This is a genomic window from Corynebacterium sp. HMSC05D03, assembly GCF_001807205.1.
Classification (GTDB): Bacteria; Actinomycetota; Actinomycetes; order Mycobacteriales; family Mycobacteriaceae; genus Corynebacterium; species Corynebacterium aurimucosum.
On sequence record NZ_KV788168.1, the window covers coordinates 57,672 to 280,544 of the forward strand.

Genomic DNA, 222,873 nt, shown 5'->3' on the forward strand with positions numbered 1-222,873 from the left:
CCTGAACTAGGGTTAGCCCCCGCAGGGCTTCCCGGGGCAGAGCCGAAACCGGAGCCCCGACCAAAATCAGTACCGGAGGAAGGCTTCTGCGCTGGGGTCTGGGCAGAATTCTGTGCTGGATTCGGGGCACCAAAACCACCGGGACCCCCAGCCCCACCGGGCGCGCCGAACCCGGAACCTGCACCTGGCTGATCAGCCCCTTGCGGCGGGCGCCCGCCAAACTGTGGCGACGAGCCTGGGGAACCAAACGTCATATCGATGACCTTCCCTTAAACGAAGTTGGGCCACCGGCGAACCTGGTACCTTCCCCATCTAGCGACGCAGAAGGTAGAAGATCCGCCGGAAAGCTCTAAGGACCAGAAACCAAGGTAGCCGCACCCCCTGACATGACGTGTCTTTCTCTGGCCTCGAAATTCGAACGCGCCCGAATCTCTTCGAGCGCGCGCCATGCACACAATAGACAGGAAACGTTCAGGGAATACGAAAACGTTGCAAGCAAAAGAATGCCATACTGCGTGCATTATTTCTGCCCAGTTCATAGATCTTTATGGGCACAGCACCAAGAGCGCACCCCCGAAACAGCCAGTTCCGCTGCAGGTTCTCAGGAAACAGCCGGGTGAGGGAGCACTCCCCATTTCTGCTTCCCCCAGTTTCGTGGAAAAATGCTGTTCCATGACAACTCAATCGGCAACCGCAACCACCACAAACGGTGGCGAGAGCATCCGATTCATCCCGGTACATTCCACCTTGTACCCGTGGCTGGTCGCGGTGTTCGTCGTTACCTTCCTCATCTCGAACATCAACGCCACGAAGGGCGTCCAGCTCGGCCCACTCATCACCGATGGCGCCTTCTTCCTCTTCCCCATCGCCTATATCGTGGGCGATGTTCTCTCTGAGTGCTATGGCTTCAAGTCCACCCGCCGCGCCGTTTATATCGGTTTCGCCATGGCGCTTCTGGCCGCAGTTTCCTTTTATATTGCAATTTGGCTGCCCGCGGCTGATTTCTACGAAGGTCAGGAAGCCTTCGCCGCCACGCTGGGCCTCGTCCCGCAAATCCTGCTGGCTTCCCTCGTCGGCTACGTCGTGGGCCAGCTGCTCAACTCCTTCACCTTGGTCAAGATGAAGGCCCGCTCAGGCGAGAAGGGTCTCATCGCCCGCCTTGTTGCTTCCACCGTCGTCGGCGAATTCGGCGATACCCTGCTGTTCTGCGCCATCGCAGCACCGGTCATCGGCATCGATTCCTTCAGTGGCTTCCTGAACTACGTCATCGTGGGCTTCCTCTGGAAGACCGCCTGCGAGGTCATCATGCTTCCGCTAACCACGCTGGTTATCTCCTGGGTCAAGCGCCGCGAGGATTACGCACCTATCGACGAGGCCGAAACCTCTACGGCAACACAGCCTCAGTAACAGCAACAGCTACCCGTCCCGAATTTTCACCCCCTTGGCACACACTGTGCTGAGGGGGACTATTTCTCTCTTCCCTTTACTCTCCCCATTGAATACAATGTATTCACGATGGTTAAGGAGGAAATATGGCTACTTTGACAATTCGCATGGATGATAACGACGCTGAACTCGTTCGAAATCTAGCCACATTTGAAGGCCGTACAATATCTGATTTTGCCCGAGCAGCGCTTTTAGAACGGGTCGAAGACTACTACGACCTTCAGGAACTGCGCGCAGCAATGGCAGAGGATTCTGGCGAACGGTTTAGCCTTAATGAGGTCCTCGAGGATCTCTAAAGATGCCGGAGAGAATTACTTCATATCACGTCGAATTCACGTCGAAAGCCCGCAAACAGCTAAAGAAGTTTGACCGATTCGATGCGCGAATCATCGTGACGTGGATCCAAAAGAACCTCGAAGGCTGCGAAGACCCTCGAGCTCTCGGAAAAGGATTGACTTCAAACCGTTCAGGCGAATGGCGCTATCGGGTCGGTTCTTACCGCATTCTGGCGTACATCCACGACCAGAAAGTAACGATTGAGGTATTCGCTATTGGCCACCGGAAGGACATCTACGATGCATAAGCATCGACGAACTTCACTCCTCCCTATCCTTGGCCTGGCCACGGCTCTGAGTATTGCTGCATGCTCGGGTACGGAAGAAGACCCGTCGCCTGAAACGACGAACCACGCGGCACCGGAAACGACGGCGGTGAGCAGTGAGGCGTCGCCAAGCACAGCACCCAGCACCACCCCTACCCCGCCGCCGCTCAATGAGGGCCCGGCACCCGCACTGACCGGAACGTTTGAGATGGACGGCCCAGCCACCATCACGGGCGCGACCTATGATTCAATGCCCTTCGTCGTGCCCCTCAACCCCGCCGGACCGCAAGAAACCATGGTGCGCTGGGTGCAAGACTGGGGTGAGTCACCCGCCACGGCAGAACAGGGCACCACCTACGTCTTGGGCCATGCCTGGGGCCAACAGCAACTGGTGTTCAACCCTTTCTCCGAGGTGGTCACTGCCAACGTTGATCTGAGCAACCCCACCACCGTGGAGGGCCTCGACGGGGCGCAGGTGCAGCGCTTTACGACGCCCATCCTCAACGGCTCCCACATCCGCATGACCTCCGAGGGCGGTGCCGGGCGCGAGTGGATCGTGGATAACGCCTTCCTAGTTGACAAGGAACAACTAGGCAGCGACGCCGACCTGATGAATACCGAGGTCCCCGGGCGTATCGTGCTCATTGCGTGTGCGGTGGACGGCACATCAGACTTGGAGTACAACGTCATCGTCACCGGTCACTTGGCGTAATAGCGCCCCAGGAATTCATCGCGATAAGCCTCGTAATAGCCGCCATCGATGGACTCCCGAATGTTATCTACCAGGCGGATCATGAACTCCAGGTTGTGGATAGTGCACAGCGTGCCAGCCAAGAATTCCTTGGCTTTGAGCAGGTGGTGGAGGTAGGCGCGGGAGTAATTCTCCGACACATAGCCGCCGAATTCCTCGTCCACACCAGAAAAGTCGCGCTTGAAGCGCGCATTAGTGAGGTTCATGCGGCCATCAAGGGTGTAGACGCCACCGCGGCGCGCCAGGCGGGTCGGCGCCACGCAGTCGAAAGTATCGGCACCAGCCTCAACGGCGGTAAAGATGTCATCCGGTTCAGAGATACCCAGCAGGTGCCGGGGCTTATCGACGGGCAACTCATCGCATACCCAGCCCACAATCGTTCCCAGGTTCTCCTTCTCTAAAGCGCCACCGATGCCGAAGCCTCCGAAGCCGCGCCGGCCATTCGCTTCGGCGCGATCGGAGAGCTCCACCAGTCCGCGGGCAGCTTGGCGGCGCAGGTCCTCATACTGCGCGCCCTGCACCACTCCCCACAGGGACTGGCGCGGCTTCTGCGGGCCGCGGGCAAGCGTCAAGCGGTCGTGCTCATCCAGGCAGCGCTGCGCCCAGCGGCGCGTGCGCTCGACAGATTCCTCCTGGTAAGTGCGGGTATCAACGAGCGTGGTGAGCTCGTCGAAGGCGAACATGATGTCCGCGCCCAGACCATGCTGGATCTGCATGGAGACCTCTGGGGTGAAGCGGTGTGTGGAGCCGTCGATGATGGATTTAAAATCCACGCCATCCTCATCGACCTGCGCCATACGCTCCTTCTTGGCCGCACGGATATCGGAGTCCGTTAGGTCCGCCACGTCCATGGCGAGGACCTTTTTGAAACCCACGCCGAGGGACATGACCTGGAATCCGCCTGAGTCGGTATACGTCGGCCCATGCCAATTCTCGAAGGCAGCCACGCCACCGGCCTCGTCCACGATGTCGTGGCCCGGCTGCAGGTAGAGGTGGTAGGCGTTGGACAGGATGGCCTGGGCTCCGGTCAGGCGAATCTGCTCCGGGGTCAGCGTCTTCACCGTGGCCTTGGTGGCCACCGGGATGAAGGCCGGGGTCTGGATATCACCGTGCGGGGTATGGATAACACCGGTGCGGCCGTGCTTTCCCGGTTGCGCTGGACCGCTTAAATCCAGCTCCTTCTTCACGTCGAAGGAAAGGTCGGTCTCAAGCTGCGGCTTAGGGTGAGTCATAGGGAACTATTCTACGGGCTGCGCTGCTTTATCTTCTGCTTCACGGGATGCTGCTGCGTGTTTGCGCTCCCATTCTTCCTCGAGTGCCGTGCCCTCGATATCCAGCTGCGGGATCAGCTTGTCCAGCCACTTCGGCATCCACCAGGTGGTGTGCCCCATGAGGAACATGGTGGCGGGGACAAGCGACATGCGGACTAGGAAGGCGTCGAAAAGCACGCCCGCCGCCAGCGCGAAGCCGAAGATCTGGATGAAGGGCAGCGGCTGGCTGATAAAGGCCACGAAGACGGAAATCATGATGATGGCCGCGGCGGTGACCACGCGGGCACCGGCGGTAAAGCCGGCGATGGTGGCCTCATCATTGGCGTTGTACTTGCTGTACTTGCCACCGCTGCCCTGCGGGTAGCGGGAGAAGTGCTCGCGCATGCGGGTGACCAGGAAGACCTGATAGTCCATGGCTAGGCCGAAGGTCACGCCAATGAGGAAGATGGGCATGAAGGAAATCAGCGGGCCCGGCGCGGGCACCAGTCCGGTGAGGCCGTCCTGCCACACAAGCACGGTCAGGCCAAAGGCGCCACCGACGGAGAGCAGGAAGCCTAAGCCCGCCACCAGCGGGACCAAGATGGAGCGGAATACCGCCAAGAGCAGGAAGATAGCCAGGCCCACCACGATGGCGAGGTATGGCCCCATGGCCCCTTCAAGGCGCTCGGTGATATCGAGCTGCACCGCAGTCAGGCCTGTCATGCCGATCTCGGCACCGGTGGCATCCTCCAGCTCCGCGCTGGCGGTGCGCAAAGCGGAGGCGGTGCCAACCGTGGCCTCATCCGTCGGCGCGGTAGTGGGACTGACCATGATCTGCGCTGCCTTCATATCCTTGCTCACGCCCACCAACTGGGCGTGCTTGACCCCGCCGACCTGGTTCAGGCGCTGCACGGAATACATAAAGGAAGAAAGAGCGGCCTTCTTCTGCTCATCCTCTTCGCCCTCCTGGCCCTGGATATAGGGCTGCAAAGCCGCGGAATCCGGGTTGGCGTTAGCGCCATCCACGATCACTAAGAAGGGGCCGTTGATGCCGGGGCCGAAGCCCTCGGACAGCAGGTCCGCCGCCTTGCGCTGGGTGGTATCCGGATTAGACGTGGTATCCGCCGGAAGCGCCAGCTCCATGTGCAGAACCGGAGCGGTCAAAGCACCGAGGCCGAGCACCACCAAGGCCATGACGACACCGGGGACACGCTGCACCGTGCGCACCCAACGGTTGCCCATCGTTGGTTTCGTGCGGCGCGGTCGGCGCTTCGTGGGGTTGCCGGCCACGCCGGGGATGCGCCCGGCGAAGGCCTTATCACCGAGCAGGCCCAGCATCGCGGGCACCAAGGTCAGCGCCACAAGCACGGCCATGAAGACCGTGCCCGCAGCCGCCAGGCCCATCGCCGTCAAGAAACTAATGCGTGCCACCAGTAGGGCGAAGAGCGCGATGAAGACCGTCGCACCGGCAAAGACCACCGAGGAACCCGCCGTACCAACGGCCATGCCGGCGGCATCCGGCCCGTCCATGCGGGAGCGCTCCTGCCGGTAACGCGACATGATGAACAGCGCATAGTCGATGCCCACGGCCAGGCCAATCATGACGGCCAGCACCGGGGTGAGGTTGTTGAGCTCAATCCAGTGGGTAGCGATCATGACGCCCATCGCGCCCAGGCCCACACCCACGACCGCGGAGATAAGCGGCATACCCGCGGAAGCCAAGGAACCGAAGGTAATGATGAGGACGATAAACGCCACGGCGAGGCCGATAACCTCAGAAATCGAGTTGACCTGGATTTCATCACCGAAGCCTGCGCCGCCGGCCTCTACCTCCAAGCCCGCCGCACGGCCGATATCCATGGCCTCATGGACCACGTCTTTATCCGCGGGGTCCACCGAATAGGGGCTCTCCGCGTCAAAATCGAAGGTGGTATAAGCAATGGTCTCATCGGCATTGACCATGGCCAGGTTGTCGGCATCCGCCCGTGCGGTCTCCTCCGGCAAGCCCATGGAGGTGAACTGCTCGATGACCTGCTGCTGCAGTGCTGGCGATACCTCAAGCGGATTGCCCCAACGCTGTTGGCTACCCTCCGGTATGTCTAGGCCCTCTGCGATGTGGTGCACCACGTCCTCGACCGCTTCTTTATTCTGCGGATCGCTGAGCTTCTGCCCTTCCGGGGCCTTGAAGACGAGGTTGACCGACGGCGCATTGGCCGGGTTACCGTTCTCCGGGAAGAGCTCCACCGCGCGGCGGGTGGCATCAATTGCTGGCGTGCCGCTGATGGAGTACTCCGTGGTCATCGGCTTCATCAAGCTCAAGGTCGCTCCGCCCGCGGCCGCTACGATGAAGATCCAGGCGATGATGACCTTCCATCGATTGATGTAAGACCAGCGGCCTAGGTGGTAGAGCAGCTTTGCCACGGAAATTCCCCTTCACATGCGCGATTATTGCTCGCGGAAGCTTTGGTGGTGGACACGAATGTGCACCAGTTTAACCAGTTGGGCTGTGAAGCCCTAACGGTCTCGTAAGAGTTCAACGACCCCTCCAGAGCGTGGCCAGCGCTACAATGCGGAATTACTGAAATACTCTAGGAGCACCACCATGTCTACTTTCGTCATTGTCGCCGTCGCGGCCATCCTCCTCATTGCCATCCCAGCAGGCATGATGAGCCGGCGGATTCACAAGCGCACTGAAGACCACGACCCCGAGGCACGCCAAGCCGCGCTGGATTTCCAAAGAGATGTTGATAGAGGGCGGGCTGGCTTTTAAAACACAAAAGACCGGCACCCCAGAGCTAAAACTGGAGTGCCGGATGTGGCGGTGGCGGCGGGATTTGAACCCGCGGTTGGGGGTTACCCAACAATCGCTTTCGAGGCGATCACCTTCGGCCGCTCGGACACGCCACCGCGTTCCAGATTACGTCGAGTAACCCCGAGCGACAAAATCGCTGCCCACGCCAGGCGGCGGGACAGCGATTCAGCTACTTAAGGCTAGGAATTAGTCCTTGAGGTTTCCGATGACCTCGTTGGCCTTGTCCTTGACGCCCTCAACGGCGTCGGAAGCCTTCTGCTTGGCCTCAGAGGTGACCTGGTCGGCCTTGCCCTCGTTCTCCAGCTTCTCGTTGTCGCTTACGTTGCCAGCGGCTTCCTTAGCCTTGCCAACAAACTCGTCCTTCTTGTTCTCGAAATCACCCATGGTTTTCTCCTTACTCTCTACGTCTCTCACGTGGGACACCCAGCCTACACGCGAATCGGAAGGTGGATCCGAGACCACGTCCCAACTCAGGGCTACTCGCTGCTTCCGCGCAGACCCCCGAAGAAGCCTGTGAGCAGCTCCGCGCACTCTTCCTCCAGTACTCCACCGCGTACCTCCGGTACGTGCAGGGCGCCAGGGGCGCGCAATACCTCCACCAGCGAACCGCACGCCCCCATCTTCGGCTCAAAGGCACCAAAGACCACCGAGGACACCCGGGAAGCCTGAATCGCACCAGCGCACATCGCGCAGGGCTCCAAGGTGACGACCAGCTCGCAGCCTTCCAGCCGCCAGCCATCGCCATGCACGCGCACCGCCTGACGGATGGCTTCCACCTCTGCGTGCGCGGTGGGGTCATTCAGCTGTTCGCGGCGGTTAACGCCGGTGGCGAGTTCTTTACCGGAGGCGTCGTACAGCACGGCTCCTACCGGGATATCCCCCGCCGGCGTGGTGCGTGCGACCTCCAGGGCGCGACGCATGCGAGACTCCGCGCGGACCAGCCCCGCCGCTGGTTTAAGAATCATCCGAGTCGAGGCCGTCGATGAAATCCTCCAGCTCATCACCAAAGCCCAGCTCGCCGGCGATGCGCAGGAGCATATCGGAAGGCCAGTCCTCATCGTTATCGATGATGTAGCCCACCTGGTCCTCATCGAGGCCGAGGTCCGCGAAGATGTCGAAGTCACCGTCACCGTACGGGTCGGCGTCCTCCCACTCGTCTTCGTCCAAATCCGGGATATCGATATCGCGCAGGTCCAGGAAATCCGCGGCGAAATCGTCTTCGGAGGCATAGGTGGCGTCGGAAAGCAGCATGCGCACATCCCCCGGCACCGGGCGCACGACGACGAAATAATCATCCTCCACGCACAACAGCGCAAATGCCGCTCCCTCCGAACGCAGGTTGCGCACCGCCTTGATGGAGGTGTTGACGTCGGTGAAGTCATCCTTGAAGGGGCGAATCACCCACGCGCCTTCGGCGCTGGTGACGGTGATAGCAAAGGACAGATCGTCGTGGCTCATACCTCGTCAGATTAGTCGGATTGTGCGACAATTGTCACCGTGAGTTCTCAAGATGTTCAACGCCCCGTCTGCATTATCGGCCTCGGTCTCATTGGAGGTTCCCTCCTGCGAGACCTAGCTGCTGCACGCCATTCCGTGTACGGCTATAACCACTCGACTTCTGGTGCGCGAACGGCCATTAAGCAGGGCTATGACGTCACCGATGATCTGCCGGCTATCCTGCGCCGCGCCGAGGAGGACAATGCGCTCATCGTCATCGCGGTGCCCATGGATGCGGTTGCCTCGGTCCTCGACGCCATTCAGGAACACGCCCCGAGCTGCGGGCTGACGGATGTCGTCTCGGTCAAGGCCGAGGTTCGCCAGCTCATCGTGGAGCGCAACATGGAGTCACGCTACGTGGGCGGCCACCCCATGGCCGGCACCTCCAAGTCCGGTTGGGAGAACTCCCACACCGGGCTATTCAACCGCGCTGCTTGGGTTATCACCTACGACTACGCCGCCGAGTGCGACGCACGCGGCGAGCGCATCCCCGCCGAGTGGGAGAACATCTTTGCCGACGTTGTCCGCATGACCCAGATGGTTCACGCGGAAGCGGTTCCGGTACGCGTGGCAAATCACGATGCCGCGGTCGCCCGCATTTCACACCTGCCACACGTGCTGGCGGAGACCCTCGCGGTGGTCGGCGATAATGGCGGCATTCTGGCACAGTCCCTGGCGGCTGGCTCCTTCAAGGACGGAACCCGCGTGGCAGGAACACGCCCGGACCTGGTGCGCCAGATGTGCGAGACCAACTCGACGGCGCTGATCCAGGCCCTCGACGAGGCCCTCGAGTTGCTGCAGGATGCGCGCGACTCGCTGGCCTCGGAGCAGCCTTCCATCGCCGCGCTTGCCGACGCTGGCTTCCGCGCCCGTACCCGCATCGAAGCTCGATCCGGTGCCCGGAAGGAATCGGTCTCCCCGGTAAAGATCTCTTCTCGCCCGGTCTTGCGGCTGCATCCGGGTGCGCCGAACTGGGTGGCGCAGCTGCGCCAGACCGAGTCTTTGGGCGGGCGCATCGAGATTTTCTAACCGGCGGTGGCCTTCTAGGCCTGACCTTTACCCTAGGCAGGCGGTTTTCAACGGGCTCCCACACATGGTTCTCGTCACAAGGTTTGTTTGCCCCCAAACGAACCTTCTACCGGGTTAAAGATGGTTTACTTGCCCCCAAGGGAACCTTTTGACTGGAGACTTCTGAGTGAAGCCTTTTGCGTGCTGCTGGGCATGGGGCAGATAGCAAAAGGCATCTTGCAGATGGCGTCTGTCAAAAGGCGTTTTCTCGCCTGAAAACGCCTTTTGGGGCGTGCAGATGGCGTTTTCAGCCCCAAAGATGCCTTCTAGCGGATGCCTTTTGTGGGGTGCCATTTGGCGACGGTTTGTGGGGTGCCATCTAGCGACCGACCGTGGAGGAGTGTGCGCGGTGGCGGCGGGCTGTGAAGCGGCGTAGTGAGGTGGCATGGGGCGTCGGGCGGCGAAGTGCGGTGGCGGCGTGGGACGCTTAGTCGCGGAAGGTGTCGTCGCGACGTTTGCGAGCTTGGGACTCATCGCGGGTGATGCCGAGCAGCGGATAGCCGGCCAGGCCTGCCGCTAGGCCCACCGGCAACAACCACAGCATGCCGGAGGCCAACCACAAGACCACGCCGAGGATGGCACCGGCAATCAGACACGGAACGAGTTTCTCCTTCATGGAGAAACAGCCTAGTTGGTCCGCTTCCCAGCACCAGACTTGCGACTAATCAAACGCGAGAAGATGGCAATCGCAATGAGGCCAACTACCGCAGCAATGCCTGCTGGCCACGCGACGGGCGCGCTGACCTGCATCGTTGCCGGCGGTTTCGGGGAATTGTCGGCGTTGAGGACACCGTCGGTATCGCGGCCGCTGGTAACGTCTTCGATCCAATCGCGGACTTCGACCACGGACGTAATCGCCGCGGTCGGGGAAGGCAGATCCGGATCCGCGTTCGACGTTCCAGCCGTGGCCACGCCGACGAGGCGACCGTTGACAAAGAACGGACCACCTGAGTCGCCGCCTTGCATGCCCTCACCATTAAGGGACTTCACGTCCATGATGGCAGCGGCAATCATCGGGCCTACTCCCCCGAGTTCACCGGCCGGGATACTTTCCGCGCCGTCGGGTCCAACGGCGATCTCTGGCATGTCGCCGCCTTCCATCACCTGGGGCGCGTCGGATGCGTCGGGGGCGGGAGCGACCATTCCGCCGGGGGCAGGCACAGCCATGTCGCCAGGTGCCGCGGCGCCGGAATCGCCCGGCGCCACCGGTGTCATCTTCTCACCGGACTCGTCTGGGCTTGCCGGTGGGGTGCCACCCGACAGGAGTTCGCCTACTTCCATCTCAGCCATCGGCAGCTGGCCTTTGCGGGCCATGCGGGAGCTGCTGCTCCAGCCGTAGAAGTGGCCTTTCTCACCGGCGGTGGGGACAGCATCCGCGAGCTTGGCGGGCTTAACGCCCTTGACGGGCTCGGTCAGGTGCATGAGGCCGGCGTCGATAGTCGGCGAAACAGCCCATGAATCCACGTCATAGACACGGGTGTCCTTGCCCTGGCCAAAGCGTGCCTGCGAGCCCTCGTTGTTGACGGACTCCAAGCAGTGGCGGGCGGTCAGCACCCACTGCTCAGCCACCAGCGTGCCGGTGCAATCGCCGAAGTTACCAATCTTGCCCATACGCAGCGCAGCTACGGCAGCGCTTTCCTCCGAGTGAGGTGCGGTCTGTGCAAATTCCAAGGCCATGGCCGGTGCAGCGCCCAGCCCCACGACCACAGAGCTGGCCAGAACAGCAGTTATCTTTCGTGCCGCCATTACGCGGCCACCTCCTTGATTGCCCAAGCCACGACCCTCTCGGCCGGACCCTTTCCACAGAACTTCTTCCACAGCGCGCTCAACAGAAGGAACGCGAGCACAAAGCCCAGTGCCGCCGTGGTGTTGTGCAGCGAGACGTGTGCTTGCCAGTAGCGAGCTGTGAGAATGTGCAGGATATAGATGGTCAACGACATCGAGCCCAATGCTGCGAAGGGGAAAGCCAAGCGTGGTAGCTGACGGCCGATGATCAAACACAGGTGCAGCACCACCGCGGTGACTGCCACGGAGAGAAGGATTTCACCGAGCACACCCGTATGCCCGGTAAAGCGCAGCCAGCCGGGGATATCCGGGTTGAAGCGCTGCCACAGGCCAATACCGGTGACAACGGCAGCCACCGCGGTCGTGACGATCTGGGTGCGGGTGGGGCGGGTGAGGTAGACGTCGTAAAGCAGCATGCCTGCCACCATGTACGCCAGGAAAGCCACGAGGGGGTAGACCTGCGGGAGGGTGTACGGCGCGTAGAGCACCGTGGCGCCCGCGGTGGCCAGCGCGAAGAGCAGAACCTTCCACACGGTAGCCAGCGGTGGGACCCAAGCGGTAAGAGCCATTGCCGCGCCCATCACCACGAGAACGACCTGAATCTCACCGCCCACGGGCAGCAAGGCCACGCCGATGAGCATGACTATCAGGCCGCGAGCGACCAGCTTGAGGAAGACCCGCAGCGAGTAGTCGCGGGCAAGAATCATCATCGTGGTACCTGCAATGATGGCAAAGCCCGCCGCCGGCAACCCAGAGAGCACCACTTTGGTGCTCCACACCAGGTTGGCCATGTGCAGAATAATCATCCCGATGATGGCCAAGGAACGAGCAATATCAAGGCCCACTATTCGGGCGCGCGCTGACACCTATTCATCTCCTTGCAGTTGAAAACGTTGAAAGACCTCCCAGTGGCTCTGGCCGGTCTTCTAATTTGTGTTCGTTTTCAGCTCTGCGTTTCACTCAGCTCTGCGTGATATGCGTCTCAGCGGCTAAGGGCGATGGATTTCTCACCGCGCACAAGGTAAATGCGCTCAGGGGTTGCGGAGGCATCGGGGTCCACCATCACCGTTACTGGTCTTTGAAGAAAGCCAATGAGAACCCCGTCCGATTGCGGGCCAAAGCAGATATTGTCCGACATCAAATCCCACGTCATATCTATCTCACTAGCCTCGTTACTCTCAAAATGGAAACCGGCATTATCGCAGGAGAACTCCAAGTACTGGCCCCAAAAGTCCACGTAGAAGGACTCCGGCTGCTGTGCGGACTTCCACTCGGCATTCACCACAAACTCCAACTGCTGCGCATTGGCGGTGACCAAGCCTGCGGGCGTGCTAGTAATAATGTTGCGCTGTGAGGATCCAGCTTCCGCTATGTCCGAGCTCCCCGGCAGTTCCGAGGAGCCAACAAAAGAGAAGAGGGAGGAAATGAAAAGCAGGATAGCGGAGAGAATCGCTTGAATCATGGGCCAAAGTATAGCCCCAGGTGAAGGACCGGTGTTTGCAATCTGTTTGCACCGTGTTTGCACCCACTTCGGTTTACCTGGGATTACTCGGGCCTACTTTTAGGCGACCAAAACGCAAATAAACCCCCCAGGCTATCCGGCGTTTATACCGTTTGACCTGGGGGTTTAGGTGGTGCGCCCGGAGGGATTCGAACCCCCAACCTTCTGATCCGTAGTCAGATGCTCTATCCGTTGAGCTACGGGCGCAGTCCGTTGGTAAGCAGTGCGTGTGCTCTGCCGTGCAACGAGGAATAACTATACCTACGGTCTGAAAAACTAACAAATCAGCAGTTCACGACCATTTTTCACCTTGAGTTTCGAGCTTCCACTTTACCCACTGTTCACCTAACCGGTAGGAGCCTTGAGCTTAAAACGCACTCTGTCCCCGGCACCGAGTCATCGCTTCGGCGCCAGGGACAGAACTACCAGAAACTAGACCGCCAGGCCGAAGATGGGCACAGCCAACAGATAGACAGTCAGGGTGATGAGGAAGATGCCCAGGATGTTGAGGCCCAGACCACCCTTGATCATCTCACCAATCTTGACGTAGCCGGAGCCGTACGCGATGGCGTTCGGCGGAGTAGCAACCGGGAGCATGAACGCACAGGTCGCAGCCAGCGCCACCGGGATGGTGAGCAGCAGAACGTTGATGTCACCCTCCGCAGTCAGGCCAACACCCACGGCAACACCGCCCATGATCGGGATGAAGGTCGCGGCGGTCGCAGTGTTGGAGGTGATCTCCGTCAGGAAGAGCACGAGAGCGGCCACTGCGGCAACGATGAGAACAGTTGGTAGGACACTGAGTCCCTTGGCCATCTCACCAATCCACAGGGACAGACCGGACTTGTTGAACATGGCCGACAGCGACAGGCCACCGCCGAAAAGAAGGAGCACGTCCCACGGCATCTCGTTGGCGGTCTCCCAGTCTAGAAGGCGAATGCGGCGCTGGTTATCCGCAGGCAGGATGAACAGCAGGATGCCGGCCGCGATGCCCACGATGGCATCGTCGTAGTTCTCGAATTCCTTGAGCACGAGCGGCAGGGTCACCCACGCCGCCGCAGCGAACAAGAAGATAATGCCCGTCATGATCTGGGGACGGGTCCAGGGGCCGAGGGCCTTAATTTCATCGTCGATAAGCTCGCGACCGCCCGGAATTTCGGTCATCTCCGGCTTGAAGACGGTGATGAGCAAAAGCCATGCGATGATCAAGAAGATTGCAGCCAGCGGCACACCAACGGCCATCCAGCGACCAAAGCCCAGGGTCACGTCCCAGGTGTCCGCCATGTAAGCATTGAGGAAGGCATTCGGCGGAGTACCAATAAGGGTTCCCAGCGAACCGATAGATGCAGAGTATGCGATACCCAGCATGAGAGCGGTGGCGAACTTCTTCTGCTTATCCCAGCCGCCGACGGTCTCCGCGGTCAGCGCCAGCACCGAGGTACCAATCGGCAGCATGACCACAGCGGTTGCGGTGTTAGACACCCACATCGACAAAAAGCCAGTAGCGAGCATGAAGCCCAAAATCAGGCGCTTCGGCGAGGTACCGATCAACTTCACCACATACAGCGCGAGGCGGCGGTGAAGGTTCCAACGCTGCAGGGACAGTGCGATGAGGAAGCCACCCATGAACAGGAAGATGGTCGCGGACGCATACGGCGCGCCGACTTCCTTGATGGCCCCTACGCCCGCCAGCGGGAAGATGACCAAGGGCAAGAGCGCGGTAGCGGCCAGCGGGATGGCCTCCGTCATCCACCACACGCCCATGAGAATGGTCACGGCCGCCACGGCACGCAGCGCACTCTGGGTGTATTCAACATCATCCTTGGCGCCGGGTGATTGCAACACCGTGTCGACGGCGTTACTAGGGAAGAGAAACCACACAAGTGCGGCGAGGACGAGTCCGACGATAAGGCCAATGGCCATGCGCCGCCATTCGCGTGTATCGACGCCGCGGTCGTCTTCACCCTCCGTGTGTGCGGTTGAGACGTGCGTTTGTGGGGTAGTCATGTGCCCCTCCTTTTCCTGGTTAACCAGCCCCCATTCAGTTGAGAGAGTTATTAAGATCACTGAATGGGCCTACACGTTCAGGCTATCGAGACCACAGACAGCCAACAAACACTTTCGCCCCATTACCCCCACTAAGGCCACAGATTCACCCCTGTTAGCAAAATCTTTCGCAGACTAGCTGCAAAGAATGCTCACCAATGTGTGGGCAGTCCGCAGCCAATTCCCCTCCCCCAGATCCCCAGACCTCGATCCCGCAACCTGCAGGTGGGCGTCGCCAAGCGCTTGCCGACGCCCAACCACCCACCAGGGGGTTGCGGGATCGAGGTCTGGGGGTTTGGCCCTGAATGCTGCTCAGCGCGCGCGAGCTGCTCGAATGCGCTAAAAGTAAGCCATGAACAACCTAGGCATCTTTCACTACATAGACACCCACATGGTCGATCTGCGCACGCTCACCAACGACGACCCCCGATGGGGAAAAATTCACGCAAGGAAATTCCATAAGCTCGCGTGGCGCTATGTCATTCCCCTGCACCGATGGCTGCACTTGAAACCCTGGGAGCGAGAAACCGCAGAGGTTTATGCCCATGCGCGTGCCGCACCGCGGGCAACTCTCCTGGGCAAAGCGGCTGCTCGCATCCATGGCATCCCTACGCTCACAACGCCGAGCGAGTATTTCGCGACAGTCCCCTCCAACTCCGTTCCCCAAAGGTCCAAGCGCCAATACTTCCGTTACAAGCAGACAAAGCTCAACAATCAAGTCACAGAAGTCCACGGGATCCGGGTTACGTCCCTGGCACGCACAGCGATCGACATCGCGCGTTTCGATGGCTTCGTCGAAGGTCTCGTCGCCGCAGACTACGTACGGTCACGCCGGGTATCAAAGGACACCCTCAACTGGGTTCTTGGCAACATGGGTCGCGTGAAAGGAGTCGCGGATGCCCGGCGGGCCGTGGAGCACAGCGTCAACAGCTCCGAATCTCCCTGGGAGTCTTATGCGCGGGCGCTTATTCTTGACGCGGGCCTTCCCGCGGTTCGCAGCCTGCGCGCCCAATACCGGGTCAATCAGTACTACGCCGACCTCGCGATTAATGGCTGGCTGCTCATTGAAATCGACGGCAATGTGAAATACGAGAACGAGCTGGAAGAGGTAATTCGAGCCGAACACCAACGCCAAAAGGCACTCCTCAACCAAGGCTTTGTCGTCTTACGCTTCTCACCCCAAGAATTGCGCGAAGCTCCAAAAGACTTTATCGCCACCATCGCGCGGCACTTAGCCGCAGGCCCGCGAAACTTCCGCTAGATCCCCAGACCTCGATCCCGCAACTCCCTGGTCGGCGGTGGGGCGTCGGCAAGCGCTTGGCGACGCCCACCTGCAGGTTGCGGGTTCGAGGTCTGGGGGTTTGCGGTTGTGGAAGTCCAAACCGAGCTACCACAGCGCAAAAAAGGCAACTGCCCCGAGAATCATCGTTCCAAGTGTCACGGCGGCAAGAGCCGGGGCACCGGGCAGGGCGGGCGATTGGGCCCGAGCCAGGATCTCGTCAACATGGCGGAGCTTGGCGGTGGCCAACCACAGCACCACGGCCACCACTACCCCTACAATCAGGGCGGCCCATGGCGCAACGGAACGAACGACCAGCAAACCCGCGATGAGGCCGGCTAGACCCGTGCGCTGCCAGGCTAAGCGGGTGCGCTCGGGTTGGAGGCCGGGATCAAAAAGCTCGCTCACGCTAGCAGCTCGCCCACCAGAATCATCAGGCCGATGATGATCACCACACCAACAATCAACGCCAACGCTGGGCTAGCCGGGAGCGGACGCCCATGGCGCATCGCTCGTTCCGAAGCACCCCAGTGAAACCATGCCACCGCCGGCAGGATGATGGCCACGATCAGCATGATGACGGAAACGACGCGAGTCAGCGTGGTGTTCAGCGGCAGCTCGAAGGTCTCCAGAGCCACACCACCGGCGATAAAGGCTAAGGACGTGCGGATCCACGCCAAAAAGGTGCGCTCATTAGCCATGCTGAAGCGCGGGTCGGGTTCCTCCCCTGTTCCATACACCGAGCCCGGAAAACGTGCCTTCGTCATACGCGCCACTGTAGCGCCCCGCTCCTCGCTCCACAGTGCGAGGCACCCCAAGCACCGCGCTTAGGACTGCGAGAAGGCCTCAAGATCCGCTGGGCTACCGGCGACGACGATGAGGTCGCGGTGGGTGAGCTCGGTGCCGTCGACAAGCGGGCGCCACTGGCCAGGCCCCTCACAGCGTGAGATGAGCTGAACGTTGTGCTCTTCCCACACCTGGTGCAGGTTGAGCGGACGCTTGCTTATCGACGCCGGCGGGGTCATCGCCGTCACACCATAGTCGGTGGCGATCTCCGCAAAGTCCTCGAAGCGCCCGCCCAACAGGTGCGCCACGCGGCGGCCCGTATCGCGCTCTGGGCGGATCACGTGGTGCACTCCCAATTGGCGCAGGATACGGGCGTGCGCATCCGAATCTGCCTTGGCCCAGATATCGCCTACCCCCAGTTCCACCAAGTTCGAGGCGGTGAGGATGGAATCTTCCAAATCGGAGCCGATGGCCACGACCACGCGTTCCACTTCATCAACGCCCAGCTGGCGGAGGGCCTCGGCGTCGGTCGTATCCGCGGTCACGGCCTCGGTGAGGTACGCGGCGTGCTCGCGCACGTGCTTCTCCTCGGCATCGATGCCAAGAACCTCCACGCCATGCTCCATCAATTCACGGGCCAGGGAAGAACCGAACCGCCCCATGCCAATGACGACGACCGGCGGAATATTGATGGAAGACTTCTCACGCCGCAGGGCGCTGAACATGTTAGCCAATGAACGGCCTTTCTTCTGGGTAGCGGTAGCGCAGGCTAATAGTCCGGGCGGCCAGTGCCGCCACGAAGGTGGTGGGGCCTACGCGGCCAACGTACATGATGAGACACAGCATGAGCTGTGATGGTGCGGACAAACTTGCGGTAATACCCGTGGACAAACCCACGGTGGCGAAGGCGGACATGACTTCGAAAGTGACCTGGTCCGCGGTGAACTCGGGGTCCCAGATGCGCAGCGTTGCCACGCCTACAGCAACAACGATCATTCCGGCGGCGGTCAGCGCGAGGGCCTGGCGGAAGGTGGACAGCGGCAGGCGACGGTGCCCGATGGAGGTGTCTTCCCGGCCCAAGAATTCAGAGATCATCGCCGCGCCCAGAACGCATGCGGTCGTCACCTTGATGCCACCCGCCGTACCGGCGGAGCCGCCGCCGATGAACATCAGGATATCCGTGACCATCAGCGTCAACGGATGCGCTTCCCCGTAGTCAATGGCGTTGAAACCGGCCGTGCGGGGCGACGCACTCATGAAAAAAGCGTTAGTGAGCTTCTGTCCCAGCGGCATCCCGTGTAGTACCCCAGAGTTTTCTGCGAGGAAGAAAACAACGGTGCCGCTAAGCAACAAAAACGCTGTGGCACCCAGCGTCATCCGGGCGGTCATGGACATGCGGTGAATGCGTGGCGTGCCACCACGCCAGCGTGTTAGCCGTGCGCGGGCCCGTCGCACGAACTCCGCCAGCATGGGATAGCCCAAGCCACCCGTAATCAGGGCGCAGGCGAGGGGCAACAGGATCCAAGCATCGGCGGCAAAGGAAACGACGCTATCGGAATAGGTACTGAACCCGGCGTTGTTGAAGGCCGAAATAGCGTGGAAGATGCCTTCCCACACCGCGCGTCCTGGTGCTACTCCGTGTTCGGTGGCTAAACGCACGCCGATAAATACGGCAACGATGGCCTCGCAGATCAGAGTCATCACCAAGGTAAGCAGCAAGGCGCGGCGAATTCCGCCAGAGACCACGGCGCGGCCCTCCGCAGCACTAGTTCTGCGAGCTTTGAAGCTGATGCGTCCGGTCAGAAGCATGCCCGATAACGACGCCAAACTCATGATGCCGAGGCCGCCCAGCTGGATGAGCGTAATAATGACCACTTGGCCGAAGGGCGTCCAGTAAGTTCCGGTGTCCTCCACCACGAGACCCGTCAAAGAGACTGCCGAGGTAGCCGTAAAAAGTGCCGGCAAGAACGGAGTCCACTGTGGAACGTTGGCGGAAATCGGCAGCATAAGAAGCACCGTTCCCACGAGGATAAGCAGAATAAAGCCCGCGGCGGTGAGCCGAGCTGGGCCCAGGAAATGACCGCGTTTCACAGCGCTTCAGCTTACCGCTGGGTGCCGTTTCACGGGACCCCACTAACCTGTGAGTATCTCCAGAGTTTTATGTAAATAGCATCGGCTGCACCGTGCGGTAAGCACTACATCAGCTTGGTCTTCTCCAAGGTCTCCACCCAGCCATTGGTGAACTTCTCCAGCGGCTTGTGGAAGACCACGCCCAACACGAGCATCGGTACGGCAAAGAGCAAGAGGGCAAGCAGCGACAGCCAGAAGTCACCGTGGTAGGTTCCGGCGATGGCCGCGCGGAAGGCGCGGATGGTGTAGGTCGCTGGCAACCAGGGGCTAATGTTCTGGAACCACTCCGGAAGCACCGGCAATGGGTAAGCACCGCCCGAAGAAGAGACCTGGATGACCAGCATGAGCACCGCTAGCGCCTTGCCCGCGTTGGCAAACGACACCACAAAGGTGTAGCAAATCAGCATAAAGATGAGCGAGCTTACCCAGCCTGCCAGCAGCATGAGGATCGGGTGCGCGGGCTCGATGCCTACGAAGAAGATGAGGCCCAGGATGAGCATCGTCGACTGCACGAGGCCGACCGCCGCGAAAATACCGAAGCGCCCGAAGAAGCGCTGCATCGGCGAATACTTGTCCTTATCCACAACATCCGTGCGCACGCTCACTGCGGTCAGCAGCGCACCCACCCACAGCGCCAGGGCGGTGTACATGGGCGTCATGCCGGCGCCGAAGCTCTTGACCGGGTAGACCGCTTGCCTGTCGACGTCCACTGGGGCCGCAATCGCACGCGCCAAGGCGTCCGGATCTGAACCAATAAGGTCCGCGAGTTTCTTCAGATCCCCGGATTCCGCAGCGGAATCGATGTCCTTCTTTAGATCACCAAACTTATTGGCCTTGTCCTGCAAGCCAGAGGCCAGCTTCTGTACCGCATCCCGGGCATCCGTCAAGGAAGAGGAATCAATGGTGACGGGAGTCTTCGCGGTATCCAGATCCGCGCTTACCTGGCCCAGGGAATCCTGCAGCGCGCGCAAGGATTCACGCAGACCGGAGGTGGAGATTCCCTCCACTGCCTTCTTGGCATCATCGAGGCTGGAGAGATCCGGCTTCGTAGGTTCGGGTGCGTTGGCGGCGGCCGTAAGGCGCGCGTGAAGGGCACGCTCGGCGTCGATAGCGTCCTCGATCCGGCTGAGCGCTTTCTCCTTATCCCCTACGGGAATCGGGAGGGCCTCAATGTGGCCATGCAGGTTCTGGTACTGCGCAATGGTGCCTTCTACCTGGCCGGCCAAGGTGTTGAGCGCGGCGACGCGGTCGGCGCGGGAGACGGAGGCATCGTCGAAAAGCGCATCAATGCGTTGGCGCATCACATCATAACTGGCGCTGGTGGCATCGAGGGATTGTTGCAGCGCATCCGTCGAAACATTGAGTGAGGAGGACTGGACCTCCGGCAGCTCCAGGTCCGCCGAGTCCGCAATGCGCTGGGCGCTTTCCATGAGCGGAACCGCGGTATCCACAAGTCCAGCCAAGGAACGCGCGGTACGTGCCGCCATATCCAGCTGGGTCTGCACACCATCCGCGCGCGCCTGCATCCGGTCCAACACGGCCTTGGTATCGCCCTGGCTCAAGAAGTCGGAGAGTGAGGTAACCAGGTCGAAGGAAACATCGCCGACCGTCGTGGTGAAGGCCTCGGCCACCTGCGCCGACACGCCCTCTGCACCCTGACCTGTAATCTTCGGCGCCAGCGCATTCTTCTTTTCATTCATATAGAAGGACAAATCCGCAGGCTGGGAACCATCCGTGTAGAAGTTCATCATGTCGGTACTGAAATCTTCCGGAAGCACGATGGCTGCGTAATACTCACCGGACTTGGTACCTTCTATCGCCTCATCGGAGGTGGTCACAACCCAATCCAGCTGCTCGTTTGCACGTAGCTCATTGAGCACCTGGTCGCCGACGTTGATGGGCACCGGCAACAGATCGCTTTTGTAGCCGGTGTCCTTGCTGGCCACCGCCACCTTGAGCTGGCTGGTGTTATCGAAGGGATTCCAGCTGGCCAGAACGTTAAACCAGGTGAACAGCATCGGGATAACGACGAGGCCCACGAGCATCACCGCGCTCATCACGTTGCGGCATGCGGTGCGCATGTCATTCAGAAAAAGATCGAGTGTTCCACGCATTAGTTATCCCCCTCCGTGGACTCCGCGCCAATGCGCGCTGGATGTTTGATGTCATCCTCATCCAACGTCACCAGCTCTGCGGACTGCTTCAGGCTAATGCGCAGGTACTCCAGGGTGACCGCGGCGATAATGATGAGGAAGCACCATGCCGTCCAAATAGCCAGAAGCAGCGGCTTCTGGTCGGGCAAGAGACCCGAGACGACGATGAGGATCACCACTCCGATAACACCGGCGATGCCCACCAGCTTGAGCCAATAGCCCCAGTTGTGCGCGCGGCGGTCCAGATCCTTCTTCAGGCCACTGCGGCTATCCAGCGCCTGGATGACGTCCGCGATGCGGTAGCCGGAGCCCACAACCTGCACGTTTTCATAGTCAAAGAGCTCAGTGTCCCGCAGCTCGCGGTTGAAGATGACATTGAAGTGCGCCAACGCCTTACGCAGCAGCAGGCCGAAGACGAAGAACAGAATGAACATGAAGGCGAGCACGGCCATGTTCTTGAAATAGTGGTTGCCGTAGAACCCACCGATGGTTTCGCGCATGGCATCGATGCCGTACGTGAATGGCAGTAGTGGGTAGATGGTGTGGAAGAAGTTGGGCAAAAGCTCAATCGGGTACAGGCCCGAAGCACCCGGAATCTGGATAATGACAAAGACCACGCAGAGGCCACGCCCCAGGTGTCCCAGGGATGAGGACAGTGCGTAAATAATGCTCAAGTAGGCCAGTCCCACGAGTATGCCTGTCAGGACGAAAGCCGGCGCATTCACGGTCTGCACGCCAATGAGCAGGTCACCGACGGTCACCGTGATGGCCTGGACGATGACCATCAAGGCCATGAGGAGGAAGCGGCCCAAGTAGGCCTGGCCCACTGTGACGCGGTCGAAGCCTTCCTTATCCACCTCGACCCGGAAGATCACCATGAGGACGAAGGCACCAATCCACAGGGAGAGGTTGGTAAACAGCGCCGCCATGGCGGAGCCGTAGCTGTCCACCGGGTACACGGTTTCGGTCTTCAGCTCGATGGGTTCGGCAAAGAACCTACCGATTTCTTCCGCATCCAGCCCGGTGACATCTTGAACGACCTTGGAGTTCATTGCGGCTCGCAGCGAGCCCACATCACCCTGCATCGCGCGCAAACTGTCCTGCAGGGCAAGGAGGTTGGCATCGAAATCGGACAAGGTGTCCTTCGTGGCACGCAGCTGCTGGGCCACACCATCTAGGAGACCGTCTGCCTCCTGCATGGTGCCCTTCTGGGCTTCCAGGGTGGAGCTCAAAGCGCTCGCCATGGAGCTCAGGTTGCTCATGGCACGGTTGATTTCGGGCACGGCGGACGTCACGGTATCGCGCAGCGTCTGCGAGGTGGCCTTGGTATCGGCCGCCGCCTGATTAATGGCCTCCGCGCTAGCCTGCACATTATCCGCCGCGGCCTGCGTATCCTTGCTCAGCGCACTGAGGTTTCCCACCAACTGGCGGTTGGATTCATTACCCTCATCAAGGCGCTGGATGGCGTCATCAATTTCCTTAGCCACCTGTGGTGACAGCGTTGCGGAATCGCGCAGGGCTTTAAGCTGCGCAATCGATTCTGCGCTCGCATCAATGGCGGTATTAGCCCGCTGCGTGGCGTAATCGAAGCGGTCACCGGCCTGGTTCAGGCCAGCGGTGACATCAGCGATGGATTCCTGCGCCTGGGCGGTGCCGTCCGCCACCGCAGTCGCACCGTTGACGAAGGCGCCGGTGGTCTGGTCGGTGAAGTCCCCAATACCACCTTGGGCCTGCTCGACCAGGGAGGAGACCTCGGCGAGGGCGGTTTGGGCGTCGCCCAGCGCAGCACTCACATTGGCCACCGTAGACTTAGCTCCCAACGTGGAGTCAGCAGCGGCGTCAAGCTTTCCCTGGATCCGCGCGAGGTTCTCGCGGTTGCCGTCAATCTCCTGCGCGGTCTCCCCAAAAGAGGAGCTGGTGTTGTTCATCGCGCGCGTGACTTTTCGCTCAAAGTCGGTACCGGTGTCCTTGACGTTCTCCGCAGCGACGGTGGCCACCTGCTCCTTAAAGGCCGCCGTGATCTGCTTGTCCAGACCATTGGCACCGGTATCCGTGATCTTGACGGCGATGGCGTTGTTCTTCTCGTTGACGCGGTAGACCAGCTGCGGCTGCGTGAACTTCCCGTCGAGCATGCTCACGAGGTTCTCACTGAAGTCCTCCGGAATCGTCACCGAGGCATACACGTCTCCCTCTAAAAGGGCTTTCTCGGCTTCGTCGCGCTCAAGGAATTGCCAGCCTATCTGGTCATTCTTTTTCAGTTTCTCAATGACCTCGCTGCCGACATCAATGTCCCCAGTGAGCTCATTGTTAGCACCCTTGTCCTCGTTGACCACGGCCACCTTAATGTTGTTGGTATGGCCATAAGGGTCACGAAAAGCCGCGATGTTCACCCATGAATACAACGCGGGGGTGATGATGAGTCCGATGAGGATGATCCACGCCCTGGGGACGCGGCCAAGCCTGGCTACATCTCTGATAAAAATCTTCCAACTTTGGCGCACTGAAGGCAGTGTACCCGTTGAAGCTTCGAGTCTCTAACCTGCCGAAACCCATAACGTAATTTCCATGATTAACAATTAAAGGTTGATATGGTTTGCTAAAACAAAACCCTTGCCCACACCCCGCCAACTTGTATTGATAAACAAATTTTTCTAGCACTTTCACTACCCACTACAATCGGCGGCCATGATTGAAGTCGCAGCCGTCGTCATCCGCGACCCGCAAGGCCACGTGCTTACCGTGCGCAAGAAGTCCTCCAGCAAATACCAGCTGCCCGGCGGCAAGCCTGAGGCGGGCGAAGCGCTTGTCGACGCCGCCCTGCGCGAGGTCGCCGAAGAAGTAGGCCTCACCCTCGACGCCGAGAGCCTCAACGAACTCGGCACCTTCGACGCCCCCGCCGCCAACGAACCAGGCGAGGTCGTCGTCGGCACCATCTTCACCTGCACCCGCACGGTCACCGCCGACGAACCCCATGCGGCCGCCGAAATCGGCGACACCGCCTGGGTCAACCCAGCGGCCCCCGACCGCGAGCTTGCGCACCTGTTGCGTGACCGCGTCTTCCCCGCGCTGACCTAGTTGCAATCACCAACACTCTGACGCCATTGACCCTGAAACTGTCAAGCGCTACTCTTTGAACATGTTCACTGAACACGTTCACTCATCACGCTCGGCCGCCAAAGCTGGCACCGACAGCAAGGTCCTAGCCACCGCCTATGACCTCTTCCTCACTCAGGGCTACGCCACCACCAGCATCCGGACTATCGCATCCGAAGCTGGCGTCAGCGTGGGAACCGTCATGGGAGTCGGCGACAAACAAACGCTGCTCATCCACACCATTGGCCAACGCATTTCAGAACTCCACGACGACATCCGGGGACAATCCGATAGCCTCCTCGACGTCCTCGAACCATTCCTGCAGATGTTCACCGGCCACGATGAACTCTCCCGCGCGTTCGGCGCGGCGCTCATCCAACAAGGCAACCAAGGTAAGGCACTCACCGCGCTCAAAGCGCTCCTAACCGATGAAATCGCCCTGCGCCTTGGCTCCAGACTCAACAGCGACGATGCGGCCGAGTACTCCAACCTGCTGTACAACGTCTACCTCGGCTTACTCATTGGCTGGGCCGCCGGAATCTACGACACCGAGCACCTCACATCCCAAGCCGCCTCATCGATCGAACGCCTCAACACCGCATTCGGAGTAACCCAATGATCCTAGAATCCTCCCCCGCTTGGCCCTCCCTACTACTAGCAGCCATTCTGCTTGGCGACGCCGCCCTCTCCCTCAAACCAGTCCCCTTCATCGAAGCCTGCCTCAGCGGCGTCAAACTCCCCAAGGACTGGTGGTGGGCGCTCATTGTCATCAAGTGCCTCGCCGCCGCAGGACTCATTGCCGGCCTCTGGTTCCCCGGCGTAGGAATCGCAGCCATGGTTGGCGTCATCGCCTATTTCTGCGCGGCCGCAGCAGCCCATGCCCACGCCCACTTCCTCGGTAGCGCATTCTGGATTAACTGCTTAGGCATGCTCGCGCTCTCAATCGGCGTGCTCACCCTGACGCTCGCACTGAATTAAGACACCAGTCAACCCTTCACGGCTTCCTGAAGGCAGATACATCATTTCACCTCTTGATTGATGACTTGATGCTTTCTACCCTAAAGGTATGCGTACCACTATAAACCTCCCCCCGAAACTCCTTGAAGAAACGAAGGTCCAAGCCAAAGCCAACAATGTCACTTTGAGCTCATACGTCGAAGAGGCGGTCCGCGCTGCCCTCAAGAAGGAATCCCACATCAGTACCGAAGACACCCCCGTTAACCTGCCCTCCTTCGATTGCGGCGGACCGGCTCTAGTTGATCTCAGCGACAAAGAAGCTGTGTGGGCGGTGCTCGATGATCATTCCTGATGTCAACATTCTCGTTTATGCCTTCCACTCCGCTGCACCGCAACATAAACCCGCTCAACAATGGTTAAGTAGTGCTCTAAATCGACATGAAACAATTGGACTCCTGGATGTTGTGGCAACGGGCTTTCTTCGAGTCATGACGAACCACAAGCTTTTTCACAAACCACTTACCGCCCAGCAAGCGCTGACTGCACTCAATACCATTTTAGAAGCCCCAAACGGCACCCTTTTAAGCTCCAGCCCAGGAACCTGGACAACCTTCACTGAATTGGCGCGCTTGCACAAACTTAAAGCCAGCGACATCCCCGATGCCTGGATAGCTGCGGCCGTAATAGAAGAAGAAGCAACCCTACTGAGCCAAGATCAGGGCTTTGCCCGCTACCGAGATCTGCGCTGGCACCCGCTTCCAGAATGACAACAACAAAACGCAGAACCCGAGCCACCGGTGAAACGATGACTCGGGTTCTGTAGTTTGCGGAGACGAGAGGATTTGAACCTCCGGACCTACGCAAGTAAGTCAACTCCTTAGCAGGGAGCCCCATTCGGCCGCTCTGGCACGTCTCCAGCGATTCGCAATGAATCGTCCATCACTCTACCTGAGCGCTTCCCCTATGGACAAAATGGGGCTTCCCTATTCTTTCCCTGAAGCGCCGCATGCAGCTTGAGGGCAACGTAAAGAGCCGCGCAACGCCAGCCATCATCGAGCACGCCGGGCCCGAGAATCTCACGCACGCGGTCTAGGCGGTAGTGCAGTGTAGCGCGGTGGATGTAGAGCGCATTAGCGGTAGCAGAGACATTGCGGGAATGCTCAAAATAGGTCAGCAGGGTGTGCCAGTAGGAGTTGCGGGGGTCGTCGAGAAGCACCGCGGCATCCGGGCTCATCTCCGCCACCGTTGCTGAGGTCAGCTCCCATCCGCGCAGCAGGCGCCACGCGCCCGCCTCCTCCCAGCGCAGCGAGTCCTGGCCGCAGAGTTTGGCCACGTCCGCCATCAGTCGCGCCTGCGGGGCCGTCGGCGCCGAGCCGCGGGCCACTACCTCGGCGCCGGCGACGAGCGACGCACTCTGTAGCTCCTCCATAAGGGCCTCGGTGTCCTTGTCATCGCGACGGCACTCGACAAGCACGAGGGAATCATGAGAGTCCGCGACCAAGAAGGGCCGGCGCACCAGCGGGCGGGCAAGTTCCACGGCCACCGCGCGCTGATCGCCTTCCACCAGCACGCGATGCACGGTCAGCTCGCCATCAGAGGGCAAAAGATCGCGCTCACGCGCCCCGGCCAGCGCGGCAGGATCACCGGTAAGCACCTCGCGGGCCAGCTCACCGAGCTGTTGGGCGCGGGCGGCGAGGGGCGCATCGCGTTCGTCGATAAGCCTGGCCAGGGGCGCAAGCAACGAATCCAGGCGGACCAAGGGGGCATCACCCAGCGCGGGCTCATCAATAATCCAGAGGTAGCCCACGAGCCGATCCTCGTGGCGCAAGGGGATGACCACGCGGGGCAGCATGTCATAGCGCGGGTTGGCGGGCAGGCGCACCGGCAACACAGCCTCTTGAATACCGAAGCTCAACATCCACGGGATCGGCTCTGGGGGCGGGGTGCGGTTAAGAATAGAGGCCGCACGGTTCTTATCGATGGCACCAATCTGGGCACTGGCGGCAATCACCGCGATGGCGGGGGTAGTCACCTCGACGGAGCGCTGCAGGATCTGGGCGCATTCGTCGACGATATCCTGAATGCTCGTCAGCTGCGGGGGTGTCACTTTTGACATATGTCAAAGATACTTCCGAATATTGTCTAGTGACAAACAAAACTGTGGTGCGCAATAATCTCCTACAGTTCAATGACTCACGTCACAGATATACGTTCATGAAGGGCGTCTACATGACCACAACCAACAATTCCGTCAGAACACAGGACGTTGTCGCCAGCGACAACGCCAGTACAGACGACGGCCTGCAGCGCGGCATGAAGTCGCGCCATCTGCAGATGATCGCTTTTGGCTCGTGCATCGGCACGGGCCTCTTCTTAGGCTCGGGCGCCTCCATCCAGGAGGCCGGTCCAGGTGTTATCGCCGCCTATGCCATCGGCGGTTTCATCATCTTCCTCATCATGCGCATGCTCGGTGAGATGGCCGTGGAGCACCCCGTCGCCGGCTCTTTTAGCGCCTACGCCCGCGAATACATCGGCCCCATCGCCGGCTTTGTCACTGGTTGGAACTGGTGGTTTACCACCATCGTTGTCGGCATGGTGGAGCTTACCGCCGCTGGCACCATCATGGATTTCTGGTTCCCCGGCATCCCGCACTGGCTCACCGCTCTCGTCGCTCTCGTCATCGTCACCGCCATCAACCTGGTGCACGTCGGCGCCTTCGCCGAGGCAGAATTCTGGCTTTCGCTCATCAAGGTTGCCGCGCTCATCCTCATGATCGTCGTCGGCGCGGCCATCATCTTTGGCCTCACCCCGGAGCCGGCCCTGGGCTTAAGCAATATCACCGAGCACGGCGGTTTCTTCCCCAACGGTGCCTCCGGTGTGCTCTTTTCCCTCGTCGCTGTTATTTTCTCCTTCGGCGGCATCATCTCCATCGGTACCGCCGCGGGCGAGGCGCAGGATCCCGCTAAAAGCCTGCCCAAGGCCATCAACAACGTGATCTGGCGCATCCTCATTTTCTACGTCGGCGGCATCGGCATCATCGTGCTGCTCGCTCCGTGGAACGAACTCGATACTTCCACCTCACCCTTCGTACGCGCGCTGAGCACCCTAGGTATCACGGCTGCCGCCACGGGCCTCAACCTCATCGTGCTCGTCGCCGCCGTCTCCGTGTTCAACACCATGACCTTCTCCGGCGCGCGCATGTTGCGGGATCTCTCCCGCGGCGGCCAAGCTCCGCCCTTCTTCAACTCCGTCAGCGCTAAGGGCGTGCCGGTTCGCGCCCTGCTCTTCAACTCCCTGCTCATGGGTTCTGCCGTGCTGCTTAATTTCCTCTTCGAGGGCAAGATCCTGATTGTTCTCCTCGCCATCATCGTTGGCGCGGAGCTCATCTCCTGGTCCGCCATCGCCGTAGCACACCTGAACTTCCGCAAACGCTGCCCGGATGCTGCTTTCCGCGCGCCCCTCTACCCCATCGCTAACTACCTGTGCTTGGCCTTCTTCGCCCTCGTCATCGCTTTGATGTTCATGCTGCCGGACTACCGCACCGGTGCCATTGTCCTACCCTGTTGGATTGTGACCTTGGCACTCATCTGGCTGGGGAAGAAGCGCCACGACGCACGAAACACATAGAAAGGACCCTCTCATGCAGACCACCATTGGTGATTTCATCCTGGACCGCCTCAAGGCCATCGGTATTACTGAAATCATCGGCGTGCCCGGTGATTTCAACCTGAGCTTCCTCGAGCAGATCGAGGCCTCCGAGGGCATCCGCTTCGTCGGCGCCTGCAACGAGCTCAACGCCGCCTATGCCGCTGACGGCTACGCCCGCCAACGCGGCGTGGGCTGCCTGCTCACCACCTATGGCGTGGGCGAGCTTTCCGCGCTCAACGGCATTGCGGGCGCACGTGCCGAGCACGTCCCGCTGGTGTCGTTGGCAGGCGCGCCGCCGCAGTATGCGACCGAATTCCGCTGGAACCTGCACCACTCGCTTGCCGACGGCGACTTTGCCAACATGCTCGATTCCTTCGCGCCCTTCACCGAAGTGGCCACGCGCGTGTCCCCCATGAACGTGGTCGAGGAATTCGACCGCGCCCTGCACACCTGCCTGCGCGAGAAGCGCCCGGTGCACATCCAGATTCCTTCCGATATCACGCACCTGACCATCGAGGTCCCCGACGAGCCTTTCTCCACCGAACTCGCCCCCTCCGATCCGGAGCGCCTGAACGCTGCCGCGGACTACGTGCTGGAGCACTTGGCGAAGGCCAAAGACCCGATCATCCTCATCGATCAGGACACCAACCGCCACGGTTTCACGGAGAAGCTCCGCGCCATCATCGACAAGGCCCAGCTGCCTTACTCCCAGCTTTCCTCCGGCAAGGCCATCCTGTCTGAGCGCCACCCGCTGTTCATCGGCACCTATAACGGTGCGGCCTCCGCACCAGGCGTGCAGGAACGCATCGAAAAATCCGACTTCCTGGTCACCACGAACCCGCGCTTCATCGAGGTCAACTCCGGCTCCTTCACCCACAACCTGGCCGATGCCCGCGTCTATAACTTCGGCGACCAGCACCTCAACGCCGACGGCGAGTTCTTCGTGGGCATCAATACGCTGGAGCTTCTCGACGTCCTCCTCGACCGCATCCAGGAAGCCGAGGCGTCGCCAAGCGCGGCCTTCGAACCCGAGCCCTTCGAGCCGAACCCGGATGCCCCGCTGACCCAGGAGCGCATCTGGCCGCAGATGCTCGGCTTCATCCAGGACGATGACGTGGTCATCGCCGAAGCCGGCACCTCCAACATTGGCTTGGGCCAGCAGCGCATGCCCGAGGGCGTGCAGTACATTAACTCCACCATTTGGGGCTCCATCGGCTTTACCCTGCCCTGCGTGCTGGGCTCACAGCTGGCCAACCCGGAGCGCCGCCATGTTCTCTTCATCGGTGATGGCTCCTTCCAGCTCACCGCCCAGGAGCTGTCCACTATCCTGCGTCAGGACTTGAAGCCCATCATCGTGTTGGTGAACAACGATGGCTACACCATCGAGCGCTACATCCTGGGCATGGAACGCGAATACAACGAGATCCAGATGTGGGATTACACGGCTCTGCCGAAGGCCTTCAAGAAGGACACCACGATGGAGTCCTACGTGGCCTCAACCGAAGGCGAGCTGGCGAAGGCCCTAGACGACATCGCTGCTCACCCAGAGCGCGGCGCCTTCCTCGAGGTGCGTCTTGATGCTTTCGACGCGCCGAAGGGCCTTCAGGCCTTCGGGCCGCAGACCGCTGACTTCGACTTCGGGCCTCGTGGGCCCCGCAACGCCTAAGGTGGAGAACATGATTCGACCAGACCTTTCCTCCCTGCCCGCCTACGTTCCCGGAAAGAACGCCGAGCACGCCTTGAAGCTCTCCTCCAATGAGGCAACTCAAGAGCCGCTGCCCGGCGCGCTCAAGGCCATGGAAACTGCAGCCGCGCACGTCAACCGCTACCCGGATATGGGTGCGGTGGAAATCCGCAAGGCGCTCGCCGAAAACCTTGGTGTCACCCCGGAGCAGGTCACCTGCGGCGCGGGTTCCTCCGCCATCTGCCAGCAGCTGGTGCAGATCACCTCGGTGCCCGGTGATGAGATTGTCTTCCCCTGGCGCTCCTTCGAGGCTTATCCCATCTTCGCGCAGGTCGTGGGCGCTACCCCGGTCAAGGTCCCGCTCACCGCGGATCACCGCGTGGACTTGGAGGCCATGGCGGCTGCCATCACGGACAAGACCCGCCTGATCTTCGTGTGCAACCCGAATAACCCCACCGGCTCCATCATCACCAAGGAGGAGCTCGACGCCTTCCTGGCCAAGGTCCCGAAGGACGTCATCGTGGCGCTCGATGAGGCCTACATCGAGTACAACCGCAACGACGCCGTCCCGCTGGCCACCGACTATGTCCACACTCACGACAACGTCATTGGCCTGCGCACCTTCTCCAAGGCCTATGGCCTGGCCGGCATCCGTTTAGGCTATGCCTTCGGCAACGCCGAGATCATCGAGGCGCTAAGCAAGGTGGCCATCCCGTTCTCCGTGAACTCGGTGGCACAAGCTGGCGCTGTGGCCTCGCTGTCCGCCCAGAAGGAACTGCGTGAGCGCACCGACGAGACCGTGGAGCAGCGCGACCGCCTGGTCAAGCACTTCGCGGACTTTGGCGTGCCGGAATCCCAGGCCAACCACATCTGGTTCGCCGCCGACTCCATTGCGAAGCTGGGCTCCCCGCAGGACGTCGCGGCACAGCTTGCCGACAATGACGTTCTCGTCCGCGCCTTTCCCGAGGGCGTGCGCGTCACCGTGACCACAGCTGAGGAAACCGACGTGCTGCTTAAGGCGTGGGACGCTGCCTTCGCTGCAGAGGAGTAGTTTCCGCGTTAGAGTGCAGTTGTGAAGACATTTATCAATTTTGCACTCAACGTCATTGCCGTGGCGGTGGCCTTCTGGGCCGTGGTGGCGATTGTCCCCGGAATCGACATCGTTCCTGCGACCACCCAGAATTTCCTGCTCATCGCGGCGGTCTTCATCATCGTCAATGAGGTCGTCACCCCGGTGCTCCGCTTTCTCGGCGCCCCGCTGACCTGCCTGACACTGGGCCTGTTCGCGCTCGTCATTAACGGCGCGGTCCTGCTCCTCGTCAGCGCGCTGATGGATTCACTCGTCATCGACGGCTGGGGCGCCGCCATCATCGGCGCGATTGTTCTCGCGATCGTTTCCGGCGTGGTGAACTTCTTCACCAGCCCGCTGCGAACTCGACACTAACCCCCAGCGAAAGGCGGGAGGACGTCGACGCGGGAGGCGTCGGCAAGCACGGCGTCCTCGGTAGCGCTCGCGCCATCCACCAGGAAGGTGCAGCGCTCCAGCACCTCCGCAAAGCTCATTCCGGCCTCGGTGCTGCCGGTATGCTGAGCACGCAACACGTCCAGCAACTCCCCCAGCGTCGCTGCCTGCGCTGTGTCCTGCGCGCGCCCCGCGGCGGCGCGAGCTGCGGCAAAGTAGTGTATGTCAACCATGGCTGCCACTATGCCAGCCTCCGTGACAGGAAGGAACCTGATGCGCACCTATGAGGAACACCTCGCCGCCGTTCGCGCGGCCCTTCCGCAGCCCCGGGTGGTGTCCACTCCCCTGAACAGCGCCTTCGGACGCCGCGCCGCCGCGACGTACCGCGCCGAACACAACCTGCCGCCTTTCGATAATTCACAGATGGACGGCTATGCGCTTCCCACATGTGACGGCGGCACCTTCACCGTCGGCCGCACTATCGCGGCGGGGGATCCCCCGGGCTCGCTCGAGCAAGGCACCGCCCTGCCCATCATGACCGGCGCGAAAATCCCCGAGGGCACCGTCACCATCGTCCCCGTCGAGCACTGCGAGCCCCCACGCTTCCCGGAGGAAGGCGCCACGGTCACGGTGCCGGCAGCCCCTGAGCAGTTCATCCGCCGCGCGGGCTCCGACGTCAAGGCAGGCACAACGCTCATCAACGAGCACGCGCTTCTCGACGCCCCCTCCATCGCCACCCTCGCCTCCCAGGGCCTGACCGAGGTCCTCACCGTCGCGCCCGCCCGCATCCTCATCTGTACCGGTGGCGCTGAAATAGGTGGCGAAGGTGAGGCCACCATCCCCGATTCCAATGCGCCAATGCTCGCAGCTTTGGCCAGGCAGTATGGCATCGACGTGGCTGGCTTCGTGCGCACGAACGACGATCCTTCTGCCCTGCGCGCGGACCTCGCCGAAGCAGTCATTACCCACCGCCCCGATGTCATCGTCACCTCCGGTGGCATCTCCCATGGAAAATTCGAGGTCATCCGCCAAATCTTCGAAGAAGACGGCTGGTTCGGCCACGTGGCGCAACAGCCGGGTGGCCCGCAGGGCCTGTCCCGCCTTGGCGACGTCCCCGTAGTCTGCTTTCCCGGCAACCCCATCTCCACGCTGGTGAGCTTCCGCCTCTATTTGGCACCCGTCCTTGGCCATGCCTCAGAGCCGGTTCGCGCGCACCTTGTTGAATCCGCAGACGGACTCAACAACCGCGAGCAGTTCCGCCGTGGAACTATCAGTATTTCCGATGGCACAGCCCACGCCTCCTTCCTCGGCGGCACCAGCTCCCACCTAATGTCCCAGGCCATCGGCGCTAACGCCCTCATCCGTATCCCGGCTAACACGCAGCTTTCAGCCGGCGACCTCGTGGAGGTATTCCCACTCTCATGACCCACCGCGCACTCGTTATTGTTGCCTCAACCCGCGCCGCCGCCGGCGAGTACGAGGACCGCTCCGGCCCCATCTTGGTGAACTTCCTGCGTGAGCAGGGCTTCGATACCCCGCAGCCCCTCGTTGTCGCGGACGCCGACATCGACGCCGCCTTGGCCACCGCCTTCGCCGATGCCCCCTCCGTCATCCTCACCTCCGGCGGCACGGGCATCAGTCCGGATGACCAGACTGTCGAGGCGCTCACCCCACACCTTGAGCGGGACTTACCCGGCCTGGCCCACGCCTTCTACGCGCACTCGACCGCCATTCCCACCGCGGCACTCTCGCGTACGGTTGCCGGAGTCACCGGGTCCACTTTCGCCATGGCCCTGCCCGGCTCGACGGGCGCTGCCAAAGACGGCTGTGCGGTCCTCGAACCAGTTCTTCACCACATCATCAACCAGCTGGAAGGCATCAATGAGCACTAGCTTCGGCCTACTCGGCGCCCACATCAGCGCTGAGCCCATCTCCGCCCCCGACATCGCCACCGCTGAAACGGGTGCTGTCGTTTTATTCGACGGCATCGTGCGCAACCACGACTCCGGCCGGGGTGTCAAACTCCTGACCTACACCGCGCATCCCTCAGCCCAGCAGGAAATCGAGCGCGTGGCCGCTGAAGTCGCTGCTGCCTTCCCCACCGTGCGCCTCTGGTGCGCCCACCGTACTGGCCCACTAGAAATTGGCGAATCCGCCTTCATCGTTGCCGCCGCCTCCGCGCACCGCAAGGACGCCTTCGAAGCGGCCTCTATCTGCGCCGACCGCGTCAAGGCGGAGGTCCCCATCTGGAAGGAACAGCTGCATACCGATGACACCACCACGTGGGTAGGCCTGGAATAAACAGTTGTATGCACTGTCGGAATTCGGTACGGACGGGAAATGGGCTTAGATCCAGAAAGTGAAAGCGCAATGCTCATAGCACTACTTCGAAAACTCCTAGCGGTTTGCGCTCTAGGCGTCTGTGCACTTGTCGTTTCTTCGTGCGCGCAAGAGCGTTCACAGACATCGAAATCTTTTGCCACTTGGGAATGGGGCGGGATCGCTAGGGCTGTCTCTGTGACTCCTTCCGTAAATAATCACAATTATGTTTTTGGAACGAGCACTGATGAGGTGGACTCTCTCGCTGAACTTGCATCGGTGTATAACCCTTCGATGGAGAGGCTCGGTGAAGGATATGTGGCTCCAGATAAGGATCAATTGGTTGTCTTTGATTCAGATTTTCGCAAACAATCTGAGAAACCACTCGCAGGTTTAGGTCTACCAACTCAAACGGCTTCTGCTGGTTCTGTGGACAATAAAGCAGCAGTGTTTGTTTTTAACGAAAGCACGAGTGATAGTCCGTATGCGAGCCGCATAGTGCTCGCAACTAAGGAAACTACAAGCACGGTAACTCGCGATAGGAGACCAGTCGCGTTAAGGGCTTGTACTGATGAAAAAGCTGTCTGGATAGAACGTGATGAAGATGACGGAAGCGGTTTAACGCTTGTGCGTATGGGAGTCGACGGGTTGTTGTCTGAATCTCGCCTTGATATACCTGCCGGAACAGTCGCATCCGAATACTTCTCTGCTCTTGGGTGCGGGAAAGAAAAATCATATATTTCTTTTCCTGACGATACTGGTGGTGCGTATGTTGTCTCGGTTGGTACCTCGAATGAAAAACCAACTTTAAAACACGAAGGAAATATCGAAAGGCTGCCGATACCAGGCGTAAATAGGTCCTCTCGCTACGAAGAAGGAAGCGTGTCGTACTTTACGAGTCGAGGAACGATCGTGGCACTTGATCTCGAGCGTCAGGAAGTTAAAGAAACTGAACCGCTAATCGGCGCAGATCGCCGTCCTGTATCTGCAACTATCGACGGCGGAAATCTATATATCGTGACTCAGCCGATTGAAGGTGCTGAGGAACTTCGCGTACATTCTTTTACATTCAAAGACCCAGCTGCGGATAAGGATGGCGCGCATATCGCGAAGCTTAGCCAGCTTATGCAAGGTGGTACTGCAAAAGGTGCATACACAATTCCGATGTCTATTTACCCTTTCGATAAACGGACGGAATAATGCCTAGAAGAGCTTTATTTTCTGCTCTTTACCTCGCATGGAAATCGCAAGTCCACTGCCTGGCTGATGCGCCTAGCCGACATTTCTGACAAAGATGAACTCGTCATCAAGGTCAACACACTGGTGGCCATCAAGGGCGTGCATGACGTTCGAGTGAGCGTCGAGGTAGGACGAAGCACGATTCCGCCAGAGCTTAGAATATCGACACCAACCGGGATTGAAACCGAATTCTTTAATCAGAATCCACTGCAGGAAACAATAGAAATCAAGGCAAAAGTCTAGGAAAACTCGGAGCACTTCAGAATGAGTTCACGCTACGCACGTCAGGAAGCCCTCTGGGGAACCTCCACTCAGCAACGGCTTCACGCTTCAACCGTCGCCGTCATCGGCGCCGGTGGCTTGGGCTCGCCTGCCCTTCTCTACCTGGCAGGCGCAGGCGTGGGGCGCATCCTGCTTTTCGACGACGACACCGTCTCCCTCTCCAACCTGCACCGCCAAGTCATCCACAGCACAGCAACCGTAGGCCAGCCCAAAACCGAATCCGCCGCCGCGGCCTTGAACGCCCTCAACCCAGAGTGCACCGTCGAGCAGTTCTCACGCCTCACACCCGATACCGCCTTGGAGCAACTGCGCGGCGCTGACCTCATCATCGACGGCACCGATAACTTCTACTCCCGCCACCTGGCCTCCTGGGCCGCCCATGAGCTGGGCATTCCGCACGTGTGGGCATCGCTGCTGGGATACGACGCGCAGCTCACCGTCTTCCACTCCGGCCACGGCCCGGTCTACGAGGACCTCTTCCCCACCGACCCGCAGGTACCCTCCTGCTCACAGGCCGGCGTGATGGGCCCGGTCGTCGGCGTGGCCGGCTCCGCCCTAGCCGTGGAGGCGCTTAAGCTCCTCACCGGCATCGGCACCCCGCTCATCGGTACGCTTGGCTACTACGATTCCCTCGTCGGGACCTGGGAATACATCCCCGTGCGCGCGAACGGCGCCACCCCGGCGCGCCCCGACAACCCCACCGACGTCCGCGAGATCCCAGAGGACGCCACGCTTATCGACGTCCGCACCGCCCCCGAGCGCGCCGCCTCCCTTATCCCGGGCTCGCAGCACCTTCCGCTCGATGACATCCTCGCCGGACACAACCCGCCCATCGACCCCGCCGACCTCGCCGTCCTCTACTGCGCCAGCGGCCTGCGCTCCTCCCAAGCAGTCGAGGCCCTGCGCGCCCGTGGCTTCAGCAACGTCTACTCTCTGCGCGGCGGCATCGATGCCTGGCAAGAGCACATCTCCGAGCTCGAGGCCGAAGCCGACGCCGCCCACCGAGGCGATCTGGAGACCATCTCTCTCGATGACCTAAAAGCAGAGCAGGGCGTGACCAACTAGCTTCACGCCGCTCGCTGTGAGGTTTTCTACCCCCGTAACCGGCAGCTCCACCTTCACGACATCACCCTGGCCACATGGTCCCTGTAGTTTGGTCCTCATACTCTGGTCCCTACTCACTGCAAAGGGACCTTTTACAGCCAGCTCCCTGGGCCCAGATGGTCCTTTTGCTCAGTGAAAGGACCAAAGTAAAGAGACCAATATGAAGGGACCATCGTTGTCCCGCCTTCATCAACCAATCAGCCCCCAAAGAGTTAGCACTACTTGCCCCACAAAGGGGTTCCCCTCACATGGTTCTAATCAGATGGTTTGTTTGCACCCAAGCGAACCATCTACCTAGTCGCAGATGGTTTACTTGCCCCCAAGCGAACCTTATGACTGGAACCATGTACGGGAGTGATTGCTTCTTCGCAGTCAACAGCCGGTCACCTTGTAAGCTCACTGCCATGAGAAGCCGCCAGTATTACGTCGCCACCGCTATCGTATGTGCTCTCACGCTGGTGTACATGCTGCTGCGCTGGGATTCGGTGCCTGATCCCATCCCGGTCCACTTCGATGGCTCGGGCAACCCGGACCGCTTCGAACCCAAGTCTTTCTTCAACGCCACCGCTTTGGTGTGGATTGGCGTTGTATTCGCCATTGCGCTGCCGCTGTGCGTGCCACCGGTCTCGCTGGCGCGAAAGACAACACGGGTTCCGGCGGAGTCAGCGCTTCCTTTCTCCGAGGTCACCGCACAGCGCGCGGAGCTGCTCGCTGAAAAGACCGCCACGTTCATCGCTCAGACAGTCCTCTCCATGACGACCTGCGTGAGCCTCACCGCGGTCTGCACGGTTGTACCGGACATCCCCTTCTCGGGCTTTCTCCTCGTGGCCGCGTGGATAGCCTTCACCCTGTTCATCATGATTCAAGGCGTCCGATTGACGCTGACATCTGCGAAGGCCGTGAAAGCCATACCAACCGACGATGATGAACAGGTTCGCAACGAAGCACTCCGCTTTGCCGGTGGCATGGGAGTCTACAAAGAACCTAAAGACCCGATGTGCATGGCAGTCTTTTCCACGAATCCTTCGAAGCTGCAGATCAACACCGCCCACGAACCGGGACGGCGCTACCTGTGGCGCATGGGCATTGCCCTTCTCGTATCCATAGCATTCTGCGTGCTCATCGACGTACTCTAGATGCATGGAGCACCTGTTTGAGCGCGCACACTCGATTCTTTCTGATGCCACCCACGTTGAGGTGTTCACCGGCGCGGGTATGAGTGCGGATAGCGGCATCGCCACATACCGCGATGCGCAGACGGGCATCTGGGAGAACGTGGATCCGGTCGCGATGGCGTCGATAAGCGCATGGCGTAATGAACCAAAGCCCATGTTCGCCTGGTACCTGTGGCGCGCCCAGCTGGCGCAGCGGGCCGAACCCAACGCCGGGCACCGCGCGATTGCTGCCGCACGCGGCATGACGGTGACCACGCAAAATATCGATAACCTGCACGAGCGCGCCGGAAGCCAGGACGTGGTCCACCTACACGGCTCCCTATTCGCCTTCCGCTGCACCGACTGCGATACACCGTACGACGAGGACATTGCGCTGCCGAAGGAACCGGTCGAGAGCATCACTCCACCCGAGTGCCCCGTGTGCGGCGGGCTCGTACGCCCAGGCGTGGTGTGGTTCGGTGAGGCTTTGCCCAACGACGAATGGGCCGAGGCCGAACGCCGCATGTCCACCGCGGACGCGCTACTCATCGTGGGCACCTCCGGCGTGGTCTATCCCGCCGCCGGCCTGCCGCAGATTGCCCACGCGCGCGGCATCCCCATCGTGGAAGTCACCCCGCAGCCCACGGACCTCTCGCCGCTTGCCGACGTCGTGGTCACCGCCACCGCAGCGGAGGCGCTGCCTCGCATCTTGGCGGGGCGGATCGATGGCAAAGACGAGTAGCAACCAGAAACCCCGCGGCCCTTGCCCACCGAAATGTACAAGATGTACATTTGCAGTATGAAAACGATGTCAGTGGCATCCAGCCAATTCCGCCAATCCCAAAGCCAAGTTCTTGAAGAGGCACAGCACACACCCGTCGCCATCACTAGTCGTGGAAGCCGGATTCGCGCTTTTGTCGTCTCTCCTTCATTTTTCGCCCGCGCAGTCGAAGCACTAGAAGATCGTGAGGATGTTCAGACCGCAGAGATTGCCCGAGGAGAAGCCGTAGAGATTTCACACGAAGACCTCAAAAAAGAACTCGGACTCACCTAATCGCCTTCTATGGCTGACTCCACTTATCACATCACCTATAAGGCATCCGCAGCCAAGGAGCTACGCAAGCTCGACAGGCCGACACAGAGGCGACTACTTGCTGCAATCGAAGACTTGGCCGTTACCCCTCGCCCTGATGGAGTAAAGAAGCTAAGAGCCTCAGACGACCTGTACAGAATTCGAGTCGGACACTATCGCGTAGTTTATGAAATCTTAGACGGAAAACTCGTGGTGCTCGTCCTGCGCATTGCTCACCGACGAGATGTTTACCGGAAATAGGTAAAATTCCTCTCAGATAAACAAAACCGGTTCCACCCTGCCAGAAGGTGAATACTCCACTTCGATCGGAAGATAGTTCTTACACAGCTAGATCGATGTCGTGCTCCTTAGCCTTTCCGTCTAGCACTTGCTCGTAAGACTCCAATAGCCGGCGAGCATTGACTGGGGAGCCGAAAAGATAATCACTCTCTACCCACGCCGAATAGTTATCCTCTGACATCACGAAACCGCCTTCCTTACCACAACCATTATTCCCCCCGAGAGGAGATGAATCCATGCTCTACCTAGTTCCAGGAGCCTTAGCGGGAATCGTCTTTTATGTCATTCTCGCAGCAGTGAGCTGGGCTATCGAGAAAGCTTGGCCGCAATGCCACCTTGGAGCGCATAGCCGGTTGGTCATCCACTGCCTTGTCGCGATTGCATTTTCGATTTTCCTCGTCGTGGCTGGCGGCGGCGGAAACTCGGCCACCCACCTGCAAATTAGCGGATTCCTACTGGCAGGATGCGTTCTGAGCTTCGTTACAGCCGCATGGGACAGAAGCAAAGCCGCTACAAATGACCCCCAAAACAATTGGCGGAGGCGGCGGGATTTGAACCCGCGGTGAGTTTCCCCACGCTGGTTTTCAAGACCAGTGCATTCGGCCGCTCTGCCACGCCTCCTCGTCACGCGTCAGCATGCACCGCGCGCAACACATTCAGAGTACTAGACTCCGCCGCGGGAGAAGAATTCGGCTCATCACGTTGTGCAAAGCGCAACCTACTGAAAGCCATTGCCGCATATACCTTGCTCTGGTTTACTCGGGCCTATGCAGACAGTCGATACCCTCATCATCGGCAGTGGCGCGGCCGGCCTTCAGGCAGCACTGGTCATGGTCCGCGCCCGCCGCAGTGTCCTCGTTGTTGATTCCACCACTCCCCGCAATCGCTTCGCCCACGAAATCCATGGTGTCATCGCCCTCGAGGGCACACCACCACTCGAGTTCCAGGAGCGCGGTAAGGAGCAGCTGCGCAACTACGGCGTACAGATCGTCAACACCACCGTGGATTCCGTCACCGATAATGACCGAACACTCACCGCCACATTGAGTAATGGAGATACCGTCGCGGCCCGCTCCATCATCGTCGCCAGCGGTGTGGACGACGTACATCCAAACATCCCGGGACTCGAAGAAAACTGGGCAGATACAGTCCTCCACTGCCCTTACTGCCACGGGTTCGAGGTCGCCGACAAGAAACTCGGTGTTCTCTGCATCGGCGAGTTCTCCCTGCACCATGCAGCGCTCCTGCGCCAGTGGTCCAAGGACATCACCTTCTTCACCAACGGCATGAAGCTCACCGAGGAACAGCGCGCTGACCTGACCCGGCGGGGCATTGCGCTTGTCGACGGCCCCGTCACCGCCTTCCAGGACGGAAAAGTCCTGGTTGGGAGCACAACCCATGCCGTCGATGCACTGTTCTACATGCCTGTCCCTCACCCGCACGATGAGTTTCTCGCTGACCTCAACCTTGAGCGCCACAGTCCGCCGTCGGGCATGGGCGGCAGCCTGATCAAAACGGGCCTCGCCGGTGCCACCAGCCACCCGCGTATCTGGGCGGTGGGCAACGTAGTCAACCCACCGGCACAGGTCGCGGTAGCGATGGGCGAAGCCAACGCCGCAGCCATCGCGGTCAACGCCTTCCTCGTCGAGGATGATTGGATTTAAGTACGGTGGTGTGGCATGAAAGCCATCATTCAGACCAATCTGGACGACCCGCACTCGCTGGAGTTGGGGGATGTCGCCACACCAGAACTAGCTGCCGGAGAAGTCCTCGTTAAAGTCAAAGCCGCCGGCGTAAACCGCGCCGACCTGCTCCAGGCCCGCGGGCACTACCCGCCGCCGCCGGGCGCTTCGGAGATTATCGGCCTCGAAGTCGCCGGTGAAGTCGTCGACGCAGGCACCACCGACGTCGAGCTGGGCTCCAAGGTCGGCGCGCTGCTCGCCGGCGGCGGCTATGCCGAATACGTCGCCGTACCCAAGGGCCAGCTGCTGCCCATCCCCAGCGGCTACTCCTTTGCCGAAGCTGCCTCCGTTATCGAAGTGGCCTGCACCGTATGGTCCAACATCGCTATGGAGGCGAAACTAAACAAGGGCCAAACCATCCTCATCCACGGCGGCGCGGGCGGTATCGGCACCTTCGCCATCCAGGTGGCGAAAAACCTCGGCGCCACCGTCGCGGTGACGGCTGGCTCGGACGAAAAACTCGAGACCTGCAAGGAACTCGGCGCGGACATCCTCATCAACTACAACGAACAGGACTTCGCCGAGGAACTGAAGAACCAGTGCGATGTCATCCTCGACATCATGGGCGCGAAGTACCTCAAGAAGAACCTCATCGCGCTGGCTAAGGGCGGCCACATGGTCACCATCGGAATGCAGGGTGGCACGAAGGCCGAGCTCAACATGGGTATTCTTCTCAACAAGCGCCTGACCCTGCAGGGCACCACGCTGCGCTCCCGCTCGCTGGAGGGCAAGGCCGCCATCGTTGCGGACACCGTCAAAAATGTCTGGCCTTGGTTGGAAGACGGCAGCGTCAAGCACCACCTGCACGCGACGTATGCGCTTGCCCGCGCCGCCGAAGCCCACAAAGCCCTCGACTCCGGCGAGGTCACGGGCAAGCTCGTCCTCGAGGTCTAAGCCAAAGACGCGACCACGCGGGTGAGGTGCTCCACATCGTGGTACGTGCTAAACGGACTCAGCGAAACCGTGACGGCACCGCCGACCTCCTCCACTCCCATCTCCGTGAGCAGCGGGGTGTGCGGAGCGATGGTAGTAACTAGGCCATTGTCGAAGAGCCGGCGGTGGATCACATCCGCCGGAACATCGCGCACGGCGAAGGTGAGGCGCGGGAGGCGGTCATCGGAGGCGTCGGCAGCCGCCTCACCCGTCACACCCAGGATGTGAACGGCCGGTAGCGTGCCCAACAGGCTGTAGAGATCCCCGGTGAGATCCTCCATATAGCCGGAGAGAGCTTGCATCGAACGCGTCAGGCGCACGCGGCGCGAACCGCGCTCCCCGCCGGCGAGTTCCGCCACATGATCCACTAGGGGGCCAACGCCACCCGCCAAGCCCGCGGAAACCGGGCCAACGACAAGCTCATCGAGGCGACGGAACATCGCAGTATCGCGGAAGACCAGCGCCGCCATCTGCGGACCACCGAGAGCACCCACATCCACGCCGAGGATATCCGCCCCAATCGCATCAAAGTCGAGGAGACGGTAGGGGGCGATCGAGGAGACGTCGACAAGCGCCCATGCGCGCGAACGCTCATGGACCGAATCAATAATCTCCGCGGCCGGTGTTACAGTGCCCAGCAGCTCGTGGGCGGCAGAAAAGGCGACAAAACGCGTAGAGCCATCCACCAGATCAGCGTATTGGAATGCCGGAAGCTCGCCAGTTCCTAAATCCGGCTGCGCCCACCGAATATCAGTACCCAGGTGTGCGAACGCGCTCGTAAACTCCGGAGAATCAAAACGGGAGAGCACCACCGAAGACTGTCGGCGCAACAGCGGGCGCAGTGCAACGCCCAAAGCCTGATACAGCACCGGCAGCGACGGGCCCAGGATGACCCGTTCCGCCGTCGCCCCCGTGAGATCCGCCACTGCCCGGCGCGCGGAAGCATACATGTCCGCCGCGTGGAGCTCTCCGGGGTCGTGGTGCGCCGAGTGCGCGCCCACGGCATCCTCCAGCGGTTTCACCGTGGCGGACATACGGAAAGAACGGGCAACGCCAGAGGCCACGCGTTCTGCAATCTGCGACGCGGCGTGCGCGTTCAGGTAGGTCCAACCATCGGACAGACCAGTGTAAAGACCTCGCACGCTGGCGACGTCATACTGTTCCGTCATGCTTCAACCCTTCCTCGAATCGTCCGATCGACTCCCTACTCTATACGCCCCACGTAAATCTTTCCTAACCCTCGATTTTCCCAGCTCGCTCGTGTTTTCCCAGGTTAAGGGCGTGTGTGTAGGTGTTTGGCGGAGGTGCGCGCTAGGGTGAAGGACGTGCAAGACAAGAAAAACCTGCGTGACGACGTCGCCCGCATGACCTCCGCGCCTGCACCCGGCGAGGAGCCGGCCTCGCGTTCCATGACCATGTCGGCGGCTTTCGCCGATCTGTTGCAAGGCGCGCGCCAGCGCGAGCTGTGGTTCAAGCTGGGCATCCAAGACATCAAGCAGCGCTACCGCCGTTCGGTGCTGGGTCCTTTCTGGATCACCATCGCAACCGGCGTGATGGCCGCGGCCCTGGGCCTGCTGTATTCCATGCTCTTCCAGATCCCGGTTGCAGAATTCCTGCCCCACGTGACCGTGGGCTTGATTATGTGGAACTTCATTTCGGGCGCCATTAAGGAAGGCTCGACGGTCTTCATCGACAACGAGGGCCTGATCAAACAGCTGCCCGCACCACTGTCGGTGCACGTCTACCGCCTAGTCTGGCGGCAAACCCTCTTCTTGGGCCACAACCTCATCATCTGGCTGCTGCTCATTCTTATCTTCCCGCGCCACTTGGGCTGGGAGTTCTTCCTGTTCATCCCGGCGCTAGGACTCTTCCTGGTTAACGGCGTGTGGGTAGCCATGTTCTTCGGCATCATCGCCACCCGCTTCCGTGACGTTGCCCCGCTGCTGGAGGCTCTGACCCAGCTGCTTTTCTACGTCACGCCGATCGTGTGGATGACCAACACCCTGAAGGAGCAGGGAGGTGCCGTGGCCAGCCGCGCGCGCATCGCTGAGATCAACCCGCTCTATCACTACATGGAGATCATCCGCGCCCCCATGATTGGTGAGCCCGTCGCCGGTTATCACTGGCTCATCGTCATCGGCTGTACCGTCGCCGGCCTGCTCATCGCCGGCCTGGCCATGCGCCAGTGGCGCTTCCGCGTCTCCTACTGGGTCTAGAAAGGATCGTCCATGGTTTCCATTGATACGTATAACGCTTGCGTGGACTTTCCCATCTTTGATGCCAAGTCCCGTTCTCTCAAGAAGGCGATGCTCTCCACGGCCGGTGGCTCCATTGGCAAGAATGACCAGAACGTGGTCATGGTGGAAGCGCTCAAAGACATCAACCTCCACCTGCGCGAAGGTGACCGGGTGGGCCTCGTCGGCCACAACGGCGCGGGCAAAACCACTCTGCTGCGCCTGCTCTCCGGCATCTACGAACCCACGCGCGGTGCTGCCGACGTCCGTGGGCGCGTCGCCCCCGTCTTCGACCTCGGCGTGGGCATGGACCCAGAGGTCTCCGGCTACGACAACATCATCATCCGCGGCCTCTTCTTGGGCCAGACCATCAAGCAGATGAAGGCCAAGATGGATGAGATCGCGGAGTTCTCTGAGCTGGGTGATTACCTCTCCATGCCGCTGCGCACCTACTCCACTGGTATGCGCGTGCGCCTAGCGCTGGGCGTGGTGACCTCCATTGAGCCAGAGATCCTGCTTCTCGACGAAGGCATCGGCGCCGTCGACGCTGCTTTCATGGCCAAGGCCCGCGTCCGCCTTCAGGACCTGGTGAAGCGCTCCGGCATCCTGGTCTTTGCTTCCCACTCCAATGACTTCCTGGCCCAGCTGTGCGATACCGCCCTATGGATCGACCACGGCCAGATCCGCTCGGTGGGCGAGGTCTCCGACGTCGTCGGCGAGTACGAAGGCCCTGAGGTGGGCCAGTACGTGCGGGATCTGCGTAAGCGCTTCGATAACGAGGAGAACGTTTAGCCCCTGCTACCTGCCTCGTTGACATATTGCGCGTCAATCATCCACGTTCCACGCTGTCGGAAGGCCGGAATGGTACCCCGCGCCGCCTTATTGGCGGCGACGGACCCAGAGACACCGTTAACCTTTGCCCATTCCGACAGGCGAATTACCCTCGGCGCGGTCAGCAGCGTGATGCGCTTGTGCAAGGACTCGACGAGTTGCCGCGCGATAAGTGTGCTCAATGCAGAAAAGTCCCCACTCACCGGGTAGCCACGGAACACTGGGTAGTAGTGGCGCTCTTTTCCCTTGTTCGGAATGATGATGGGCGGCGCCCCTAGCTCTAAGAGTTGTTGATTGATAATGACGCGCCCGATGCGCCCATTGCCGTCTGAAAAAGGATGGATGGTTTCAAATTCCGCGTGGAACCGCGCGATTCGGTCAACAAAGAAGTTAGTGTCCTCGTAGTATTCGGCAATGGCTGTGTCCACCAGCCTGTCCACGTATTCAGGGTTGGCTCCCATATGAGCGCCCACGCGAACCCACTCCCCCCTTCGACGAAAGCGCCCCGCCCAGTCGTCATTGATGCCGCGAAGCAACATACGATGCAGTCGCAGAATGAGGTTTGCATCGAGCTTACCGACGCCCCGAATAAGTTCCTCAGTCACGTCCGCCAGGTTTTTGGCTTCAAAAACTTCTCGTAAATCGTGCGGCCTAGCGGTAAACCCCGCCAAGATGTTCTCGGTCTCCTCCAAAGTCAGCGTGGAATTCTCAATGGCGTTCGAGTTATACACCGACTCCGCCACTTCTGCGCGTGCTATCTCCGCGACGGCCTCGGGGGCGTCCTCCCGCAACGCCGCATACTGATCAAGAAGAGCGTCGATTTTTGAGGCGGACCGCGCGTTAAGCATGCCAACATTCTACAAGTTTCCGTGAAATTGAGTGGAAACTCTCCCATTTTCACGATTTATTCCTCAAACTGCGAAGTTGGCTCCCAACATCGCGCGCAGTTCCTCACTCATCCCGGCCACAGCTACTTCAGGCCCCGGCTGGTAATCCTCCTTGCGCAACACGGCCTTGTTGCCTTCGATGGTGTAGCCCAGCTTGCGCGATACAGCCTGGGAAGCCGCGTTCCCCGGCTCCCACTCCGAGCGCAACCGGCGTGCGCCCAGGTAATCAAAACAGAAGACCGCAGCGGCGTGACGAACCTGCGTACCCATCCCGCGGCCCTGAAGGCGGTGGTAAATCCACGACCCCGTTTCCACCTCACCATTGTCAGCAAAGCTCTTGGCCCGCAGATCCACTGAGCCAATGACTTCACCATCAAGATGTACGCCGAAGTCGAGCGACCATTCTTCCGGGGACATCTGTGCGCGATGCGCCCACCGGAAACTCGGATCAGGCTTCTGCTTCAACCACGGGAACGTGTACTCCGGAAGCGGCTCGCCGAAAATCTCAGCGGCGCTAACCCCATGAATGGCGGCGATGTCACTATCGCGCAGCACCCGCAGACTCAGCTCACCCACGTGGATGGAAACCCGAAAAGGAGCCCACATTTCTTCAACGCTTCTCACGGTCATGAGATAACTGTACTTTGCGTAGAACTCACCTTTAGTCTCATGCACTGGAAATATGCATACCCCCTGTATGGGTGAATCACGAAAGAAACTTTTTCTATTTGCTTCTTTTCTCAGATCCTTTCAAGTTAAAATCGTCGCGAGCCTGAATCACAGGCACTGTTCTCTCTTAACCCTAAGGAGCCCTATCATGAAGCGTTTCGCCGCTGGCGTTGTAGCCGCTGCTACCGCACTGTCCCTGTCCACTGGTGTTGCCTCTGCACAGACCGAAGGCGATTGGGAAGACCTCGGCACCCTCGTCGGCGCTGGCATCGTCGCAGGCGTAAACGGCGTCTCCGAACCCCACGAGGGATCTGCCAAGATCAGCTCGGATGCCATCAAGGATATGGACTCTGACGCAGCTCGCGGCTCTGCTAAGGCTCATGTTGACTTCAACAAGTCTTCTTGGGAGAACGACGCCAAGAACGGCTACGCTCTGGGCACCACCGCTGACATCCTCTGGGGCGTTGGCATCGCCGCTGCCGTCCTCGGCGCTGCTTACACCGCAGTTCAGAACGGCCTCATCCCGGGCGTTTCCCTTCCGTTCTAATCTGAACGTATCAAGCTTTTAGCTTTGAACTTCTAGCTCCAGTCCTTTGAGGGCTGGAGCTTTTCGCTATCGCCTACTTTTGCATGGGCACTTTCTACACTTTCACTACCTCTTCACTTTCTCTACCTTTCTTCCAAGGAGAACCTCCATGAAGCGTTTCACCGCCGCTGCCGTTGCTGCCGCTACCGCACTGTCCCTGTCCATCGCCCCGGCTACCGCCGCTGATAAGGGTTCTTCTGAGGTCTCCGAGGCCGAGGTCCTTGGCTACATCTTTACGCAAGGACTCAAGGAAGCCGTCGGTGGCGATGGCTTCGCCTCCTCCGTGGATTACGGCATCGAGAAGGGCGCTGAGGCTATCAGCAGCAAGGAAGGCAGCAGCACCCCTGAAGAAATCAAGGAAGGCCTAGAGACTGCCGGCTCCGCCAAGGATGTTGCCATGTCTTCCCTGAAAAATGACACCGCCAAGGAATACCCGGTGGGCACCACCGCTGAGATCCTCGTTGGCACCTCCATCGCCGCGATTGTGCTCGGCCTCATTGCTGGAGTGGTCAACGCTGTGAACTCCGGATTCATCAAGGTTCCGGGCTTCAACGCCTAAACCTTTGCCACCTCCATGTCACGCACCTGAGCGCCACAGGCGGGTGGCACAATAGAACCCATGACTGCCACCTTGTCCCAGGCCGGTACGACGGCCGCTGTGATCGTCACCCACCAGCGCGTGGAGCTGCTGCGCGCCTCCCTTGAGCAGGTGGTGAACCAAACGCACCCAGTGCAGTGGGTGATCGTGGTGGATAACGGTGCGGAGGCAGCAGTAGAGGAGCTCCTCCACGAACTGGCCGGCGAGCGCGGCGTCTACGTGCCTTCTGAAACCAACCTTGGCGGTGCGGGAGGCTTCGCGTTGGGCTTCCTGACGGCGTTGGCCCTCGGCGCGGACGCGGTGTGGTGCGCGGATGATGATGGCCGCCCCGCCGACCACCACGTGCTAGAGGAGCTCTACCGAGTTGCGGAAAACAACGCACTCCACGAAGTCTCCCCCGCCGTGTGCAATATCGATGAGCCTGCCAAGCTGGCTTTCCCACTGCGCCAGGGCCTGGTGTGGCGGCGCTACATGAGCGAGCTGGAGGGTGACTTTCTGCCCGGCATTGCCTCCCTCTTCAACGGCGCACTCATCTCCGCCGAGGCCATGGAGATCATCGGCGTCCCAGACTACCGCCTGTTCATCCGTGGTGATGAGGTGGAATATCACCGCCGCCTGGTCAACTCGGGTTTAAACTTCGGCACTGCGCTGACCACCAGCTACCTGCATCCGGATGGCTCCGATGAGTTCAAGCCCATCCTCGGCGGAAAAATGCACACGCAATACCCGGAAGGCGAGTTCAAGCGCTTCTTTACCTACCGCAACCGCGGCTACCTTCTGTGGCAGCGCGGCATGCGCAAGTTGCTACCACAGGAATTCGCACGTTTCGGCTGGTTCTTCCTAGTCCAGCAGCATGACGTCAAGGGATTCATGGAATGGCTGCGCCTGCACAACCGCGGACGCAAAGAAGACTTCCGCCGGCCCTAAAACTCAAAGGACTTGCGCGTGCTGCGGAAAATCAGCCACCGCTGCACAAAGAAATTAATCAGCGTTGCCGTGCCCTGGGCAATGACGAAAGCCACCGCCAGTGCCCAGGACGAAGGCCAGTCCAGCGTGTGGTCAAAGAAGGGAAAGGCCCAGCGATACAACAAAATGTTGATCGCATAGGTCATGGCGTAGGTGGCAAAGACCGCAACAAAGCGGCGCTTCGAGGCCCGCGCGTTGAAGGTCCACCGTCGATTCAACAAGTAAGCCACCAAAGTACCGACGGCAAAACCGACGGTCCGCGAGGCTACTTCGCCGAATAACGCTAAACCAATTTGAAAAAGCCAGGTCAGAGAGACGTCGATAAGCGCGGCAATGGCCCCCGTGATCGCAAATTTCGTGCCCTGCGCCTGCAGGGAATTCGACCGTGAGAGGCGTTCGGTCATAGTTACTTTCCTTTGAAGATGAAGGCGCGCTGAATGGCGAAGTTAGTCACCGTGGCCACGCCCTGCGCGATGACGAAGGCGATGGTGTCTTTGAGCGCGCCGTCGAAGCCCAGGCTGATTAGCGGGGCGTTAAGTACCCAGTACAGGAAGTTTTGCACGGCGAAGGTGGACAAATACAACAAGCCCACCGCACCGGCGGTGCGACCAGAAACTTGGGCGCCGAAGGTCCACCGGGCATTCGCCACATAGGCGGCGATGGTGCCGAAAACCCAGCCAATCGCCTTCGCCAAGGAACGGTGTAGCCCTAGATACGTAAGAAAAAGGGTGAGGCCATAGTCGATGGCCGCGGTGAAAACACCGACGGATACGAAGCGCACGAGTTGGGTCTTCATGCTAGAAGTAGGTTCAGTCACGGCGAAATACTCTACCCGCGGACAAGGGCGCGGTAAATGTCCAGACGGTCCACGGGTGCGACGGCGTTTTCACCATAGGCGCCGAGAGACGAAAGCACCTTAAGCGAAGCCGAGCACAGCTCCCGAATTTCCGGGCCGCGCAGCTCCTCGCCATCATCGTCAACCCACCCCAGCGCGGCCATGGACGTCTCCGCTACGGAATCGGTCAATTCGCGCCCGCCCATGCAGGACAGCGCTAGAGCCATGGACCAAAAGGCGTCCTTGCCTTCATTTGTTACTTCTCGCGGCAAGGTGCGCAGCTGCTGGAACGCCTCAACATCAATGCTTACCTCACGCTTCAAATCCAGCGCTTGGAGGAGCGGAACGAAGTCATAGAGCCTAGTCCGCTCAATCAGCGCGCGGACGGGGCTAGCCACAAGATCCAAAACCTCATCGATAGTTTCCTGGCCGGTGAGGTCCGCATTCACGGCGGTGAGATCAAAGGGTGTGTGGAAAGAACCGGAACCGCCCACGCACAGGGCCTCGGGCGTCCCGCTATCGCGCGGGTAGGTCTCCACCACAACGATCTCGAAATCCCACAGACCCCAGGCGTAATCAACCTGCTGGCCTTCGCGGCTCAAAAACTCGCGCACGGTATGGCTTGGATCGATACGCTGGCCGCGGGCTTCGGTGTGTTCAAAGAAGTGCCATGGGGAATCCTCGTGTGGCAGCCCGAAGCAGATTTCAAGAATATGGTGAAGTTCTTCCAGCGTGAGCGCATCAGAGAAACCGATCTGACGGTGCACCTCAGCTTCAGCGCGGACGTTAGATACCTGGCACAGCAGGGTCCGAGCAGCATCGCCACGATTGGCACGGACCTGCGCCAAATCTGTGACCTTTGAGCTCATGTGCCCCACCATACGCATTTTTAGTTGCGGGCGGTGAGCTCGCGTGCTTCAAGCTCGCTGAGAATGAAGACAATGGCAGCACTGATTCCACCCCAGACGGTCCACGGCTTTTCCACGCCGCGGCGGCGAATAAATCGGACCACTCTGTGCTCAGTCTTTATTGTGAGCCATCCGCCAAGCAGCAGAATGCCGAAGGCAACCGGGATGGCCCACGCGGGGACATCGGGAGTCTCCGGCTCCGGCTGGCCCTCGTGGCTCTCGGCGTTAGTAATGACCACGAGCGCGCCGAAACCTAAGAAGGACAGGACATAGGCGAAAACGAGCGCAGTCCTATTCTTGATCCAATCCGGATAAGAGGTCATGATCGCCACAGCCGCGGCTTGAGTGATGCGTCCGGCGAGGGTGTCATCCAGCGCATAATTATCTTGCTTGGGAGAGGTCATACCGCCCCACTTTAGGCGGGCGGTAGGCTACCGTGCATGTACTCCTCTAAAAAAGAGCACCTCACCCCGGCACAGCAAGCAGCGCAAGATGAGCGCGCCGAGGAAGACAAGCGTCACGGTCACTTTCTGGCGACGGAACACACCTCACTACCGCTCAATGGTTTTATGACGCGGCTCATCGCCGAGGAACTGCCCATCCTCGACTCCACGTCGCGCGGCCGCGTCTATGAGATCCTGCGCGCCTATGAAGGCCCAGAAATTAGCTCCCAAGAAGAACTGCCGGAAGAAATCCGCGAGATCATGGATCTTTACTAATTCCGAACTAAACCCACACAACCGGACAGCACAAATGTTCCGTTTGCTTGGCTTTTGTACCTAATCTCACGTTTTCACTGCCGCCACAGGCACGACCGTCTAGGTAGTGTAGGAAACCGACCCATCACATCGAATCAAAGAGTAAGAGATGGAACTGCATACTACTGAGAAGTCCCTCCACGGTTGGGGCCGCACGGCGGCAACAACCGCCCACGTTTTGTCCACCCCGGACGTCGACGTCATCAAGGCTGCCGTCGCCCAGGTGGCTGAGGACAACGCTGATAAGCCTTCCCACCTGCGCCGCGGCGTCATCGCCCGCGGTATGGGCCGCTCCTATGGCGACCCCGCGCAGAACGCCGGTGGCCTCGTCATCGACATGCAACCGCTCAACAAGATCCACTCCATCGATCCGGAGTCGGGCATCGTCGACGTCGACGGTGGCGTCACCCTCGACCAGCTCATGAAGGCCGCCCTACCATACGGCCTGTGGGTTCCTGTTCTGCCGGGTACCCGCCAGGTCACCATCGGCGGCGCTATTGGCCCGGACATCCACGGCAAGAACCACCACTCCGCCGGTTCTTTCGGTGACCACGTCACCTCCATGGAGCTGCTCGTGGCAGACGGCCGAGTCCTCCATCTGACCCCGGAAGGCTCTGAGGATGACCCGAGCGGTGATCTTTTCTGGGCCACCGTCGGCGGCATGGGCCTAACCGGCATCATCCTGCGTGCCAAGATCAAGATGACGAAGACGGAAACCGCCTACTTCATCGCGGATACCGACCGCACGGATAACCTCGATGAAACCGTGGCCTTCCACTCCGATGGCTCGGAGCACAACTACACGTACTCCTCCGCGTGGTTCGACGTCATTTCCCCGGAACCAAAGCTGGGCCGCTCCACTATTTCCCGCGGCTCCCTGGCAACCCTGGAGCAGCTCGAGGAGCTTGCCCCGAAGCTGGCGAAAGACCCGCTGAAGTTCAATGCCCCACAGCTGATGACGGTTCCGGATATCTTCCCGAACTTCACCATGAACAAGCTTTCCCTCATGGCTATCGGTGAGGCCTACTACCTCATGGGCGCCCCGGCGCGCAACCAGGTCAAGAACCTCACGCAGTTCTACCAGCCGCTGGATCTCATCGGCGAGTGGAACCGTGGCTACGGTTCCAATGGCTTCCTGCAGTACCAGTTCGTGGTGCCGACCGACGCCGTCGAGCCCTTCAAGGAGATCATCCGGGACATGCAGCGCTCCGGCCACTACTCCGCGCTCAACGTGTTCAAGCTCTTCGGCCCGGGTAACAAGGCCCCGCTGTCCTACCCGATGCCGGGCTGGAATGTCTGCGTGGACTTCCCCATCAAGCCGGGCCTGGGCGCTTTCCTCGATGATCTGGATAAGCGCGTCATGGAATTCGGTGGCCGCCTCTACCTGGCCAAGGAGTCCCGCACCTCAGCGGAGAACTTCCACAAGATGTACCCGGGCCTCGAGGGCTGGCTCAAGACTCGCAACGACATCGACCCGACCGGCGTCTTCGCCTCCGATATGTCCCGCCGCCTCGAGCTGCACTAGAAAGGAATCACCTCATGCTGAATGCAGTAGGCCAAGCACAACACATCCTCCTTCTCGGCGGCACCTCCGAAATCGGCCTGGGCATCGTCGAAGAATTCCTCGAGCGCGGCCCGGCCAAGGTCACCCTCGCGGCACGCGCCGACTCCCCGCGCATCGCGGATGCCCGCGCGACCATCGAGTCCCGCGGCGGCGACGTCGAGGTCATCGACTTTGACGCAACTGACTTCGAGGGCCACGGGGACGTCGTCAAGCGCGCATTTGAGCGCGGCGATGTCGACGTCGCCATCATCGCCTTCGGCACCCTCGGTGACCAGGAGGAACTGTGGCAGGACCAGGCCAAGGCAGTTGCCTCGGCCCAGACTAACTTCACCGCACCGGTTTCCCTCGGTGTCTTACTCGGCCAGAAGTTCCAGCAGCAGGGCCACGGCACCATCGTGGCGTTGTCTTCCGTCGCCGGCATGCGCGTACGCCGCTCCAACTTTGTTTACGGCGCCTCCAAGGCCGGTGTCGACGGCTTCTTCATCAACCTCGGTGAGGCCCTGCGCGGCTCCGGCGCCAAGGTGCTCGTGGTTCGCCCGGGCCAGGTGCGCACCAAGATGTCGGCGGAAGCCGGCGAGGCTCCCCTGACCGTCAACGTCTCCGACGTGGCTAAGGCCACCGTCAAGGCGGTGCTGGATGGCAAGCAGTCCATCTTCGTGCACCCGCTGTTTGAGTACGTGTCCTTGGGATTCAAGTTCATCCCACAGGCGATCTTCCGGAAGCTGCCTTTCTAAAGTTCCGCTATGTCCACGGCGTGTGGGAAACTACTTACATGACTGAGTCTCCCGCCACGTCGTCTATCTCCCCCACCGTGGAATATAACGTCGACCGCTTGACGCGTCGCGCCAGCCTCGTGGGTATTGCCGCCGCCGCTGTAGGTGGCGGCCTTGTTACGCTCATTGGTTTCTTCGCCTTCAAAACGGTCTCCCTCCCGGCGTTCAGTACGTCGATGGTGACCCGCGCATTGAGCACTGCGGGAACTGCGCTCACCGTTCTCTTGGTGGGCGCGTTATGCGTGTGGTGGATTATTAGGCCGCGCCCCCGCTGGCGGACGTGGCTCACCACCGCTGTGTGCTACATGTCGCCCGCGCTGCTCACGCTGACCAGTATCGGCTTGCCTCTTTCGGCTTCCCGCCTGTGGCTCGACGGCGTCCAAGTCGACCAGGTATTCCGTACCCAATTCCTCACCCGCGCCACAGAGGCCAGCTCTTATGCAGACATGAACTACGAGGGCCTGCCTACCTTCTACCCGTTGGGCTGGTTCTGGATGGGCGGGCGGCTCGCGAACCTTCTCAACATGCCGGGCTGGGAGGTTTATCAACCGTGGAGCCTTATCTCCCTGGCCGTGGCCGGGTGCGTGCTAGTTCCACTGTGGCAACGACTCACCGGTTCGCTGCCAGTTGCCACCGCCATTGCCTTGACCACCATGGCGGTGACCCTGACCATTGGCGCTGAGGAGCCCTATTCCGCCGTCATCGCCATGGGCGTCCCGGCAGTGGCCGTCCTATGCTCTCACGCTTTCTACAGGGCTTCCTGGTTCTCTACTGCCGCAATCGCTATCTACCTGGGAGTTTCTGCCTGTTTCTACACGCTCTACACAGGTGTAGTGGCGCTCACCATCGTCAGCCTCATTGCACTGGTCACCGGCGTCGCTGAGCGCACATGGGTACCCCTCGTGCACTTGGTCACCATCGCGGCCGGTTCCTTGGCCATCGCTGCGATCGCCTGGGGCCCCTATCTCTACGGGGTTCTGCACGCCACTGCCCCGCTAGAGTCCACCGCGCAGCATTACCTGCCGGAAGAAGGCACCCAAATCCCGGCGCCTTTCCTCTCGTTGTCCGTCATTGGCATCCTCAGCCTGATCGGCTTGATTTACCTCGTCATGCGCATCGACGAGCCCGAAATCCGCGCTCTGAGCACCGCTCTTGTCGGCACCTACCTGTGGACCTTGGCCTCCATGGTCATGACCCTCGCCGGCAGCACGCTGCTGGGCTTCCGCCTAGAGCTGATCGTCGTGGTGCTTTTCGCTACGGCCGGCATCCTCGCGCTGGCCGACATCCGCCTCATGGGCCTGCCCACGCTCTACCCGGAAGGCTTCAGCGAGGTCACCAGCAAGCGCGTGACCCTAGCCTTTGCCATCCTCATGGGGCTTGGCGGTATTTACTATGCCCAGCAGATCCCGGCAACGAACGTGACCGCCTTGGACCACGCCTATACCGATACCGACGGCTACGGGGAGCGCGCGGACCGCTACACCAGCGATTCTTCCGCTAATTACGGCAAGATCCGTGAATTCATCGATGCCCAGGGCTACGAGGCCAATGACACGGTTGTCCTGACCGATGAGAAGCTCTTCATGGCCTATAACCCCTACTACGGATTCAACGCGTTCACCAGTAATTACGCCAACCCGCTGGGAGAGTTCAGCACCCGCAACCTGCAGATCGAGGAGTGGGCTTCCAAGTCCTGGGAGCAGACTCCGGAAGAGTTTGCGAAGTCGCTTCAGTCCGCACCGTGGCGCGGGCCGGACGTCCTCATCTTCCGCGGCGACCTAGAAGAACCCGGCGATGGTTACAAGACGCACTTGGCGGAAGACATCTACCCCAACCAGCCCAACGTGCGCTACCGCGCGGTGTTCTTCAACCCAGAGGTCTTTGAGGAAGGTTGGAACACGCAACAAATCGGCCCCTTCGTCGTGGCGGCGCGATCTTAAGAAGCCAAGGCGGTGACGTAGACTGATCGCCGTGTCAGATCGGAAAACCTCTTCATTACGTGCACCGCAGTCCCTGCGACTCACCGCCATCATCGCTGGATTCATTGGTTTCCTGTGCTTCGTGGCGACGCCGCTACTGCCGGTGAACCAGACCCAATCCTCCTTCGATTGGCCCCAGCAGGGCTCCCTGCAGTCCATCAACGCCCCGCTCATCTCGGTGGCGCCGGAAGAAATTGATGCAGAGATCCCCCTGGAAGCCGTCGACAAGCTGCGCGACGGCCAGGACCTGCTCTACGGCACCGTGCCCCCGGAGTCCAAGAAGGCCTCCAACCGCGGTATGTTTGTCCGCGCCGGCGAGGGTGGCCTCTCGGTAACCAGCCTCGATGAGGTCATTTTCTCGCTCACAGCTGAGCAGGTGGCACAGCTACCAGAGGACGCCACCCTCAGCATCGCCTCCACGGAGGACGGGACCACCGTCTCCGTGGGCAAGCACAAGAAGACCACCGAGGAGGATCTGCGCCCGCAGGTCACCGGCGTCTACACCGAGATTGATGACACTCCGGAGAACCTCGCAGAGCTTGGCGACGACCTCCGCATCCACGTAGAGATCAACTCTCGGTTTACCTCCTCCCCGACACCGCTCAAGCTCATCGCCATGTGGCTGGGCCTGGCCATGGTGGTCATCAGCCTGGTCTGCCTGTGGCGGATTGACCGCCTCGATGGCAAACGCCTTGGCTTCATGCCCGAAACCTGGAAGCAGATCCGCCCGCTCGATGGCGTCGTGGCAGCTGTACTCGGCTGGTGGTACGTCTTCGGCGCCAATACCTCCGATGATGGCTTCATCCTCACCATGGGCCGCGTTTCCGATCACGCGACCTACATGGCGAACTACTACCGCTGGTACGGCGTCCCCGAGGCCCCGTTCGGCGCGCCGTACTACGACCTCGTGGCATGGCTGGCACAGTTCTCCAGCGCCTCCATCATCGTGCGCCTGCCCTCGCTCATCTCGGCGCTCATCATCTGGTTTGTTTTGTCGCGCGAGATGCTCCCGCGCTTCGGTACCCGCGTGAACGAGCGCCGCCTCGCGCACTGGACGGCCGCGTTCATGTTCCTAGCTTTCTGGCTGCCCTATAACAACGGCGTACGCCCAGAGCCCATCGTGGCCCTCGGTGTCATGTTGACGTGGGCTTCCTTCGAGCGCGCCATCTCCACCCAGCGCCTTCTGCCGGCAGCGGTGGGCACCATCATCGCCACCATCACCCTAGCCGCTGGCCCCACCGGTCTGACCGCGGTGGGCATCTTCCTGGTCTGCCTGCCCGCGCTGTTCCGCATCATGGGCACGCGCGCCCCCGAAGTCACCTGGCCGGCACTCATCGCCCCGTTCCTTGCCTGCGGCACTGCCGTCATGGTCGCCGCCTTCGGGGACCAAACATTAGCGTCAGTCATCGAATCGACGCGCGTGCGCTCCGCGGTCGGCCCGTCCCTGCCGTGGTACTCCGAGTTCGTGCGCTACTCCACGCTCTTCGAGCCCTCCGTGGATGGCTCCCTGACGCGCCGTTTCGCCATGTTCACCATGCTTTTCTGCCTGGCGCTCATCATCTACGCCTTCATCAAGAACCACCGCGTCGTCGGTGCGGAGGCAGATCCCACCAAACGCCTGCTGGCCATCATGGCGCTCTCGGCTTTCTTCCTCATGTTCACGCCGACGAAGTGGACGCACCACTTCGGTATCTACGCCGGTATCGCCGGCGTCATCGCCGCGCTCGGCTCGGTGGTCCTGTCCCAGATCGCCATGCGCTCCCCGCGCGCCCGGACCTTCTCCATCGCCGCGGTGATTTTCCTCCTCGCCATCTCCCTCGGCGGTTGGAACGCGTGGTGGTACGTGTCTTCCTTCGGCATCCCGTGGTGGGACCGCACCGTGCAGTTCAAGGCCATCGAGGCCAACACCGTGGTGCTCGCGATCGCCATGGTGGTCCTAGCGATTGGCCTCTACCAGTCCCTGGTTCACAGCTATCGCAAGAACAAGGCCGAAACCGCCGGCACCCTTGAGGAATTCGAGGCCGCCAACGCCGCCAAGGTTTCTCGCTGGGCAGGCGCCATGTCCGCACCGATTGCGGTGGCCTGCATCCTCATCGTGGCCTTCTCCTGCGCCTCCTTTGCCAAGGGCTACGTGGCCCAGGCGGATTCCTACTCCGTGGGCAAGGGCAACCTGGCGTCCCTGCGCGGCGATGTCTGCTCGCTGGCGGATGCCACCATGGTGGAAACCAACACCAACGAGGCTTTCCTCACTCCGGTCGACGGCGACCTCAAGGATTCACTGGTTGACGAAGACGAGGACAACTTCGGTTTCGGCCCCAACATGATCAAGGAAGATATTGAGCCGGAGAACCTCAACTCGGCGTCGGTAGGCGCCATTGCCAACACCACCGGTGATGACTCGGCTGCTTCCAATGAGGAAACCACCGAAACAACCGAAGTCACCGATTCTTCCGCCGGTGGCGTGCGCGGAACGCTAGGCGTAAACGGCTCCGAGATGCACCTGCCCTTCAACCTGGATTACACAAAGGTCCCGGTCATGGGTTCCTACGATGAGTCGCAGCGCTCCACCGCCACCATCACCACCCAGTGGTACAACTTGCCGGAACCAGGAGAAAACACCCCTGTCCTCGCGGTCTCTGCTGCCGGCAAGATTTACCACCACGACGTCAACGGTGTAGAGCAGGAAGGCACCGAGCTCACCTTGGAGTACGGCACCCTCAAGAACGGCAAGGTCACCAACAAGGGTGAGGCCGAGCTTTCCGACGTCGGCGCGACCCCCAAATGGCGCAACCTCCGCATTGCTCTAGACGAGCTCCCGGAAGAGGCCAACGTTGTACGCCTCGTTGCGGTAGATGATTCCACCGATGAAGACGATTGGATGGCGTTTACCCCACCGCGCGTACCGGAGCTGGCCACCATCAACTCCCAGTTCGATTCCTCCACCCCGGCACTCCTTGACTGGTCCGTCGCTCTGCAGTTCCCCTGCCAGCGCACCTTCGACCACTACGCCGGTGTGACGGAGATTCCGGAGTTCCGCATTCTTCCCGACGCCGCCGCGCAAACCTCCCTCACAGACTTCCAGTCCTTCTCCGGTGGTGGTGCGCTGGCAACCGCAGAGGCAGTGAACTACTCCTATGAGATCCCGAGCTACCTCAACAACGATTGGGCACGCGACTGGGGCGCCATTGAGAAGTACGAGCTGCGTACTAACTCCCGGGGCGAGGAACCGCTGAAGGCGGATATCGACCAGGAAGTCATCCAGCGCTCTGGCTTGTGGAAGAACTCCGAGATGAAGATTCGCCCGGAGGGCGAGCAGTAGCCCTACAGGAACTCGGCCGAATCTTTAATGCGCTGCCGCGCCACGGCCGGGGTGGAAATGCGGTGCATAGACACGTAGTCCGCGGTCTGTGCACCGGGAATCTCCACGCGTTCCGCAATCTCATCCTGCGTTGCGGTCTGGACCAAGATGTCAGAATAGGCTGCTGCCAGCGCCGCCTCGTCGAGGACGCACTCACCGCGGATGTCCTCCGGGAGCTTGGCCAGCGCGCCGAAGTCAGGGAAGGTGAGGAGGAGGGCGTCGGCAGGCACCAGCGCTGCGAGCGCCCCACCCGAGGAATAGCCCCACACCGTCACGCGCTCGGCACCGTGTTCGCGGGCATAATCGACGGCCGCCTGAACCGACTGAACCATCTCCGCCACAGTGTGCTCGGGTGCCAACGGATAGTCGACATCAATGATGGTGGTTCCGGACAGCTGTGCTGCAGCAGCCACTTCGGGCCGCCACTGCATCTCTAGCGCCTTGCCGTCACCACGCCACCATCCGCCAGAGTGCAACGACACCGCCCAACGACCATTCTGCTCTGAAGGAACAAAGATCGCTCCCACCTCAGAGTCTTCAACACGTACCCCCTCCGTGAAGGCAGTACCAGGCAGCGAGTGATCCACTGCGGAACCCAGCACCATCATGGAGGCCTGCACGATGCGGTCCGGCAGCAACGCACAGTAGCGGTCCGCCTCCGGCGAACCTCCACCGGCCCACGGCGGGCGGAAGTCCGGCAGCGGGTAGTGCACCTCCATGTAGGAGGAGAGCTGCTCGAGCTGTTGTTCCGGACTTAGTTGGCGATCAGTACCACCGATATTCCACTCACTCATGGCCCCCAAGGGTACTACCAGATGGTGACGCGCTCCTCCGGTGCTAGACCACCCTCGACGTCAAAGGCCTCGTAGAATTCATCGATGTTTTCAGCGATGATGTTGCAGCGGAACTCCGCCGGCGAGTGCGGATCAATGGCCAGGTACTGCGTGGCCATCTCCGGGCGGATGGCAGTGCGCCACACGCGCGCCCACGCCAGGAAGAAACGCTGCAGACCGGTGTACTCGTGCTCTGCCAATTCCGGCTCAGCGCCCTCAGCCTCAAAGGGCGTGACCTGGCCATTGATGTCCAGGCCCTTGTCGGCGCAGTAGTTCTTGTAGGCCACCACGGCGATTCCCAATCCGCCCAGGTCACCGATGTTCTCACCCAGGGTGAAGCTGCCGTTGACGCCTGCGGAATCGGTGCCTTCCAGCACCTTCGGTACCTGCCCTTGGAACTGGTCCACCAGTTTCGCGGTCAGCTTCTCGAAGGCCGCACGGTCCTCCTCCGTCCACCAGGAGTTGAGGTTGCCCTGGCCGTCATACTGCGAGCCCTGGTCATCAAATCCGTGGCCGATCTCGTGACCAATCACCGCACCGATAGCGCCGAAGTTCTCCGCCGCGTCCGCCTCAGGGTTGTAGAAGGGCGGGCGCAGAATCGCTGCCGGGAAGGTGATGTCATTGACCACTGGATTATAAAAAGCATTGACCGTCTGCGGGGTTGCGAACCATTCATCGCGGTCCGCCGGCTTGCCAATCTTGGCCAATTCATAATCGTGATTCCACGCGTTACCCGCGCGCACATTGGCCACCAAGTCCGCTCCCTTCGGAGAAAACTCCAGGTCAGAATAGTCACGCCAGGTATCTGGATAACCGATTTTAGCCTTGAACTGCGAGAGCTTCTCCAGCGCGCGCTCGCGGGTAGCCGGGGTCATCCACTCCAGCTGCGAAATCCTCTCGCGGTAAGCGGCGGTAAGGTACTCCACCAGCTCATCCATCTCGGACTTCGAGGAGGGCGGGAAGTGCTTGTCCACGAAGACCTTGCCAATCTCCTGTCCCACCATGTTTTCCGCCAAGCCCACGGCGCGCTTCCAGCGGTCACGCTGCTCCGTGGCACCGGAAAGCTTGGTTCCGTAGAACTCGAAGTTCTTCTTACCGATCTCCTCGGAGAGGTAAGGCGCGCGCGAGAGCAGAATGTGCCACGTTGCCCACAGCTGCCAATCCGCCATACGGCCGGCGGTGAACAGGCCCTCGAGGTGCTCGAAATAAGACGGCATCATAGCTACCGCACGGTGCTCGGGCAGTCCCCCACCCTGCAGGATGGCGCGGGTGATACTGGGCAGCTTGGCGACGTCCACCGGGTTATACGTCTTCACCGCATCGCGCGAGGCCACCACGTCCCAGTGACCAGCGGCAATTTCCTTCTCGAGATTCACGATGCGCGTAGCGGCCACCTCCGCGCCCAACCCGAAAAGGCGCGCGGGATCCAGGAATCCAAGCATGGCAGCTACGTGCTTCTCGTAGTCAGCGAGCGTCTGCGCGTGAGCTTCCTCGCGATAATAAGCCTCATCCGGCAGACCCAAACCAGACTGAATAATGTAAGCCACTGCTTCTTCGGAACCGGAGTCTTTTTCTACCCAGAAGGTAACCGGGGCGCCGACGCCCTCACGCTCCAGCACTCCCAAGTTGTGCGCCAGCTCCTCCGGATCCGCGGCCACCAGCTTGTCGAGGTCCTCGTCAAGTGGCGCCGTTCCCGCAGCATTGACTCCTTCTACATCCATGTGGGCGGAATACGCGATCCCAGGGCGGCCCGTGTCTTCCTTAACGATGTCGTGGACGAGTTCCTCGGCTTCGTCGCGAAGCGCGTGAAAAGTACCGTCGACACCGCGATCATCGGGAATAACGTGGGACTCAATCCAGGGGCCATTGACAAACTGATACAGATCCTTCATGCACTTCACTCTATGTCAGAAGCACGCGTTAGTGTGGTGTGCATGACTTCTTATCGTTTCCCGCCAGCGAAGATGACGGGACCGTTTTTCGCGGTACTTGGAGTAACCCTTCTCGTGCTGGGCACGCCCGCTGTCCTCAGCTTGGCGCTACCGGAGCACGATCCTGAAACAGAGCCAGTCGTCCTCGATGATCCGGAGTGGCGCCAGCCCATCGACGGACTGGAATGCAGCGTCAACTACGAATCCGTGGCCAACCAGGCGTGGGATTGCGGTGATACCTTGGTCGAGGCCTACCTCACCTCTGATGTCGACGATGATGAGCTGGCCCTACGCCGCGCTGTGCGAGCCACGACCTTTGGGTCGATGCCGAAGGAAAAAGTAGAAAACAACGACGGCATGCTCGTACTACGAACGTATACGTACATGCCGGTCGTTGCCGTCAGCGTGGCCAAAGGCAACCTCAATTACAAACTCGTCTTCTCGGACGGAAATCCAGAGGAACTCGCCGATCAGTTTATGGAGGCCTTCAAGTGAGCAAAATCTTTCGCGTAACCCTGTGGGTCTTCATTGGCGTCTGCCTACCCGCCGCTCTTATCAATCTGTTGGGCTCCTTTCTCGTTGCCCCGCTTCCAGGCCTGATAAGCCTGCTGATTGGATTAGCCTTCCTAGCACTAGGCCTATACCTGTGGCGCCTTAGCCCAATGTGGGCACGGCCAGCCAAAGGCTGGGCCACTGCCAGCGTGCTGTGGGGAGGCGGTACCGCAGTATCTTTAGCGCTCCTCTCCGCGCTGCCATTCACCTCCCTCACCAAAGGCGTGGGCTGGGAAGAATCCATGATGTCCTGGTCCGGTGCTTATCCGGAGGAATTCGCCAAGGCGCTGGGCGTGGTCTTCGTATTGCTTAGCTTCCGCCAACTCAACCGACCCTGGCACGGTTTTCTCGTTGGTGCACTCATAGGCTGGGGTTTCGAGGTTTTTGAGAATATCCTCTACGCCTCCCTCGGTGCCGTGATGCACCCGACCTCTGACTGGATTGGCATGCTGCAGATGTGGGGGCTCCGCCTCGTGGCGGGACCAGGCCTGCACATGTCACTGACGGCCATCGCGGGCTTCGGCATCGGCTGGGCCATTTACGCTGCCCATAAAACCTGGTGGTGGCGTCTCGGCGTAGGAGTGGGCGCCCTCTTTGTTTCCTTCTGTCTCCACTTCGCGTGGAACTACATGTGGGATGAGACATGGCAGCTGGTCACGCAGTATATCGTCGTCGCACTTATCCTCTACCCCACCGTCATCACCCTAGGGATTCGGGCCCACCGTCTGGCCAAGTCGGACGATACCTACTCGCACTCGCCCGGCCTCGCCAGCCTGCGGTGAACTAGTCGAACTGCCCCTGCAGCTCTGATGTCGCGCCCCAAGGATACTTTCTTTACTTCCGACAACGGCTACGGCTTAGCATGCCTGCGATGAGCTAGGCACAGCACGCTTCAGCTCCGCACATGCCCTATCGCGCGCGTCCTGTAGAGGCGTCGGCAAGCCTGGCGCCTGCGGTGCAACCTCCACCGCTCCCAGCACATCCCCCGTGAGATCCGCGGGGGATCCATAAGTATTAGCCGCCACGCTATACCCAGGACCGAAAGAGGCACTAGCGTGAATCTGACGGTTATCCGACCATCCAAATTTCGTTCCAATAATGCCCGGGATGTGTACGGTGCCAAAGTCCTGGCGGTAGCCGTCGGATGCCACAGGCGCTACCGTCGCCATACCCTTCATGAGCGGCGCGGCAGACGGGTCGCCAGATATCGCCCCTATGAAGCGAGTGAGATCCTCCGTCGACGTCGTGGTATTTCCCCAGTAGCCATTGTGATGAGTGTCCCCTAGCCGGTACTCCCCGATAATAGAGGGAATGGCCTGTGGATACTTCCGCTCCAAGTCGCTGGCGGTGCCGTCCTCAGAAAAACGAATCATGTTCTCCACCCGCGCCTTATCCTCCGGCGCACCATATTTCAGCACCCACATACCGAGATACAGCTTCGCCAGGGAAAGCGCGGGGCGGGACTCGTGGCTATTCCCAGTGGAAACTGAATTTCCATCGGCATAGCGCACGGTCATCTGGGTGCGTGGTGGGACTTTTCCAGGATCGAAAGTCAGAGCCTGGGCAGAAGGCGTGGTGACGGCCGCCAGGGCAAGACCGACAATGATGGAACGAGACTTAAACACTTGTATAGATTAACTCAAGTCACAGTTTTGCAGCTCTGATTGGAGATTTGGCGCCCTAAGACGCCACTGGAAGTTTCGAATGTTCGTTTTACCCATCGTCCACCCCGCGGAGAGTGTGGAGTATCAGTGTTCCCATTTGCCCCTTTAATCACAACTTCTTTCCGCGGTATGGACTTCTCCAGGGATAACGAATAAGCTCTTATTTCGAAAGGGATTTCGAACGGTGGGGGTTCGTTCCTTCGCAGTAGCTCGACCAACAGTAGGGGGTTGAAGTGTCTTCCACTTCAGACGTTGTTGTTTCCTATTTTTCTCATTCCAATCCGAACGACCCAGTATGTATGAAAGGCAAGGACATACGCCAAGCAGACTACGAGTTCTGGTCTAGCGTCCTTCCCGCCTTGGACGAAGACTCAGACACAGCGTGTATGCGCCTTGGACTAAAGACCGGCAAAACGGCCGGGGCAGTTGCTCGCATAGTCATGGGGATTTACCGCCTCAGAGAACTCCCCCAGCTCAAAGCCCTGCAAGATGCTTATTTTTTGCTGGACCTACCTGCCTTGATTGCCATTGACCAGGTCATGGCTAAGCTGGGCCAGCCTTCCCCAGAGGTAGTGGCTGCCATCGATACTTCATTGGCCCGTTGGTTTACTCCTACGAAGCCCAATCAGGCGTTTCCCAGCACTTCGCAGATTCGCCGCCGCATGCGTGATCTCGTCAAGGTTCATGATGACTCCATCGCGGTGGAAGATACGCGCCCGAAGAACCGGTATTCGATACTCACCCGCGCCCAGCGCGCCACCATCGAACTAGAGGTTGACAGCAGCATCGGGGTCATTATTCATGAGGCTATTAAGGCAGCAGCGGAAAAGCATGAGGTTTCTATGGCCGAGGCACTCATCCTCCTCATCACTGGGAAGGTAGAGCCAGAAGCTGCCCGAGTAGTACTCCACACTTATCAAGCTAATGACGTCGAGGATGCACCAGTATATGTAGAAGGTCACGGCTGGCAGGTAGGCAATATCCCCGCACAGGCGGTAACGAAAAGGGATTTGAGAACAAAGCCGGAGGCTTCCAAAAGCTACGGGCCAAACACGATGGTGCGCAAGTATGTTGAGGGCCGCGATGGCACCTGTCGTGCAGCTGGCTGCGGAATGCCTGCGTGGCTATGCCAGTTGGACCACCGTATTAACTACGCCGATGGCGGACCAACGCACCCGGACAACATGGTCGCGTTATGCCAGCATCACCACAACATGAAGACCGACGGACGGGCCTTTTATATTTTGGACCCGGATACCGGGGATGTGGTCTGGCTTTTTGAGGATGGAACGTGGGCAATCACCGAACCTTCCGGACCACTAGCCCCTAAGAACAAGCGCTGGGCGCGAAGTGTGGCACAAGATATTGAGGGCTTCCGCGCCCGGAAACACCGTGAGGCTCAAGAACTTAAAGCTGAGCTAGACAAAGAACAACAAGAGGCCGCACACCACGCGCATACAGAAAAAGCAGAGAACAAGGAACCTGAAGGCGGAGAGGAGATCCCCTTCTAAGAAAGGTCCGTCGTTTAAAACGACGAAGGGAATCGTCGTCTACCCCATGTCGACTAGAAGAACTCCACCAATGATCAGTGCGACCCCTAAGCCCTTAAGCCAGGTGAAAGGCTCACGGAAAAGCATGAAGGAAAAAAGAGCAGTAAGCGCCACGCCTGAGGCAGTCCAGATTCCATAGGCCACGCCTAGCGGTATTCCCTGCCGAAGCGCCAATGACAAGAAAGCATAGGAGGACACATAGGCCACGACCACCCACGCTACCCATGCCTTCTGGCCGTGAACGGCCAGCATACGCAGGCCCAAGGTGCCGGCGACTTCGATAAGAATGGCAAGGGATAACCAGATCATGTCTCCACTTCCACGAGCGTTGTTTTCGGCGCCCGGCCGCCCATCTCTACGCAAACTACGCCGGCGATGATGCAGCCCATGCCCACCATCATGAGCGGCGTGAGCTGTTCGCCAAAGAGGTATGCGGACAGCCCCGCGGTAAGCACCACACCGGTTGCGCCCCAGATGCCATAGGCCGCACCCACGTGCATGCCACAGCGCAACACTTGGTGCAGGGCGGAAAAAGCGACGACGTAGCCCGCCACCACCACGACATAGACCGCGGGGTGCTCTAGCGCCGCCTTGAGGCATAGGGTCGCCACGACCTCACTGAAGATGGCAATGCTCAAAAAGAGCCAAGCGCGCATTTTCACCCTCCCAGATCCGTTGCATCCAGCCCACACTCAGAAAGGACCACGCGGTCGCCGCGGTGCGGGATGCCTTCTTCATCCCAATGGGCTTGGGCGGCCGAGGTGTGGGCGCGGCCAGTGCTGTTGACCACCCGCCACCAGGGCAGATCTGCGCTTTTCGACATCACCCAGCCCACATATCGCGCGCCGACCCCCACCACTTTGGCGATCTCTCCGTAGGTGGAGACATTGCCAGCTGGAATGCGGAGAACGACCTCCGTAACCCTAGAGCTCGATGGGTTCTTCGGGGGCATCCTCAACCTCACACAAGGTAAGCGCCGCACCTGTGCAATCCTCGATCAGACACAGACGGCCGAATGGGGAATCGTGGGGCTCACGAATGATCTTTCCGCCGTTATCAATTACAGCCTTAGCTGCCTGGTCAATGTCCCGCACGCCCAGGTAGGTTTGCCAGAAACTCGGCAAGCCCTCCGCGTGCCAAAATCCGGCGAAGGCAGCGCCTTCTTCCTCCGCTACTGCGTAATGCTCATCACCACGGATTTCCCAGTTGAAGAGCTCGCCATAAAAGTCCAGCGCTGAGTGGAAATTCGCCGAAACCGTCAGCTCATGCCACACCGGAGTACCCGGCTCTCCGCCGGCGACGAAGCGGTCGAGCTCCGGCTGCGTCAAACCAAACATGGCACCACTGTTGTCCAGAACAAGCGCCAACGGCGCACCTAAAGCGAGGATCTTGCCACCGAGTTGTTCTACCCGGGCGCAATCCGCCTCCAAGTCGCGGGAAAGGAAATAAGTTGCCCAGGTGTCTTGGCCTGGGACAATCTCCGCGATGGGAAGGCCCTGCAGGCGGGCAATGCCGTCTTCGAATTCCCAACCCAACACGGCCGAGTAAAACTCTTCGGAGGCCTTCACATCGGAACTAGCCAGAGTAATCCAGTAGGGCATTCCTACTTCTGCTTCAAAAGCGGGCATTAGAGGTTCCTCCACTTCTCCGGGTCAAAGTCATCATCGGCGGTGGCCTCATCGAAATAATCGTCGTCGTCTTCGACGACGCGGGCGCAGGTGTCGGAGACACAGATGACGTCGCCAAGCACCAGCGTTGCACCGCGCTGCTTAGTGACTTCCCCATTGACGGTGACCTGGCCTTGCTCGATGAGCTCTTTGGCCTCACCCCCGGTTGCGACCAAGGAGGCCAGTTTGAGGAACTGGCCGAGCTTGATGGATTCTCCCTTAATTGAGACTTCTAGCATGCTGACCAGCATACCCAGCTCAAAGCGCAAGGAGTCCCTCCGTCAGAATGATGACGCCAAGCAGGGCAAACACGACACCACTAAAGATATCGACACTGGCGGAGTTCTTCGCCATCCACTTCGACACCGCACGTGTGCACAGCGCGACGCCAACGAAGATGATGAGGCTTTCGAGGATGAGCACTGAGCCCACCGTGGCATTGGCACCAAACCCCATGCCGGGGTCGATGAAATTGGCAAAGATAGCGCCGAAGAAGATCAGCACCTTGGGGTTGGAAAGGTCGCTGACCAGGCCCATGCGATACGCCGTGCCGAGTCTGATGATGCCGTCCGGGGTGAACCCGCGCGGTTGGGGATTCATAGTTGCCGGTGCACGGCGCTCTTTGATGCCACCGCTGATGGCAGAAAAAGCCATCCACAGCAGATAGCTGCCGCCTGCAATCTGCAGCGCCACTAGGATTTCCGGGTGCGCCGAAATCAATGCGGTGAGCCCCGCTAGCGAAGCAACGGTCCACATCATCAAGCCGGTGGTGCTACCGATTGCGGCCCACACCGCCGCGCGCGTAGAGCGGGCGCCCAAACGAATAATCTGTACCACGTCTGGTCCCGGCGAGGCCATCGCCGCGAACCACACACCCATTAAGGACACTATGGCGCTGAATGCCATCTAACACCCCCATACTCACATGCATTATTGCTAACACATGCCACTATAAGAGGCGTCTCACCTGCAGCGAAACAGGTAATTTAGCTTTGCGTGCGCGGCTTAATGGTCATGGTGTCAATGTTGACGTGCTCCGGCAGCGAGGCCACCCAACGCACGGCCTCAGCGATGTCTTCTGCGGTGAGGTTGAGTTCGCCGTCATACACCTGTGCGGCACGCGTTTTGTCGCCCCGAAAACGATTAAGGGAAAACTCTTCCGTGGCCACACGGCCTGGGTCGAGTTCGGTGACGCGGACACCGTGCTCCTCGATACGTAATGCACGAGAAATCACGCGCACGCCATGCTTGGCGGCGTTGTAGCCGGAGCCGCCCTCGTAGACGTTCCACCCGGCAACGGATCCCATGTTGATAATGAGCCCACCCCGCAGCTTCGGCATGAGGGCTTGGATCATACGGACAGTGCCGAGGACGTTGACGTCGTACATCCACTGCCAGTCCTCTACGGTGGTCTCCACGAGAGGTTCCAAGCCCTTCGCGCCACCGGCGTTGTTGACCAAGAGGTCCACGCGGTCGAGGTGGGAGACGAACTCAGCCACGGACTCGTCCGAGGTTACGTCGAGGGCATAGGCCTCGCCACCGATGTCCTTCGCGAGGGCCTCAAGGCGCTCTACGCGACGCGCACCGACGACGACATGCCAACCGTCGGCCGCCAACGCTCTTGCCGACGCCTCCCCGATCCCCGAGGACGCTCCTGTGACAACTGCTACCTTTTCCATGCGCCCTAGGATAGGACTTCTTCCAGCTCGGCGCAGATGTTTTCCACGATCTCGATCTTGAAGTCGGCCGGGGTAAAGGTGCCATCCTTCATGTCAGTATTGAGCGAGATATCAAGCTGAGTGCGCAGCTGCTTCATGGAGAAATTAGCCATGATGAGACGCCACGCCTCCACCGCGCGGATGCCGCCGCTAAAGCTATAGCCCACATAGGCAATCGGCTTGGCCACCCACTCAGCGCCCAAGGAATCGACGGCGTTCTTGAACGCACCCGGCACGGAGTGGTTGTACTCCGGGGTAACGAAGATATAGCCGTCGCAGGCATCAATGGCATCGGACCAAGCTTGGACATTCGGGTCCTCGTAATTTTTGTTTGCCGCCATAGGGATGACGGAAGAAGTGAGAATTGGAACGTCGAAGGCCTTGAGGTCAATGAGCTCGTAGTCAACGTCGCGACCTTGGGCCAGGTCAGTGACCCATTGGGCGATGGCCAGCCCGGCGCGGTCGTCGCGGGTAGAGCCAAGAATGATGCCGATTTTTGCCATAAATGTGCCTTTCACATTTTGTTAACGTGTCAACGTTTGAGCGTACGCCGATATGCTCACGCGATCGACATTTCCGCTCAACATGTTTATTCTTTTGCCATGTCACAGGAGAACTTGGCGAATCACGGATCCATTGAGCGCATGACCAGCGGGCAGTGGTTCATGCCCAGTGTCAACGAGGAGGTCAACGCCGAGCACCAGCGCGGATTCCGGTTGGTCAAAGAACTCAACGAGCTGCACAACACCGATCGCGACCGCGCGCACGACATCCTGCGCGCGCTGCTCTCCCCCGAGTCCGAAGTACCCGGCCTCCACACGCCGCTTAACCTGGAATACGGCCGCAACGTCACGGTTGGCAAAGGGGTGTTCATCAACTTTGGTGCGACAATCCTGGCGCAAGCGCCTGTAACCCTCGGAGACCGCGTCATGATGGGGCCGAACTGTTCGCTCATCACGGTGGGCCACCCCGTCAACGATCATGAGATGCGGGCGGAGGGCTGGGAAATAGCTAAACCTATCACCATCGGTGATAACACGTGGTTTGGCGCCAACGTCACGGTCCTGCCTGGCGTCACCGTGGGCAAGAACTGCGTCGTAGGCGCAGGCTCACTGGTGACCCGCGACGTACCGGATAACTCGCTGGTCCTGGGCTCGCCGGGGCGCGTGGTGCGCAAGCTGGAGGACAACGAAGATAGGTGGGAGCGCCAAGATCTCGATGTTTGATCTCAAGGCAATCGGCAAGGGACTTCCCGTCCTAGAGACCATTGATTCGCTTCCTTCAGACGGCCACGTCGTGGTCCAGGCCCCGCCCGGCACCGGTAAGACCACGCTTATTCCACCGGCATTAGCGAACCAGGTAGAGGGCAAGGTTCTCGTCACCGCACCACGCCGCGTGGCGGTGCGTGCGGCGGCAAACCGCCTTCAGGAGTTGTCAGGCCAGCGCATCGGCTATGCGGTGCGCGGTGATTCCCGCAAAGGCGCGGACGTCGAGTTTGTTACCCCAGGTGTTTTGTTACGCCGACTGTTGCGGGATCCGGAACTTGAAGGGATTTCCGCCGTGGCCATCGACGAGGTCCACGAACGCCAGCTCGATACTGACCTCGTACTCGGTATGTGCTTAGAGTTGGCGCAGCTCCGCGATGACTTTCGGGTTATTGCCATGTCCGCGACTGTCGACGCCACCCGCTTCTCCCAGCTTATGGGGAATGCGCCGATCCATTCCACTGAGGCTGTCACGTACCCACTCGATATTTCCTATGAACCGATTCCGGGGCGCGCTGCGGGAGATCGAGACTTTTGGAAAGGCGTGGCGAGGGTTGCCGCGCGGCAGCACGAGTCCACGCTGGTCTTTGTTCCCGGCGTGCGCGAGGTCAACCTGGTGTGTGATGCACTGAGTGGCCATAACGTTTTTCCGCTCCATGGCCGCCAGACCACGCAAGAGCAGGATGCTGCGCTTTATACGCGCGAGCCGCGCATCGTGGTGGCGACGTCCATCGCGGAATCTTCGCTGACCGTGCCAGGCGTGCGCACCGTCATCGATGCCGGGCTATCCCGCGTGCCCAAGCGGGATGCGCAGCGCGGGATGAGTGGGTTGGTGACAGTGTCGACGTCGAAAAGCAGCGCCGATCAACGCGCCGGACGTGCCGGACGTGAGGCGCCGGGTACCGTCGTCCGCTGCTATTCGCAGGAGGATTACCAGCACTTTTCCCCGCACGTGATTCCAGAAATTCTTTCTGCGGACCTCACGCAGGCGGCACTGTTCATGGATAGTTGGGGCGCGGGACCGGATTTCCCCTTGCTGGATCCCCCACCGGGGCCCGCGCTTGCCGACGCCCACCGCACCCTAGATCTGCTCAACGCTGGCGAAGAGCTGGCGTTACTGCCAACGCACCCACGATGGGGAGCTGCCCTGCTCAAACATGGCTCCGGTGCCGCTGACACAATTGCCCGCCTGGATGATTCGGATCCGAAGCGGCTTGCCCGCTTGGTGCCCAACAAGGGTCCGGTGGACCCAGGCGTGGTGGTCGCTAGCGCCTTCCCGGAGTTCGTGGCTAAGCGCGTGGGCGACAAGGAGTTTTTGCTCGCCAGCGGTACGCGCGCGCGGTATTTCGAGGATGGTCACGACTGGTTGGCGGTGGCTGAGGTGTCGTTGGCGCGATCTGGAAACGCCATCATTCGTGAAGCAGTGCCCATTGCGGAAAAGGACGCACTCGACATCATCGGCGTGACCGAAGAGACGCGAGCATTTCTCGACGGTCCCAAGGTCCGTGGCATGCGCGTGCGTGCGGCAGGCTCCATCGTGTTGTCGGAAACCCCAGTGAAGGTCTCCGGTGATGAGGCGGTGGAGGCACTACGCAACTCCGGACAGGGTTTAAATCTGTTTCACTTCAGTGACAAGGCTCAAAACCTGCGGGAACGTATGCGTCATCTGCATAGGGCATACGGGAATCCGTGGCCGGACGTGGACGGCGATGATCTGAGCTGGCTGGAGCCGGAGCTGCATGAGCTGGCTGCCGGGAAGCGGCCAGACATGTACCCGGCGCTGCAGCGCTTGCTCCCCTGGCCCGAAGCTAGCCGCTTGGATGAGCTCGCGCCGGAACGGTTAGCGGTTCCGTCCGGACGTGCTGCGAGGATCGATTGGTCCGGCGAGCGTCCCGTGGTCTCCATCAAGCTGCAGGAATGCTTCGGCCTGGCTGAATCGCCCGAGTACTGCGGCCACCGCGTGCAGTTTCATCTACTGTCCCCCGCCGGTCGCCCGCTCGCCGTCACCGATGACCTAGCCAGCTTCTGGGCTGGGCCTTATGCCGGCGTGCGCGCCGACATGCGCGGGCGCTACCCCAAACACCCGTGGCCGGAGGATCCATGGAACGCTGTGGCCACGGCGAAGACGAATTAACCCCACTGCTGCCAGGACAGGTACACGCTCATCACCACGACGAGTGCGAGAAGCGCATAGCGGATGAGCTTTGCACCACCGCCAAGCACAGTCCGCGCGCCCAGCTGCGCGCCAATGATATTTGCTGCCGCGAGAACTAAGGCGAGACCCCACACCACGTGGCCACCCACGATAAACACCACGAGCGCACCGACGTTGGTACACGTGTTGACCACTTTCGCCATCGCTGCGGAGGTGAGGAAATTCTGCGAGAAGATAGCGGTAAAGGCCATGATGAGGAACATGCCGGTGCCGGGGCCAAAGATGCCATCGTAGAAGGCGATGGCAGCGACAGCGGCTAACCCTGCCCACGTGCGCCAGCCGCCGCGGATTCCGTCGCCGCTGCCGAAGTCCGGGCGAAAGGCCACAAAGATGCCGACTGCCACCATAAGCACGATGATGACCGGCCGCATGACGTCCTTGTCCATGAGTGCGGCTGCTGTGGCCCCGAGTCCAGAGCACACCAGCGCGATGAGTCCCATGCGGATGAGCTCGCCCTTCGGCGGGCGAACCTTCTTGACGAGTGTGATGGCCGCCGACGCTGTGCCGGATACCGCCGCCACCTTGTTCGTGGCCAGGGCTGTGGCGGGCGCAAGCTGGGGTGCGACCGCCAGGATGAGTGGAATGAGCACAAGGCCGCCGCCGCCAATGACGGCATCGATCCATCCGGCCGCGGCAGCGCCGATGGTGAGAATCGCCCAACCGCCTAATCCGAAATCCATGTCCATCATTAAACTCGATTCCATGTCTGTTCGTACGCGATGGGTCATCGTGGCCCCGGGGTCTGCAGCACTGGGGGCATTGTTTAGCTACCTTCACGTACCCGCAGCCTGGATCCTCGGCGCCATCGTGGTCTCGGGAGCCATGGCCTTGACGACGGGCAAAGAACTCGCCGTTAACGAGCACTTTTATTCTGTCGCCCGCGGGTTCATCGGAATGATGGCGGGCATACCACTGACCTTAGTTCCTGCCTCCACGCTCCTTGGCTTTGTGCCAGCCGCGGTGACGATGTCACTCATCACCGTGCTTATCGGTGTCGCCGGCGGCGTGCTGCTACACCGCTCACAGCCAAAAGATATTTCCTGGGAAACCGGAATCTTATCCATGCTGCCGGGCGGGGCCTCGCTCATGCCCGCGCTAGCCAGCGAACTCGGTGCGGACTACCGCTACGTGGCGCTGACGCAATACCTGCGCCTTCTGGCGGTGTCGGTGTCCCTCCCCTTGGTGGTCTCCTTGTTAGACGCCCCCGCGGGCAAAGGCGTCGACATGAGCGTTGACGGCGAGGTCACGTGGTGGATCGTGGGGTTGACGGTCGCCATCGCCGTGGTTGGTGAAAAGCTAGGCAAGCTGGTGCGTTTGCCAGCTGCTGCTGTTTTGGGGCCGCTCCTCTTGACCGTGCTGGTCGCCCAGGTTATTCCAGCCGGCCATACCTTGGAGCCGCTCTACGTCTTCAAAATCATGGCGTTTATGTCCATCGGCTGGGTCTGCGGTGGCGGACTGTCAGTACCGGCACTGCGGGCCTTCACTAAGCAGCTACCAGCAACGATCCTCTTCATCATTGTCGTCATCGGCGTGTGCGCGCTCACTGCTGTGCCTTTAACCGCCTGGCTGGACATCACCTACTTCGAGGCTTACCTCGCCACCTCACCCGGAGCGCTGGAGACCGTCCTCGCGCTCTCCGCGGAAGGAGGGGCGGGTCCCGCCGTGGTGGCCGTGCAGATTATCCGGCTCATCATCGTGCTCGTCATCGCGGGATATTTGCCCCAGATTTTGGGGCTATTCCGCCGCTAGTGGATAAATCACAGAGTCACTAGTGGATAAATCCAAGAGTGAGGTGTGGATAAATCCAAGAGTCTGACAACTAGTCCAGAATTGTCTCGCGCAGAATCGACATCGGCACAGAACCTAGGGCCAATGCCTGGGAGTGGAAATCACGTACGTCCATGCCCTGCTCCACGGCAGCGTCGCGGGTCTGCTGCCACAGGCGCTGGCCCAGAGCATAAGACGGCGCCTGGCCCGGCCAGCCCAGGTAACGAGTGACCTCGAAGGAGAGGTTAGCGTCATCCATCGCGGTGTTCTCACGCATGAAGGTCTTGACGTGGGACTTGTCCCAGATGCCGGACGCAGTGCACTCCGGCAACGCCTTGCCCAGGTGGAGTCCGATATCCACCACGACGCGGGCGGCGCGGAAGCGTTGGGCGTCGAGAAGCCCCATGCGGAAGCCCGGATCATCCATGTATCCCAGCTCCGCCATGAGTGCTTCAGCGTATAGAGCCCAGCCCTCACCGTGGCCAGAGTTCCACGTCACCGCACGGCGCCATAGGTTGAGGTCCGGTTGGGTCAGCGCGGCGCCAATCTGCAGATGGTGGCCCGGCGCGCCCTCGTGGTGGACGGTTGTCAGCTCCTGCCAGGTGTGGAAAAGCTCCTGGCCAGCCGGTACGGACCACCACATGCGGCCGGGGCGGGAGAAGTCATCGGAGGGCGAGGTGTAGAAGATGCCGCCGGTGCCGGCCGGGTCGATACAGCACTCGATTTCTTTAACGGCCTCCGGGATGTCGAAGGCGTTGCCGTCGAGGTCCTTGATCGCGCGGTCCGCGGTGGACTGCATCCACTCCACTAGCGCGTCGGTGCCGTGCAGCTGGTAGCGCTCCTCTTCGTTGAGTTTGCGCATGGCCGCGCGCACGGTGACGTCGGAGCCGTAGAGCTCGTGGGCGATCTTTTCTTGTTCCGCCTTGATGGAGCGCACCTGGTCCATGCCCCACTCATAGGCCTCATCGAGGTCCACGGCATCGCCAACGAAAAGCTTGGAGAAGCGCTCGTAGCGCTCGCGGCCCACCGCATCCTGCGATGGTGCCTGCGGCTGCAGCTCGTTAGAGAGCCAATCGGCGAACTCGCCGAAGGCTTCCTTGGCCGCGTCCACCTCTGGGCCTTCAACGCCAAGGTCCTCGAGCATGGAGCCGGCGTCGGCAAGCCGCTCGCATTGCACGAAGACATCGGAGATCTGGCGCTGCGGCGCGACCATGCCACGCGAAGCCGCCTCGGTGAGGGACTCCTTGTAGCCGTTGAGCGAGGTTGCCACCTTCGACAGGCGCGAACGCAATGCATCAAGCTGCTCCGGGGTGTCCTTCGGCATGAGCATGAGGGTGTCGCGAATGGTCTGCACCGGGGAGGCAATGTTGTTAAGGCAGCGGATGTCCTCACCGGCATGGTGCAGGTCAAGATCCAGGCAGAGACGGTCGCGCAAGACGGCGGCGGTGACGTAGTCCACCTCGTCAAAATCGTCGTCATCGTCGGATTCGTCGGTGGTGTCATCGAGGGCATCGAGATCCGCCATCATCTCACGAGTGCGATCCGCCACGGAGGAGTAGTACTCCGGGGAGAAATCTTCCAACTCACCGTCGAAGCCGGGAATTCCCCACGCGGTGGCATCGGTGGGCGTGAGCTGCGCGAGGTCGTGGACGAAATTATCGCACGACGCGTCCAGCAGCGAAGGCTGGCGCTCTGCGTTCTGGTCAAAACTCATAAGGGCGAAGTCTAACGAAGATCCAGGGGTTTGGGCCAACCCAGCGCCGCCTTATTTACCAGCTTGTTAGCTAACTGTTGCTCCACTTACTTCCCGGGCTTGTCCAGGATGTAAATTCGTTGAGCACTTCAGCAGGAGAGGGGTTCACCACGAGAGCATCGAGGAAGCGCTTCTGAACGAATCCCTCCTGCACCATTGCAGAGTACATTCTTATAAACGGCTGCCAGAATCCCTTCACGTCTACGAGACCCACCGGGCTATCCAGGTTCCCCAACTGTTGCAAGGTGAGCACCTCGGTGAGCTCCTCTAGAGTTCCCACGCCACCCGGCAGGCATACGAAGGCATCCGCGAGTTCCTCCATACGCGTTTTGCGCTGCGCCATGGTGTCCACGACTTCGAGTTTGGTTACCCGCTGGTGTGACATCTCGTAATCAACGAGCTGCCGCGGGATAACCCCAATGACGGTGCCGCCGGCGGCAAGGCAGGAATCTGCGACGATGCCCATCAGGCCTACGTCACCGCCGCCATAGACCAGGGTGAGGTTGCGCCGCGCGAGCTCCTCCCCCAAAAGGTGTGCGGCTTGGCCATAGGCTTCAGAGTTTCCAGCGGCGGAGCCGCAGTACACAGCAACAGAATCCATGAACACTACTCTAACGCAGGCACACTTCTAGACTATGATGTCTACTGAATCCCAATTTCTATTAGACAATGCGGTCTGCTGAATTTATACTTGCGCCATGATTAAATCTGGTCCCGTGTTCACTCGCCCCCGCACCCCAGCGGCGAAGTGCCTCCACATCATTCGACTCAACCCCGTTGTTACCCGCAGTGAACTTGTCGAAGCCACGGGACTCTCCCAGCCGACGATTACCCGCGCCACTGCCGCACTGCTGGGTGCTGGACTGATTCGTGAGCGCACGGATTTGACGCAGTCCCGCGGCCGCGGGCGCCCCACCGTGCCCCTGGAAGTGGCGGATAATGATTGGATGCTGGTTGGTATTGCGGTTGGCACCGCCTTTACCCGCATCGCCTTCTTCGACACCAAGGGACGCACCCTGCGCGAGGAAGACGTGGCTACCCCGGTGTCGCGCTTGAGTGCAAGCGATGTTATCGAGCACATCATTGCTGGTGTCAACCGCCTGATGACCGGCCTGGATCGACGTTTGGTTTCAGTCGGCGTGACCACCTCCGGCAGCGTGAACGAAGCTGGACGCATTACCGCCCACAACCTGGGCTGGGACGAGATGGATATCGCCAGCCGTCTGGAGTACCAGTTCGGCGTTCCGGTTGTCGTGTCCTCCGTCATCCCTGCCATCCTGGGATCCGAGACGCAGTCTGCGGAGCTGGGCGCGGAGAAGCCCGTCATGGTGCTCTACGCGGATGACTCCGTTGGCGCTGCGCTGACCTTGGGCGATGAAATTGTGCAGCTCGAACTCGACGAAGCTGACGTCCTGGCCACGCAGGCGATGCTGAATGAGACCGGCGGAGACTCATTCCCAGACGTGGTCGCGAATGCTGATGAAGAAACGCGGGCGCTTCTCGACGACCGCGCGCGCTCCCTCGGGGCCACCGCTGCTGAACTTTTAACGCAGCATAAGCCCGATACCCTCGTGGTCGCCGGCGGCGCCTTCTCCGATGATCCGGCGGCCCCGAAGCTCTTTGCTTCCGCCGTGCGCCAGGCCACCGATCACCCAGTGGAGCTGCGCATGATTCCTTCGCACACCGAGATTGTTCGCGCCTGCACCCGCGCTGTAGCGCTTGATCCGCTGCTGCGCGTTCCGCTGGAGCTCGGCCGCGAGGCGAAAGCTGCCTAAAAGTAAACCGAGTCGATTCCCGTAAAAAGGTGGGCCTTGAGCCCGAGACGCTGGGCGGCGGTGACGAAGTCCGGCCGATCATCGAAAAAGTGCGTGTCCTTGGCCTGCGCGCCGAGGGCATCCACGGCCACGAGGTAGGCCTCCGGATCCGGCTTGGCTACCCCAATATCGCAGCTCAGCGTCACGGCAGCGCATTCCTTCAGCCAAGGCTGCGTCTGGCGGATCCGAGTTCCCAGAACCGTCGGAACATTCGCCAAAATGCCGACGCTATGCCCTTGAGCAATAAACCCTAGGACCGCGCGCACCATCTCTTCATCGGCGACCAACAGGCGCTCGGTGTCCAGTTCGGTCGCGTGGCTGACGTCAAAGGAGCTCAGTTCCGTCAGCGCGCGAATGCGGCCCCAATACTGCGCATCGCTCAGGTGCCCAGCATTATAGGCAGGGCGAAACTCCTCATAGATGGACCAAAAGTGCTCTACATTTTCGGGACGGAGGTAATCCTCCAACTCAGAGTTCCCGGCGGGCCGCATGAGCACGCCATAAAGGTCGAAGAGCAAACTTGCCATGCGCCCAGTGTAGCCAGACCGCACTAGCTCCAGTCAGCGTGCCCGCCACGAAGAGCGGGAGCGACAGCGTGCCCTGCGCCCACAACGTCGAGGTGGCCCCCACGAGGAACAAGCCGCCGACGCTAAACAGGGAGCGGCTCAGCGCCGTCGATGCCGCGGCGGCGCAGAGCAACAGTGCTAGACCCGCGAACGGGCCAAGCATCACGGCGAGAGCGAAGAAGAAGGTTCCCAGCGCCATGTTCGTTGCGGCCAGCCACGTGCCGCCGACCAATGCGATCACAAGGCCGGCCAGGGCACCGCAAATGAGCATCAGGCGCGTTGTAGTCATGAAAGAAATTCTCCCACCAACCGCAGAGGGCTGTGGGAGAATTCCTAGAAACTATATGGCTTCGTTACCGTTGCGCCAACGAACCATCGACGCGCAGTAGGCCCGAACCGTCATTGCCCACCAGCTTGAGCTGGTCAATGATCTCAGACACGGTGGATTCTTCCTCAACCTGCTCCTCGAGGAACCAGTTGATGAGGGCGCGGGAATCGAGATCCCCAGCGGCATCCGCGGTGCGGGCGATCTCCCGGATCTGCTCCGAGACCTTCTGCTCATGCGCGAGGGAGGCCTCAAAAGCATCAAGCGGGGTGGCGGCCTTGACGGAGCCGACCTGGATATCCTCCAACTCGACGCGGTAGCCACGGTCCAACAGGTGCTCGGCGAACTTCTGTGCGTGCTCGCGCTCTTCCTCTGCCTGCTTGAAGAACCAATCGCGCATACCCGGGAAGGACAGGTTGTCCATCTCGTAGGCCAGCTGGGTGTAAATCAGGGCTGCGCCGTGTTCGTTATTGACCTGGGCGTTGAGGAGCGTTTGCAGTTTCTCATCCATAAGAGTTAATCCTTTCGTGTGTTGTTCCCACAATTTCGTGTGTTGTTCCCACAATACAGAAATTCTCTGGACGCGCTAGCAAGGCGATCTTAAGCAAACTCGCACGTCATAACACTTTTTCTGGTAGGTTTACCTAACCCAAACCAGAAATCCTCTGGTAACGCGCGAGGCTAACGCCATCGAGGCCGCGGAATTCCACCGCTACTCCACGACTTGCGTACTTGTTTTCCACGGATTCAAGCACCGCCACGGTTGAGGCATCCCAGATATCGGCCTCTGAGAAATCCACAATGATCTTGTCCACCGGCAGGGTGTAATCGAAGGCGTAGACCAGATCGTTGGACGACGCGAAGAAAAGCTGGCCGCGCACGGTGTAGACGTTGCCCTCCAGCTCCACCGACACCAGGTGCGCCACGCGGCGCGCAAAGGCCACCGAGGCGGTGAGGACGCCGAGGATCACACCGACCGCCAGGTTATTCGTGGCCAAGGTGCCAATGACCGTCACGAGCATGACGAGGGTTTCGCTCAGAGGCATACGGTGAATCGTGCGCACCGAGCGCCAATCCACGGTGTGGAAAGACACCATGAACATGACCGCCACGAGAGCAGCCATGGGGATTTTCCCTACGGTATCCCCCAACACGAGGATGAGGATAAGGAGGAAGACGCCGGCGAGGAACGTCGACAAGCGCGTGCGTGCCTGGGATTCCTTGACGTTGATCATGGTCTGGCCGATCATCGCGCACACGCCCATGCCGCCGATGGCCGCGGCGAGCATGTTGCCGATGCCCTGTCCTACGGATTCGCGTGTCTTATCGGAATGGGTGTCCGTAAGGTCATCGACAAGCTTGGCGGTGAGCAGAGATTCCATGAGGCCGACCAGCGCCACGCCCAGTGCATAGGGAAGGCAGAGGAGGAGAGTGTCCTTCGTCCACGGAACATCCGGAATAATGAAGCCAGGCAGGGAGGTCGGCAGCTCACCTTGATCCGCGACGTCGGGAACCTGCCACCCAAAAATCACAGTCAACATGGTGACCACCACGATCGCCATGAGCGGGGCGGGGATTACCGTGGTGATTCGCGGCCACACCACCATGATCAGCAGGCCCAAGGCGACGAGGACATACACCAGCCACGGCACGTTCCACAGATGGCTCAGCTGCGCGGTGAACATGAGGATGCCTAAGGCGTTGACGAAACCCAGCATCACGCTGCGGGGGATGAAACGCATGAGCTTGGCGACGCCCAGCACGGCCATCACCACCTGCAGAATTCCCGCCATCCAGATGGTCAACAGCACGTACTGCAGGCCATGCTCGTGTGCCAGCGGCGCGATCACCACGGCGACCGAACCCGCCGCGGCAGAAATCATGGCCGGGCGCCCGCCGGTGATGGCGATGGACATCGCCATGATGACGGAGGCGAAAAGCCCCACCTTAGGGTCGAGTCCGGCGAGGATAGAAAAGCTTAAGACTTCCGGGATGAGGGCGAGCGCAACAGCAAGCCCGCCAAACACTTCCTTGCGAAAGCGGGCGGGCGAGCTGAAGGCCGCGCGGAAAGAACCGGCGGAGGCTTCTGACATTAATGTCCTTCCTGGAAAGAGCCATCGCGCGTGATGACCGGGAGGACGGACCACGCAAAGTTGATCCACTGGTCGGTCTTCTTCCACGAGAAGTCCGGCTCAAAGATGGTGGTCGGCTTCGTGTAGATCACCGCGGACTTGACCTCGGAGGCGGTCCGCTCGAGCAGGTTGACCACGAGGTCGAGGGTCTTGCCGGAATCCGCCACGTCATCAACGACGAGGACCTTCTTGTCCTTGAGCGAATCAGTGTCCAGCTGCGGGTTAAGGAGAATCGGCTCCGGAAGGGTCTCACCGATATCGGTGTAGAACTCCACGTTGATAGCGCCCATCTCCTTGACGCCGATGGCGTAGCCAATGGCGCCGGCTGGGATCAATCCACCGCGGGCCACGCCCACGATGAGGTCAGGGAACCAGCCCGAATCCACGATTTCCTGGGATAGGAAGCGACTGGCCTCACCGAAGACCTCCCAGGTCAGGTTCTCGCGTTCCGGGTTCCACCACTCCGGGGTGCTCATCGTCTAGGTCTCCTTCGCCAGATTGTGCATTTCCCTCAGTTTAATCATCTCCCTCAGCGGAACGGAACCTCTGCCACCGTTCGCCGCAATTTGCGGGTGCGCAGCCGCTCCGGATTCTCCGCCAAGGCCTCCACCGCGCGCACCGCGCACATGACGTGGGCCTCCTTCGAATTCGAATAAAAGGCCTGCGCTTGGGCGGGAAGTTTAGGTACGGCGTGCAGGGGCAAATCAGAAACCGACAACAGCGTGCCGTACGGGATGCGGTAGCGGTAGCCGTTGGCGGCGAGGGTGCAGGATTCCATATCTACTGCCACTGCGGTGGAGTGGCGCAGCCATTCCCACAAGTCCCGGGAGGTGCGCCACTCCCAGTTGCGGTCATCGGTGGAGAGCACCGTGCCGGTGCGCATGAGCGAATTGTCTTTCCCATAGACCTCGTCGACGGCGGCCTCCAGCATGCGCTGGATCTCCGGGATAGCGGGAATCGGGTTGCTGGTGGTGACGGTGCCGTCGAGGATGTGGTCTTCGCGCTGATAAGCATTGCCCAGGATGAGGTCTCCGATGCGCATGCGGCCATCAAGCCCTGCGCAGTGGCCGATCATGATCCAGGCCTCGGGGCGCAGCACCGCGAGACAGTCCGTGATGGTCTTGGCGTTGGAGGGGCCGACGCCAATGTTGATCATCGTGATGCCATCGCCGCCGGCGGTGATGAGATCAAAACGTGGCATCTGGTAGCGGGAGGTGAGGGTGAGCCCGTCGACGTCGAGAAGCACCGCGTCATTGGGGTGGATGGTCTCTCCCGTGGGCAGCACGAGCGCGGTGTAGCGCGAGTCTTCCCGGGCCAGCTCGCGCAGGCCGAACTTAACGAACTCGGTGGTGTGCATGGCGTAGTTGGTGAACAGGATGTACTTCTGCACGGCGTCCACCTCGATGCCGGTGTAGTGCTCGATGCGGGCGCAGGCGATATCGAAGCGCTGCGGGCCAAAGTGAAAGAGTGGCTTTTCCTTCCCGTGGAAGGCTTTCCAGGCGCCGTCAACGATTCCGTCATGCACCGCATCGAGCGTGGGCCGGGGTATGTCGCCGCGGTCCTGGGGAATTTCTGTAATCCCCCGGATATATTCCGGCGGGATGCGCTCATCTGATTGGCCAACGTAAATATCGCAGGGATAGTTATTGGTGAGCCGTGTGAGCTGCTCTGTGAGGTATCCACGAATCAGCCATGGCTTTGATATCACCGCCGAGTAGCGGCCCTCTTGGTCCACGTAGCCGAAGGGTTCAGAGCGGTCGATGGGCGTCCACTGACGCACATGCACGGTGATCTTCGGGTAGACCACGTGGCGGTAGGCGTCGTGGTCCCCCGAGGCGAGTGCGTGACGTGCCAGCTCGCAAGAACTGTCATAGAGCTCGCTGAGGCGCGCAACCGCTTCGTTGACGGAGTGGACATGCTGCAGGTCGGTCATGTCCGCGAGTGTATCCATGAAAGAAGCCCGCCGCGGTGAAGCGGCGGGCCCTATCCCCATGACTAATCCGGTAGCGCGTGCGGTGTGGAGCTCACCGCCGGACCAAATTAGGCAAGCCTTAGCTTAGTACGAAAGTTGGATAAGGGTCAAGAGTAAACTGAAATTCCATGATCCCACTCCCCCTCGGTGCCCGCAGACGTCCGCGCGGCGTCTACGAAGACGACTGGTCCGCGCGTCCCACCGCCGAACGACCTTGGCCGGTTGTTTTGATCCACGGAACCTGCGACAGCAAGGGGATATGGCAGGTTCTCGCAGGAATGCTCCGCGCCGCTGGCTGGGCCACCTTCGCCCCTGACTACGGGACCCGCGCCACCGGCCCCCTGCAGGAATCCGCCCGGCAGCTCGACGCCTACATCAACGCCGTCCGCACCGTTACCGGCGCTGAACAAGTAATCCTCGTCGGGCATTCACAAGGTGGGTTATTGGCTCGGTACTGGATGCGCATGCACGACGGCGCAGAGTGTGTACGGCACGTCGTCTGTATCAGTGCACCCAACCACGGCACGACCCAGGGTGGAATCGCCAGCCCCCTCTTTCGCAGCGAAAGGCAGGAGGAAGTGGCGCGCTCGCTTATCGACGCCTGGTTTGGCCCCGCCGGAATGCAGCAAGTAACCGGCAGCAAGATAATTGAGGACACGAACCGCGGCAGTGAGGTCGAACCCGGAGTGAGCTATACGTGCATCGCCACGCGCTCCGATGCCATCGTGGTTCCGCCCAACACCTGTTTCCTCAATGGCCAGCAGGTAAGAAATATCTATATTCAGGACATCGAGCGCCGCGCGATAATCCGCCACGAAGATATGCCCATGGATAAACGGGTCTGCCAGGTAATCCTCGAAGAACTGGAGCAACTCTAGAGTTCTAGCTCGTCCAGGATCGCATCGAAAGCCGGGCCCACTTGAGTGCGCCACAGGGTGTCTACGCGGTCATCCGCGCGTCCTGGCCCTCCATTGATGGTGGCTACGCGCTTGCCCTGTTTCTTGGCCTCCAGAACGAAGCGGAAGCCGCTCATGACCGCCAGCGAAGAGCCGGCTACCAGCAGGGAGTCAGACTCGTTGACCATCGCATAGGCGGCGTCCTTCTTATAGGTGGGGACGGGCTCCCCAAAATAGACTACGTCTGGCTTGAGGCGCTGTGAGCCGCACCGCACGCAGCCGGGCATGACAAATTCTTCGACCGCTTCGTGGCTGAGGGCAACGTCGCCGTCGGGGTTAACGTCCTCTTTGTTGACTGCCCAGCGTTGCAGATATGTCGGGTTGGCTGTGGCGGCGCGGGCGTCGTAGTCCGCGCGTGTTTCTTCGTATCCGCAGCTCAAGCACACCACGTGTTGCATGTCCCCGTGCAGGGCAATGAGGTTGCGCTGCCCGGCTTCTTCGTGGAGGCCGTCGACGTTTTGGGTGACAACACCCGTAAGGAGCCCGGCGCGCTCGAGTTCGACCAACGCGTAGTGCGTGCGGTTGGGGTGTGCAGCTTGCATGACCCGCCAGCCAACGAAAGCACGGGCCCAATAGCGGTGCGAGGCCTGCGGATCGTGGAGAAATTCCTGATAGGTCATGGGGCGGTGGCGGCTGAGGGAACCGTGCGGGCCGCGGTAGTCGGGCACGCCCGATTCTGTAGAGACTCCTGCCCCGGTGAGGACCATGACGTTGCCGCGGCGCAGTTGCTCGGCGACGGCGTTCAGCGCCTGCTTTGCGGGAGTCGGCTCAGCAATCTCGGCGACTACCCGGGAGATAGAGCGCAGCGCGGACTGGTGGGCGTGGGCAACGGCGGGATCCATGGTGCCCCAGCTTACGGAAGTGCCTCCTCATAGAGGTGGTCCGAGTCGAGCTCACCATGGCGCGAGCAGCGCGCGTTCCAGCCGTCCGGGCGCACCTGCACCACCATGCGGCGCCCGCACAACTGGCAATAGCGCGGGACGTCTAGGCCAGCCGCGGCCGCTGGATGCAAGGTAAAGTCCTCGCTCGGTGGCTTGCCGGTATTGGGATGGAACAGCGGCTCCTCGCCGGCAAGGACGGCGGCGGCCAGTTCCGTCGAGTTTTTCATCAGAGCGCCTTGATGGGCAGGTCGATGCGGCCGAGCATGTCGACGTCCTTTTCAATCTGCTTGCCCAGCGTGGTCAGGTAGTTGCCGGCGATGATGGCGTTGATGCCGCCGAGGAGGCCCTTTTCGGTGCCGTCGTCACCGAGGGAGAGCTCGCGGCCACCCGCAAAGCGGAGGGTTACAGACGGCATGGCCAGGCGGAAGGCGGCCACGGCGCGCAGCGCCTCACCGAGCGGGACTAGGGGGTAGTCCGCGAACGGGGTGCCCGGGCGCGGATCGAGGAAGTTCATCGGTACCTCGCAAGGCTCGAGCTGGGCCAGTTGGTAGGCGAATTCGGCGCGATCTTCTAGAGATTCGCCCATGCCAATGATGCCCCCGGAACAAATCTCCATGCCGACAGCACGCACGTTCTCGAGGGTTTCTTTGCGCTCCTCCCAGGTGTGGGTCGTGACCACGTTGGGGAAGAAGGACTTGGACGTCTCCAGGTTGTGGTTGTAGCGCTGGGCGCCCATATCCTTAAGCCGCTGGGCTTGTTCGCGCGTCAGCGTGCCCAGGGATAGGGAGATTTCGATATCGACTTCATCGAGGATGGCCGGGATGGCCTCGGCAACCTGGGACAGGAGGTTCTCATCTGGTGCTTTGACCGCAGCCACGATGCAGAACTCCGTAGCGCCGGTCTTAGCGGTCTTCTTGGCCGCCTCCACCAGCTCCGGGATGTTGAGGCGCGCGGCGCGCACGGGAGACTCGAACAGGCCTGACTGCGAGCAGAAGTGGCAGTCCTCCGGGCAGCCGCCGGTCTTAATGGAGATGATGCCTTCCACAGACACGTCCGGGCCGCACCACTTCAGGCGCGTCTTATGGGCGATGTCGGCGATCTCTTCCAGCTGCTCATCCGGGATCTGGAGGACTTGCAGGAGTTCTTCTTCGTTCAGGCCGATGCCCTGCTCCAGGGCCTTCTCGCGTGCGATATCTACGATGCTCATGCGGGAAACCTTACTTGAACACCGTTCAAGTTGCGGTAAATCGACGCACTTTATTGTGCACGGCTACTCTTTATGCCATGGATTCCACGCTCTATGACGACACCCTCACACTACTTCAGGAGCTTATTCGCAATGCTTGCGTGAATGACCTCACGCCGGACTCCGGCAACGAAGTCCGCAATGCTGATACCTTGGAGCGATTTTTTGCAGGTACCCCAGTGGAGATCCAACGCTATGAATCGCACCCAGGCCGCGTGACCATCGTGGTGACCGTTCCGGGTGACCCGGACAAGGAGCCGCTAACGCTCATGGGGCATACGGATGTCGTGCCCGTCGACGAGCCGAAGTGGACCAAGCCTCCCTTCGACGCCGTCATCGAGGATGGCAAGCTCTACGGCCGCGGCGCGGTAGACATGCTCTTTATTACGGCGACGATGGCGGCGGTGACTCGCGATGTGGCCAAGCGCGGCAACCCAGGCGGCACCCTGGCCTTCGTGGGCATGGCGGACGAGGAGGCCCGCGGCGGTTTGGGCTCCATCTGGATGGACAAACACCACCCCGAGGCCTACTCGGTGCGCAACTGCCTCTCGGAGACCGGCGGCAGCCACCTGCCCGGCGCGCTCGGCTTCAACGTCGGCGAGAAGGGCGCGGGCCAGCGCCGCCTGCATGTGCACGGCGATGCCGGCCATGGCTCAACGCCCTTCGGCAAGGACTTTGCCATCGTCAAGATCGGTGAGGTCGCTCGCCGCATCGCCGCCGCTGAGCCGCCCGTGGCCACGGATGAGGTGTGGCAGGGATTCGTCAAGACCTTCCGCTTCGACCCCGCAACGGAGGCAGCGCTTCTCGACGGCTCCGCTACCGCCGCCGACTACGAAAAGTTCGGTAATTTGTCTGCCTACGCCCACGCCTTCTCGCACACGACGATTGCCCAAACTGTCCTACGTGCAGGTGGTGCCATCAACGTACTGCCCTCCCACGCCTATCTAGAGATGGACATCCGCCCCTTCCCCGGCCAGACCCAGGAGGAGCTCGACGAGTTCCTGCGTGAGGCCCTCGGCGATATGGCCGAGGAGGTAGAGATCGAGCACCTTATTACTGAGGACGCCACACAGTCCTCCACCGACACTGAGCTCTGGCGCTGCATCGAAAAGACCGCTCACGAATTTTTCCCGGATAAGGAAGTGCTGCCAGTGCTGGCAACAGGTGGCTCCGACTTGCGCGTGGCTCGTCGCCGCGGCGGCAATGCCTACGGTTTTGCACTGCATGCCGAGGATCGGGACATGGCCAGCGCAAACTCGCAGCTGCACAGCCACGATGAGCACCTTTACCTGGAAGACTTGGATTTGACTGTGAAGGCGTATTTTTCGCTGGTAAATCGTTTCCTAGCGCGTTAGCACTTGCACAAACGTGTAAAAGCTGTGGCACAATGTGGCGCATGAGAAATAAGCTTGTCCTCTGCTCCGTTGCTGCCGCCATCGGCCTGTCCGCTCCTGCCGCCTCCGCCGACATGGTGGATGACTACCTGGCTAAGGTTCCGGCCGGCCAGATTTCCTGTGAGCAGGCCACCAAGTACTACACCAACCCGTCCGACTACAACAGCAAGAAGTCCCAGGCACTCGCTGCCGCTAACTTCCACCCGCGTGGTCCCGAGATCCGCGATGCCGTCGCCCGCGCCGACGAGGCCATCGCTCGCTGTGGCCTAAACGGTGGCGGCAACACTGCTCCCGCTCAGAACACTGCCCCAGCTAACAACGGTGGCCACAATGCCAACAATGGTGGCGGTGCTCCGGCAAACAACGGCGGTCACAGTGCTCCAGCCAATAACGGCAATAACGCCCCAGCGAACAACGCTTTTCCGACCTTCCCGGTGACCATCGGCAACTTCACCTTCAACGTCCCGGACATTCTAGCGTACCTGAAGACCCTCGTCGAGGGCACCCCGCTGGCCCCGCTTTTGCCGTAGTTGCCTAGCTGAAATACGTCCCCGCGTGCAGCGCGCAGCCTGGATTGAAGGCGTGCCCGCACGCGGGGCATTTATATGCCGCATATTCGGCATAGGTCATTGTTCGGCCGCAGGCCCCACACATGACGCACAGCTCGTCCTTCGGCATGGGCCCAAAGTCATGATCCGTTAACTCCGCATGACACAGCGAACACGCGAACCAGCCGCCGCAGGTGTGGCACTTGTTCGCAATGACATCGACAAGCGTGTGCCAGTGACGGCACCTGCCTTCCGCGTCGATGGCCCCTTGGATTTGGGTCATGAGCGCGTCAGTCCCCATATGATCTGTTCGTGCACGCGCGGATCATGGGGCAGCTGCCCGTGCTCGACGGGAGCGGATTCCACGTTGGCCACGTCCGCGCCCGGGACAGCGGTGAGCTCAGAGGTCCGATTTGGCGTCACGGTGTTATCCGCCGGCGAGTAGATGGACGTGTAGGTGACGCCGGGCGCGGTGTCCGGAAGCTGATTGAGATCATCCATAAAGTCCGAGCCCTGCAACTGCTGGATGCCGGCGCTGGTGCCCAGGAAATCAACCACATCGGGCGCGATTTTGGCCGCCGTGCTGAGGGGTGTTGCTCTGTCACCCCACGTTGTCCCGTGGAAGTTCGCACCGATTGTAACCACTCGGTTCACTTCCTCTGCTGAGCCGTAGAGCTGCGTGAAGGTCTTGGTGTGCAGGCCGCCTTGGGAGAAACCGACGAGGTTTACTTTGTGTGCTCCGGTGACCTCACGGATGTGCTCGATGTGCCCGGCTATTTCGCGCCCTGAAGAATCCAGATCCGCAATACCCTTCATGTAGTCATAGGCATTCTGGTACGTGATGTCCTCGGCGCCGTAGTCGAAGGCCCACACGCACATGCCCTGCTCGGTGAGTTTTGGGATGAGATCATTCCAATCGGCCGCGTTGGCTGAGGTGCCGTGGAGAAGGACGACCGGCTCGGTGACCGAACCCGTGGGCTTACAGTCAGGATCATTGATGCCGAGCTCCTGCGCGGCCGAGGTCTCCATAGTCTGGGCATGCGCTGGAACAGGTGCAGCGGTGCCGAGGAGGATGGCCAAGAAAGCGCGCTGTAGAAAGCCGTTTTTCATGAGGCACTAGCTTATCCTCCAAGGCTAGCCATTTACTGTGTGATTTCTGTGCGCATGTGGGGTGACGGCCACTAGCATGAAGGTGGATAGACAAAGGATCTGAAATGAAGCGACTTCTCTCTCTTGCCTCTGCGCTCTTTGTGCTCAGCGGCTGTTCCTCTCTCGACGTTGAATCCACCCCTGCGAGTGAGACGTCGCCAAGCACAAGCACAAGCACCAGCGTTACTGAAGACGCCCCACACCCCACCCTTCCCACTGCCGAGGAAAGCGCCGAAGATATCGGCGTGGATCAACCGCACGAAGAAGTCATCGGCTTCACCGAGGCGCCTGGTGTAGCGCAGCCTACTCCGATGGAGAAGACCATCGAATCCTGCGGTGACGTCTCACTGCACGAAACCGGAACCACATTCTTCAGCGATGGAACTTCTGGCTGGACGCAACAATGCGCCGACGAAATGATGGCCGCGAATCCCCCAGTGCAAGAGGCCGCCGCTATTTATGAAGCACCCGCCGTACAACAGAACTACGTTCACCCCGGCGCGTATTGCAATGGCGGTAGCGGCGTATCAAAGAAAGGTGTCCCGATGACGTGCGCGCCCGCTTCTGATGGCAGGATGCGCTGGCAAAGCGCTTAAGCCGGCGGTACACGCCTTCTCACGAACCTGTCACTGTCGTTCACGGTAAATAAGAGCGAAAAACTTCAGGCGGGCTCAGGTGGTGAATGCATCTATACAGCTAGGAGGTTGTGTAGATGTCAGGTGATGAGAAGCTGCGTGAGCGGTTTGTGAAGGCGTATCTGCATAATGCGCGTCCGGTGCCAGTGATCCTGAAGGAGTTGGGCGTCTCGAAGGTTCAGGCGAGGGCATGGCGCCAAAGCGAGGGGCTTAACCGTGCTCGGCTTCAGCGGAGTTTGGTTGACCAGCAGTATCAACAAGTTGTCGCTCTGGTTGAGAGTGGCCGATCTGTGCTCAGCGCAATTGAAGAGGTCGGGTTTCCTCAAAGTCTGGCTTATCGCTACCTTGCTCAGGACGGGTTGGAGCTTGTCCGAAGCAATCGCGGTGGAACGGCACAACCCGTCGACTCCTGGCATACACTGCTCAACCCTGACACCAACGCCGTGTCCACTACTCGGGGGACACCCCCGCCCACCTCGGCACTCAACCCTGCTGTGGGGGTTACTCGTAGCGGAGCGAGCTGAACATCCCGGTTTCCATGTGATAGGCGTTATGGCAGTGAAATGCCCACTCACCGGGGTTGTCAGCGATTAGGTCGGCGATCATGGTTTCACCGTGGCGGAGAAGGACGGTGTCCTTGCGTAGCCCGCCGCTGCCGGGCAGCGCCCACGTGTGGCCGTGGATGTGCATGGGATGGGGCATCATGGTCCTGTTGCGCATGACCATCCGCAGACGCTGGCCCTCCTGCACGGTCGCGGAGGAGGATTGGCCGTCGGTGAGAATGCTCCATTCATACGGCATCATCTGCCCGCCCAGGTCGATGCTGACTTCTCGGTCTGGTGTGTCCTCGGGCAGGAGTGCACGGTCTGCTGGCTTCAGGGAGGACAGAAGCAGTCCGGTGGACGACAACTCGGGGAAGTCGACATCGGGGTGGGGGGCCTGGCCGCCGGCGGTGCGGATGACGGCGAAGGCGCGGTCGTCCTTACCTACCGCTAAAGCCGTGAGCGGGAAGATGCCGTCGCCGAGGATGACCTCGACGTCGACACGCTCGCCCATCGACAGGTAGATCGATTCGGTCTCCCGAGGCTGGACAGGGAAGCCGTCGGTGTGGGTCACGGTCATGCGGTGGCCACCGAGGGCCACCTTGAAGATGGTGTCACCGCCGGAGTTGATAAACCGCAGGCGGGCCTTGTCGCCCGGGCGAGCCTCGAAGGTCCGGTGAGCACGGGGGATACGTCCGTTGATGAGGTAGTGCGGATACATCACATCGCCGGCATCCCCGCCCAGTACCCGGTCCGGGGTGCCGTGCATCATATGGCCGTGACCTCCCATCCCCTTCTTCCCGTTATGGTCGCCCGAACCCATTCCGGTGAGCTTGTCGAGCTCATCGTCGGGAGTGCCCTGAATGCCATCGACCCAGTCGTCGAGCACGATGGTCCACTCGACGTCCTGGTCCTCAGCGTCTTGCGGGTCACGGACGATCAGTGGGGCGTGGAGGCCGCGATCAAGCTGCAGGCCAGAGTGGGAATGGTAGAAGTAGGTGCCACCGTGGGGGACTTCAAAAACATAGGAGAAAGACTCGCCAGGTTCAATGGGGTCCTGGGTCATGCCGGGCACACCGTCGGCTGCGTTGTGGAGTGCGATGCCATGCCAGTGGATGGAGGTGCTCTCAGGCAGTTCATTGGTGATATCGACCTGGAGGACGTCGCCGGCGGTGGCCTCAATGGCCGCATCCCCGGTATCAGAGACGTATCCCCACGTCTTGGCTTCGATGCCGCCGATATCCAGAGAGAGGGGCCGGGCGGTCAGTGTCCGGCGCACCGTCGGCTCACTGAGCGCAGTGGGGGTGGGAGTGGGGCGAAGGGAGGGACCTGGTGCCGGGGCAGCGGGTCCAGGGTCGCTGGTGCAGGCGGTCACGGCCCCGGTGCCGGCGAGGACGAGCCCACCGAGCAGAAACTGTCGTCGGGAAAACGCGTTCGTCATGATTTAACCTTCCTTGGTGCAAGATTTCAGTGACACGGGAGACAGTCGCAGGTGAGGACCCTGCTGAGCCATCACGTCAGGCGCAGGTCTGTGACACAGGTGGCACCGTCGTCGGTGGTGGAAAACTCCGTGGTGCCGGTACGCCCCTGGTAGCTGACCTCAATCAGGCCGGTGACATCATCGGGAAGCCAGAAACCAATAAACCCGTTGTCGAAGGTGGTTGTCGCCTCGTCCACCAGCACCTCACCGGTCGCCTCATCGGTGATCGTGACCTGGATGTCCTCATTGTCGAGTTCCCCCCGGCAGGTCGTGAGGCTGTGGTAGAAGCAGTCGTGGGTGGAGGTGAGATAGGGTGCGATCGAGACATACGTCTGATTGTCGGGAAGATCGACCACGACTTCCTGGCCATCGCTCGAGAGCAGCAGTTCATCGGCACGCACGGAGGCGATCAGATCCGTGGGACGCTCAGTGACCTTCTGCCGGTCAAGGTGATCAATGATCTCCACCGCGTCCATGGCGGCCAGGCCATGGGTAGTCAGGAATGTATCCTGGGACACCGTCCCGTCAGCGGTGGGTTCCGGGTCGGTGGCCGAACACCCCGTGAGGGCGAGGGCAAGGGCGGCGGCTGCGATCGCTGCTCGGTTCACGTCAATCTCCTTGGATCGTGGTAAGACGGTGAGAAGACACCGCCTCAAGGTCAATGCCATACTTTTATCTAGCACGGGTGCCTGACGGCCCAGAAATAAAAAACCCTGCTCACAGCCTTATAACAGGGTAAAAAGGGGGTGGACTCAGTGGGCTGGGTCACCACCGGGACACCACCCCACAGCCGTAGGCGATGTCCTTCTACCCCGCCCCGAGTATGCGGAGCAGGCAGTGAAATTCCTGGTGGCGCCTGCTGAACCGACGAGGGGAGGCGATGCCGTCGGCCCGGGGTGGGGCACAGGAGTGACGGCGGTCGAAGGGTGATGTTTGAAGATTTGATGAAGATTTCCCCGCCGGGCACTGAGCGAGGGTGGTATTCTCCCTGCCCGGAGCGATACTGGGGTCTATGACTGACTGCACACCGACCACCGCCACGCCCCCGGGGCGGGTGCTGGTCGTCGATGATGAACAACCCCTGGCTCAGATGGTGGCCTCCTACCTCATCCGGGCCGGCTTCGATACCCGCCAGGCGCACACCGGCACTCAGGCCGTGGACGAGACCCGTCGCTTTTCCCCCGATGTTGTGGTGCTGGATCTGGGGCTGCCCGAACTCGACGGCCTGGAGGTGTGCCGACGGATCCGCACCTTCTCGGACTGCTACATCCTCATGCTCACCGCGCGTGGCAGCGAGGACGACAAGATCAGCGGTTTGACCCTGGGGGCGGATGACTACATCACCAAACCTTTTAGCATCCGGGAACTGGTGACCCGGGTGCATGCGGTGCTACGCCGCCCGCGCACCAGCACCACCCCACCGCAGGTGACCACCCCCTTGATCGTTGGTGACCTCATCCTTGACCCCATCGCCCATCAGGTGCGGGTAGGGGAGACGACCGTGGAGCTCACCCGGACGGAGTTCGAGCTGCTGGTTGCCCTGGCCCTGCGCCCCGGCCAGGTGCTGACCCGCCACGACCTGGTCACCGAGGTCTGGGACACCACCTGGGTCGGTGATGAACGCATCGTCGATGTCCACATCGGCAACTTGCGTCGCAAGCTCGGCACCGACACCCGGGGCCGGGGGTTTATCGACACCGTGCGTGGCGTGGGCTACCGGGTGGGGCAACCATGAATCACGGACCCGGCCTGACCTTCCGCTTCCTGGCCGCCCAGGTGTTGGTCGTGGTGATTAGCCTGCTGGTGGCCGCGGCCGTGGCCACGATGGTGGGTCCGACCCTGTTCCATGATCATATGTTGATGACCGGCCAGGAGGACCCCTCGCTGGAGCTGTTCCATGCCGAGCAGGCCTACCGGGGCGCCAACCTGATCACCCTGGCCGTCGCCCTGCCCACCGCCTTGATCAGCGCCCTACTGGCCAGCCTGTGGTTATCGCGTCGTCTGCGCACCCCCCTGCAGGATCTCACCCGCGCCGCTACCAGCCTGACGGCCGGCAACTCCCGTATCCGCGTGCCCGCCGGAAAAGCAGGCCCCGAGGTCACCACCCTGGCGCATGCCTTCAACACCATGGCCGACCGGCTGGAACACACCGAACAGGTCCGCCGCCAGATGCTCTCTGATCTGGCCCACGAAATGGGCACCCCCTTATCGGTGCTCACGGTCTACCTCGATGGTCTCCAGGACGGGGTCGTGAACTGGAATAATGCCACCCACACGATCATGGCTGACCAACTCACCCGCCTGACCCGGTTGATGGAAGACATTGACGATGTCTCCCGGGCCCAGGAACGCCGGATCGATTTGGACCTGGCGGAGGAAGGGCTCGGGGATCTGCTCCATACCGCCGCTGCTGCCGCGGGGGAAGCTTATGCTGACAAAGGCGTCGATTTACAGGTCGAGACCATTACGGACACCGCCCGGGTGCTCGTGGACCGGCAACGGTTCGGCCAGGTGATGAGCAATCTCCTGTCGAACGCGCTACGGCACACCCCGGCCGGCGGGCAGGTCCGGATCAGCGTCCACCGACAGGGGGCGTCCACCGCGCTCATCCACGTCGCCGATGACGGCGAGGGCATCCCACCTGACCAGCTCGGACACATCTTCGAACGCTTCTACCGGGGGGATGCCGCCCGCAGCCGGGACAACGGCGGGGCCGGGATCGGTCTGACCATCTCCAAGGCATTGATCGAGGCCCACGGCGGCACTCTCACCGCCACCTCCCCCGGCCCCGGTCGCGGAGCGGTCTTTACCCTCCGCCTCCCGCTGCCCCCTCCCGACAGTGAGGAGGCTGCTCGGTGACCACACCCTGCCCCGCGTGAGGGCCGCGCCCTCGACCCATTGAAAATATACCCCCCTGGGGTATGCTGAAAATATACCCCCGGGGGGTATATGCTAAAGAGCGGCATCGCCGCACCCCACCGAACCGAAGGAGCTTTCCCATGATCACCTCCCCGCCCCGCCTCTTGCCGATGGCCTCCCACGGCTGCAGCTGTTGTGGACCTGCCTCACCTGCCGACACCGCCTCCATCCCTGCCGCCAGCGACTCGTCAGCAGGAGGGTCCTCCCCTAGCTACCAGGTCACCGGCCTGACCTGCGGGCACTGCGCGAAAAGCGTGACCCAGGCCCTTCAGGCCCTCCCCCAGGTCGACGACGTCCAAATTGATCTCGCTGCTGGTGGTGTTTCCACCGTCACGGTCACCGGTGTCGTACCCCCGGAGATGGTTCGCCGGGCCATCGAGGAGGCCGGCTACACCGTCTTATCCTGATCAGTTTTACCCATCATCTCGACCCCGACCGGGTTGAGCGAAAGGAACGTCATGAGCACTCCCCACCATTCGGGTGATCACCATGGTGATCACCCCGCTCCGGAAACAGACCACACCCACCACCCGGATCATGCCAGCCACGAACACCACGCAGATGCCGACACCCACGGCCAGGCGATGCCCCACGATCACCCGCACTCCGCCCTGGACGAAGACCACCACGTTCATGGTCACGGCGAACACGCCGGACACAGCACCGCAATGTTTCGAGACCGCTTCTGGTGGTCGCTGATTCTGTCCATTCCCGTCGCTATTTTCAGTCCCATGGTCGCCCACCTGCTCGGCTACCACCTCCCGGCATTCCCCGGATCCACCTGGATCCCCCCGGTGCTAGGCACGATCATCTTCGTCTACGGCGGAACGCCTTTCCTCAAGGGCGGATGGAAAGAACTGAAATCCCGCCAACCCGGGATGATGCTCCTGATCGCCATGGCCATCACCGTGGCGTTTGTCGCCTCCTGGGTCACCACTCTGGGGCTGGGCGGTTTTGACCTGGACTTCTGGTGGGAGCTGGCCCTGCTGGTGACCATCATGCTGCTGGGCCACTGGCTGGAGATGCGCGCTCTCGGGTCCGCGTCCTCCGCGCTTGACGCGCTGGCTGCCCTGCTGCCGGATGAGGCCGAGAAAGTCATCGACGGGACCACCCGCACCGTGGCCATCTCCGAGCTGGTCGTCGACGACGTCGTGCTGGTGAGGGCCGGTGCCCGGGTGCCGGCCGACGGAACCATCCTCGACGGAGCCGCCGAATTCGATGAGGCGATGATCACCGGCGAATCCCGTCCCGTCTTCCGCGACACCGGTGACAAGGTGGTCGCCGGTACCGTGGCCACCGACAACACCGTCCGCATCCGGGTGGAGGCTACCGGCGGGGACACCGCCCTGGCCGGGATCCAACGCATGGTTGCCGACGCCCAGGAGTCCTCCTCCCGGGCCCAGGCCCTGGCGGATCGGGCGGCGGCGTTGTTGTTCTGGTTCGCGCTGATCTCCGCTCTGATCACCGCGGTGGTGTGGACCATCATCGGCAGCCCGGACGATGTCGTGGTGCGCACGGTCACGGTGCTGGTCATCGCTTGTCCGCACGCCCTGGGCCTGGCGATTCCGCTGGTCATTGCGATCTCCAGCGAGCGGGCCGCGAAATCCGGGGTGCTCATCAAGGACCGGATGGCGCTCGAGCGGATGCGCACCATCGACGTGGTGCTCTTCGATAAAACCGGCACCCTGACCGAGGGTGCGCACGCGGTCACCGGTGTCGCCCCGGTGCCCGGTACTTCGGAAGGGCACCTGCTGGCCCTGGCCGCCGCCGCCGAGGCCGATAGTGAACACCCCGTGGCCCGCGCCATCGTGGCTGCCGCGGCCGCACACCCGGAGGCCTCACGCCGCCCACTGCGCGCAACCGGTTTCACCGCCGCCTCCGGCCGCGGGGTCTGGGCCACTGTCGATGGCGCTGAGATCCTCGTGGGTGGGCCGAACATGCTGCGCGAGTTCAACCTCACCACCCCGGCCGAGCTCACCGACACCACCAGCGCCTGGACCGGGCGTGGGGCCGGTGTGCTCCATATTGTCCGCGATGGTCAGATCATCGGTGCGGTGGCCGTCGAGGACAAGATCCGCCCTGAATCCCGCGCCGCCGTGAAAGCCCTGCAGGACCGCGGGGTGAAGGTCGCGATGATCACCGGTGACGCGCAGCAGGTGGCCCAGGCGGTTGGCCAGGACTTAGGCATCGATGAGGTCTTCGCCGAGGTCCTGCCCCAGGACAAGGACACCAAGGTCACCCAGTTACAGGAGCGTGGCCTGAGCGTGGCCATGGTCGGTGACGGTGTCAATGACGCCCCCGCTCTGACCCGCGCGGATGTCGGTATCGCCATCGGTGCCGGCACGGATGTGGCCATGGAATCTGCCGGGGTGGTCCTAGCCAGTGATGACCCGCGGGCAGTGCTGTCGATGATTGAGCTGTCCCAGGCCAGCTACCGCAAGATGATCCAGAACCTGATCTGGGCCTCTGGCTACAACATCCTCGCCGTGCCGCTAGCCGCCGGAGTGCTCGCCTCGATCGGGTTCGTGCTGTCCCCGGCCGTGGGCGCGATCTTGATGTCTGCCTCGACCATCGTGGTGGCCCTGAACGCCCAGCTGTTGCGCCGCATTGATCTGGATCCGGCTCACCTGGCTCCGACCGACGGGAAGGAGGAACACAGTGGGTCGATATCCCCCGTAACCGTTACTGACTGACCTTGTCTCTCGACCCCTAACTCACACCACCTTTGAAAGGAACGCTCATGAAACGCAGCATTACCCTCGCCGCCTTGGTACTGACCTCCACCCTGGCGCTGACCGCCTGCAGCGACGCCACCGACAACTCCGACGATGCCGGCACCACCAGCACCACGACGGCAACCGCAGAGACCAACGAGACCCACCAGGAAGACACCACCACTGCCGACGAAGAGCACGGCGGGCACGACCACCCTGCCGACGGCGGGGCACCGCCGGCAGGAATTGAAGAGACCGAGGATCCCACGTACCCGGTGGGCACCGAGGTCATCCTCACCGCTGACCACATGCCCGGCATGGACGGGGCCACCGCCACCATTTCCGGGGCTTTTGACACCACGACCTATTCGGTCAGCTACACCCCCACCGAGGGTGGGGCCCCGGTTACCGACCACCGCTGGGTCGTCCATGAGGAGCTCGTCGATCCGGGTCAGGCCCCCCTGCCTGACGGGGCGAGCGTTGTCCTGGATGCCGAGCACATGTCCGGCATGAAGGGTGCTGAGGCCACCATCGATTACTCCACCGAGGAGACGGTCTACATGGTTGATCTCACCGTCGACGGGATGACGATGACCAACCACAAGTGGGTCACCGAGAGCGAGATCCAACCCGCCGAATAGTCCACCCACCCTGAACCACGAGACCAGACAAGGCACCCGCTCCAGAGTCGGTCATCAATCGCTACCGACCATGCCGCAGCACACCAGCCACACACGGAACCTGCACGCCCACAAGGCCCACGCTGAGGTAGACCTTCTGTGCCACTGCTTCTCTTAGTCAGGGAAACATGCCCTGGAATGACCCTGGTGACAGGAGTTCATTCCAGGGCTTTGTCTCTGCCCACCGGCCAGTTCCTGGCGGGTGGATGAGACCTATATCCGGGTCGGTGGCAGGTGGTGCTACCTCTATCCGGTGATCACCGCCGGTGGCCAGACCCTGGACTTTTACCTCTCTCCGAAGCGGAACGTGGCCGCAGCGAAGCGTTTCCTGGCCAAGACCGTCAGATCAAGACAACAATCAAGATGACTTATTGACACCATCGAAAACAAAAGTTCGAAAGCCGAGAGCGGGAGTTAGGATGTAAATCCCCACACTTGCAATCCTCGACCGCTCAAGTTCAGAAAAACAAAGAAACCGGAGGTCACAAACCCTTTCGAGTTTGTGACCTCCGGTGTAGCAGTTTGTTGAACTGCTCAGCGTGCCCGGGGCGGGACTTGAACCCGCACGTCCTATAAGGACACTGGCACCTGAAGCCAGCGCGTCTGCCAATTCCGCCACCCGGGCAGGGTATTGATGTCTTGGCGACTAGCTAACCTTAGCACGCAGTCCAGCAGATTCTACAAATCCGCTGGCAAACCCGAACTTCCCAGGGAACTTTGCCGCGCGCGTCTACGTTAAGTCAAGGAAAGCACCCTATACTGATCGCTGCTATATCTCTCCCTGAAAACATCCCGAAAGGAGGACGGCCCTTCCTATGGCATTGCTAGATAAGCTCGCCAAGCTGGATTCTTCCCTGCAACGCGGACTGGACAACGGCATGGCCTTTGTCTTCGGCGGCAAGGTCGTCCCCGCTGAGATTGAGGAGCTTCTCAAGCAGGAGGCGCAGGACAATTTGTCCCGCGGTGATGATGGCAAGCTGTATAGCCCCAACGTCATGACCGTCGGCGTATCCTCCAAAGATATCGAGAACCTCTCCCAAGACCGGGGTGTTCCCAAGGATCTAGCTGATCAGCTCACCCGCTTCATCCGTAACAGTGGCTGGTCCCTCGCCGGGCCGGTCATCGTACGCATCGCGGAGGAGTCGGGACTGCGGACTGGGCAGTTGCGCGTGTCCTCCTTTTTGGATCACGAGCCCACCGAAGAAACCGGATTTGATGCGATTTTCCACCACGACCATGGTCAGGAGGACTCTATGACCCAGCCGCACAACGCCGACGAGGCCGCAACCACAGCCTTTATGGCGCCCACCCCGAACCAGCCGGCGCCGCAGGGGCCCGCGGTGACGCTTATGCTGCAGGACGGCTCCTCCCGCGTCTACCACGTGCAAGAGGGCTCCAACATCCTGGGCCGCAGCAACGACGCGGACCTGCGCCTGCCCGATACCGGTGTATCCCGCCAGCACGCGGAGATCACCTGGAACGGCCAGGACGCCGTGCTGGTGGACTTGCAATCCACGAACGGCACCACCGTGAACGACACCCCGATTGAGAACTGGCTGCTTGCCGACGGCGACGTGATCACCCTCGGCCACTCCCACATCGAGGTGCGCATCACCGGCCTTGAAAACCAAGGCTACTAAGCCGCCTCAGCAACTTTCCCAGATTTTTTAGCGTAAGGACTTTCCATGGATTCGATCGTGCTGCTCTCGCTGCGCATCGGCCTGCTGGTGTTGCTGTGGCTGTTCATCTTGGCCGCACTCAACGCCATGCGTCGCGATGCCAATAAGGCCGCCGGCGTCTACCAGGCATCGTCCCCGGTGAAGGGGGCCCAGAGGCGTCGCGAAGCGCCGCGTGAAATCACCATCGTGGACGGGCCGCTGCGCGGTTCCCACATGGAGCTAGGCACTCTTGAGGACTGTACGATGGGCCGCGCACAGGACTGTGACTTTGTCACTGGTGATGATTTCTCCTCCGGTCACCACGCCCGTTTGTTCCGCCGGGGCAGCGAGTGGTTCGTGGAGGACCTCGAATCCCGCAACGGCACCTTCGTTGGTGGCGTTCGCATTGACCAGCCAGAACGAGTCGGAGTCGGCTCCGATATCAAACTTGGCCGAACGACCGTGAGGTTGATGGCATGACTTTAAGCCTGACTTTTACTGCAGTGACGGACCGCGGACTGGTCCGCGAAAATAACGAGGATTCCGCCCACGCGGGCCCGCACCTGCTGATGTTGGCCGACGGCATGGGAGGCCACGCAGCCGGCGAGGTTGCTTCCACCACCATGGTGGAGCACATGGCCTCCCTCGAGCGCGATCCAGGCGATAATGACATGCTGGCGCTCCTTGGGGCCGCAGCGGAGGACGCCAATGCGGCGATCCGCGAGCACGTGGACGAGCACCCGGAGACCGAGGGCATGGGCACCACGCTGACCGCCCTGCTCTTTAACGGATCCGAATTCGGCGTGTGCCACGTGGGTGATTCCCGCGGCTACCGGCTGCGCGAGGGCAAGCTGACCCAGATCACCAAGGATGACACCTATGTGCAGTCCCTGGTGGATGAGGGAAAGCTCGATCCGGAGGATGTGTCCTCCCACCCGCAGAAGTCGTTGATCCTCAAGGCCTACACGGGCCGCCCGGTGGAGCCGACGCTCTTCATGCTCGATGCTAAACCGGGCGATCGCCTCCTGTTGTGCTCGGATGGCCTCTCGGATCCGGTGACGGCCTCTACCATCGAGCAAGCGCTGAAGCAGGGCACGGTCGAAGAAGCCGCTACCACCTTGCGGGATCTGGCGTTGCGCTCCGGCGGACCGGACAACGTCACCATCGTGGTGGCGGAAGTCGTGGACGGTGAAGGCGACGACGCCGACCCCATCACCGTCGGTGCCGTCCAAGGCGTCGTCCCGGAACCAACGCACCCCGATTCTTCCGCGAGCCGCGCCGCGAAGCTTATCTCGTCCCCAAAAGCGCAAGCCGCTGAGGAGAAGCCCCAGGACGAACCACAGCGGCGGCCACAGCGAAGCCGGGTTGGGTGGAAGGTCATTGCATGCCTGGTCATCATCATCGTGCTGGTCATCAGCGGCGGGCTCTGGATGAAAAGCTACCTGGGCAGCAACTACTACGTGACCGCCGATGAAGAAGGCGTCCTCACCATCCAAGAAGGCGCGGACTATGAGATCTTCGGCCGCCCGCTGCACCACACGTATCAGAATGCGTGCCTGAGCAAGGACAACGCGCTCAAGCTGGGGTACGGCGCCTGCGACGGTGATTTCGCACCGTTCGCACTGAAGGATTTGCCCGAATCCGAACGCGCTGCCGTGGGCAATCTGCCCTCCGGCTCCTATGACGAGGTGCAAACGCAGCTTTCGCAGCTTTCGGACAAGGCGCTCAAGCCCTGCCCGAAGGCGTCGAAGGACGAGAAAAACAAAGATGCCAAAAGCGAATCCAAAGGAAACTGCCGGGAGGTGAAGTAGATGAGTAAGCTCTTTTCCCGCGGCACCGAGTTCGGCCTGCTCGTGCTCGCCACCGTGGTCTTCGCCATCACCCTGGTCAGCCTCGAGTTATCGCAGGGCAACGTGCTGACCCTCGATGTCCTCTACCTCATCGGCGGTTTCATCGGCGTCTTCGCCGTCGCTCACTTGGTGCTCTGCTTCCTCGCGCCCTACGCGGATCAGCTCATGCTTCCCATCGTCGCGGTGCTTAACGGCACCGGGCTCATTCTGTTGAAGCGCCTCGACCTGGCGAATGGCGGCGGGCTGGCGGTGCGGCAGGTGATGTGGACCATCGTCGGCCTCATCCTCTTCGCGCTGGTGCTCATTCTCCTACGCGATCACCGCTCGCTGACCAGGTACTCCTATATCTTGGGTGCGCTCGGCCTGATCCTTCTCGCCTTGCCCCTCGTGTGGCCGCAACCGCCGGGCGTGGACGCTCGCATCTGGCTGTGGCTGGGGCCGTTTTCCATCCAGCCGGGCGAGTTCTCCAAGATCTTGCTGATCCTGTTCTTCGCCATGCTGCTTACCCAGAAGCGCTCGCTGTTCACGGTGGCCGGCTACAAGTTCCTCGGCATTTCTCTGCCACGCCTGCGAGATCTGGCTCCCATCCTGGTGATCTGGGGCATCGCGATTATCATCATGGGCATTTCCAATGACTTCGGTCCCGCCCTGCTGCTGTTTAGCACCGTGCTCGGCATGCTCTTTATGGCTACCAACCGCGTGAGCTGGTTGCTCATCGGCGTCATCCTCGTGGGTGTCGGCGGCTTCAGCATCTACCAGGTGTCGGACAAGATCCAGCAGCGCTTCTCCAACTTCTTGGATCCGCTGGGCAATTATGACTCCACCGGTTACCAGCTTTCTCAAGCACTGTTCGGTATGTCCTCCGGCGGCATTACCGGATCCGGCTTGGGCCAGGGCCACCCGGACATGGTGCCGGTGGCACATTCGGACTTCATCCTGGCTGGTATCGGCGAGGAATTCGGTTTGGTGGGCCTGGCTGCGGTACTCATCCTCTTCGCCATGCTCGTCTCCCGCGGTTTCCGCACTGCGCTGACCTGCCGCGATACCTATGGCAAGTTGGTGGCCTCGGGCCTGGCGCTTACGCTCGCAGTCCAGGTCTTCGTCGTCACCGGCGGCATTTCCGCCCTGCTGCCCATGACGGGTCTGACCACGCCGTTCATGTCCGCCGGCGGCTCCTCGCTCATGGCCAACTACATGTTGCTGGCCGTGCTGCTGCGTATTTCCAACGCGGCTCGTCGCCCAGCGCGCGAGCTCACCTCGAACGCGCCGAGTGATACGTCCATGTTCCCCGCCATCCAGGAGGCCACCCGATGAATAGATCGATTCGCCTCGTCTCCCTCTTTGCCCTCATCCTTACCGCCGTGCTCCTGGTGAACCTCACCGTGGTGCAGGCGTTTTCGACGGATAAGTACGCCCACAACCCCAAGAACGTTCGCGGCTACCTAGAAATGCGCACTACCCCGCGCGGCCAGATCTTCGCCGGCGATACGGTCTTGGCGCAGTCCACCGCGGATGAGAACGGCAATTACTCGCGTTCCTACCCCACTGATTCCCCAGCCTTTGCCGATGTCACCGGTTACCTCTCGGAGCGCTTCGGCGCCTCCCAGCTGGAGGCCTCGCAGAATGACATCCTCAACGGCAAGGACGACTCGCTGTTGGCACACAACTGGCTCGATATGCTCTCCGGCAAGCCGCAGAAGGGTGCCAACGTGGAGGTCACCATCGACCCAGCGCTGCAGCAGGCAACCTACGACCAGCTGGCCGGCCCGGGCTACAAAGGCGCGGCCGTAGCCATCCAGCCCTCAACGGGCAAGATTCTGGCCATGGCCTCCACGCCCAGCTTCAACGTCTCCGACCTCGTCGGGGACAACGCGGCCGAAACGTGGGATCAGCTGCAGAATCAAGAGGGCAATCCGCTCATCAACCATGCCACGCAAGACACCCTGCCCCCCGGGTCCATTTTTAAGATCATCACCACGGCCGCTGGCCTCAACAACGGCTTTAACCCGGACTCTACGCTGACCGGCGCGGCGTCCATCACGCTGCCGGATACGGTCACGGAGCTGACCAACGACGGCAACCGAGCCTGCGGCGGCGCGGAGAGCGTCACCCTACATACGGCCTTCGCGCTGTCCTGCAACACGGCTTTTGCGCAGATGTCGGAGAGCATCGGCGCCGATGAGCTGCGTAAATATGCGGAGGGCTTCGGCGTGGGTGAGAAGTACTCGCTCGGTGTGGAGACTTCCGCTGGTGCGCTGGGCGATCTTGGCGACGGCGCCCAAGTCGCCCAATCCACGATCGGCCAGCGCGACGTGACCATGTCCGCCCTGCAGGCGGCCATCATGGCCGGGACCATCGCTAACCAGGGCAAGCGCATGGAGCCCTACCTCATTAACCGCATCACCGATGCCCAGATGAATGAGCTTCGCACGACTCAACCACGTCAGGCAGCCGAAGCTGTCAGTGAAGAGACGGCCAACACCATCAAGGACCTCATGTTTGCCTCCGAGCACAGCACCTATGGCTATGACGGGAACGGTTTTGCCTCGAAGACCGGTACCGCCGAGCACGGCGAGGGCCTTGCCCCGCACGCGTGGTACGTGGCTTTCGACCCGGACAAGGACATCGCGGTGGGCGTCGTGGTCAAGGACGGCGGGCACCTTGGCCAGAATGCCTACGGCGGCCAGGTCTCCGCGCCCATCGGCCGCGCCATCCTGCGCGCATACGGAGGACAGCAATAGTGAGTAGTGCAGATAACAAGGAACACCTCCAAGCGCTGATCGGTGAGGACTATCAGCTGCAGTGGATCGTCGGCCACGGTGGCATGTCCACGGTGTGGCTGGCGGACGACGTCCGCAATGACCGCGAGGTCGCCCTCAAGGTCCTGCGCCCAGAGTTCTCCGATAACAACGAGTTCCTCTCGCGCTTCCGCAACGAGGCCAAGGCCGCAGAATCCATCGATTCCGAAAACGTCGTAGCTACGTACGACTACCGGGAGCTTGAGGACAACGGCCGCATCTTCTGCTACATGGCCTTGGAATACATTCGCGGAGAATCCCTGGCGGATCTCTTAGCCCGCGAAGGTGCACTGCCGGAAACGCTGGCCCTCGACGTCATGGAGCAGGCCTCCCACGGCCTGTCCGTGATCCACCACATGGGCCTAGTGCACCGCGATATTAAGCCCGGCAACCTCATGATCACCCAGAATGGGCAGGTCAAGATCACCGACTTCGGCATCGCCAAAGCCGCCGCCGCTGTGCCTCTCACCCGCACTGGCATGGTCGTCGGCACCGCCCAATACGTCTCCCCCGAGCAGGCCCAAGGCTATGAGGTTGGCCCGTCGTCCGACGTCTATTCGCTCGGTGTCGTGGGCTATGAAATGCTAGCCGGAAAACGCCCCTTTAGCGGCGATTCCTCAGTCTCGGTGGCGCTGGCGCACATTAGCCAGGCGCCGGAGCCCTTGTCGACGTCGATTAGCGCGCCCACCCGTGAACTGATCGGCATGGCCCTGCGCAAGGACCCGAACACCCGCTTCGTCGATGGCAACGAATTCACCAACGCGATCTCCGCCGTGCGCCAAGGCCAGCGTCCACCGCAGCCGAAATCCGCGGCGCTCGCGCCCGTCGCTGCCGAGCCTTCGCCCTCCGCGTCCACGGAAATGCTGGCCAACATGGCTCACCCCACCACGGTGCGTCCGGCCGTTTCTGCACCCCAGACGGAGGAGCGCCCCGCCAAGCAGGGAGGTTTCGGCACAGGTTTGCTCATCGCGGTGGCTATCGCGGCCCTCGTGGCGATCGGGTTCATGGCTTATAGGCTGTGGGGGAACACGACACCGACCCCACAGCCCACACCAACGGAGGTCATTGTGACCGAAACGGTGGAGCCGGAAACAACGGAAGAAGAGGAAACGGAAGCCCCTGAGACCGTTGAGATCACCACCGTGGAGGAGGAACCTACTCAAGTCACCGTCACCACGACGCACTCGGTTATCCCCTCCCCACCCACAACTGCGCATCGCACAACGCAACAGGAGCCACCCGCGCTCCCTACCGAGGAGACGCAACCGCAGGTCGATGACAGCCCACTGCCCGAACCCGAACTAGACTCACAGAACAACCCCACCGAAGAATCCGCACTACAGGGAGGCCAGTAACCCGCCATGGTCAGTGATCGGTACCACCTCCGCCAGTCCATCGGCTCCGGCGGCATGTCCGAGGTCTACGAGGCCGAAGACTCCGTCTTGGGGCGCACTGTTGCCATCAAGATGCTGCGCCCTGACATGGCGCGCGACGTTAACTTCCGTGAGCGTTTCCGCCGCGAGGCCCAAAACTCCGGCAAGCTCAACCACCCGAACATCGTCGCCGTCTTCGATACCGGCGAAAAGGACGTCGACGGCCTGATGGTGCCGTATATCGTCATGGAATACGTGCAGGGCCGCACCTTGCGCGACATCGTCCGCGAAGACGGCCCCATGTCGGTGGCGGAAGCCGCGCGCGTGCTCAAGCCGGTGGCGGAGGCCCTCCAGTCCTCCCATGAGGCCGGCATCATCCACCGCGATATCAAGCCGGCCAACATCATGCTGACCAACACAGGCCAAGTGAAGGTCATGGACTTCGGCATCGCCCGCGCGCTGGATGATTCCACGTCGGCGATGACGCAAACCTCTGCTGTCATCGGTACCGCGCAGTATCTTTCCCCGGAACAGGCCCGTGGCAAGCCTGCCGACGCCCGCTCCGACGTCTACGCTCTCGGCTGCGTCATGTATGAAACGGTCACTGGGCGCACCCCGTTTGAAGGTGAAACGCCCTTCGCTGTGGCCTACCAGCACGTGCAGGAGGATCCAACGCCCCCCTCGGAGCTCATCGACGAAGAGCTCACGGAGAGAGAGCGCCTTGGCGTCGACGCCGTCGTGCTCACGGCAATGGCCAAGCACCCGGCGGATCGCTACCAATCCGCCTGGGAGATGGGCGATGACCTTGACCGTTTGGCGCAGGGCCAGCTGCCGGAGGCGGCGCGCTCCCACGTCAACGACGAAGATCACCCCACCACGATGGTGGCACCCGTAGCCGCACAACACCGTGCGCCGGTGGCCTCCACCCGCCCTTCGGAGGACGAGGAATCCGGATCGGGCTTGAAGTGGCTGGCGGCCTTGCTCGCCGCTTCCCTCATCGCCATCATTGGCTACTTTGCCTGGGATTTCTGGGATAGCTCCCGCCAAGAGGCCCGCGAGCGCGAACAGGAGCAGCATGAAGCAGCTCAGCGCGCGAACATGGTCACTGTCCCGAAGGTGGCCAACCGCCCGCGCAATGAAGCGGTCGAAGAGCTGGAAAAGCTTGGTCTGCTGGTGACCGTCAACGAAGAACCCAGCCCCGATGTGCCGCGCGGCAAGGTCATCCGCGTCAACCCGGCGGAAGGATCGGAGCTGCAGAAGAATTCTTCGGTCACGCTGACAGTATCCTCTGGCAAAGAGGTCACCGAGGTCCCTGATCTCACCGGCATGAAGCTGGATGAAGCTACCACTGCGCTGGAGGAAGCCGGCTTAGAGCTGAATACCGACGTGGAGCAGGTAAATGATGAGGCACCCGCGGGCGAGATCATTTCCCAGAACCCAGCGGGCGGCGCGCAGCTATCCAAGGGTTCGAAGGTACGCGTCACAGTGTCCAAGGGCCAGAAGGAAGTCAGCGTCCCAGACGTCAGCGGCATGGATCGTGATCGCGCAGTGGACATGCTGTCCTCCATGGACTTTGACGTCACCGTGCATTCGGTGGATTCTGAGCTGCCGGAGAACCAGGTGCTCAGGGTTGTCGAGAAGGGCCAGAAGCTACCCAAGGGCAGCCAGGTCACCCTCGAGGTCTCCAACGCGATGCTCATCCAGGCACCAGATATTACGCATTCCACGCAGCAGGAAGCTGAATCCGCGCTGCGCGCCAAGGGCTGGTCCGGTTCCCTCGACGTGGGCGAACGCATCCCAACGTCGAACCCGATCGATAGTGACAAGATTGGGTGGGCGTCGGCAAGCCGCGGCGATGTCATCCGCAAGGATGAAACCATCCACGTCCGGTTCTGGGAGTTTGACCCGGCAGCACTGCTGCCGCAGTAGCTCTCAACGCCGCAGCTGCTAAGGTATCTCACAGATTAACCACCCCTATTCTTCGTGAAGGTGTAACAATGCCAAAGTCCAAGATCACGACGGAGGGCTCCGCACTCCCGCAGTCCTCCAGCTCTGCGACCAACCGCACCCCGGTCAAGATCAACTCTGAGGGAACCCCGAAGTGGTACATCGCCATCATGCTGGGCCTCATGCTCCTCGGCCTGCTCTGGCTGGTGGTCAACTACCTAGCGGGTGAGTCCATTCCGTTCATGCAGGAGCTGGGACCGTGGAATTACGGCATCGGCTTCGGCCTGGCCATCATCGGTCTGTTAATGACGATGGGCTGGCGTTAGTTTTCATCGCCACCGATGAGCTCCTCGAGGTTCTATAGCATCGCTGGCGTTGGCTGCATCATTTTGGTGATGCTCACCGTCACGGTGGATAAAAACTTCCTCACTCCCGGTGCACTCGTACTTGCCGGCCTCGGCGTTTCCCTGACGCCGCTGGCCATCCGCCGCCCACTTGCGGCGGCCTGCGGGTACGGTGCGCTTTTTGCGCTCGCAATGTGGTGCCCCGACTGGCGGTCTTTCCTCCTCTTGGCGTGGAGCCCCGTCATCGTGGGCATCGTGGCGTTTCGTACACGCTGGCTGTGGGCGCTTCCCCCAGCGGTGGTGTACACATACCTCGTCACAACGGATCCTTCGATTAATTATCTGCCCGATTTCGACCCGTTAAACCTGTCGACACCACTCATCTTGTATGCGGTGTCCATCGTCATTGGGGCCGCGCTACGCAAAACCCGGGACCAGCGTCTTGCCGCCGAGCAGCGCGCCGCCCAGCAGCGCGAGGCGCTGATGACCGCCCTTCATGATTCGGTGGCTGCGACCTTGACCTCCGTGGTCATGCGCTCCGAAACCTTGGCGTTAACCCAAACGGATCCCTCCGCGGCTGACTCCGCGGAAGCGATTGCTAACGACGCCCGCCGAGCCATGGGCGAAGTCCGCGACCTGCTACGCGTGATGAAGAATGAGAGCGTGACTCAGGGAGTTAAGTCCTTGGAAGAAGACCTCGACACCATGGTTAGCTTCCTGAGCAGCCACGGCTTCCACTGCGAAGCACAGATCAATGTAGGCAAGAACGGTGAGCTTGCGCTACCGGAAAAGCTCTCCCTCGTGTTCTCTGAGCTCGCAATCAACATCCTCAAGTACGCTCGCCCTGAATCCCGTGTGAGCATCGAAGCCACCGGCAGCTCCAAGTCCATCGACCTCGTGATCACTTCCGAGATTGCAGCGCAACAATCACGCCAATACATGACGACGAATCTGGGTTTGGGGGAAATCGCCCGCCGCGTTCGCCGAATGCACGGCAGCTTCGGCAGTGGCAAAGAAGGCGATCACTGGATCACACGCCTTTCTCTTCCCACTGCCCACCTAAGAAAAATATAGTAAGCTTGCCCGGTAACCCGCCGATTCTTAGATTCCACAAGGTTAGTAGACATGCGTTCTTCCCTCGCCGTTGCCGCCGCAGCTCTCGCGCTGTTTTCCGCGCCAATCGCCAGCGCTGCTGAGGCTCCTGCTGAAACCACCGTTGACACCGCTACTGAGAGCACTGAGTCCACCGAATTCACCTTCTACAAGTCTTTCGCGGGCGAATTCACCGACCACTTCCGTTGCTCCAACAACCCCCAGCTCTGGTGGTGCCGCTAAACTGTTGCCATGAGCATTCGGGTTTTCCTCGTTGATGATGATGAGCTCGTTCGCTCGACGCTCCGCGTCTATTTCCAGACCACCGAGGACATCTCGGTGGTCGGCGAGGCAACCAATGGCGCGGATTGCTTGGCCCAGCTTGAAGAAGCCAAGCCGGACCTCGTCCTCGCCGATATTCACATGCCGCACATGGATGGCATTACGCTGCTCAAGCACCTTAACTCCGGACCGAATCCCCCGACGTTTTTGGCGGTGACCGCCTTCGACTCGGATGACACGATGCTAAAGATCCTGCGGGCGGGCGGCGCGGGCTATATCTTGAAGAACCAACGCCCGCGCTCCATCATTGAGGCGGTCCGCGCCGCCGTGGAGGGTGGCACCGTCGTGGCACCAGCCGCCATGCACCGTTTGGTCGACTACATCGGTGAGCCTTCCACCCCACGCGATCCCGTCGCCGCCGCCATTGAGAGCCACGAGCTTCACGACGCCGAAATAGCCGTCCTCAAGCTCCTCCTCGCCGGCAACTCGAATTCAGAGATCGCTGCCGCCACCAACTATTCGGAATCCGCCGTGAAGAAGCACGTCTCACGCCTCATCACCATCTTCGGCGCCAGCACGCGCCTGAACCTCGTGACCAAAATTCTGGGTGGCGCTGGCTCCTAGTCCGAACTGCACTCTAGCGGCAGAGCCCCTTTTCGTAATACGATTACGGTTGTGAAAACTATCAATGGACAACCGATCAGCGAAGAGCAAATTGATGAATGGGTAACGGAAGCCGAAAAGGGTTACGACGTGGAGGCTCTTTGTACTCGGGGGCGGAAGCCCCGCGACAATAAAGCTGCAAAAATTGTCTCTATTCGCCTTTCACCCAATGAAATTGCGGACCTGGATAAGTATGCCGCAATCCATGGATGGTCTAGGTCACAGGCAATCCGTGAAGCACTAAGAAAAGCCACCTAGAATAGCGAAACTTCGTCTCGGTTTCGATGGGACCGAGGCCATCATTCATTCCATGAAGGCCCACAAGCAGTACCGCGCTCTGCTCAACTAGCGCTCAAAGTCAGGCTCTACTACAAACTGCCTGATTTTTGGTCACCTCCCACCCCGCAGCCGGAGCACGGTTAACACCTTGGTTAGGTAGGGACCCGACCAAGGCCACGGGTGGGTGAGCAACGCCACTCTTGACGCTGCTACCTGGCGACTCTCGGTGGCGGAGTGGGGGTGTTCCGCACTAAATCAATCTAAGCCAGGAAGGCGTCCTACAGAAGGCATCTGGCAAAAGACATCTTTGGGTCTAAAAAACGCCATCTGCAATGAGTAAATGGCGTTTTCAGCCGTGAAGACGCCTTATGACTGATACCTTTTGTCAGATGCCTTTTGCCAAACTCCTCCAGCATGTTGATGGAGATACACAGACGTTGCATGTTGCGAGGGGAACGAAGAAGGTAATCCGTTTCGCGAAGAGACGTGCAATGCTCTCAGGCCATGAGTTGTGACCCGACTTAGGCCGTGGGTAGATGAGCAACGCTACTCTTAGCGCTGCTACCTGGTGGTTTTCGGCGGTGGGGTCGGGTTTCCCGCACCAAATCGGCCTAAGACATGCCAAACACCCCGCAACCGGAGCGCTGTTAACACCTTGGGTACAAAGTTATCCACAGGGTGGGGATAACTCTGTGGAAAACGAATTCCACAGCTTTTCTCCACACCCTGTGGATAAGTGTTTTCACGCTTCCCACAGCCCGCACAAAAACTTCGAATACAACCGATTAAGCTGCTGATCTGCGGTTATCTTGGCGCACACGTTCGGTAAATTACAAAAATGTAGTTATCCACAATGTGGATAACTTATGTGGAATTCTTTCGCACAAAGGTTTTGGTGGATAACACGCCCGAGTTATCCCCAAAGCCCAGCTCGCAGCGCCGCTAACACGGCTACCACGACAGCAATAAGCCATATCCCCAGCCACCGCAGCCACGCACGTTGGCGAAAGAGGAATGGTGCCAACAGCAGTCCTGTGAGCAAGCCAGCCAAGTGCCCCCACACGGAGACATTCTCCGCCACGAAGCTGTAGATAACGTTGGCCACCACGAGGACGATGGGCGCGCGCAGGTCAAGACCGCGGCTGCGGTACACACCAATGAGTAGACCCATGAGCGCAAAGAGGGCTCCGGAGGCGCCCACCGTAGGCGTGCCGAAATCCATCCACAGCACTGCGGCGGAAGAGCCCACAATGGAGATGAGATAGGCCGCCGCATACAGCGCGCTACCCAGGGCGCGTTCTACTTCCCTGCCCACAAAGAACAGCATCACCATGTTGACGAGGAGGTGCCCGGCGTCGAGATGCATGAATCCAGCCGTGAGCACCATGGAGGGGTTTGCGGCCACATCCGGCCCCCACAACGTCCAGTCCTGAGCCAAGGAGCTTTCGTAATACGGGGTAACCAGGGTCTTGGCCTGGATCGCCGTGACCAACCATGCCCCAATGCACAGCACCATGAACACCATGGTGACTGGCGCCGAACGAAGATAGTTCTTCACGCAGACTCCTAAAACAACGAGCCCGCCACCACTTCACGTGGCAGCGGGCTCGGATGAAAAGTTAAGAACGCTTAGGCGATCTCGATGGACTCGATGACAACGTCCTCAGCCGGACGGTCCATGCGGTCGGTGGAGACCTTCGCAATCTTGGACACGACGTCCTGAGAAGCCGCATCGGTGACCTCACCGAAGATGGTGTGGTGGTTGTTCAGGTGCGGGGTCGGCGCCACGGTGATGAAGAACTGGGAGCCGTTGGTGCCCGGGCCGGCATTCGCCATGGCCAGCAGGAACGGGCGGTCAAACTGGAGCTCCGGGTGGAACTCATCCTGGAACTGGTAGCCGGGGCCGCCACGGCCGGTGCCAGTCGGGTCACCGCCCTGGATCATGAACTGGTCGATGACGCGGTGGAAGATAGCGCCATCGTAGAACGGGCCAGACTGCTCACCCTTGGCGTTCTGGGTGGTGTAGTCCTTCTCGCCCTTAGCCAGGCCGATGAAGTTCTCAACGGTTACCGGTGCGTGGTTACCGAACAGGTCGATAACAATGTCACCGTAGTTGGTGTGCATCGTTGCAGTTGCGGTCTTCTGAGTCATGCCAGCCATTGTATGGAAATTTCCACCAATGCGTTGTTCCGGCGCGACGCTGTCAGCGATCTGCGTAGGGTTACAAGCATGATTCGCGCCATTCTCTTCGATCTCGATGACACCCTCATGGACCACACCGCCGCGATGCATGCGGCCGTTGAGGAGTGGCTGCCGGGCGGGCACCACAAGCGCTTCGCCGAGATTGAGCGTAAGTGGTTTGCCGCCTACGAGCGCGGCGAGGTCTCCCACCAGGGCCAGCGCGTGGAGCGCTGCCGCGAGTTCCTGGGCCGCCCGGAGATGACGGAGCAGGAGGCGCTGGCGGAATATGCCAAGTATTTGGCCGCGTATGAAAAGCACTGGCAGGCGCTTGATGACGCCCTCCCTACCCTCGAGCACGTCCTGTCCCGCGGCCTCAAAGTGGGCGTTTTAACGAACGGGGCTCGTGAAATGCAGGAGGGCAAGCTCAAGGCGGGCGGGCTCGACCTGCCAGGCGTTGAGCTCTTTCCCACCGTGGAGATGGGCCACCCGAAGCCGCACCCAGAGGCCTACCTCGAAGCTTGTCGGCACTTAAGGGTGGAACCGGGCGCCACTCTCATGGTGGGCGATTCGGTGGCCAATGATGTCGAAGGCGCCCGTGACGCGGGTCTCAAGGCACTGCACTTCGATAGGGGCGGAAACGGAGACATCGCCGCGCTCAGTGAGCTGACGGCGATGGACTTCGTTTAAATCTCTTGATGTAAACCTAGAGGCTGGCGCGGACCTCGTCACGGGCGAGGACCAGGTTGCGCAGGGAAGCTTCGGTCTCCTCGTAACCACGGGTCTTCAGGCCGCAGTCCGGGTTAACCCAGAGGCGCTCGACCGGCACGTTCTTGAGCGCTGCGCGGATGAGCTCAGCCATCTCCGCCACGGACGGGATGCGCGGCGAGTGGATGTCATAAATGCCCGGGCCGATCTCAGAGTGGAACTTCTCATCGATGTCCTCGAGCAGTTCCATGCGGGAGCGGGCAGCTTCGATGGAGGTGACGTCGGCGTCCAGGCCGGCGACGGCGTCGATGATCTGGCCAAACTCCGAGTAACAGAGGTGCGTGTGGATCTGAGTGGTCGGCTGGGCCTCGAGTGCTACGAGGCGGAAAGAGCGCACCGCCCAGTCGAGGTAAGCCTTGCGGTCCTGCTCGCGCAGCGGCAGCAACTCGCGCAGGGCGGGCTCGTCGATCTGGATGATGTCAATGCCGGCCTCCTCGAGGTCGCGGACTTCGTCGGCCAGCGCCACGCCGAGCTGGTCGGCGGAGACGGACTGGTGAACATCATCGCGCACGAAGGACCAGGCCAGGATGGTCACCGGGCCGGTGAGCATGCCCTTGACGTGCTTCTCGGACAGGGACTGCGCGAACTTGGCCCACTCGGTGGTCATGGCCTTCGGGCGGGAGATGTCGCCGACGACGATTGGCGGACGGGTGCAACGGGAGCCGTAGGACTGGACCCAGCCGTTCTCGGTGACGACGAAGCCGTCGAGAAGCTCGGCGAAGTACTGCACCATATCGTTGCGTTCCGGCTCGCCGTGGACGAGGACGTCCAAGCCCAAGCGCTCCTGCAGCTCGATGACGGACTTCACCTCGTTGCGCAGTGCCTCGGTGTAGTCGGCATCGGAGAGCTCGCCCTTGCGGTGTGCGGCGCGTGCGGCGCGAATTTCAGCAGTCTGCGGGAAGGAGCCGATGGTGGTGGTGGGCAGCTGCGGCAGGCCAAGTTCTTCTTGCGCCTTGTTGCGCTCAGCGAACTCCGGCTGGCGCTGAACCTGGCCCTCCGGCAACTGCGCAGTGCGATCCTGTACTGCCTGGTCATGGGTGCGGGAGGACTCGGCGCGGGTGCGCACGGCGCGGTCAGCCTGAGCATAAGCCTCTGGGGCATCGAGCGGGCCGGCGGAGAGTGCTACGACCTCGCGGATCTTCTCATCAGCAAAAGCGAACCAGGTGGCGACGTCCACCGGCAGGGAGGTTTCTGCCTCCACGGTGTGCGGCACGTGCTGCAGGGACACGGAGGTGGTCACGGAGACATCCGCGCCCAGGGACTCCAGCTTCTCGCGCAGGTCGCGGAGGTTGGCGGCCCAGACGTTGCGGCCGTCGACCAGGCCGGCGGAGAGGTGGGTGACCTCGGCGAGCTTGGCCACACGCTCGAGGTAGGAGGTGTCTAGGGCCAGAGTGCCGACGGAAAGATCCACCTGGACTGCTTCCGGCTGCAGCTCGGCGACGGCGTCGAGGCCAGCGTTGAGGGAACCATAGGGCGTGGTCAGGTAAACCTGCGGGCGCTTCTCCGCGCCCAGGATGCGGCCATAGGCGCTCTTGAGTGCGGCGGCCAAGGTGGCGTCGTCAGCGGCGGCGAGGTCGGCGACCAGGGCCGGCTCGGCGAGCTGGATCCATTCAACGCCGGCGTCGTAAAGCTCAGCCAGGACGGTGAGGTAGGACTCGACTGCCTGATCGAGGTGGTCCAGGGGCTGCTTGGTGGCGCCCTCAGCCTGCTTGGACAGCGCCAGCAGGGTCACCGGGCCGACGAGGACTGGGCGCACAGTGTGGCCGGCGGCGCGGGCCTCCTCGACGATCTTCAGCACGCGCTGCGGACGGGCGCTAAAGGTCTGGTCATCGGTGATCTCAGGAACAATGTAGTGGTAGTTGGTGTCGAACCACTTGGTCATCTCCAGCGGCGCCGTGTCCTTGTTACCGCGGGCCAGGGTGAACTCATCATCGAGGCTCTCGCCCTGGGCAGCGCCCACGGTCAGCGCGGTCTCGAGGACGTGGTCGTAGTAAGCAACGTCGGCCGGGATGGCGTAATCCTCAGCGAGGCCCAGCTCCTTGAGGCGGGCATAGGTGTCAAGGCGCAGGGAGTGCGCGGCGGACTCGAAAGTCTCCGCGTCGATCTTGCCGGACCAGTAGGATTCCAGCGCGCGCTTGAGCTCGCGGTGGGCACCGACGCGCGGGTAGCCCTCAATCGTGGCCTTAGGAAAGGATGCGGTCATGGGATGACTCCAATTCGATGTAGCAGGTCAGTCGTGATGTCTGGATTGTTGTGCGTGTAGATGTGCAGCCCGTCGGCGCCGGCGTTCATCACCGACTTCGCCAGCTTGGCCGTAATCTGCATGCCGATTTCTTTCTCTTCCTCGGGAGAGGTCGCTGCCGCGAGCTGGTCGAGGACCTTGGTCGGCCCATCCAACCCGGACAGCTGGCACATTCGCTCCACCCGAGCGCGGCTCGTCATCGGCATGATCCCGGGGATGAGCGGAATGCGCACACCTGCCAGCCGGGCGCGCTGGGCAAAGCGGACGTAATCCTCCGCGTCGAAGAAAAGCTGGGTGATGGCGAAGTCTGCGCCGAGGCGCTGCTTGGCCAAAAGGACGTCGATGTCCTCGTCCGGCGTGGCGGACTCGGCGTGGCCGTTGGGATAGCAGGCCACGCCCACCGCCAAGCGGCCGGCTGCCAAGCGCGCCACGCGGTCGGATTCCCAGCGGCGGATGAGCCGGACCAGGGAATCGGCGTGCGGCAGGTGACCTTCGGGCATGCCGCCCTCCGGAAGGTCGCCGCGGAGGGCAAGGAGGCCGCGCACGCCGGCGTCGACAAGCGTGTCGATCCAGCCAACGAGCTCTTCCTCTGTGCCGGCGGTGCAGGCCAGGTGGGCCAAGGGACGCATCGCTGTATCGCGTGAGATCTTCTCAATGAAGGCTGCGGTTCCCTCCAGCCACCCAGAGCGCTGGGAGCTGGTGACGGCGATGTAATCAGGGTTATACGCGGCGAGCATGGCGAGCAAGCGGTCAATCTTTGCAGCGTCCGCATCATGACGCGGCGGGATCACCTCGAAGGAGAGAGCGGTACGCTTAAGCTCCTTGGGCGTATCTTCGCTGATTTGGTCTAGTGGTGCGGATGCGGAAAGTCGCGGGGACATGCTCACCTCCTCTGCAGGTTATCGTTGTTTATCTTCGATGTTGATGTCCCAAAACGTACCAAGCTGTCCATTTTGAGCGAAAGGCTTTTTGCTTTGGTAATACCTTTAGAACCCAGTCAGCTGCACCGTTAGCCCATAGCGCTAGTGAATAAAAACCCGGCCCATCCGTACAAAGCTGTCTATTTTCTTTGGACAGCTCGCCACCTGGCGCATCTGGTGGCGGGACCTGCGCGCCACCACTACGCTGAAAGGGAGTACCCAGCGCTAACGCGGGCGCGCATATACAGTGCCCCGCCGAAAAGTCACTTCAGTATTGACGTAAAGGAGCACCTAAACCCATGAACCCCGCCGCCCTGTCCACCGCCATCAGCGCCACCTCCGCCCTGGTGGAGCGCCTCAAGGAACGCCGCGACGAGAAGGCCCGTGAGGCCTACTCCGTCCTGGAGACCGCCGCCGCCCGCATGGAAGAGCGAGATGGCGAGTGGTTCCCGGAGGCCCGCCGCGAAGCGGGCGCCGTAACCAAGGCCGCGCATGCCCGCCTCGAGCGCACCCTCGAACAGCTCAAGGAGCGCAGCGAGGAAACCACCGAGAAGCTCTCTGAGGCTGCATCAGAGGCCCAGGATAAGGCCTCCAAGCAGTGGAAGAAGACCCGCAAGCAGGCGGAAAAGAAGGCCTCCAAGGCCCGCAAGCAGGCCAAGAAGAAGGCGTCCAAGGCTGAGAAGAAGGCGCAGAAGCAAAGCGCTAAGTTGCAGAAGAAGGCCCGCCGCCTCGGTGGCAAGGACAAGAAGAAGGGCTCAAAGATCTGGCTGATCTCCGCGCTCATTGCCGCCATTGCTGCCATCGGCGGTGGCATCTACTACTTCTTCACCCAGAAGAAGGAGAAGGAATCCGCCGTTCCGCCGCGCGTTGAGGACTTCTCCTCCCCGTCCGCGCCGCAGGGCTCCACCTTGGTCTACACCTCCACCACCGAGGACGATGCCACGCATGGCTCCGACTTGGCTGAGGAGGGCGTCGTCGAGCGCGACGAAGAGCTGCTGGGCTCGCTGGATGAGCAGCTGGCCAAGCACCGCGAGGAAGAAACCGCTATTCAGGACGCCGTCGAGACGGAGATCGAGGTCAGCAACGCCGACAAGGAGGATGCTGACACCTCCCGCATCACTGATGACCATGAGTCCGAAGGCAAGCACCGCCTCCAGACCGAGGACGAGAACTAACCCCCCCATCCTTGGGGGTGCGCGTTTCGTTGTTTTGATCTCACTTCTTTGCCCCCGCGCGCCCGACCTGCTTGAATTGAAGGCTAATCGGCATCGATCCTCATAGATCGGTGCCCGCGCGCTGTTTTGCGCGGGAAGCCCTATCAACAGCAGCCAAGGAGATCAGGCATGAGCTTTGAGTCGCTCGTAGTCAAGCTCAAGAGCGGGGAGACCTTTTATTTTCCCGCAGGTGCCGTGAGCGGCGATCCGTCCACCCGCGTAGATAACCTACGTTTTGCCATCGAAAACGGCACGCAGTTTAGCTCCATCGATGACTATGGCGTCGACCGTGAATTCAACGGCTATGACGTGGAGAACTATCACCTGGCTTAAGCCCCCCAGTGATTCATTAAGCGTAATCTGAATCACTCCCTCATGCGTTGTGCGCTATAGGATGAGTTCTTATGACTCACTACCCCCGCATGAGGACGTGGTCGTGGTACCTCCCCGATGAACCCCCTTCCGGGGAGGTCTCCCTCACTGAGACCACCGACTTCTCCCGGCCCGGCACCGCCACGTGGCGGCTGCTTGGTGCCCAGCGCACCGGCGTTATCGGCATCTTCGTTGCCACCCTCATCAACGCCCCGCTGGGGGCGTTAGTCTCCGTCATCATCGGCCAGACCACGCAGTATGCCTTTTCCGATCCCTCCTGGCGCACCGTAGCCCTGCCGCTTGCGGCCACGGCGATCCTCCTCTTCATCGCCTATATCTGCGAGGCCACGGCAGATGCGTTTACTGATCTGAGTCAGGCCCGCACCACGCATACGCTGCGACTGAACCTGCTGGATAAGCTGCTGGCCGCTTCTACCGCAGGCATAAGCCCCGGCCGGCTACTCAACACGATGGATGAGGATTCGCACTACATTGGCCAGCTCAAGCAGATCCTCAACTTCCCACTGGTCATGGTGGGCTACCTCTTAGGCGCAGTGGTCAGCCTCGCCCCGATTTCCTGGCAGGTCTCAGCTGTACTGCTGGTTGGCGCGCTCGCCACCGCGCTAGCCTCCTGGGCCACCACGAAGCCGCTGACTAAGATTGCCGCGCGCCGCCGCCAGCTGGAGAACACCGCGTTGTCACTCGCCACGGACTTTGCGCAAGGTTCACGCGTGATTAAGGGCCTCGGCGCCAAGGAGATTTCCCGCCAACGCTTTTCCGACGCCGCCCAGGACTCCTTGGGTGCCATGCTCCGCGAGGCCAAGCTTTCCGCCCTCATGGCCTGGCTGCGCCAGATGGTTCCCGCGTCCTTTGCCGTGGGCATTCTTGCCTGGACCTCCTGGGAAACCTTCGAGGGACGCATCGCCCCCGGAGGGATGATGGCGATTACCATGCTCGTCCCGCCCGCGCTCACAGCATTAGGTGTCTCTCTGGGCCTGCTCACTGAAAACTGGGCGCGGGCTCGGGCCTCGGTGGAGCGCGTTGGCGAACTGCTCGGTCAGCTTTCTTCCAACACCACCGAGGCCGCCGGCGCGCCCATCGACCTCTCCCCCGGCTTACACGTGTGGATGCCCATCACCAACGAGGGGCGCAACACTGTGGATTCCTGGGTGCGCTACCTCCATGAGCAGGGTGCCTTGTGCCCACCGCACCGCATCTCCGTGTTGGAGGGCACCCTGCAGGACAACGTTGATCCGCTGCGCACTGTCAACACCACACAGCTTCACGCCGCCCTCCACGCCTCCGCCTGCGAGGATATTGTTATCCGCCTCGGTGGGCTTGGGCCCAACGGCGAGCTGCCCACCGCGCCCATCGGTGAGGCCGGCCTCAACCTCTCCGGCGGCCAGCGCCAGCGCGTCGCGCTGGCCCGCGCTCTCGCTGTGGACCCGGAAGTTCTCGTGCTGGACAACCCCACGACGGGGCTGGATTCGTTGACCCTGGCGGACGTCGCCAAGCGCGTGCGTGAGCTGCGCGCTGGCGAGATCACCGTGATCATTACATCCGCCTCCACGTGGGCAGCCAACGCCGATGAGGTGGTGGAACTATGAGTCAGCAGGATCGCGCGGATGCCCTAGCACCTGCCTCCCCGCGGGAGTGTCTCCGTTTTCTGAAGACCCTGCCCAGTGCGCCCAGCCGGCTTGGCATCGCCCTTTTCTTCGGCCTGTTTACCGTTACGGTCATCATGATGAACCTGGTCTCCCAGGTGCTCGGGCGCGTCGTCGATATCATCCAGGGCGTGGAGGTCCCCGTCCTGGGTACGGGCCGCGCAGCCATGGTGGGCGCGCTGGTTATTATCGCCGTGGGCTACCTCGTGGAGGTCACTGGCCGCACCGTGGGCCGCTACCTGGTTACCTCCACTACCCGCCGGCTCTCGGTGGATCTGCGCACCTCAGCGCTGGATTCCACCCTCGGTGCTCCCGTGCCAGCCGTCATGGAATTGGGCACCGGCAACATCATTACGCGCCTGTCCAAGGACATCGACACCGTGGTCATGACGATCTCCATGATGGGTGATCGCCTCGTACTCACACTCTTCATGCTGCCGCTGACCGCGCTCATGATGGTCTTCATCCACCCCGCCTATGCCCTCCTCTTCATCGCGGTGAGTTGTCTGCTCTATCCCTTCATCCGCGGCACCATGCGCGATATCCCCGCCGTAGCCAACGAGGTGTCCTCGGTGGAGGCCTACCGCAACAACGTCCTGCTGGACACCATCCGTGCATTGGAGACCCTCCGCCAGTTCTCCCTGAAGGACTGGGCCCATGCACGCATGGAGCGCCATTCCTGGGACACGGTGCAGGCCTGGGGTGATAAGGTTCCGCTGATCAACCGCATCCTGGGCCAAGGCGCCCTGGCCTTTGCGGTGTTGCTCTTGGGATCGGTCCTCATGTCCGTGCCCATGGTGATGTGGGAATGGTTGACCCCCGGTGAGGCCACCGCCGCGGTGCTGCTGGTGATGCGGCTGGAGATCCACGTCTTCAACATCCTCTTTTTCGCCGGCGAGATCCAGCATTCCGTGACGTCTCTCGGCCGCGCGGTGGCGCTGGCGACCCTGGAGAACAACGCTGGCGCTCCAGACCTCAAGGACACGCCCCGGCTCACCTCCGCGCCGGCCATCACCATTGATCACCTTTCCTATTCCTATCCCGGTGGGGCGCCCGTGCTTGACGACGTCTCCCTCACCCTCACCGCCGGCACCACCACTGCCCTGGTGGGTACGTCCGGTGCGGGTAAGTCCACGCTCGCCGCCCTCGTGGCGGGCCTACAGTACCCTTCGGCGGGGAGCATCAGCCTCGATGGCATCGATACCGCCACCGTGCCGAACACGTGGATTACAGAGCACGTCGCGCTCATTACCCAAGAGGTCCATCTCTTCTCCGGCACCTTGCGCGAGGATCTGTTGCTGGCCAAACCTGACGCCAGCGATGAGGAGCTATGGCAGGCGCTTAACACCGTGGGCTTAGATGAGCATTCGCGGTGGCTGCCTCAGGGCCTGGATACGAAGATTGGCGCCGGGAACGAGGAGATCGGTGCGGAGGCCGAGCAGCAGCTTTCTCTGGCTCGCATGATTCTGCGCCAGCCGCCGGTGCTCATCATGGATGAGGCGACTTCCGAGGCCGGTTCCGAGCACGCGGAAGTGCTCGAAAGCGCAGCCAAGGCAGTGACCAAGGGCCGCACCGCGCTCGTCGTTGCCCACCGCCTGGACCAAGCCCGCGAGGCCGACCGCATCATCGTCATGGAACAGGGTCAGATCGTCGAGGATGGCACCCACACCGAGCTCATCGATCTGGGCGGGCGCTATGCCTCGGCCTATGCCCAGTGGGAGCATGGGAAGTAGGTAGTTCGGCGCCGCGTCCTACCATGGAAACTATGCATCTTCTTTCGCTCACTGAAGCTGACCGTACCTACCTGGCCCGTATTAACTTTCTCGCCGATACCTTTGGCGATGAGCACAAGGAGCTTCCTGCGGGCTTCGAGGAAGGCTTTGACTACTACCTCGGCAGTTGGGAGCCTTCCCGTGGAGGTTTCATCGCCTGGGAGGGCCACGTCCCTGCCGGTGGCGTGTGGCTGAACTGGGGAACGGCGCAACGCCATGGTTTTGGCCACGTTATTGAAGGCATCCCGGAGCTCGCCCTAGCCGTGGAACCTCGCTTCCGCAGCCAGGGAGTAGGCACCCTGCTTATCGACGCCGCCACCGAACTCGCCCGCGAGATGGGCGCCCCGGGTATCTCACTGTCGGTGGCTAAAGATAATGACCGCGCCCACCGTCTCTACCTGCACCTTGGCTTCGAGCCGGTGGGCGAAAGCGATGGCCACATCATCCTGGTCAAGCGCTTCAAGGCCGCCGAATAAGTCAACCCCCGGCAAAGCTAAAGGGCGCTCACCATGTGAGCGCCCTGTGGAGCATAGGGGAATCGAACCCCTGACCTTTGCATTGCGAACGCAACGCTCTACCAACTGAGCTAATGCCCCAATACCTGTAGAGCGTACTCCTCCCAGTAGAAGCAGCGAAATCACCCCCTGGACGGGTCTAGCAAAACCTCAGGAGTTAATTTCTTTCACTTTAGTTGCGTGTCACTAGGGATAATCCACCTTCACTGGGCAGACAATAAGGGGTCTGAAAAAGTCTGTGGAAGGTTGTCATGCGCCGAAAAAGTGTTCTTGTTCGCTCCCTCATCGCCCTTGCGGCAGCCACGGCCCTGCCTGGCACCGCTACTGCGGCAGCGGAGTTTCCCGCACTCCCCCAACTCCCCGACGTCCAGAAGGACATTCAACGACTAGAACAGGACGCCTACGATGCTCTTCCCAAGGAGCTTCAGAGCAGCCCAGTCTTTGCAGGCTCCTCGCGGCCGGCTGGGAAGCCCGCGCCGACCGGCAAACAGCAGTCGCAGTCGGTTGCTGATTCCACCTGTTCCAACTGCGTGGCCATCACCTATGACGATGGGCCTGGTGAATTGACTGCTCAGCTCCTCGATACCCTGAAGGCCAAGGACGCCCACGCCAGCTTCATGGTTTTAGCCCCCAGCGCCTCCACGCACCCGGAGCTGCTACGCCGCATGAAGGCTGAGGGCCACACCGTGGGAAACCACACCGCAACCCACCGTGAGCTCAACAAGCTCTCCCCCAGCGACGTGGACGGCGAAATCAAGGCCGGTGCCGCCGCCATCAAGGCAGCGACGGGTGAGAACCCTCGCTGGATGCGTCCCCCGTACGGTGCCACCAACGGCACCGTGGAGGCCGCTGCGAAGGCTAATGGCCAGGCACAGGCCCTGTGGTCCGTCGACACCGTGGATTGGAAGGACCGCAATTCTGAGCACGTCTGCGAGGCCGCAGTCAACGGCGCACAGGCCGGCTCCATCGTCCTCATGCACGACATCCACACCACGACCGTAGGAGCCGCAGACTGCGTCATCGACGGGCTACGTGCGAAGGGCCTCGAGCCTGTAAGCCTCGACCGCCTCATCCCCAATCCCCAGGCGGGAAGGCAGTACTTCAGGCGATAGTGCACGAAACAGCCAATTAGGTAACTCAAGCCGTCAGCAGTATGCGGTTCACTTGCCCCTTAGCTGCTAGGTAAGATTTGGTAGCTTTAAACAGCTAAGTCTAAAGGTAGATCCGCGATGTCTCTCAGTCGATTACCTTCTAACAAGGTGCGCATGAGTTCCTTAGCATCGTCTGAACCTACCTCTGAGACTGCTTGTTGAAGTTCAGGCAGCATTACGTGGTAGACCATGTCTACATCACCTGTGCCGAGCGCCAAGGACGCAATACGGCTCATTGTTGGTTCAGCAGTCACAGCAACAATGTGGGGTGCTCGGCCTTTGCGATTGCGTATTAGGTTTAAAGCTTCAGAGCGGGTGTTCTGGGAGCGGTCTGAGCGCATAGTGAACTTGCAAGAGACCACGGCATGTATGAATCCGGGTGTTTCACCGTTGGAAGCACGGAAAGGGGACAGCAGTGCTTGTTCTTTATCAACAATCGGCAAGTCTGCGTTAATAACATTATCGGAGGCTGCACTGCGGATAACTACAACATCAGGAGATATGACGTAGCTATTTCCGAGCGCAGCGCCAAGTTCCGGATGCTGCTTTACGGCTTCGGCAAGTTCAGCCAAGTGACGATACGGCTCATAACGGGCAAGATGGTCTTGACGTCTAGAGTTACCTAAATTTTGAACCATCCAATCCCCGGGACGAACTGTTTGCATATAAGGAAATGTCGCTGCTAGGAACGTTTGCACAGCTTTTTCAAAATTTGCCCCCGTCGATTGTCCGGCGCCCTTACCTTGAACTAAAGGAACATTGAGCTGACGCGCAATGTGTGCCGAAAGTACTTTACTGGCGCGCTGACCTCTATCAGCATTGGAAGCGATCCTTTCTCCACTTGGCGTGTCAGTGAGAGCCAACACACCCGAATCAATTAATTGCTGGTGAAACTGTTTACGTGTAGCTGTAATTAAGGCTGGTTGAGTCATAGTTAGAACCTTAGTGAATCTGGTACGCGAGTTGGTTCAGCAGCGTAAACACCATCAGGTAGTGGTTCTTTATTTAATGCCGCAGCGATCCGCGAGCCGACGGCCTCAGCCACAGGGGGTGGGAAAGCATTACCGACCTGCCGCCATTGCGCGGTCTTCTTCCCCTGCCAAATCCAGTTTTGAGGGAATCCCTGAATCACGCCGCCCATCTGAACAGTGAGACGTGGTAAGTCCTTGTCGAGGTTAGTTGGGAAATCTTCTTCAGGAGCAGTCTCGGCAATTGAAGTTCCTTTTACTCCGAGTTCTTTCCAAGCAGCTTTGGCTCTTGTGGGTCCAACATCGGGGCCGCCGTGCTTCTTGGACCCTCCAACCAGAGTTGGCGCTACCTTGTTCGCCTTTTTAGCCCACTCTGCGGCACCTGTCCAACCATTTTGTCCCATAAGTATTTCTAAAGCTTCGCCCACGGTCTTCCATTGCCAGTTCGCTGGCGGCCAGAAGAAGTAGGGAGCGTATTCTTCTTTGACTGCGACCAGAATAAACCGCGGCCGAAGCTGGGGAACTCCATAGTCAGCAGCTTGAAGCAGCTTCCAAAAGACGCTGTACCCCATTTGCTCCAGACGAGTGATGATGCGAGCACGATATTCTTCAAACCGCTTTTGCCCTAGGCCCTTAACGTTTTCCAGCATTACAGCGCGTGGATCTATCTGCTTGATCATTTCCAAAGCGCGGGGAAAGAGGTCACGTTCATCGTCTTCACCAAGTTGCTGTCCTGCGATAGAGAAGGGTGGGCATGGGACACCACCAGCAAAGAGATCCGCTCCTACATAAGGCTCAGGATCGAATTCGAGGACATCTGCTTCAACAACATTCCAATGCGGTCGGTTAACGCGAAGGGTTTGAACGGCAAACTCGTCGATCTCTACTGCAACCAAATGCTCAAAACCAGCGTTTTCGAGACCCAAAGCTTGACCGCCGGCGCCAGCGCAGATTTCAACAGAAGTTAACGAGTTATGCACGCCGCTGATTGTACATAGCCCACCGGACCTTCAAGAGAGCAATGACACGAATAAGGCAAGGAGGTCGAACGCATGTTTGAATTAAGATGGGTGCTGGAGCAATTGGTAGCTCGCTGCTCATGCCAAACTCGCGAAGCAAAGGTCAGCAGCCCTCGATTCATATAAACGGCTCTAGGGTTCTTTTCTTCCCCTTGCTCACCCAGCCGGCTGCTCGAGAGAGTCTCCGGCATATGGTGGCGAAGCCTGCTTATCCCGGAGCCCATCGAGCCACACGAAATGTCCCTTAAGCGGTTAACCCGACCTAACCCCCCTAGGGTCAAGGAGCCAACGCAAGAGGCGCCCAGCGTTTCCGCCGAGCGCCTTCCACTTATGCTGTGGAGCATAGGAGAATCGAACTCCTGACCTTCTGCTTGCAAAGCAGATGCTCTACCAATTGAGCTAATGCCCCATTGTTCCGTGGTGGGCCTAGCTGGAATCGAACCAGCGACCTCATCGTTATCAGCGATGCGCTCTAACCGACTGAGCTATAGGCCCTTGACCGGAACGAGTAGTAACTCTACATAGGACCGGCGATCTATTACAAATCGCCAGGTCATATGTAGTTTTTCGCGGTGATATTCTCTAGTTAATCGGTTCGTCTTGCAGTCGAATCTTGAATCCACCGAAGACGTCCACGATGGCGTTGTAGATCACAGCCATAATGGGCGCCAGGATGGTCATCAGCACAGCAATGATGGCACCAAACAGTGCGGCCGCAGAGACGACCAATCCGAAGGAGACCTCAAAGCCGCCGCCGACACCGCCGACGAGGCTATTGAAGGAATCCCAGATGCCTGCCTGGTCAAGGCCGACGTACAACAAGCACACGGCGATGAGCCAGGCCACGAGGCCGACGAGGGACATGGCCAAGCCAACGCGGAACGCCGACATGGGCGAAATCCGGGCGAGGTGAAGCTCTCGTCCAATCATGGGTTACTCCTCGTCCTTATCGGCATCCTTGCTGTCAGCTTCGTCCTGCTGGGAGTCTTCGCCAGACTTGAGGTGCTCAGGCTTGACGTCTTCCACGGACTTCTCACCCTTGGCTACTGCCTGGGCGTCTTCCTCACCATCGTCCTCAACGTTGCGGTCGATGGCCAGCAGCTCGACGTCATCAGCCAGGTTAACCAGGCGAACGCCCATAGTGGCGCGGGAGCTCGGACGGATCTGGTTGACCTCGGTGCGGACAACGCCACCGGCAGAGGTAATGGCGAAGATCTCGTCGTCTTCGTCGACGGAGATGGCCGCAATGAGCTTGCCGCGCTTCGGGGTGTACTTGAAGGTCATCACGCCGAGGCCACCGCGGCCCTGCGGGGTGTACTCCTCAATCGCGGTGCGCTTGCCGTAACCGCCGGAGGTGGCAACCAGGAGGAACTGGCCGTCGTTGACAACAGACATGGACAGCAGCTGGTCATCGCCGCGGAAACGCATGCCCTTCACGCCGGCGGTAGCGCGGCCCATCGGACGCAGCTGGTCGTCGTCGGCAGTAAAGCGGATGGCCTGACCCTGCTCAGAGGTAAGCAGGATGTCATCGCCCTCGTTGACCAGCTGAGCGCCGATCAGCGCATCGCCCTCGTTGAGGTTGATGGCGATGAGACCGGCGGAACGCGCGGACTCGTAGTCGGTGAGGCGGGACTTCTTCACGCGGCCTTGCTGGGTAGCAAGGACCAGGTACGGAGCGTCCTCGTAGGACTGAATCTGGATGACCTGGGCGATCTTCTCCTCCGGCTGGAACTCCAGCAGGTTGGCCACGTGCTGACCGCGGGCGGTGCGCCCAGCTTCCGGGAGCTCGTAGGCCTTGAGGCGGTAGACGCGGCCGAAGTTGGTGAAGAACAGGATCCAGTCGTGCGTGGAGCAGACGAAGAAGTTCTTGACAATATCGTCCTGCTTGAGCTCCGCGCCGCGCACGCCCTTGCCGCCACGCTTCTGTGCCTTGTAGGCATCCACCTTGGTGCGCTTGGCGTAGCCGGTAGCGGTGATGGTGACCACGACGTTCTCGCGGGCGATGAGGTCCTCATCGGAAACGTCTCCGGAGGCAGCGACAATCTGGGTGCGACGCTCATCGCCGTATTTCTCGACGATTTCCTCCAGCTCATCGTGAACGATCTGACGCTGACGCTCGTCGCGGGCCAGAATGTCCTTGAGGTCTGCGATGATCTCCTCGATCTCCGCCAACTCATCAATGATCTTCTGACGCTCCAGAGCGGCCAGGCGACGCAGACGCATGGCCAGGATGGCATCGGCCTGGATCTCGTCGACGCCGAGAAGCTGCATCAGGCCCTCGCGTGCCTCATCCACCGTCGGGGAACGGCGGATGAGCGCGATGACCTCATCGAGCATGTCGAGCGCCTTGACCAGACCGCGCAGGATATGGGCGCGCTTCTCGGCCTCATCGAGGCGGAACTGGGTCCGGCGGACGATGACCTCAATCTGGTGAGCCACGTAGTAGCTCAGCATTTGGTCCAGGCGCAGGGTGCGCGGCACGCCATCCACGATGGAAAGCATGTTAGCGCCGAAGGAGGTCTGCAGCTGGGAGTGCTTGTACAGGTTATTAAGGACAACGCGGGCTACGGCGTCACGCTTGAGGGTGACCACGATGCGCATGCCCACACGGTCGGAGGATTCATCCTCAATCTTGGCGATTCCGGCGATCTTGCCGTTGACCACAGACTCCGCAATATTGGAGATCATGTTGTCCGGGTTGACCTGGTAGGGCAGCTCAGTGATAACGATGGTCTGGCGGTTGCCCACCTCCTCAATGGAGGTCACGCCGCGCATGCGGATGGAGCCGCGGCCGGTGGTGTAGGCATCCTTGATACCCTGATCACCGACAATGAGGCCCGCAGTCGGGAAATCTGGGCCCTTGACGCGTTCCATGCAGGCGGCCAAGGCTTCTTCCTCAGAAGCATTCGGGTTATCCAGCAACCAGTAAATGGCTTCCGCCAACTCGTTGAGGTTGTGCGGCGGAATGTTCGTGGCCATACCGACGGCGATACCGCCGGAGCCGTTCATCAGCAGGTTCGGAACGCGGGAGGGCAGGATAGTCGGCTCCTGCGTTTTACCGTCGTAGTTCGGCGCGAAGTCGACGGTATTTTCGCGGATATCGCGCACCATCTCCATGGCCAAGGGCGTCATACGGCACTCGGTATAACGCATAGCTGCCGGGCCGTCATTACCGCGAGAACCGAAGTTACCCTGGCCATCAACCAGCGGGTAGCGCATGTTCCACGGCTGGGCCAAGCGCACGAGGGTGTCATAAATAGCGGAGTCACCGTGCGGGTGGAACTGACCCATCGTGTCCGAGACCGGGCGGGCGGACTTTACATAGCCGCGGTCCGGGCGGTAGCCGGAGTCATACATGGCGTAGAGGATGCGGCGGTGAACCGGCTTGAGACCGTCACGCACCTCCGGAAGGGCACGACCGACAATGACGGACATGGCGTAGTCGATATAACTCGACTCCATCTCCTCATTGATGTCAATTGGTTGGATGCGATCGAAAAGATCACCGTTATTGTCACTCATAACGCCCTATCCTACCCTTTAGGGCCGTATAAGGCCGTTTGTGGCACGGCTGTGGTATCACAGTGATACCATTCGCGCTATGGCTATGACACTGCGCCTGACCCCGGAACAAGACCACGCGCTGACCCTGCTGGCCTCCGCGCAAGGAACCTCCAAGCACGAGACGGTGGTCCGCGCCATCGTTGCGGCAGCAGCACGAACCCTCTCGGATGCCGCCGTGCAGGACACCGCGCGCCGGCTGCTGCCTGGGCGTTCAGAATTAGAAGCGGAAATCCGCCAAGCCCGGGGAGGGCGTCAATGAGCGCAGAACAGCTGCTCCTCGTCGCGCGGGAGTTCTGCCAGGCCTATCGGGTGCGGGTTATAAACTTTGCCGCCCTGGCCGCCGCGGCGGCTGCGAGCACGGCCACCATTGAGGGAATTTCCGTTCATGGCAGCCGCTCTGCGGCGGCAGAATCACTAGAAACAGTCTTGCGCGCGGTCCCCGCTCTGAGTGGAAGGAACGAAGAATTCGCGCGATTTTGCACGGAGGTCTATCTTTCTGTTGCAGAAGTTATGTAAGTTAAACATGATAAAGAAGTCTCTATTCCCTTGTAGAAAGGAATCCCCTATGCCTTCGAAGTCTTTGAAGAAGTTTCTAGCCGCTGGTGTCGTTGCCACTACCCTCGCCACTGCCGCGACGCCGGCTGCGGGTGCTAAGACTGCTGACAATGACTGGCAAAACAACAAGAACCCCAACTTCCAGCAGGGCGAAGCAGGCTCCTCCCTGACCGGTTCCACGCCGATCGACATGACGCTCATCATCGGCGGTAGCATCGCCGCCGCAGCAGCACTGCTCAAGTTGGTAGTGGATAATGTCCCGGCACTGCGCGCCCAGGTGGACGAGTTTGCCGCCCAAATCGGGATGGCCGGCTCCTCCGGTTCTTCCGAGAACAACCGCCTCTACGAAGGTGGCCTCGACTTTGACCTCGAGCGCCTTGCCCGCACCAATGGTTTCCCGGAGATTGCTGACCAGCTCGCCGCGCTCAAGGCAGGATCCAGCGCACCGGCACAGTAAGCTCGCCTGTATGACAAACCTCACCCAGCTTCTCCAATCCCCTACCCGCAACGCCGTGGTGGCGGACTTGGCCACGGCCGCCGATGACACCGTCTCTTCGCTTTCCGGCATTTCCGGAATGGCCTTCAAGGGCGCTCTAGCCGCCGCAAAGAAGGCAGATTCTAAGGTCTTATCCAAGGGAATCAACCAGATGCTCCCGGAGCTGCTCAACAGCCTGGATTCCTACTGGAAGGAATTCGAAGGCTCTGAGCAGTCTGACTTCGGCACCTACCTGGACGGACGCAGCGCTGAAGTTACAGAGGTCATCATGACTACTGCGGACAAAGCCGCTGAAGACGTTAATGCGCCTGGCATCGCTCGCACCTACAAGTCCCTGCGCGGCAAAGCCTCCTCCATCTTGGAGCCCAATGTTGCGACCATCGGCCGCGTTCTGCAGCGCCACATGGGCACTGTCTAAGAGCACGCGCTTGACGAAGAAAAAAGACCAGCACCTCATATGAGGTGCTGGTCTTTGCGGGTTTTACCTAGTGCTTAGACGTCTAGGAAGCGCACGTCCTTCGCTCGGCGGGTAATGAAGGATCGGCGAGCAGAAACGTCATCACCCATGAGGATGGAGAAGAGCTCGTCGGCGCGCTGTGCATCCTCCAAGTCCACGCGACGGAGCACGCGGGTGGTCGGATCCAGGGTGGTCTCCCACAGCTCGGCGGCGTTCATCTCACCCAGACCCTTGTAGCGCTGGATACCGTCATCCTTGTTGATCTTTCGGCCCTGCTCCAAGCCCTCGGCGAGCTGCTCGTCGCGCTCGGCATCGGAGAAGGCGTAGCCCGGCTGGCCCTTCGCCCACTTCAACTTGTACAGCGGCGGATTAGCCAGGAAGACGTGGCCATCCTCCACCAGCTGCGGCATGAAACGGAAGAGCAGAGTCAACAGAAGCGTGGCGATGTGCTGGCCGTCCACGTCGGCATCGGCCATGAGCACAATCTTGTCGTAGCGCAGCTTGGAAATATCAAACTCTTCGTGGATGCCGGTACCCAGGGCGGTAATGATGGCCTGGACCTCAGCGTTCTTCAGAACCTTGTCCATGCGGGCTTTTTCCACGTTGAGGATCTTGCCGCGCAGCGGCAGGATGGCCTGGAACATGGAATCGCGGCCGCCCTTAGCGGAACCGCCTGCGGAGTCACCCTCCACGATATAAAGCTCAGTGCGCTTCGAGTCCTTGGAGCGGCAATCCGCTAGCTTGCCCGGCAGGCCGCCGAGGTCACCGGCAGACTTACGGCGCACGAGCTCACGAGCCTTGCGTGCGGCCACACGGGCGTGCGCGGAGGACACGGCCTTATTGATGATGACCTTTGCCTCAGCCGGGTTGGCGTCGAACCAATCATTGAGGTGCTCGTTGACGGAACGCTGGACAAAGCCACGAATTTCCGAGTTACCAAGCTTGGTCTTGGTCTGACCCTCGAACTGTGGGTCCGCCACCTTGACGGAAATAACGGCAGCAAGGCCTTCACGGCAGTCATCGCCGGAAAGGTTGCCATCCTTTTCCTTGAGGAGCTTGTGCTCCTTGGCGTAGCGGTTCATCAGGGAGGTCAGCGCAGCGCGGAAGCCTTCCTCGTGCGTACCACCCTCATGGGTGTTGATGGTGTTGGCAAAGGTGTGGACGGATTCCTTGTAGCCCTGGTTCCACTGCAGTGCGATTTCGACCTCGTGGTCCTCACCCTTGACGTCGAAGGCAACGATGGTGGGGTGAATGGCGGTCTTGGTCTTGTTGAGGTGCTCAACATAGTCCTGCAGGCCGTTCGGATAGTGGTAAATAACTTCCTTGTTCTTCTTGGAAGTGTTCTCCTCGCTACCCTCGCCGTCCTTTTCAGACTTTTCCTTCTCATCGAGGGAGCTCAGGCTCACGGCGGAGTCGCCGGCTTCGGCGATCTCCTCTAGCTCGGCCTGCTCCTTGGAGATGGCGCGCTCGTCACGCAGCACAATGGTCAGGCCCTTGTTCAGGAAGGCCATCTCTTGCAGACGGCGAGCAATCGTGTCGTACTTGAACTCGACGGTCTCGAAGATTTCCGGATCCGGCCAGAAACGAATGGTGGTACCGGTACCGCGAGCATTATCGCCTTCGACAAGCTCATCGGGGATGGCATTGTTGAAGTTCTGGTACCAGTGCTTGCCATCGCGCTTGATGTCCGCCTCAACGCGGGTGGACAAAGCGTTGACCACGGAGATACCCACGCCGTGCAGACCACCGGACACGGCATAAGATTCAGAGTCGAACTTACCGCCGGCATGCAGCTGGGTCATGACCACCTGGACGGTGGGAACGCCAGAGGCGTGCATCTCCACCGGGATACCACGGCCGTTATCGATGACCTCGATGCCGCCATCCTCACGGAGGGTGACGATGACCTTGTCGGCATAACCTGCCATCGCCTCATCGACGGAGTTGTCAACGATCTCCCAAATCAGGTGGTGCAGGCCACGGGCACCGGTGGAGCCGATGTACATACCGGGGCGCTTACGGACGGCCTCGAGGCCCTCCAGAATTGTGATTGACCCCGCATCATATGCGTGTTGTTCAGCCACGGATTCGTGTTCTCCTTTTGGCTAGAGCTAAATCTAAGACTCTAGCCATTCTACACTGTGTCCCCCCACGCAAGGGCACTGCACGCCCGTGAGAGCCCCAAATTTGCGTGAATTTCGCGGTCGCCGAAAATCAGCCGTAGGTATCTTGCGAACCCTGCGGCTTGACCCATTGGCGGCCCTCGTAATTCCGGTGCTGCTTAGGACCCTGAATGTGCAGCTTAACCACCACGTCTGGGCCCAGGCGATCCGCAATTTTTTGCAAGATGGGGCGCTGCAGGTAGCGCAACTCGGTAGCCCAGCTGGAGGAATCACACGCCACGTAGACAACCTGCTCTTTGATGTTGAGCGGTTGCGTATGCGCAGCAATGCGCTCGCCGACGAGGTTTTCCCAATTGCCCATGACCCAGCCATGGGCCAATTCGTGTTCCCAGCCGCGCTTGCCAATCTCTCGTTGGATCTGCGCGCCGAGGCTAGGGATCTCGAGGCTCCGTCGCCTGCGACGGCCATCGGGACCGCTCGGCCGACCACGCTGATAGGGCTTTGGCTGCTTCTCTGAAGATGTCTGGGCTAAGTTCATTTTGGGCGCCGGCTTATTGAGCTTCGGCGGATTTTTGGAATTGTTCCGCGTGCGCTCAAAAAGCGCCTTAACCGGATCAAAGTCTTGTTCAGTCATCCTCGTCACCGCCCGCCGTATACGGAGCGATCTCGGAGATTCGGCCCTCATCGGTATCGCAGACCGTGACCGTAAAACGTTCGATGGGCTGCAAGTTGCCGGGCAGATCCTCATCCACAGCTGCGGTGATGAGCACCTGTTCCGCACCTGCCGCGAGGTGAACGAGCTTTTCGCGGCGTTTGGCGTCCAGCTCAGCGAAGACATCATCGAGGATGAGGATCGGATCAGTGCCGTCCTGGCGCAACAAGTTGAACTCCGCCAACCGCAGGGAGATGGCATAGGACCAGGTCTCGCCGTGGCTGGCAAAGCCCTTGGCAGGGCTCGCTCCTAGATTAAGCAGCAGGTCATCGCGGTGCGGGCCAACAAGCGAGATACCGCGTTCGATCTCGCGCTGGCGCTTGCTAGCGAGTTCGGTGAGCATCATGGCCTCGATGACCTCAGGATCAGAAATATCCACCGTGGACTTGTACTCAATATTCGCCGGCCGCGATTCCGGGGCAAGCCCGGCATAGGCGGCGGGGATGAGCTCGCGGAGTTCGTCGACAAGCGCAAGGCGTGCCTGAATCACCTGCGCGCCGAGGGAAGACAGCTGTGTATCCCACACGTCGAGAGTCGCCAGCGCCGAGGCACCATCACTGTCGCTGTAGCCGCGGCGCAAGCTTGGCGACGCCGACTTCAACAACGCATTCCGCTGCTTGAGCACCTTGTCATAATCGGCCTTCACACCAGCCAAACGCGGCGTGCGCGAGGCAATGATGTCATCCAGATACTGGCGGCGCGCTGCCGGTTCGCCGCGTACGAGCGATAAATCCTCGGGGGAAAACAACACGGTTTTCACCACGCCTAGTAGCTCACGCGGGGATTTCAGGCGCGTACGGTTGATCTGCGCCTGGTTGGCCGCGTGGGGTTTGATCAGTAGGTGCGCAGTGAGCTCTCTGCCCTGGTTCACCGCCGTGGCGGAGATACGAGCATTGTGTGCGCCCTGGCGCACGAGGGGGGCATCGTGGGCCACACGGTGTGAGGATAGATGCGCGGTATACCCGATGGCCTCGACGATATTGGTCTTGCCGAAACCGTTGCGGCCGACAAACAAGGTAATTCCCGGTTTCAGCCTGAGGGTGAGCTCGGGCCAGGAGCGGAAGTCCCTGACATCGAGATCGCGAATATACATATGGCCTAGCCTGGCAAGCGCACTGGCATCAAGAGGTAGGTGAAATCAGTCTCCGGGGTCGGGAAAGAGCCGTCTTCGTTGGCTACCGGCAGCTCTTCCGGTTCCGGAATCATGATTGCCGGGCGCGAAGGTTCGGTGAAGCCAAAGACCACGCGGTCCGTGTGAACCACAGCCAAACCATCCTTGAGGTAGGACGGGTTGAAGGCAATAACAAAATCCTCACGGCCGTTGAAGGCGCACGGCAAGGTCTCGCTTGCACGACCAGAGTCCGCACCGGCCGCCAAGGTCACCTCACCTTCGCTGAACTCCATGCGGATCTGAGCGTTGCGATCCGTCAACAGCGAGACGCGGCGAATCGCTTCCTGGAGCGGAGCAACCTCAATGCTGGCCATGGCGCTGTGGGTCTTGGGCAGCAGCGGTGCCACGTTGGGGAAATCCGCGTCCAACATGCGGGTCGTGGTCTCGCGGTTATCCGCATGCAGGCCAAAAAGGCCTTCCGCAGCGATGTTGTCACCAGTGCCCACGGCAATTTCTACCGGGATGTTGAGGTGCGTGTCCAAGGAGCGGCCAGTCTCCTGCAGCGTCTTGGCCGGGACAAGAAGCTTGGCCTGGACATCAGGAGATACCGGCTCCCACTCGAAGGTGCGCATGGCCAGGCGGAAACGGTCCGTCGCCGTCATTTCCACGTGGGAACCATTGATGTCGATGTGCACACCTGTGAGCATCGGCAGGGTGTCATCCTTGCCGGCAGCCGCAACGACCTGGCTGATGGCCTCCACGAAGAGCTGCGGGTTAATGGTGCCGGTGACCTCCGGCAAAACAGGGAGCTGAGGGTAATCATCCAGCGGAATGAGCGGCAGCTCGAAACGGGAGGAACCACAGGTCAACAGAACTTTGTTGTCTTCCTGGGTCATCTCGATTTCCTTGTTGGGCAAGGAAGCAACGATGTCGGAAAGCAACTTACCGGCCACGGCGATGCGTCCCGGCTCATCCACCATGCCGGCGATACGCACACGGGTGGAAACTTCGTAGTCGAAGCCGGTGAATTCCAAACCATTGTCATCCGCGGTGATCAGCATGGCGCGCAGTACCGGCTGGGTGACCTTCGAGGGAAGGCTGCGCGCGACCCACGCTACGGCGTTGGCGAGGTCATCTTTGGCAACGCGAAATGACACGGACTGCTCCATGGTGGTGAGACGCTCCTCTAGTTGCGGATGGAAGATTCTTGCAAGCTCACTCCAACTTACAGGATCAGCGCCGAAGCACAGGATTTTGTCATTTACCTTCTGTGCTCTCGATGAGGGCGTGCGGTCAGGCCGGGCGCCAACGAATCACACACATCCTTTTTCTTCTTAGTTAGGGAGAAAACAAAATAGGAGTAGTAATAAGCGCTGTGGGATCTGTGGACAACCTAGCAAAAGCCAAGCTCTGAGCCGCGAATCGATCTGTGAGTCAGGGTGTGGGATCACTGTGATCAAATGACAAGAAATGTGAGTAACTGGGTCGGGGTCAAAGTTATCCACAATCCATCCCCAGATCTATCCCTGCTGATCACAGGGTTAACCACAAGGGCGATGTGCCCTCTGATCTGCTGTGGAAGAAGAAAATGTGACAAGGATCTACAAATTACAACAATGGAATTACACAGCTGTGAATAACGGTGTGGATAACTTTTTGGCGGATCGCAAAGACGCCCCTGCCCACACCCGCGGGGGAGGTTGCTGCGGGGAAGGTGGGAGGGGCGTCGCCAAGCGTTGCGTGGTGCTAACGCTGGTTGTGGTTCTTCACGCGCTGGGTCAGCGCCTGGATCTCGTCGTAGGTATTCCGGTTCTCAGTCATCTCCTTACGGATTTTGCGGTCCGCATAGATGACGGTGGTGTGGTCCTTGCCGCCGAACTGGTCACCAATCTTTGGCAGGGAGAGCTCAGTGAGTTCGCGACACAGATACATCGCTAGCTGACGGGCGTGAGCCACGGCGCGTTTCTTACCAGAACCGCGCAAGGTATCCACGTCGATGTTGAAGTAATCCGCGGTCACCTCGATGATGGCTGCCGCGGTGATTTGGCGATCTGCAGAATCCGGGGCCAGATCGTGCAGAGCAATCTCCGCCATCTCCAAACTGATCGGCTCGTTGACCAGAGAGGAATAGGCAGAAACGCGGATGAGCGCACCTTCGAGCTCGCGGATCGAAGATTCAAAGCGAGAGGCGATGAGCTCGAGAACCGAGCGATCGACGTCTGTGCCGTCCGCGGAGGCCTTCTTCATGAGGATAGCGATGCGCGTCTCTAGGTCTGGCGGCTGAATATCCGTAATCAATCCGCCCTCGAAGCGCGTGCGGAGGCGATCTTCCAGTGTGGTCAGCTGCTTCGGTGGACGGTCGGAGGACAAAATGATCTGTTTGTTGGCCTGGTGCAGCGCATTGAAGGTGTGGAAGAACTCCTCCTGGGTGGACTCTTTGCCTTCTAGGAACTGGATGTCATCGACCATGAGGATGTCCAGGTTGCGGTAGCGGCGCTTGAAGGATTCCTGGCGGTCATCACGCAGGGAGTTGATGTAGTCGTTGGTGAATTCCTCCGAGGACACGTATTTCACGCGCAGTCCCGGGTGCAGGACCTGGGCGTAGTTGCCGGCTGCGTGCAGCAGGTGCGTTTTGCCGAGGCCGGAACCGCCCCAAATAAAGAGTGGGTTATAGGCGCGCGCGGGGTTTTCCGCGACGGCCACGGCGGCGCCGTTAGCAAAGCGGTTGGAGGAACCGATGACGAAGTTCTCAAAGGTGTGCTTCGGGTTGAGAGACTTTTCTCGGTTCGGGTTGTGCGCTGGCTCCTCCCGCGGGATCCGTGCCCCGGCTGCTTCGGGGTAGCCACTGGGTGCGGTGCTTTGTTGCTCGCTGTAGTGTTGCGCCAATTCATCGAGGCTGGCTGGGGAATGCGCAGTCTCCCATGAGCGCGGCTGATGGTGGCTTGGTGTTTCTGGCTGGGAGGTTGGAGCGGGCGGTGTGGGCTGCTGGAAAGCCTGCGCCTGGTGCCCCATGCCGTGCTCGGGAGCCTCGGTTTGGATAGGGCGTTGAGGTGCGGGTGCTGGAGGCTCTTCCTGTGGTGCCGGCTGCGGGGGTGCCGCAATGGTCACGGCCAAAGAACAGGGGCGACCCATGTGCTGCGATAGAGCGCGGGTGATGTATTCCCCTAGTTCAGTTTCGATGACAGTTTTGGCGTTCTCGTGTGGCGCGGCGATCAACGCATAGCCATCACCGATCATGATGGGCTCGACGAGTTGGAGGTTGAGGCGCTGGCTATGGGAGAAGTTGGGGACATCCGAGCTTGGTTGCTCGGACTGAGCCAGCAAATCACTGACCACAGCTTTCCAGCTGGCCCGGAGGGCTGCTTGCGGATCGGACACAACGCCTACCTTCTGTGTAGTTAGAGTTCACGCGGTGCTGCCGAAGAGGCGGCCACACCTATTTGATTCTGGGAAGAAGTGGCCTTGAGAACCAAATATTTACTGCGTGACTCTGGGTGAGAATCGGGGATGGACGGATGGATAAGAAAGAGATACGGAACGAGAAATCACAAGAAGTTTGTGATTTCCACCGGAGATTCCACACGATGTTTTAGCGCGTAACCTCGGTTTCCACAAAGTTATCCACAGGTGTGAATAGGTGGTTTATCCACAGCCTATCTCATGGCTGTGGATAACTATGAATTGGCTCCTTAACGCAGTTGACCTGCGCAAACAGCAAAAGTCTCAAGTTATGATTGAGAGTTATCCACATTCTGTGGGTGACTGTGGAATTAGATTCCTCAGTTGTACCGCGTTATAAGGGCGCTGTCTAACGCGCTTTTATGCGCGCTTGACACAGTGGCGCCTAGCGCGGTGGGTGGACGGCAGGAGGCGGCGCTTGCCGCGCAGCATGTGGGCAAAAAGTGGCGTTCTAGCTGCGGATAAAAACATCTTTGTAATTTCGGGGACACCCAGTGTGTCGATTTGTTTCGCGCACTATCTGTCACGTAACCTGTGATGGTCTATCGCAACAGTGCATGGTGCACATGTTGCATGTGGGAATGCCTCGCCACGCCTCACGGCGCTTAAAGTGCGAAGCCTTATCCCCACGTACACCATTCATCAGTGGATGTTTAAGCCCAGCGCCACCAGTGGCGCGAAGCTGTGCCATCCACCAACAACTTCAAGGAGTTAATCGTGGCAAAGGGTAAGCGTACCTTCCAGCCGAACAACCGTCGTCGTGCTCGCAAGCACGGCTTCCGTACCCGCATGAGCACCCGCGCCGGCCGCGCCATCGTCGCCGCTCGTCGCAAGAAGGGTCGCGCTAAGCTCACCGCTTAATTCATGCTTCCAGCCCAGCACAAGCTCACATCTCCGAGGCAATTTCGGAGGACCATCAAGGGCGGGCGCCGGGCGGGCACGCGCACTGTCGTCGTGCATTTGCGCTTTAATGACGGTGAAGACGCCATCGCGGCCACTGGGCCGCGGTTCGGTCTCATCGTGTCGAAGGCCGTCGGGAATGCCGTGGTTCGCCACCGCACCTCCCGACGGCTTCGTCATGTGTGCATGTCCCTCATGCGCGATGGTGTCAAAGGGACAATGCTGCCCGCCAACGTTGACATCGTTATCCGCGCCTTGCCCGCCAGCGGTGATGCCACCAGTGAGCGCCTTGAGCGTGATATCCGCAAAGCGCTACGCACATGGGATATCTGAACTCCCAAGGTGAGGAGATTCCCGAAGCCCGCGGCTTCGGAAGAGTCCTAGTTCACGGGGTGCGCTTCTACCAAAAGCACTTGTCAGGCCTTAAGATGGTCTCCACCTGTCGTTTTGAACCGACGTGCAGTGCCTATGCCCTCGAAGCCATTTCCATCCATGGAGCCTTCAAGGGGACGGGCATGGCGCTTGCCAGGTTATGCAAGTGCGGTCCCTGGCACCCGGGCGGGTTTGATCCGGTACCGACCAAACAACAACTGAGGTAAACAACTCTCGTGCTTAATTTCATCTATTGGCCAATTTCAGCCGTCTTGTGGTTCTGGCATTGGCTCTTGAGCTTCGTTCTTGATTCCGCATGGGGCGGAACCTGGATCATTGCCATCGTTCTTCTGACGTGGACGCTTAAGGCCATCATGGTCAAGCCGACCATCACGCAGCTGCGCTCCTCCCGCAAGATGCAGGAGATCCAGCCGCAAATCCAGGAACTGCGCACCAAGTACGCCAATGACCAGACCAAGGCGGCGCAGGAGATGCAGCGCATCTACAAGGAATCTGGCGTGCGCCCGGTGGCGGGCTGCTTGCCTATGTTCGCGCAGATCCCGATGTTCATTGGTCTGTTCCACGTGCTGCGCTCCTTCGACCGCACTGTTGCTGTCGCCGGTGGCATTGGCCACCCGGCGGGTGACGCCATGTCGGAGGAGATGAACGCCTCCATTGCGAACTACATTTTCAAGCCCGAGCTGGTGAAGCAGTTCGTGGACGCGAAGATCTTTGGCGTACCGCTGGTGGCCAACCTGCGCCTCAACTCGGGGCTGGAAATTGTTAAGGAAACCACCACCGCCCAGGCGGCCGTCATCATCGTGCCGCTCATCGCCATCATTGCGACGCTGACGCACTTCAACGCTCGCATGACGTTGAACCGCCAGGAGGCTCGCCGCGCCGCCGGCAAGACTGCTACCCCACAGGGTCAGAATGCGGAGATGATGCAGCAGCAGATGGCCATGATGAACAAGATGATGCTGTGGTTTATGCCGGCAATGCTGGTGTTCTCCGGTTTCATCTGGCCCATCGGCCTTCTCTTCTACATGTTGGCCAACACCGTGTGGACCTTCTTCCAGACCCGCATCGTCTACGCCAAGATGGACCGCGAGGAAGAAGAGGAGGCAGCCGCTAAGGCTGAGCTCAAGCGCACCTCTGCTCCGAAGCCGGGCGCACGCAAGAAGGACAATCGCTCCAAGAAGCAGCGCCGCAAGAACAACTAGAACTTAACCCAGGAGTTTTCACAGTGACTGAATCTGTGTCCGACACTGTGCCACTGGACCCGTCTGACGTCTTCGGATCGCGTCTGCCGCTCGCGCAGAAATACCACGATTCGCTGGCTACGGACGGGTCCACCCGTGGTTTTATAGGCCCCCGCGAGGTCCCGCGCCTCTGGGAGCGCCATCTCATCAACTGCGCCGTGGTCGCCGAAGTCATGCCGCAGGGCGCCACGCTTATCGACGTCGGCAGTGGCGCCGGCCTGCCCGGCATCCCGCTCGCGATCGCGCGCCCTGATCTGAAGATCACCCTCATCGAACCGTTGCTCAAACGCTCGACCTACCTCAACGAGGTCGTCGACCTACTGGGGCTGGATAACGTCACCGTCATTCGCGGCCGCGCCGAGGAGGGCCCGGTCAAGAAGGCCGTTAAGGGTGCCGACATCGTCACCTCCCGCGCCGTGGCCCCGCTGGGCAAACTGGCCAAGTGGTCCCTGCCGCTGGTGCGCAAGGGCGGGGAGATGATCGCGTTGAAGGGTTCCTCTGTCTACGAGGAACTGGAGCGCGATGCTGCTGATATCAAGCGCGCCGGCGGCGGAAAAGCCGAGGTCATGACCATCCACGGCACCACGATTATCCGTGTCCCGCGCGTGAACTAAAGTAGACGGCATGACTCATCCTCGTCTTATCACCATCGCGAACCAGAAAGGTGGCGTGGGTAAAACCACCTCCGCCGTCAACCTTGCCGCCGCGCTCGCTGAGGCCGGCAAGAAGGTCCTGGTGATCGACTTGGACCCGCAGGGCAATGCCTCCACCGCAGTAGGAGCGGAGCACACCTCCGGCACTAAATCCAGCTATGAGGTTTTGTTGGGGGACTGCAGCGCGGAGGATGCGATGCAGCACTCTCCCGACGATGAGAACCTTTACTGCATCCCAGCCACCATCGACCTCGCCGGTGCAGAGATCGAAATGGTCTCCCTGGTTCGCCGCGAGTTCCGCCTCTATGACGCTCTGCACAACGGCTTCCTTGAGGAGCACGGCTTTGAGTACGTCTTTATCGACTGCCCACCTTCCCTAGGCCTGCTCACCATCAATGCGATGACGTGTGCAGAAGAAGTTATTATTCCCATCCAGTGTGAGTACTACGCCTTGGAGGGCGTGGGCCAGCTGCTGGGCAATATTTCCATGATTCGGGAGCACCTCAACGAGGACCTTCACATTTCCGGCGTGCTGCTGACTATGTTCGATGCCCGCACCAAGCTGGCTGAACAGGTGGCCAATGAGGTGCGCGAGCAATTCGGCGCCGTCGTTTTGGGCAACGTTATCCCGCGCTCCGTTCGCGTTTCGGAGGCGCCGGGCTATGGTAAGACAGTTATCGCTTATGACCCGTCGTCGACGGGTGCTCGCGCCTACTCCGCCGCCGCGCGCGAGTTGGATAAGCGCGGAGACTACACACCGCACCCCACCACGGGTGCCATTGGCGTGAGCCCAGAGATTTTCGCGGAATTGGAAGGATAGGACACCGTGGCAGATAAGAAGGCAGAGCAGAAGCCGGAGCAGCGCCAGGGCGGCCTAGGCAAGGGCCTGGCCGCGCTCATTCCGTCCGGCCCGGGTGCGCCCTCCCGTAAACCACGCCTGGGGGATTCGGCGGCCGACATTATCCTTGGCGCTTCGACAGGCGGGGCTCACGGATCTGCGCCGAAAAAGGTGCAGGGAGCGCCCACCATCCAGCAGTCTTCTGGCTCGAAGAAGCGGCAGGCCAAGCCTTCGGTGATTGGTGCGACGTACCGCGAGATCTCCGTCGGGGATATCATGCCCAACCCGAAGCAGCCACGTACTGTCTTCGACGAGGATGAGCTGGCGGAGCTGGTCCACTCCATCAAGGAGTTTGGCCTGCTGCAACCGGTCGTTGTGCGCCCCGCTGAGGAGGGTGGCTTCGAGCTCATCATGGGTGAGCGCCGCTGGCGTGCCTCCTCCAAGGCGGGCCTGGCCACCATCCCGGCCATTGTGCGCGATACCAAGGATGATGACCTCCTGCGGGACGCGCTTTTGGAGAATATCCACCGCGTACAGCTCAACCCGCTGGAAGAGGCTCACGCCTACCAGCAGCTGCTGGAAGAATTCGGCGTGACCCAGAACGAGCTGGCTGATCGCATCGGCCGCTCCCGCCCTCAAGTCACCAACATGATCCGCTTGCTCAAGCTGCCGGTCAATGTGCAGAAGCGCGTTGCCGCTGGCACCTTGTCCGGTGGCCATGCCCGCGCGCTACTGGGCCTGCCGGATGCTGAAGCCATGGAGCTCATTGCCAACCGCATTGTGGCCGAGGGCCTGTCCGTGCGCGCTACGGAGGAAGCCGTCACCCTGTATAAGCGGGACGGTAAGCCGGCCGAGCCAACCAAGAAACCTGCCGCCCCGCAGCCGCAATTCTTTACTGATTCCGCTGAGCGCTTGGCCGATCGCTTCGACACCAAGGTCACCGTCACCATGGGCAAGCGCAAAGGCAAGATGGTCGTCGAATTCGGCGACCAGGAAGATTTCGAGCGTATTCTGGCCCTCATTGAGGGTAAGGAAAGCAGCTAGCTGACCATGCTCGTTCAGGCCGTCAAGGAAGGTGTTGCCATCAACCCCTTGGCGGCTCGATCCATCTTCTGGGAGCTGAAGACCACGGTCGCTGATCCTGTTTTCGAGAAGGAAGCATGGATCAGTGCCACGCTGCTGCGCTGTGGTGAGTGCGGTTTTACCGTGGGTGATGAGGCCACAGTGTTCTTTTGCCCGCCCGATCTTGCCCCCGGTGCCGCGAAGCTACCCACCTCCCCCGTCTCGGAGGACGCGGTGCTGGTGTCCTCGCTTTTCGTGAAATCGCACCGCGCGGCGAAGGGCCTGGAGGCGGTGCTTCTCGATGCCACCATCATGCACCTCACCTCCCGCGAAGCTAGCGCCGTTGAGGCCTTTGGTTACCGCGATGCTCGCGCCGCCGAGAATCTCCTGCGGGCTAAGCCCGGCCGTATTGGCCTATTACCGGTGGAAACGCTGGAATCCGCCGGTTTCAGGGTGGAGCGTGATCACCCCATTACCCCGCGCCTGCGACTCGAGCTGCCCCCAGCTTTCGATCTGCTGACGGCTGCCGCCGTGGAGGACCTCCTCGCCCGCGCCCTAGCCTAGATACAGGATGGTTCCCCCTAAGCCCGTTAGGAAGAGCGCTCCGCGCGCAGCAGCTCGTCGAAGCGGTAGGTGCCGGTGACGGCAGTGTCATCGTCAAGAAGGTACAGGCGCTTGACGGAGACGACGATGGCCTCGGCGATGTCATCGCGGCGATCTGGGTTGGCCAGAATAGTCACGTCCTTGGGGCTGGTTAGGTAGCCCAGCACGACCTGCACCACCGGCATCTGGGTCAGGCGCAGCAGCGCCCAGGTGCGGCCGTGGTTGCGGCAGTTGCCCAGCTCGGTGCGGGCAACGATCTCTCGCTGGATGAAGCCGGAGAGCGTTTCACCAATGAGCGAGGAGTTACCGGACTCAGAACCGAAGTAGAAGGTGGCTACGCCATTGGCCTTCTCTGTGGGGTACTCGTCGCAGGCGAGCGAAATGACCAAGTCAGCGCCAAAGGCATTGGCAATGTCGGCGCGATCATGAATAGAGGGATCATCGGTACGCGGGCGGGAGATGATGGTCTCCATGCCGGCGGCAATCATGCGGCCAGCAACTCGCTCGGCCAAATCCCAGAGGATCTCTTCCTCAGTGATGTCACCAAAGCGGCCCTTGACCGTACGGCCCTTGTTGAAACCGCCCAGGCTGGGATCGATGACAACGCGCTTGCCGGCCAATTGGGGCCCTGCGTTGCGGACGCGCTCGCGCTCTTGGATGTTGTGCGCTGATCCGCCGGTGATGCGCCGACCCAGTAGGTTGAGCGCGTTGATGGTCTCCGGGCCACAAATTCCGTCACTGCGCAGTCCAGAGTTCAATTGGTATTCCGCCAGCGCTGCATAGGTGCGGGCACCGAAATTGCCGTCGATGCGCTCCTGGTAGAAGCCGAGCTCCTGGAGCTGTTGCTGCAACTGGGAGACATCGTCGCCCACCTGCACGTTGCCAGGCTCATAGGCCAGCACGCGCGCACCCAAGGTGTAGGAGGCTTGGCGCAGTTCACGCAAAGTGAGTTCATCGATATCGCCGCTGGGCACAATGCCGCGTGATTGCTGGAAGGCCTTAAGTACTTCCGCTAGCTCGCTATCAAAGTGCTTATCGGCTTCGGAGTACTTTTGCTTCTTCCAGTCGGACAACGTCCCCTGGTAGTCAGTCATCAGGCCGAGGCGGGCAAGGGTTGCGCGTGCTTCGGCGACCCGAACGCTCTGGTCACCTACACGTAAAACGCGGTTCACACCTACCCCTTTCGTGATCAAGGAGGCGCACTACAGTGCGCCAACAACGAGTTAAAGAATACCAGTTAGAGCTGTTTCTTTACCTGCGCCACGATGTCGGCCTTGGAACGCAAGCCAACGAACTCATCGACCTTCTCGCCGTCCTTGAAAATCAGCACAGATGGGATGGACATGATCTGGAACATGGCACCCAAAGTGCGTTCTTCATCCACGTTGACCTTGACTACGGAGACGTCCTCACCGAGTTCTTCGGCGACCTCCTCAAGGATCGGGGACAGCTTCTTACACGGACCACACCATTCGGCCCAGAAGTCCACGACGACTGGCTTGCCTGCCTCTACGACGTCAGCGCGGAAGGAATCAGTAGTGACGTTTTTAATGTTGCTCATGTGATTACTAACGGTTCTCAGCCAGGAAATGTTCCGCATCAATGGCCGCGCGGCAGCCGGAGCCCGCAGCGGTGATGGCCTGCTGGTAGTGGTCATCCACCAAGTCACCACAGGCAAAGACACCTGGCAGCGAGGTCTTAGTGGAGGGCTGCTGTACCACCACGTAGCCAGCCTCATCGGTCTCTACCTGGCCGTTGAGGAAGCCGGAGCGCGGGTCGTGGCCAATGGCTACGAACATGGCGGTCAAATCCAGCTCGCTGGTCTCACCGGTCAGCACGTTCTTGACTTCGAGGGCACCGACCTTGCCGTCCTTCTCCAGGACGCGCTCGACGGTGGTGTTGGTCAGCCACTTGATCTTTGGGTTCTCCTTGGCGCGCTCCAGCATGATCTTGGAGGCGCGGAAGTTCTCCGAGCGGTGAATAATGGTGACGGTCTCGGCGAACTTGGTGAGGAAGGTGGCCTCTTCCATGGCGGAATCGCCACCGCCGACGACGGCGATGTTGTGGTCCTTGAAGAAGAAGCCATCGCAGGTGGCACACGCCGACACGCCGCGGCCGGTCAGCTCAGATTCGCCCGGAATACCCAGGTAGCGCGGAGCGGCACCGGTAGCGAGGATGACAGCGCGGGCTTCATAAACCTCGTCGCCCACGTGTAGCTTCTTCACCTCGCCTTCGAGCTCGATGGAATCTACAACTTCCATGCGCAGGTCGGCACCGAAGCGGATGGCCTGGGCGCGCATCTCTTCCATGAGCTCAGGGCCCATGATTCCCTTCTGGAAGCCTGGGTAGTTCTCTACCTCGGTGGTGTTCATGAGTTCGCCACCGTATTCAAAGCCCTCGAAGACGATGGGATTGAGTTCGGCGCGTGCTGCGTAGAGCGCTGCGGTGTAGCCGGCAGGGCCGGAGCCGACGATGGCGACATCGTGGATAGTCACTAAAAACTCCCTTGAAACGATTCTTTTTAAGTAAGACTCAGATTCTACTCGCCCTCAGTCTATCGCCGCACGCAACACTTGCCGAGCTCGAGCTCGCCGTGACTTCACCGTGCCAGGTGCTACGCCTTGCACCTTAGCCACCGTATCGATGGGATAACCAGCCACGTCGGTGAGGTACAGCGCCTCGCGCTGGTCCTGGCGCAAGGTTTCCATCGCTTGGGCCACCGTGATGCGTTCCGCCAGGTTTTCGCTGGGGTTGTGCGCGAGCGCATAATTGCGGTCATCCTCAATGATCTCTGCATCGAGGGAGGCGTTTTCCCGGTTGGAGCGATGGTTGAGGAAGTCATAGCCGGAGTTCATCACCAGCCGGTGCAGCCACGTGCTCAGGGTGGCATCGTGCCGGTAGGACGCCATGTTGCAGCTGGCCTTGAGCAGGGCCTCCTGCACAATATCCTGCGCATCATCATCGTTGCGCGTATAGCGTCGCGCCATGGCGGTCAGGCGCGCGCGGTGCTTTTCGACGATTGCCGAAAAGGCCTTGGTATCTCCACCAATGAAGGCGTCGACGAGTTCACGATCGGTCGGCTGTGCTGACACTAAGAATCCCCCCGGAAACTTGAGCAATGACAAGTGGGTCAACACAGTCCCCGGCCGAAGCCGATGGTTTGTGATTGTCCCCCCGTTAATGTGTCTGCGAGTTTACGGGAAGATTCTGCTATCCGCTACGCGAAGCGTCTCACGTGCCGCGTTTAATGTGCCGTGCTTACTGCACGGCACGGACACGGTACGCACGACGCAGTGCATCCTGGCATTCCAGCAGCACGCGGCGCAGCGCGCGCGGACGATCTTTGCTCAGGAATTCGCTGGTGGCGGCGTCGGCCATCGCGAGATCTGGGTAAAGACCGCGCACGAGGCGGTTGGCAATCTCGATGGGATGCTCCGTCCAGAGCGTCGCCAGAGAATCGAAATACTCCTGAGCAAAGGCCTCGGTGAGGTGGGCTGAGCGCGGTGCGTTAAACGCCGCGAGCAGGGAATCTACCTCCGCGTTGGAGTACTTACCCGGCGTGCGCACGAGGTCGAAGACTTCGCGTTTGACCTCGGCAGATGGGAAGGCGTGGGAGGCACCCAGGTAGGCGGCGGCACCGGTGAGGGTGTTATCGCGCTCCTTCTCTTCTTCCAGCTCCTCGGCGCTGATGGCATCGCGGGCGGCCAAGGCGCGGAGGATGGCCCAGCGAATATCCGGGTCGAGGGCGAGGCCGTCGAGGGAGCCGTCGTAAAGCGCACGCAGGCGCTGCGTGCCGGATTCCTCCGGGGTGGCCGCGAGTGCCTGGATGGTGGCGCGTGCGAAGGTGAGCTGCGCGTCGGAACCAGCCGGGGCGCCTTGCAGCACCGCCCACAGCCGCTCGGCATAATCGGAGCGAATCTCCTCGCGTTCTTCCTGGCCAACGAAGTGGTCGATGGCATAGCCTGCATTGGCAAAGGCCGTGGTCAGTAGCGTCGGGTTGGACTCCGCCGGAGCGTGCTTCAGCACGGTGTCGAGGTAGGAGCGCACCGGCCACTCGCCATCGCGGGTGAGGTTCCACAGGGAGGTCCAGATGACCGCTCGGGAGAGCTCATCCGGAACTTCAGACAAGCGCGCGCGAATGGTCTTCAAGGAGGTCTCATCGAAGCGGACCTTGGCGTAGGTGTGGTCGCCGTCGTTCAGCAGCAACAACGCCGGTGCCTGAAGCCCAGAAGCCTCGTCGAGGATAGTGCGCTCGCCCTCCAGATCGACGTCGAGGGTGGCGTACTTCTTCAGGGAGTTATCGAACAGCGCCACGTTGAGGCGGTGCGGGCGCGTGGTGTCCTCCGCCTCGACAGCGATAGCTAACTCGTGAATCCTATCGCCGTCCGCGTGTAACTCCGGGGTCAGCGTATCCGGGCCCCACGTGCGCAGCCAGGCTGTGGACCAAGCGTCGAGGTCGCGGTCGGTGTGCTTCTTCAGGGCCTTAAGGAGATCCTCGAAGGTGGCGGCAGCAAAGGCGTGCTCCTGGAAGTAGTCACGCGCGCCGGCATAGAAATTCTCCCGGCCCACGTAGTGCACCAGCTGCTTGAGCACTGCAGCACCCTTGGCATACGTAATGCCGTCGAAGTTCTGACGCGCGGCATCCACGTCCGGGATCTCGGCCTTGATCGGGTGCGTGGTGGGCAGCTGATCCTGCAGGTAGGCCCAGTTCTTGCGCTGGCCGGCAAAGTTGACCCACGCCTCGGTGTACTCGGTGGCGTGCACCGAGGAATCCGCGCCCATGAACTCCGCGAAGGACTCCTTGAGCCACAGGTCATCCCACCACTGCGGGGTGACTAGGTCACCGAACCACATGTGCGACATCTCGTGCAGGATCGTATTCGTGCGCCCGGCATGCTGCGCGCGGGTGGCGGCGGAACGGAAGAGGTAATGCTCCGTAAAGGTTACGAGGCCGGGGTTCTCCATGGCACCCAGGTTGTACTCCGGAACGAAGATGGAATCATACTTGCCCCACGGGTAGGGATAGCCAAAGTTGTTGTGGAAGAAGTCCATGCCTTGTGCGGTGACCTGCAGGATTTCATCATCCAGGTACTCCGCCATGGAGGCGCGGGCGAAGGCGCGCAGTTCCACGCTGAGGGATCCATCGGGTGCGGTCCAGGTGCTGTGCTTCTCGACGTACGGTCCAGCCGCAAACGCCGTCAGATACGTCGACAACAGCGGGGTCGGGGCAAAGTGCGCTACTTCCCCACCCTCGGTCTTCTCGCGGCTGACCTCCGGCTGGTTACTGAGCAGCTGCCAGCCTGCCGGGCCGGTGAGGTGCACCTCAAAGCTGGCCTTGAGATCCGGCTGGTCAAAGCAGGGGAAGATGCGGCGGGCATCAGATGGCTCGAGGTGCGAGTAGAGGTAGGTCGTGTCATCGGCCTGGTCGTGCATGCGGTGCAGGCCCTGGCCAGTGCGGGAGTAATAGGAGGAGCCGGTGATCTCCACGGTGAGCTCCTCCCCCACTGGAAGGTTGCTCAGGTAAACCCGTCCGCCGTCGAAGGTGTTCTCCACCTCCTCGCCGTTGACGCGCACTGCATGCACGGCCTTGCCCAAGTAATCCACGAAGGTCTCGGGCTCGGTGGTGGTGAAGCTAATGCGCGAGGTGACCTCGTAAGAGTCGGCGTCGCTCGGCGCGCTCGTGACGTCGAGGTATAGCTCGTAGGTGCTCAGGCGCAGCGCGGCGCTGCGGGCGGAAGCTTCTGCATGGGTGAGGTTTGCGGTAGTCATGCGCTACATCTTAAACCTCGCTGCGGTGTGTATCACAGGGTGGTCATGAAAGAATCCACCGCGTGTTGGGGCCGCGCTGTGGGCCATCAGGATCGATGCGCGCTTGGCCTATAGTTCTTAGGTGGCGCAGTATTCCTGTGACAATCGCCCGGTCTACTCCCAGTTCTTCGGCGACTTTACGCGTATTCAGCGCAGCTCCTTCTTTGAGTTGAGCCAGGATCCAATCCTGAACGGACGTTGCTGCAATGTGTCCCTCTATGTGAAGCCCCATCAGTGATCGTGCCTTGGTGGTAAGTATCCACTCTCGCGCTTCACGTAGTTGTTCTACGAAACCGAGGCTCTCATACCACCGTAGGGTGTCTGCAGCCTGATCTTCGCTGACTTGCATGAGTTGGGCAGCAGTGTGACACAGCAGGATCTGGTTGTCCATAAGGTGACGGGCAATGATGAGACCATTGACGCTGTCGAAAGGCTCAGCGCCGAAAGCACCTTTGAGTTCGGTCAAGGACTTAATGAACGCGGTGTCAACGCGCCCAGAGGACAAAGTAACTTCGACGAAGGATTCCTCGGCGCGAAGTTCCGGAATATGGCGACCACTCGACAGCATGGATGCCCACATGCGGTCGAATCCACGGGAGGATTCCTCTGCTAACCCCAGCATCCTTAACGCCGTCATAAGGCGGGGATTTCGGGGAATTGATTGTGTTGTGAGAACCCGATCGCGTTGTACACCTGTGGGAAGACCACCGGGAGACCATACAGAGAAGGCTATGGGAGATTGGTCGATGACTACTGCAGCCGATGCGTCCCAGTCGCGATGGGCTAAGGCATTAGAGACAAGCTCGTCGACAGCGGTGTCTGGGAAAGCCTTGATCGATACTTCTTGACCCGTGGCAAGGGCGATCCGCTCCACTTCTTGCTGGGCATTGACCCGAATTAGTTCTTTCAACCGCAAGTATGTGGTGATGAGGGGTGCAGAGATTTCTGTTGTTCTCGGCTCACCGCCAGGGACAAGACGGAGGAGGTGCCGAACTGTAACCTGCTGGGATACCGGAGGCATGAAAAGGATTTCGGCCGCGTATGTGGGCTTTAGTGAGCCATCCAGCAGTCCTAATTCTCCCAAGAGTTCGCGGGCCGTCGCGGGAACAGGCTCCTGGGAACCGGACATTGCCCTCGCTTGGGCTAGGAGGTGTCGGGCCTGATCGACGGCCGTCATATCGAGTTCCTCAAGCCCTCGCCGGGAGGGGTGAGCAGTGTAATCCGGGTTGGCGCGTTCAAAGAAGAGTGCGCGGCGTTGATGCTCGGTGAGTGGTACGCAGCGAGTGTCAACTCGCTTGCTCGCCTGTCCCTTTGGCGTTGATACAGCGTGATGCCACGGGGAACGCGTAAGACGATGAGCCGGGCTCCGCACCACTCCAGCTCCTCTGCTTCGATGTGGATGTTGGGCTGTGTTCCTTCAAAGATCTTTCTTATGAGCCAGTCCAATTCCCGTTGGGTGCCTGTAAATGCCTCTGGTCCAGATTTCTTGTCTGCGACTCCAAGCACAATGAAAGCGTTCCCGTTATCGGCATTGGAAAAGCACACGGCTTCATCGATGAGGAATTCAACAAGGGACGCGTCTGGATTGCGATTTCGAGGGTGGACGGCGGGATCCTCTTTAAAATCGAGAATTTCGGATTCCAGGCTATCGGCGGTTGCGCCGGCTTCAATCGAGCGCAGTGCCTGGATGATGAATTCGAGTTCGTCCTCTCTCATGGTCCCGTAGTGTAGCAGAGTTGTTTCAAACAACTCCGCAACAACTAATAAACAACTATTGGCTAATATGGCAGCTTCTGACTCAGAATTAATCTAGAACATGCAGTCCAGAGCGTTGTTCAAGTTGTTTGGGAGTTGTTTCAGAGTTGTTTATTACTCGGTTTTGGGCCTTTAGTTGTTAAAAAGTTGTTGCCCGCAGTACCGGAATGGGCACTACGGGCAACAACTTAGAACTACTTCCTACGGCGAGGTTTCGCGCTTGATGGCTTACTGCTTGATGGCAGAGACCTCGAGCTCAATCTTGATCTCCTCGGAGACCAGCACGCCGCCGGTCTTCAGCGGAGCGTTGAAGTCGATGTCGAAGTCGAGGCGGTTAATGGAGGTCTTAGCCGCGAAGCCCAGGCGGGTGTTACCGAAGGGATCCTCGGCCACGCCCGTCTCCTCTACCTTGAAGTCAACGGACTTGGTGGTGCCCTTGATGGTGAGGTCACCGGTGACCATGCCCTCGCCTGCCTCGTTCACGTCGAACTTGGTTGCGGTGAAGGTCATCTCCGGGAACTTCTCAACGTCGAAAAAGTCCTCGTTCTTCACGTGCGCATCGCGGTCGGCGTTGTTGGTATCGATGGACGCGGTCTTCACCGTGGCGGTAGCTGCGGACTCGTTAATGTTCTCTCCCACCTTCAGGGTGCCCTCGAACTCGGTGAAGTTGCCACGCACCTTGGTGATCATGGCGTGGCGGGCGACGAAGCCGATGGTGGTGTGTGCTGCGTCCAGTGTGTAGGTTCCTGCGGTGATAGTCATGGGTTCCTCGTTTCTTCTAGGTTTCTCTAGATTGTTGATGTAACAACAATAATTATACGCTCCGTGTCTGATCTGTAAAGGGAAGAAATCGCAAGAACAATAAAGCCCCAGACCTAGAACCCGAAACCTGCAGGTGGGCGTCGTCAAGCGCGTGGTGCGTCTGAGTCAGCGAGCAGGGAGTTTCGGGATCGAGGTCTGGGGGAATGCGTGAGGTGGTGGGTTAGTTAGTCGGGATACCCACCAGGGTGGCCTCCTTCAGTGTGACGGAGCCGGACTTGGGCATGTCGGTGAAAACGATGAGGGCGCCGTCGAAGGCCACGGGCTTCTCCTTGAGCTCGATGTCTTGGCGTGCGCTCGTCAAGGTGCCGTGTGCGAGCTCGGTCAGCTTGCCGGAGTCAGGATCCGTGGGGTCAAAATCCTTGGTATTAACGCCATAGACCTCGTACTTGGCGCCCGTGGACTTGCTCTGCTGAAGCGGTAGCGCGCGGAGTTGCGTGGGCTTGTCAACGCTGAGCAGGAGTCCAGTGTCTGCCTTTTTCGTGGACCATGAACCAGATACTTCCTTGCCCTCCGGAACGGAGGTGGTCTTTACGTCTTTCAGGATCACCGGCGGCACGTTGGGGAAGGTCGTTTCCGTCGTGGATTCGCTCTTCGTCACCACGGGGGAAGTTTTCTCATTACCTACCTGGGAGAGAATCCACACGCTGAGTGCGGCCATCGCCACGACGAAGAGGGTAGCCAGCACACCGAGCACGATGATCCCGGAGCCAGAATAACCGCGGCCGCCGAAGCCCGGTGCAGGGCTCGGGTCCTCCTTGCGCGGGGTCTCCTCCACCGGTACCTGGAGGGTTTCCTCGCCGTCCTCGCCATCGCCTGCGAAGACCGCCAAGCGGTGGGCGATGTCCTCGAGGTCGGAGTCCTTGCCCTCCTCGGCGTCGGCAGCGATCTCCTGTAGCACCTCCGGTGTTGGGCTAGTGGAGTCCACCAGGAGAGAGATTGCGGAGGCCAGCGCCGAGCGGTCAGTCTCCTCATCGTTGCTGTGCAGCACCGCGGGGAAGGCCAGCGTGGCAATACCTTCGGTAGAGATGCGGATGCGGTTGCGGTTTTCAATGCCCAGCACGAGGTCCGCCGCATGGGCCGCGGCTGTGGTGCGCACCAGCGGTACCAAGGCGTGGGCCACGGCGCGCGGATCGAGGTCCTCATCCTCCGAAACTGTCTTCAACGAGGTGCCCTCTACCCAGTCCGCCACGACGAGGCAGCCCTGGCGGTAGGACAGGATATCGATGTTCTCCGCCACGGCATCCAGTTCCATCTCCGCTAGGCGGCGCGTGGCGCGGGAGACCTCGGCGGAGCGGCGGGCGGCCACGGCCGGGGTCGCCGGCGCCATCGGGGCTTCGCCTGTGGTGTCCACGAAGGTCAGCGACACCACGCGGCCGGTGGCCTGCTCGCGCGCCTTCCAGAAGCGGGTACCCGCGGCAGAGCCATAGTCTTTGAGGAGGCGGAAGCGGCCATCGGAGACCGGCGCACCCGGCACCAGGCGCGGACCACGGACGATACCGGCAGACATCGGCGGCGGCACCGGCGAAGAGTTGAAGGCGTCCACGCTGAAGATGGGCTGGAACTCCAGCTGCTCCGGGGCTTCGACCTCGATAGCTTCTGCATGCTCGATCTTGATGAAGCGGGACATGCCCGGAATGCGCTGCAGCTGGCGGCCCAGGTTGATGACTTCCGGCAGGCCCGAACGCGAGAGCACGATGCCGGTCACGATCACGAAGACCAGGCCCACGACGGCGAGCTTGAGCAGGTACACAAACGGCGGAACCTCGGCCGGGAGCACGAAGTTGATGCCGTAGTTGAAGGCGTAAGCAACGACTAGGCCAACGATGGAGGCCAGCACCGACCACACGGTGGTCGCGATAACCGCGCGGCCGCCCAGGCTACCCAGCTTGCGCTTGAGCAGGAAGCCGCCGATCACCGCGCCGGCCACGAAGCCGAAGCCGTTGGCAGTACCCAGCAGGATGACCACGCGCTCCGGGGAGTCCGCAACGTGTGGGGCCAACAGGGAGAGCACCACCTTGGTCAGCGTGATGCCGGCGATGATGAAGGTGGGTGTCCACGCTTCCTCGCGGGCGTAAAACACGCGCAGGTGCAGCAACACGAGGGCGTAGGGGATGAGGGTAAAGGCGGAGAAGCTCAGTGTGAGGCCGAGCAGCTCGGCCGCGTCGGCGTCGAAGGCTCCGTATTGGAAGAGGCCGCGGGCAATCGGGATACCGAAGCCCGTCATGAAGATGACGATCGGAATCAGGGCGATAAACGTCAGCTTCGTGCCGAGCGTGAGATCCCGAACCACGGCCTTGACGTCACCGTCCGCGGCGTTGCGGGACAGACGCGGCATAATTGCGGTGAGTAGCGTGACGCCGATGACGCCATAGGGCACCTGCAGAAGCAGCCAGGCCTGCTGGTAGGTAAAGGGCGCGCCTTCATCCGCATGCGCCGCCACGCGGGAGGTGATGACGTAACCCAACTGGGAAATCGCCACATAGGCCACAATTGCCATGGCCATCCCACCGAATTGCTTGAGGCGGTCATCCAGGCCCCACAGCGGCTTGAGGTTAATGCCTGCCTTCTTGAGATAAGGGAAGAGGATGAGGCATTGCACGACCACGCCCGCCGTGGTGCCTAGGGCTAGGAGCAGCACGTGCCTGTCCGTGATCGGCGAGGGTGCATCGGGATGCAGACTGCCCGGCACCAGCTGGTAGGCCACGAGCACCGAAATCGAGATGATGTTATTGACCACCGGTGCCCACGCGCCCGGCCCAAAAATATTCTTGGTGTTGAGCACCGCTTGGAAGAGCGCGAAGAGTCCGTAGAAGAAGATCTGTGGCAGCAGCAAGTAGGCAAAGGAGGTCGCCTGCACGGCATTGACCTCGCCGTCTTCCGGCAACATCATGCGCGTTAACTGCGGGGCAAAAATACAGGAAAGCACCGTGATCGTGGCCAACAGGGAGAAGGCCAGTGTGAAGAGGCGCCGGACAAAGTCCTCGCCGCGGTCGGCATCTTCCTTTTCCGCGCGCACCAGCACCGGAACCACGAGTGAGGTCAGCACCGCACCCAGCACAATCTCCGTGATGAGGTTGGGCAGCTGGTTCGCCGTGGTAAAGGCGGAGGAAATCGCCGGGCCAAGCGACGAGCCGATGAGTACGTTGCGAATGAATCCCGTGATGCGGGAAATCAACGTGGCGATAGCCATGGAACCGGTGGCGCGGACGACGGCGCCGTCGGAGTTCTTTTCGCCGCCGGACTCACTCGGGGCCGAGGCAGACTTGCCCTTCAATCCCGAACGGTCCTCGAGTTCGTCGTCGACAGCAACGACGCCGCTCGGCGCGCGCTTTTCCGGGACCGGTGCCGGCGGCGAGGGCGTGACAATGCGGCGACGGGCACCAGACATAGGTTCATGTGTCATAGAGAAAACTATCCGTGAGACTTCTTTTTCTTCCGCTTACCCAGACGGAACAGGGCAGCTAGGACGAGGGCGAGCGCGGCGATCGCGCCGACTCCATAGACGCTAACGATACCGGCACGCGTCTGCACCGTGATGTCGATGGGATCCGAAATGAGGTGCTCAGATGGTGTTGCAAGCCACAGGCGCAGCGACGTCTGGTCAGCGTTGCTAGGCAGGTCAGCGGTCATGGACACGGTAATGGATCCCTTGGCCGGGATGTGAATCATGTTCTGCGTGTTCAACGTGGCGCCGTCGGGGGCGTCATAAGCCAGGTGGGCGTCGACAGGCAGTGGCAGGCCGTTTTCCGCCACGATGAGCAGCGGCGATGACTCTGAGACGCGGGTATACACGTTGCCCGGTGGGATGAGGGATACGGAGGCGCGCAGCTCGCGAAGCATATCCGCGTTCTTCTCTAGGCGGGAGCGGCTTTGCTTCACCGAAGTCGGAAAGCCGTGCAGGCTGGAGCGGCCGGTCGCGCTGAGCGCCGTGAGCAGATCGTGGCGCAAAGGTGCCGTGAAGTCGTAGCGCGTCATGGCAATACCGGGGTCGTTGACCATGATGGACATCAACTCGTCGGTATAGCGCGCCTGCTGTGTTACCTGTGTGATCTCGGCGTCGTGAAAGGCTGAAGGGTCCGGGTAGGGGCTGCCGGGACTCCCACTGCCCTCCTCCACCTCTAGCGCGGTAACGGGGCGGGGTTCGAGGCGCCCAGAATCGAGGAGCCGCTGCGCTGCTTCCATCACCGCACGTGCGGCGGCAGGGTCCTGGTAATTCGGCAGCTTGGCCACGGTCTCCTCTTGTGCAGACGCCACGCTTATCGACGCCCCCGCCGTCAGTGCCCTCGCCTGTTCCGAATCGATCGAAAAGTCGTAGCGCAGCTCCGGGTTGGAGTACCCGGTGGTCTGCGGCTTCGATCCGGTTTGGGCCAAGAGTGCGCCGAGGGAGGCATCAAAGGTGGCGGCCTTGCCTACCCACTCGGAATTATCCGCCACCAACAGCGGAACGGACATCGCATGCTCGCTCGTCCCAGAGGCCGGCGCGGTGAGCTGCGTGCTGAGCGGGACGCCGAGGATGCGCTCGATGGTGTCTGTGCCTTGCTCTACGGCCTCGTGGGTGAGCCACTCATTGCCCACTTTGGCCACGGCATCGGTGTCTGCGTTGGCCCACGGCATGAGCATGCGGCAGTCGACCTGTTTGAGCTTCTGCAGCCATGCGGCGGCGTCCCGGGAACCCGCGCCGGGCGTGCCGCGATCGGAATCGGCGCTGTTAAACCAGGAATCACGCAGGCGAGTGGGGTGTTTGGCGGTAGAGGGGCGCGTCTCGTTGACGGTGTAGCCGGCGGACATGCGGTCGGCGGCGTCGACAAGCGCGGGGTCCAAAGCCATGCAGCCGGAACCGTGCAGATCATGCTGCAGGTAGGCGTCGAGCAGTTGATCGAGCCGCCCGCCCGGGGAGAGCTGTTCAGCCAGCTGCTCGCTTTCTAAGATGAGCTCCTCGCCACCGGTATCTCCCGGCACCACGTCTACCTCGGCGGTGACAGGATAGACCAGCGAAAAGGAATGCTCGCTCTCGTCTTCGGGAGCCGATTCTTCTCCTTGGAAATCCAGGATTGTCCGCTCCTCCGCGAAACTGGCCGCCTGGCCGTCGCGGGTGCCGGTGAGCGTGAACAGGAGCGGGTAGGCGCCAGGTTCCGTGATGGCCAGCGTGGAGTCTTTGCCCAATGCGGTGGGAACCTCCACGGTCAGCTCGCGGCTCTCCCCCGGTTCAAGCTTTCCCGCGCCGAGTGTCGCCCCATAATAAGGAAAGGATCCCGCAGCGAGCTCTTGGCGTGCCTGGGTGGTGGAGTTCACGGCAGTGCTGCGCCGGGAGGTTATCTGCAAATCATCAACGGCGCTCTCGGTTGGGTTATGGATGCGCAATTGTAGCTCGAGCGTCTCCCCTACCCGCGCCTCCGTTGCGCTGAGCAGGCTGAGCTCCAGCTCGTCGGGACCGCGGGAGCCGAGCCAATAGTGGGAGTCAGTAATCCCAGTGTCGGGAGTTTGTGCCTGGGCCACGGGGACGGCGCAGCCCACCGCCAGCGCCGCGATGGCCGCCGCTGCGCGCCACCTCACCGTGGGGTCGCCTTTCCTGCGGCAGCTTCCTTTCGCGCGAGATCCGGGAGGAGGTCGTGGGCAATGCGAGCCAGCTTGCGCTCGTCCGCATAGGCCAAGTGTTCGATGAGCTCGGAGACCGGGATCCAGGACACCTCCGTGACCTCCGGGTCTTCGTCATTCATGATGCCGTCCACGAAACGCAGCAGGTGATGGTGCACGGTCTTGTGAATGCGCACGCCATCGGAGACGAACCAATAATCAATCATGCCCAGGTCCGCGAAGACCTTGCCGTGGATTCCCGTTTCTTCCCAGACCTCGCGCTCAGCGGTGAGTTCCTTGGCTTCGCCATTTTCCACATGCCCCTTCGGCATGGACCACAGCAGGCGCCCGCGGCGGTCCAACCTGCCGATGAGCGCCACATAGATCTGGGACAGGTCCACGTTGCCGTCTTCGTCGACGGCCTCCGCCAATCCGGACACGACGAGCCCGCCGGCGGAGGTCTCATCCCGCGTGGTCATGCGGTTGGTGGACGTGCGCTGGGGGCGTCCCGTGCGGTGGTTCCGGTGGCCCGCGCCCCGCCGGCGGCGGCGTTTGGACCCTGGCGTGTTCTTAGTCATCCCTGCTAATCGTAGTAGACTTCGATCCGTGAATTTTCAGGACACTCAGCTAATCGGCGTTCTTGCCCGCGCGGACGCCACCGTCGCCCGGCTCAGTGGCCTCTTAAGCGGCTTGGTGGAACGCTTTGCGCTTCACGACGCCCCCCTCTACCTCGTCGGCGGTTCCGTCCGCGACGCGCTGCTCGGCCGCCTGGGTAACGATCTCGACTTCACTACCCCGGCCCGGCCCGACGTGGTCTATTCCATTCTCGAAGAGTGGGCGGAGACCGTATGGGATACCGGCATTGACTTCGGCACGGTCTCGGCGGCCTATAAGGGCCAGCAGATCGAGATCACCACGTTCCGCTCAGATAGCTATGACGGGCAGTCCCGCAACCCCGAGGTCATGTACGGCGATACCCTCGAGGGCGATCTCGTGCGCCGCGATTTCAAGGTCAACGCCATGGCCATCGAGCTGCGCCCAGACGGCACCCGTGAATTCCATGATCCGATGGGCGGACTCGAGGACCTAGCGAACCGCATCCTTGATACCCCGGATGCGCCGGAGATTTCCTTCCACGATGATCCCCTGCGCATGCTTCGTGCTGCGCGGTTTGCGGCGCAGTTGGAGTTTGACGTCGCCCAGCGCGTGCGCGATGCCATGATCGACATGGCCTCTGAAATCCAGCGCATCACCGTAGAGCGCGTGCAGGTGGAGCTCAATAAGCTCATCTGCGGTGTCGCGCCGTGGAAGGGCATTGACTTGCTCGTTGACTCCGGTATTGCGGATTATGTTTTTCCGGAGATCCCGGCGTTGCGCATGGCCCCCGACGAGCACGCGCAGCACAAGGACGTGTACGCGCACTCGCTGACAGTACTGCGCCAGGCCATGGAGCAGGAAGAGGACGGCCCCGACCTGATTCTGCGGTGGGCGGCGCTGCTCCATGACATTGGCAAGCCGGATACCCGCGACACCACCGACGGCAAGGTCACCTTCCACCATCACGAGGTAGTGGGCGCGAAGCTCACCCGCAAGCGCCTGCGCAAGCTGAAGTTCCCCAAGGCTACGACCGAGGACATCGGCCAGCTGGTCTACCTGCACATGCGCTTCCACGGTTTCGGCGATGGCCAGTGGACCGATTCTGCTGTGCGCCGCTACGTCACCGATGCCGGTGATCTACTCCCGCGTCTGCACAAGCTTGTGCGCGCAGACTGCACTACCCGCAATGAGCGCAAGGCCCGCCGCCTCCAACGCACATATGACCAGCTGGAGGAACGCATCGCGGATATCGCGGCCAAGGAAGACTTGGCGCGCGTGCGCCCAGATCTCGATGGCAACGAGATCATGGAGATCCTCGGCCTTGAACCTGGTCCCGAGGTAGGCAAGGCCTGGTCTTATCTCAAGGAGCTGCGCCTCGAGGAAGGCCCGCTGGAGCGCGAGGTTGCTATTGCGAAGCTGCGTGAGTGGTGGAATTCTAGATAGGGATGTACGCAGACAGACTTTTCAACGCCCTCGAGCGCAACGATCCCGCCCCTGGCCAGCTCCTTGTGGCGGCTCCCGACGTCCTCGCGCCCCATTACAATCGCTCCGTCATCCTTATCACCGAGCAGCATGCGGGGCGGACCTATGGTGTGGACCTGACTAAGCGCTCCGAAGTCGCTGTTTTCAATGTCATGCCGGAGTGGCTACCAGTGGTTGCTAAGCCGCAGGCCCTCTACATCGGCGGTCCGCACAATCAGCAGGCGGCCATTGGTGTGGCGCTGACGAAGCAGGGCGTGACTATTGAGGAGCAGCCGGCGCTGAGCCGCCTCGCCCCGCGCGTGGCTCTCGTAGATTTGCGGGTCGGTCCGGATGCCGTCACCGAATTAGTAGAGGGTATGCGTCTTTTCGCCGGTCACTTCGAGTGGGGTCCTGGCGAATTGGATGAGGAAATTGACCGCGGTGAGTGGTACGTGGCCCCTGCCCTGCCCCAGGACGTGGTCTCCTCGGGGTCAACGGATACGTGGTCGGATGTCATGCGCAGGCAGGCCATGCCCCTTCCGTTGTTCGCCACTTTCCCGCGCTATATCGATGAAGATAATTAGCGCTCGTCCTTTTCTTCTGCGCTAACATCTCTGCCATGCGTGCGGAGATCATCAAGGCAATACGGACCTGCATGCCCATCGCCGTCGGGGTGGTGCCGTTGGGCCTCGCCTTCGGCGTGCTCATGGTCCAGACCGGTTTTGACTGGTGGTGGACCCCTATCTTTTCCATCATTATTTACGCTGGCTCGATGGAATTCCTCGCCATTTCCATGGTGACCGGCGGCGTGACGCCCGCCGTAGCCGCGCTGACGGGTTTCATGGTCAACTTCCGGCACATCTTCTACGGGCTGACCTTTCCGCGCGATGAGATTTCGAGCCGCCTTGGCCGCGCTTATTCGACGTACGCGCTTACCGACGAATCCTATGCCGTGCTCTCGGCCCTCCCCCGTAACTCGCGTCCAAGTGGCGTGTTTGTTTTTAGCGTGCAGCTGTACTGCCAAGTCCTATGGGTCGGTTCCGGGATCATTGGTGCGGTGGCAGGCCAGGCCATTCCTCCTTCGGTGAAGGGGTTGGAGTTTGCCCTAGTTGCCCTGTTTATTGTGCTCGCGATTGATTCTTTTCAGAACAACAAGGATTACTCCCTTCCCCTGTCAGCGGCGGCCCTGGGAATCCTCGCCAGCTTTCTATTTCCCGGTCAGCTGCTCATGGTGGCGCTGAGTGCCTACTTTGTGGTCCTGGTGGTGCGCTACTTCTCTCCGCGTATCGACAATGCGCTGATTCTGCGGAGGGAGCCGACATGCCAGACGGAGTAACCCTCGGTAGCATTTTCGCCGTTTTGATCCCCGTCGGGATAGTCACCGTCCTCTTGCGTTGGCTGCCCTTCGGGTTCGTCAAAGCGCTTAAAGGAAGCCAGTTCATCAGCATGTTGGGATTCACCATGCCCGTGGGTGTGATGACGGTGCTTGTGGTCTATACCTTGTTTGGTCAGATCCAGGACACGGGAAGCCTAATACCTCCCCTCGTCGGCGCAGCGGTTACCGCAGTATTGCACCTGTGGCGCCGGAACTCGGGCTTGTCCATCTTCGGTGGCACGGCTGTGTACATGGTGTTAGTGAACCTGGTGCTTTAAAAGTCCCCGTACAGGGCGATGGCCTCGGTCCACAGGGAGTGGAACTGGAAGGCGTCGATAAGCTCGGCGTCGATGTCGGGGTACTTGTCGTAGGTATCGGGGTGTGGGACCACGCTCTGTGGGATGTTGGCGTCACCCACTGAGGCGGTTGGCGTGGCGGCACCGACGATGGCGTCATTCGGTGCGAGGGCAATCATGCGCAGCATGGTGCAGGCCTCGCCGTTAATTTCCTCCAGCTCCGCGATGTGAATGGCAGTGCCGACCTCAGGAACAGTCATGGTGGTGCGAACATAAAGCTTTTTCATGTGCTCTCACTCTACCCGCGCATAGCGAGCCGCCATAGACGCGCAGATCATCAACTGCACCTGGTGGTAGATCATGAGCGGGAGGATGAGCAGTCCCAAGGAGGTACCACCGGAGGCAAAAATAACCGAGGCCATGGGAAGGCCTGTGGCCAGGGATTTCTTCGAACCACAGAATTGGATAGTGATGATGTCTTCCCTGCTGAATCCCAACTTTTTACTCACGACCTTGGTCAACCACAGCATGAAGAAAACGAATGCGGTGGAGAACACAATCTGAAAAAGAATTTGCCATATGCTAATCGTCGCCCAGATCCCGTCGATCATTCCTTTCGAAAAGGCCGCATACACCACCATGGCAATGGAGCCACGGTCCACCACTTTCGTGGCCTTGCTCGCTGCGAGTTGTCCTACCCATTTTCTGGTGAGCTGGCCGAGCACGAAAGGTAGGAGCAAAAGGACAGAAATCTCAAGGAAAACTGAGCTATCGATATGGATGCCGTCTCCGGCGCCCATGAGTGCCATGACCAGCAATGGCGTAAGCAGAACTCCAGCGAGGTTTGATGCAGACGCAGAGACGATTGCTCCAGGAACATTTCCTCGGGCGATTGAGGTAAAGGCTACCGATGATTGCACCGTGGACGGTACGAGCGTGAGGTAGAGGATTCCCAAGTAAAGATCGTTTGGAATGAACGCGGTGAGTGGGCGGAGTGCGAGGCCGATGATTGGGTAGACCACGAAGGTAAACACCAGGATGGTGAGATGGAGCTTCCAGTGTTTGATACCGTTGATGGCTTCTCGCGTTGAGAGCCGCGCGCCGTAAAGAAAGAAGAGAAGGGCGATCGCGATATTCGTGAGGACATCGAAGCCGTCTGCAAAGCTTCCGCGTGCGGGAAAAACGATAGCGATTGCGACGGCGAAGAGGATGAGGATGATGAGGGGGTCGAGTCTTTTAAGGCGCTCAATCATAGAAGAGAGTCTAGACGCCCCTCACGGTTTCACGTGAAACATCTTTTCAAGCCCCTGCGTCCCCGGGGATAGCCTCTAGGCGGAGACGTTTTTGATTGTTCCACCGTTGTTTTCTACGCCGTACTCTGTAAGCGGTTTGGGGCTGGGTCCGCCGGTAACTTCACCATTGCTGAGGTCAAAGCTGGAGTAGTGGCTAGTGCAGGTGGCAGTCATGCCTTCAATCTTCGTAATGAGGGAGCCCTGGTGTGGGCAGGTCTGCGAGTATGCCTTGAACTCCCCTTCAGTGGGTTGAGCGAAAATCACTTTGTCCACAATGATGGCTGAGCCGACGGGGATTTCTGTCGCAGCGATCTCTGCGGAAGGCTCCTTGCCGCAAGCGGCGAGGTAAGCCCCGGCAAAAGTGGTGGCGGTACCAAGCAGGAAGAGACGGCGTGAACATGTAGTCATGCTGATTACTCTATCTGATTGATGGAGTGTGTTCTGGAGGATGGTGGGCAGCTAGCTGAGTTTGCCATCCCACACGGGGAGCTCGTCTTCCCTACTGCCGCTGAAATCATAGGAACCGTAGTTTGTGCCGACATCGCTATAGATTGTTCCGGCTATGGTGTGCCCGGTGCGGTTATCGCTAGAAAGCGCATAAGTAGCCCCTGCCCCTAGAATGCTGAGGCTGAGCGCGGCGGCAGCGATGATTCGAAACGTGCGGATGTTTGTAACTTTGTTCATGGGATCCATGGTGCGCCGAAGATCGTGTCTTGTCACGGCACCGCCTCGCTCTCCCATGGTGTTGGTGCACACTTCTCAGTGTTGGCACAGGATAAAGAAAAGGGCTCCGCCAATGGTGGGGGATTCCATGGTTGGCGGAGCAATGTATTTATTTGAATGTGACGAAAAGTGTGTGGTGGTTATTTGTACCGATTGATTACGCCACTGTGCTTTAAAGTAGGTGTTAATTCTTGTCCACGTTATCGGCGCGTGCCGCAGCTGCGCGGGCCGCGGAGACGTCGACAGTCGGCGCTTCTCCCCCGCACCCGCCATCGCCGCAATTGCAGGAATCACCGCAGCCTTCGTCCCCTTTGTGCGCCTGGTTCCACAGGTACGAGGCACGGGCACCCATGTTTGAACCGATGGATAGCGCGAGGATTGCCACGACGAAGGTGAGCGCGGGGATAAGCCACATCCATCCCTCCGCGCGCAATGCGATGATGCCACCGAATACTAAAGCGACGCCGCCCAAGAACCAGAACGGGCCCGCGACAGCATGGGCATTATCCCAGGCTTCTCTAGATGTGCGGATTTCCGCGAGACGTAAGCCAACGACGCTATTTCCAGGAAGCTTGCGGAGCGTGGCAAGGCCACCGACGACAATAAGTACCGCGGCCAAGATGAGGAAAATGATTCCGACTACGAGCATGCCTCTTAGTCTATCCGGCTTCCTAGCTGGCGAGAAAGCCGGTTCAAATTATTCGCATCCTGCTGTAATATACATTTCGTGTCGCTTGGTAGATATTAATGTACTTATCATCGAGCGAGAAAACCGACATGGTAGCAACCATAGAAAAGACTCAATCATGACATTCAAGAGTGTTCTCAACTCTCTGTTGTTCAAGATTATCGTCGCGATAGTTTTGGGCATCATCGTTAGCCAGTTTGCTCCGGAGTGGTTCGGAAGGGCCTTCGCCACATACAACGGCCTGTTTTCAAACTTCCTTGGCTTCTTCATCCCCGTTCTTATCCTCGCCCTTGTTGCCCCTGCAATTGCAGGCCTTGGACGGGGCGCCGGTAAGTGGCTGGGTATTACTGCAGGCATCGCTTATGGCTCAACTATTGTGGCGGGCCTTGTCGCTTATGGCCTGACCCAGGCCCTCTACCCCACTTTGCTGGGTGGACAAACGCTTAATACGGACGTCGCCGACATTGATGCCGGTGCTCTCGAACCCTATTTCACCGTCGAAATGCCTGCACCTTTTGAGGTGATGACAGCTCTATTGCTGTCCTTCTGTATCGGCGTGGCCATGACCACCGTGAAATCTGACAACCTCTACGCGCTTGCCAAAGAATTCGAGCACGTTGTCATCAAGGTGATCTGGGGCTTCGTTATCCCACTTCTGCCGTTCTACATCTTTGGCATGTTCCTTTCCCTAGGTATGAACGGGAATATCGGAACGGTGTTGGTCGCCTTCACGAAGGTTCTTCTGCTTGCAGTCGTTATGACCTTGGTTTACCTTGTGCTCCAGTACGTCATTGCAGGTGCCATTGCAGGTAAGAATCCATTCAGCGCATTGAAGAACATGGCACCGGCCTACTTCACCGCGCTGGGTACCTCTTCTTCGGCGGCGACGATCCCGGTTTCCTTGGATGCGACTTTGAAGAATGGCATTTCTAAGCCTGTTGCGGGCTTTGTTATTCCTCTTTGCGCGACGATTCACCTTTCCGGGTCGATGATCAAGTTGACGCTGTATGCATTCGCGATTGTGTTCATGGCTGAGGGTATGGAGGCTGATTTGGGTAAGGCCCTAGGCTTCATTCTGTTGCTTGGCATCATGATGATCGCCGCCCCCGGCGTTCCGGGTGGTGCCGTTATGGTCGCGGTCGGGTTGTTGCAAGCCAATATGGGCTTTGATGATTCGATGGTGGCATTGATGATTGCCGCCTATATTGCAATTGACTCCGTTGGTACTGCAGCAAACGTTACTGGTGATGGCGCCATTGCGATGATCGTCGATCGTTTCGCGCGGGACAAGATTGACGGCCTTGAGGCCGAGTCAGACGCTGCGGCTGCCGACGAGGAGCCTGCAACGGCATAAGTTTCACGTGAAACGCTGGACGTTTCCCCCTCCCTAGCCTGCTTTCTATCCCTGGTCTATAGGTCTAGATCGCTAACTCGGACTCTGGCTCTGGGAGGGGGATTTTGTTTATTTTGGCGAAAACTTCGTGGTCTACCGATTGCGCACTTTGCCATCAAAGGCCTCGGTGAAAAGTAAAGCAACTCTTGCGGGAAACCTATAGAACATGTATTCTATAGGTGGGAGTGGGGAACGTAATTGTTCGGCTAGTTTAGGGGTGCAGCTACCCGTGGGAACCACAACAAACTCTTCAACGTCAGTACCTACTGCGTACTTTTCTCACTCAAACCCGCACGATCCAGAATGCATGGCGGGCCAACTCATGCGGCGAATAGAATACGAGTTTTGGTCTAGTGTCCAACCGCCGCTCGATGCCGATTCAGATACTGCCTTTTTGCGTATAGGGCAAAAGACAGGAAAGTCTCCTGCGCATGTGGCGCGGAATGTCATGGGATTAATCCGTCTCAGTGAGTTGCCGAGAGTAAAGGTTCTGCAAGATGCTGAGTTCTTGCTCGATATGCACGCCCTGGTCGCTATCGATCAGGTAATGACAAAACTCGGGAACCCTCTCTCATCGGTGGTCGCCGAAATTGACAGTCAACTTTCGGCGTGGCTAACGCCGACTAAACCGAACCAGGTCTTCCCCAGTGCTGAAAAGATTCGGCGAAAAGTGCGAGACATCGCCAAAGTCTTGGATGATTCAATCGAGTTCCGGGACAAGCGGAAAAAGAATCGCTACTCGCTTCTTACTCGGGGAGAGCGTGCGTCGATTGAGCTTGAGGTGGACAGCAAGGTCGGCGTCGTAATCCACGAGACTATTAAGCTTGCCGCCAAAGAGCATGACGTTTCAATGGCGGATGCCTTGATTCTACTCATTACGGGCAAAGTTCAGCCTGAGGCGGGAAAGGTCGTCGTACATGAATACAAAGCTACTGACGTGGAGGGGGCTCCAGTCTACGTGCAGGGACATGGGTGGACCGGCGAGGGGGTTCCAGCGTCGAAAACAGTGACGCGGGACTTTAGTGAAGCTCCAGGACCGTGCGATGGCTATCAGCCTTCTGAATTTACCCGAAAGTATGTCGAGGGGCGCGATGGTACCTGTCGTGCGCCCGGATGTAATCGTCCGGCATGGACATGTCAGCTGGACCACCGGATTAACTATTCCGATGGCGGCCAAACGCATGCCTCAAACTTGGTTGCTCTTTGCCAGCATCACCACAACATGAAAACAGATGGACGGGCGTTCTACATCCTGGACCCGGTTACTGGTGACGTTGTGTGGTTGTACGAGGACGGAACTTGGGCCGTAACTGAGGCAACCGGCCCGTTGGCACCAGCCTCGAAGGTGTGGGCCCGGACCATTGCGGAAGATGTGGTTGCGCACCGTCGCAAGATGCACGAAGAGGCGCGAGCTTTGAAAGTTGAGGTGGACGGCGGAGAGATGGTCGAAATATTCGACAAGACGGACCCTGCGGAACGCTACTCGAATGGGTACGACGATATCCCCTTCTAAGCACTTAGCCTGCGAAAGCATCGAGAAGCTCACAGAGAATTAAGGAGTCATATGGGGAAGGTGGACTGAGGTTTATTGGCCGTCGCTTATTTCGATACCGATAGGCTCACTGCCTGTGCACTCGGTTAGGGCACGGTTTCACGTGAAACGGCCCCTTCCATCGGGGTGCGCGGTGGCGCGCAGCGTGATGAAAGAGGCCGTCGGGAGGCGGACTGCTCTAGGTCGCTAGACATCTCACTTTTAGCTATCGTTGCCCGAAACGCTACCCGGCAAAGTGCAGATGAGGCCTGACTAGGGCTCGGTGGGCTTAGTGGCAGCTTTCATCTTCGAGACAAAGTCGGTAACTGCAGCAGCGAGCATCTCGGTGGGTCGATTATCTTCGTCAAGGTGTGCGTCAACGATCTTTGTTAACGCGGATCCTGTAATCGCGCCGGCTGCACCGGCGTCGATAGCGTCCGCGACGTGTTGGGGAGTCGAAATTCCGAAGCCGAGGAGAATCGGTGCCCCACCAAAACGCTTCACGTTGCTCACTACTTCATCGAGCCCGCGCGTCTCCGATTCCTTCTCGGTGCCGGTGACGCCGTCGCGCGAGATCGCGTAGATGTAGCCTTTGGAGTACTTCGCTACGCCCTCGAGGGTCTTCCCGGAGGCTTGTGCGGGTGCGATGAAGATGGGATCGATTCCTGCTCGGTCGGCTGCGTCGACGAAGGGGGCGCCTTCGCGAACGGGGACGTCGGGAAGCAAAATGCTATCGGCGCCGGCCTCTTGGAACTCGGCATAGAAGGTTTCTAGCCCCCGAGTGAAGGGGACGTTGCCGTAGATGAGCATGCCGATGGGCAGGTCTGGGAACTCGCTTCGAATTGTGCGGATTTGCTCGATCGCAGAATCTACCGTCGCGCCGCCTGCGAGGGCGCGGATGTGTGAGGCCTGGATCGTGGGACCGTCGGCGACCGGATCTGAGAAGGGAACGCCGAGTTCGAGCGCGTCAGCGCCACCGGCGACGGCCGCGCGAACGATGGTGAGGGCGGTTTCTGGGTCGGGATCGCTCAGCATGATGAAAGGGACAAAAGCCCCTTCATTGCGGGCAGCGAGACTGGAGAAGAGTTTCTCGTAGCGGCTCATTACTTGTCCTCCGTGATCTTGAATTCGGGGTGCGCGTCGAGGGTGCGGCGGACGTGATCGATGTCCTTGTCACCGCGCCCGGAAAGAGAAACGAGAATGGTGATGTCTTCATCTTTGCGTTTCAACGCATAGGCCAGGGCGTGCGAGGATTCGAGGGCGGGGATAATGCCCTCGCGGCGGCTGAGGAGCTGGAAGGCCTCGAGAGCTTCGGCGTCGGTGATGCCGACATATGTGGCTCGGCCGGTCTGTGCGAGGTGGGCGTGCTGTGGGCCCACGCCCGGGTAGTCGAGTCCGGCCGAAATGGAATAGGATTCCTCTACCTGTCCGTCGGCATTGCGCATGAGGTAGGAGCGGGCGCCATGAAGAATTCCGATGGTTCCGTTATTGATAGTGGCGCCATGGTGCCCGGAATCGAGTCCTTCTCCCCCAGGCTCAGCGCCGACGAGTTCGACAGATTCTTCGTCGATAAAGTCCGCGAACATGCCGATGGCGTTGGAACCGCCACCGACGCACGCGACGACGAGATCTGGCAGCCCGCCGGTGCGCTCGATCATCTGGGCCTTGGCTTCCTCGGAAATCACTTTGTGGAACTCGCGGACGATCGTTGGGAAGGGATGCGGTCCCGCTGCGGTGCCGAGGAGGTAATGGGATTCGTGGAAGGTGGCGGTCCAGTCGCGGAGAGCTTCGTTGACTGCATCCTTGAGGGTTCCGGAGCCGGAATCCACGGGAATCACCTTGGCGCCCATGAGTTCCATGCGGTAGACGTTGGGTTGCTGCCGCTCGACGTCCTTGGCACCCATGTAGATCACACAGTCGAGGTCGAGCAGAGCGCAGGCGAGAGCGGTCGCGGTGCCATGTTGGCCCGCGCCGGTTTCGGCAATGATGCGCGTCTTTCCCATCCGCTTGGCTAGGAGCGCCTGGCCGATGACCTGGTTGGTCTTGTGTGCACCGCCGTGGACGAGGTCCTCACGCTTGAGGAAGATGCGTGCCTTTCCGCCAAGTTTGGTCGCTTCGGTGAGCGGCGTGGGACGGCCCAGGTAGTCCCGTAGGTAGCCGGCAAGTTCCTTGCGGAAGGCCGGGTCATTCTGGGCGTCGACGAAGGCGTGCTCGAGCTGGTCGAGTGCTGGGATGAGTGATTCGGGAACAAATTGTCCGCCAAACTCACCGAAGTAGGCGGGAAGAATGGTCTCCCTGGTGTCCTGATCGTTGGTCATGATAGTCCTTTTGTCTCGGGCTGTTGCTAGGGCTCGGGTTGGGGATTAATACGTAAAGTGACGAATGATATGGAAGGCCTGAGCGATGAGTGCACTGTCTTTTCGACCGTTCACTTCGACCCCTGAATTGATGTCCAATCCGGCGGTGCCGACGCGAAGCGCCTGGGTGAGGTTCTCTGGATTCAGGCCCCCAGCAAGAAGTGACTTTGCTTTGACCTCGTCCGGGACAGTTGTCCAGTCGAAGGAGGTACCGGTGCCGCCGGCGCCCGAGTCGAGGATGAGCATGTCGGCGGCGTTGGCAAGCGCAGCGGCAAGGGTGGGGCCATGGGGTGCAGTCATATCGATGGCGCGCCACACCTGGCGCTCCCCCGCTACTGCGCGGACGGACTCAATGAGTTCGAGCTCGGCCTCTGTGCTCCCCTGGTAAGGCGCGTGGATTTGCAAGGCGGAGATGCCATCGATAGCCAACTCCTCCCAACCCGCAGTGCGACGTGAGACCGCGACATAGCTGAGGTCGGGCTCATGAGCGATGATATCGAGTGCAGTTTCACGTGAAACATTGCGCGGTGATTCCTCTTCGAAGATGAGACCACCGTAGATCGCACCGGCGGCGCGGGCGGCTTGGGCCGCAGACCACGAAGTGAGACCGCAAACTTTGTTGTGCCCATAGACGAGTTCACGGGCGGCGCGGTCGATGTCCGGTGCGCCGGTGAGCTGAGAGCCAACGAGGAAGGCATTGGCGTGAGATCCCAGGCGGCGAACGGTCTGGTTATCGCGAATACCGGACTCCGACACGATGACCTTGCCAGACGGGACGTGGTGTGAAAGGCGCTCGGAGCGTGTGAGATCGATGCTGAGGTCGTGGAGGTTGCGGTTGTTAATTCCGATGACATCGATGCCAAAGGAAGTGGCGCGGGCGACTTCCTCCTCGGTGATTGCTTCGGTAAGGACATCAAGTCCAAGGGAATCCGCGAGCTGCTTGAGTTCTGCGTAGGTGTCGTCATCGACGATCGACATCATGAGCAAAATGGCGTCGGCGCCGAAATGGCGCGCGGCATAAACCTGGATCGGGTCAACGATGAAGTCCTTGCACAAGACGGGCAGGTGCGTGGATAGCGCCACAGTCTGCAGATGGTCGTAGTCGCCACCAAAACGATCCGGTTCGCACAGCACCGAAATGGCTGAGGCGTAGCGCGAATACACGCGAGCGATGGCCCCAGGTTCATAGTGTTCCCGAATGAGCCCCAGTGATGGCGAGGCGGACTTGCACTCCATGATGAAACGGTTAGTGCCGTTGAGTGCATCGTAGAAGGAACGTTCTGAGCGCGGGAGAGCAGCTAAATCAACGTGTGCCAGGCGCTCACGGATTGCGGGCAGATGCGTGCGGCGCTTGGCGACGATCCCTTCAAGCACGGTCGGCAGAGCCATAGTTCGCCTCCTCGTGCTTCTTCAGCCATGCGGCGACGGTTCCATCCTTAATGAGTTGGTCGGCATGCGCGACGCCCTCGTGGATGGAATCGGTAGTGCCATTGAGATAGAACATTGCGCCGGCGGTGGCGGCGATCGCGTCGTGGTGGGCAGGCTTGCCGGTACCGGCGAAGACCGCCCGGAGGGCCCTTGCGTTTTCTTCACCGTTGCCGCCGGCGAGGTCGGAGAGCTCGTGGCGGGAGATGCCGAGGTCCTCCGGGGTGAGCTCGTAGTGGCTAATGGAGCCGTCGCGAAGCTCCCAGACCTGGGTGGTGCCGTGGACGGCAATCTCATCGGTACCCGCGCCGTGGACGACGAGCGCGCGCGTGCGGCCAAGATCCTTGAATACTTCAGCGATGAGCTGGCCCTGCTCGGGATTGGCGATGCCCATGATCTGGAACTCTGGGCGGCCCGGGCTGAGCAGTGGACCCATGGTGTTGAAGAGGGTTGAAATTCCGAGTCCCTTGCGTACCGGTTGCACGTGAGCAACTGCCGGGTTATACGCAGGAGCGAAGAGGAACGTGAAATTCGAGGCTTCGAGTTGGCGGACCGCGCGGTCCGGATCGAGGTCGAGCGGGATGCCGAGGGCCTCAAGGACGTCGGCGGAACCCGACTTGGAAGATACGGAACGGTTGCCGTGCTTGACCATCTTGACCCCGCCGGCGGAGGCGACGAGAGATGCGCCGGTGGTGACGTTGATGGTGTTAGCGCCATCGCCACCGGTCCCTGCGGTGTCCATGAGTCCCTTTCCGGTGACTGGGAAGGGACGCCCAGCATTGAGGAAGGCGCGCGCCGCGCCGGCGACATCGGCGAAGGTTTCGCCGCGAGTACGGATGTGGGTAAGGAGAGCGGCGATATGAATGTCGTCGTACTCCCCTACTGTCAGTGGGGTAAAGACCTCGATAGCTTGCTCGAGCGTTGGATGTGAAATGTCGAGGAATTCCTGCAGTGTCTTGAGGGCGTGGTTATTAGTCATTACTTGGCTCCTTCCATAGTGGGGAGAGAAGAAAGTTGTTTGATACAGCGTTCGATGATGATGGGTCCCGTCGGCGTGAGGACAGACTCTGGGTGGAACTGCAGGCCGAGGGCCATACCGTCGAGAGTTTCCGCCGCCATGGTGACAGGGCCGATATTGGTGTCGGTCTCCGCGAGGCTGCGCATCTGGGCGGGAATGTTCGCGCAGCCCAAGGAGTGATAGCGCGCAACGGGGACGAGGCGGCCCACGTAGTTCGGGTTATCTGGCTCGGAATCAGTAGTGAGCCCTTGGAAGAGCGGGTGCTTCGCGCCAGCGTCGGTTAGCGTCGTGGGAACAGAGGAACCGTGCACCGGCCCGCAGGCTTTGACCGTGCCGCCGCAATGCTCGAGCAGCGCCTGGAAGCCCAGGCAGATGCCGAGGATGGGGATGCGGCCGAGGGAGGCGTCGATAAGCTGCATCATCGATCCGGCGTCGCGCGGGTGGCCGGGGCCGGGCGAAAGGATGATGATGTCGGGCTGGGCGGCGAGGACCTCCTCCACCGGCACGGTGTTGCGGAAGACGGTGGTGTTATATCCCGCGAGGGCGTCGACGAGGTTGTAGACGAAAGAATCGTGGTTATCGATGAGGACGACGTGCGGGTTCATCGGATGACCTCCAGGTTTGCGTTGTGGGCCTGGGCGATGGCGCTGAGCACCGCGTAGGCCTTGTGGACGGTTTCATCGGCTTCGGACTGCGGAACGGAATCACGCACGACTCCCGCACCGGCCTGGACGACGGCCGTGCCATCCTTGACGTAGGCGGAACGGATGACGATGCAGTTATCCATCGAGCCATCGCCGCGCAGGTAACCGATAGCACCCCCGAAGGAGCCGCGGCGAGTGCCTTCGGTTTCGCGGATGAGTTCCATGGCACGCAGCTTCGGTGCGCCGGTCAGCGTTCCCATGTTCATGCAGGCTCGGTAGGCGTCGAGGGCGTCGAAATCCTCGTGCAGCGTCGCGACGACGCGGGAGACCAAGTGCATCACGCGGGAATAGCGGTCCACTTGGAGCAGGTCGGCGACCTTTCTGGTGCCGGGGACGGCGACGCGGGCAAGGTCATTGCGCGCTAAGTCAACCAGCATGATGTGCTCCGAGACCTCTTTGGAGTCGGTGCGCATCTCGAGTTCGTTGCGGATGTCCAGCTCGTGGGTCGCACCACGCGGGCGGGTGCCGGCGACCGGGTAGAGCTGCACCTGCCGGTCAGCGGCCGTGTACTTCAGGTTGGATTCGGGGGAAGCGCCGAAAAGCTCGTGCTCGGTACCGCGCAGGTAGAACATATACGGCGAGGGGTTGGTCTCTCGCAGCGTGCGGTAGGCGGCAAAGGCATCCGGGCAGTCGAGGCTGAACGCGCGGGAGGGCACGACCTGATAGATATCGCCTGCATGTACGTTGTCTTGGAGGCGCTCGACGTGGCGGCGGAAAGCGGCGTCATCAATGGAAGCGCGTGCGCGAATGGTCTCGCGCGGTGCCGGGGCTTCTGGAGTAATAGGTACGGTGACAACGGCCCGGTCCAGCTCTTCTTCGAGCGCGTGCTTGTCGACGCCCCATCCCTCAATCCTTGCCTTCTGCGTCAGGTGGTCCACCGTGAGGACGTGCTCGGCTACCAGAAATTCATAGTCGGGGTATTCGTTAGGGCCATCAGGAACCGGCGGCAGTGCCTCGAAGGTATCGACATAGTCGAAGGCGAATCCCCCACCAAGGAAAGGCAGCGACTCGCCGGAATAGAGCTGGCTAAACTGCAGTGTGCGCAGGATATCTGCAGTTGAGGTGGCGCGGAGGCGGGCGCGCTCATCGTGCTCGGTTGAGAGCTCGAAGCTAAAGGTGGCGCTGCCCTCACCGTTCTGGCTCATCCTGGAGCGGAAGTCCTGACGAAGTTCATCTAAGAGTAGGTGCCCGGACGGAGTTAAGGCCGTTGCGGTGACTTCCTGGCCGCGGCACACCACCTTGAGTGCCGCCTTGGTGATGGCGATGCAGGTGAGGTTCTTCTTGGACTCGATGTCGGCGGACTCTAAGAGCAGGGAATCCTGCGGAGTGGCGAGGGCATAAAAGAGCGCGCTGGCGTCCGGTATGTACCTGACCTCGCGTTGGGCTGTATACGGCATCCTGTGTCTTTCTTTAACGATAGTGAGTGCTGCCGCGAGCTTCGCAAGAGAGCAAAACGCCGAAAAGCCCGCAGCTGCGGGCCTTAAATATGGGAGAAGAACGAGGCCCGCGGGTTACGCGCGCCACCACCAAAGGTTAAATGTGTTCTTCACATCACTGACTCTAACACCGATACCTTCTGCCGTACAGATAAAGGTCATTCGGGTACCCCCGTGGCCTCATGGTGGTACGGGGCCATGGAACTGCAAGTGATATAGGAAACATGCAGCTAGAGTGTGTGATGTAACACTCTAAAACTGTAGGCCTATAGCTTTTGTAGGACTAATAGTACCCCCGCGCGGGAAAAATATTCATAAAACTGCTGCTTAAAAGGGTGAAAAGAGGATTAAATAACGGTCACTACTGTCACTCTTGAGTAGAAAAGGACCACTATGTTCTCTAAAACTGCTGCTGCTCTCTCAGCTATCGCTCTGAGCACTGTTGCCCTCGTGGGCTGCTCCTCGTCGTCGGAAAGCGCCAGCGGGGATTCCGGAGGCGGAGACTCCTACACCATCGGAATTAATCAGCTGGTTCAGCACCCCTCCCTCGACGCCGCCGCAGAAGGCTTCCAAGAAGCCTTCGAGGAGGCGGGCGTGGACGTGGATTGGGATGTTCAGAACGCCAATGGCGAGCAAGGCACCGCGGTGTCCATCTCTCAGCAGATGGCGAATGCTAACCACGATCTCTACCTGGCCATCGCTACCCCAGCCGGTCAGGCAATGAGCAAGTCCATCAAGGACAAGCCTTTGCTGTTCACTGCGGTGACGGACCCCGTGGAGGCGGAGCTCGTGGAGTCGCTGGATAAGCCGGGCAAGAACGTCACTGGTACCTCCGACGCCGCCCCCATCGAGGAGCAGGTAGAGCTCATTAGCCAGCTGGTCCCAGACGCCACATCTGTGGGCGTCGTCTACTCCTCCGCTGAGGTGAATTCCAAGGTGCAGGTGGAGCAGCTGACGGAAGCAGCCAAGCCGAAGGGGATTGAAGTGAAGTCGCAGACGGTGACCTCCGTGACGGAGATCCCCCAGGCCGTGGAGGCACTGGGTGATGTCGATGCCATCTACATTCCGACCGATAACATGGTCGTCTCCGGCATCTCTTCGCTCATCAAGGTAGCGAATGACAAGACCATCCCGGTCATCGCTGCGGACTCCGGTGCCGTCGAAGGTGGTGCTGCAGCCACCATTGGTATCGACTACAAGGAGCTGGGCCGCCAGACCGGTGAGATGGCGCTGCGGATCCTGCAGGATGACGCTGACCCGGCCGAAACTCCGGTGGAAACCGCTTCTGAATACACCTACGTGATCAACGAAGACGCAGTGAAGGCACAGGGCATTGAGGTGCCGCAGGAGATCCTAGACAAGGCTGAGACGCTGTGATTGGAGCACTCGAGCTAGGTCTCATCTATGCGGTCATGGCCGTAGGCGTCTACCTGACGTTCCGCGTCCTTGACTTCCCAGACCTGACTGTCGATGGCTCCTTCACCACCGGGGCTGCGACGGCCGGCGTGCTCATTACGAATGGGGTCAACCCCTTCGCGGCCTCGTTGGCTGGTTTCGGCACCGGATTTGTGGCCGGCTGCATCACCGGACTCCTCCATACGAAGGGCCGCATCGATGGGCTGCTTGCTGGCATCCTCACGATGATCGGTCTGTGGTCCATCAACCTGCGCATCATGGGCAGCGCTAACGTGCCGTTGCTGACGCAGGATTCGGTTTTCACTCCGCTGGATGCGGTCATGGGAACCTGGGCCGGGGTGGGGCTGCTTGCTGTGGGTTCGGTGCTGCTCTGCCTACTGATTGTGTGGTTCCTGTCTACGGACTTGGGCCTCTCGTTGCGCGCCACTGGCGACAACCAACAGATGATCACCTCCTTTGGCGTGTCGACGGATTTCACCAAGATTCTGACCTTGGCTTTGTCCAACGGCCTGGTGGGTCTGTGCGGTGCGCTCATCGCGCAATATCAAGGCTTTGCCGATATCTCGATGGGTATTGGTCTCATTCTGGTGGGTCTTGCCTCCGTCATCCTGGGGCAGGCGGTACTCCCCCAGTCGCGCCTGTGGATGGCTGTCGTGGCGGTGGCACTGGGCTCCGTGATCTACCGACTCATCATCTTCGCCGCTTTGCAGGTGGGCCTCAACCCGAATGACATGAAGCTCATCACGGCGCTGCTGGTTATTGTTGCTCTCCTGGTGCCTCGCATGACGCGGGTACGCGGCAAAAGGAAGGCCTAAATCATGCTCAACATAGACAAGATCTCAAAGACCTTCTTTCCGGGGACAGTCAACGAACGCCGTGCGCTTCGCGACGTCTCCCTGGCGCTTGCCTCCGGTGACTTCGTCACGGTTATCGGTTCAAACGGTGCGGGAAAGTCAACTCTTCTGAACTCGATTGCGGGCCGGCTCACCCCGGATTCTGGGAAAATCTCGATCGACAACAAGGATGTGACCAGCCAGCCGGAGCACAAGCGTGCGCAGAAAGTCGGACGCGTGTTCCAGGACCCCATGGCGGGTACAGCACCGAACCTGACGATTGAGGAGAACCTCTCGCTCGCTTATTTGCGCGGCAAGAAGCGCGGACTCGGTCTGGGGCTCAATTCCGCGCGCCGGGCTGTCTTTGTGGATCAGCTAGAGTCGCTCGAGCTGGGCTTGGAGGAGCGCCTTGGGACGAAGGTGGGCTTGCTCTCCGGCGGTCAACGCCAGGCGCTGTCATTGCTCATGGCCGGCTTTACTAACCCGAAGGTGATGCTTCTTGATGAGCACACGGCTGCTCTCGACCCGCAACGCGCGGAGCTGGTGACCACTTTGACGCAGCGCATCGTGGAACAAGGTCAGCTCACCACGCTGATGGTGACGCACAATATGGCACAGGCGCTGCAGGTGGGAAACCGCCTCATCATGATGCATGAGGGAGAGATCATTTACTCCGCCGACGCTGAGCAGAAGGCGAAGCTCACGGTGGAGGATCTCATGGCGGAGTTTGCGAAGATTAAGGGCGCTACGTCCGATAGGACCCTTTTGCAGTAGCGATCCTCCGTGGTTGTTTCACGTGAAACCTAGGTGTTGTGTTTGGCAGCACCTAGGTTTCTTTCTGTTCGTGGGTCTAGCACCTTTGTGAAGGTTTGACGGTGACATAAAAAGAGGGCCCAGCACAACGCTGGGCCCTCTAAGCGTAAAGCTAGTTGAACTTGAGTGGAGCTTACTTGAGCTTGATGAGCGCGGAAGAGAAGTAGTCCTCGACTGCTGATGGGTCATCGAGAGGGAGAACAGCGCCTACGTACTGGTCCGGGCGAACGATGACCACCGCTCCGTCGCGGGAAATTCCGCGGGCATCGAAGATGTCCTTGTCGCCAGGGAGAGCGTTGAAGACATTCTCCCAATTCGGAATGTTGAACTTGCCGTTGCGCGGGCGGAACAACAGTGGGGCGTCAAGAATCTCATAGTCGTGATGGTTGGTCTGCTGGTAGATAGCCTTCACGTCGAAGTAGGTATTTTCATCAGCTCCCTCCGGGGTGAACGCGGCCAGGATGGGACCGAGCTTCTCGGCCCACTCGCTCAGAGTGGAGCTCTCGCCGGCCTTGGGGGCATCGGCAAAGGCGTAGATGCGGTAGCGGCCATCGGCGGTGTGCTGGTGGCCCAGGTGCTGAGGGTAAGCATCGCAGCGGCGGAGGACCTCAAAGGACTTGAAGCGCTTGCCTACCGGGAAGCCGGTAGCAAGGTCCTGGTGCTGTGTTGTACCGACAATCAGGTTGTCTTCGTACTGCGTCATCATGCCAGCGGCGAACTCCTCCGCGGCGACGTAGTACTTCTCCACTGCCTCCGGATCATCGAGCTCTTCGGTAGGTGTGGCCATGAGGGTGGACCACTCGCGGTCGAAGTTGATGAGGTTCTGAGCAGCTGGCTGACGCTCGCCGTGGTAGGTGGTCAAGAGTTCCTTCGGGGCGCGGCCGTCGAGGACGTGGCCGAGCTTCCACCCGATATTGAAGCCATCCTGCATGGAAACGTTCATTCCCTGACCGGCCTTTGCTGAGTGGGTGTGGCAGGCGTCGCCGGTAAGGAAGACGCGCGGGTCCTCGTCGTTATCGTCGAAGGCATCGACGAGTCGGTGGCCTACCTCGTAGACGGAGTGCCAAGCAACCATCTTGACGTCGATGAAGTAGGGCGAGTAGATCTCGTTGGCCTTCTCGATGATCTTCTCAATCGGGGTGGAGCGGACCTTGTGATTGTCATCCTCGGGCACGACGCCGAGGTCGACGTAGATGCGGCAGAGGTAGCCGCCCTCACGCGGGATGTGCAGGATTGAGCCGGCCTGGGAGTGAATGGCACACTTGGTGCGCCAATCCGGGAAGTCGGTGTCAACCACGACATCCATGACACCCCATGCGTGATTGGCCTGGTCGCCCTTGAGCGAGCGGCCGATGGACTTGCGAACGCGGGACTTAGCACCATCACAGCCGACGACGTACTTGGCGCGTACGTCGCGCGGGTTGCCGTCGACATCCTCGAGGTGGACCGTTACCGGGTATTCGCCCTCCCCTACCTCAAGGGAGACGAAGTTCCAGCCGTAGTCCGGAGTGATGCGGCCCGGGGCGCGGTGCGCATAGCGAGCGAAGTAGTCCAGCACGCGGGCCTGGTTGACAATGAGGTGGGGGAATTCAGAGATGCCCTGCTCGTCGTCGATGGGGCGAGCGCCGCGGATGATCTTGGACCGATCCTGCGGATCCGGGTTCCAGAAAGACATCTCCGTGATCTCGTAGGCCTCTTCTGTAATTTCCTTGGCAAAGCCGAAGGCCTGGAAGGTCTCCACGGAACGGGACTGGATTCCATCGGCTTGGCCTAGCTCGAGGCGGTGTGGGCGGCGCTCGATGATCCGCGTATTGACGTCCGGGAACATGGCCAGCTGCGCTGCGGCGATCATGCCGGCTGGCCCGGAGCCCACAATGAGAACGTCCATTTCATCCGGAAGTTCAGCGACGCGATCGATGCCGTATCCGGCAGGCTCGTGCACGCGGGGATCTTCCGAAACGTAGCCGTTGTGGTGGAACTGCACTGTGGACTCCTTAGTTAGCGGTTGTAGTTGACGAGAACAAAGAGAGTGATGGGGGTAGCGGCTGCTCCCCCACTTCTATGTGAGCTTCGCTCGTTGAGTTGGTGACTCAGTTCAAGGCGTCAAGAGGATGTGAGCTGGGTCGTATATGAGAATCATATATGATGCGTTCCCCGCGCACAATGGCTTGTGCAGAAAGGGGAGCGCATGGGTGGAGGGGCGTCGTCTAGCGCGGGCTGAAGATGAAGTGACCCTGGGATTGCTCGGCCTCGTGCTCTGCTCCGAGGGCTATCCCCTTGCGTTCGCGCAGGATGAAGGTGCAGATGAAGCCGACGATCGAAGCGGATACGAGGTAGCCTGACACCGCAAAAGTGGTACCCGTTGCCTCGACGAGCGCGGCGGCGATCATGGGGGCGAAGGCGCCGCCCAGGACCGAGCCGAGGGCATAGGTAATGGAGACGCCGGTGGCGCGAATAGAGGCGGGGAAAAGCTCGGCGTACATCGCGGACTGCGCACCGTAGGTCAGGCCCAGGCCCACGGTGAGGAAGAGGAGTGCGCCGTAGAGGAGACCGAGGCTTCCGGTATTGACCAGCGGGAAGAGGGCGGCAGCGCCGATGCCCTGCAAGATGAATCCCAGGAGGTAGGTATTTCGGCGGCCGATGTAGTCCGAGATGAAGCCGGCGAACAAGGTGGTCAAGGCCCACGAGAAGGCAGACACGGTCACGGCGTTGAGGACATCACCGCGGTCGAGTGCGACGGGGCCCTCCGGGTCGGTGGCGTAGCGCTGGATGTAGCCGCCCGTAGTCATGTATCCGACGGTGCCGTTACCCGCGAAGACGAGGGCGGCGACGAGGACGAGCGGGGTGAACTTCTTAAACAGCGTGCCAATGGGGTTGGTGGCTTCTTCCTCTTCGCGTTCCGCAATCTCCGCGAATACTGGGGACTCGTCGACGCCCATGCGGATGAGGTAGCCCACCAAGACGAGGGCAAAGGAGAGGAGGAAGGGAACGCGCCAGCCCCAGTCCATGAAGGCGTCGCCAGGCGCGATGGTGTTCATGATGGACAGCACGCCGGAGGAGAGCAGCAGGCCGGCGGGCACGCCGATCTGGGGGCCTGCGCCGTAAAGGCCGCGCTTGTCAGTCGGGGCGTGTTCCACCGCCATGAGCACCGCGGAACCCCATTCGCCACCAGCAGAGATGCCTTGGATGATGCGCAAGGTGATGAGGAGAATCGGCGCCCAGATGCCGGCGGTTTCATAGGTTGGCAGAACACCAATCAGGGTGGTCGCACCGCCCATGGCGATGAGCGTGACCATGAGGACCACGCGGCGTCCGAAGCGGTCGGCGAAGTGCCCTGCTAGGAACGCGCCAACTGGGCGGAATAGGAAGGACAAGCCAACGGTCAGGAAGGAGATGATGGTGGCCAGGCCACCTTCGAGCGGGCCGAACATGAGGTGGTTGAACACGAGTCCGGCCACCGCTGCATAGAGGAAGTAGTCGTACCACTCGATAGCGGTACCGATGGTCGTCGCGGCGACGACACGGCGGCGTTCGGCCGTCGAAATTGTCGGCGTGACAGCTGTGTGCGACATGATGTGATTCCTTTCGGCATGGGGTGTGCCATATACGGAAAAGCGTGTGAGTTGAACCACTTGCGGTGCTGCTAGGGATAATATACGATCTGGGCAAGGATTTGTTCACAATTAAGGATTCTTCATGGCTGTACCTGAGTTCTTGCCGGTAAAACCGGGCAAAATGATCGCCGTCCATGTGGCCTTTGAGTCCCGCGCGGCACAGCGCGGCCGCTGGCCCAAAACCCCGAGTTACTTCCTCAAGGCGACAAGCACGCTGGCTGAGTCGGACGGGATTGTCGAGCGTCCCGAAGGAACTGAACTGCTGGCCTTCGAAGGCGAAATCGCACTCATCATCGGCACTCCGGCCCGCAATGTCTCCCTTGAGGATGCGTGGAAGCACGTTGCCTACGTGACCGCGTCGAACGACATTGGGCTGTATGACTACAAGGTGCAGGACAAAGGTTCCAACACCCGTTCCAAGTCCCGCGATGGATACACCCCCATTGGGCCGGAGCTTATCGACGCCCAGGGGATCGACCCCAAGGGCCTACGCCTGCGTACGTGGGTCAACGGAGAAGTTGTCCAAGAGGGTACGTCCTCCGACGAAGACCTCATCTTCCCCCTCGCCCAGTTTGTGGCCGACCTTTCCCAGCACATGACACTGGAGACCGGTGACATCATCCTCACCGGCACTCCTGCTGGCTCTTCCGTCATCGAGCCTGGTGACGTCGTTGAGGTCGAAGTTGATGTGCCAGGAGGCGTGAGCTCCGGCAAGCTGAAGACCACCGTGAAGGAGGTCCCCGCCTCTTTCGATCCGCAGCTGGGCAACCTGCCCTACGTGGACGATAAGCAGCGCGAAGATGCCTACGGTGACCGCGAATCCGCCGGCCTTCCTCCTAAGGGTGAGGTCGGCCTCGATCCAGAGCTCAAGGCGGCCCTGGAGAAGGCCCCGACCGCCGGCTTGTCCGCTCAGCTGCGCAAGCGCGGCATCAACCAGTCCGTGATCGAAGGCGTGTACCCGCAGGCGAAGGGAACCAAGATGGTGGGCGTTGCCCGCACCCTGCGCTTCGTGGCCGGCCGCGAGGACCTGTTCAAGTCCCACGGTGGTGGTCTCAACGAGCAGAAGAAGGTCTTCGACACCGTCAAGGAGGGTGAGGTCATCGTCATCGAGGCCCGCCAGGAATCCGGTTCCGGAACACTCGGTGACATTTTGGCGCTGCGCGCGAAGGTCCGCGGTGCTGCCGGCGTTGTCACCGACGGCGGCGTGCGTGACTACGAGGCCGTCAAGGAGATTGGCCTGCCCGTCTTCACCCAGGGCGCGCACCCCTGCGTGCTCGGCCGCAAGCATGTCCCGTGGGACAGCGATATCGCTGTTTCTTGTGGCAACGCCACCGTTCTTCCGGGTGACATCATCGTTGGTGACGACGATGGCGTCGTGGTTATTCCTCGCGACATCGCCGCGGAAGTCGCCGAAGCTGCGCTGGCCAAGGAGCACGAGGACGAATGGGTCGCTTCCCGAGTGGAGGAAGGCGCCAGCTTGGATGGGCTCTTCCCGCCGACCGGAGCGAATAAGGAAGCCTATATCGCGTTCCGTGATGGAAAGGCGGGTGGTCAATGACGGAACCTGCACTATCAGCTGGGGAAAGCAAGTCCCAACAGGCCTATAACTGGATAAGTCACAAGATTCGTACTCGCGAGTATGAGCCCGGGTATCGCCTCGTGTTAGCAACAATCGCGGAGGAACTGGGTATCAGCGTGGTTCCCGTCCGCGAAGCCATTCGGCAATTGGAAGCGGAAGGGATGGTCACCTACGAGCGCAACGTCGGTGCCAGTGTGACCACCTACAATCGCGAGGCCTATTACGAATCCATGGACATCGTGGCCACGCTAGAAGCAAATGCCACGGCCCAATCCGCACCGTATCTCGATGCGGAGGATATTGCCCGGGCGCAGGAGATCAACCAGCGCATGCAGGAGCTCGATATCCACCACGATCCAGAAGAATTTACCCAGCTCAACAAAGAATTTCATAGCGTTCTCTTCTCCAAGTGCCCGAACGAGAGGCTAAAGAACTTGGTGGTGGACCAGTGGAAGCAATTGGAATACCACCGCGTCTCTACCTTTCGGTATGTGCCCGAAAGAGCTCAAGAGTCAACGCGCGAGCACGAGCAATTGCTCAGTCTCATCGAGGCTGGCGCGGAACCCGCCTACATAGAAAAAGTGGCCAGGCAACACCGACTGACCACTCTCAGCACCTATCGCAAGAAAAACGACTAAGGAGTCGAAATCACCCATGGCTATCAACAACGATGCTGCTAAGCCCACCGATCTCCCCGAGAAGATCCTTCACTACATCAACGGCGAGTTCGTCCCGTCGATCGACGGTGATGAATTCGAGGTCTTGGATCCGGTAACCAATAAAACCTACATCAAGGCCGCCTCCGGCAAGCCGGAAGACATTGACAAGGCTGTCGCTGCTGCGAAGGAGGCCTTCGAGAACGGCCCGTGGTCCAAGGCACTGCCGCGTGAGCGCGCCCGTGTGCTCAACAAGATTGCGGATATCGTCGAGAGCCGCGCAGACAAGCTTGCCGCGTGGGAATCCTTCGACTCCGGCCTGCCCATCACTCAGGCCAACGGTCAGGCTAAGCGTGCAGCGGAGAACTTCCGCTTCTTTGCTGACCTAATCGTCGCCCAGGCTGACGACGCCTACAAGGTACCGGGCCGCCAGATCAACTACGTCAACCGCAAGCCGATTGGCGTGGCGGGCCTGATTACCCCGTGGAACACTCCGTTCATGCTGGAGTCCTGGAAGCTCGCCCCGGCCATCGCCACCGGTAACTCCGTCGTCCTGAAGCCTGCTGAGTTCACTCCCCTCTCTGCACAGCTGTGGGCGGGCATCTTCGAGGAGGCCGGCCTGCCGAAGGGTGTCTTCAACCTGGTCAACGGCTTCGGTGAGGAAGGCTATGCAGGCGACCCGCTGGTTAAGCACCCGGATGTTCCTCTGATTTCCTTCACCGGCGAGTCTCGCACCGGCCAGATCATTTTCGGCAACGCAGCTCCTCACCTCAAGGGCCTGTCGATGGAGCTGGGCGGCAAGTCCCCCGCCATCGTCTTCAGTGATGCCGACCTCGAAACCGCGATCGATGCCTGCATCTTCGGCGTCTTTTCCCTCAACGGTGAGCGTTGCACCGCTGGCTCCCGCATCCTGGTTCAGCGCGATATCTACGATGAGTTTGTGGAGCGCTACGCCGCCCAGGCTAAGCGCGTGAAGGTGGGCCTGCCCTCCGATCCGACCACCGAGGTCGGTGCCCTGGTACACCCGGAGCACTACGAGAAGGTCACCTCCTACATCGAGATCGGCAAGCAGGAGGCCACCCTGGCCGCCGGCGGTGAGCGCCCGGAAGGCTTCGAGGAAGGCAACTTTGTCCAGCCGACCGTCTTCGTTGACGTCAAGCCGGATGCACGAATCTTCCAGGAAGAGATTTTCGGCCCCGTCGTTGCTATCACCCCGTTCGATACCGACGAAGAAGCACTCGAGCTGGCCAACAACACGAAGTACGGCCTTGCCGCCTATGTCTGGACCTCGGATCTGAAGCGCGCCCACAACTTTGCCCAGAACGTTGAGGCCGGCATGGTGTGGCTCAACTCGAACAACGTCCGTGACCTGCGCACCCCGTTCGGTGGTGTCAAGGCCTCCGGCCTGGGCCACGAGGGCGGCTACCGTTCGATCGACTTCTACACCGATCAGCAGGCCGTCCACATCAACCTGGACAAGGTACACAACCCGGTCTTTGGCAAGCAGGACTAAGACGTCCACTCTCTTCTCCCCCACCACTACTTCTATCTAAGGAGCCATCATGGCTGACATTCAGGCCCCCGATATTCTGCGTTGCGCCTACATGGAGATCGTCGTTACCGATCTCGCTGCATCTCGAAAGTTCTACGTTGACACCCTCGGCCTCGTCGTGACCGAGGAAAACGAGAACGAAATCTACCTGCGCACCTACGAGGAGTTCATCCACCACAACCTCGTGCTACGCCAAGGCCCCGTCGCTGCTGTTGCTGCATTCTCCTTCCGGGTTCGTTCGCCGGAGGATCTGGACCTCGCCGAGGAGTTCTACAAGGCACGTGGCTGCGAGGTTCGCCGTAACAAGGATGGCTTCGTTAAGGGCATCGGTGACTCCGTGCGTGTGCAGGATCCGCTGGGATTCCCGTACGAGTTCTTCTACGAGGTTGAGCACGTCGAGCGTCTGGCTTGGGCATACGATGCCCACATCCCTGGCGCGCTTGTTCGCCTCGACCACTTCAACCAGATCACCCCGGACGTTCCTGCCGCCGTGAAGTACATGGAGGAGCTCGGATTCCGTACCACCGAGGACATTCGCGATGAGGAGGGAACTGTCTACGCTGCATGGATGCGCCGCAAGCCGACGGTGCACGACACCGCCATGACCGGTGGCGATGGTCCGCGCATGCACCACATCGCTTTTGCTACCCACGAGAAGCACAACATCATCGCGATTTGTGACAAGTTGGGTGCACTGCGCGAATCCGACCGCATTGAGCGCGGCCCGGGCCGCCACGGTGTCTCCAACGCTTACTACCTCTACCTGCGTGATCCGGATGGCCACCGCGTGGAGATCTACACCCAGGATTACTACACCGGCGACCCGGATAACCCGGTCGTGACCTGGGATGTCCACGATAACCAGCGCCGTGACTGGTGGGGAACCCCGGTTGTCCCTTCCTGGTACCGCGATGGCTCCACCGTCCTCGACCTCGATGGCAACCCAGTGCCGCTGGTGGCTCGCGAGGACGAGTCCGAGCTGGAGGCAACCATTGGCGCAGACGGCTTCTCCTACACCCGTAAGGAAGATGCAGAAGAAATGCCGGAGTGGAAGCAGGGCGAGTACAAGCTGGGACACCAGCTCTAAACAGGCCTCAGCACTCAGGTTGATGAACGTGGTCCCGCGGCGTCGAGAAGAAAGCGCACATATCGCGGGACCGCGTTGTCGTTTCACGTGAAACCATCAGGTTTAACGAACCTGTTAAACAGAACAGATACGTTCTACAACCCCTTAAGGAGCGAAGTACATGCTGGATGAGAAACAGCACATCGCTATTGCAGATGAACTGGCGCAAGCCGAAAAAGATCGCACCATGGTCCCGCTGCTGACCGCCCGTTTCCCGGAGATGAGCATCGAGGATTCCTACGCAGTGCAGCGCGAGTGGGTGCGCCGCGGCATTGAAGACGGGCGTCGTCTCGTCGGCCGTAAGATTGGCCTGACCTCCAAGGTTATGCAGGAAGCCACGGGAATCACCGAGCCAGATTACGGCGCCATCTTTGAAGACCAGGTCTATGAGAACGGCTCCACCATCGAGCACGCGCAGTTCTCCAATGTTCGCATTGAGGTCGAGCTGGCCTTCGTGCTCAAGGAAGAGCTGAAGGGCCCGAATTGCAGCATCTTCGACGTGCTGCGTGCAACAGAGTACGTCGTCCCTGCTCTGGAGATCCTCTCCTCCCGCATCGAGATGGAAGGCCGCACTATCGTCGACACCATTTCGGATAACGCAGCCCTCGGCGCCATGGTCTACGGCGGCAACCCGGTGGATCCCGCGGACGTCGATCTGCGCTGGGTGTCCGCACTGCTCTACCGCAACGAGTCCATCGAAGATACGGGTGTGGCGGCGGCTGTGCTGAACCACCCGGCAATGGGCGTGGCTTGGCTTGCCAACAAGCTTCACGCGCACGGCGATAACCTTGCCGCCGGCGACATTATTCTGGCCGGTTCCTTCACCAAGCCCATGTGGGTTGAACCGGGCGATACCGTCCATGCAGACTATGGAAAGTTGGGGTCCATCACATGCCGATTCCAGTAAAGTTGCCGCCTACCTTTGCAGACGTCCTAGAAAAGGCCGAGCAACCGCTCGTTGGTGCCTGGATCTGTTCCGGCTCGGAGGCCGCGGCGGAGATCATCGCCTCGGCTGGTTTTAGCTGGACGCTTATCGACGGCGAGCATTCGCCTTATGGCCTGGAGACCATTCTTTCCTTGCTCCGCGCCACAGATGCCTATGGTCTTACGCGTGTGGTTCGCGTGCCTGTGAATAACACGGCGCTGATCAAACAGTACCTTGACCTGGGTGTACAGAATCTGATGGTGCCCATGATTGATAACGCCGAGGAAGCGGAAGCGGCCGTTGCAGCCATGCACTACCCGCCCCGCGGTGTGCGCGGCGTCGGCTCGGCTCTGGCCCGCTCTTCGCGCTGGAATGGCGTGGAGAACTACCTCGCCAACGCGTCGGACACGGTGAGTCTCACGGTGCAGATTGAGTCTGCGACCGCGGTGAAGAACGTGGAAGAGATCGTGGCTGTTGAAGGCGTGGACAACATCTTCGTCGGCCCCTCGGACCTGGCGGCCTCGATGGGGCTGTTGGGTCAGCAGACCCATCCGGATGTGCTCGAGGCGGTCAATCACACATTTGAAGCAGTTCGTGCTTCCGGAAAGAAGGTAGGCGTCAATGCCTTCAACCTTGAGCAGGCCCAGAAATACATGGCTTCTGGCGCATCATTTGCCCTGGTTGGCGCGGATGTTCAACTTCTTTCGGGTGCGGCACGCCAACTGGCAGACAAATTCCATTTGGGAGGGTAAAAAAGAACCATGAGTGAAAACAACAAGGTCAATATTGACGAGCTGCTGGCCAAGGTTCCGACTGGCTTGCTGATTAATGGTGAGTGGGTAGACGCCTCCGATGGCTCCACTTTCGACGTGGACAACCCGGCAACCGGTGAGGTTATCGCTACCCTTGCTTCCGCTACTTCTGAGGATGCGAAGAAGGCTTTGGATGCAGCCTGCGCCGTGCAGGATGAGTGGGCACGCACGTCCACCCGCGAGCGCTCCAACCTGCTGCGCCGTGCTTTTGACCTGGTGCAGGAGCGCAAGGACGAGTTCGCTGCGCTGATGACCCTGGAGATGGGCAAGCCGCTGGCAGAGTCCTATGGTGAGGTTACTTACGGCGCTGAGTACCTACGCTGGTTCAGCGAGGAGGCCGTTCGTGACTACGGCCGTACCCTGCCGGCGCCGGAGGGCACCCTGCGCATGGTGACCCGTCGCAAGCCGGTGGGCCCGTGCTTGCTCATCACCCCGTGGAACTTCCCGCTAGCTATGGCTACCCGCAAGATTGCCCCGGCCATTGCCGCTGGTTGCACCATGGTGGTCAAGCCCGCCAAGCTCACGCCGCTGACTACTCAGTACTTCGCACAGACCATGATTGATGCCGGCGTTCCTGCCGGTGTGGTCAACGTGGTCTCCGGTAAGTCTGCTTCGGCCATCTCCGAGCCGATCATGGCGGATTCCCGCCTGCGCAAGGTTTCCTTCACCGGCTCTACCCCGGTGGGCAAGACCCTGCTCAAGGCCGCTGCCGACAACGTCCTGCGCACCTCGATGGAGCTGGGCGGCAACGCTCCGTTCATCGTCTTTGAGGACGCTGACATCGACCAGGCCGTCGAGGGCGCAATGGGCGCCAAGATGCGCAACATCGGTGAGGCCTGCACCGCGGCTAACCGCTTCATCGTCCACGAGTCCGTCGCCGATGAGTTCGCGGAGAAGTTCGCTAAGCGCATCGGTGAGCTCAAGGTGGGCAACGGCCTCGATGAGGGTGTCACTTGTGGTCCGCTCGTGGAGCAGAAGGCACTGGATAACATCACCGCGCTTGTCGACGACGCCGTGGAGAAGGGTGCCAAGGCCATCGTCGGCGGCAAGCCGGGTGAGGGCAAGGGCTACTTCTACGCCCCGACCGTTCTGACCAACGTTCCTCGTGATGCCCGCGTGGCACAGGAAGAGATCTTCGGCCCGATCGCTCCGATCCTGACCTTTTCCGATGAGAAGGAAGCGATTGAGATTGCTAATGACACAGAGTACGGCCTGGCCTCCTATGTGTTCACCGAGGACTCCGACCGTATGTGGCGCATCGGTGACGGCCTCGAGTTCGGCCTCATGGGCTTCAACGCTGGTGTCATCTCCAACGCCGCTGCCCCATTCGGTGGCGTGAAGCAGTCCGGCATGGGCCGCGAGGGCGGCGCTGAGGGCCTGGACGAGTACACCTCGCTGCAGTACATCGCTATGCGTGACCCGTACGCGAATGCATAACTAGTGCATTAGTTTCGCCGCTGACAACGCGTAAGCCGCCCTACGGGGCGGCTTTCTTTTTTCAAAACCTTCTTGGTTAGCATTCTGCACGCGTAGCCAAAGTGTGTGCGCTATCACTCAAGATTGGGTGGTGTGGCACACACTATATTCTCGGTAAGCGACTCACGAGGAGTCGTCTGCACCCAGGGAGGTTTGAAATTGTCTCAAGAAGAAACCAAGAGCTTTGATTACATCGTTGTAGGAGCTGGGTCAGCCGGGTGCGTTATTGCCCGTCGGCTAGTCGACGCCGGAAAGAGCGTCGCAGTTCTTGAAGCTGGCGATTATGACGTTAACCCCGACATCGAGAAGGTGCACACCTTGGGACTCCTATGGGGTTCACCTCAAGACTGGAATTATCGTACGGTTCCTCAACCGCGGGCGGCTGGCCGGAGTCTGCACATTCCTCGCGGAAAGGTGATGGGCGGCTCGCACGCGCTCAACGCAACCATTTGGGTCCGTGGTGCTAAGCAGGACTATGACACATGGGCTTATCTCGGCAATGATGGTTGGTCCTGGGAGGACGTGCTGCCCATTTTCAAGGCGATCGAAAATTTCGACGGTGGCACTTCGGAGGTCCGCGGTAGCGAGGGGCTGCTTGATGTTATGGAGAATTACACTCGTCACCCGCTTCAAAATGATCTTTTCCAAGCTGCTCAAGAGGCGGGTATTCCACTCAACAAAGACTACAACTCCGGTGACGTGGAAGGCGTGGGCAAGATTCAAGCGAACGTTCGCAACGGAAACCGCTTTAACACTTGGCATGCGTACCTGAAGCCGATCGAGAATGCCCCTAACCTAACCATCATTACAAGTGCACATGTCCACGGTCTAGTTGTTGAAAACAACGCCATCCTTGGCGTGACTGCCGAAGTTGCCGGTAAGCTTCAGGAGCTTCGGGCTGATGAGACGATTCTCTGCGCGGGCGCATTGAATTCGCCGGAAATCCTTTTGCGCTCCGGTATTGGGCCGGCAGAAGAACTCGAGGCGTTGGGGATTGCGTCGACTCATGATCTCCCTGGCGTCGGCAAGAATCTCCATGATCACTTACTCTCCCCCGTTATTTTCACTACCACGAAAAAGGAAGTGCCGGCTCCGGAAGTTCTGCCAGCCGAGGTACACGTTTTCTCTAAGTCGCGTCCTGGCGCTGTTATCCCGGATACTCAACCGCTTTATTTCTCAATCCCCATGTACAACGAGGACATGGAGGGTCCAGATAACGGATTCACGCTGATGGGTGGCATAGTTAGACCCGCCAGTCGCGGTGAGCTGACCCTGACGGGGCCGGATCCTTCAGATCCCATTGCTATTGATTTCGGCGCCTTGTCTGTGCAGGCAGACGTCGATGCATTGGTAGCTTCGGTGAAGCAGTGTCGTGAAGTCGGCCGCCAGCCAGCATTGGCCGAATGGGGCCCCGAAGAAGTCTATCCAGGTCCAGATGTATCCGATGATGATCTTGAGGCTTACGTTCGTAGCACGGCTATTACGTACCACCATCAAGTTGGCACATGCAAGATGGGCATTGACGCTATGGCCGTGGTAGATCCGCACACCCTAAAGGTCTACGGGCTTGAGGGGATTCGAATCGCCGATGCTTCTGTAATGCCACTGGTGCCGACGGGAAATACTAATGCGCCCTCTATCATGGTCGCTGAGAAGGCCGCGACATTCTTATTGAGGTGAAGTCCTCGTGGCGGTTTTAAGTGCAGGAACGTCACTAGACCCGATTCGTACGACACGGCGTCTGCCTTTTAGCTGAGGAAATCTCAAGTAAATAGGTCCGGCGTGAACGATGTCTGAGTGCGCGGGTGACAAAGAAGGATTAGGTACTTTGACCTAAAGAGCTTTCGGGCTCGACCACTCGGCGTTGTGTCCGGATGAGCTTGGTGAAATTTAAACTATAAAAAGCGCCAGAACCGCGTAGCAGCGCAGCTTGCCCCGGTTGGGCCAGCGGAGCTCCCCCTGAGAGCTTCTCGGTAAAGATCTAATTGGCACAAACAGACAAGTTAACGAAAGGTCTTTCCCACAGAAAGTGTGACCTTTGAAGGTTACAGCCATCGTCGCTCTCATTCGGCTGATTGAGCGTTAAGCCGGATTGCTCTCTGTCAACGCGAGGCTTATTTCGGCCTGGACGAAGATCGCTTAACGCTAAGTTGTCGGCGCTATTAGTCAAGTTTTTACGGGAGAGCTATGTCACCATATGGAACCATAGCGGTATGGCTCACATACCGCGCCCCCTGACAGAGAGGATTGATGATGGATTCTTCCAAAGTGATTGTTATCGGCGCTGGTTTCTCTGGCTTGGTAGCAGCACGTGAACTTCAAACTGCAGGTGTGAACTGTGAAGTTATCGAAGCACGCGACCGAATTGGTGGAAGAGCGTGGACGGACGATCGAATGGGGCTCCCGTTGGAAATGGGTGCGACATGGGTTCATTGGTTTCAGCCGTACATGTGGGGAGAGATTACGAGGTATAACCAAGGAATCCACACAAGTCCAGCCGATAACAACGCCTACTGGGTCACTCAGGGCAAAGTTCGCAGGGCTACAGAAAGGGAAGCCGATGAAAAAATGCTGCCTGCACTAGACGTAATCTACGAAGGCTCGGATAAATATTTCCCCAACCCTCACGACCCGCTTGCAATCTTGCGGGATGAGTATGGTGCGGACCCACAAGATGTCGAAGCGTTTAAGCAATTCGATCAAAAGTCAGTTATGGACATCGTTAACGAGGAAGGAGTAGATCAAGAGATCCAAGACATGGTCGAAGGGTTCTGGTCGGCTGCATACATCGGGGATCCGCGGACGGGCTCTTCGCTAATGGCAAAACAGTGGGCAGCGCTTTCTGACCATAGTCATAAATTGGTCGATGAAATTAACCTCAGATTTAAGCTCGATAATGGGATGCGAGGTCTTTACGAGAGCATTCGAAACGACTTGAGGTGCTCAGTGCACTTGTCGTCCCCAGTAACGAAAGTGGAGCAAACTGCTTCCGGGGTGCGGGTCACGCTTGAAACTGGAGAAGTCAAAGAAGCGAGCAAGGTGATCAGCACTGTTCCGCTTGGTGCGCTTACAAACATAGAGTTCGATCCACCGCTCAGCGGAGATCAAAAGCGCGTTATCGGCGATAAGTGGAATTCAACGGGTGCGAAGATTTGGATAAAAATTAAAGGTCACCACAAAATAATCGCTTATGCTGGAGCAGACTATCCAATGTCGTTAATCAGGTCTGAGTACTTTATGGACGACGGAACAACGGTTCTCGTTGGATTTGGTGCTGACCACAGCAAGGTTGATCTTAATAGCATCGAGGACGCTCAACGAATCATGGATACATGGGAATTAGGCGTCGAAGTTGTCGATTCAACGGGTCACGATTGGGTGAAAGATAAGTGGACTCAACAAGTTTGGGCAACTCTACGCAAAGGACAGTTTATAGATGGATGGAGCCATTTCATTGACTCCGAATCCGATATCCATTTTGCAGGAGCTGATTTTGCACCCGGTTGGCGCGGGGTGATTGTGGATGGAGCAATTCAATCCGGGATCATCACTGCACGGCGGGTTATTAATCAGCTACGTGAGAGCGGAAAGCTCTAGGGCTGATTCCAAACTCTTCTTTGAAAGCTCTAGATATGTGACTAGGCTGGACTAATCCATGCGCTTGAGCGATCTCTCTGATTGAGAGATCGCTCAAAGCAGGGTTGGCCAAATCTCTGCGGATTAAGTGCACGCGCCTAGACTTGATGTATTTGGTGACGGTGAGTTGATGATCTGCAAAGTGCTTTTGAAGGCTTCTTAGAGAAATGTACATCGCCTTGGCTACACTTTCAGCATTGAGACTAGGATCGCTGAGGTGGCGGTCTATGAAGTCTGTAGCTTTCTCAAACGTACTGTCATGGGTTAGCGGGCGATCGGCCTGTTGAACCCCGATTAAGGCGTAAATGACTGCTTCGAGCAGACACTCGACGGCCTGTACAGTGTTGCGGTTTTCTTCAAGACAATTTCCAAGACGGCTAAAACTAGGTAAAAGTACTGAACCAATTCCCTTCTTTCTGTCCAGAGTTGTTAGAGCAAGTGACTCGATCACGCTTTCCGGGTGAGAGAGGATACTGGCGGGGGCCTTCACCAGAAGGCCTTGCTGTGCGGTAGGAAAGCGAATCGTATAAGGAAGGTAAGTCACAAAGAGTGTGAGTTGACCGGTCTTTAAGGCCGTAGTTTGCTTTCCTTGTTCAATAATTGTTGTGCCCGATAGCTGCAAATAGAACTTGACGTCGTGAGGGCTCTCCGGACTGATAAGTTGCGGCGATCTTTCTAGAGTATGTGGGTTAGATTGTATTCCGTAGATTTGTATGCTTCCGATGTTTGATTCGAGGAAAGATGCCTCGAAATCGGAGTCTTTTGTTTCAGCTGTTCTTATTGAAGAAAATTTAGCGCTCAAAAACTGGCGCCATTCTGTGAGGTTTATCGACGGAGGGTAATCAAGCATTAGGTCGTCCTTTAAGGGGTTTCGACTGGTTATGTGTTAGCACGGTACGCACTCGGTGACTTGTGGAACGCCGCTTTAAAGATGCGAGAGAGGTGCGAGGGGTCGTGCAGGCCATAACGGGCGCTGATATGGCTGATTGATTCCTCGGAGTGCCGCGGGTCCACGAGGTCTCTGCGGATGTGTTCTAGGCGCCTGGTTCTGATATAGCTGCCTACGGAGAGTCCCTGTTCGGAGAACTTGGCGTGGAGGTGGCGCACGGACACAAAGAGTGCTTGGGCGATGGTGCTGGGGCCTAAGTCGGGGTCGCCCAAGTTCTTCTCGATGTAGGCGGTGGCCTGGTTGAACAGGAGCGTGCCCGCGGAAGGTTCCTCGGCCACGTCGGAGGAGAGGACCGACACCAACATGGTGAGCGCGGAGCGGACCAAGGCCGTGGCGTGCGGGCCCTTGAGCAGATCGAGGTTCTTCGCGAGCTGCTCAAAGAGGGGAACCGCCACCGCGCCCAGGCCATGCGAGCGTGAGATGGGGTTCGCGGTGAGGCGTTGGATCTGTGCGGGTGAAATATCGAGGAAGCTCTGCGGGAAATGCACAATGAGTGTGTTTTGCTCCTCCGGATAGCGCAGAGTGTAAGGCCGTTGGGTGACATACAGCGCTAGGTCGCCAGGGTGTAGCTCACAGGTTCGCCCGTCCTGGCTCATGGTTGAGGATCCGGTGATTTGCAGGCTGAGCTTGCAAAAGGGGGCCTCGTTGGCGGCTATCTTGGAGCGATTCACGGTGTGCGGGGAGGTGCACATATCGAAGAGGGATATGTCCCCCACTTTCGTTGACCGCAGCGTGGCGTGAAAGGAAGAGGGGTCCTCAGTGTCCACGTCGAGTTGTCCAAAAGACTCGGATGACGCGGTGCGCCATGACGCGATATCGAAGTACTCAACAGCGGCAGTAGACATAAGTGGCATCATATCGTGAGAACTGGCACATTTTTGGACAAATTGTGTGCACTCAGAGTCAATAGAGTAGGTGTGGTGCAGGTAACATCCTAGGTAAAAGTTTCTTTGGGCTTTGTTCGCGGGGCCCTCGACTGCTTCACAAGGAGATCTCATGACTCAGTTCCCCACCTACGCTGATCTGCTCGACGCCATCACGGATGAAAACGGCCGTGAAATCCTCAATCCCGCCACCGGTGAGGTTGTTGGCCGCGCCCCAGAGAACACCGTCGAGGACCTCAACGCTGCAGTTGAGACCGCACGCGCAGCGCAGAAGGACTTTGCCAAGCTCAGCGACGAAGAACGTTGCGAGCTGCTCACCAAGGCAGCCGCCGCCATCGACGCTAATGCAGAGGCACTCGTTGAGCTGCTCTCCCGTGAGCAGGGCAAGCCGCTCAACGGCCCGAACGCCCGCTTCGAGGTCGGTGCCTGCTCCGGCTGGCTGAATGCCACCGCCTCCTTCGAGCACCCCAACTACACCGCCGTTGATGATGACATCACCGCCACCGTCAACTACCGCCCGCTCGGCGTCGTCGGTGCTATTGGCCCGTGGAACTGGCCGATGATGATCACCATCTGGCAGATTGCACCGGCGCTGCGTATGGGTAACGCGGTTGTCGTCAAGCCCTCCGAGTACACCCCGCTCTCCGTATTGGGCCTGCTCGAGGTAGTGAACTCCGTGCTGCCGGAGGGCGTCCTGCAGGTAATCAGCGGCGCCGGCGAGGTTGGCGCGGCGCTGACCACCCACGAGGGCGTCGACAAGATCATGTTTACCGGTTCCACCGCCACCGGCAAGAAGATCGTGGAGGCCAGCGCCGACAACCTCACCCGCCTCACGCTGGAGCTCGGCGGCAATGACGCGGGCATTGTGCTGGATGATGCCGACCCGAAGGAGATCGCCGGCGACCTCTTCTGGGGCGCGTTCATCAACACCGGTCAGACCTGTGCGGCGATGAAGCGCGTTTACGTGCCGGAGTCGCTGTACGACGCCGTCTGCGAGGCCCTCGTCGAGGTGGCCAAGGCCTCCCCGATGGGCGTGGGCTTGGAAGAGGAGAACGTGCTCGGCCCGCTGCAGAACAAGCAGCAGTTCGACATCGTGGACAAGCTCGTCAACGCCGCCAAGGACTCCGGCGCCCGCGTGCTGCTGGGCGGTGACCCGGACTATGACGCGCCGGGCTACTTCTACCCCACCACCCTGGTGGCGGACATCGACCCGGATAACGCGCTGGTCGTCGAGGAGCAGTTCGGCCCGGCACTGCCGATTGTGAAGTACACAGACCTGGATTGGGCCATCGAGCAGGCCAACAAGCTTGACGTGGGCTTGGGCTCTTCCGTGTGGTCCTCCAACCGTGAGCGCGCTCTGGAAGTTGCCGCGCAGCTGGAGGCTGGCACCACGTGGATCAACAGCCACGGTGCCGTAGATCCGCGCGTGCCTTTCGGTGGTATCAAGTCCTCCGGCTACGGCGTGGAGTTTGGCACCGAGGGCCTTAAGGGCCTGGCGTACCCGCAGATCATCAACGGCTAAAACCGCCGTGGCGCTGCTATTCTTAGCGCCATGAGCACCGCCAAAGTCCCGGAGATCGAGTACGCAGCCTTCGACGCCATGAAGGAGGTTGCGTCCTCGCTGAAAGCTGCCTACCTCACTAGGGCCGCTGAAGCAGGCAACGACGTTGAATCGCAATGGTGGATTCGCCAGAACTGGCTGGTAGAGGACATGGTTGGCGAGGTTGATGCAACTGACATCGAAGCCATCCGATCCGCTGCGGCTCTCTTTGCGCAGCGGCTTGAAGCCCTCTCCTCCGAGCACAAAGCGGCATAGCCTATGCTTTCTGCCGCTGACTTCCCCGTTGATCCGCAGGTTATGGAGCAACGGCTAAAGACTCTGCAAGCCAGCTATTTCGGCCGATCGAATGCTCATGGTCCGGCTGTTCCAGAGGTCATTTATGTGGCGGGGCAGCCAGCGTCAGGCAAATCAACGGCCATTGAATCGGTAAAGAACGGTCACGCGGTCCTTGATTCCGATGAGATTCGGAAGCTGCACCCCGCCCTCGACGAGATTGTGGAGCGCGATCCCCTGCGCATGGATGTGCTCACCAACGGTCCGGTGCCCTATTGGATGTCCTCGCTGATCGAGTATGGCCGGCAGTACGGCCACTCCCTCATCATTGAGAACACGCTGTCCAACCCGGAGTTCATCGCGGGTGAGATAGCCAAGTTTCGCTCCGCGGGTTTCCGCGTGAGGGTCGTGGGCTTGGCGGTGGCGCAGGAGGTCTCCAGGCTCGGTGTCGTCCAGCGCTACCTGGAGGCGCAGCGCGTGAGCCGCTACCCGCGCTGGACCAATGAGGTTTCCCACACGTCGGGCTTTAAAGCCATCGTCCCAGGACTGCAAGCGATTGCCCCGCTTGTCGACGACCTCGAGATCCGCACCCGCGATGGCCGCACCTTGAGCGGCATCGAGGATATTGAGGCTGAGCGCGCAACCTGGTTCGACTCCCCCGCTGTTCAGGCCGACTGGCTGGCCCGTTTGACAGCTGTGACTTGAGTGGGCTTGAAGCTGAGAAGCTCACGCACAACCTCGTGGCTGATGCAGAGCGTATCCGCGGGCTTTAAGACTGTGCCCGTTGAACTATTAGGTTCACCCACAGTTCCCGTGCCTGCACGCATCGAGAAGGACCAGGTGGTGAACTCGAATGACTCGCCTGGTCCAACGTGTGTGTGCGCTCGGCGCGTGGTTTAACCCTTATAAGACTTGCCGGTCACAGCCTCAGCGTTTCGCTCGTGCAGCCCGCAGGCCGTTCAAGATCACGACTACTTCGGCGACTTCGTGTACCAACACGACGGCGGCCAGGCCCAGTACACCGCTGATCGCCAGTGGCATCAACACGATGATGATGGCCAGAGACAGCACGATGTTTTGGTTGATGATCCTGCTGCCTCGGCGGGCGTGCTGCAGCGCCTGCGGGATCAGCCGGAGGTCGTGCCCAGTGAAGGCGACGTCAGCGGACTCGATCGCGGCGTCAGAGCCGGTTGCTCCCATCGCAATGCCCACCGTTGCGCCCGCCAGTGCCGGCGCGTCGTTGATGCCGTCGCCGATCATCGCCGTCGGCGTCTTGGAGGAGAGTTCGGCGACGATGCTTGCCTTGTCCTCCGGTCGCAGCTCGGCGCGCACGTCGTCGATTCCGGCGATTTCAGCCAGCGCCCGGGCGGTGCGAGTGTTATCGCCGGTGAGCATGCTCACTTCCACGTCGTTGTCGTGCAGGGACTGCACGGCATCGGGCACCTCGGGCCGCAACTCGTCGCGCACCCCGATCGCCCCGGCGAGAGCGTCATCGACGGTGACTAGGACGCAGGTCTGGCCTTCGGACTCCATGCGCTCAACGTCCGATTTCAGTGGCCCGGCGTCGATCCATCGGGGGCTGCCGACCAGCACCCGTCGGCCTTCGACGGTGCCGCCGATGCCATGACCGGCTTCCTCGCTGATACCCAAGGCGGTGGGCGCTTCGGGCTCCGCTGCCACGATCGCCGCGGCGAGGGGGTGCGTCGATTGCTGCTCAACCGCCGCCGCGAAGGAAAGCACCTGCGCCCGATCGAATCCGTCTGCCGGGACCACTCCGGTAACCTCGGGCTGGTTGCGGGTAAGGGTTCCGGTCTTGTCCACCGCCAGGTGACGGATGCCGCCGAGCCGCTCGAACGCCGCGCCGGACTTGATGACCACGCCGAACTGGCTGGCCGCGCCGATCGCGGCCACGACCGTCAGCGGCACGGAGATTGCCAACGCGCACGGCGACGCTGCGACCAGAACCACCAGGGCACGGGTGATCCACGTCTCGGGGTCGCTCAGCAGCGAGCCAATCACACCGACCAGCACCGCAAGGATCATCACCCCGGGCACTAGGGGTCGGGCAATCCGGTCGGCGATCCGGGCGCGGTCGCCCTTTTCCGCCTGCGCCTGCTCGACCAGGTCGACGAGGGTGGTCAGCGAGTTGTCCGTTCCAGCTGCGGTCGTCTCGACCTCCAGCACACCGGCGGAGTTGATCGCTCCCGCGGGTACCTCGTCGCCGGGCGCAACCTCCTCCGGAATGGATTCTCCGGTGATCGCTGAGGTGTCAAGGCTGGAGCGTCCGGACCGAATGATGCCGTCCGTGGCGATCCGCTCCCCGGGGCGTACGACCATTAGCTCGCCAACCTCAAGGTCCTTCGCAGCGACCTCGGCCGTCGTACCGTCGCGCAGCACGGTCGCGGTTTGCGGTACCAGCTTCAACAGTGCCCGCAGTCCGCCTTGGGCCCGGTCCATCGCCTTGTCTTCCAATGCCTCGGCGATCGAGTACAGGAACGCCAGCGCCGCGGCCTCTCCGACGAAACCAAGGATCACCGCGCCGACCGCGCTGATCGTCATCAGCAAGCCAATGCCGAGCTTGCGCTTCGTGACAAGGTTCCGGATCGCCCCAGGTGCGAACGTGTAAGCGCCCAACAGCAGGCCAAGCCAATACAGTACCGTTGCGGGCGTCTCCAAGTCGGACCAGTCCAGCGCCAGTCCTGTAATGAGGGCTACGCCGGAGAAGATCGGTAGCAGTAGCTCGGGGTCCTTCCACCATGGCCGATCGAGCTCTTCGATCTCCGTGGCGGGTTCGTGTTCGCATCCACATGCTGAACTCATGCGTCCGTTCCTTTCTCGCCGCAGCCGGGCACCGAGCACTCAGTGTCGATGCAGGGGGCATTCTCGTCGACGGCCAGCGTCGCGTTGACCAGCGCTTCGAGCGCCGCCGCGAGGTGCGGATCGGCAATCTCGTAGCGGGTCTTACGGCCCTCCGGCTCAGCGACGACGATGCCGCAATCGCGTAGGCAGGACAGGTGGTTCGAGACGTTCGAGCGGGTCAGATCCAAGCTTTGCGAAATCTCGGCCGGGTAGCCCGGACCGTCGAGTAGGGTCATCAGGATTCGGGAACGCGTCGGATCAGCCATGGCCCGGCCGAGCCGGTTCATGACGTCGAGGCGCGAAGCAATAGTCAGCATGTGCTGAATAATACAACGTGTGCTGAACTATTCAAAATGCACTGAACTGACGGTTACGCGAAGGTCCTGCGACCTGCAGGAATTAGTCGATGGGATAGCAGATGACTGATCCTTTGTGGTTCGGCTGCCACCCAACGCGGGAGCGACGTGGGCGGCGAGGTTCTCCAGAATCTTCGCGTTATGGGGGATAGGGTGAAGCATGATCCAGTCGTTCGCTGACAAGGACACTGAGCGTCTGTGGAATCGAGAGCGGATTCCCCCGGGGAAACCGGCTCGAGGCGTTGAAAGGTGATCAGCGGGGTCAGTTCAGCATTTGAATCAACGACCAGTGGCGGATCTGTTTTCGGTGGTCCGCCGCGGGGCCAGAGGAGGTTGAAATCGTTGACTACCACTGACAAGCTCCCTCCGGTTCACCCCGGTGAGATCCTCATGGAGGACTTTCTCAAGGAAATGGGGATCACCCAGCGCAAGCTCGCCGTCTCCATTGGCGTTCCGCCCCGCCGGATCAACGAAATTGTTCACGGTAAGCGCGCTGTAACCGCTGACACGGCCCTTCGTCCAGCGAAGTTTTTCGAGATGAGCCCCCAGTTCTGGCTCGGGTTACAGGCTCAATATGACTTGGACGTGGCGGAAGACAAGATCCTCTCGGGAATCGAGCGGATTCAACCGGTCCAAGCTGTCTCAGCGTAGCGGTTACCCGAACCAGGTCCGTCAGCGTGAGGATATGCACGCGGATGGTTCGAACTAGGGAATTTGGGGCCGCCGTCGCGTGGACTTGAGTTCCGAGCGCCGCTTTTTCGCTTCGAGACGGCGTCGCACCGAGCTCCGCGTCGGCTTGGTCCTGCGCCGCGGGGGAGGAGGCGGAGCGAGCGCCTCGCGCAAGAGGGCGGCCATGCGTTCGCGTGCCTCGGCGCGGTTGCGTACCTGCGAGCGCTGCGTCGACGCGCTCACGGTGAGCACTGTGCCGTCTAGGCGGTGTTCGAGGTTGTGGAGGGCGCGGCGGCGGTGGGCGTCGGAAAGCGATGAGCACGTAGCGATATCGACGGAAAGCTGCACTTTGCTGTCCGTAGTATTGACGCCTTGGCCGCCTGGTCCCGACGACTTCGCGAACCGCTCCGTCAGGTCGGCGGCGACGATGACCAGACCCCCGGGGATCCCTGGGCCAGGCGCGATGGTCAGGTCGTTCATACCGCCCAGCTTAGTTAGAGTTGTTTCCGGATCAGACCCGCCGTGCGAGATCAGGGTAGTGTACGACCACTCCGTCACCGTCGACCTCCAACTCGACGTCGACTCCCCGTGTTCCGCTTTTGTATCGGACAGTTTCAGCATCGACGGAGCTGTAGTACTGGTCTGATGCGATCACCTGGAGGGACGGCATATCAATCCAAGCCATGATCAGCTGCGTTTTCGGAACCTGAGTCTCAAGCAGCGTCAAGCGACGAATAGGCATTGTGTTGGTGAGAGGGCACAGGCCGAGATCGCAATCGAGTGCGGCTTTCAGGTCGGCTGACTGGACGATACCGGGGGAGGGCAGATCTTCAGGCTGGGCGCCCTCTTCATTGGTTTCCGCCGACCACACGCCTTGTTCGGACCTAAACAGCTCGAGGCTTCGCCCCCATCCGTCGCCTTCAACGTTCACCGACACACGTTCGGTCACCCAGTTCTCCGCGGCGTGCAGCTCCCACGTGGCCTCGTATCCATCGCCGTATTGCACTCCGGAAGCGGTCAAACCGGCTCCTAAAAAATGAACTGCGGCCTCGTTCCGGATGAGGGGAGTCTCGACATGCTCCCACTTATACGTGCGCTCCATGGTGAGGATTTTACAACGCTCAATGGTGCGAAAAGGCAGGTAGCTTTCGATTTGGACCGCGTACCGAGGACGAGGCTTACCGGCAGAATGGTGTATTCAGTAAGTCCGCGACGCAGAAGAATCCCATGAATGAGAGCACGGCCCACACGGCCGTTGCCATCTGAAAATGGGTGAATCGTTTCGAATTGAGCGTGAGCAATCGCGGCTTGGATGAGAGCACCGTGCTAAGCGCCATCTAGGTAAAGGCACAGGTCTTCAACGAGGTCACGGACTAGGCGTGGGGGCGCTGGGATGAACTCGGCCCCAATGGGTGTGTGGTTACTTCCACCGGTCCAGTTTTGAATAGTGCGAAGTCCAGTGGAAATAGAGCCCTTCTCCCCCATCCACTCTCTTCGAAGCTTTTCGAGAAGCTCGACAGAGATTGTCGGTTCGGTGGCAAAGCTTTTCTCAATGGAATGCAGAACGGTGAGGTTGCGGGCAACCTCTTCCGCGCCTTCCTTAAAACCACGGACTTCCTCCTCTTGGGCGAGTTCCGCGAGGACAACCTTATCGACGTTGGGCGCAATACCTTCAATGCGTGAGGAGGAGATCGCCTCAGAACGCATGAGTAAGCGGCCACAGACTCCAACTGGCCGGAAGCAGCATGACGGTTGAGCCTCAAGATCTCTCGCTCGATACGCGCTGCTCGGCTGGTGAGCTCTGGGGAAAGTCCATGCCGTACTTACAAGATGGTCAGGGACATAGGCCTGAAAAGGACCTTCAGCCTTATCACGCCGGGGAATGCCGGAGCCTGATTCGGGGATCCAGCTCTCGGTAACGTAGTGGGGCATGTAGAGGCTATCCATTCGTCAAACCCCCAGACCTCGATCCCGAAACCTCCTGGTGGGTGGTGGGGCGTCGCCAAGCGCTTGGCGACGCCGACCTGCAGGTTTCGGGTTTCAGGTCTGGGGAAATGCAGTGGAGGCTGGAAACGCCGAAGCCCGTCGCCCAAGTCAACTGCGCAATGAGTACATCAATGACAACCTCAATGAGAATTTTGTCATTGAAGCGCTCAATGTTAGCTATGGCGGCTATAGCTGCACCGCGCAGTGTTGGAGGTGGAGGAGAAGGAATGCAGTTAGTCGCGGGGCTGCAGGCGCTTAACCAGCTGCTCGTGGTGGACTGGAGCGAGGCAGCCGGCGTCCACGACGCGCCGGGCTAGCTCCTTGTCCCCCATCTTGGCCGCGAAGGCCATGCCCATGGTGATGTCGTGGTCGGGGCGGCCGATAAGTGTAATCTCATCGCCAGGTTTGATGCGGCCAGGCTCGATGATGCGCAGGTAGGAGCCACAATCGCCGCGCTCCGTGAAGGATTTGAGCCAGCCCGGCTCGTCCATCCAGCCGGAGAAAGTGGCGCAGGGCGTGCGCGGGATAGACACTTCGAGCACGCACTCCCCCACCTGAATTCGCTGGTTGATCAGCATATTCGGCCAGGAAATCCCTTCTGTGGTGAGGTTCTCCCCGAAGTAGCCATCACGCAGCACGCGGTTGAGCGTGCCCTCCCAGTAATCGAGCTCCTCACGGGCCACCGCATACACGGCCTTCTCAGCGCCGCCGTGGTGGGCGTGGTCACCGATGGAATCCCCCACCACGCCAGAGCCGTCACCGTAGTTGGGCCCGGGTATTTCCAGATCCAGGAGGGGGCGTGGCTGCTTATCGATGCCCGTGTACTCGTGCCGCCCGTGCGGCTCGGGGCGGCGGACAGCGACGTTCGTGGAGATAACCTTCATGCTCACCTATTGTGGCACACCTCACGGGCTTACAGGTCGCGATCGTGGAAGAGCGCCTCCGCAGTCACGAGGTCGTAGAAGAAGAGGCGGGGGGCGAGGGGGAGGACGTCGGCAAGCATGGGCATGTCCTCCTTGAGCAGGGGGCTTTCCATGATGATGTCATTCGCCGCAGCGCGGGAGGCTAGGGCGAAGGCATAGGAAATATAGGGCATCCAGGCCGCTGCATTGAGCTCGTCGGCGGTGTTTCCGCTGGCAAAGGCGCCCAACGCGATGAGGGTGTGGTTGACGGACATGTCAACGCCCGCGTTTTGCACCAGCGAGGCCAGTGCCGTGGCGTCCTTGCGCAGGTGCTCGATGGTGCCCAGCGCATCGAGTGCGCCGTTGTTGGCAAAGCACTCGCGCAGCGCGGCGACGCGGCCGGCCTCCCCCATCAGATCATCGACGGGCGGTGTGGGGCTGTGAATGGTCGCGGCATTGAGCAGCATCGGGCGGGTCAGGCCATCTGCGCCGGACTCGCGCACGGCGGTGAGCTCTGGGTTCTCGCTGGCTGAAGGATCGAGGAGAAGATCCAGGTAGCTATCGGCGCTGGACTCGGCGGTGGGCTCCAGCGGCGAGTGGAACAAGCGCGTGCGCGCGAGCGAGCGGGCTTGTTGGTTCACGCTGACGCCGGTGCGCGCTAGAGCGTGGACCGCGGCCTCCGGTTGGGCGCGTAGGCGGTCAATCGTGCTGTCGAACATCGCTTGCAGCTTTGGGTTCGGGCTGCGCTGCGAGAGCACGTGGAGCGCGCGGAAGGTGCCCCACAGCTGTTCCGGGGTCCAGTCCTTTGATGCGAGTGCCGCCGGTGAGCCTTCTGGCGTGATCACAATGGAGGCGCTGGAGGGGCGTGCAGGGGCGGCGAGGTTGGAGGAGGCGCGGAGCTCGCGGACATCGACAAGCAGCGAGCCCTGCTCAGCAAGGTCGGCGGGCAGCTCAAACCCCTCTTCGGTGGGTGTGAGTTGGGTAGGCGCCACCGTGGGCTCGGCCAATGGCCAGACCCAGCCCACTAAATCTGCCTGCGGTTCTGCGTTCTGTTCAATGATGATTTCATCGCCATTAAGCAGGCCGCGGCTGACGAATGGGGACTTTCGGACGGTGGCCAGCGCCGCATAGATCAGGCTGGTGGATGCGGAAGCTTCGTACTCGACGATGCGCCGCTCCAAGCTGCGGGCCTGGTGAGCCTCGCGCTCCCCCGCCGGGAGGGAGTCCAGGTAATCTTCGTAGGACAGTGTGGACCACATGAGGAAGAGCTCTGCCGTTGGCTGTTTGCGCGCGGCGTTGGCCAGCGCGGCGTTGGGGACGGCGAGGCTGGTGACCGCCTGCGTGGTCTTCGAGGTGCGCGCCAGCTCCTTGATTTTCTGGCGGCCGTCGATGGTGACGAACTTCGCCAGCGGCAGCGGGCGTGGCGAGTGGATGGTAAACATGTCGTCCTGATCGAGCTGACCGGCGAAAATCACTGGCTTATCGGAGTGCTCGGTGGGCTCTAGGCCGATGCGCTTGACGCGGCTGAACAAAGCCTCGGGCCAGACATCGAATTCCAGCTCATAGCCGGCCTCACTGGCCACGACCTCGCGGCGCGAGACCTCGGTGTCCTCGAAGGTGCGCAGGCCTTTTTCCAGTGCGATGGGCTTCTTTGGCGGGGAGGCCAGCGTGTAGCTGAAGGCTGAGTGCGCACCGAGGGCGTCGATGATGCGGAAATCCATGCCGCGCGGGCCGTCGTTGATGGCGCGCATGTGGAGGCCCTCGGCGAGGGAGATGAAGCGGACGTCGACAAGCTGCTCGTCGTGCCACAGCGACACCTTGTAGCGGCCCACCCACGGGTCTTCGTAGAGGTCACCCGGGAAAGGCTCGGCGATGCCTGCGTCGAAGGTCTGCTCCGAAATCTCCTCCTGCTCGCCCCCGAGGGGCGCGTAGGTGAGATCGATGCGCCACTCCCCTTCCGCAATGAGGTGCACGCGCGGCGACTTGGTGAACACGGGCTCGTTATCGAGGCCCCGGGCGTTGGGCAGGGTGGCGACGTCGAAGTCCCACTCGAAATCGCCGTGCTTGGCGACGTCCACCGGTTCCCTCTGCGGTACCCTCACCTGATCCGGTAGCGGTCCCACTTCCCAGCCGGCCCAGATGCCGAGTGGCTCAGCATTCTCGAGCGTGCCCTGCGGCGCGATGAGGGTGGTGCGGTCATAGACGATGAAGGGTGCTTCATCGGTGATGCCGGTGAAGGTGAAGGTGACGGTCTCGATGAGGTCCTCATCGCCATCGCGCAGGGTTACCTCGATGCGGGTAAAGGGGCCGGGGATGCCGACTTCCAGCGGCTCTTCGGTGGCGAATTCACGCACCGAGTGGGGGCGATCGATGAAATGGGACTTGACTACCCATCGTGGGTCCGTCAGGTCCGCTTCAGGGTAGGTAGCCGGCAGCTCCAGCATGAGGATGTTGCTCCCCCGGCGCAGTGAAATCCGGGGACCCTGCTCGGCGATGTCGGTAGTGACCAACGGCGTTGTGGGAAGTGAATAAATCTCCGCGCTCATTTGCTTCATCATAGGACACGGCGGGGTCCTGTTGCCATGTCGCTGGTAGAGGGCTTGATTGTCCTAACAGTAGGACAGCTGTCCTAAGTATAGGACAGCTGGCTATAGTGGGGCTATGGACCCATTACAACTCCTCAAGAAAAGCCCGCTGAGCCTTAGCGAAATCTCGCGGCGCTCGGGAGTGTCACGAAATACGCTCAATCTGTGGTTGCGTGGGGCAGCTCAACCAAGCTTGGCCGGGTTGGAGAAGGTAATGCGCGTGCTCGGATACGAGGTTTCCGTACAGGTACACCACATGAGCGATGCCGCCGCCGCGACAGCCGCCCGAGTTCTCCTGGGGGAGCTCAGCAGCGAAGAACCAGACGTTAAAGCCTGGATTGACCGCTTCGTGCAGTGGGGTGACACCCCGGCCGGCGGCGGTAGCTGCCAGGCTCTCATTGAACGGGCCGCGTGGGCGTCTAACCCCTACGGCCGCAAGGACGCTCTCCATTTTTTACCAGCGAATCCCATAACGCTTGCCTCAGCGGTTGATGCGAGCGGGCAACCATGGGCGATGTCGGGTGCCTTTGCAGCTCAACAAGTCTCGGGGCATATCGCTGGTGAAGGAGAACCTCGATCAACATTGATTTGGTGCACAAATCCAGCAGACATCGTGCCCTCGTTGCCCACTCGGATTCGCGCGAGTGCTGAACCCGTATCCGGAGGGATCACCCTCGTGCCTGTCGCTGGTGAAGAGCTCGCCGGCGCAACTAATGAAGCCGGAATACACTACGTATCACCGCATCAGCTTGCCATTGATGTGTGCGCAGAAAACTACATCGGAGGGGCATAGGTGATGAGAAGAGCAACGAGCCGAGTGAGCTGGGAGCACCATGAGCGGCCGCACGTTTCGGAGTTAGGGACTGACCGTGCGTTATTTCGATTAACCAAGCAACTTCCTGACTTGGTGTGGAACGCTGCCGCGCTGGAAGGAAACACGTTCACCCTCCCAGAAGTCCGCACGTTGCTCGATGGCGTCACTGTGGGTGGAAAGGCACTTGCTGAACAGCAACAGATCTTGGACTTGTCGGATGCGTTCAACCTGCTCCATGAGCTGGTCCTCAAAGAGGAATGTGCGGTGGATAAAGCCACCAGTAACGCGCTCCATGCTGTCCTAGCAAGGAACGAGGCTCTCGATGCCGGACTTTTCCGTGGTGAAGGCGACGCAGAGGGGGACGGCGGTGGAGTGCGGCTCATGGATGGCGGGTTCATCCCTTTCGACCCTGCTGATGAATTGGGTGAAGCCCATGCCGATTTGCTGGTTTCCCTCCAGGGGCTTGACAACCCAGTCGAGCAAGCGTTGGCCTATTTCTGCTCAGCCACGCGTAGCCAGTTTTACTTCGATGGAAACAAGCGAACCGCACGGCTTGTGGCGTCAGGCCTCTTGATGAGCAATGGCTACGCAGCACTTAATATCCCTAATGCGAGAAGGCTGGAATTCAACCTTGCCCTCGATGAACTGTTCCGATCCGATGACGCTACGACCTTGATGGACTTCCTGTATGACTGCCTAGAGGAGTCCTCCCGGTAAGCGCAGTAGGCCCTCCGCTTCCGAAGCGGAGGGCCTACGTGGGGGCTGAATGCTCAGCGCATCCTTTAGTGCATAGTGCTGTAGTGCTTAGCGGAACATCTTCTGCAGAGCGGAGAAGTCAGCCTTGACCACGCCGACAGACTGCAGGAATGCGGCGATGGCGCCGAGCAGGGCAGCCACAACGCCTGCGCCCAAGAAGCCGGCGCCGACGGGGTGGCGTGGCTAAAAGGAACAGAGTTGACGACACCAGCGGACTTGTTGTGGTCAATTGCCTGCTCGGAGATTTCTTCAGGGAGTGGCCGTATGGGGACTTGCCCAGAACACTGTTGACGTCGGCAAGCACTGCGTGGACACCATAAAACGACAAACGGTGAACCCCAGGAGGTGGGATTCACCGTGGTGAGTGAATGGGCAGATTATGCCATCTGCAGCGTGGTCACGCAGGTACCGCCTTCGTCAGAGGTATCCAGGGGAACCTCGCCGGTCTTGCCGTCCTGCTCGATGGTGATGGTGCCCTTCTTGTCGGCCGGCAGCCAGTAGCCAATGAAGCCGTTGTCGAACGTCGTGGTGTCTTCGTTGACTAGCTCATTTCCTTCGGAATCCGTGATGGTGACGTGGATGTCTTCCTTGCTGAGCTCACCGGTGCAGGTGGTCAGGGAGTGGTTGAAGCAGTCGTGCGTACGGGAGAGGTACGGCGCAATAGAGAGGTAGAACTTGTCCTCCGGCAGCGGCAGGGAGGCCTGACCCTGTTCAGTAGCGAGGATGAGCTCGTTCGGGCGCACGGATGCGAGGAGATCGCTATTGCGCTCGTCCTTGGACTGGCGGTCCAGCTTGTCCACGATTTCCTGGCCATCCAACCCTTCGAGATCGAACTCGGCGAGGATCTCCTCGGCAGGCACCTGTTGGATGTCGGTGCTGGAAGCGGCGCTCTTAGAGGCTTCGCTCGGAACGGGGCTCTCCGTGGAGCAGGCGGACAGGGTGATGGCTGCGGCGCAGGCGGCAGCAAGAGAAATGAAGCGTTTCATAAGTCTTCCGAATGGGTCCGATTGTGTTGACCCAATCCTATACCCCACCGGGGTATCCATCAATGGAATGAGAGAAGGATCATCTTTTTGCGCTACGCGGGATAGTCTGTTCCTTATGACTGATACTGCAGGAACAACTCTGCCACCTTGCCCCGAGTGCTCCTCCGAGTACACCTACGAGATGCCGCCGCTGATTGTCTGCCCCGAATGCGCGCACGAGTTCTCCACCGACGCTGCTGCCAGCGACTCGGCCGCGGAAGGAACCGAGCCGACCATCGTCGACTCCGTGGGCAATGCGCTTGCCGACGGCGATACGGTCACCATCACCAAAACCCTTAAGGTCAAGGGCGCGCAGCAGCCGCTCAAGGCCGGCACGAAGGTGCGCGGCATCCGCCTGAACTTCGACGCCGGCACCGGCCCGGAAGATCACAACATTGATTGTCGGATTGATGGTTTCGGAGCGATGAAGCTCAAGCCTGCCGTGGTCAAGAAGGTTTAGTACTAAAACCTGCGTGGGCAGATCTGGAGGTACTACCCCTACCGCGAGCTAATGGCCAGCATGGCTCTCCACGACAGTTACGCTGAATTACATGATTACCGGCGCACTCAAAAACAACGTCGACCGCATTTGGGACACCTTCTGGTCCGGCGGCATTTCTAACCCAGTCTCCGTCATCGAGCAGTTCACCTACCTGCTCTTTATCAAGGACCTCGACGAGCGCCAGGTCCAGATTGATAAGCGCCGAATGCTAGGAGATCCCACCGCGACGGAAGACATCTTTGACGCCAGTCAACAGGATCTGCGGTGGCGCAACCTCATTGAGGACCGTGACATCGCCCGCCGCAAGGCCACCATCATCACCAAGGTCTTCCCCTTCATCAAAGAGATGGGCGGGACGGGCTTCCAGGAACACATGGCCAACGCCTCCTTTGAGATTGAATCTGAGGCCACGCTCTCGCGCGTGATGGAGCTCATTGACCAGCTGCGCTTTTCCAACAAGGACATGAAGGGCGACTTGTACGAGTACATGCTGGACAAGCTGTCTACCTCCGGCACGAATGGTCAGTTCCGCACGCCCAGCCACATCATCGAGCTCATCGTCGCTCTCATGGAGCCCACGCCAAAGCAGCGGATTATCGACCCAGCTTGCGGAACGGCTGGCTTCCTGGTGGCTGCCAATGATTGGATTGGCCACCATCACCGTGAGGACCTGTTCAATAAGGACACGCGTACATCGTTTACCAATGAGGGCCTAACGGGCTTCGACTTTGATAAAACCATGGTGCGCATTGCCGCGATGAACATGTTCATGCACGGCTTTGAAGAGCCCAACATTTTTTACCACGACTCCCTGCAGAAGCTACCCACGACGTTTGAGGATTTCGACCTCGTCCTGGCCAACCCGCCTTTTGCGGGCAGCCTGGACAAGGACTCCATCGATCCCAAGCTCAAGTCGGTGACGACGGCCAAGAAGACGGAGATCCTCTTTGTCCACCGCTTCCTGCAACTACTCAAGCCGGGTGGTCGCGCCGCGGTGATTGTCCCTGAAGGTGTCCTCTTCGGATCTACGAAGGCGCACAAAGCCCTTCGCAAAACCTTGGTTGAGGATCAGCGCTTGGATGCTGTCATCAAACTGCCCTCCGGTGTGTTCAAGCCTTACTCGGGCGTGTCCACCGCAGTCTTGTGCTTTACCCGCACGGACTCCGGCGGCACCGATGAAGTCTGGTTCTATGACGTCACCGCGGATGGTTACTCCCTGGATGACAAACGCACTCCGCTTCTCGAGCGTCCTCTGCTCGGCCCCTCCCCTACCTCCCACGTCCAGGACCTGAGCGATCCCGCGCTTGCCGACGACCCCACTCCCGTCACTCTCACCGACGAGCAGCTGAAGTTCAACAACCTTCCGGACGTGGTTGCCCGCTGGCACTCCCGCACCACCGACGAGCGTGAGCGCGCCCGCACGGACTACTCCTTCACCGTGCCCAAGGAGGAGATCGCCCAAGCCGACTATGACCTCTCCATGAACCGCTACAAGGAGATCGTCCTCGAAGCACAAGAAACCCGCGACCCACTAGACATCATCGCCGAAATCGAAGAACTCGACCGCGACATCACCCAAGGCCTTGCCAAACTCAAGGCCATGCTCAGCGAGGAGAAATAACATGGCGAGCACTGCAAAGCATGACTGGCCGATGGTGCCACTGCCGAAGTTGGTGCAATTCCAATCAGGTGGGACGCCTTCTACCAAAAATCCTGAATATTACAACGGTGAAATACCTTGGGTGACAAGCGCGGATATTTCTGAAAGCCACCGCATAGAGGCAAAAAAGTTCATCACAGAAACAGCGATAAGAAATTCAGCAGCCTGTATCGCCCAACCCGGTTCTGTCCTTTTAGTTACTCGAATCGGTGTGGGTAAATCTGCGTTGGTTGAATCCCCGGTTAGTTTCAGCCAGGATGTTACAAATTTGACTGATCTGTCAGAAGAATGCGACGCGGCATATTTGCTTCACTTTCTACAGTCTGCTCGTTCTTTCTTCCAATCGAGGAGTCGTGGAGTAACCATCAAAGGGATCAAGAGGACGGACCTAAATGACCTATTGGTTCCCCTCCCTCCCCTCGACGAGCAGCGCCGCATCGCGGCGATTTTGGATGAGGCGAAGAAACTTAGTTCTTCTCAGGCGGCGAAATTGGCGTGCCTACGTGAGTTGCTAGATGCAAGAAGCTCAAGAATTGCAGAGGAAGCCAACGCCGTGAAGCGGCTGGATGAGCTATGTGACGTACAAGGAGGGATTTCGTTAGGAGGCGCACGAAAAAGCTATCCAGAGTCTGCTCCGTATCTCCGAGTGGCAAATGTGTTTCGTAATGCTATCGATCTAAGTGAAGTAAAAGATGTTCCGGTTCGTGAGGGTGAACTGGAAAAATACTCTTTGCTATCTGGGGATATTTTAGTGGTGGAAGCTCATGGCAATCGTTTTGAAGTAGGCCGCGGAGCCATGCTTACGAACTCCCTTGAAGGCCATGTTTATCAGAATCATCTATTTCGAGTGAGACCTAATAAGGGGATAGATTCTGAAATTTTGGTTCAGCTTTGGAACTCGCCTCGCGTGCGTAAACAAATCTTGAGTATCGTATCGACAACTTCAGGTTTAAATACGACTTCGATTTCAAAGATTCGGTCAATCCAAGTGCCCATACTAACTTCTGAAGTTCAAGCTGAGTTTTCAGAATTGCTGCATGATCTAACTGAGTTAATAACTCAAGAAGAACAAAAGCTCAATAGGGTTCTGGAATTGAGTAATTCTCTATCAACCCGCGCGTTCCAAGGAGAGCTCTAATGGCTGTCGAAAGATGGGAAGCCTACATGACCTCGGTGTTGGAGGCTCTTAACGCAAATGGATCTGAGCTCCGGCGTAGGGAGCTCATCGAAATAACTGCGTCCTATGCGGGCATTACTGATGCAGAGAGGCTTGAGACCATTGCGTCGGGGCAGTCGCGCTTTGAAAACCGTGTTGGGTGGGCGTTGACATTCCTTAAGAAGGCGAATGCCATTACTTCACCGGCGAGGGCGCGTTTTCAAATTACAGACTTTGGCCGTGACCTGTTGGCACGTTACCCGGAAGGGATGACGGAGAAGCAGCTATTAGGAGAGATTGCGGGCACGGAAGCGGCACTGACGTGGCGGGGTCGGAATCCTGGGCGTAAGGCTGGGGATGCGGTGGGCGTCAATAAGCAAAGTGTCCTTCCAGAGGCCGAGAGCGAACTAGATCCGGTTGAACAAGTGGAAACCGGTGTGTCTCGTAACAACGAATTCGTGGCTGGTGAGCTGCTTACTCGGTTACACGACAATGAGCCGGCGTTCTTTGAACAGGCAGTATTGGACTTGCTCATGGCCATGGGTTATGGCGGTACGCAGGGCAAGGCTACGCGCACGCAGTTATCCAACGATGGTGGAATCGACGGGATTATTGACCAGGATGCGCTGGGCTTGTCGCGGATTTACGTGCAGGCTAAGCGATATGCGCTGGATAAGAGCATCGGCCGACCGGCTATTCAGGGATTCGTGGGTGCGCTGCAGGGTGCGCAGGCGGATCGAGGGGTGTTCCTGACTACAGCGACGTTTTCAGATAAGGCGCAGGAGTATGCGGATGCGGTGTCGTCACGCGTCGTTTTAATCGACGGGGACAGGTTGGCGGAATTGATGATCCGCTATGGCGTGGGTGTGCAGGTCAAGAGGACCGTGGCCCTAGTCGAGGTGGATGAGGATTACTTTGAGTAGTTCGGCGCTGTGTTTGCCCTTTCGAATATTTCGAATTGCTCTATGATGGCTTCATGAATGAAGTACGGAATCGCCCTCACACGACTCTCCCGCCGCAAGACCTAGAAGCAATGCTCGACGTGAGCAGGTTCCTGGACCAACTGGAGGGACCTGCTGCGCTTGTGGGGCCTGACGGACAGACGGTAAAGCTGCCCGAAGAAGCATTTAGCGTGCTGGCAGACGTTGTCCGGGCGATGAGGCAAGGAAAGGCCATTACCCTTGCGCCCGTAGACCAGTTGCTCACGACGCAGGAAGCAGCAGATTTTCTGGGCATTAGTAGACCAACGCTGGTGAAGAAGCTCGAAGACGGATCGATAGAGTTTGAGCGCACCACCGGCGGCAAGCACAGGAGGGTACGGCTCGTTGACGTGCTGCAGTACCGGGATGAGCAGCGGGCTGAACGTCGTAAAGCGCTGCGAGAGCTCGTCTCTGAGGCGCAGCGCGCGGGCGCCTATGGTGCGGGTGCTGATGATGTAGATGCTGAGGATATTGCCTTGGCCCTCAAGGACGCTCGCAAGGCAGCGGCAAAGAAAGCCCGGCGTGGCTAGGATTTCGGCTCTTTTGGCTGCGTGCACACTGATCCCAAAGGGGCCGGGCAAGCTATCGCACGCGGTCTTCCCTATCCAGAAGCGAAACAACTTCGGTCTTAGAAGGTAGATAGTTTGTGGTGTCCGGCTGTGGAGTCGTAGTGGTCAGCGGGGAGTAAGGCTTTGGTGCGTGGCTCAAGATTCCGGCAGCTACTAGTTGCTGCATGCGGCTATCTGGAGATGAAACGGGAACTATCCGAGCAATGGGTTGAGTCCGGTCAGTGTTGGTCACAGTCTCTCCGGTTATTGGTGAGCTTTGGAACAGCTCGCAATTGAATAACGGGATAGTGCCGATCTTAGCGGCGTGTGAGGAAAGAACAAGGGGGAGTCGGAGCGTTTGGCCAGGGAACGCAGTGATGGTGGTAGCTAGGCCTAGAGCCGTGACTTAGAATTACTGGAATCAAGACGTACCCGATGTGAAACCATGTCCCTGGAGAACTCTATGGTGACCTCTACTCCCCCGACTCCCCCGACTGCCGGGCGCAACGGTGTGCCAGGCGGGCCTGCACGCAGCAACTTCAGCTTTGTGCGCTACGTCTGGCCCACGGCGTATGAGGAGTGCCTGAAGGTAGAGCGGTTCGTGGATGCGGACCCGGTGATTTCCTGCTTTTATGCGCGCAAGGTGTTGGAGCGGGTAGTGAACCACATTTGGGCGTTCCGGGGTCTGGGAGATACCGGCTACCTCAGTCTGGCGGACATGACCAGGGACCGTGAGTTCGTCAAGTGTGTAGGCAACGACACCATGCTGCGCAAGATGACCATCTTGCGCAAGAGCGGCAACGACGCCGCGCACACCGACGACATGGAAGGCAAGCAAGCGCCGACGTCCTCGCAGAGCGCGCGGAAGGCGGCGGCGCACCTCTATGACCTCATGGCCTGGGCGGTGCGGTACCACTCGGCCAACCCTCAGGCCGCGCCGGGTCCGCAGGCGGCTTTTGATACTAACCTGCTGGGCCAGGCCACAGCTGATTCCTCAGGCATCCACGTTGCTGGGCGCTCCCAAGCGCAGACCGCCGCGTACCTCAAGAAGCTGGCACAGCAGGATGAGGAGCTAAAGAAGAACCGGCTGCTGCTCGATGAGGCCAAGGAAGCCGCACGTGAAGCGGAGGAGAAGCGTCTTCGTGAGGCAGCCCAGTTTGAGCTTAAGCGGCGGAGCGCAGAGCTTCGGGCGAAGGCGGATCTGGCTGATGCGCAGGAAGAAGCCGAAGCAGAGCGTGAAGCAGCGCGGCAGGTGGAACAGGAGCTTGCCGCCAAGATTGAGGCCCTCCAGGAGCAGTTAGCCGAGCAGCAAGCAGCCGCCGCAGAGCGCGCCGGGGTGGCAGCACCGTCGGCTGCGCCTTTGGCAATCAGCGAGGCCGAGACGCGCCGACAGCTCATTGACCCGATGCTCGAAGCAGCAGGGTTTAGTGATGATTCAGTCACTCGAGAGCTCGAGCTGCGCGGCATGCCCAATCCCTCCGGCCTTGGTTACGCAGATTATGTCTTGTGGGATGATGACCGCACACCGCTGGCCGTCATCGAGGCGAAGAAGTCCATGGAGTCCATGAGTGTGGGCTCCCAACAGGTGAAGCTGTACGCGGACTGCATCGAGCGCGAATACGGAACGCGGCCGGTCATGTTGTGCACCAACGGCTATCACATTGACCTGATCGATGATGCCGCTAACCTTCCTGGATCCGGTGTGGGCTATCCCGCCCGCGAGGTCGAGGGCTTCCCCACCGCGCAGCAATTGCGCCGCATGATTGGGCGGCGCACCATGCGCACCCTGTTGAGCGAGACGCCGGTAGACACGGACATTGCTGGCGGCGGCGCCCGTGCGTACCAACTCGAGGCCATCCGTGCGGTGACGGAGACGTTGGAGGCGCGGAGGCGTCGCCAAGCATTGCTGGTTATGGCAACAGGAACTGGTAAGACGCGTGTGGCCGTGGCCACTGCCAAGCTGTTGCGTCAGGCCGGCTGGGTGGGCAAGGTGCTGTTCCTGGCTGACCGCACTGCCTTGGTCAACCAGGCGCACAAGGCCTTTGTGAGCATGTATGCGGAGTCCACACCCGTGAATCTCATCAAAAACCCTGAGCAGGTGGGTGATGTGTATGTGACCACCTACAACACCATGATGAACCTGATTGGGGATGACGGCGACACGCCGGCGAAGTTCGGGCCTTTCGACTTTGACCTCATCATCGTGGACGAGGCTCACCGCTCCGTGTACAACCGCTTCAAGCGGATCTTGGAGTACTTCGATGCCTACGTAGTGGGGCTGACGGCGACGCCGAAGAGCGAGATTGACCATGACACGTATGCTCTCTTTGAGATGGAGGATAAGACTCCGTCCTTTGAGTACGGACTTGATGAGGCCGTGGCAGACGGAAATCTTGTTCCCTTCAAGACGGCTCGGCAGGACTCGCTTTTCCTGCGGCGGGGCATGTCCTATGACGAGCTTTCCCCGGAGGAACAGCTGGCATGGGACACGTCCGACTGGGGTACCGATGAGGACGGCGGGCGCTTGGATCCGCCTGGTCAGGTTTCTTCGGCGGAGATTAACCGCTACCTGTTCAACAAGGACACCATACGCAAGGTCCTGAAAACCGTGGTGGAGAACGGGATCCGCGTGGGCGGCGACCAACTGGGCAAGACCATCATCTTCGCCCGGACTCAACGTCACGCGGAGCTCATCAAGCAAGTCTTTGACGCTACGTTCCCGGAGTATTCGCGCACTGGAGCCTCCGTGATTACCACGCACACGAAGTATGCGCAGTCGGCATTGGACGACTTCGCAGATCCGGACGGGGACGTCAACATCGCGATTTCGGTGGACATGCTTGACACCGGCGTGGACGTGCCCGAGGTGGTCAATCTTGTGTTCTTCAAACCTGTCTACTCCCCCACCAAGTTCTGGCAGATGGTGGGCCGAGGGACGCGACTGCGCCCGGACCTCTTCGGCCCGGGGATGGACAAGACGCACTTCCTCATCTTCGACTTCTGCGGCAACGTGGACGAGTTCTTTAAGGGTGAAGCCCGTGAATCGGCCACGGGCCGACCACGGTCGCTGTCGGAAAAGCTCTTTGATGCCCGCGTGGGGTTGCTTGCTCAGTTGGATAAGCACGCTACGGCCCCAGAGATGCGCGCCGAGCTTGCTGATTCCCTTCACGGCTCGGCGGCGTCTATACCGCTAGGCCACATCATGGTCCGCCCCAGCGACAAGGAAACCTTGTTGCGATACCGCGAACGCTCTGCGTGGGATGAGCTAAGTGAAGAGAAGGCTGAGCAGCTGCGCCGCCATATTGCGCACTTGCCGCTGGACACGATGAAGGACTCTGAGACAGCTAAGCGCTTTGACCTGGTGATTTTGAAGCTCCAGGTGGGGCTGCTCGACCACAGCCCGGAGTTCGCGGCACTGCGCGAACGAGTCGAGAGGATGGCGAATGACCTCATGGCCGTGAGTTCCACCATCCCCATGGTGGCCGAACGGCGGTCCTTCCTCGAGCGCGCGCTCGATCCGGAGTGGTGGAATAACGTGACGGTCGAGGACCTCGAGACCATCCGCATCGGCATGCGTTCGCTCATTCAGTTTGTGCCCAAGGGAAAGCGCAACGCCGTCACCCTCGACATCCAAGATGAGATGGGTGAGCTCACGATTGATGATGAGATGCCGGCGCGGCTGCCCGGCACCGGTTCCTACCCCACCCAACTGGAGCAACGCCTGCGCGAATTGCTGCAGGAGCATGCCAACGACCTGGCGATGATCAAATTGCGCAGTGCACGGACGCTTAACGCAGAGGACGTCGCAGCGCTGGAGGCGATGGTAGCCCAGGCAGGCGGGGGAAGTGGGGGCTCCACGGAAAGCGTCGACAAGCTGCGTGAGCGCATGGGTGGGGACAGCATTCCTGCCTTCATCCGCCGCTTGGTGGGCCTTGACGAGGCGGCAGTCCGGGAGCAGTTTGCAGACCTGCTCAGTAATACGTCTTTCAATGCTGCCCAAATACGCTTTATCAAGATGCTGGTAGATGTGCTGGTTCACAACGGTGGTGTGGCCTACGAGGAGATCTTCCAGCCTCCCTTCGATGAAGAGGGTTCCGTCATCGACATTTTTCACAACAAGGCCGACGTCATTGTCGATCTACGCAAGCGCCTTGAACGGATTGAAGCGACGGCGCAGGCTACCTAGTTACTACCGTGCCTCAGAACAGGAATACGGTCCGGCTGGGTCTAACTGGGGAGATGTCCGTGCGGTGACTACACTGTCTAACCATGACTAACCCGAGCGATAACACCACCCACCGCTACACGCCGGAGCTCGCCGCGCAAATTGAAAGTGCCTGGCAGCAGTACTGGAAGGATAACGGCACCTTTAATGCGCCGAACCCAGTTGGGCCGCTCGCGGAGGAGGGTAAGGAACTTCCCGCGGAGAAGATGAACATTCAGGACATGTTCCCCTACCCTTCCGGCGCGGGCCTTCACGTGGGCCACCCACTGGGCTATATCGCTACGGATACCTACGCGCGTTATCAACGCATGCTGGGTAAGAACGTCCTGCACACGCTGGGCTATGACGCCTTTGGTCTGCCGGCAGAACAGTACGCCATCCAGACGGGTACGCACCCGCGCACCACGACGGAGGCGAATATCAAGAATATGCGCCGCCAGCTGGGTCTTCTCGGCCTAGGTCATGATCCACGCCGCTCGGTGGCCTCGACTGACCCGGAGTTTTATAAGTGGACGCAGTGGATCTTCCTGCAGATTTATAACTCCTGGTTCGATGAGGAGCAGCAGAAGGCGCGCCCGATTTCTGAGCTCATCAAGGAGCTTGAGGTGGGCAAGCGCACTACCAAGGACGGCCGCTACTACGCAGATCTGAGTAAGGAAGAGCAGCGCAAGGCACTCGATGAGTTCCGCCTGGTCTACCTGTCCAACTCCACCGTGAACTGGTGCCCGGGCCTGGGCACCGTGCTGGCCAATGAGGAGGTCACCGCGGAGGGCAAGTCTGAGCGCGGTAACTTCCCGGTCTTTCGCAAGAACCTGTCGCAGTGGATGATGCGCATTACTGCCTACTCCGACCGTCTGCTCGATGACCTGGAGCTTCTGGACTGGCCAGAGAAGGTCAAGTCCATGCAGCGCAACTGGATTGGCCGCTCCCGTGGTGCGGAGGTCAGCTTCCACGCCGAGGGCTACAACATCGACGTCTTCACTACCCGACCAGATACTCTCTTCGGTGCGGAGTACGTGGTGCTGGCTCCGGAGCATGAGCTTGTCGATGCCCTCCTCTCCCCCATCCCTTATGACGATGACGTGGATGAGCGCTGGACCTTCGGCCACGATGATCCGAAGGAGGCCGTAGAGGCCTACCGCGCCTCCATTGCCGCGAAGTCCGACTTGGAGCGCCAGGAGAACAAGGAAAAGACCGGTGTCTTCCTGGGTACTTATGCCACCAACCCGGTCAACGGCAAGCAGGTCCCGATCTTCATCGCGGACTACGTTCTGACCGGCTATGGCACCGGTGCCATCATGGCGGTCCCAGCGCACGATACCCGTGACTACGAGTTCGCCACCGTCTTTGGCCTGCCGATTACTGAGGTAGTCGCTGGCGGCGACATCACCAAGGAGGCCTACACGGAGTCCGGCAAGGCCGTAAACTCCGCCAACGATTCCCTGGACATCAACGGCATGCCCAAGGATGAGGCCATCGCCGCCATCATCCCGTGGCTAGAGGAACAAGGAGTGGGCCACGAGAAGATCCAGTACAAGCTGCGTGATTGGCTGTTTGCCCGCCAGCGCTACTGGGGCGAGCCCTTCCCCATCGTCTATGACGAGGCCGGCCAGGCCTACCCGCTGCCGGAGTCGATGCTGCCCATCGAGCTGCCGGAGGTAGAAGACTACAAGCCGGTCTCCTTCGACCCGGATGATGCTGATTCCTCCCCGCAGCCGCCGCTGGCCAAGGCTCGCGAGTGGGTCGAGGTGGAGCTGGACCTGGGTCTTGGGGATGGCCCGCAGACCTACTACCGCGATACCAACGTCATGCCGCAGTGGGCAGGTTCTTCCTGGTATCAGCTGCGCTACATCGATCCGACGAATGACGAGATCTTCTGCGACTTGGAAAACGAGCGCTACTGGACGGGCCCGCGCCCAGAAGAGCACGGCGCTAACGACCCGGGTGGCGTTGACCTCTACGTCGGTGGCGTTGAACACGCCGTGCTGCACCTGCTCTACGCCCGCTTCTGGCACAAGGTCCTCTTCGATCTGGGCTACGTGAGCTCCAAGGAGCCCTACCGCCGCCTGTACAACCAGGGCTACATCCAGGCCTATGCGTATACCGATTCCCGCGGCGTCTACGTCCCGGCCGCGGAGGTAGTAGAACGCGATGGCGCGTTCTACTACGGGGATGAAAAGGTCAACCAGGAGTACGGCAAGATGGGCAAGTCCCTGAAGAACTCCGTGGCCCCGGATGATATTTGCCGCGACTATGGTGCCGATACCCTGCGTGTCTACGAGATGTCGATGGGCCCGCTGGATACCTCCCGCCCGTGGGCCACCAAGGACGTCGTCGGTGCGCAGCGTTTCCTGCAGCGCCTGTGGCGCCTAGCCGTCGACGAGAACTCTGGCGAGCTGTGCACGACGGACGCAGAGCTTTCCGAGGATGACTTGAAGCACCTCAACCGCACCATCGCCGGTGTGCGCGATGACTATGAGAACCTGCGCCTGAACACCGTGGTGGCCAAGCTCATTGAGTACGTGAACTACCTGACCAAGGCCTATCCGAAGGGCGCGCCGCGCGCGGCGGTGGAGCCTTTGGTCCAGCTGGTCTCCCCCGTTGCCCCGCACATCGCGGAGGAGCTGTGGAAGCGCTTCGGCCATGAGGAGACCATCACCTATGAGGCCTTCCCGGAGTTCGAAGAAAAGTACCTCGTCGACGACGAGATCGAGGTTCCGGTGCAGATCAACGGCAAGGTCAAGGCACGCGTGATGGTGCCTGCCGACGCTGACCAAGCCACCGTCGTGGGTATTGCCAAGGAAGATGAGCGCATCGCTGAGCTGACCGCCGGCAAGAACGTGGTCAAGGAGATTTACGTCCCGGGCCGCATGGTCAACCTCGTTGTGAAGTAACTCGCCCCAAGAAAGCGCCGTTCCTGCGGTTACTCCGGCACCGCCTCTGAGGTGCCTCAGGAACGGCCTTAGGGGCACCTCATCCACGTTGCCGTCAAAGGCGTCGAAGGGGGGGAACTATAGTTGTCGTAAGGTGCTCTCAAAGAGCTCCGCGACAGTGACGATTCCGTTGTGGACTAACCCGCCGATGATCTGGTTCATGAAGGCCAGCTGCACCGAGTTCAGGCGTGCGCCGTCCATCATGTCCGCAAACGCGGAACGCGCCGCGGATTTGTCCAACCCGATGATGGTGCGGACTAAGCGGGGAAGGCCCACGCCGAGCTGTTCCTCCAGGGCGGGGGAGACCGCGACTAAATTCCCCAGCTCATCGGCTAAATCCATGACCACGGCCTTGCGCGTGTCACGGTCCATGCCATTAGTAAAAGCTATCTTCTATTAAGTAGCCATATGTATTTTTCGGGGCGGCGCGACTTTTAGGGTTTAAGGCGCAAATGACGGTACGTCCAATTCTGCAGGTGGAATTCATACTCATTCCTTCTTTCAAAATTGCTGGTTGTATGCGGTTGGCGCTCCTTCTTTGAGTCCAAAACATGGACGTGCGCATTCCCTCGAGCGTGAATTTTCAAAAACCCTTGCCTGGTTCACCTCTCTTCGATATCCATTTCCCAGGAAGTTGTTTTTCTGAGGCTTGAGTGTCGTGAAAAACAACTCTGAAACAACTTTGCCAACAACTGTGTCTGGTTTAGCGCTCCCATCGGTTGGAAAAGGGCAGTTCAAAAGGGTTGTTGCTGGTTGTTTGTAGTTGTTTCGAGGTTGTTGTGAGTTGTTCGCGGTAGTTGTAGGCAGCGGCATGCGGCCTGGAGGGGGCTGAAGCAGGGCTAATCCAGCTCTTGGTTCAGCTCCTCGCGCACCTTGGTGATGATTTCTCCGAGGAAGCCCTGGCAGCCATCGGTGATGATGGGGAATGTGGAGTCATCCTCGATGACACCCAGCGTGAACAGCAGGTCGCGGGTGATGGCGTGCGTGTAGTCGTATTCTGGGTTGAACTCCCATTCACCGCGGAACAAATGGACTAGTTCGAAGGAGAGCTGAGGAATGCCCTCCGGTTCGGCGTAGGCATAAGGGATGTTGTGCATGATGACCTGCGTTGCCCAGAGCGGATCGTTCATGGCCTTGCGGCCATATTTGGTGAGCTTGATCTGCGTCGTTGTGGTCTTGAGCCAATCCAGGTCCGTGAGGAATCCGCGCAGGTTCAGCAGCGGCTGGTGGTAGTCCTCGCGCTTAACATCATCAAAATCATTGGGGCTGTTGAGGCCCTCTTTCAGGCGTGCCACGGCCGCCTGCTTCAGGTAGCCGGCCCCGGTGAGGCGCGGAAATTCTTCGATGACCTCGAGGTATTCGCGCACGCGTTGGCCTACGTGGGCGGCGATGGCGTCGTCAAGCGCCGGCAGCTCATAGTCGGGACGCAGCTCCGGGTAGGCCTCGTGGATTTCCGCGCGCCATTCCTCCAGCATCTCCGAGGAGGGCACCGGGATGTCCTCGAAGGGAGTGGAGCGGAAAGGATCGAGGGGGAGATCTCCAGGCAGCGCGGGCTTGGTGCCACCCTCCAGGTTGGCGGCTTCCGTGCCCATGGTGGCCAGGCGCTGCGCCACGGCGGGCGGGTAAAAAGTGGTGAGGCGCTGATGGATTTGGTCCAGTGTGTAGTTGGGGAAGAGCGCGAAAATGCGCTCCATGCTGTCGGTAGGAACAGCCATGTAGGCCATGGTCGCTTGGACATCGAGGACCACCTTGAACATCGCCTCGGCACTGCCCAGCTCACTCATGAGATCGGGGCCTTCACCGGCGATGAGGGCTGGCAGACCCATGACGACGCGCGAGGTGTCCGCCACGCTGATGCTGATATTCCATGCGCCGTCCGAGGGGTGGTAGTGCGCTACTTCCCGGAATGTTTCGAAAAAGTCCTGGTCAATGATGGTGAGGACGTCGATTGGCGTGCCTTCCTCAACCACGAGGATTCCCGGGTGAGAGGGCTCAAGGCCGAGCGCGGCGTGGACGATGATCATCATCTCGCCCACGGTGACTTCCGCGGGGGCGGCGACAAAGCGGGCCGTGGTGAAGAAAGGATTCTCCACGTCGATACGGACATTCCTAGCGAGGTTCATAGTGCCCGACAGTATTAGAAAACCGTGCTATTCGCGCGCCAAAGCTTCGCCCACGCGCTTGCCAGAATGGATGCACCCGCCCAGGAAGGTGCCTTCCAGCGCATTCTTGCCGTGCATGCCGCCACCGCCGAAACCGGAGGCCTCGCCGCAAGCATAGAGGCCGGGGAGTACCGTTCCATCGGGATTGAGGCACTGGCCGTCCAGGTTGGTCTCCAGGCCACCTAGCGTCTTGCGGGTGAGGAACTTCAAACGTACTGCGATGAGAGGGCCCTTGGTTTCATCCAGGATGCGGTGTGGGGGAGCAACGCGAATGAGCTTATCGCCTAAGAATCCGCGGGCAACGCGGAGGTAGTTGACTTGGGCGTCTTTGCTGAAGGCATTATCCTGCTGGGAATCACGATCTTCCAGGACTTTTCTAAGTTGGGGTACCTCAATGGTGGGGGAGCCCTCAGGTGCAATGCGGTTCATTCCGGCAACGAGATCCTCCAGGTTGTCTTCCACCACCCAGTCAATTCCGTTCTCCATGAAGGCCTTGACTGCCACGTGGGTGCCGGGGCCCAGCTTGCCGGCGAGCTTCTTGAATTCCTTGTCCGTCAGGTCTGGGTTTTGCTCCGAGCCGGAGAAGATGAACTCCTTGTCCACGATGGTCTGGTTGAGCACGAACCAGGAGTAACCGTGCCCGGTCTGGCCAATGTGGGCCAAGGCCGCAAGGTTATCGGTGCCGGGGAAAAGGTTGGTGGGCAGGCGGTTGCCTTCGGCGTCGAGCCACAGTGCTGACGGACCGGGGATGATACGGATGCCGTGGCCGGGCCAGATGGAATTCCAGTTGGTCATGCCCTCGGTGTAGGCCCACATGCGGTCCGTGTTGACCACCGAGGCGCCCGCCTGCTGGGCGATGTCTATGCCACGGCCGTCGACATGCGCGGGAACGCCCGTGACCAGTTCCTCCGGGCATTCGCCCCAGCGCTCAGTCGGCCACATGCAGCGGACCTTGTCCAGGTTGCCGCCGATGCCGCCGGTGGCGATGACGACAGCAGAGCCGCGCAGCTCGAAGTGCTTGAGCACATTCCTCGGGCTCGCCTCACCGCGTGGCTGGCTGGTGGGGGAGAGGACGCTGCCGCGCACGCCGACGACGCGCGGGCTGCCAGCGTCGTCGTTTTCGACGACGAGCTCGTCCACGCGGTGGCGGAAATGGAATTCGACCTGGCCTTGTTCTTCTGCTTTAAGGAGTGGTTCGCGGAAGACGCGCACGACCTCCGGGCCCGTGCCCCAGGTGAGGTGGAAACGCGG

Annotated in this window: 219 protein-coding genes, 8 tRNA genes and 3 pseudogenes (2 of these 230 running past the window's edge); 118 read left to right on the forward strand and 112 right to left on the reverse strand. The window is 60.2% G+C overall.

Annotated features, from left to right (window positions below):
- A protein-coding gene (locus HMPREF3147_RS12965; RefSeq protein ID WP_246815705.1) for a PMP-22/EMP/MP20 family protein crosses the window boundary here: on the reverse strand, positions 1-254 show its beginning. The gene continues 430 nt to the left of window position 1, outside the view; only the first 254 of its 684 coding nucleotides appear in the window; the start codon lies at positions 252-254; its stop codon lies off the left edge, out of view.
- Positions 255-672: 418 nt separating this feature from the next.
- Between HMPREF3147_RS12965 and HMPREF3147_RS02600 the strand changes: the two genes are divergently transcribed.
- The 4 genes from HMPREF3147_RS02600 (at position 673) to HMPREF3147_RS02615 (ending at position 2,759) form a co-directional block, all read left to right on the forward strand.
- Positions 673-1,407 carry a queuosine precursor transporter gene (locus HMPREF3147_RS02600; protein WP_070444267.1) on the forward strand — a complete coding sequence of 245 codons (735 nt, stop codon included), beginning with the start codon at positions 673-675 and terminating at the stop codon, positions 1,405-1,407.
- A gap of 125 nt (positions 1,408-1,532) precedes the next feature.
- Positions 1,533-1,742 (forward strand): type II toxin-antitoxin system RelB family antitoxin, encoded by a 210-nt coding sequence (gene relB, locus HMPREF3147_RS02605; protein ID WP_070444269.1) that lies wholly within the window; start codon positions 1,533-1,535, stop codon positions 1,740-1,742.
- A 2-nt stretch (positions 1,743-1,744) separates the two neighbouring features.
- On the forward strand, positions 1,745-2,029 hold the full coding sequence (locus tag HMPREF3147_RS02610; RefSeq protein WP_070444271.1) for a type II toxin-antitoxin system RelE family toxin: 285 nt from the start codon (positions 1,745-1,747) through the stop codon (positions 2,027-2,029).
- Positions 2,022-2,759, forward strand: a complete 738-nt coding sequence (locus HMPREF3147_RS02615) for a sortase family protein (protein WP_070444273.1) — start codon at positions 2,022-2,024, stop codon at positions 2,757-2,759. The genes HMPREF3147_RS02610 and HMPREF3147_RS02615 overlap by 8 nt, the downstream gene beginning before the upstream one ends.
- Here HMPREF3147_RS02615 and tgt read toward each other — a convergent pair.
- A complete protein-coding gene (tgt, locus tag HMPREF3147_RS02620) occupies positions 2,747-4,030 on the reverse strand; it encodes a tRNA guanosine(34) transglycosylase Tgt (RefSeq protein ID WP_070444275.1) in 1,284 nt (427 codons plus the stop codon). The genes HMPREF3147_RS02615 and tgt overlap by 13 nt on opposite strands.
- 6 nt (positions 4,031-4,036) lie before the next feature.
- On the reverse strand, positions 4,037-6,469 hold the full coding sequence (locus HMPREF3147_RS02625; protein ID WP_070444277.1) for an MMPL family transporter: 2,433 nt from the start codon (positions 6,467-6,469) through the stop codon (positions 4,037-4,039).
- A 181-nt stretch (positions 6,470-6,650) separates the two neighbouring features.
- Between HMPREF3147_RS02625 and HMPREF3147_RS12825 the strand changes: the two genes are divergently transcribed.
- A complete protein-coding gene (locus HMPREF3147_RS12825) occupies positions 6,651-6,818 on the forward strand; it encodes a hypothetical protein (RefSeq protein ID WP_010188407.1) in 168 nt (55 codons plus the stop codon).
- A gap of 46 nt (positions 6,819-6,864) precedes the next feature.
- On the opposite strand, the gene HMPREF3147_RS02630 is transcribed toward HMPREF3147_RS12825, so the two are convergent.
- The 4 genes from HMPREF3147_RS02630 to HMPREF3147_RS02645 all read right to left on the reverse strand — a co-directional run bounded on the left by HMPREF3147_RS02630 (position 6,865) and on the right by HMPREF3147_RS02645 (position 8,318).
- Positions 6,865-6,955: transfer RNA gene (locus HMPREF3147_RS02630), tRNA-Ser, on the reverse strand.
- A 91-nt stretch (positions 6,956-7,046) separates the two neighbouring features.
- A complete protein-coding gene (locus HMPREF3147_RS02635) occupies positions 7,047-7,244 on the reverse strand; it encodes a CsbD family protein (RefSeq protein WP_010188406.1) in 198 nt (65 codons plus the stop codon).
- Positions 7,245-7,336: 92 nt separating this feature from the next.
- Positions 7,337-7,780: a nucleoside deaminase gene (locus HMPREF3147_RS02640; RefSeq protein ID WP_070444734.1), complete on the reverse strand. Its 444-nt coding sequence runs from the start codon at positions 7,778-7,780 to the stop codon at positions 7,337-7,339.
- A 34-nt stretch (positions 7,781-7,814) separates the two neighbouring features.
- Complete coding sequence (locus HMPREF3147_RS02645; RefSeq protein ID WP_070444279.1) at positions 7,815-8,318, reverse strand: tRNA adenosine deaminase-associated protein; 504 nt, start codon at positions 8,316-8,318, stop codon at positions 7,815-7,817.
- 39 nt (positions 8,319-8,357) lie between these two features.
- On the opposite strand from HMPREF3147_RS02645, the gene HMPREF3147_RS02650 reads away from it, so the two are divergent.
- Positions 8,358-9,386 (forward strand): prephenate dehydrogenase, encoded by a 1,029-nt coding sequence (locus HMPREF3147_RS02650; protein ID WP_070444281.1) that lies wholly within the window; start codon positions 8,358-8,360, stop codon positions 9,384-9,386.
- Between the two features lie 466 nt (positions 9,387-9,852).
- On the opposite strand, the gene HMPREF3147_RS02655 is transcribed toward HMPREF3147_RS02650, so the two are convergent.
- The 6 genes from HMPREF3147_RS02655 to HMPREF3147_RS02680 all read right to left on the reverse strand — a co-directional run bounded on the left by HMPREF3147_RS02655 (position 9,853) and on the right by HMPREF3147_RS02680 (position 14,718).
- Positions 9,853-10,041, reverse strand: coding sequence for a hypothetical protein (locus HMPREF3147_RS02655; protein WP_070444283.1), 189 nt, complete (start codon positions 10,039-10,041; stop codon positions 9,853-9,855).
- An 11-nt stretch (positions 10,042-10,052) separates the two neighbouring features.
- Positions 10,053-11,171: a trypsin-like serine protease gene (locus HMPREF3147_RS02660; protein ID WP_070444285.1), complete on the reverse strand. Its 1,119-nt coding sequence runs from the start codon at positions 11,169-11,171 to the stop codon at positions 10,053-10,055.
- Positions 11,171-12,076 (reverse strand): DUF418 domain-containing protein, encoded by a 906-nt coding sequence (locus tag HMPREF3147_RS02665; protein WP_070444287.1) that lies wholly within the window; start codon positions 12,074-12,076, stop codon positions 11,171-11,173. Before HMPREF3147_RS02665 ends, HMPREF3147_RS02660 begins: the two co-directional genes overlap by 1 nt.
- Before the next feature lie 116 nt (positions 12,077-12,192).
- Positions 12,193-12,672, reverse strand: a complete 480-nt coding sequence (locus HMPREF3147_RS02670; protein WP_246815706.1) for a hypothetical protein — start codon at positions 12,670-12,672, stop codon at positions 12,193-12,195.
- Positions 12,673-12,842: 170 nt separating this feature from the next.
- Positions 12,843-12,918 (reverse strand) — tRNA-Arg (locus HMPREF3147_RS02675).
- A 225-nt stretch (positions 12,919-13,143) separates the two neighbouring features.
- Positions 13,144-14,718 carry an SLC13 family permease gene (locus HMPREF3147_RS02680; protein ID WP_070444291.1) on the reverse strand — a complete coding sequence of 525 codons (1,575 nt, stop codon included), beginning with the start codon at positions 14,716-14,718 and terminating at the stop codon, positions 13,144-13,146.
- A 430-nt stretch (positions 14,719-15,148) separates the two neighbouring features.
- Here HMPREF3147_RS02680 and HMPREF3147_RS02685 point away from each other — a divergent pair, with 430 nt between their 5' ends.
- The gene (locus tag HMPREF3147_RS02685) at positions 15,149-16,018 is read left to right on the forward strand and encodes a DUF559 domain-containing protein (protein ID WP_246815707.1); all 870 of its coding nucleotides are present in this window, start codon (positions 15,149-15,151) and stop codon (positions 16,016-16,018) included.
- 126 nt (positions 16,019-16,144) lie between these two features.
- On the opposite strand, the gene HMPREF3147_RS02690 is transcribed toward HMPREF3147_RS02685, so the two are convergent.
- From HMPREF3147_RS02690 to HMPREF3147_RS02715, 6 genes are all read right to left on the reverse strand, one after another.
- On the reverse strand, positions 16,145-16,444 hold the full coding sequence (locus tag HMPREF3147_RS02690; RefSeq protein ID WP_070444295.1) for a DUF202 domain-containing protein: 300 nt from the start codon (positions 16,442-16,444) through the stop codon (positions 16,145-16,147).
- On the reverse strand, positions 16,441-16,803 hold the full coding sequence (locus HMPREF3147_RS02695) for a YidH family protein (RefSeq protein ID WP_046648866.1): 363 nt from the start codon (positions 16,801-16,803) through the stop codon (positions 16,441-16,443). Before HMPREF3147_RS02695 ends, HMPREF3147_RS02690 begins: the two co-directional genes overlap by 4 nt.
- A 60-nt stretch (positions 16,804-16,863) precedes the next feature.
- On the reverse strand, positions 16,864-17,547 hold the full coding sequence (locus tag HMPREF3147_RS02700; RefSeq protein WP_070444297.1) for a potassium channel family protein: 684 nt from the start codon (positions 17,545-17,547) through the stop codon (positions 16,864-16,866).
- Position 17,548: 1 nt separating this feature from the next.
- Positions 17,549-18,913 (reverse strand): TrkH family potassium uptake protein, encoded by a 1,365-nt coding sequence (locus tag HMPREF3147_RS02705; RefSeq protein ID WP_070444299.1) that lies wholly within the window; start codon positions 18,911-18,913, stop codon positions 17,549-17,551.
- 104 nt (positions 18,914-19,017) lie between these two features.
- Positions 19,018-21,066 carry a YhgE/Pip domain-containing protein gene (locus HMPREF3147_RS02710; protein ID WP_070444301.1) on the reverse strand — a complete coding sequence of 683 codons (2,049 nt, stop codon included), beginning with the start codon at positions 21,064-21,066 and terminating at the stop codon, positions 19,018-19,020.
- The gene (locus tag HMPREF3147_RS02715) at positions 21,066-23,606 is read right to left on the reverse strand and encodes a YhgE/Pip domain-containing protein (RefSeq protein ID WP_070444303.1); all 2,541 of its coding nucleotides are present in this window, start codon (positions 23,604-23,606) and stop codon (positions 21,066-21,068) included. Before HMPREF3147_RS02715 ends, HMPREF3147_RS02710 begins: the two co-directional genes overlap by 1 nt.
- Before the next feature lie 184 nt (positions 23,607-23,790).
- On the opposite strand from HMPREF3147_RS02715, the gene HMPREF3147_RS02720 reads away from it, so the two are divergent.
- The 5 genes from HMPREF3147_RS02720 to HMPREF3147_RS12480 all read left to right on the forward strand — a co-directional run bounded on the left by HMPREF3147_RS02720 (position 23,791) and on the right by HMPREF3147_RS12480 (position 25,922).
- On the forward strand, positions 23,791-24,180 hold the full coding sequence (locus HMPREF3147_RS02720) for an NUDIX hydrolase (RefSeq protein ID WP_070444305.1): 390 nt from the start codon (positions 23,791-23,793) through the stop codon (positions 24,178-24,180).
- 61 nt (positions 24,181-24,241) lie between these two features.
- Entirely contained in the window at positions 24,242-24,817 is a 576-nt protein-coding gene (locus HMPREF3147_RS02725; RefSeq protein WP_070444307.1) for a TetR/AcrR family transcriptional regulator, read from the forward strand.
- Positions 24,814-25,176 (forward strand): DoxX family protein, encoded by a 363-nt coding sequence (locus HMPREF3147_RS02730; RefSeq protein WP_070444309.1) that lies wholly within the window; start codon positions 24,814-24,816, stop codon positions 25,174-25,176. The genes HMPREF3147_RS02725 and HMPREF3147_RS02730 overlap by 4 nt, the downstream gene beginning before the upstream one ends.
- A 163-nt stretch (positions 25,177-25,339) precedes the next feature.
- Positions 25,340-25,507, forward strand: a complete 168-nt coding sequence (locus tag HMPREF3147_RS02735) for a hypothetical protein (RefSeq protein ID WP_246815708.1) — start codon at positions 25,340-25,342, stop codon at positions 25,505-25,507.
- On the forward strand, positions 25,494-25,922 hold the full coding sequence (locus HMPREF3147_RS12480; RefSeq protein ID WP_083276414.1) for a TA system VapC family ribonuclease toxin: 429 nt from the start codon (positions 25,494-25,496) through the stop codon (positions 25,920-25,922). Before HMPREF3147_RS02735 ends, HMPREF3147_RS12480 begins: the two co-directional genes overlap by 14 nt.
- 60 nt (positions 25,923-25,982) lie before the next feature.
- On the opposite strand, the gene HMPREF3147_RS02740 is transcribed toward HMPREF3147_RS12480, so the two are convergent.
- Both HMPREF3147_RS02740 and HMPREF3147_RS02745 read right to left on the reverse strand, forming a co-directional pair.
- Positions 25,983-26,071: transfer RNA gene (locus HMPREF3147_RS02740), tRNA-Ser, on the reverse strand.
- 45 nt (positions 26,072-26,116) lie between these two features.
- A complete protein-coding gene (locus HMPREF3147_RS02745) occupies positions 26,117-27,271 on the reverse strand; it encodes a PucR family transcriptional regulator (protein WP_070444313.1) in 1,155 nt (384 codons plus the stop codon).
- A gap of 113 nt (positions 27,272-27,384) precedes the next feature.
- Here HMPREF3147_RS02745 and HMPREF3147_RS02750 point away from each other — a divergent pair, with 113 nt between their 5' ends.
- The 4 genes from HMPREF3147_RS02750 to HMPREF3147_RS02765 are packed head-to-tail and all read left to right on the forward strand — an operon-like array spanning position 27,385 to position 31,931.
- Positions 27,385-28,782 (forward strand): amino acid permease, encoded by a 1,398-nt coding sequence (locus HMPREF3147_RS02750; RefSeq protein ID WP_083276426.1) that lies wholly within the window; start codon positions 27,385-27,387, stop codon positions 28,780-28,782.
- Between the two features lie 13 nt (positions 28,783-28,795).
- Positions 28,796-30,469 (forward strand): alpha-keto acid decarboxylase family protein, encoded by a 1,674-nt coding sequence (locus HMPREF3147_RS02755; RefSeq protein ID WP_070444315.1) that lies wholly within the window; start codon positions 28,796-28,798, stop codon positions 30,467-30,469.
- Between the two features lie 10 nt (positions 30,470-30,479).
- Positions 30,480-31,538, forward strand: coding sequence for a histidinol-phosphate transaminase (gene hisC, locus HMPREF3147_RS02760; protein ID WP_070444317.1), 1,059 nt, complete (start codon positions 30,480-30,482; stop codon positions 31,536-31,538).
- A 21-nt stretch (positions 31,539-31,559) separates the two neighbouring features.
- Positions 31,560-31,931, forward strand: coding sequence for a phage holin family protein (locus tag HMPREF3147_RS02765; protein WP_070444319.1), 372 nt, complete (start codon positions 31,560-31,562; stop codon positions 31,929-31,931).
- Here the strand turns inward: HMPREF3147_RS02765 and HMPREF3147_RS02770 are convergent.
- Positions 31,928-32,182, reverse strand: a complete 255-nt coding sequence (locus tag HMPREF3147_RS02770) for a MoaD/ThiS family protein (RefSeq protein WP_070444738.1) — start codon at positions 32,180-32,182, stop codon at positions 31,928-31,930. The two genes, HMPREF3147_RS02765 and HMPREF3147_RS02770, sit on opposite strands and share 4 nt — an antisense overlap.
- Positions 32,183-32,222: 40 nt before the next feature.
- Here HMPREF3147_RS02770 and HMPREF3147_RS02775 point away from each other — a divergent pair, with 40 nt between their 5' ends.
- From HMPREF3147_RS02775 to HMPREF3147_RS02815, 10 genes are all read left to right on the forward strand, one after another.
- Positions 32,223-33,374, forward strand: a complete 1,152-nt coding sequence (locus tag HMPREF3147_RS02775) for a molybdopterin molybdotransferase MoeA (RefSeq protein ID WP_070444321.1) — start codon at positions 32,223-32,225, stop codon at positions 33,372-33,374.
- Positions 33,371-33,841 carry a MogA/MoaB family molybdenum cofactor biosynthesis protein gene (locus HMPREF3147_RS02780; RefSeq protein WP_070444323.1) on the forward strand — a complete coding sequence of 157 codons (471 nt, stop codon included), beginning with the start codon at positions 33,371-33,373 and terminating at the stop codon, positions 33,839-33,841. Before HMPREF3147_RS02775 ends, HMPREF3147_RS02780 begins: the two co-directional genes overlap by 4 nt.
- Positions 33,831-34,250, forward strand: coding sequence for a molybdenum cofactor biosynthesis protein MoaE (locus tag HMPREF3147_RS02785; RefSeq protein WP_070444325.1), 420 nt, complete (start codon positions 33,831-33,833; stop codon positions 34,248-34,250). The genes HMPREF3147_RS02780 and HMPREF3147_RS02785 overlap by 11 nt, the downstream gene beginning before the upstream one ends.
- A gap of 216 nt (positions 34,251-34,466) precedes the next feature.
- On the forward strand, positions 34,467-35,468 hold the full coding sequence (locus HMPREF3147_RS12700) for a hypothetical protein (protein WP_141740707.1): 1,002 nt from the start codon (positions 34,467-34,469) through the stop codon (positions 35,466-35,468).
- Between the two features lie 66 nt (positions 35,469-35,534).
- Complete coding sequence (locus tag HMPREF3147_RS02795; protein WP_070444330.1) at positions 35,535-35,750, forward strand: hypothetical protein; 216 nt, start codon at positions 35,535-35,537, stop codon at positions 35,748-35,750.
- 21 nt (positions 35,751-35,771) lie between these two features.
- The gene (locus HMPREF3147_RS02800; protein WP_246815709.1) at positions 35,772-36,854 is read left to right on the forward strand and encodes a ThiF family adenylyltransferase; all 1,083 of its coding nucleotides are present in this window, start codon (positions 35,772-35,774) and stop codon (positions 36,852-36,854) included.
- A 443-nt stretch (positions 36,855-37,297) separates the two neighbouring features.
- A complete protein-coding gene (locus tag HMPREF3147_RS02805) occupies positions 37,298-38,029 on the forward strand; it encodes a DUF1648 domain-containing protein (RefSeq protein WP_070444332.1) in 732 nt (243 codons plus the stop codon).
- Positions 38,030-38,033: 4 nt separating this feature from the next.
- Positions 38,034-38,789 (forward strand): NAD-dependent deacylase, encoded by a 756-nt coding sequence (locus HMPREF3147_RS02810; protein ID WP_070444334.1) that lies wholly within the window; start codon positions 38,034-38,036, stop codon positions 38,787-38,789.
- Positions 38,790-38,855: 66 nt separating this feature from the next.
- A complete protein-coding gene (locus tag HMPREF3147_RS12485; RefSeq protein WP_083276415.1) occupies positions 38,856-39,101 on the forward strand; it encodes a prevent-host-death family protein in 246 nt (81 codons plus the stop codon).
- 9 nt (positions 39,102-39,110) lie between these two features.
- On the forward strand, positions 39,111-39,380 hold the full coding sequence (locus HMPREF3147_RS02815; RefSeq protein WP_070444336.1) for a type II toxin-antitoxin system RelE family toxin: 270 nt from the start codon (positions 39,111-39,113) through the stop codon (positions 39,378-39,380).
- Positions 39,381-39,459: 79 nt separating this feature from the next.
- Here HMPREF3147_RS02815 and HMPREF3147_RS12830 read toward each other — a convergent pair whose 3' ends face one another.
- Together HMPREF3147_RS12830 and HMPREF3147_RS02825 are read right to left on the reverse strand one after the other, a co-directional pair.
- Positions 39,460-39,603: a type II toxin-antitoxin system Phd/YefM family antitoxin gene (locus HMPREF3147_RS12830; protein ID WP_168160898.1), complete on the reverse strand. Its 144-nt coding sequence runs from the start codon at positions 39,601-39,603 to the stop codon at positions 39,460-39,462.
- Positions 39,604-39,952: 349 nt separating this feature from the next.
- Positions 39,953-40,040: transfer RNA gene (locus HMPREF3147_RS02825), tRNA-Ser, on the reverse strand.
- 146 nt (positions 40,041-40,186) lie between these two features.
- On the opposite strand from HMPREF3147_RS02825, the gene HMPREF3147_RS02830 reads away from it, so the two are divergent.
- Both HMPREF3147_RS02830 and HMPREF3147_RS02835 read left to right on the forward strand, forming a co-directional pair.
- Positions 40,187-41,083, forward strand: coding sequence for an NAD(P)/FAD-dependent oxidoreductase (locus HMPREF3147_RS02830; protein ID WP_070444338.1), 897 nt, complete (start codon positions 40,187-40,189; stop codon positions 41,081-41,083).
- 15 nt (positions 41,084-41,098) lie between these two features.
- On the forward strand, positions 41,099-42,055 hold the full coding sequence (locus HMPREF3147_RS02835) for an NAD(P)H-quinone oxidoreductase (protein ID WP_070444340.1): 957 nt from the start codon (positions 41,099-41,101) through the stop codon (positions 42,053-42,055).
- Here the strand turns inward: HMPREF3147_RS02835 and HMPREF3147_RS02840 are convergent.
- On the reverse strand, positions 42,052-43,263 hold the full coding sequence (locus HMPREF3147_RS02840; protein ID WP_070444342.1) for an aminotransferase class V-fold PLP-dependent enzyme: 1,212 nt from the start codon (positions 43,261-43,263) through the stop codon (positions 42,052-42,054). The two genes, HMPREF3147_RS02835 and HMPREF3147_RS02840, sit on opposite strands and share 4 nt — an antisense overlap.
- Positions 43,264-43,458: 195 nt before the next feature.
- Between HMPREF3147_RS02840 and HMPREF3147_RS02845 the strand changes: the two genes are divergently transcribed.
- Both HMPREF3147_RS02845 and HMPREF3147_RS02850 read left to right on the forward strand, forming a co-directional pair.
- Positions 43,459-44,310, forward strand: a complete 852-nt coding sequence (locus HMPREF3147_RS02845) for a galactan export ABC transporter permease subunit Wzm/RfbD (RefSeq protein ID WP_070444741.1) — start codon at positions 43,459-43,461, stop codon at positions 44,308-44,310.
- Positions 44,311-44,322: 12 nt separating this feature from the next.
- A complete protein-coding gene (locus HMPREF3147_RS02850; RefSeq protein WP_070444344.1) occupies positions 44,323-45,120 on the forward strand; it encodes a galactan export ABC transporter ATP-binding subunit Wzt/RfbE in 798 nt (265 codons plus the stop codon).
- On the opposite strand, the gene HMPREF3147_RS02855 is transcribed toward HMPREF3147_RS02850, so the two are convergent.
- Both HMPREF3147_RS02855 and HMPREF3147_RS02860 read right to left on the reverse strand, forming a co-directional pair.
- Positions 45,117-46,007, reverse strand: a complete 891-nt coding sequence (locus tag HMPREF3147_RS02855) for a Fic family protein (RefSeq protein ID WP_070444346.1) — start codon at positions 46,005-46,007, stop codon at positions 45,117-45,119. The genes HMPREF3147_RS02850 and HMPREF3147_RS02855 overlap by 4 nt on opposite strands.
- 63 nt (positions 46,008-46,070) lie before the next feature.
- Positions 46,071-46,676 (reverse strand): GNAT family N-acetyltransferase, encoded by a 606-nt coding sequence (locus HMPREF3147_RS02860; RefSeq protein ID WP_070444348.1) that lies wholly within the window; start codon positions 46,674-46,676, stop codon positions 46,071-46,073.
- Positions 46,677-46,863: 187 nt separating this feature from the next.
- Here HMPREF3147_RS02860 and HMPREF3147_RS02865 point away from each other — a divergent pair, with 187 nt between their 5' ends.
- From HMPREF3147_RS02865 to HMPREF3147_RS02875, 3 genes are all read left to right on the forward strand, one after another.
- Entirely contained in the window at positions 46,864-47,262 is a 399-nt protein-coding gene (locus HMPREF3147_RS02865) for a hypothetical protein (protein WP_070444350.1), read from the forward strand.
- Between the two features lie 148 nt (positions 47,263-47,410).
- Entirely contained in the window at positions 47,411-47,860 is a 450-nt protein-coding gene (locus HMPREF3147_RS02870) for a hypothetical protein (protein WP_070444352.1), read from the forward strand.
- Between the two features lie 60 nt (positions 47,861-47,920).
- The gene (locus tag HMPREF3147_RS02875; protein ID WP_070444354.1) at positions 47,921-48,826 is read left to right on the forward strand and encodes a galactofuranosyltransferase GlfT1; all 906 of its coding nucleotides are present in this window, start codon (positions 47,921-47,923) and stop codon (positions 48,824-48,826) included.
- Here HMPREF3147_RS02875 and HMPREF3147_RS02880 read toward each other — a convergent pair.
- The 4 genes from HMPREF3147_RS02880 to HMPREF3147_RS02895 are packed head-to-tail and all read right to left on the reverse strand — an operon-like array spanning position 48,823 to position 51,012.
- Positions 48,823-49,269 (reverse strand): GtrA family protein, encoded by a 447-nt coding sequence (locus HMPREF3147_RS02880; protein ID WP_070444356.1) that lies wholly within the window; start codon positions 49,267-49,269, stop codon positions 48,823-48,825. The genes HMPREF3147_RS02875 and HMPREF3147_RS02880 overlap by 4 nt on opposite strands.
- Positions 49,270-49,271: 2 nt before the next feature.
- Positions 49,272-49,661 (reverse strand): GtrA family protein, encoded by a 390-nt coding sequence (locus HMPREF3147_RS02885; protein WP_010188318.1) that lies wholly within the window; start codon positions 49,659-49,661, stop codon positions 49,272-49,274.
- 32 nt (positions 49,662-49,693) lie between these two features.
- Positions 49,694-50,569, reverse strand: coding sequence for a plasmid pRiA4b ORF-3 family protein (locus HMPREF3147_RS02890; protein WP_070444358.1), 876 nt, complete (start codon positions 50,567-50,569; stop codon positions 49,694-49,696).
- Positions 50,570-50,589: 20 nt separating this feature from the next.
- The gene (locus tag HMPREF3147_RS02895) at positions 50,590-51,012 is read right to left on the reverse strand and encodes a hypothetical protein (protein ID WP_070444360.1); all 423 of its coding nucleotides are present in this window, start codon (positions 51,010-51,012) and stop codon (positions 50,590-50,592) included.
- Positions 51,013-51,048: 36 nt separating this feature from the next.
- Between HMPREF3147_RS02895 and HMPREF3147_RS02900 the strand changes: the two genes are divergently transcribed.
- The 5 genes from HMPREF3147_RS02900 to HMPREF3147_RS02920 all read left to right on the forward strand — a co-directional run bounded on the left by HMPREF3147_RS02900 (position 51,049) and on the right by HMPREF3147_RS02920 (position 59,001).
- Positions 51,049-51,327, forward strand: a complete 279-nt coding sequence (locus HMPREF3147_RS02900) for a hypothetical protein (protein WP_070444362.1) — start codon at positions 51,049-51,051, stop codon at positions 51,325-51,327.
- 148 nt (positions 51,328-51,475) lie between these two features.
- Positions 51,476-52,891: a decaprenylphosphoryl-beta-D-ribose oxidase gene (locus HMPREF3147_RS02905; protein ID WP_070444364.1), complete on the forward strand. Its 1,416-nt coding sequence runs from the start codon at positions 51,476-51,478 to the stop codon at positions 52,889-52,891.
- Between the two features lie 14 nt (positions 52,892-52,905).
- The gene (locus tag HMPREF3147_RS02910) at positions 52,906-53,664 is read left to right on the forward strand and encodes a decaprenylphospho-beta-D-erythro-pentofuranosid-2-ulose 2-reductase (protein ID WP_070444366.1); all 759 of its coding nucleotides are present in this window, start codon (positions 52,906-52,908) and stop codon (positions 53,662-53,664) included.
- Between the two features lie 38 nt (positions 53,665-53,702).
- The gene (locus tag HMPREF3147_RS02915) at positions 53,703-55,643 is read left to right on the forward strand and encodes a galactan 5-O-arabinofuranosyltransferase (RefSeq protein ID WP_070444368.1); all 1,941 of its coding nucleotides are present in this window, start codon (positions 53,703-53,705) and stop codon (positions 55,641-55,643) included.
- Between the two features lie 31 nt (positions 55,644-55,674).
- Positions 55,675-59,001, forward strand: a complete 3,327-nt coding sequence (locus HMPREF3147_RS02920) for an arabinosyltransferase domain-containing protein (protein WP_070444370.1) — start codon at positions 55,675-55,677, stop codon at positions 58,999-59,001.
- Between the two features lie 2 nt (positions 59,002-59,003).
- On the opposite strand, the gene HMPREF3147_RS02925 is transcribed toward HMPREF3147_RS02920, so the two are convergent.
- Together HMPREF3147_RS02925 and HMPREF3147_RS02930 are read right to left on the reverse strand one after the other, a co-directional pair.
- Complete coding sequence (locus HMPREF3147_RS02925; RefSeq protein WP_070444372.1) at positions 59,004-59,834, reverse strand: alpha/beta hydrolase; 831 nt, start codon at positions 59,832-59,834, stop codon at positions 59,004-59,006.
- A gap of 14 nt (positions 59,835-59,848) precedes the next feature.
- Entirely contained in the window at positions 59,849-61,765 is a 1,917-nt protein-coding gene (locus HMPREF3147_RS02930; RefSeq protein ID WP_070444374.1) for a M13 family metallopeptidase, read from the reverse strand.
- Positions 61,766-61,807: 42 nt separating this feature from the next.
- Here HMPREF3147_RS02930 and HMPREF3147_RS02935 point away from each other — a divergent pair, with 42 nt between their 5' ends.
- Both HMPREF3147_RS02935 and HMPREF3147_RS02940 read left to right on the forward strand, forming a co-directional pair.
- A complete protein-coding gene (locus tag HMPREF3147_RS02935; protein WP_070444376.1) occupies positions 61,808-62,299 on the forward strand; it encodes a hypothetical protein in 492 nt (163 codons plus the stop codon).
- Positions 62,296-63,138, forward strand: coding sequence for a PrsW family intramembrane metalloprotease (locus HMPREF3147_RS02940; protein ID WP_070444378.1), 843 nt, complete (start codon positions 62,296-62,298; stop codon positions 63,136-63,138). Before HMPREF3147_RS02935 ends, HMPREF3147_RS02940 begins: the two co-directional genes overlap by 4 nt.
- 75 nt (positions 63,139-63,213) lie before the next feature.
- Here HMPREF3147_RS02940 and HMPREF3147_RS02945 read toward each other — a convergent pair whose 3' ends face one another.
- The gene (locus tag HMPREF3147_RS02945; RefSeq protein WP_246815710.1) at positions 63,214-63,981 is read right to left on the reverse strand and encodes a hypothetical protein; all 768 of its coding nucleotides are present in this window, start codon (positions 63,979-63,981) and stop codon (positions 63,214-63,216) included.
- Positions 63,982-64,253: 272 nt separating this feature from the next.
- Between HMPREF3147_RS02945 and HMPREF3147_RS02950 the strand changes: the two genes are divergently transcribed.
- On the forward strand, positions 64,254-65,531 hold the full coding sequence (locus HMPREF3147_RS02950; protein WP_070444382.1) for an HNH endonuclease signature motif containing protein: 1,278 nt from the start codon (positions 64,254-64,256) through the stop codon (positions 65,529-65,531).
- 39 nt (positions 65,532-65,570) lie between these two features.
- Here the strand turns inward: HMPREF3147_RS02950 and HMPREF3147_RS02955 are convergent, their stop codons facing one another.
- From HMPREF3147_RS02955 to HMPREF3147_RS02990, 8 genes are all read right to left on the reverse strand, one after another.
- Complete coding sequence (locus HMPREF3147_RS02955; RefSeq protein WP_070444384.1) at positions 65,571-65,879, reverse strand: DMT family transporter; 309 nt, start codon at positions 65,877-65,879, stop codon at positions 65,571-65,573.
- The gene (locus HMPREF3147_RS02960; protein ID WP_070444386.1) at positions 65,876-66,226 is read right to left on the reverse strand and encodes a DMT family transporter; all 351 of its coding nucleotides are present in this window, start codon (positions 66,224-66,226) and stop codon (positions 65,876-65,878) included. The genes HMPREF3147_RS02955 and HMPREF3147_RS02960 overlap by 4 nt, the downstream gene beginning before the upstream one ends.
- 2 nt (positions 66,227-66,228) lie before the next feature.
- The gene (locus HMPREF3147_RS02965) at positions 66,229-66,522 is read right to left on the reverse strand and encodes an MGMT family protein (protein WP_070444388.1); all 294 of its coding nucleotides are present in this window, start codon (positions 66,520-66,522) and stop codon (positions 66,229-66,231) included.
- Complete coding sequence (locus tag HMPREF3147_RS02970; protein WP_070444390.1) at positions 66,494-67,198, reverse strand: VOC family protein; 705 nt, start codon at positions 67,196-67,198, stop codon at positions 66,494-66,496. The genes HMPREF3147_RS02965 and HMPREF3147_RS02970 overlap by 29 nt, the downstream gene beginning before the upstream one ends.
- Positions 67,198-67,476: an RNA-binding S4 domain-containing protein gene (locus tag HMPREF3147_RS02975; RefSeq protein WP_210384562.1), complete on the reverse strand. Its 279-nt coding sequence runs from the start codon at positions 67,474-67,476 to the stop codon at positions 67,198-67,200. The genes HMPREF3147_RS02970 and HMPREF3147_RS02975 overlap by 1 nt, the downstream gene beginning before the upstream one ends.
- Positions 67,477-67,495: 19 nt before the next feature.
- A complete protein-coding gene (locus HMPREF3147_RS02980) occupies positions 67,496-68,143 on the reverse strand; it encodes a LysE family translocator (protein WP_070444394.1) in 648 nt (215 codons plus the stop codon).
- Between the two features lie 80 nt (positions 68,144-68,223).
- On the reverse strand, positions 68,224-68,916 hold the full coding sequence (locus tag HMPREF3147_RS02985) for an SDR family oxidoreductase (RefSeq protein WP_070444396.1): 693 nt from the start codon (positions 68,914-68,916) through the stop codon (positions 68,224-68,226).
- Positions 68,917-68,921: 5 nt separating this feature from the next.
- Positions 68,922-69,458: an NADPH-dependent FMN reductase gene (locus HMPREF3147_RS02990; RefSeq protein WP_070444398.1), complete on the reverse strand. Its 537-nt coding sequence runs from the start codon at positions 69,456-69,458 to the stop codon at positions 68,922-68,924.
- 99 nt (positions 69,459-69,557) lie between these two features.
- Here HMPREF3147_RS02990 and HMPREF3147_RS02995 point away from each other — a divergent pair, with 99 nt between their 5' ends.
- A complete protein-coding gene (locus HMPREF3147_RS02995) occupies positions 69,558-70,181 on the forward strand; it encodes a sugar O-acetyltransferase (RefSeq protein ID WP_070444400.1) in 624 nt (207 codons plus the stop codon).
- A complete protein-coding gene (locus HMPREF3147_RS03000; protein ID WP_070444402.1) occupies positions 70,174-72,354 on the forward strand; it encodes an ATP-dependent RNA helicase in 2,181 nt (726 codons plus the stop codon). Before HMPREF3147_RS02995 ends, HMPREF3147_RS03000 begins: the two co-directional genes overlap by 8 nt.
- On the opposite strand, the gene HMPREF3147_RS03005 is transcribed toward HMPREF3147_RS03000, so the two are convergent.
- Entirely contained in the window at positions 72,351-73,121 is a 771-nt protein-coding gene (locus HMPREF3147_RS03005; RefSeq protein WP_371325735.1) for a TSUP family transporter, read from the reverse strand. The two genes, HMPREF3147_RS03000 and HMPREF3147_RS03005, sit on opposite strands and share 4 nt — an antisense overlap.
- Positions 73,122-73,137: 16 nt before the next feature.
- Here HMPREF3147_RS03005 and HMPREF3147_RS03010 point away from each other — a divergent pair, with 16 nt between their 5' ends.
- Positions 73,138-74,184: an AbrB family transcriptional regulator gene (locus HMPREF3147_RS03010; RefSeq protein WP_246815712.1), complete on the forward strand. Its 1,047-nt coding sequence runs from the start codon at positions 73,138-73,140 to the stop codon at positions 74,182-74,184.
- 70 nt (positions 74,185-74,254) lie between these two features.
- Here HMPREF3147_RS03010 and HMPREF3147_RS03015 read toward each other — a convergent pair whose 3' ends face one another.
- On the reverse strand, positions 74,255-75,916 hold the full coding sequence (locus HMPREF3147_RS03015; RefSeq protein ID WP_070444406.1) for a DUF885 domain-containing protein: 1,662 nt from the start codon (positions 75,914-75,916) through the stop codon (positions 74,255-74,257).
- Between the two features lie 70 nt (positions 75,917-75,986).
- Positions 75,987-76,556, reverse strand: coding sequence for an LOG family protein (locus tag HMPREF3147_RS03020; protein ID WP_070444408.1), 570 nt, complete (start codon positions 76,554-76,556; stop codon positions 75,987-75,989).
- A 97-nt stretch (positions 76,557-76,653) separates the two neighbouring features.
- Between HMPREF3147_RS03020 and HMPREF3147_RS03025 the strand changes: the two genes are divergently transcribed.
- Positions 76,654-77,730, forward strand: a complete 1,077-nt coding sequence (locus HMPREF3147_RS03025) for an ROK family protein (RefSeq protein ID WP_070444410.1) — start codon at positions 76,654-76,656, stop codon at positions 77,728-77,730.
- Here the strand turns inward: HMPREF3147_RS03025 and HMPREF3147_RS03030 are convergent.
- The 6 genes from HMPREF3147_RS03030 to amn all read right to left on the reverse strand — a co-directional run bounded on the left by HMPREF3147_RS03030 (position 77,727) and on the right by amn (position 82,725).
- A complete protein-coding gene (locus HMPREF3147_RS03030; protein WP_070444412.1) occupies positions 77,727-78,296 on the reverse strand; it encodes an HAD-IA family hydrolase in 570 nt (189 codons plus the stop codon). The two genes, HMPREF3147_RS03025 and HMPREF3147_RS03030, sit on opposite strands and share 4 nt — an antisense overlap.
- Complete coding sequence (locus HMPREF3147_RS03035) at positions 78,238-78,624, reverse strand: hypothetical protein (RefSeq protein ID WP_070444414.1); 387 nt, start codon at positions 78,622-78,624, stop codon at positions 78,238-78,240. Before HMPREF3147_RS03035 ends, HMPREF3147_RS03030 begins: the two co-directional genes overlap by 59 nt.
- A gap of 64 nt (positions 78,625-78,688) precedes the next feature.
- The gene (locus tag HMPREF3147_RS03040; protein ID WP_070444417.1) at positions 78,689-79,171 is read right to left on the reverse strand and encodes a ferritin; all 483 of its coding nucleotides are present in this window, start codon (positions 79,169-79,171) and stop codon (positions 78,689-78,691) included.
- 133 nt (positions 79,172-79,304) lie between these two features.
- Positions 79,305-80,753, reverse strand: a complete 1,449-nt coding sequence (locus HMPREF3147_RS03045; protein ID WP_070444419.1) for a SulP family inorganic anion transporter — start codon at positions 80,751-80,753, stop codon at positions 79,305-79,307.
- The gene (locus HMPREF3147_RS03050) at positions 80,753-81,268 is read right to left on the reverse strand and encodes a phosphoribosyltransferase (protein WP_070444421.1); all 516 of its coding nucleotides are present in this window, start codon (positions 81,266-81,268) and stop codon (positions 80,753-80,755) included. The genes HMPREF3147_RS03045 and HMPREF3147_RS03050 overlap by 1 nt, the downstream gene beginning before the upstream one ends.
- Before the next feature lie 53 nt (positions 81,269-81,321).
- A complete protein-coding gene (amn, locus tag HMPREF3147_RS03055; RefSeq protein ID WP_070444423.1) occupies positions 81,322-82,725 on the reverse strand; it encodes an AMP nucleosidase in 1,404 nt (467 codons plus the stop codon).
- Between the two features lie 167 nt (positions 82,726-82,892).
- On the opposite strand from amn, the gene HMPREF3147_RS03060 reads away from it, so the two are divergent.
- A complete protein-coding gene (locus HMPREF3147_RS03060) occupies positions 82,893-83,642 on the forward strand; it encodes an esterase/lipase family protein (RefSeq protein WP_070444425.1) in 750 nt (249 codons plus the stop codon).
- On the opposite strand, the gene HMPREF3147_RS03065 is transcribed toward HMPREF3147_RS03060, so the two are convergent.
- The 3 genes from HMPREF3147_RS03065 to bioB are packed head-to-tail and all read right to left on the reverse strand — an operon-like array spanning position 83,639 to position 85,808.
- Positions 83,639-84,562 carry a Sir2 family NAD-dependent protein deacetylase gene (locus tag HMPREF3147_RS03065; RefSeq protein ID WP_070444428.1) on the reverse strand — a complete coding sequence of 308 codons (924 nt, stop codon included), beginning with the start codon at positions 84,560-84,562 and terminating at the stop codon, positions 83,639-83,641. The genes HMPREF3147_RS03060 and HMPREF3147_RS03065 overlap by 4 nt on opposite strands.
- A gap of 11 nt (positions 84,563-84,573) precedes the next feature.
- The gene (locus HMPREF3147_RS03070) at positions 84,574-84,828 is read right to left on the reverse strand and encodes a biotin synthase auxiliary protein BsaP (protein WP_070444430.1); all 255 of its coding nucleotides are present in this window, start codon (positions 84,826-84,828) and stop codon (positions 84,574-84,576) included.
- Positions 84,828-85,808 (reverse strand): biotin synthase BioB, encoded by a 981-nt coding sequence (bioB, locus tag HMPREF3147_RS03075; protein WP_070444432.1) that lies wholly within the window; start codon positions 85,806-85,808, stop codon positions 84,828-84,830. Before bioB ends, HMPREF3147_RS03070 begins: the two co-directional genes overlap by 1 nt.
- A gap of 77 nt (positions 85,809-85,885) precedes the next feature.
- On the opposite strand from bioB, the gene HMPREF3147_RS03080 reads away from it, so the two are divergent.
- Together HMPREF3147_RS03080 and HMPREF3147_RS03085 are read left to right on the forward strand one after the other, a co-directional pair.
- Positions 85,886-87,202 (forward strand): M20/M25/M40 family metallo-hydrolase, encoded by a 1,317-nt coding sequence (locus tag HMPREF3147_RS03080; RefSeq protein ID WP_070444434.1) that lies wholly within the window; start codon positions 85,886-85,888, stop codon positions 87,200-87,202.
- A 41-nt stretch (positions 87,203-87,243) separates the two neighbouring features.
- A complete protein-coding gene (locus HMPREF3147_RS03085) occupies positions 87,244-87,771 on the forward strand; it encodes a hypothetical protein (RefSeq protein ID WP_371325733.1) in 528 nt (175 codons plus the stop codon).
- A 4-nt stretch (positions 87,772-87,775) separates the two neighbouring features.
- On the opposite strand, the gene HMPREF3147_RS03090 is transcribed toward HMPREF3147_RS03085, so the two are convergent.
- Entirely contained in the window at positions 87,776-88,072 is a 297-nt protein-coding gene (locus tag HMPREF3147_RS03090) for a CHY zinc finger protein (protein ID WP_070444745.1), read from the reverse strand.
- Entirely contained in the window at positions 88,069-88,899 is an 831-nt protein-coding gene (locus HMPREF3147_RS03095; protein WP_070444438.1) for an esterase/lipase family protein, read from the reverse strand. The genes HMPREF3147_RS03090 and HMPREF3147_RS03095 overlap by 4 nt, the downstream gene beginning before the upstream one ends.
- 104 nt (positions 88,900-89,003) lie before the next feature.
- Between HMPREF3147_RS03095 and HMPREF3147_RS03100 the strand changes: the two genes are divergently transcribed.
- Positions 89,004-89,534, forward strand: a complete 531-nt coding sequence (locus HMPREF3147_RS03100) for a membrane lipoprotein lipid attachment site-containing protein (protein ID WP_070444440.1) — start codon at positions 89,004-89,006, stop codon at positions 89,532-89,534.
- A gap of 540 nt (positions 89,535-90,074) precedes the next feature.
- Here HMPREF3147_RS03100 and HMPREF3147_RS03110 read toward each other — a convergent pair.
- Together HMPREF3147_RS03110 and HMPREF3147_RS03115 are read right to left on the reverse strand one after the other, a co-directional pair.
- Complete coding sequence (locus HMPREF3147_RS03110) at positions 90,075-91,556, reverse strand: multicopper oxidase family protein (protein WP_070444443.1); 1,482 nt, start codon at positions 91,554-91,556, stop codon at positions 90,075-90,077.
- A 71-nt stretch (positions 91,557-91,627) separates the two neighbouring features.
- On the reverse strand, positions 91,628-92,203 hold the full coding sequence (locus HMPREF3147_RS03115) for a CueP family metal-binding protein (protein ID WP_070444445.1): 576 nt from the start codon (positions 92,201-92,203) through the stop codon (positions 91,628-91,630).
- Positions 92,204-92,607: 404 nt separating this feature from the next.
- Between HMPREF3147_RS03115 and HMPREF3147_RS03120 the strand changes: the two genes are divergently transcribed.
- From HMPREF3147_RS03120 to HMPREF3147_RS12495, 6 genes and pseudogenes are all read left to right on the forward strand, one after another.
- Positions 92,608-93,330 carry a response regulator transcription factor gene (locus HMPREF3147_RS03120; protein ID WP_083276416.1) on the forward strand — a complete coding sequence of 241 codons (723 nt, stop codon included), beginning with the start codon at positions 92,608-92,610 and terminating at the stop codon, positions 93,328-93,330.
- The gene (locus HMPREF3147_RS03125; protein WP_070444447.1) at positions 93,327-94,454 is read left to right on the forward strand and encodes a sensor histidine kinase; all 1,128 of its coding nucleotides are present in this window, start codon (positions 93,327-93,329) and stop codon (positions 94,452-94,454) included. Before HMPREF3147_RS03120 ends, HMPREF3147_RS03125 begins: the two co-directional genes overlap by 4 nt.
- Positions 94,455-94,594: 140 nt before the next feature.
- Complete coding sequence (locus HMPREF3147_RS03130; protein WP_070444448.1) at positions 94,595-94,921, forward strand: heavy-metal-associated domain-containing protein; 327 nt, start codon at positions 94,595-94,597, stop codon at positions 94,919-94,921.
- Between the two features lie 51 nt (positions 94,922-94,972).
- Positions 94,973-97,207, forward strand: a complete 2,235-nt coding sequence (locus HMPREF3147_RS03135) for a copper-translocating P-type ATPase (protein ID WP_070444450.1) — start codon at positions 94,973-94,975, stop codon at positions 97,205-97,207.
- 47 nt (positions 97,208-97,254) lie between these two features.
- Complete coding sequence (locus HMPREF3147_RS03140; RefSeq protein WP_070444452.1) at positions 97,255-97,869, forward strand: YdhK family protein; 615 nt, start codon at positions 97,255-97,257, stop codon at positions 97,867-97,869.
- 226 nt (positions 97,870-98,095) lie between these two features.
- A pseudogene (locus HMPREF3147_RS12495) lies at positions 98,096-98,257 on the forward strand (DDE-type integrase/transposase/recombinase); the annotation flags it as partial.
- A 191-nt stretch (positions 98,258-98,448) separates the two neighbouring features.
- Here HMPREF3147_RS12495 and HMPREF3147_RS03145 read toward each other — a convergent pair.
- Positions 98,449-98,533 (reverse strand) — tRNA-Leu (locus tag HMPREF3147_RS03145).
- 190 nt (positions 98,534-98,723) lie between these two features.
- Here HMPREF3147_RS03145 and HMPREF3147_RS03150 point away from each other — a divergent pair.
- The 12 genes from HMPREF3147_RS03150 (at position 98,724) to HMPREF3147_RS12500 (ending at position 110,173) form a co-directional block, all read left to right on the forward strand.
- Entirely contained in the window at positions 98,724-99,548 is an 825-nt protein-coding gene (locus HMPREF3147_RS03150) for a DUF3662 and FHA domain-containing protein (protein ID WP_070444456.1), read from the forward strand.
- Between the two features lie 45 nt (positions 99,549-99,593).
- Positions 99,594-100,046, forward strand: coding sequence for an FHA domain-containing protein FhaB/FipA (locus HMPREF3147_RS03155; RefSeq protein ID WP_070444458.1), 453 nt, complete (start codon positions 99,594-99,596; stop codon positions 100,044-100,046).
- Positions 100,043-101,377, forward strand: coding sequence for a PP2C family protein-serine/threonine phosphatase (locus HMPREF3147_RS03160; protein WP_070444460.1), 1,335 nt, complete (start codon positions 100,043-100,045; stop codon positions 101,375-101,377). Before HMPREF3147_RS03155 ends, HMPREF3147_RS03160 begins: the two co-directional genes overlap by 4 nt.
- Positions 101,378-102,730, forward strand: a complete 1,353-nt coding sequence (locus tag HMPREF3147_RS03165) for an FtsW/RodA/SpoVE family cell cycle protein (protein ID WP_070444462.1) — start codon at positions 101,378-101,380, stop codon at positions 102,728-102,730.
- Positions 102,727-104,157: a penicillin-binding transpeptidase domain-containing protein gene (locus HMPREF3147_RS03170; RefSeq protein WP_070444464.1), complete on the forward strand. Its 1,431-nt coding sequence runs from the start codon at positions 102,727-102,729 to the stop codon at positions 104,155-104,157. The genes HMPREF3147_RS03165 and HMPREF3147_RS03170 overlap by 4 nt, the downstream gene beginning before the upstream one ends.
- Positions 104,157-105,569 carry a serine/threonine-protein kinase gene (locus HMPREF3147_RS03175; protein ID WP_070444466.1) on the forward strand — a complete coding sequence of 471 codons (1,413 nt, stop codon included), beginning with the start codon at positions 104,157-104,159 and terminating at the stop codon, positions 105,567-105,569. The genes HMPREF3147_RS03170 and HMPREF3147_RS03175 overlap by 1 nt, the downstream gene beginning before the upstream one ends.
- A 6-nt stretch (positions 105,570-105,575) precedes the next feature.
- On the forward strand, positions 105,576-107,516 hold the full coding sequence (gene pknB / locus HMPREF3147_RS03180; RefSeq protein ID WP_070444468.1) for a Stk1 family PASTA domain-containing Ser/Thr kinase: 1,941 nt from the start codon (positions 105,576-105,578) through the stop codon (positions 107,514-107,516).
- 68 nt (positions 107,517-107,584) lie between these two features.
- On the forward strand, positions 107,585-107,860 hold the full coding sequence (crgA, locus tag HMPREF3147_RS03185; protein ID WP_010188168.1) for a cell division protein CrgA: 276 nt from the start codon (positions 107,585-107,587) through the stop codon (positions 107,858-107,860).
- 15 nt (positions 107,861-107,875) lie between these two features.
- On the forward strand, positions 107,876-108,952 hold the full coding sequence (locus tag HMPREF3147_RS03190) for a sensor histidine kinase (protein WP_070444470.1): 1,077 nt from the start codon (positions 107,876-107,878) through the stop codon (positions 108,950-108,952).
- Between the two features lie 51 nt (positions 108,953-109,003).
- The gene (locus HMPREF3147_RS03195) at positions 109,004-109,213 is read left to right on the forward strand and encodes a hypothetical protein (RefSeq protein WP_070444472.1); all 210 of its coding nucleotides are present in this window, start codon (positions 109,004-109,006) and stop codon (positions 109,211-109,213) included.
- A 9-nt stretch (positions 109,214-109,222) separates the two neighbouring features.
- Positions 109,223-109,876, forward strand: a complete 654-nt coding sequence (locus HMPREF3147_RS03200; RefSeq protein WP_070444474.1) for a response regulator transcription factor — start codon at positions 109,223-109,225, stop codon at positions 109,874-109,876.
- Positions 109,877-109,927: 51 nt separating this feature from the next.
- On the forward strand, positions 109,928-110,173 hold the full coding sequence (locus HMPREF3147_RS12500) for a ribbon-helix-helix domain-containing protein (protein ID WP_083276417.1): 246 nt from the start codon (positions 109,928-109,930) through the stop codon (positions 110,171-110,173).
- 934 nt (positions 110,174-111,107) lie between these two features.
- Here the strand turns inward: HMPREF3147_RS12500 and HMPREF3147_RS03205 are convergent.
- The gene (locus tag HMPREF3147_RS03205) at positions 111,108-111,752 is read right to left on the reverse strand and encodes a rhomboid family intramembrane serine protease (protein WP_070444476.1); all 645 of its coding nucleotides are present in this window, start codon (positions 111,750-111,752) and stop codon (positions 111,108-111,110) included.
- A gap of 71 nt (positions 111,753-111,823) precedes the next feature.
- Positions 111,824-112,354: a peptidylprolyl isomerase gene (locus tag HMPREF3147_RS03210; RefSeq protein WP_070444478.1), complete on the reverse strand. Its 531-nt coding sequence runs from the start codon at positions 112,352-112,354 to the stop codon at positions 111,824-111,826.
- 69 nt (positions 112,355-112,423) lie between these two features.
- Between HMPREF3147_RS03210 and HMPREF3147_RS03215 the strand changes: the two genes are divergently transcribed.
- Positions 112,424-113,062: an HAD family hydrolase gene (locus tag HMPREF3147_RS03215; protein ID WP_070444480.1), complete on the forward strand. Its 639-nt coding sequence runs from the start codon at positions 112,424-112,426 to the stop codon at positions 113,060-113,062.
- Positions 113,063-113,078: 16 nt separating this feature from the next.
- Here HMPREF3147_RS03215 and metE read toward each other — a convergent pair whose 3' ends face one another.
- Both metE and HMPREF3147_RS03225 read right to left on the reverse strand, forming a co-directional pair.
- Positions 113,079-115,343: a 5-methyltetrahydropteroyltriglutamate--homocysteine S-methyltransferase gene (gene metE / locus HMPREF3147_RS03220; protein WP_070444482.1), complete on the reverse strand. Its 2,265-nt coding sequence runs from the start codon at positions 115,341-115,343 to the stop codon at positions 113,079-113,081.
- Positions 115,340-116,263 carry a methylenetetrahydrofolate reductase gene (locus HMPREF3147_RS03225; RefSeq protein ID WP_070444484.1) on the reverse strand — a complete coding sequence of 308 codons (924 nt, stop codon included), beginning with the start codon at positions 116,261-116,263 and terminating at the stop codon, positions 115,340-115,342. Before HMPREF3147_RS03225 ends, metE begins: the two co-directional genes overlap by 4 nt.
- A 338-nt stretch (positions 116,264-116,601) precedes the next feature.
- Between HMPREF3147_RS03225 and HMPREF3147_RS03230 the strand changes: the two genes are divergently transcribed.
- The 5 genes from HMPREF3147_RS03230 (at position 116,602) to HMPREF3147_RS03250 (ending at position 121,800) form a co-directional block, all read left to right on the forward strand.
- A complete protein-coding gene (locus tag HMPREF3147_RS03230) occupies positions 116,602-117,477 on the forward strand; it encodes a hypothetical protein (protein ID WP_070444486.1) in 876 nt (291 codons plus the stop codon).
- 168 nt (positions 117,478-117,645) lie between these two features.
- A complete protein-coding gene (locus HMPREF3147_RS03235; RefSeq protein WP_070444488.1) occupies positions 117,646-117,849 on the forward strand; it encodes a hypothetical protein in 204 nt (67 codons plus the stop codon).
- A gap of 71 nt (positions 117,850-117,920) precedes the next feature.
- A complete protein-coding gene (locus HMPREF3147_RS03240; protein ID WP_070444490.1) occupies positions 117,921-119,495 on the forward strand; it encodes an ABC transporter transmembrane domain-containing protein in 1,575 nt (524 codons plus the stop codon).
- Positions 119,492-121,285 (forward strand): ABC transporter ATP-binding protein, encoded by a 1,794-nt coding sequence (locus HMPREF3147_RS03245; protein ID WP_070444492.1) that lies wholly within the window; start codon positions 119,492-119,494, stop codon positions 121,283-121,285. Before HMPREF3147_RS03240 ends, HMPREF3147_RS03245 begins: the two co-directional genes overlap by 4 nt.
- A 23-nt stretch (positions 121,286-121,308) precedes the next feature.
- Positions 121,309-121,800 carry a GNAT family N-acetyltransferase gene (locus tag HMPREF3147_RS03250; RefSeq protein ID WP_070444494.1) on the forward strand — a complete coding sequence of 164 codons (492 nt, stop codon included), beginning with the start codon at positions 121,309-121,311 and terminating at the stop codon, positions 121,798-121,800.
- A 47-nt stretch (positions 121,801-121,847) separates the two neighbouring features.
- Here the strand turns inward: HMPREF3147_RS03250 and HMPREF3147_RS03255 are convergent.
- Positions 121,848-121,920: transfer RNA gene (locus tag HMPREF3147_RS03255), tRNA-Ala, on the reverse strand.
- Positions 121,921-122,090: 170 nt separating this feature from the next.
- Between HMPREF3147_RS03255 and HMPREF3147_RS03260 the strand changes: the two genes are divergently transcribed.
- Positions 122,091-122,951, forward strand: coding sequence for a polysaccharide deacetylase family protein (locus tag HMPREF3147_RS03260; protein ID WP_070444496.1), 861 nt, complete (start codon positions 122,091-122,093; stop codon positions 122,949-122,951).
- Between the two features lie 86 nt (positions 122,952-123,037).
- Here the strand turns inward: HMPREF3147_RS03260 and HMPREF3147_RS12505 are convergent, their stop codons facing one another.
- From HMPREF3147_RS12505 to gyrA, 6 genes are all read right to left on the reverse strand, one after another.
- Complete coding sequence (locus HMPREF3147_RS12505) at positions 123,038-123,922, reverse strand: NgoMIV family type II restriction endonuclease (protein ID WP_083276418.1); 885 nt, start codon at positions 123,920-123,922, stop codon at positions 123,038-123,040.
- Between the two features lie 2 nt (positions 123,923-123,924).
- Positions 123,925-124,938, reverse strand: a complete 1,014-nt coding sequence (locus HMPREF3147_RS03270; RefSeq protein ID WP_118790703.1) for a DNA cytosine methyltransferase — start codon at positions 124,936-124,938, stop codon at positions 123,925-123,927.
- Positions 124,939-125,313: 375 nt separating this feature from the next.
- A tRNA-Ala gene (locus tag HMPREF3147_RS03275) sits at positions 125,314-125,386 on the reverse strand.
- A gap of 9 nt (positions 125,387-125,395) precedes the next feature.
- A tRNA-Ile gene (locus HMPREF3147_RS03280) sits at positions 125,396-125,472 on the reverse strand.
- Between the two features lie 87 nt (positions 125,473-125,559).
- Positions 125,560-125,907 carry a DUF3566 domain-containing protein gene (locus tag HMPREF3147_RS03285; RefSeq protein ID WP_070444502.1) on the reverse strand — a complete coding sequence of 116 codons (348 nt, stop codon included), beginning with the start codon at positions 125,905-125,907 and terminating at the stop codon, positions 125,560-125,562.
- Positions 125,908-125,910: 3 nt separating this feature from the next.
- Complete coding sequence (gyrA, locus tag HMPREF3147_RS03290; protein ID WP_070444504.1) at positions 125,911-128,499, reverse strand: DNA gyrase subunit A; 2,589 nt, start codon at positions 128,497-128,499, stop codon at positions 125,911-125,913.
- A gap of 79 nt (positions 128,500-128,578) precedes the next feature.
- On the opposite strand from gyrA, the gene HMPREF3147_RS03295 reads away from it, so the two are divergent.
- The 4 genes from HMPREF3147_RS03295 to HMPREF3147_RS03310 are packed head-to-tail and all read left to right on the forward strand — an operon-like array spanning position 128,579 to position 130,010.
- The gene (locus HMPREF3147_RS03295; RefSeq protein WP_070444506.1) at positions 128,579-128,800 is read left to right on the forward strand and encodes a CopG family transcriptional regulator; all 222 of its coding nucleotides are present in this window, start codon (positions 128,579-128,581) and stop codon (positions 128,798-128,800) included.
- Positions 128,797-129,057, forward strand: a complete 261-nt coding sequence (locus HMPREF3147_RS03300) for a cell filamentation protein Fic (RefSeq protein WP_070444508.1) — start codon at positions 128,797-128,799, stop codon at positions 129,055-129,057. Before HMPREF3147_RS03295 ends, HMPREF3147_RS03300 begins: the two co-directional genes overlap by 4 nt.
- Positions 129,058-129,106: 49 nt before the next feature.
- The gene (locus tag HMPREF3147_RS03305; protein WP_070444510.1) at positions 129,107-129,553 is read left to right on the forward strand and encodes a hypothetical protein; all 447 of its coding nucleotides are present in this window, start codon (positions 129,107-129,109) and stop codon (positions 129,551-129,553) included.
- Between the two features lie 10 nt (positions 129,554-129,563).
- A complete protein-coding gene (locus tag HMPREF3147_RS03310; protein ID WP_070444512.1) occupies positions 129,564-130,010 on the forward strand; it encodes a DUF6918 family protein in 447 nt (148 codons plus the stop codon).
- 74 nt (positions 130,011-130,084) lie between these two features.
- On the opposite strand, the gene gyrB is transcribed toward HMPREF3147_RS03310, so the two are convergent.
- The 5 genes from gyrB to dnaA all read right to left on the reverse strand — a co-directional run bounded on the left by gyrB (position 130,085) and on the right by dnaA (position 137,373).
- The gene (gyrB, locus tag HMPREF3147_RS03315; RefSeq protein WP_070444514.1) at positions 130,085-132,133 is read right to left on the reverse strand and encodes a DNA topoisomerase (ATP-hydrolyzing) subunit B; all 2,049 of its coding nucleotides are present in this window, start codon (positions 132,131-132,133) and stop codon (positions 130,085-130,087) included.
- Positions 132,134-132,263: 130 nt separating this feature from the next.
- On the reverse strand, positions 132,264-132,806 hold the full coding sequence (locus HMPREF3147_RS03320; RefSeq protein ID WP_070444516.1) for a DciA family protein: 543 nt from the start codon (positions 132,804-132,806) through the stop codon (positions 132,264-132,266).
- Positions 132,799-133,977, reverse strand: coding sequence for a DNA replication/repair protein RecF (recF, locus tag HMPREF3147_RS03325; RefSeq protein WP_070444518.1), 1,179 nt, complete (start codon positions 133,975-133,977; stop codon positions 132,799-132,801). Before recF ends, HMPREF3147_RS03320 begins: the two co-directional genes overlap by 8 nt.
- Before the next feature lie 5 nt (positions 133,978-133,982).
- The gene (gene dnaN / locus HMPREF3147_RS03330) at positions 133,983-135,164 is read right to left on the reverse strand and encodes a DNA polymerase III subunit beta (RefSeq protein ID WP_070444520.1); all 1,182 of its coding nucleotides are present in this window, start codon (positions 135,162-135,164) and stop codon (positions 133,983-133,985) included.
- A gap of 577 nt (positions 135,165-135,741) precedes the next feature.
- The gene (gene dnaA / locus HMPREF3147_RS03335; protein ID WP_070444522.1) at positions 135,742-137,373 is read right to left on the reverse strand and encodes a chromosomal replication initiator protein DnaA; all 1,632 of its coding nucleotides are present in this window, start codon (positions 137,371-137,373) and stop codon (positions 135,742-135,744) included.
- Between the two features lie 798 nt (positions 137,374-138,171).
- Here dnaA and rpmH point away from each other — a divergent pair.
- Genes rpmH through HMPREF3147_RS03375 form a run of 8 tightly spaced genes read left to right on the forward strand, consistent with a single transcriptional unit; the run spans position 138,172 to position 143,105 of the window.
- Complete coding sequence (rpmH, locus tag HMPREF3147_RS03340; protein WP_003847033.1) at positions 138,172-138,315, forward strand: 50S ribosomal protein L34; 144 nt, start codon at positions 138,172-138,174, stop codon at positions 138,313-138,315.
- Positions 138,316-138,318: 3 nt separating this feature from the next.
- Positions 138,319-138,687, forward strand: coding sequence for a ribonuclease P protein component (gene rnpA, locus HMPREF3147_RS03345; RefSeq protein WP_070444524.1), 369 nt, complete (start codon positions 138,319-138,321; stop codon positions 138,685-138,687).
- Positions 138,675-138,953 carry a membrane protein insertion efficiency factor YidD gene (gene yidD / locus HMPREF3147_RS03350; RefSeq protein WP_070444526.1) on the forward strand — a complete coding sequence of 93 codons (279 nt, stop codon included), beginning with the start codon at positions 138,675-138,677 and terminating at the stop codon, positions 138,951-138,953. Before rnpA ends, yidD begins: the two co-directional genes overlap by 13 nt.
- A gap of 9 nt (positions 138,954-138,962) precedes the next feature.
- A complete protein-coding gene (gene yidC, locus HMPREF3147_RS03355) occupies positions 138,963-139,949 on the forward strand; it encodes a membrane protein insertase YidC (RefSeq protein WP_070444528.1) in 987 nt (328 codons plus the stop codon).
- A 23-nt stretch (positions 139,950-139,972) separates the two neighbouring features.
- A complete protein-coding gene (gene rsmG, locus HMPREF3147_RS03360) occupies positions 139,973-140,602 on the forward strand; it encodes a 16S rRNA (guanine(527)-N(7))-methyltransferase RsmG (protein WP_070444530.1) in 630 nt (209 codons plus the stop codon).
- A gap of 10 nt (positions 140,603-140,612) precedes the next feature.
- On the forward strand, positions 140,613-141,461 hold the full coding sequence (locus HMPREF3147_RS03365) for a ParA family protein (protein ID WP_070444533.1): 849 nt from the start codon (positions 140,613-140,615) through the stop codon (positions 141,459-141,461).
- 6 nt (positions 141,462-141,467) lie between these two features.
- The gene (locus tag HMPREF3147_RS03370; protein ID WP_070444535.1) at positions 141,468-142,523 is read left to right on the forward strand and encodes a ParB/RepB/Spo0J family partition protein; all 1,056 of its coding nucleotides are present in this window, start codon (positions 141,468-141,470) and stop codon (positions 142,521-142,523) included.
- A gap of 6 nt (positions 142,524-142,529) precedes the next feature.
- Positions 142,530-143,105: a hypothetical protein gene (locus HMPREF3147_RS03375; RefSeq protein ID WP_070444537.1), complete on the forward strand. Its 576-nt coding sequence runs from the start codon at positions 142,530-142,532 to the stop codon at positions 143,103-143,105.
- Positions 143,106-143,131: 26 nt separating this feature from the next.
- On the opposite strand, the gene HMPREF3147_RS03380 is transcribed toward HMPREF3147_RS03375, so the two are convergent.
- From HMPREF3147_RS03380 to HMPREF3147_RS03425, 11 genes are all read right to left on the reverse strand, one after another.
- Positions 143,132-144,316: an N-acetylmuramoyl-L-alanine amidase gene (locus HMPREF3147_RS03380; protein ID WP_070444539.1), complete on the reverse strand. Its 1,185-nt coding sequence runs from the start codon at positions 144,314-144,316 to the stop codon at positions 143,132-143,134.
- Between the two features lie 65 nt (positions 144,317-144,381).
- Complete coding sequence (trxA, locus tag HMPREF3147_RS03385; protein WP_070444541.1) at positions 144,382-144,705, reverse strand: thioredoxin; 324 nt, start codon at positions 144,703-144,705, stop codon at positions 144,382-144,384.
- Between the two features lie 7 nt (positions 144,706-144,712).
- Positions 144,713-145,639, reverse strand: a complete 927-nt coding sequence (trxB, locus tag HMPREF3147_RS03390) for a thioredoxin-disulfide reductase (protein WP_070444543.1) — start codon at positions 145,637-145,639, stop codon at positions 144,713-144,715.
- A gap of 54 nt (positions 145,640-145,693) precedes the next feature.
- Positions 145,694-146,236 carry a sigma-70 family RNA polymerase sigma factor gene (locus HMPREF3147_RS03395; protein WP_010188059.1) on the reverse strand — a complete coding sequence of 181 codons (543 nt, stop codon included), beginning with the start codon at positions 146,234-146,236 and terminating at the stop codon, positions 145,694-145,696.
- A gap of 166 nt (positions 146,237-146,402) precedes the next feature.
- Entirely contained in the window at positions 146,403-148,913 is a 2,511-nt protein-coding gene (gene pepN / locus HMPREF3147_RS03400; protein WP_070444545.1) for an aminopeptidase N, read from the reverse strand.
- Positions 148,914-148,956: 43 nt separating this feature from the next.
- Positions 148,957-150,129 carry an ATP-binding protein gene (locus HMPREF3147_RS03405; protein WP_083276419.1) on the reverse strand — a complete coding sequence of 391 codons (1,173 nt, stop codon included), beginning with the start codon at positions 150,127-150,129 and terminating at the stop codon, positions 148,957-148,959.
- A complete protein-coding gene (locus HMPREF3147_RS12510) occupies positions 150,126-150,668 on the reverse strand; it encodes an AlbA family DNA-binding domain-containing protein (RefSeq protein WP_083276420.1) in 543 nt (180 codons plus the stop codon). The genes HMPREF3147_RS03405 and HMPREF3147_RS12510 overlap by 4 nt, the downstream gene beginning before the upstream one ends.
- A 267-nt stretch (positions 150,669-150,935) precedes the next feature.
- Positions 150,936-151,469: a YceI family protein gene (locus tag HMPREF3147_RS03410; protein WP_070444547.1), complete on the reverse strand. Its 534-nt coding sequence runs from the start codon at positions 151,467-151,469 to the stop codon at positions 150,936-150,938.
- Between the two features lie 220 nt (positions 151,470-151,689).
- Positions 151,690-154,932 carry a murein biosynthesis integral membrane protein MurJ gene (gene murJ, locus HMPREF3147_RS03415; RefSeq protein ID WP_070444549.1) on the reverse strand — a complete coding sequence of 1,081 codons (3,243 nt, stop codon included), beginning with the start codon at positions 154,930-154,932 and terminating at the stop codon, positions 151,690-151,692.
- A gap of 8 nt (positions 154,933-154,940) precedes the next feature.
- Complete coding sequence (locus HMPREF3147_RS03420) at positions 154,941-157,082, reverse strand: hypothetical protein (RefSeq protein WP_070444551.1); 2,142 nt, start codon at positions 157,080-157,082, stop codon at positions 154,941-154,943.
- Positions 157,079-157,681 carry an NUDIX hydrolase gene (locus HMPREF3147_RS03425; protein WP_010188049.1) on the reverse strand — a complete coding sequence of 201 codons (603 nt, stop codon included), beginning with the start codon at positions 157,679-157,681 and terminating at the stop codon, positions 157,079-157,081. Before HMPREF3147_RS03425 ends, HMPREF3147_RS03420 begins: the two co-directional genes overlap by 4 nt.
- Before the next feature lie 28 nt (positions 157,682-157,709).
- On the opposite strand from HMPREF3147_RS03425, the gene HMPREF3147_RS03430 reads away from it, so the two are divergent.
- Genes HMPREF3147_RS03430 through HMPREF3147_RS03445 form a run of 4 tightly spaced genes read left to right on the forward strand, consistent with a single transcriptional unit; the run spans position 157,710 to position 160,814 of the window.
- Positions 157,710-159,143 carry a CCA tRNA nucleotidyltransferase gene (locus HMPREF3147_RS03430; RefSeq protein ID WP_070444553.1) on the forward strand — a complete coding sequence of 478 codons (1,434 nt, stop codon included), beginning with the start codon at positions 157,710-157,712 and terminating at the stop codon, positions 159,141-159,143.
- 2 nt (positions 159,144-159,145) lie between these two features.
- Positions 159,146-159,745: a YqgE/AlgH family protein gene (locus HMPREF3147_RS03435; RefSeq protein ID WP_070444555.1), complete on the forward strand. Its 600-nt coding sequence runs from the start codon at positions 159,146-159,148 to the stop codon at positions 159,743-159,745.
- A gap of 35 nt (positions 159,746-159,780) precedes the next feature.
- Positions 159,781-160,497 (forward strand): AzlC family ABC transporter permease, encoded by a 717-nt coding sequence (locus HMPREF3147_RS03440; protein WP_070444557.1) that lies wholly within the window; start codon positions 159,781-159,783, stop codon positions 160,495-160,497.
- Complete coding sequence (locus HMPREF3147_RS03445; protein ID WP_070444559.1) at positions 160,482-160,814, forward strand: branched-chain amino acid transporter permease; 333 nt, start codon at positions 160,482-160,484, stop codon at positions 160,812-160,814. Before HMPREF3147_RS03440 ends, HMPREF3147_RS03445 begins: the two co-directional genes overlap by 16 nt.
- On the opposite strand, the gene HMPREF3147_RS03450 is transcribed toward HMPREF3147_RS03445, so the two are convergent.
- The 5 genes from HMPREF3147_RS03450 to HMPREF3147_RS03470 all read right to left on the reverse strand — a co-directional run bounded on the left by HMPREF3147_RS03450 (position 160,811) and on the right by HMPREF3147_RS03470 (position 163,496).
- Positions 160,811-161,119 carry a hypothetical protein gene (locus HMPREF3147_RS03450; protein WP_070444561.1) on the reverse strand — a complete coding sequence of 103 codons (309 nt, stop codon included), beginning with the start codon at positions 161,117-161,119 and terminating at the stop codon, positions 160,811-160,813. The genes HMPREF3147_RS03445 and HMPREF3147_RS03450 overlap by 4 nt on opposite strands.
- A 6-nt stretch (positions 161,120-161,125) precedes the next feature.
- Entirely contained in the window at positions 161,126-162,085 is a 960-nt protein-coding gene (locus HMPREF3147_RS03455) for a bile acid:sodium symporter family protein (RefSeq protein ID WP_070444563.1), read from the reverse strand.
- Between the two features lie 75 nt (positions 162,086-162,160).
- Positions 162,161-162,532, reverse strand: a complete 372-nt coding sequence (locus HMPREF3147_RS03460) for a Rieske (2Fe-2S) protein (protein WP_070444565.1) — start codon at positions 162,530-162,532, stop codon at positions 162,161-162,163.
- A 51-nt stretch (positions 162,533-162,583) separates the two neighbouring features.
- Positions 162,584-162,808: a hypothetical protein gene (locus tag HMPREF3147_RS03465; protein WP_070444567.1), complete on the reverse strand. Its 225-nt coding sequence runs from the start codon at positions 162,806-162,808 to the stop codon at positions 162,584-162,586.
- Between the two features lie 223 nt (positions 162,809-163,031).
- Complete coding sequence (locus tag HMPREF3147_RS03470; RefSeq protein WP_070444569.1) at positions 163,032-163,496, reverse strand: SdpI family protein; 465 nt, start codon at positions 163,494-163,496, stop codon at positions 163,032-163,034.
- 157 nt (positions 163,497-163,653) lie between these two features.
- Here HMPREF3147_RS03470 and HMPREF3147_RS03475 point away from each other — a divergent pair, with 157 nt between their 5' ends.
- Positions 163,654-164,889: a dicarboxylate/amino acid:cation symporter gene (locus HMPREF3147_RS03475; protein WP_070444571.1), complete on the forward strand. Its 1,236-nt coding sequence runs from the start codon at positions 163,654-163,656 to the stop codon at positions 164,887-164,889.
- Between the two features lie 346 nt (positions 164,890-165,235).
- A complete protein-coding gene (locus HMPREF3147_RS03480; RefSeq protein WP_246815713.1) occupies positions 165,236-166,441 on the forward strand; it encodes an HNH endonuclease signature motif containing protein in 1,206 nt (401 codons plus the stop codon).
- A 291-nt stretch (positions 166,442-166,732) separates the two neighbouring features.
- On the opposite strand, the gene trpA is transcribed toward HMPREF3147_RS03480, so the two are convergent.
- From trpA to HMPREF3147_RS03510, 6 genes are read right to left on the reverse strand one after another with little or no spacing between them, the layout of a single operon-like run.
- Complete coding sequence (trpA, locus tag HMPREF3147_RS03485) at positions 166,733-167,563, reverse strand: tryptophan synthase subunit alpha (protein ID WP_070444573.1); 831 nt, start codon at positions 167,561-167,563, stop codon at positions 166,733-166,735.
- Positions 167,563-168,777, reverse strand: a complete 1,215-nt coding sequence (gene trpB / locus HMPREF3147_RS03490) for a tryptophan synthase subunit beta (RefSeq protein WP_070444575.1) — start codon at positions 168,775-168,777, stop codon at positions 167,563-167,565. The genes trpA and trpB overlap by 1 nt, the downstream gene beginning before the upstream one ends.
- Positions 168,778-168,822: 45 nt before the next feature.
- Entirely contained in the window at positions 168,823-170,205 is a 1,383-nt protein-coding gene (gene trpCF, locus HMPREF3147_RS03495; protein ID WP_070444577.1) for a bifunctional indole-3-glycerol-phosphate synthase TrpC/phosphoribosylanthranilate isomerase TrpF, read from the reverse strand.
- Complete coding sequence (gene trpD, locus HMPREF3147_RS03500; protein ID WP_070444579.1) at positions 170,183-171,220, reverse strand: anthranilate phosphoribosyltransferase; 1,038 nt, start codon at positions 171,218-171,220, stop codon at positions 170,183-170,185. The genes trpCF and trpD overlap by 23 nt, the downstream gene beginning before the upstream one ends.
- Positions 171,220-171,864: an anthranilate synthase component II gene (locus HMPREF3147_RS03505; RefSeq protein WP_070444581.1), complete on the reverse strand. Its 645-nt coding sequence runs from the start codon at positions 171,862-171,864 to the stop codon at positions 171,220-171,222. The genes trpD and HMPREF3147_RS03505 overlap by 1 nt, the downstream gene beginning before the upstream one ends.
- The gene (locus HMPREF3147_RS03510) at positions 171,861-173,360 is read right to left on the reverse strand and encodes an anthranilate synthase component 1 (protein ID WP_070444583.1); all 1,500 of its coding nucleotides are present in this window, start codon (positions 173,358-173,360) and stop codon (positions 171,861-171,863) included. The genes HMPREF3147_RS03505 and HMPREF3147_RS03510 overlap by 4 nt, the downstream gene beginning before the upstream one ends.
- 432 nt (positions 173,361-173,792) lie before the next feature.
- Between HMPREF3147_RS03510 and HMPREF3147_RS03515 the strand changes: the two genes are divergently transcribed.
- Genes HMPREF3147_RS03515 through HMPREF3147_RS03525 form a run of 3 tightly spaced genes read left to right on the forward strand, consistent with a single transcriptional unit; the run spans position 173,793 to position 176,422 of the window.
- The gene (locus HMPREF3147_RS03515; RefSeq protein WP_070444585.1) at positions 173,793-174,776 is read left to right on the forward strand and encodes an ABC transporter substrate-binding protein; all 984 of its coding nucleotides are present in this window, start codon (positions 173,793-173,795) and stop codon (positions 174,774-174,776) included.
- Positions 174,773-175,630, forward strand: a complete 858-nt coding sequence (locus HMPREF3147_RS03520; protein ID WP_070444587.1) for an ABC transporter permease — start codon at positions 174,773-174,775, stop codon at positions 175,628-175,630. The genes HMPREF3147_RS03515 and HMPREF3147_RS03520 overlap by 4 nt, the downstream gene beginning before the upstream one ends.
- Before the next feature lie 3 nt (positions 175,631-175,633).
- Positions 175,634-176,422, forward strand: a complete 789-nt coding sequence (locus HMPREF3147_RS03525) for an ABC transporter ATP-binding protein (RefSeq protein WP_070444589.1) — start codon at positions 175,634-175,636, stop codon at positions 176,420-176,422.
- 172 nt (positions 176,423-176,594) lie between these two features.
- On the opposite strand, the gene HMPREF3147_RS03530 is transcribed toward HMPREF3147_RS03525, so the two are convergent.
- On the reverse strand, positions 176,595-178,445 hold the full coding sequence (locus HMPREF3147_RS03530) for an FAD-binding monooxygenase (RefSeq protein ID WP_070444591.1): 1,851 nt from the start codon (positions 178,443-178,445) through the stop codon (positions 176,595-176,597).
- A 223-nt stretch (positions 178,446-178,668) separates the two neighbouring features.
- Positions 178,669-180,033: an MFS transporter gene (locus HMPREF3147_RS03535; RefSeq protein WP_070444593.1), complete on the reverse strand. Its 1,365-nt coding sequence runs from the start codon at positions 180,031-180,033 to the stop codon at positions 178,669-178,671.
- 124 nt (positions 180,034-180,157) lie between these two features.
- Here HMPREF3147_RS03535 and HMPREF3147_RS03540 point away from each other — a divergent pair, with 124 nt between their 5' ends.
- The 9 genes from HMPREF3147_RS03540 to HMPREF3147_RS03580 all read left to right on the forward strand — a co-directional run bounded on the left by HMPREF3147_RS03540 (position 180,158) and on the right by HMPREF3147_RS03580 (position 191,798).
- Positions 180,158-181,633: a fumarylacetoacetate hydrolase family protein gene (locus HMPREF3147_RS03540; RefSeq protein WP_070444595.1), complete on the forward strand. Its 1,476-nt coding sequence runs from the start codon at positions 180,158-180,160 to the stop codon at positions 181,631-181,633.
- The gene (locus HMPREF3147_RS03545; RefSeq protein WP_070444597.1) at positions 181,630-182,292 is read left to right on the forward strand and encodes a GntR family transcriptional regulator; all 663 of its coding nucleotides are present in this window, start codon (positions 181,630-181,632) and stop codon (positions 182,290-182,292) included. The genes HMPREF3147_RS03540 and HMPREF3147_RS03545 overlap by 4 nt, the downstream gene beginning before the upstream one ends.
- Before the next feature lie 16 nt (positions 182,293-182,308).
- The gene (gene hpaE, locus HMPREF3147_RS03550) at positions 182,309-183,823 is read left to right on the forward strand and encodes a 5-carboxymethyl-2-hydroxymuconate semialdehyde dehydrogenase (RefSeq protein ID WP_070444599.1); all 1,515 of its coding nucleotides are present in this window, start codon (positions 182,309-182,311) and stop codon (positions 183,821-183,823) included.
- Between the two features lie 49 nt (positions 183,824-183,872).
- A complete protein-coding gene (gene hpaD / locus HMPREF3147_RS03555; RefSeq protein ID WP_070444601.1) occupies positions 183,873-184,949 on the forward strand; it encodes a 3,4-dihydroxyphenylacetate 2,3-dioxygenase in 1,077 nt (358 codons plus the stop codon).
- Positions 184,950-185,109: 160 nt separating this feature from the next.
- Entirely contained in the window at positions 185,110-185,895 is a 786-nt protein-coding gene (gene hpaH, locus HMPREF3147_RS03560; RefSeq protein WP_070444603.1) for a 2-oxo-hept-4-ene-1,7-dioate hydratase, read from the forward strand.
- Positions 185,880-186,665, forward strand: coding sequence for an HpcH/HpaI aldolase family protein (locus tag HMPREF3147_RS03565; protein WP_070444605.1), 786 nt, complete (start codon positions 185,880-185,882; stop codon positions 186,663-186,665). Before hpaH ends, HMPREF3147_RS03565 begins: the two co-directional genes overlap by 16 nt.
- A gap of 9 nt (positions 186,666-186,674) precedes the next feature.
- On the forward strand, positions 186,675-188,162 hold the full coding sequence (locus HMPREF3147_RS03570; RefSeq protein ID WP_070444607.1) for an NAD-dependent succinate-semialdehyde dehydrogenase: 1,488 nt from the start codon (positions 186,675-186,677) through the stop codon (positions 188,160-188,162).
- A 198-nt stretch (positions 188,163-188,360) separates the two neighbouring features.
- Complete coding sequence (locus HMPREF3147_RS03575; protein WP_070444609.1) at positions 188,361-189,881, forward strand: GMC family oxidoreductase; 1,521 nt, start codon at positions 188,361-188,363, stop codon at positions 189,879-189,881.
- Between the two features lie 573 nt (positions 189,882-190,454).
- Positions 190,455-191,798: a flavin monoamine oxidase family protein gene (locus HMPREF3147_RS03580; RefSeq protein WP_070444611.1), complete on the forward strand. Its 1,344-nt coding sequence runs from the start codon at positions 190,455-190,457 to the stop codon at positions 191,796-191,798.
- Here the strand turns inward: HMPREF3147_RS03580 and HMPREF3147_RS12515 are convergent.
- Positions 191,767-192,687: a helix-turn-helix domain-containing protein gene (locus tag HMPREF3147_RS12515; protein WP_083276421.1), complete on the reverse strand. Its 921-nt coding sequence runs from the start codon at positions 192,685-192,687 to the stop codon at positions 191,767-191,769. The two genes, HMPREF3147_RS03580 and HMPREF3147_RS12515, sit on opposite strands and share 32 nt — an antisense overlap.
- A 29-nt stretch (positions 192,688-192,716) precedes the next feature.
- Positions 192,717-193,631 carry an AraC-like ligand-binding domain-containing protein gene (locus HMPREF3147_RS03585; RefSeq protein ID WP_070444613.1) on the reverse strand — a complete coding sequence of 305 codons (915 nt, stop codon included), beginning with the start codon at positions 193,629-193,631 and terminating at the stop codon, positions 192,717-192,719.
- A gap of 151 nt (positions 193,632-193,782) precedes the next feature.
- Between HMPREF3147_RS03585 and HMPREF3147_RS03590 the strand changes: the two genes are divergently transcribed.
- Genes HMPREF3147_RS03590 through HMPREF3147_RS03600 form a run of 3 tightly spaced genes read left to right on the forward strand, consistent with a single transcriptional unit; the run spans position 193,783 to position 196,209 of the window.
- Positions 193,783-195,192 carry an aldehyde dehydrogenase family protein gene (locus HMPREF3147_RS03590; RefSeq protein ID WP_070444615.1) on the forward strand — a complete coding sequence of 470 codons (1,410 nt, stop codon included), beginning with the start codon at positions 193,783-193,785 and terminating at the stop codon, positions 195,190-195,192.
- Between the two features lie 30 nt (positions 195,193-195,222).
- The gene (locus HMPREF3147_RS03595; RefSeq protein ID WP_070444618.1) at positions 195,223-195,486 is read left to right on the forward strand and encodes a hypothetical protein; all 264 of its coding nucleotides are present in this window, start codon (positions 195,223-195,225) and stop codon (positions 195,484-195,486) included.
- A gap of 3 nt (positions 195,487-195,489) precedes the next feature.
- A complete protein-coding gene (locus HMPREF3147_RS03600; RefSeq protein WP_246815714.1) occupies positions 195,490-196,209 on the forward strand; it encodes a zeta toxin family protein in 720 nt (239 codons plus the stop codon).
- 222 nt (positions 196,210-196,431) lie between these two features.
- On the opposite strand, the gene HMPREF3147_RS03605 is transcribed toward HMPREF3147_RS03600, so the two are convergent.
- Complete coding sequence (locus tag HMPREF3147_RS03605) at positions 196,432-198,324, reverse strand: heavy metal translocating P-type ATPase (RefSeq protein ID WP_070444620.1); 1,893 nt, start codon at positions 198,322-198,324, stop codon at positions 196,432-196,434.
- On the reverse strand, positions 198,321-198,680 hold the full coding sequence (locus HMPREF3147_RS03610) for a Cd(II)/Pb(II)-sensing metalloregulatory transcriptional regulator CmtR (protein ID WP_005530797.1): 360 nt from the start codon (positions 198,678-198,680) through the stop codon (positions 198,321-198,323). The genes HMPREF3147_RS03605 and HMPREF3147_RS03610 overlap by 4 nt, the downstream gene beginning before the upstream one ends.
- 199 nt (positions 198,681-198,879) lie before the next feature.
- Between HMPREF3147_RS03610 and HMPREF3147_RS12970 the strand changes: the two are divergent.
- Together HMPREF3147_RS12970 and HMPREF3147_RS03615 are read left to right on the forward strand one after the other, a co-directional pair.
- Positions 198,880-199,075 (forward strand): annotated as a pseudogene (locus HMPREF3147_RS12970) (type II toxin-antitoxin system RelE/ParE family toxin).
- A gap of 34 nt (positions 199,076-199,109) precedes the next feature.
- Positions 199,110-199,370 carry a HigA family addiction module antitoxin gene (locus HMPREF3147_RS03615; protein WP_070444751.1) on the forward strand — a complete coding sequence of 87 codons (261 nt, stop codon included), beginning with the start codon at positions 199,110-199,112 and terminating at the stop codon, positions 199,368-199,370.
- Between the two features lie 54 nt (positions 199,371-199,424).
- Here HMPREF3147_RS03615 and arfB read toward each other — a convergent pair whose 3' ends face one another.
- From arfB to HMPREF3147_RS03640, 5 genes and pseudogenes are all read right to left on the reverse strand, one after another.
- The gene (gene arfB, locus HMPREF3147_RS03620; RefSeq protein ID WP_070444622.1) at positions 199,425-199,868 is read right to left on the reverse strand and encodes an alternative ribosome rescue aminoacyl-tRNA hydrolase ArfB; all 444 of its coding nucleotides are present in this window, start codon (positions 199,866-199,868) and stop codon (positions 199,425-199,427) included.
- 31 nt (positions 199,869-199,899) lie between these two features.
- Positions 199,900-200,490: a putative glycolipid-binding domain-containing protein gene (locus HMPREF3147_RS03625; protein ID WP_210384563.1), complete on the reverse strand. Its 591-nt coding sequence runs from the start codon at positions 200,488-200,490 to the stop codon at positions 199,900-199,902.
- Between the two features lie 50 nt (positions 200,491-200,540).
- A pseudogene (locus HMPREF3147_RS13125) lies at positions 200,541-201,320 on the reverse strand (Fic family protein); the annotation flags it as partial.
- A 287-nt stretch (positions 201,321-201,607) separates the two neighbouring features.
- Positions 201,608-202,258 (reverse strand): MOSC domain-containing protein, encoded by a 651-nt coding sequence (locus tag HMPREF3147_RS03635; RefSeq protein ID WP_070444626.1) that lies wholly within the window; start codon positions 202,256-202,258, stop codon positions 201,608-201,610.
- 29 nt (positions 202,259-202,287) lie between these two features.
- Entirely contained in the window at positions 202,288-204,822 is a 2,535-nt protein-coding gene (locus HMPREF3147_RS03640; RefSeq protein ID WP_070444753.1) for a hypothetical protein, read from the reverse strand.
- Between the two features lie 115 nt (positions 204,823-204,937).
- Between HMPREF3147_RS03640 and HMPREF3147_RS03645 the strand changes: the two genes are divergently transcribed.
- Complete coding sequence (locus HMPREF3147_RS03645) at positions 204,938-205,654, forward strand: helix-turn-helix domain-containing protein (protein WP_141740708.1); 717 nt, start codon at positions 204,938-204,940, stop codon at positions 205,652-205,654.
- 114 nt (positions 205,655-205,768) lie between these two features.
- Positions 205,769-206,392, forward strand: a complete 624-nt coding sequence (locus HMPREF3147_RS03650; protein ID WP_083276431.1) for a Fic family protein — start codon at positions 205,769-205,771, stop codon at positions 206,390-206,392.
- A 416-nt stretch (positions 206,393-206,808) separates the two neighbouring features.
- Here the strand turns inward: HMPREF3147_RS03650 and HMPREF3147_RS03655 are convergent, their stop codons facing one another.
- Positions 206,809-207,417: a CueP family metal-binding protein gene (locus tag HMPREF3147_RS03655; RefSeq protein WP_070444629.1), complete on the reverse strand. Its 609-nt coding sequence runs from the start codon at positions 207,415-207,417 to the stop codon at positions 206,809-206,811.
- Positions 207,418-207,532: 115 nt separating this feature from the next.
- Between HMPREF3147_RS03655 and HMPREF3147_RS03660 the strand changes: the two genes are divergently transcribed.
- From HMPREF3147_RS03660 to leuS, 7 genes are all read left to right on the forward strand, one after another.
- Positions 207,533-207,916: a zinc ribbon domain-containing protein YjdM gene (locus HMPREF3147_RS03660; RefSeq protein ID WP_070444631.1), complete on the forward strand. Its 384-nt coding sequence runs from the start codon at positions 207,533-207,535 to the stop codon at positions 207,914-207,916.
- A gap of 91 nt (positions 207,917-208,007) precedes the next feature.
- Positions 208,008-209,579, forward strand: coding sequence for a type I restriction-modification system subunit M (locus HMPREF3147_RS03665; protein WP_070444633.1), 1,572 nt, complete (start codon positions 208,008-208,010; stop codon positions 209,577-209,579).
- 1 nt (position 209,580) lies between these two features.
- Positions 209,581-210,756 carry a restriction endonuclease subunit S gene (locus tag HMPREF3147_RS12525; RefSeq protein WP_083276424.1) on the forward strand — a complete coding sequence of 392 codons (1,176 nt, stop codon included), beginning with the start codon at positions 209,581-209,583 and terminating at the stop codon, positions 210,754-210,756.
- On the forward strand, positions 210,756-211,697 hold the full coding sequence (locus HMPREF3147_RS03670) for a restriction endonuclease (RefSeq protein WP_070444635.1): 942 nt from the start codon (positions 210,756-210,758) through the stop codon (positions 211,695-211,697). Before HMPREF3147_RS12525 ends, HMPREF3147_RS03670 begins: the two co-directional genes overlap by 1 nt.
- Before the next feature lie 110 nt (positions 211,698-211,807).
- Positions 211,808-212,284 carry an excisionase family DNA-binding protein gene (locus tag HMPREF3147_RS03675; protein WP_246815720.1) on the forward strand — a complete coding sequence of 159 codons (477 nt, stop codon included), beginning with the start codon at positions 211,808-211,810 and terminating at the stop codon, positions 212,282-212,284.
- A 463-nt stretch (positions 212,285-212,747) separates the two neighbouring features.
- Positions 212,748-216,488, forward strand: coding sequence for a type I restriction endonuclease subunit R (locus HMPREF3147_RS03680; protein WP_246815716.1), 3,741 nt, complete (start codon positions 212,748-212,750; stop codon positions 216,486-216,488).
- Between the two features lie 83 nt (positions 216,489-216,571).
- Positions 216,572-219,421 (forward strand): leucine--tRNA ligase, encoded by a 2,850-nt coding sequence (gene leuS, locus HMPREF3147_RS03685; protein WP_070444639.1) that lies wholly within the window; start codon positions 216,572-216,574, stop codon positions 219,419-219,421.
- Between the two features lie 117 nt (positions 219,422-219,538).
- On the opposite strand, the gene HMPREF3147_RS03690 is transcribed toward leuS, so the two are convergent.
- From HMPREF3147_RS03690 to HMPREF3147_RS03700, 3 genes are all read right to left on the reverse strand, one after another.
- Entirely contained in the window at positions 219,539-219,832 is a 294-nt protein-coding gene (locus tag HMPREF3147_RS03690; RefSeq protein ID WP_246815717.1) for a type I restriction-modification enzyme R subunit C-terminal domain-containing protein, read from the reverse strand.
- Positions 219,833-220,299: 467 nt separating this feature from the next.
- On the reverse strand, positions 220,300-221,583 hold the full coding sequence (locus HMPREF3147_RS03695; RefSeq protein ID WP_070444641.1) for a hypothetical protein: 1,284 nt from the start codon (positions 221,581-221,583) through the stop codon (positions 220,300-220,302).
- Positions 221,584-221,610: 27 nt separating this feature from the next.
- Positions 221,611-222,873 carry the 3' portion of an FAD-binding dehydrogenase gene (locus HMPREF3147_RS03700; RefSeq protein ID WP_070444643.1) on the reverse strand. It continues 438 nt past the right edge of the window, so the window shows 1,263 of its 1,701 coding nt (coding positions 439-1,701); its start codon lies off the right edge, out of view; it ends in the stop codon at positions 221,611-221,613.

Excerpts from the sequence above, each read along its gene's own strand:
- HMPREF3147_RS03615 (WP_070444751.1), top strand. The coding sequence starts at position 199,110 with ATGGAGGACTTTCTCAAGGAAATGGGGATCACCCAGCGCAAGCTCGCC.
- HMPREF3147_RS02960 (WP_070444386.1), bottom strand. The coding sequence starts at position 66,226 with ATGCGCGCTTGGCTCTTTTTGAGCATTGCCATCTTCAGTGAGGTCGTG.
- HMPREF3147_RS12825 (WP_010188407.1), top strand. The coding sequence starts at position 6,651 with ATGTCTACTTTCGTCATTGTCGCCGTCGCGGCCATCCTCCTCATTGCC.
- HMPREF3147_RS03455 (WP_070444563.1), bottom strand. The coding sequence starts at position 162,085 with ATGATTGAGCGCCTTAAAAGACTCGACCCCCTCATCATCCTCATCCTC.
- HMPREF3147_RS03045 (WP_070444419.1), bottom strand. The coding sequence starts at position 80,753 with ATGTCAGAAGCCTCCGCCGGTTCTTTCCGCGCGGCCTTCAGCTCGCCC.
- HMPREF3147_RS03655 (WP_070444629.1), bottom strand. The coding sequence starts at position 207,417 with ATGAAACGCTTCATTTCTCTTGCTGCCGCCTGCGCCGCAGCCATCACC.
- HMPREF3147_RS02780 (WP_070444323.1), top strand. The coding sequence starts at position 33,371 with ATGACCCACCGCGCACTCGTTATTGTTGCCTCAACCCGCGCCGCCGCC.
- HMPREF3147_RS02890 (WP_070444358.1), bottom strand. The coding sequence starts at position 50,569 with ATGAGCTCAAAGGTCACAGATTTGGCGCAGGTCCGTGCCAATCGTGGC.
- HMPREF3147_RS02860 (WP_070444348.1), bottom strand. The coding sequence starts at position 46,676 with ATGACCGTGAGAAGCGTTGAAGAAATGTGGGCTCCTTTTCGGGTTTCC.
- HMPREF3147_RS03030 (WP_070444412.1), bottom strand. The coding sequence starts at position 78,296 with ATGGCAAGTTTGCTCTTCGACCTTTATGGCGTGCTCATGCGGCCCGCC.
- HMPREF3147_RS03690 (WP_246815717.1), bottom strand. The coding sequence starts at position 219,832 with ATGGACCGTGACACGCGCAAGGCCGTGGTCATGGATTTAGCCGATGAG.
- HMPREF3147_RS02985 (WP_070444396.1), bottom strand. The coding sequence starts at position 68,916 with ATGGAAAAGGTAGCAGTTGTCACAGGAGCGTCCTCGGGGATCGGGGAG.
- HMPREF3147_RS03695 (WP_070444641.1), bottom strand. The coding sequence starts at position 221,583 with ATGAACCTCGCTAGGAATGTCCGTATCGACGTGGAGAATCCTTTCTTC.
- HMPREF3147_RS03605 (WP_070444620.1), bottom strand. The coding sequence starts at position 198,324 with ATGAGTTCAGCATGTGGATGCGAACACGAACCCGCCACGGAGATCGAA.
- HMPREF3147_RS03135 (WP_070444450.1), top strand. The coding sequence starts at position 94,973 with ATGAGCACTCCCCACCATTCGGGTGATCACCATGGTGATCACCCCGCT.
- HMPREF3147_RS02970 (WP_070444390.1), bottom strand. The coding sequence starts at position 67,198 with ATGCCCGCTTTTGAAGCAGAAGTAGGAATGCCCTACTGGATTACTCTG.
- HMPREF3147_RS03050 (WP_070444421.1), bottom strand. The coding sequence starts at position 81,268 with ATGAGCACCCCGGAGTGGTGGAACCCGGAACGCGAGAACCTGACCTGG.
- HMPREF3147_RS02645 (WP_070444279.1), bottom strand. The coding sequence starts at position 8,318 with ATGAGCCACGACGATCTGTCCTTTGCTATCACCGTCACCAGCGCCGAA.
- HMPREF3147_RS03460 (WP_070444565.1), bottom strand. The coding sequence starts at position 162,532 with ATGACTACATGTTCACGCCGTCTCTTCCTGCTTGGTACCGCCACCACT.
- HMPREF3147_RS03000 (WP_070444402.1), top strand. The coding sequence starts at position 70,174 with ATGTTTGATCTCAAGGCAATCGGCAAGGGACTTCCCGTCCTAGAGACC.
- HMPREF3147_RS03130 (WP_070444448.1), top strand. The coding sequence starts at position 94,595 with ATGATCACCTCCCCGCCCCGCCTCTTGCCGATGGCCTCCCACGGCTGC.
- HMPREF3147_RS03440 (WP_070444557.1), top strand. The coding sequence starts at position 159,781 with ATGCGTGCGGAGATCATCAAGGCAATACGGACCTGCATGCCCATCGCC.
- HMPREF3147_RS03040 (WP_070444417.1), bottom strand. The coding sequence starts at position 79,171 with ATGGATGAGAAACTGCAAACGCTCCTCAACGCCCAGGTCAATAACGAA.
- HMPREF3147_RS03245 (WP_070444492.1), top strand. The coding sequence starts at position 119,492 with ATGAGTCAGCAGGATCGCGCGGATGCCCTAGCACCTGCCTCCCCGCGG.
- trpA (WP_070444573.1), bottom strand. The coding sequence starts at position 167,563 with ATGAGCCGCTACGAGAAACTCTTCTCCAGTCTCGCTGCCCGCAATGAA.
- hpaH (WP_070444603.1), top strand. The coding sequence starts at position 185,110 with ATGCTGGATGAGAAACAGCACATCGCTATTGCAGATGAACTGGCGCAA.
- HMPREF3147_RS02795 (WP_070444330.1), top strand. The coding sequence starts at position 35,535 with ATGCGCCTAGCCGACATTTCTGACAAAGATGAACTCGTCATCAAGGTC.
- HMPREF3147_RS02685 (WP_246815707.1), top strand. The coding sequence starts at position 15,149 with ATGGTCGATCTGCGCACGCTCACCAACGACGACCCCCGATGGGGAAAA.
- HMPREF3147_RS03510 (WP_070444583.1), bottom strand. The coding sequence starts at position 173,360 with ATGCCGTATACAGCCCAACGCGAGGTCAGGTACATACCGGACGCCAGC.
- HMPREF3147_RS12505 (WP_083276418.1), bottom strand. The coding sequence starts at position 123,922 with ATGACTCAACCAGCCTTAATTACAGCTACACGTAAACAGTTTCACCAG.
- HMPREF3147_RS02710 (WP_070444301.1), bottom strand. The coding sequence starts at position 21,066 with ATGCGTGGAACACTCGATCTTTTTCTGAATGACATGCGCACCGCATGC.
- arfB (WP_070444622.1), bottom strand. The coding sequence starts at position 199,868 with ATGAACGACCTGACCATCGCGCCTGGCCCAGGGATCCCCGGGGGTCTG.
- leuS (WP_070444639.1), top strand. The coding sequence starts at position 216,572 with ATGACTAACCCGAGCGATAACACCACCCACCGCTACACGCCGGAGCTC.
- HMPREF3147_RS02695 (WP_046648866.1), bottom strand. The coding sequence starts at position 16,803 with ATGACGAAGGCACGTTTTCCGGGCTCGGTGTATGGAACAGGGGAGGAA.
- pepN (WP_070444545.1), bottom strand. The coding sequence starts at position 148,913 with ATGACTACCGCAAACCTCACCCATGCAGAAGCTTCCGCCCGCAGCGCC.
- HMPREF3147_RS02615 (WP_070444273.1), top strand. The coding sequence starts at position 2,022 with ATGCATAAGCATCGACGAACTTCACTCCTCCCTATCCTTGGCCTGGCC.
- HMPREF3147_RS02725 (WP_070444307.1), top strand. The coding sequence starts at position 24,242 with ATGTTCACTGAACACGTTCACTCATCACGCTCGGCCGCCAAAGCTGGC.
- tgt (WP_070444275.1), bottom strand. The coding sequence starts at position 4,030 with ATGACTCACCCTAAGCCGCAGCTTGAGACCGACCTTTCCTTCGACGTG.
- bioB (WP_070444432.1), bottom strand. The coding sequence starts at position 85,808 with ATGAGCATCGTAGATATCGCACGCGAGAAGGCCCTGGAGCAGGGCATC.
- HMPREF3147_RS03140 (WP_070444452.1), top strand. The coding sequence starts at position 97,255 with ATGAAACGCAGCATTACCCTCGCCGCCTTGGTACTGACCTCCACCCTG.
- HMPREF3147_RS02805 (WP_070444332.1), top strand. The coding sequence starts at position 37,298 with ATGAGAAGCCGCCAGTATTACGTCGCCACCGCTATCGTATGTGCTCTC.
- HMPREF3147_RS02700 (WP_070444297.1), bottom strand. The coding sequence starts at position 17,547 with ATGTTCAGCGCCCTGCGGCGTGAGAAGTCTTCCATCAATATTCCGCCG.
- HMPREF3147_RS02870 (WP_070444352.1), top strand. The coding sequence starts at position 47,411 with ATGAAGCGTTTCACCGCCGCTGCCGTTGCTGCCGCTACCGCACTGTCC.
- HMPREF3147_RS02930 (WP_070444374.1), bottom strand. The coding sequence starts at position 61,765 with ATGAAGGATCTGTATCAGTTTGTCAATGGCCCCTGGATTGAGTCCCAC.
- HMPREF3147_RS03375 (WP_070444537.1), top strand. The coding sequence starts at position 142,530 with ATGCTCGTTCAGGCCGTCAAGGAAGGTGTTGCCATCAACCCCTTGGCG.
- HMPREF3147_RS03425 (WP_010188049.1), bottom strand. The coding sequence starts at position 157,681 with ATGACTAAGAACACGCCAGGGTCCAAACGCCGCCGCCGGCGGGGCGCG.
- HMPREF3147_RS03305 (WP_070444510.1), top strand. The coding sequence starts at position 129,107 with ATGCCTTCGAAGTCTTTGAAGAAGTTTCTAGCCGCTGGTGTCGTTGCC.
- HMPREF3147_RS03100 (WP_070444440.1), top strand. The coding sequence starts at position 89,004 with ATGAAGCGACTTCTCTCTCTTGCCTCTGCGCTCTTTGTGCTCAGCGGC.
- HMPREF3147_RS02660 (WP_070444285.1), bottom strand. The coding sequence starts at position 11,171 with ATGGCGGCACGAAAGATAACTGCTGTTCTGGCCAGCTCTGTGGTCGTG.
- HMPREF3147_RS03080 (WP_070444434.1), top strand. The coding sequence starts at position 85,886 with ATGGATTCCACGCTCTATGACGACACCCTCACACTACTTCAGGAGCTT.
- HMPREF3147_RS03435 (WP_070444555.1), top strand. The coding sequence starts at position 159,146 with ATGTACGCAGACAGACTTTTCAACGCCCTCGAGCGCAACGATCCCGCC.
- HMPREF3147_RS03195 (WP_070444472.1), top strand. The coding sequence starts at position 109,004 with ATGCGTTCTTCCCTCGCCGTTGCCGCCGCAGCTCTCGCGCTGTTTTCC.
- recF (WP_070444518.1), bottom strand. The coding sequence starts at position 133,977 with ATGTATATTCGCGATCTCGATGTCAGGGACTTCCGCTCCTGGCCCGAG.
- HMPREF3147_RS03450 (WP_070444561.1), bottom strand. The coding sequence starts at position 161,119 with ATGAAAAAGCTTTATGTTCGCACCACCATGACTGTTCCTGAGGTCGGC.
- HMPREF3147_RS03120 (WP_083276416.1), top strand. The coding sequence starts at position 92,608 with ATGACTGACTGCACACCGACCACCGCCACGCCCCCGGGGCGGGTGCTG.
- HMPREF3147_RS03585 (WP_070444613.1), bottom strand. The coding sequence starts at position 193,631 with ATGTCTACTGCCGCTGTTGAGTACTTCGATATCGCGTCATGGCGCACC.
- HMPREF3147_RS12510 (WP_083276420.1), bottom strand. The coding sequence starts at position 150,668 with ATGAGAGAGGACGAACTCGAATTCATCATCCAGGCACTGCGCTCGATT.
- HMPREF3147_RS03190 (WP_070444470.1), top strand. The coding sequence starts at position 107,876 with ATGAGCTCCTCGAGGTTCTATAGCATCGCTGGCGTTGGCTGCATCATT.
- HMPREF3147_RS03285 (WP_070444502.1), bottom strand. The coding sequence starts at position 125,907 with ATGATTGGACGAGAGCTTCACCTCGCCCGGATTTCGCCCATGTCGGCG.
- hpaE (WP_070444599.1), top strand. The coding sequence starts at position 182,309 with ATGGCTATCAACAACGATGCTGCTAAGCCCACCGATCTCCCCGAGAAG.
- HMPREF3147_RS03480 (WP_246815713.1), top strand. The coding sequence starts at position 165,236 with ATGGCGGGCCAACTCATGCGGCGAATAGAATACGAGTTTTGGTCTAGT.
- HMPREF3147_RS03025 (WP_070444410.1), top strand. The coding sequence starts at position 76,654 with ATGATTAAATCTGGTCCCGTGTTCACTCGCCCCCGCACCCCAGCGGCG.
- HMPREF3147_RS02915 (WP_070444368.1), top strand. The coding sequence starts at position 53,703 with ATGACTGAGTCTCCCGCCACGTCGTCTATCTCCCCCACCGTGGAATAT.
- HMPREF3147_RS02750 (WP_083276426.1), top strand. The coding sequence starts at position 27,385 with ATGACCACAACCAACAATTCCGTCAGAACACAGGACGTTGTCGCCAGC.
- HMPREF3147_RS02640 (WP_070444734.1), bottom strand. The coding sequence starts at position 7,780 with ATGCGTCGCGCCCTGGAGGTCGCACGCACCACGCCGGCGGGGGATATC.
- HMPREF3147_RS02875 (WP_070444354.1), top strand. The coding sequence starts at position 47,921 with ATGACTGCCACCTTGTCCCAGGCCGGTACGACGGCCGCTGTGATCGTC.
- relB (WP_070444269.1), top strand. The coding sequence starts at position 1,533 with ATGGCTACTTTGACAATTCGCATGGATGATAACGACGCTGAACTCGTT.
- gyrA (WP_070444504.1), bottom strand. The coding sequence starts at position 128,499 with ATGAGTGACAATAACGGTGATCTTTTCGATCGCATCCAACCAATTGAC.
- HMPREF3147_RS02980 (WP_070444394.1), bottom strand. The coding sequence starts at position 68,143 with ATGGCATTCAGCGCCATAGTGTCCTTAATGGGTGTGTGGTTCGCGGCG.
- HMPREF3147_RS03570 (WP_070444607.1), top strand. The coding sequence starts at position 186,675 with ATGAGTGAAAACAACAAGGTCAATATTGACGAGCTGCTGGCCAAGGTT.
- HMPREF3147_RS03015 (WP_070444406.1), bottom strand. The coding sequence starts at position 75,916 with ATGAGTTTTGACCAGAACGCAGAGCGCCAGCCTTCGCTGCTGGACGCG.
- HMPREF3147_RS02745 (WP_070444313.1), bottom strand. The coding sequence starts at position 27,271 with ATGTCAAAAGTGACACCCCCGCAGCTGACGAGCATTCAGGATATCGTC.
- hpaD (WP_070444601.1), top strand. The coding sequence starts at position 183,873 with ATGGCTGACATTCAGGCCCCCGATATTCTGCGTTGCGCCTACATGGAG.
- HMPREF3147_RS03005 (WP_371325735.1), bottom strand. The coding sequence starts at position 73,121 with ATGGACATGGATTTCGGATTAGGCGGTTGGGCGATTCTCACCATCGGC.
- pknB (WP_070444468.1), top strand. The coding sequence starts at position 105,576 with ATGGTCAGTGATCGGTACCACCTCCGCCAGTCCATCGGCTCCGGCGGC.
- HMPREF3147_RS03595 (WP_070444618.1), top strand. The coding sequence starts at position 195,223 with ATGAGCACCGCCAAAGTCCCGGAGATCGAGTACGCAGCCTTCGACGCC.
- HMPREF3147_RS02830 (WP_070444338.1), top strand. The coding sequence starts at position 40,187 with ATGCAGACAGTCGATACCCTCATCATCGGCAGTGGCGCGGCCGGCCTT.
- rnpA (WP_070444524.1), top strand. The coding sequence starts at position 138,319 with ATGCTTCCAGCCCAGCACAAGCTCACATCTCCGAGGCAATTTCGGAGG.
- HMPREF3147_RS03060 (WP_070444425.1), top strand. The coding sequence starts at position 82,893 with ATGATCCCACTCCCCCTCGGTGCCCGCAGACGTCCGCGCGGCGTCTAC.
- HMPREF3147_RS02785 (WP_070444325.1), top strand. The coding sequence starts at position 33,831 with ATGAGCACTAGCTTCGGCCTACTCGGCGCCCACATCAGCGCTGAGCCC.
- HMPREF3147_RS03515 (WP_070444585.1), top strand. The coding sequence starts at position 173,793 with ATGTTCTCTAAAACTGCTGCTGCTCTCTCAGCTATCGCTCTGAGCACT.
- HMPREF3147_RS03295 (WP_070444506.1), top strand. The coding sequence starts at position 128,579 with ATGGCTATGACACTGCGCCTGACCCCGGAACAAGACCACGCGCTGACC.
- HMPREF3147_RS02670 (WP_246815706.1), bottom strand. The coding sequence starts at position 12,672 with ATGATTCAAGCGATTCTCTCCGCTATCCTGCTTTTCATTTCCTCCCTC.
- HMPREF3147_RS12515 (WP_083276421.1), bottom strand. The coding sequence starts at position 192,687 with ATGCTTGATTACCCTCCGTCGATAAACCTCACAGAATGGCGCCAGTTT.
- HMPREF3147_RS03240 (WP_070444490.1), top strand. The coding sequence starts at position 117,921 with ATGACTCACTACCCCCGCATGAGGACGTGGTCGTGGTACCTCCCCGAT.
- HMPREF3147_RS03665 (WP_070444633.1), top strand. The coding sequence starts at position 208,008 with ATGATTACCGGCGCACTCAAAAACAACGTCGACCGCATTTGGGACACC.
- HMPREF3147_RS02720 (WP_070444305.1), top strand. The coding sequence starts at position 23,791 with ATGATTGAAGTCGCAGCCGTCGTCATCCGCGACCCGCAAGGCCACGTG.
- HMPREF3147_RS03660 (WP_070444631.1), top strand. The coding sequence starts at position 207,533 with ATGACTGATACTGCAGGAACAACTCTGCCACCTTGCCCCGAGTGCTCC.
- HMPREF3147_RS03310 (WP_070444512.1), top strand. The coding sequence starts at position 129,564 with ATGACAAACCTCACCCAGCTTCTCCAATCCCCTACCCGCAACGCCGTG.
- HMPREF3147_RS03230 (WP_070444486.1), top strand. The coding sequence starts at position 116,602 with ATGAACCCCGCCGCCCTGTCCACCGCCATCAGCGCCACCTCCGCCCTG.
- HMPREF3147_RS03085 (WP_371325733.1), top strand. The coding sequence starts at position 87,244 with ATGAGAAATAAGCTTGTCCTCTGCTCCGTTGCTGCCGCCATCGGCCTG.
- dnaN (WP_070444520.1), bottom strand. The coding sequence starts at position 135,164 with ATGGAGCAGTCCGTGTCATTTCGCGTTGCCAAAGATGACCTCGCCAAC.
- HMPREF3147_RS02900 (WP_070444362.1), top strand. The coding sequence starts at position 51,049 with ATGTACTCCTCTAAAAAAGAGCACCTCACCCCGGCACAGCAAGCAGCG.
- trxA (WP_070444541.1), bottom strand. The coding sequence starts at position 144,705 with ATGAGCAACATTAAAAACGTCACTACTGATTCCTTCCGCGCTGACGTC.
- HMPREF3147_RS03410 (WP_070444547.1), bottom strand. The coding sequence starts at position 151,469 with ATGACTATCACCGCAGGAACCTACACACTGGACGCAGCACACACCACC.
- HMPREF3147_RS03635 (WP_070444626.1), bottom strand. The coding sequence starts at position 202,258 with ATGAAGGTTATCTCCACGAACGTCGCTGTCCGCCGCCCCGAGCCGCAC.
- HMPREF3147_RS03505 (WP_070444581.1), bottom strand. The coding sequence starts at position 171,864 with ATGAACCCGCACGTCGTCCTCATCGATAACCACGATTCTTTCGTCTAC.
- HMPREF3147_RS03200 (WP_070444474.1), top strand. The coding sequence starts at position 109,223 with ATGAGCATTCGGGTTTTCCTCGTTGATGATGATGAGCTCGTTCGCTCG.
- HMPREF3147_RS03475 (WP_070444571.1), top strand. The coding sequence starts at position 163,654 with ATGACATTCAAGAGTGTTCTCAACTCTCTGTTGTTCAAGATTATCGTC.
- HMPREF3147_RS02775 (WP_070444321.1), top strand. The coding sequence starts at position 32,223 with ATGCGCACCTATGAGGAACACCTCGCCGCCGTTCGCGCGGCCCTTCCG.
- HMPREF3147_RS03610 (WP_005530797.1), bottom strand. The coding sequence starts at position 198,680 with ATGCTGACTATTGCTTCGCGCCTCGACGTCATGAACCGGCTCGGCCGG.
- HMPREF3147_RS02730 (WP_070444309.1), top strand. The coding sequence starts at position 24,814 with ATGATCCTAGAATCCTCCCCCGCTTGGCCCTCCCTACTACTAGCAGCC.
- HMPREF3147_RS02635 (WP_010188406.1), bottom strand. The coding sequence starts at position 7,244 with ATGGGTGATTTCGAGAACAAGAAGGACGAGTTTGTTGGCAAGGCTAAG.
- HMPREF3147_RS02755 (WP_070444315.1), top strand. The coding sequence starts at position 28,796 with ATGCAGACCACCATTGGTGATTTCATCCTGGACCGCCTCAAGGCCATC.
- HMPREF3147_RS03155 (WP_070444458.1), top strand. The coding sequence starts at position 99,594 with ATGGATTCGATCGTGCTGCTCTCGCTGCGCATCGGCCTGCTGGTGTTG.
- HMPREF3147_RS03320 (WP_070444516.1), bottom strand. The coding sequence starts at position 132,806 with ATGACTGAACAAGACTTTGATCCGGTTAAGGCGCTTTTTGAGCGCACG.
- HMPREF3147_RS02845 (WP_070444741.1), top strand. The coding sequence starts at position 43,459 with ATGACCTCCGCGCCTGCACCCGGCGAGGAGCCGGCCTCGCGTTCCATG.
- HMPREF3147_RS03150 (WP_070444456.1), top strand. The coding sequence starts at position 98,724 with ATGGCATTGCTAGATAAGCTCGCCAAGCTGGATTCTTCCCTGCAACGC.
- HMPREF3147_RS03160 (WP_070444460.1), top strand. The coding sequence starts at position 100,043 with ATGACTTTAAGCCTGACTTTTACTGCAGTGACGGACCGCGGACTGGTC.
- HMPREF3147_RS03540 (WP_070444595.1), top strand. The coding sequence starts at position 180,158 with ATGGCTGTACCTGAGTTCTTGCCGGTAAAACCGGGCAAAATGATCGCC.
- HMPREF3147_RS02655 (WP_070444283.1), bottom strand. The coding sequence starts at position 10,041 with ATGAAGGAGAAACTCGTTCCGTGTCTGATTGCCGGTGCCATCCTCGGC.
- HMPREF3147_RS03645 (WP_141740708.1), top strand. The coding sequence starts at position 204,938 with ATGGACCCATTACAACTCCTCAAGAAAAGCCCGCTGAGCCTTAGCGAA.
- HMPREF3147_RS03680 (WP_246815716.1), top strand. The coding sequence starts at position 212,748 with ATGTCCCTGGAGAACTCTATGGTGACCTCTACTCCCCCGACTCCCCCG.
- HMPREF3147_RS03625 (WP_210384563.1), bottom strand. The coding sequence starts at position 200,490 with ATGGAGCGCACGTATAAGTGGGAGCATGTCGAGACTCCCCTCATCCGG.
- HMPREF3147_RS03525 (WP_070444589.1), top strand. The coding sequence starts at position 175,634 with ATGCTCAACATAGACAAGATCTCAAAGACCTTCTTTCCGGGGACAGTC.
- hisC (WP_070444317.1), top strand. The coding sequence starts at position 30,480 with ATGATTCGACCAGACCTTTCCTCCCTGCCCGCCTACGTTCCCGGAAAG.
- HMPREF3147_RS03165 (WP_070444462.1), top strand. The coding sequence starts at position 101,378 with ATGAGTAAGCTCTTTTCCCGCGGCACCGAGTTCGGCCTGCTCGTGCTC.
- HMPREF3147_RS02955 (WP_070444384.1), bottom strand. The coding sequence starts at position 65,879 with ATGATCTGGTTATCCCTTGCCATTCTTATCGAAGTCGCCGGCACCTTG.
- HMPREF3147_RS03565 (WP_070444605.1), top strand. The coding sequence starts at position 185,880 with ATGCCGATTCCAGTAAAGTTGCCGCCTACCTTTGCAGACGTCCTAGAA.
- HMPREF3147_RS02995 (WP_070444400.1), top strand. The coding sequence starts at position 69,558 with ATGTCACAGGAGAACTTGGCGAATCACGGATCCATTGAGCGCATGACC.
- HMPREF3147_RS12525 (WP_083276424.1), top strand. The coding sequence starts at position 209,581 with ATGGCGAGCACTGCAAAGCATGACTGGCCGATGGTGCCACTGCCGAAG.
- trpB (WP_070444575.1), bottom strand. The coding sequence starts at position 168,777 with ATGACCAACGATCAGGACACCAGGGAGACCATTCTTCCCGCCTACTTC.
- metE (WP_070444482.1), bottom strand. The coding sequence starts at position 115,343 with ATGACCGCATCCTTTCCTAAGGCCACGATTGAGGGCTACCCGCGCGTC.
- HMPREF3147_RS02965 (WP_070444388.1), bottom strand. The coding sequence starts at position 66,522 with ATGCCCCCGAAGAACCCATCGAGCTCTAGGGTTACGGAGGTCGTTCTC.
- HMPREF3147_RS03670 (WP_070444635.1), top strand. The coding sequence starts at position 210,756 with ATGGCTGTCGAAAGATGGGAAGCCTACATGACCTCGGTGTTGGAGGCT.
- crgA (WP_010188168.1), top strand. The coding sequence starts at position 107,585 with ATGCCAAAGTCCAAGATCACGACGGAGGGCTCCGCACTCCCGCAGTCC.
- HMPREF3147_RS02800 (WP_246815709.1), top strand. The coding sequence starts at position 35,772 with ATGAGTTCACGCTACGCACGTCAGGAAGCCCTCTGGGGAACCTCCACT.
- HMPREF3147_RS02840 (WP_070444342.1), bottom strand. The coding sequence starts at position 43,263 with ATGACGGAACAGTATGACGTCGCCAGCGTGCGAGGTCTTTACACTGGT.
- HMPREF3147_RS02600 (WP_070444267.1), top strand. The coding sequence starts at position 673 with ATGACAACTCAATCGGCAACCGCAACCACCACAAACGGTGGCGAGAGC.
- HMPREF3147_RS02910 (WP_070444366.1), top strand. The coding sequence starts at position 52,906 with ATGCTGAATGCAGTAGGCCAAGCACAACACATCCTCCTTCTCGGCGGC.
- HMPREF3147_RS02935 (WP_070444376.1), top strand. The coding sequence starts at position 61,808 with ATGACTTCTTATCGTTTCCCGCCAGCGAAGATGACGGGACCGTTTTTC.
- HMPREF3147_RS03020 (WP_070444408.1), bottom strand. The coding sequence starts at position 76,556 with ATGGATTCTGTTGCTGTGTACTGCGGCTCCGCCGCTGGAAACTCTGAA.
- HMPREF3147_RS03445 (WP_070444559.1), top strand. The coding sequence starts at position 160,482 with ATGCCAGACGGAGTAACCCTCGGTAGCATTTTCGCCGTTTTGATCCCC.
- HMPREF3147_RS02975 (WP_210384562.1), bottom strand. The coding sequence starts at position 67,476 with ATGCTAGAAGTCTCAATTAAGGGAGAATCCATCAAGCTCGGCCAGTTC.
- HMPREF3147_RS03365 (WP_070444533.1), top strand. The coding sequence starts at position 140,613 with ATGACTCATCCTCGTCTTATCACCATCGCGAACCAGAAAGGTGGCGTG.
- HMPREF3147_RS03215 (WP_070444480.1), top strand. The coding sequence starts at position 112,424 with ATGATTCGCGCCATTCTCTTCGATCTCGATGACACCCTCATGGACCAC.
- HMPREF3147_RS03125 (WP_070444447.1), top strand. The coding sequence starts at position 93,327 with ATGAATCACGGACCCGGCCTGACCTTCCGCTTCCTGGCCGCCCAGGTG.
- HMPREF3147_RS03210 (WP_070444478.1), bottom strand. The coding sequence starts at position 112,354 with ATGGCTGGCATGACTCAGAAGACCGCAACTGCAACGATGCACACCAAC.
- HMPREF3147_RS02880 (WP_070444356.1), bottom strand. The coding sequence starts at position 49,269 with ATGACCGAACGCCTCTCACGGTCGAATTCCCTGCAGGCGCAGGGCACG.
- HMPREF3147_RS03600 (WP_246815714.1), top strand. The coding sequence starts at position 195,490 with ATGCTTTCTGCCGCTGACTTCCCCGTTGATCCGCAGGTTATGGAGCAA.
- HMPREF3147_RS02680 (WP_070444291.1), bottom strand. The coding sequence starts at position 14,718 with ATGACTACCCCACAAACGCACGTCTCAACCGCACACACGGAGGGTGAA.
- HMPREF3147_RS02835 (WP_070444340.1), top strand. The coding sequence starts at position 41,099 with ATGAAAGCCATCATTCAGACCAATCTGGACGACCCGCACTCGCTGGAG.
- HMPREF3147_RS03260 (WP_070444496.1), top strand. The coding sequence starts at position 122,091 with ATGCGCCGAAAAAGTGTTCTTGTTCGCTCCCTCATCGCCCTTGCGGCA.
- HMPREF3147_RS03250 (WP_070444494.1), top strand. The coding sequence starts at position 121,309 with ATGGAAACTATGCATCTTCTTTCGCTCACTGAAGCTGACCGTACCTAC.
- HMPREF3147_RS02855 (WP_070444346.1), bottom strand. The coding sequence starts at position 46,007 with ATGCTTAACGCGCGGTCCGCCTCAAAAATCGACGCTCTTCTTGATCAG.
- HMPREF3147_RS03070 (WP_070444430.1), bottom strand. The coding sequence starts at position 84,828 with ATGAAAAACTCGACGGAACTGGCCGCCGCCGTCCTTGCCGGCGAGGAG.
- HMPREF3147_RS02810 (WP_070444334.1), top strand. The coding sequence starts at position 38,034 with ATGGAGCACCTGTTTGAGCGCGCACACTCGATTCTTTCTGATGCCACC.
- HMPREF3147_RS03580 (WP_070444611.1), top strand. The coding sequence starts at position 190,455 with ATGGATTCTTCCAAAGTGATTGTTATCGGCGCTGGTTTCTCTGGCTTG.
- HMPREF3147_RS03535 (WP_070444593.1), bottom strand. The coding sequence starts at position 180,033 with ATGTCGCACACAGCTGTCACGCCGACAATTTCGACGGCCGAACGCCGC.
- HMPREF3147_RS03640 (WP_070444753.1), bottom strand. The coding sequence starts at position 204,822 with ATGAGCGCGGAGATTTATTCACTTCCCACAACGCCGTTGGTCACTACC.
- HMPREF3147_RS12485 (WP_083276415.1), top strand. The coding sequence starts at position 38,856 with ATGTCAGTGGCATCCAGCCAATTCCGCCAATCCCAAAGCCAAGTTCTT.
- HMPREF3147_RS02770 (WP_070444738.1), bottom strand. The coding sequence starts at position 32,182 with ATGGTTGACATACACTACTTTGCCGCAGCTCGCGCCGCCGCGGGGCGC.
- HMPREF3147_RS02885 (WP_010188318.1), bottom strand. The coding sequence starts at position 49,661 with ATGAAGACCCAACTCGTGCGCTTCGTATCCGTCGGTGTTTTCACCGCG.
- HMPREF3147_RS02865 (WP_070444350.1), top strand. The coding sequence starts at position 46,864 with ATGAAGCGTTTCGCCGCTGGCGTTGTAGCCGCTGCTACCGCACTGTCC.
- HMPREF3147_RS03545 (WP_070444597.1), top strand. The coding sequence starts at position 181,630 with ATGACGGAACCTGCACTATCAGCTGGGGAAAGCAAGTCCCAACAGGCC.
- murJ (WP_070444549.1), bottom strand. The coding sequence starts at position 154,932 with ATGACACATGAACCTATGTCTGGTGCCCGTCGCCGCATTGTCACGCCC.
- HMPREF3147_RS03170 (WP_070444464.1), top strand. The coding sequence starts at position 102,727 with ATGAATAGATCGATTCGCCTCGTCTCCCTCTTTGCCCTCATCCTTACC.
- trpD (WP_070444579.1), bottom strand. The coding sequence starts at position 171,220 with ATGACTAATAACCACGCCCTCAAGACACTGCAGGAATTCCTCGACATT.
- HMPREF3147_RS03405 (WP_083276419.1), bottom strand. The coding sequence starts at position 150,129 with ATGACGGCCGTCGATCAGGCCCGACACCTCCTAGCCCAAGCGAGGGCA.
- HMPREF3147_RS12480 (WP_083276414.1), top strand. The coding sequence starts at position 25,494 with ATGATCATTCCTGATGTCAACATTCTCGTTTATGCCTTCCACTCCGCT.
- HMPREF3147_RS02895 (WP_070444360.1), bottom strand. The coding sequence starts at position 51,012 with ATGACCTCTCCCAAGCAAGATAATTATGCGCTGGATGACACCCTCGCC.
- HMPREF3147_RS02850 (WP_070444344.1), top strand. The coding sequence starts at position 44,323 with ATGGTTTCCATTGATACGTATAACGCTTGCGTGGACTTTCCCATCTTT.
- amn (WP_070444423.1), bottom strand. The coding sequence starts at position 82,725 with ATGACCGACCTGCAGCATGTCCACTCCGTCAACGAAGCGGTTGCGCGC.
- HMPREF3147_RS03300 (WP_070444508.1), top strand. The coding sequence starts at position 128,797 with ATGAGCGCAGAACAGCTGCTCCTCGTCGCGCGGGAGTTCTGCCAGGCC.
- HMPREF3147_RS03225 (WP_070444484.1), bottom strand. The coding sequence starts at position 116,263 with ATGTCCCCGCGACTTTCCGCATCCGCACCACTAGACCAAATCAGCGAA.
- HMPREF3147_RS03110 (WP_070444443.1), bottom strand. The coding sequence starts at position 91,556 with ATGACGAACGCGTTTTCCCGACGACAGTTTCTGCTCGGTGGGCTCGTC.
- HMPREF3147_RS03095 (WP_070444438.1), bottom strand. The coding sequence starts at position 88,899 with ATGAAAAACGGCTTTCTACAGCGCGCTTTCTTGGCCATCCTCCTCGGC.
- HMPREF3147_RS02905 (WP_070444364.1), top strand. The coding sequence starts at position 51,476 with ATGGAACTGCATACTACTGAGAAGTCCCTCCACGGTTGGGGCCGCACG.
- HMPREF3147_RS03035 (WP_070444414.1), bottom strand. The coding sequence starts at position 78,624 with ATGACTACAACGCGCCTGATGCTCATTTGCGGTGCCCTGGCCGGCCTT.
- HMPREF3147_RS03010 (WP_246815712.1), top strand. The coding sequence starts at position 73,138 with ATGTCTGTTCGTACGCGATGGGTCATCGTGGCCCCGGGGTCTGCAGCA.
- HMPREF3147_RS02925 (WP_070444372.1), bottom strand. The coding sequence starts at position 59,834 with ATGAGTGAGTGGAATATCGGTGGTACTGATCGCCAACTAAGTCCGGAA.
- HMPREF3147_RS02610 (WP_070444271.1), top strand. The coding sequence starts at position 1,745 with ATGCCGGAGAGAATTACTTCATATCACGTCGAATTCACGTCGAAAGCC.
- HMPREF3147_RS02815 (WP_070444336.1), top strand. The coding sequence starts at position 39,111 with ATGGCTGACTCCACTTATCACATCACCTATAAGGCATCCGCAGCCAAG.
- HMPREF3147_RS03590 (WP_070444615.1), top strand. The coding sequence starts at position 193,783 with ATGACTCAGTTCCCCACCTACGCTGATCTGCTCGACGCCATCACGGAT.
- HMPREF3147_RS03675 (WP_246815720.1), top strand. The coding sequence starts at position 211,808 with ATGCTCGACGTGAGCAGGTTCCTGGACCAACTGGAGGGACCTGCTGCG.
- yidD (WP_070444526.1), top strand. The coding sequence starts at position 138,675 with ATGGGATATCTGAACTCCCAAGGTGAGGAGATTCCCGAAGCCCGCGGC.
- HMPREF3147_RS03065 (WP_070444428.1), bottom strand. The coding sequence starts at position 84,562 with ATGGATCCCGCCGTTGCCCACGCCCACCAGTCCGCGCTGCGCTCTATC.
- HMPREF3147_RS03470 (WP_070444569.1), bottom strand. The coding sequence starts at position 163,496 with ATGCTCGTAGTCGGAATCATTTTCCTCATCTTGGCCGCGGTACTTATT.
- HMPREF3147_RS03465 (WP_070444567.1), bottom strand. The coding sequence starts at position 162,808 with ATGAACAAAGTTACAAACATCCGCACGTTTCGAATCATCGCTGCCGCC.
- HMPREF3147_RS03235 (WP_070444488.1), top strand. The coding sequence starts at position 117,646 with ATGAGCTTTGAGTCGCTCGTAGTCAAGCTCAAGAGCGGGGAGACCTTT.
- HMPREF3147_RS02990 (WP_070444398.1), bottom strand. The coding sequence starts at position 69,458 with ATGGCAAAAATCGGCATCATTCTTGGCTCTACCCGCGACGACCGCGCC.
- trpCF (WP_070444577.1), bottom strand. The coding sequence starts at position 170,205 with ATGGCTCTGCCGACCGTGCTTGAAGGGATCGTCGCCAAGCGCCGCACG.
- HMPREF3147_RS03090 (WP_070444745.1), bottom strand. The coding sequence starts at position 88,072 with ATGACCCAAATCCAAGGGGCCATCGACGCGGAAGGCAGGTGCCGTCAC.